A 194,055-nucleotide genomic window follows, 5' to 3' on the forward strand; every position below is an offset into this window, starting at 1 on the left:
AACACCGATAGCGATTTAAATAAGCTTGTTGAATTAGGCATTGTAAAAGAAAACGAGAAACAGAGAATAAAAAATGTGAACGAACCGATAAAAAAAATGGATGCGTACATTTTATATATCCGTTTAGCCGGATTAGAAAGTAAAGCGAAATCGTTTCGAGGAAAAAATACATATAAAGATATTAGCCAAATCCCAAAAGAATATGTTCCTTATGTAAACTACGCTAAAGCCAATCCAAAGCTCGGATGGGATAAAAAGAGTGAAACGTTCCAGCCGAGAGCTACATTAACGATTAAAGAGTTTACGAAATATATGCTTGATTTATTAGGTTATACCCCAGACCGGGACTATTTAGCCGAAGAACAGATGGAATTTGCTCAAAGTATTTATTTACTTTCAAAACAAGAAGTAGAGCGTGCAAATAGTAAGCTAACTATTAAAGATGCGCATGCGATTATTTTAAAAGCGATGAAAGTGTTTAATAAGCAAGGGCAATTATTTTCAGCGGTATTAGAAAATAAAAAAATTGTGAACGGTGATGTTGTGAAAAAGTATAACTTGCACATTTCTAGCGAAGAAACAAATGCAGAGACGAAGGAAATCGATATGGAAGTTGAGGAGGTGAAATAACGTGAAGCGGTCAACAATCTTCCTATTAAGTTTTCTTCTCATCTTTTCACCATTTTTTGAGAAATACGCATTAGGTGAGGGTGAAACGGCTTCGGAGCCGAAAATTGAAGTGCGCGGTATCGTAGATGAGGGAAAATACAACACGGCTGTTACACCGGAAATTATATGTCAAGGAACGTGCGAGGCGTATTTGAATGGTCGAACGTTTGAAAGCGGCACAACGTTAAGTGCTGAAGGAGAATACAAACTTGTAGTGAAAGCTACAATCCGGCCGTATACGATCACAAAATACTTTAATTTCAAAATTGATAAATCTGCCCCTTTTTTTGATACAAATATTGATAGTCAAAAAGAGAGTACGAAATACAAGCCTGAAATTTATGTATATCCGACTAATGAAGACGCAACGCTTTACTATTCTATTAATGAGGTGCAGAAAACGGTATCGCTTAAAAGATGGAATCGTTTTTATTTTAACAATGAGTTAGGCGATAGCGGAACATATAACATTTCCTTTTATTTGGAAGATAGTTTAGGGAATCGAACAGAAACGAAGCAAAAAACGATTACGATTGACAATACTCCTCCGGTTATTACAGTTATTGGAGTAGAACATGAAGGAACATATCGCTCAGCTACGCCAATCATTATGGTAAATGAAGGAACATACGAGGCTTCGATTTCGACTTCTTATGAGTACTCATATAAAGAGTTTATTTCAGGAACAAGTTTAACGCGAGAAGGAAGCTATAGATTATATGTTAAAGCAGAAGATGCGGCGGGAAACCAATCGAAAACAACGATCGATTTCAACATTGATACGACAGCACCAACCATTCAAACGTATGGGTATAGAGATGAATATATAGAAAACACATCCGCTTTCCCGGTCACATCGCCAATTAAGCTGAAATTTAACGAACCTTTAAATCTTAGTACATTAAACACAAATACTATCCAGCTCCGCAATATGGAAACGGGGCAGTACGAAAACGAAAGGCTCGACTTTAATAATGCTAAGCAAGAGAGAGAAAGCGACTATTGGCGTAAAACGACATTCGTAACAATACCGTTAAAAGAAAAATTAAGAAGCTTAAGCAAATATCGTTTAATTATTAACACAGGCGGAATTACTGATGTGCTTGGAAATCCGATGGAACCAAAAACGATTACACAAGATTTTCAAACGAGACAATTTTATGACGCTGTCTCGATCGTTTCAAGCAACGTTGATGGTGGAGAAATGGGCAGCTTAGGCAGCATAAAATTACAGTTAGATCAAGATATTATGCTTAAAAATATTACAGGCTCAAAGTTTCGATTAAAAAACGTTTCAACTGGCGAGTTAGTACAAGCAACTATTTATGTTAATGGGAAAGAAGTTTCGTTGCAACCAAACGCTGGTCTTGCCGAAAATACAACTTATGAATTAACGATTGAGCCAGATGGTATCGTAAGCAATGATGGCATCCCGATGAGATCGTCATATACCAAAACGTTCAAAGTTGCAAGTTTATTTAAAGCTGTTTCAGGGCCAGATGAAAAAATAACAGAACGACGCCCACAATTGTCGGTTACGTTTAATAACCCAATTGATGAAAAATATGTAGATAGTGCGTACTTTAAATTGCTAGAAAACGACCTTTCAAACAGCAATGAAGAGATTGAAACGAAAATAACCGTTTCACCAGATAAAAAGACAGTTTCCATTTTACCTTTAGTGAATTTTGCGAACGGCGATCGTTACAAAGTGACCGTAAGCAACCGAGTAAGGGATATTTATGGTCAACAGTTAGCAGTGAGTGAAGATTTATCGTACCCAATTGAAGTTGGAAATATCGTTACGTTGTTACAAAAACCTGCAGACATCACATGGACGCAAGTGAATTTCAAAACGATACGATTATCATGGAAAGATACAAGTATCGGGGAAACAGGATATTACTTGCGTATAGATGGAGATAAAGAAAATCAAGATTACTATCCGTCCGTTAAAGGATATGGTTCGATAGTAACGTTCGATTTAGTGTTTGATGAGCCGTTTGGAGTGCATACGGTAGAAATTATTCCTGCCGATGAAGAAGGCGATGAAGCGGAGGATTACAAAGCAAAAGTAACAAAGATTAAGTTAACAGCGAATAAACCAGCAAAGCCATCTAACGTTCGAGTGAAGTTGTTGCGTGACGGATCACTTGAATGGACGTGGAAAGACGTTCCGGCAGACTACCCAGGGGAAACGGCTTACGTCATTATTCGAAAAAAATATGCGGAGAAGGCATCGGGTGCAAACCGAACCCATTCTTCTAAAGGAAGGTTTGTTGAGCGCATCGATTTAAGTAAAGAAACAGTTGTAAACAATACAATTGTTCGCTACATTTCTCGCTCTATCAACATTGAAGGTGCGGGCGGTTCAGACTTTGAAAGCGATAAAGTGAAGTATGTCATTAAGTTGCCAGATAAACCACCGAAAGCAACAATTAAACGAAGCGAGTACGACAAAGCAAGCAGACAGTTGATCGTTCAATGGACAATGAGAGATAGCAAAAATGTTGCTCGAAAGTATGCTTACATTTTAAAACGAAATGGAAGTATTGTTCGAACGACAGACAAATTTACACTTAAGCCAGGGCAAACATCAGTTTCGGAGAAATTAAATCTCTATAATCTTTTTTATTCTTATTACGATGATTTCAACGAGAGGGACAAATGGCAAATTGTCGTTGTCACATACAATGCTGTAGGCATAGAAACAAACTCTTCAGCAAAAGATATTATTTTCATAAGTGAAGAATAGGAGGGTAAATAATGAACAAAAAAAGATGGTTAGCGTTAGGAGTATCATTGTCTTTACTAGCTACACCGACAGTTGCTTTCGAACAGCACGTGTTTGCTAATTCTGCTGAGGAAGAGTTAGTTGATGAAGATCAAGTGCTAGAACAAGACGAATCATCACAGCAACAAGTTGTATCAAAAATTGTTCCTTACTTTACGAACACAAGCTATAAAAAAAGTGAGTTTACTATTTTCTTGAAGTTACCGGAAGATGTAGATCAAAGCACGATTAATACGAATACGATCCATATTCGCAATTTAAATATTGGCGATGATCAAACGGCAGACAGTCCAATTAAATTAACGATCGATATGTCGAGTAAGACAGTAACGATTAAGTTGAAAGAAGACTTAGATCAAAATGTCGAATATACGCTAATTGTTGATGGGGTAAAAAGTAAATCAGGAGCTTCATACGAAGAAGTTCGTCAATCGTTTCAAACAAACGAGCAGGAAGAAGAAGAGGTGACGGAGTTAGCGAAAGTGTTGGAGTTGAAGGGAGAAGCTGTTTCACCAACGGAAATTAAATGGACGTGGAAGTACAACAAAGCAGACGAAAAGAAAATTGACGGTTTCCGCATATATGATGAAGATGGTGATCTACTAACAGATGATGATGATTTAAACGCAAAAGACCGCCAGTTCGTGCAAAAAGGACTGAAGCCCGGTAAAAAGTACAGCATTTCGATTGTAGCGTTTAAAGTTACGGATGATGAAGAAGAAGTCATTGAAAGTGAAAAATTAACAGCTTCTGCAACGACAAAACAACTAGTCATGCCAACGATAAGTGAAAAAGCTTTAATTGCGAAAGTTTCTGGATATAACATTCAATATTATTGGGAGTACAAAAACTATCAAGATTATAAACAAAACTTCACAGATTACGAAATTCAAATTGCAGATGATAAAAACTTCACGAAAAACGTAATTAAAGCTCCTTTAATTAAAGGAAACGTATTGCACAAAAATGCGTTAAAAAATCGTTCAACGAAAAATGCGATGAAATTGACAAAGTATTTCCGAATTGTAAATAAAGCTCACAATATAAAAAGCAATCCAACGAAAAAGACGATTTTTGTAAATCCTGCTGTTTCACCGAAAGCACCGTCCGTTACAATCGGTGAAGCAAGAGGTGGATATGTTGTTGTGCAAATTAAAGATTTATCGACAAATGAAGCAGCATTCCGTCTTTACTATTTGGATAAAAATGGTGGTAAATATTTCCTTACAACAGTAACAAGTAAGTCGACGAAGTCAACAGGCGATGTTTATCCTGTTCAAGTATATTGGTTAGATTTAAGAGAATTCCATGGGTTTAAAGCAACGGCTGTTGACAAGTACGGAATTGAAGGAAAAGAATCCGACTTAGCTGTTTTTTCAGAAACAGGCGATGACGGAGAAGAAGTAGATGAGTAAACATAATGAGGGAGCCGCAAGCTCGGCTCCCTCATCGATATAAATAAATAGCGATGAAAGGTGGTTACTGAATGAAAGGAAAAAGGAAAACATTACAGTGTTTTGCAACCGCATTACTTGCTAGCTCGTTATTTATTTTTCCAGGCGCATCGTTTGCGGCTAGTAGTATGACACCGAGCAATGTCAACATCAGTGTGGCACCTAGTGAAAGTAAAAGTTTTGATGTAAATGTAACAACAGATGAACAGCCAATTCCACAATTAGACGTTGCATTTGCAATTGACCGTACAGGTAGTATGGGAGATGAGATTGACGTTGCGAAAGCAAAATCAATTGAGATCATGAAACAAATAAAAGAACTTGTCCCAGATAGTTCGTTTAGCGTTGTGTCGTTTATGGACTATCCAGGTGTGTATACATATCCGGGATATAGTTATTCATATGGCGCAAAGACCGACATCGCTTTTGAGGTAAACCAAAAAAATACGACAGATATGAATGCTGTTGCAACTGCCATTAATCATTTAACACTTGGAATCGGTGATGATTTACCTGAAAACTATACGCGAGTTCTTTATGAATTAAGTGAAGGAACAAACGGCTGGAGACCATCGGCGAAAAAAGTCGTCATTATGATCGGTGACGCACCGACGCATGATTTGAACTTTGCTGGATACAATTACGGTGGTGATCCAGGTCGAGATGGGGTTGCTGGAACAAAAGACGATCTTGACTTTGAAACAGTTGTTAAACAATTAAATGAGAAAGACATTACAGTTTTAGCTGTGCAAGGACATGCAAACAGCGGAAAGAAAGAGGCTACTGCTACGTTTAAAGGTATGTCAGAAGGATATAAAACGTCTGTGGGCACGAAAGGCCAATACTTTTTATTAAAAAATGCGAATGAAATTCCAAAGGCAATTGCAAATATGATTAAAAATGAAACGAATAAAATTAAAAAGCTAACGCTTGAAATCCCTAAAGATTATCAGTCATGGATAACGCTTGATCAAAGTGAGTATACGGATGTAGGTCCAAACACAACGAAAACGTTCCGGGTAACTGTCACACCATCAAAAGGAACGGCTGATGGCACATATAACATTTCGTTGCGTGCTCTTGGGGATGGGGCGTATCTAGGAGCAACAGAGTTAACTGTAAACGTTAAGTCTCCGGAGCAAGTAAAAGAAGATAAAGTTGTTTTAGATCATTTAGAAGCTTCAGAATCAACGATTTTTCTTCAACCGAAGCAATCATTGAAATTAAAAGTGTATGCAGTGTATTCAGATGGTACGGTAAAGGAAATTACAGTTGATAAAAAAACTGTTTATCGTACGAAATCTGGAAGCATTGCGACAGCTTCAAAAGGAATTGTGAAAGCTGGAAACAAGGAAGGAAGCACGGAACTGCTTATTTCGTATGAAGGGAAACTATTAACGATCCCTGTTACTGTCGGTAAAAAGAAAATGGTATCGTTAGAGATTTCAGCGCCAAGCTTAAAATTAAACGTTGGACAAACGAAGCAAGTAGAATTGTATGCGGTGTATGAGGATGGAAGTGTAAAAAATGTTACAGACCTTGCTTATTGGTTAACTGATGATAGCACAGTTGTGGAAGTGGACCGCGGTGACGTGTCAGGTGTAGAAGAAGGAGTGGCGGTTGTAAAAGGTCGTTACAATGGGCAAGAAGCATACGTATCCGTAGAAGTTGTAGATGAGGCAGATAAAGGGGAACTTGTCGGATTAGAGTTGTCTGATAAAAACTTAAAAATGAAAGTTGGAGAAGAGCAAGAAGTCAGCGCATGGGCTGTTTATGACAGTGGGCATAAAGAAGATGTAACAGAAGAAGCAGTATGGCAGTCGAGAAAAAGTAGTATAGTAAGCGTTGTTGATGGGGTAGTTGAGGCGAAAAAAGAAGGAGAAACATCCATTGTTGTTACGTATAAAGGAAAATCGGTTACCCTTTCTGTAAAGGTTGCTGAGCTCAAAGTCGTTTCATTATCTGCTTCTATGAAACGAGTAACGCTCGCTGAAGGGGGGCAAAAACAAATTACTTTATTCGCTCTGTTAGATAACGGCGAGAAAGTAGATGTGACAAAAGAAGCAGAGTGGTCTGTAAAGCGAAACACAATTGCAGAAGTGGAAAATGGGACAGTTAAGGGTGTTTCGAAAGGAACAACAACTGTTGTGGCGAAATACGGAGGAAAATCAGTAAACATTTCTGTTAATGTTAAATAAAGGGGGATGAATATGATGAAGTTAAATAAAAAATCTTTTGCTACAAGTGTTGTATGTGCTTCTTTACTTTTAGGTCATGGAATGGTTTTTGCAGAAGGTGAAACTCCAGCAACATCAAGCGAAACTCCTGTCACATCACCGAGCAATCAAGAGCAAGTAAAGTTAGAAAGCATTGAAGTGAGCGAAAATGAACTATTGCTTAAACCGAATGAAAGCCAAAAAATTAAGATTTACGCGAATTATTCGAATGGTGAAGTGAAGGAAATTACAAATGATAAAAACATTGTAGTGAAAATTAGTTCAACGAGTGTAGTAAACGCAACAAAAAATGTAATTAAAGCTGGAAAGAAAACAGGAAAAGCGACTGTTACATTTATTTATAAAGGGAAAAGCGCAACGATTAACGTAGTTGTATCTAAAGTGACAGTACAGTCTCTTGAAGTATCCGCTACCGCTATTTCTTTAGGAAAAGGTGAAGCGAAAGATTTAACATTGACAGCTACAATGTCTGATGGTTCTTCAAAAGATGTAACGAATTTAGCAACTTGGATGACGAGCGATGCAACTGTGGCAGATGTAGATGCTGGTAGCATTGAAGGAATTGGAGAGGGAATTGCTGAAGTTACAGCACGTTATGGTGGGGAATCTGTAACAATTACAGTTGAAGTATCAGAAAATACAGCGGAGCTCGAGGGAATCGAGGCGTCTGATAAAAACCTTAAACTTGAAGCAGGCGAAGAAGATGAAATAAAAATTTGGGCTGTCTATAGCGATGGAAATAAAGAAGAAATAACAGACGATATCGTTTGGCAACCAAAACATCGAAGCATCGCTGATGTTGTCGATGGTGTGATTGTAGCAAATAAACCTGGAAAAACATCGATCGAGGCAACATATAAAGGAAAGTCGTTGAAAATCTCTGTTGAAGTTGTTCAACCAAAAGTTGTTAAATTAGACGCAAACGTAAAAAAATTAACGCTGACACAAGACGGAACGAAACAAGTGACACTTACCGCAACTTTAAACAACGGGAAAAAAGTAGATGTCACAAAAAATGCAGAGTGGTATGTAAAGCGTGACACGGTTGCGGAAGTAGAAGGGGGACTTATTAAAGCAGTTGGCACAGGAACAACAACAGTAGTAGCCAAGTATGGAGGAAAAGTTGTTCAAATCGTTGTAACAGTCAAATAGTTGGAACCTTGAAGCTCCTATCTTTTATAGTTTAGGAGCTTCCTTTTTCATGTGAAAGGGAGGGATTGAAGTGTGGAAAAAATGGCGTATAACAATATTGTTTTTTTTATGTTGTTTATTGTTTAGTAGTTATGCGTTTGCTGACAATCATGTAGGGCAAATGAGTAAGTTTATTGCGAAAGTGCCAGCGATGTACATTAAGGTAAATGATGAATTTGTTGATATAACAGTCGGAGAGTATAAAACATTAAAAGCAAGTGTTTATCCAGAAAACGCAACAAATAAAGAAATTGTTTGGATGAGCTCCAACCCAGCCGTTGTAAAAGTCGATAATAATGGGAATATCGTTGGAGTTTCGGAAGGGAACGCATACATTTATGTGTCAACTATAGATGGTACGGTGTCTAACAAAATATATGTAACAGTAAAAACAAAACGAACTGTTCCGACAGCAATCACGTTAAACACATCATACGTTGAGCTAATGGTTCGAGGAAAGTCGAAGAAACTTGAGGCTACTGTGGAACCGGCAAGTGCAGTAAATAAAACAGTATATTGGTCAAGCAGCGATACAAACGTTGTAACAGTAGATGAAAATGGGGTGATCAAGCCAGTTGGCGTTGGTACGGCCACGATCACCGCTAAAACTGCGGAAGGAGGACAAGTCGCAACGTGTGTAGTGAAAGTTTATAGTCTACATCCAGAAAATGAAGTAAGGTCTTTAGATGTTTCAGAAGACGCGTTTCAATTGATGACAAATGAGTCGCTAAAGTTTAAAGTATATGCTCAATTTGAAGACGGTAGTCAAAAAGAAGTGACGTTCGATAAGGAAATTGTTTATCAAATATCTTCTGCAGCAATTGCAGAAGTGAAAAACGGCATTATTAAGGCGAAAAACCGCCCGGGTAGAGGAGAAGTAAAAATATATTACAAAGGAAAGTATGTGAAAGTTCCCGTTACTGTATTAAAAAATACGGTTGAAGAATTGCACCCTTCTGCACGTCAAGTGACATTGCATGCTAAAAAACAAACGCAAGAGATTGAACTTTTAGCTATATATAAAGATGGAACAACAAAAGACGTAACAGATTTGGCTGTATGGACGACTGATAATAGTGAAGTAGCAGAAGTTGAACGAGGTCTCATTAAAGCTGTGAATGAGGGGATTGCAACCGTTACGGCTCGCTATGAAAACCAAACAGCAATTATCACTGTTGACGTAGTGAGCGAACCAAAGCGACTAGAAGGATTAACGGCATCGGATAAAAATATACAGTTGTTTGTGGGACAAGAGGATGAGTTAAAGGTTTGGGCGGTGTATTCGAATGGCGAAAAGGAAGAAGTGACAGATGAAGATGGTATCGTGTGGCAACCAAAAAACCGTAGCATTGTTGATGTGGTAGACGGTGTGATTGTAGCCAAAAAAGCAGGAAAAACGAGTATAGTCGCAACTTACAAAGGAAAAAGCATAACGATTTCCGTCGTTGTGAAACAGGCAGAAATCGTTCGTTTAGAAGTGACTGCAAAAAGAATAACTGTAAAAGAAGGGGAAGTAAAGAATGTAAAAGTATATGCCTATTATAGTAATGGGAAGAAGGTGGATGTAACAAAAGAAGTGATATGGTATACAAAAAGAGAAGATATTGCAATAGCAAATGAAGGAATAGTAAGAGGGATTAAAGAAGGCATGACAACTGTATATGTGAAATGGAATGGAAAGATCGCTTATATTGCTGTAAAAGTGAATTAAAAGAAGAGTTGGGGGCATTCCCCCAACTCAAACACTTTTTTTACTTCGATATCTCTGTGTTGTCCGCTCATTTGATGAGCGGGTGTTTTTATTTATGAAAAACAAAATAAGCTTTATCAACAATTTGACGAACATATAGCAACCAAACAATAATAAAAAACCATATAACCCAACAACCGCATCCGATAGCTCCATTTGTCCTCTACCTGTAATCTTTTGCTCAATTTCGATGGCGAATACAATGACGACAAGGACAGTGAACGTATAAAAGAAAGAAATGGGTGTTAAACTCCACTCTGATAGTACCTTAAAAATAGCATGTACAAAGAAGAAAAAGAACATGCCTAAAAATCCGATAATCCAAAAATGTAAATCTTTATCTGTCACATAAAATCCAGCTGATTCGCTTATTTCTAGCACAATATCGTGAATCGTATTTACTATTTCAACAATTAGCTTAATACTCTCTTTCACTTTCGTTCCCTCCTAAGCTACGTGTGAAACATGTTTAATTTTACAACAAATTGTTACAAAAGGTAAGAGTAGATACGTGATGTAATGTTTCTGTAATGATCAGTTTTTTAAAATGATGAGGAAATTTATTAAGAACTGAGGAGGTTATTGTTCATGCGAAAAAAAATTGCAGCGTTTTTAGTCTTTCTTTTCATGTTTCAAGTAGGTTTTTCTACCTATACAAAAGCTGCTACACAACCTTATTTTGCTTCTATTGGAGAGTTGCACGAAGGGATGGTAGCGGTTTGGGATGAGTTTCATTGGGGATTTATAGATAATAAAGGTAAAATAGTTATTAAATTTCAGTATGATGATGTTTGGTTTTTTAGTGAAGGACTGGCAGCTGTTAAGAAAAATGGTAAATGGGGATTTATTGATAAAAAAGGGAATGTCGTCATAAAAAATCAGTACGATCGAGCGTTTCCGTTTAGTGAAGGAATTGCAATTGTCATTAAAAAAGGAAAAATTACTTATATCGATAAAAAGGGAAGAGAAATTGTTACAACATCGTACACAGACTCTTATATAGATTTTCAAGAAGGATTGATAGGTGTCGAAAAAAACGGAAAATGGGGATTTATGGACAAGACAGGGAAAGAGGTTATTAAACTACAATTTGATAAAGTACTAAATTTCCATGAAGGGTTAGCTGCTGTTCAAAAAAACGGAAAATGGGGATTTATTAATAAAAAAGGTCAAATGGTCATTGCTCCCCAATATGACCAAGCTTATGAGTTTTCGGAAGGGCTCGCCCCAATAAATGTTAAAGGAAAATGGGGATTTATCGATCAAAAAGGGAAATTAGTCATTAAACCGCAATTTGATGGAGTTCACAACGGTGAAGACGATTTCTTGCCAGGTTTCCGTGAGGGGTTAGCTGCAGTATTAGTAAATGATAAGTGGGGATTTATTAACAAAAAAGGCCAGTTCCAAATTAAGCCTAAATATCCGGAAATGAATGCGTCTTTCCATGAAGGAATTGCGATTGTAAAAACAGAAGAATATTTGCCAGCTTACATTGATAAAAAAGGGAAAGTTCTTTTACAAGGCGATGAAACAGAGACATTTGGAATTTTTGAAAATGGTGTTGCTCTTATTCGAAGCCCAGGAAGTTACGTCTTCGTTAAAAATCCTTTAACAAAAGGAAAATAATATACACACAAAAGAGGCTAACAAATATGTTAGTCTCTTTTTTTCGACATATGTAGACAAAGTTCGACAAATATGATATATTTACTTTCGTCCATAGAATTTTTATGTCTCCCTTACGCTTATATGGCGTAGGGGCTTTTTTTTTTGAGCGTGATTTAAAATCTAAATGTCGAAAAATGATGGATTCTGTAACGATTTTATCAAATAATGACGAATTATGTCGAAAAGATGAAATTGAAACTAAATTATACATATAATAACATATTTGTATTAGTAGTACTTTTGGGGGAGAGGAGATGAAATGCCGTATACATCGAAAGGTACGTTTTATGTTTTTCAACCATGTCAACACCATGAAGCACCGACTGTTTTATTAATTAATGGTTTAGGATGTGATATGACGAGCTGGGATGATATGTTGCCGCTATTAACAAAACAGTTTCATGTTATTCACTATGATTTCTACGGTACAGGTGCTTCTTTGAAAGATAAAGTACAAACATCATTATGTTGGGATATGTTTATTGAAGAAATAGAACATATACTACATTGTTGTAATATATCTTCAAATGTACATCTAATTGGTCATGGGGCAGGGGGGCTCATTGCTTTACATTTTGCTAAACGTCATTTATATATACAATCTGTGATGCTGATTAATACACCGTTATATGTACCAAGCGACATGATTGAAAAAGAAATGAACTTGCGAATGTCAGTAAATGAATATAGCGAATTAGTCGATCGCATCACTCCACTCTTATGTTATCCCAATACATCTACTAAAATGCAACGGTTAAAGCAAATGATGATAAGTTGGCCATTTCGTACATATTTAGAACATTTCCGATTTTTTTGTAATGAAGTTGGAAGCGATTTTTTATCGTTTGTTAGTCTAAATGTTCCTGTATGCATTTTAGCTGGAGAAAAAGATTCACTTTATCCTATTGGAATACAATTTTCGTATACGCAATTATTTAAGAACGGACGGTTTTTTATTATTCCAAATGCGTCAAATTTAGTTATGATCGATCAGCCAGAGTTGACTGTCCAGTTTATTATTCATTTCATTTCTTCAATTAAAGAACAAAGTTCCTCCCCGTACTTTTTGTATAATATGAGAAGTAGCTTGCAGGAAGATTTGCAAAGCATTTTAAAGAAGGGAAATATAGAAGTATACTGTATTCCATCATTTAAAGTCATCGTGAATGGTAAAGAAATTGTTGGGCAATGGAATCGGAGAAAAGCTAAAAACATTTTTCTGTTTATCGCGTACTATCAGTCTGTTACGCGTGAACAAATATACGAAGAATTTTGGCCAAACATAGATATTGTTTCAGCACAAAATCAACTGCGGGTGTCATTAGCCCATATTAAGCATATTTTTAAAGAAAATGGGATTTCTGTCGATGAAGTGATGCTTATTGATCGAAAGACAATAAGTATTCGACCTTTATGTTATGTAGATATTTCAGATTTGGAAAAGAGTATTGAAACAATGAAAGTTGAGCAATGTTTAGAATTGAAAGAAAAAATGTATATAAGTGTATCTAGTCATTTAGATAAATATTTCTTTTCTGATTTCTACGATAATTGGGTTGTGATGAAGAAATATGATATTGAAGAAAATATATGTTCGATCGGTGAACAATTACTTGAGCGAATCATCTCACCAAAACGACGGTACGACATTTTGAAAATAATGTTAAAGACAGGTTTTGTGAAAGAAAATTTAATAAACGAATTCATTTATTTAAGCCGAGAATTCGGAAGAGATGGTGAGATGTTAGAGTATATTTGGTCGTGATCTTGGTACAAACACACTATAAATAAAGATCGGCTGATCAATTGAAATAACATTGATCAGCCTTTTCTGTACATAAAAACCATTGCTTTTTTTAAAAAGATGTGTGTATCATAAAACAGAATTATTTTTAGCAGTACGGAGGGGGTAGTATTTATGCTTAACGATCACATACTGAAACAATTGGAAGAAAACCCTCCTAAACTCATTGGAGGCTATAAAAATCAAGGATGGGCAGTACGTGTGTTAAACAAAATTGATAATGATGACGTAGAAGAAGAAGGAAATGGACTAGTGAATGCCAAAGCTATTTTGTTAGGGCAAGATGGTCTTTATTACCCAGCCTTCATCACGCTCGATTTGCGAAATGACGGTCATGTTGTCGGTATTTATTTGATTTCAGAGAGTGAACAACAATTCGATCTTATTCCTATTGAAATTGCAGTGAAGTTTTTAAATAAAAAAGAAAGTGAATTGTTACCATTTCGCTATCGCACGTTAGTAAAGATTGACGGAGATAAACAACAAGCAAACTGGCCAGAATTCACTTAAAACGAGAACGAGTTTCTCGTTTTTTTTATTACACGAAATATGTAATATTTTATTTCCTTTCTTCTAATATTTTATTACAATATATGTATATAATGAGAAAGGTAGGTGATAAAGTGAATAAACAAATGTTTATAAAAACAAGTTTTGCTATTATTTTATTCAGTTTGTTATGCGTTATCGTTCCCGTAGATGCGTATGCCTCATCTGTTTCAACAAATATGAATGTATTAAAACGTTATGAAACGGAAATGAAACGAATGTTGAGAAGTGATCACATTTCATATTATGGGGATTTTTACGAAAAAGTGAAAAAGAAATATGTTGAAACAATGAAAGAAGTGGGGCGTATGAAAAATGGAAAAGTTAAGAGGGAATATATGATCAAACTCAAAAAGGTAAACGATACGATGGAACATTTTTTGTATTATGTAAAGGCGATGGAACAAGGGCAAAAGCTTAAACAAACAGCGACACAGGTAGATCGTGCTCTTCGAGATGGAAATATAAATAGTTTTTATAATTTGTATCCTGTTTTTGAACAACAATTAAAAGATATGGTATATTTTTCATCGAAAACGAAGAAGTATCCTGTGTACAGCAAAATGTTTCATGCTTTTTTGCAACCGGCTATCCAGATAAAAAATCGATCGTATGCACCAATAAATACGTTGTATGCGTTTGATCAAGTGATTGATTGTTATGAAAAAGACCAAATAGATGAAGTAGAGAAGCTTATATCGCTATGCGACCAATTCATCAAAAAAGTTGTAGATAAGAAAACGAAGGAGAGGCTAGTAATTTTATTAGAAGAAGTTAAGAAGCCGATTATTATAGATATCCAATAAACATTCCCTTAAGAAAGAAGTGAAGGTATGAAAAATGTATTTCAACGCATGAGATTTACGTTTGTTTTTTTTATATTTGTATCTGTCTTTTTAAACTTTCAATTGCAAGCCTCAGCTAGTAGCATTGTTGAAGAAGTACGACAATATGTTCGCAATTATTATGTCGATCGTGTCGATGAAAATATTTTAAACGCTCCTACTCCGGAGGGAATTGTTAGTCAGTTAGATCCATATTCTTCATATATGACTAAGAGACAGTATGAAGAATTTTTAAATAGTATTGAAGGACAGTATGTTGGAATTGGTGTTGCTGTAGAAGCTCATACGTTAGGAGTCCAAGTTACTTCAGTCTTTAAAGATGGTCCGGCTCAGCGGGCTGGTCTACAACCCGGAGATGTTATCATAGAAGTGGACGGTCGTTCGCTGAGGGGGATAACATTGGAACAATCGCTTACGATAATTAAAGGTGAGGAAGGAACGACAGTAAAATTAAAAGTTTTTCGTCCATCTGTTCATCAATATATTTCTTTTCACATAACACGAGAGACAATAAAGTTTCCAACTGTTGAGTTTGAACGTTTAGCAGGGAATATTGGGTATATACGTCTTTATAGTTTTGATACAGAATGTGTCACAGAAGTTCAGCGAGCTATTCGTGCTTTGTCAGGGGTAAAAGGATGGATTTTTGATTTGCGGGATAATTCTGGAGGGTATGTTGTAGCAGCCCAGCATATATTAGGCTTTTTTCCAAATACAAAGGTTGCTTTCCATCTTCGCGATGGTCGTGGAAATTCGGAAACGTATAACGTTATACCACAAAGTATAAAAATGAATGGAGACATTCATATTCTTGTTAACTCTTTTAGTGCTAGCGCTTCTGAAATGGTAGCAGCTGCTTTAAAAGATGGGAGAGCAGTGAAAATTTACGGACAGAAAACATTTGGAAAAGGATCTATGCAACAAATGTTTCAATTATCAGATGGAAGTGTACTAAAATTAACGATTGCTCGATTTTTCTCACCTACTGGAAAGACTATTCACGAAGTTGGTGTGACACCTCATGTTGTTACAGCTGTGAACAAAGAGTTATATGCTGCACATCGGGCTTTCATGATGAAGCAACTAAGTCAATACGACAATTTAGGGAAAATGCATCATGTTCCATCTAATAAAGTATTTAAGGTAAAGTTTTCAAGAAAATTACTAAATACAAAATCTAACCAACTCAGCGTTAAATTGTACGAAATAGGTGGGAAGGAAGTACAAATTGTTCCGTCTATTAAGAGTAATGAGTTAACTATCCAGTCAGTTCAACCGTTAAAAAAAGGAGGAAACTACTTACTTGTGATTCCTCCGACTGTCCAGAGTAAAGACCAAGCGAAAATGAAAAAAGGGGCATTTATCGAAGTGAGTGTGGATCGGTAAAACCAGGTAGAAAACTACCTGGTTTTTAATATTAAAGAAATATTTGAAACAAAAATGTAATATTCACAATGTTTTTTAATGAGAATGAAAAACAAAAAGTGTCGAAATATTGTAGAATATTATTAGTTGAGTCGTAGATTGTAGGTTTGATGGGGGAACGCAAAATGAAACGAGGATTAAAAGTACTAATTGTTTTACCTTTCTTGTTGTTTCATCACATTCATACATTTGCAGCAACAAATGAAGAAGGAATCGTTTCTTTTAGTAAAAAGTTTTTAGGAACGCCATATAAATGGGGAGGCACGACGCCACGAGGATTTGACTGTTCCGGATTTGTTACATACGTATATCGATCGTTCGGTATTCATCTGCCTCGTACAGCGGAAGAGCAGTATGAAAAAGGAAAAAAAGTTGAACGTTCTAATTTAAATGAAGGGGATTTAGTATTTTTTGCAACCTATAAAGCGACTGCATCGCATACGGGTATTTATATTGGCGGAAATAAGTTCATTCATGCAAGTTCTAAAAAAGGGGTAACTATTTCTGACTTAGATGAGTCGTATTGGGAAAATAGATATTTAGGCGCTCGTCGTTACTTGTTTGATGAAGATAGTGTAGCACTCTTAAAACGTTTTTCTTATAATTACTTAACATGGTAAAAAAGATGCTGTTTTGAATCATTTCAACAGCATCTTTTTTATTTTTATCATTTTGGAGGGTATACTTTCCATTTCGATAAATCGATTGTTTCTTTCAACAACAAGGAAGGAGGGAAAACAAACGACCACGGTTTGCTTGTGTTCGCTTTCACCTCGAAGTTCTCAAGGTGAAAGACTCCTTTGCAAATTATATCACCACTTGCGTCTTCTACAACGAGAGGAATTTGTTCGAGACGAATGTTTTTATCACTTCCGTTGCGAATGAGCAAGGTAATAACAATGTTTTTATTTTCATCTATTTTCGCTTCGATTCCCATAAAATTAATTTCTCCAGCGGAAAGAGGTGGCAAATGTTCAACTAGATTTCGTAAATGTGTTTTTTGTTGTTCTGATAGCGCTGTTTCCCAACTTTTTTCTAGCTCTAGCGCGTGTTTCGGCTTTTGCTTTAATTCAAAAGCGATTTTCCACCCGTTTTGAGGGATTTGGCCAACCAATTTATCCTCGGCTTCGAAAAGAAATCGCCAAGGCCGTGCAGTGAACGGTGGAAGTTCCCCAAATGTGTCCATTTCAAATCTTCTTTTTGCTATAGGCTGGCCGTCCTCGTTGAGAAGTAATAAGTCAATTTGTTCAAATCGAACAGGTTTAGGGAGTGTATTTCTTAAAAATGCGACGACGACAAATCCCTCGTTATACTCAATTAATTTCATCCCTGATATAGAAATTTGGTTTGGCTTCAACGCAGGAAGCTGTTGGTGATAAAATTGATATACATATCTTTCCTGGGGTGAGAGATCCCAATCAGGATGAAACGATAAAGAAGTTTTTACTTCATCTACACTCACTTGGTTATTATGTTCTTCGTGTAAGTCGGAAATCTGCTTTTTGTTTTTTCGATTAAAAATCACCTATAAGTCCCCTCTCTTTTCGTGAACATGCTCAAAATCGAACATGCTTTTAATATAATTGACAAGATGAATAGTAATTGTCGAATCAATGTCATGCTTTAAACGAACGAATTCATGGAACGCTTCCATTTCGAATAGGCGATAAGGATCTTCCTGGCTATATGCGCGCAGATGGACTCCTTCTTTTGTGTTATTTAGTGTGTGCAAATGACGAATCCAAAGCGAGTCGATGCTTTGTAACATGAGTTGTCGTATTTGAATACACAGTTGTTCCTCATCTTTGAGGGTAAGTAGATTCTCTTTCAGTTTTTCGTATCGTGACATAACGATTTCTTTAATTTGTTCTTTCTCTTTCTGTAAGAAACTTTGAACGTTGTTATCAAAGTGGAAGAAGACGAAAGAAAGTTCTTCGCAAAGACCTTTGATGTTCCACTCTTCTTGGATTATATCTTCTAAACAGTATTTATCAATTGTTTGTAATAAGTGACTTTCAATATATTTTGTCGCCTCTAATAATATATCACTTGTCTCGCACATTAAAATTTGATCCCGCATGCTGTAAATGATTTTACTTTGTTGATCGATAACACTGTCTAATTTAAGCAGATGAGAGCGAGCAGAGTAGTGCGCATGTTCAACAGTTTCTTGAACTTTTCTTACAAATTTAGATGCGTCAGGATATATGATCAACCCTTCCTCATCGACTTTAATTTTTTTCTTCCATTTCTCAAGTTCCTCTTGATCATAAAACTTAAATAGCTCGTCTTCGAGTGAGATAATGAATTGGGAAGAACCAGGATCTCCCTGCCTTCCTGCGCGCCCGCGGAGTTGCATGTCGATACGGTTGCTTTCATGACGCTCAGTTCCGATAATATGTAATCCACCGAGTTCAGCTACGCCTTCTCCGAGTAAAATATCTGTACCGCGACCAGCCATGTTTGTTGCTAGCATTACTTGGCCTCTTTGCCCTGCTAGTGCAATGATGCGAGCTTCGTCTTCTTCTGTTTTAGCGTTTAATACTTGATGTTTAATTCCCTCTTTCCGAAGAAGCTTTGATAGCTTTTCTGACTGAGCGATCGATGTTGTGCCTATCAAAACAGGGCGACCCATTTCATTCATTTTCTTTATTTCAGCGATAATTTTTTTTGCCTTTTGTTCGTAGGTAAGATAGACGAGATCTTCCATATCTATTCGTTTTCTTGGTTTGTTTGTTGGGACTGTAATTACATGCAAATTGTATGTCTCCCAAAATTCTGTTTTCGCAGGCGTAGCACTACCAGTCATTCCGCACAGCTTTTCATACATCCGAAAGTAATTTTGGATTGTAATCATAGCTTGGACATCGTTTTCTTCTGTAATTTCAACGCCTTCTTTCGCCTCGATGGCTTGATGGAGACCATCACTAAATGTTCTTCCTTCCATCACTCGTCCCGTGAATTGATCAACCAAAAATACTTTTCCATCTTTTACGATATAATCCACGTCCCGTTGCATAATAACTGCAGCGCGCAAAGATTGCATAATATTGTGCAATAAAGGCTGATGTTCAGCGTCATATAAATTATCAATCCCAAAAGCTGCTTCAATTTTAGAAGCCCCTTCATCTGTTAAGAAAAGTTGTTTTGTTTCTGGGTATAGCTCATAGTCCTTCCCGTTTTCAAACTGTTTAACAATTTGGGATGTAACTTTAAATAATTCCGTTGCGATGCTAGATTTATTTGCGATAATTAAAGGTGTGCGCGCCTCATCAATTAAAATGCTATCAATCTCATCAATAATTGCATAATAAAGCTTCCGTTGTACTTTATCATGAATGTTGTAAACCATATTATCTCGCAAATAATCGAAACCGAATTCTGTTCCGGTTCCATATGTAATATCGGCTTTATACGCTTCTTTTTTTTCTGAAGGGGACATGTTTGAAATGTTTAATCCTGTTTTTAATCCGAGAAATTGAAAGAGTTTTCCCATTTGTTCGTAATCTCTTCGTGCTAAATATTCGTTTGCTGTAATAATGTGGACTCCTTTCCCCTCAAGTGCATAAAGATAGCTTGGAAGAGTGGCAACTAACGTTTTTCCTTCACCAGTTTGCATTTCTGCAATGTTTCCTTCGTAAAGGACGAACCCTCCCATGAGTTGAACATCATAGTGACGTAAGCCGAGAATGCGTTTGGATGCCTCTCGAACGACAGCAAACGCCTCGATTTTTATGTCGTTTAATGTTGCCCCTTCATGGAGACGTTGTTTAAACTCTCTTGTCTTTCCCTGGAGTTCTTCGTCTGTAAGCTGAGAAAATATATATTCCATTTCGTTTACTTGCTTAACTAGTTTTTGAAGTCGTTTTATATCTCTTATACTTTCATCGAACAACAGTTTTACTTTTGTCAACATAGCCCTCGCTCCTAATGAAGTCATTTACATACAAATTATAGCATACTGCAATACAAAAGTAATAAGAGTAAAAATATTGTGTTGTAATCCAATTTTAACCTTATATATTTTAGGGTGGAAGTTTAATATCATTTACCTCCTTTACAAATTTTGATAAAATTTATGCTGGATAAATAAAATTGTTGTCGAAAAGGGAGAGAAAAGATCGATGTATGTAAAAAGGAATAACATTTTGTTAGTGTTTCTCTTTGTCATATGTATATACTTCATTCCTCTTTCTATGCAAAAGGTATTGGCTGATGCGGGAACTATTTCTGTTAAACTAATTAACTACATTGGAAATAAAAATACTATTAAGTTTACGACCGTTGGAAGTTATAAATTAGATAATGGAAATACTCGCTTAGATGGAAAGGATCGTTTTTCCGTAGCAAACAATATTGCAACGAGTGGGTGGGGGAAGGCTGAAACGGTATTTATAGTTAATTATACAGCTTTTGCAGACGCATTAGCTGCCACTCCCCTTGCTTATAAGTATGATGCTCCTATTTTGTTGACCCATACAGATAAGCTAACAAATGAAACACGCACAATGATTCAGCGCTTACGTCCCAAAAAAATTGTGGTTATCGGAGGAGAAGGTAGCGTTTCGAGCATTGTTGAAAACGAATTAAAATCTCTTGCTTTAACTGTTGATAGAATTGGTGGAAAAGATAGATATGAAGTGGCCAAACACATAAGTAACCAATTAGGAGAGTCAAATACAGCAATTCTTGCTCATAGTGGTGCTTTTGCAGATGCTTTATCTATTGCTCCGTATGCAGCGAAGAATGGATATCCCATTTTATTGACACGCCGAGACATTTTACCACGTGAAACAAGAGAAACGATAGCTGATAAAAATACAATAATCATTGTTGGAGGGGAAGGAAGCGTTAGCGCAAAAGTGGCTTCCATGCTAATTGATAAAAATGTGATAAGAATTGGCGGGAAAGATCGTTATGAAGTAGCTGCAAATATTTTACGAATGTTGAATCCATCGAGTGGATCAGCATTTCTTGCGAGCGGAACGTCTCTTGCAGATGCTTTAACAGGGTCTGTTTTAGCAGCGAAACAAAATTCCCCTCTCCTTTTAACACGTCCAACACAGTTGCCAGACTCTATTCGTGCTGTGATATTAGAGCAAAATATTTATACGTTTACAGTTTTAGGAGGGGTGGCTTCTGTTAGTGAAACTATTGTTTCAAATCTACCAAATGAGTTGCAAATGAAGCCATATGTTGAATATATTGTGAAAGTTGAGAATGGAAGACTTTCGTTATATGAGCAAGGAGTGAAAATAAAAGATTTTGGAACGAGTTCTTTTGTGCTCGTTCCACGTAAATATAGTGGTGAAAATCAAATACATCTCAATGGTATAGCAAATTATATTGGCAAGATGGAATTTGTAATTGAAAATGGTATGTATGTAAGACCAATTAACCGTGATATTCCTTTTGAGGATTATTTAAAAGGGGTTGTCCCACGGGAAATGCCAGCAAGCTGGCCCCTCGAAGCTTTAAAAGCACAAGCTGTTGCAGCGAGAACGTATTCTGTTCGAGATGTTGGAAAAGTGGTTGTTGATACACAAGCTTATCAAGTATATGGGGGATACAACTGGTCAGAGAGATCATCGAAAGCTGTTGAAGAAACAAAAGGTCAAGTTCTTCGATATAACGGCAATTTGATTTCAGCTGTTTTTTCATCAAGCAACGGTGGATATACAGAGGCAAATAACGAAGCGTGGGGAGGAAAACCGGTTCCATACTTACCAGCTAAGCTTGATCCGTATGATCCGAAAAATCCTTGGGATCTTACTTTGAGAAAAAAACAAATAGATATTAGTAGTTTAGACTTAAAAAATCCAGCTGCTTGGTGGGAAAACGAAAAAGAAGTAGATTCAGAAATAGTGAATAATATAAAAAAATGGATGAATCAAAACGGATGGAGCAATAAAGAAATAAAAATAGTTTCCATTGATAACATTTCGCCTATGCCAGAAAAGACAGCTGGTCAAAGATATAAAAATATGAATATTACATTCACTTATTTTGTTCGTGATTTATCAAGTGGTTTTGTTTGTGAACAAGGGCCTTGTAACGGTGAAAACAATATAAAGTTATTTACTTTTAATAACAATTTACCGATGAGTGTGGCTCGTACTATGATTGGAGCGAATAAGTTGAAAAGTAGTATGCTACAATTGATCGAACAATCTTCGGATGCGATTGTCATAAAAGGTAATGGCTATGGTCATGGGGTTGGAATGAGTCAGTGGGGAGCGAAGATCATGGCTGAACGATATAAAAAGAGTTATAGCGATATATTACGTTTCTATTATCCTGGAACGACTTTAGGAAAATAAAGATGAATAAGCGAGGTTCATCTTTTTGATGAGCGCTCGCTTTCATTCCGAAAGAAAATTGGCTTTTAGCTTCTTATGGAGGAGATTGTGTTGAAAAAACTTTTTTTTCTATTTTGTATGTTTATATTCTTTGGATTAGCTTATGATGTGCACGCTCAAACAATAAGCGAAAGAATAGACGGGAAAGATCGTTTTGAAGTTGCTGTAAACATATCGAAAAAAGGATGGACGGGTGGTTCGGATGTAGTCATTTTAGCAAATTATAATGCTTTTGCTGACGCTTTATCTGCGTCGACGTTAGCTTATAAACATAATGCACCGATCTTGTTGACACACAGTGATCGCTTGACAGATAGTACGAGGGAAGAAATTAGACGTTTAATGCCAAGAGAAGTAATTGTGATCGGTGGATATGCAACAATATCAAGTGATGTAATCAATCAACTAAAACAAATAGGCGTATCTACAGTTCGGAGAATAGATGGAAAAGATCGATATGAAGTGGCATATAACATTGCTAATGAACTTCCGGCTAGTCAAACCGTCATTATTGCATATGGTTTAGCTTTTGCTGATGCCTTAACTATAGCACCATACGCAGCTCAAAATGCTTATCCAATTTTATTATCAAATAAAGATAGTATCTCGAGCGGGGTGTTAAGATATATTTCTGAAAATAATGTAAATCAAATTATTATTGTTGGTGGAGAAGGGAGTATTAGTAAAGCAATCGAGAATCAGTTAAAGGAAAGTCGTTCTGTCACAAGAATAAGTGGAACAGATCGGTATGAAGTATCAGTCAATATTGCTAAACAGTTAATGGGGGCAAATAGGAAGTTTTTTGTAGCTAGTGGCTTAACATTTGCTGATGCATTAACAGGATCGATACTGGCAGCGAAAGAAAATGCGCCTATTTTACTTACGCGTCCAAACGTTTTACCTTCATCTATCCAGTCTTTTATTAATCAAAATTCTGTTTCCCAATTTGTTATTTTAGGCGGGAATGCTTCAGTACAGCCAAGCATTTTTGATAAAATGTTTGGCCCTTTAGCAGGAATAAAAATTGTTGTTGATCCTGGTCACGGCAAGCGAGATACAGGGGCGATCGGAAACGGTTTACTCGAGAAAGAAGTCGTTTTAGACATTGGTAATCGTTTAAAAACAAAGCTCAATCGTGCAGGAGCAATTGTTATTATGACTAGGGAAGATGATTCTTATCCAACTTTATCAGAACGAGTAGAGACTGCTCACAAAAACGGTGCAGACGCTTTTGTAAGCATTCATCTAAACGCTAATGAGAAATCAAGTCCAAATGGAACGGAAACATACTGGAATAGCCGATATGCTAGTGAAGAAAGCAAAAGGCTAGCCGAAGAGATACAGAAAAGACTAGTTAAAAGCCTCGGAACGAAAGATAGAGGGATTAAGCAAGGAAATTTTTACGTTATTAAGTATACGAAGATACCGAGCGTTTTAGTGGAAGTAGCATTTATTTCTAATTCGGAAGATGCAAAAAAAATGGCTACAAGTACGTATCGAGAGAAAGCGGCACAAGCCATTTTTGAGGGGATTTTGCAATTTTATAAGAGTGAATAAAGCTTGGTTGAGCGTACTAGCTCGTTAAGCTTTATTTTTGTTTAAAAAAATAATATTATGAGGCAAGAATGTAAAAAATATAAGCAATAATTGATTTTATAAAAATTTGTGCTAAACTTGTTACCGTGAGAAGCGAAGGGGGGAGAAGATGGATTATCGTATGTGGGTGGCCTTTCTAGTGCCTTTTTTTACCGTATTGTTAATTACTCCTTTAGTGATCAAGTTCGCAATCAAGATAGGTGCTATAGATAAACCAAACGAGCGAAAAGTGCATCAAAGAGTGATGCCCCGTTTAGGTGGTTTGGCGATTTTTTTAGGTGTCATTGCTGGTTATTGCGTTACAGGTTTATATAACGAGAAAATAACAGCAATTGCCACAGGTGCTTGTATTATTGTTATGTTAGGTGTGTTAGATGACCTGTTTGAAATAACCCCTAAAGTGAAGTTGTTAGGACAAATCGTTGCTGCAATCATTGTGGTTAGTTCGGGGTTAACAATTGATTTTATTAGCATCCCTTATGTTAGCAAAATTGAATTAGGTCTTCTGTCTATTCCAGTGACAATTTTTTGGATTATCGGCGTAACGAACGCCATTAATCTGATTGACGGTTTGGATGGTTTAGCTGCAGGGGTTTCTTCCATTAGCATCGCAACCATTGCCATCATGGCTGCTTCTTATCATAAGGTGCTCATATTGACCTTGTCGCTCATTTTGTTAGGGGCAACTATCTCATTTTTGTTTTACAATTTTCACCCAGCCAAAATTTTTATGGGTGATACAGGTTCGTTATTTTTAGGTTATTCTATTGCTATTTTATCTCTGTTAGGATTGTATAAAAGTGTAACGTTATTTAGCTTCATTGTTCCTATTATTATTCTAGGGGTTCCTGTTTTTGATACAACTTTTGCGATTATCCGAAGAGTAGTGAATAAAAGACCGATTTCTGCCCCTGATAAGTCGCATTTGCATCATCGTCTGTTAGCTTTAGGTTTTTCACATCGAACGACTGTATTAATTATATATGGTTTAGGTATTTTATTTAGCGTTAGTGCAATTATGTTTTCTTCAGCGACGCTTTGGGGTTCTTTAGGAATTGTGTTCGGTTTGTTAGTTGTTACCCACCTGATTGCTGAGTTAATTGGACTAGTAGGGGATAAATATCGACCGTTTTTGAAGATGTATAAAAAAATGTTTGGACGTCAATAAGCTGTAAGGAAATCCTTACAGCTCTTTTTAGACTATATGTGTACAAAGCGAGGTTAGAACATTGTCTAGTCACTCTGTTTCGAAAAAAGTACTTGTTCTTTTAACAAGCCGATATCCTTATAAGCCAGGTGAGGAGTTTTTAAGTAACGAAATAGCTATTTTAAGCGATTTTTTCGATCACATCCACATTATACCTACTAATCATATTGTGGACTTGCAAACAGTACGTCCTATTCCTAACAATGTAACTGTTCATTTGTTCGATTCTTTATGCAAGCCTATTGGAAAGTTAAGGAAATTTTTAAGGGTCGGTCTTCTTTTTCTACACCACCACAATATAAAAGTTTTGAAAGAAGAATGGAAAAGGGCATCTCAATTTGGAATGAGAGGCGTTCTTAAAGCATGCTATTGGTTTAGTTTAGCTGAAGTTGTGCGAAAAGAGTTAAATGTATTTTTAAATGGTTTGAATGAGGATGATATTATATTGTACTCATATTGGCTCAGTCCTGCCGCTATGGCAATTACAATGATTGATAAAACAGATGTGATTAAAGTGGCACGAGCCCATGGAGGAGATTTGTACGAGTATCGCTACAACCCTCCTTATTTACCTTTTCAAACTAGTGTCATTAAAAGTTTAGATCGTTTATTTACCATTTCAAAAGATGGCTATACTTATTTGGTTAATAAAGACAAAAGTATTGAAAGTAAATTATCTGTAGCTCGACTTGGAACGAGAAATCATCATCAAAGAGCAAAAAAATCAAAGGATGGGGTTTTGCGGATTGTGACATGTTCCTATTTAAAACCTGTTAAACGTATTTCTTTATTAGTTCAAGCCTTAGGTTATTGTAAATCAAAAGTATTATGGACACATATCGGGGATGGGGAATTAAGAGATGAAATTTTAGAAAAGGCAAGTCAATTACCGCCCAATATCGAATTTCGATTTTTAGGAAACTTATCAAATGATCAAGTATTAGAAACTTATACTAATTATGCTTTTGATTTATTTGTTAATGTAAGCGAGAGCGAGGGGATTCCTGTCACGATTATGGAGGCTTTCAGCTTTGGTATTCCTGTCATGGCCACAAATGTGGGAGGAACAGCTGAACTTGTCAATGAGGAAAATGGTGTACTCATAAGTAAAGATGTTTCTCCCCAAGAATTAGGTAAATATATTGATGAGTATGCATTATTACCAGACGATGTGAAGGAAAAAATGAGCGAAGCGGCTTACCGTACTTGGAGTGTTCAATATAATGCGGAGCAAAATTACTCTTCTTTTGCGAAAGAATTACTTGAAATAAAGGAAATGAAGAAAAGATGAATGAGCAACGCCACTCCTTTTTAAAAAATAGTTTTATTACGTTGACTAGGCAATTTTTTAGCGTTGTAATAGGAGTATTATTAGTTGTTTTCTTGGCGAGATTTTTAGGTCCAGAGGCGAGAGGGCAATATGCACTAATTACTTTTCTTCCGTTATTGCTTATTACTTTCTTGAACTTTGGTTTTAATGTGGCTACGATTTTTTATGTTAGTAAAAAAGAGGTAAGCATACAAACTGCGATCGTAACAAACATTTTTGTTGCTTTATTTTTAGGGATCATCAGTATCGTTGTAGGATACATTTTTATTCATCTGTTTGATACCCAATATGGATATTTAAACAAATACTATTTATATTGCGGATTACTATCTCTTCCATTTATGTTTTTGTTCATGTTTTTACAAACCGTCTTTCAAGGGTTACAAAATTTTAAGACGTTTAATTCGGTGTTACTTGTTCAACAATTAGCGACACTTTTACTTGTCGTTTTATTTACAATTTTTTTTCGTTTGAAGCTTTTTGGTGCAATACTTGCTTTTAGTCTTGGTTATGTCGTGACGGTTGTATTTATATTTTTTGTTGTTTACCGAGTTTATCGTATTACATTGCGCTTTTCTGATTTTTCCTTTCCTTACGTAAAAAAAATGTTTAATTATGGGATAAAGGCGTATATAAGTAATGCATTGACTTTTTTAAATTATCGGCTAGACATCTTTCTTTTAGGTCATTTTGTAAATCCTTTAGCTGTTGGTATTTATGATGTTGCGGTGAGTGTTGGAGAGCGTATATCTATTTTTTCTCAGTCTATTTCTAGTGTATTGTTTCCAAAAATATCTTCTGTGCAGTCGGAGGAGCAACGGAATAAAATTACATCTACAGTAAGTCGGAATTTGCTGTTTTTTATTGCATCGCTTTCGCTTATTCTTTATTTTTTATGCGACCTCATTTTTAACGTATTTTTCGGGGAACAATATGTAGAAAGTGCGCGACTTTTAAAAATACTTCTGCCGGGGTTGGCACTTCTATCTGTAGAGAAAGTGTTATCAAATGATTTAGCTGGAAGAGGAAAGCCAGAAGTGAATATGTACGTCGCTTTTTTTAATGTATGCTTGAACGCTTGTTTAAATATATATATGATTCCACACTATGGGGCTATGGGTGCTGCTATTTCTTCGACAATTACTTATGCGACTAGTTTTATGGTAAAAGTAGTCTTATATAGGAAATATACGAAACAAAACTACGCTTCCTTTTTAGTTATAGGTAAGGAAGATATGAATATTTATCGAAACTTATTGAGGAAAGTCATTTCTAGATAGTTGCAAGCTCTTTATTTTTCGTTATCATTTGCTACAATGATTGAGGATAGTCAATTTTTTGGGAGGACATCTGATGAAAGTTTTAATTACTGGAGGAGCAGGGTTTATCGGAACGTTTACAAAAGAGTTGCTAGTAAAAGAGGGGCATGACGTTATTATCGTTGATAACTTAATAACAGGAAGCATGACGAATATTAGTCAAGATGATATATTTATTCACGAAGATATTCGTAATGAAGCATTACACGATAAACTTGATTGCTACGAGATCGATGCTATTATACATTTAGCCGCTCAAACTAGCGTGCCACAATCAATTGATGATCCGCTTTTTGATATGAGTGAAAATATTGAAGGTACAATAAAAATGTTGCAGCTTGCAAAAAAATTGGGAGTAAAGACGTTTATTTTTGCTTCATCTGCCGCTGTATACGGGGATAATGAGAGATGTCCTTTAACAGAAGACGAGCGTCTCGTACCAAGTTCTCCATATGGTATTTCGAAAATGTGTGGCGAGAACTATGTTAAGTTTTTTTGTGAGATGAACGACATAAACTATGTCATTCTTCGCTACGCTAATGTGTACGGTCCTAAGCAGACGAATGATGGGGAAGGTGGAGTGATTAAAGTTTTCTTCGATAAAATAGCCAAGGGTGAAACGCCTGTTATTTTTGGAGATGGAAATCAAACACGGGATTTTATTTATGTTGAAGACGTAGCTCGGGCACATTTATTTGCTTTGCAATCAAGTAAAAGTGGCATTTATAACGTGAGCACAAATGTTGAAACGACTATTAATGATTTAGTTTACTTTATTGCAAAGGAGTTTGGGGAGCGTATTTCCCCTACATATAAAAATGCTCGTCCGGGCGATATTTATCGCAGTTGCCTTGATAATAAAAAAATTATCTCTTCTTTTGGATGGGAACCAATATATACAGTTCAAGATGGGATATCGAAAACATATGAAATCATTACGAGTAACGCAAAGGAGAATAAATAATGGTTAATTTTGCTATTGTAGGTTGTGGTCACATTGCAAAAAAACACGCTGAAGCCATTAAACAAGTGGCGAATGCCAACTTATATGCTGTATGCGATACGGTACCAGAACGGATGGATGACTATGTAAAAGAATATGGGGCAGAGGCATATACCGATCTTGATCGGTTGTTAGCTGATGAAAATGTACATGTTATTAATATATGTACTCCGAGTGGCTACCATGCTTCGATTGCTAAAAAGGCAGCTGAAGCAGGTAAACACGTTATTGTCGAGAAACCAATTGCCTTGACACTTCGAGATACGAACGACATTATTGAGGCATGTAGCAGAAATGACGTGAAGTTATCTGTTGTGCATCCGAACCGTTTTCGTCCGGCTATGATATGGTTGAAAAGTATAATGGAAAAAGGGTTACTTGGGAAAATCAGTCATGCTAACGCTACTGTTCGTTGGAATCGTAATCAACAATATTACGATCAAGCTCCGTGGAGAGGAACGAAAGCCTTAGACGGTGGAGTTTTAATGAATCAAGCCATTCATAATCTTGATTTACTTGTGTGGTTAATGGGGGATGTAGAGGAAGTTTTTAGTATGAGCGCTACCCGCATTCGAAATATTGAAGCAGAAGATGTTTCAACCGGTGTTGTTCGGTTTACTACAGGGGCTTTAGGTGTAATTGAAGCTGCAACGACCATTTATCCGAAAAATTTGGAAGAATCCATTAGCATTTTTGGTGAAAAAGGTACAGTTATCATTGGAGGAACAACGGCGAATTTTATTGAGCATTGCCAAATTGAAGGGATGTCCCAAAATGAGATTGAGCAAATTGTCAATGAAATTAAAGAAAATCCATATGGTAAGCCAGGACATCAATGTATTATCGAAGACATGATTCAAGCCATTCATAATGATCGTGAACCAATTGTGACAGGAAATGATGGAAAGAGGGCGCTTGAACTTGTTCTTGCTCTATATAAATCAGCAGAAACAAATCAACCAGTAAAACTATCATCGCTTATGTAGTTTGATAAAAAATAAAAAGTGAGGGACGATAAAATGAGTCAATCTATGTTGAATGAAACAGCAAAACAACTGCTTGACAAAATTGAGACAAAAACAGCGACAATTGGGGTAGTAGGATTAGGTTATGTTGGCTTACCGCTAGCAGTTGAAAAAGCAAAAGCAGGTTACAAAGTCATCGGTTTCGACATTCAACAAAAACGCGTTGATATGGTTAACAGTGGGGTAAATTACATCGGTGATGTAGTGGACAAAGAGTTAGCAGAAATGGTTGAAAGTGGACGTTTCATGGCTACAACTGATTATTCATTGATTCGTCAAGTAGACGCTGTGGCAATTTGTGTTCCGACTCCATTAGACAGATACCAACAACCAGATACTTCTTATGTAGAAAGTTCAGGGAAAGAAATTTCTAAATACTTGCATAAGGGGATGCTTGTTGTATTAGAAAGTACAACGTATCCAGGAACGACAGAGGAAGTGTTAAAGCCAATTTTAGAAAGTACCGGTCTTACATGCGGTGAAGATTTCTTTTTAGCATACTCACCAGAACGAGTGGATCCAGGGAATAAATTTTATAACACAAAAAACACACCAAAAGTGGTTGGTGGTGTCACGCCAACGTGTACAGCCGTTGCAGGGGAATTGTATAAAAATGTATTAGAAGGAGATGTACATCTCGTTTCAAGTCCTGCGGTAGCTGAGATGGAGAAAATTTTAGAAAACACGTTTCGCCACATTAATATCGCTTTGGCTAATGAAATGGCCATTTTATGTAATCGAATGGGTATCGATGTATGGGAAGTCATAGATGCTGCTGCTACGAAGCCATACGGATTTATGGCATTTTATCCTGGTCCGGGTTTAGGAGGGCATTGTATCCCAATCGATCCATTTTATTTGACATGGAAAGCTCGAGAGTACAACTATCATACACGTTTAATTGAATTAGCAGGGGAAATCAACAATAGCATGCCAGAGTTTGTTATTAATCGTTGTATGCAAGTGTTAAACGAAGAGAAAAAAGCGTTAAATGGAGCAAAAGTTGTTGTTCTTGGGTTAGCGTATAAAAAGGATATTGACGATGTACGCGAATCCCCTGCTTTAGAAATTCTTGATTTGTTAGATAAAGCCGGTGCAAATTGGATCGCTGTTGATCCGTTTGTAAAGGAATTTAAGTTCAATGGTGAAGTAATCCAGCCAGTTGAATTAACAAAAGAGTTACTTCAATCAGCTGATCTTGTTCTTATTACAACTGATCATAGTACGTTTGACTATGAACTCATTGCACAACATTCACCTTTAATTTTTGATACGCGTAATGCGTTAAAGCAATATCGTCATATCGCTAAAAAATATCATCGTTTATAAAAATAAGACGAATCAGGTCGATTTATATCGACTTGATTCGTTGGCATATGTTTAACAAATTATGTTTGAAAGTAGTGAGAGTCTCGTATGAGAGTATGTCATTTAACGTCCGTTCATCCCGCAGAGGATATCCGTATATTTGTGAAAGAGTGCCAATCTTTAGTGAGCGCTGGACATGAAGTTATTCTTGTTGTAGCTAATGAGTCGCCTCGAGTTATTAACGGTGTAAAAATTGTTGGGGTTCATGCGCCTGCAAAAAACCGACTCATGCGCATGTTGAAGGCAACGTATGAGGTATATAAGCAGGCGTTAAAAGAAGACGCAGAAGTATATCATTTTCATGATCCAGAGCTTATTCCGATAGGGCTTCTCCTTAAAGGAAAAGGAAAAAAAGTAGTTTATGATGTGCATGAAGACGTACCTGAGCAAGTCTTATCAAAACAGTGGATTCCTTCTCTTTTACGAAAGCCTATTTCTTTTTTAGTCAAAGCGGTCGAAAAATTTGCTTCAAAGCGTTTTGATGCGATTGTAACGGCTACACCGACAATTAATGAACGATTCAAGACATACAATGAACGTTCGATAACGGTACACAACTACCCTATTCTAAATGAGTTAATTGATCCGAACTTAGATATTTCTAAAAAACAATTTGAAAAGCCGAGTATTGTATACATTGGTGGGATTACTGAACTTCGTGGTATTCGAGAAATGGTGCAAGCAATCGAAACAATAAATAAAGACCAACATGTACAGTTACATTTAGCGGGAAAATTTTCCCCGCCAGAGTTAGAGATTAAAATGAGAAAACTTCCTGCTTGGCAATATGTAAACTACTTAGGATGGTTAAATCGTCAGCAGATTAAACAATGTTTGTCAGATGCAACACTAGGGTTGGTGCTTTTGCATCCGGAGCCAAGATATGTTGTATCTTATCCGATTAAGTTGTTTGAGTATATGTCGGCAGGTATACCTGTTGTTGCATCAAATTTTCCTTTGTGGAAAGAGATTGTTGAAAGTTCAGGATGCGGTAAGTGCGTAGATCCGCTTAATGTTGATGAAATTTCTGAAACTATTCGATGGTTCTTGAATCACCCTGAAAAGGCAAAAGAAATGGGGATGAATGGGCGCAAGGCAATAGAAGAAAAATATAACTGGGAGAGTGAAAGTAGCGTACTAATTCGTTTGTACGATGAGTTAAGTACAAAACGGGACTAAGGGTGGTATGAGGTTGAAAATATGGATTTTAAACCATGTAGCTTTAAAGCCGAATGAAAAAGGAATTACAAGGCATTATGATTTAGCGAAAGAAATGGTGAAAGACGGACACGATGTTACGATTTTTGCAAGTAGTTTTTTGGCATATTTGTTTAAATGGAGAGATCCGAACAGAAAAAACTATCGTGAAGATGTAAACGGAGTTATTTATGAATGGATGTGGACCTTTCCTTACTATGGAAATGGACCGAGACGTTTGCTTAATATGATTAGTTATTTTTTTATGTCTCTTTATAGGGGAATGAAGTTAAAAGAAAGACCAGATGTTATTGTAGGTTCTTCTGTTCATTTATTTGCTTGTCTTTCGGCGTATTTTTTAAGCAAATGGAAAAAATGCACGTATATCGTTGAAATACGCGACCTTTGGCCGAGAACGTTAATAGACTTTGGAGCTATTAGTGAAAAACATCCTGTCGCTATTATGTTTGGATTAATTGAGCGCTTCGTTTATAAGAAATCGGAACGAATTATTGTTACGTTACCTGGTGCTTATAAATACATTACAAGTTTAGGGATACCAAAGGAAAAAATTCATTATATTCCGAATGGGATTGACTTAGAAAGGAAAAAAGAGCTGAATAATCATTCTTCACTAGAAGAAAAAATAAGAGAGATTCGAAAAAAACATAAAAAAATTGCCATGTATGTTGGGGCTCATGGCATAGCTAATTCGCTCCCAACGATCATCCAAAGCGCTCAATACGTTGATTCAAATGAAATTGCGTATGTGTTTATTGGTGAAGGTCCTGAAAAGAACAAGTTAATGGAGATGGCCAAACCATTCAATAATATTTATTTTTTTGATGGTATTCCAAAAAATGAAGTATTATCTACACTTGCCTTAGCTGATGTTTTATTAGTATCCATGTTGAAGACGAACTTATACAAGTACGGCATCAGTTTGAATAAGCTCAATGATTATTTATTAGCTGGAAAGCCTATTTTATTTGCCGGGCATGTTTTTAATAATATCGTTGCTGAAGCACATGCAGGATTAACAGTTGAGCCTGAGAATCCGAAAGCTTTTGCTGATGGAGTTATTCAACTTGCTTATTTAGACGAGAAACAGAAATTAGCCATTCAAAAATCTAGTTATGAGTATTTACTAAACAACCATGATATCAAAAAATTAGCAAAGCGGTTTGTAGCCGTCTGTCAAGGAAAAGAACATTCTGAAGGATAAGTGAGGGAAATAATGATGAAAGTTCCAATGCTAGACTTAACAGAACAATACCAGCAATTGAGACCGGAAATTTTAGCTGCCCTTGAGGAAGTGATGTCTTCAGCACATTTTATTTTAGGAAACAATGTAAAGAAATTGGAAAATGACATTGCTGCTTATAGCAATGTAAAGCATGGCATCGGAGTGGCGAATGGAAGTGATGCGTTACATATTTCTTTACTAGCTTGTGGCGTTGGTCCTGGCGATGAAGTTATTGTGCCTGCATTTACTTTTTTTGCAACAGCTGGCGCTGTGGCTCGTGCAGGTGCTACCCCTGTTTTTGTAGACATTGATCCGAGAACGTATAATATTGATCCATTAAAAATTGAGGAAGCAATTACAGAAAAAACGAAAGCGATTATTCCTGTTCATTTATATGGTCAAATGGCTGATATGGACAAAATCAAAGAAATTGCTGACAGACATCAGTTATATATTATTGAAGATGCTGCTCAAGCCATTGGAGCTAAGTATAAAGGAAAAACAGTAGGTGAGTTAGGAACAACGGCTTGTTATAGCTTTTTCCCTACCAAAAATCTCGGTGCCTATGGAGATGGGGGAATGATTGTAACGAACGATGACGAAATTGCAGAAAAAATGAGAGTTTTACGTGTACACGGAAGTAAGCCAAAGTATTATCATCATGTTCTAGGGTATAATAGTCGATTAGATGAACTACAAGCTGCGATTTTAAATGTTAAATTCCCACATTTAGATGATTGGAGTAAGCTACGTATTGAAAAGGCCAACGTGTATACAGAGATGTTGAAAGAACTCGAAGGGGTAGTGACAACACCTTATATTGAAGAGCATAATTATCATATTTTCCATCAATATACAATACGCGTGCAAAATCGTAATGAACTACAGAAGTTTTTAAGTGACCAAGGTGTTTCAACAATGGTATATTATCCAAAACCACTACATTTACAACCTGTATTTGAGCATTTAGGTTATAAAGAAGGGGATCTGCCGGAAACTGAAAAAGCAGCAGAAGAAGTAATTTCGTTACCGATGTTCCCTGAGTTGAAATTAGAACAGCAAGAGTATGTTGTAAGTAAAATTAAAGAGTTTTATGCAAAATAATGAAAGAGAGAAGTGGAACGAAATGAAACCAGTAAGCATTGGACAAAATGTAGTAATCGGGGAAAATGTGATATTTGGGGAGAATGTCATTATCGGAAACAATGTTATTATTTACGATGGTACGATAATAGGCAATAATGTGCTTATTCAAGATAATGTTGTTATTGGGAAAAAACCTACGCGTGCGAAAACTTCTATTTTACCCGAGGTAAAAGAACTTCCTCCGGCGAAAATAGGGGACGGATGTACAATCGGAACTTCTTCAATTATTTATGCTAACGCAGTAATTGGAAACGATGTGTTTGTAGCTGATTTAGCAACAATTCGGGAACGTGTTACAATCGGAGATGGTACGATCGTTGGTCGTGGTGTAGCAATTGAAAATGATTGTTCTATAGGAAAAAAATGTAAATTAGAAACAAATTGCTACATTACAGCTTATTCCCAATTGGGCGATCATGTTTTTATTGCTCCGTGTGTTGTAACGACTAATGATAATTATATGGCACGTTCAAAAGAGCGATATGGGAAATTTAAAGGGGTTACTGTCAAAGATGGAGGACGTATTGGCGCAAATGCCATTATTCTTCCTGGTAAAGTTATTGAAGAAGACGGGGCTGTTGCTGCCGGAAGTATTGTTACAAAGGATGTAGAAAAAGAACAGTTTGTTATGGGTATTCCTGCAAAACCATTTAAACAAGTACCTGAAGATCAGTTATTAAGAAATCAATAGATGGGATAATTATTGGTAAGCGAAGAAAACGAGGTTATTTAGTTTTCTTCGCTCTTCCATTATGTAAGGAGGGACGATATTGTATCATTTTTCGGTTCCTAAAATAGTACTTACTTTGCTTTTTTCCATATGTATTGCTTTCGTTACAGCCGTCATTATTCCAGATACTTATGTAAATATGGTTATTTTACTAGTTGTATTAATTATATTTGGTTCAATTTTCACTATAGTTTATACTAATATTTTCTGGAAACATCGTTCGTTTTTGGAAAAGCTTTTAAGTATTACGTTGTTAACTTCTTTTTTGGGTGCTGGTCTTTTCTCTTACAATATCGGTCCAATTACTTTGTTTCCTTTTCGTATTTTTTTGTTCCTTTTTTTATTTATAGTTGTAGTGAGTTTGCTGAAAGGTACGTTTACGTTAAAAGAAAAAGTTTATGTACAACCTATTATATGGTTTTTCTTCTTATGGTTTTTGTATGCATTGATTTCAATTTCTTGGTCGCCAGCTGTTGGGGAAGGGATTAAAGAAATATTTTATTTATTTACGGGTGTTAGCATTGTTATATTTGTTGTTGTCACTTATGATCATGTTCGAAACTATGTAGAGTTTTACTGGATATGGATTATCATGAGTGTTGTATTAATTATTATCGGGGCGATAAACCATTTTCTAGGTTATCATCTACCTATATCGCGTATTTATACTGCCCCAATTACACAAAAGTATATTCCAACAGCAGTTTTTGTAAATGAAAATGATTACGCCAGTTTTCTTGCTATTAGCTTTTTCTTTCTTATTTCGTCTATTCATCGGTCTAGATATGTGTCTGTTAAAATATTGAGCATAGCATTTGCATTTTTAGCAGCTTATCTTCTTTTTGTTACGTCTTCAAGGGCAAATTATTTAGCGGTGATGATAGGTCTTTTCTTTTGGTTTCTCCTCTTTTTGAATAAAAAAGAGAAAGTAAAGTTTTTATTTAGTGGAACAATTTTTTTAGGGTTCGTTTTGTTCTTTTTGTTTGAAAAGATTGAAAAGATATTTTCTTTATTTATGCTCCAAATTTCTACCCTCCTTACAGAGACGAGAATTGCGGAAGCTTCTGTTGATATACGCATGAATTTAATCAAAAATGCCATGCATTTCATTGCTAATACTTTTGGGTTTGGTGTAGGTGCTGGGAATGTGGAGTACTATATGAAAAATAAGGGTATTTACAACACGTTCTCTGATTACAATATGCATAATTGGTGGATGGAAATTTTCGTGCAGTATGGCTTTTTTATTTTTGCGTGCTATGTGATTATATTTTTATATCTAATTGTAGAAATTTACAAAATTTATTTGCGTACGCAAAAAAGTGAAGTTGGGAAAATTTGCGAAGCGTTGTTTTGCGGATTGCTTGCTTTTCCTTTAGCTAGTATAAGTCCAAATTCATTCATGGCATTGACTTATAACTGGGTATTTATTGCTTTTGCAGTGGGCTTTGTTAACGTATACAAAAAAAGTGTAGCAGGAGGTAAGTGATGTTGCATTTTCAAAGTTTGATGCGAACGATAAAAAAATTTGCGATTTTCCTTATTTTGTTGCCGTTCCTAACAGGGATAATTGCTTATATATTCGAGAGTAATACAACTTCCCATTATACGGCTAAAGTAAAAATTGAGCTAGGGAATTTCGAGAATACTCGTTTAACTGACCCAAAACTTGTTCCAGAACGACTATTGTCTCAAAAGTTCTTAGAGAACACTTATCGTAATTTTCATCCCCCAATGAATGTGAGTGAAATGAGACAAAGACTCAATGTCACATTTGGCAATACACCAGTTATTGAGTTGCAATTAACAGGTTCTAATAAAAAACACGTTGAACGAACGTTGAAGGCAGTAGTCGAACAGTTCCTAAATGAAAGTAATTCCCTTTATGAAAAGAAGTATAATTTATTAAAACAAAGAATTGAATATACTCGTTCCATTGAAACTGTTGAAGAACGGATAGAGAGAGAAAGGTTGTTATATGATTTGGAACTTACATTGCTTGATCTAAGACCGACTGTAGTGATTGACGAAATAAGTGTGTCAGAAAGTGGAATGAATCCGAGTAAAAAGGCTGTATTAGGATTTTTACTCGGTTTGATAGCGGATATGTGCTTTTTATTTTTCTGGGAAGTATTTCGTAAAGCTGAATAATTAAAAAGAGGATGTTCGACATCCTCTTTTTAATTATTGTAATTTAGCTATGTGGGGCGGCTTAGTGTCTAAATGTTCTTGAAGCGTTGATTGTATTTTTTGTAAAGACTCTTCTGATGGAACGAAATAATATACTCCATCGATGTATTCATCTTCCCCTTCAAATTTCAACGTTTCGATTTTTGATGAATTGAAATTGGAATATTTTGTCTTAAACGCAATAGCTTCACTAATAGACATATTTGTTTCTACGTTTTTCCCTATTTCTTCCATTATATCGTCAATTTTAAAGATAATGGAGGGCGAAGATAGCTTATCAATGACAGCTCGTACAATTTGTTGTTGTCGCTCGTTTCTTCCAAAATCTCCACGTGGGTCTTTTTTACGCATACGAGCATAGACGAGTGCTTCTTCTCCATCCAACTCCATCTTCCCTTTTTTGAAATAAAATTTTTTCCATTCGCTATTTATGTCATAAAAATCGAAAGGAACCTCCACTTCTACTCCACCGAGCTTATCAATGATGTTTACAAAACCTTCAAAATTTACAGTTACGTAGTAATCTATAGGGATATTTAACAAATGTTCAACTGTTTTTATTGTCGCTTCTTTTCCACCGAAAGCGTATGCATGATTAATTTTATCTTTCCGCTCTAGTTCAGGAATATATGTCTTCGTATCCCGCGGAATACTTAACATTTTCATCGATTGGTCTTTTGGATTAAAAGTAGCGACAATGAGTGAGTCTGATCTTCCCCTTTCTCCTTCTGTTGAATAATTTTCAATTCCCATGATTAAAATGGATATAGGATGATTTGGAATATGAACAGCTACTTGTTGGAAAATCGACTTTTCTTTCTCGTTTTTTAATTTTGAATATGAATGACTTGCTGCTTGGTACGTTTGGTAACCAATATATCCAATATAGAATAATACAAAGAAGGCAAAAACCGAGATAAAAAAAAGAAAAATTCTAGGTTTTCTCCTCCTTTTATATCGTTTCTTTACGGTTTGTCGCATAATCTTCTCTCCTTGACGTCATCTGGAGTATTTATTTCATTGCCTTCTAAATTATAAGGCGAGGTTTATAAAGATTCAATGAGAAAATCATTAATTGTTTAATCATTTTTAATATCAAATTCCACATATACATGCTCGCCCTCTGTGATGGTGCTTTTCCCGTTTGTCAGTTCTGTCATCCATGCGCGGAAATCGTCTTTTTGTTTTTCTTCGACGTATGTGTCGATCGTGACGTGTTCCGCATAATGAATGTCTTTCACTGCATAAATAGAGGCGCGTAGTTCATTTTCCACTTTCCCAAGCCATGTATAGTCAATCGTTGTATGCATGATGCGCATCAGTTTACGTTCGACAATGCCTGCGGCTTTTAGTCCTTCTGTCACCGCTTTTCCGTAAGCGCGCACAAGACCACCAGCGCCGAGTTTAATGCCACCAAAATATCGTGTCACAACGACGACGGTGTTTTTTAACTTTTTCTTTTTCAATACTTCAAGCATCGGAACGCCTGCCGTGCCGCTCGGCTCGCCATCATCGTTTGCTTTTTGAATGTGATCGTGTTCGCCGATCATATATGCCGAACAATTATGCGTTGCATCCCAATGTTTTTTCTTAATTTGTTGAATAAAGCGAATCGCTTCTTCTTCTGTTGTCGCGCGCTCGACATAACAAATGAAGCGCGATTTTTCAATGACGATTTCTGCCTCTCCATATCCTTTTACCGTATAGTATACCTCTAACAACGTGTAATCACCTCGAATGATTATTGGAATGTTGTGCGTTTGTTGTCGAAAAATGCTGATAGAAATAGGTGAAACATGCTATAATAAAGATTATAAAACGATATGCCCAATGTTCAAAGCAAGAAGAATATTCAAATAAAAGTCAGAAAAGTCATTTTGCTTGACTTTTGGTCATTTTTCCTTTAGGTGGTGTGTATGTCCAATAAAAAAATAAATGCAAAAGAGCTCGACCGAATTGTAAAAAAAATGATTGAAACGGTCGACCAAAGTAAAGCGGAAATTTTTCATATTAGCGAACAGTCACGCAAGGAACACGAACGACTGCTTGAAGAGCTCCGACAAACAAAAGAAGAAGTGAAACGCGTCATTGATCAAACAGATCACTTAGAAATGAAAGCGCGGTTGGCTCGGCAACGATTATCCGATGTAAGTAAAAACTTCTCCCGCTATACGGAAGATGAAATTCGCCAAGCGTATGAGAAAGCGCATTCTTTACAAATGGAATTAGCGATGGCGCAAGAGAAAGAAAAACAGCTTCGCCAACGTCGCGATGAGTTAGAAAGACGGCTTGCTTCTGTGAAAGAAACGATTGAGCGAGCCGATCATTTAATTGGTCAAGTGACGGTTGTGCTAAACTATTTGAACGGAGATTTCCGCGAGCTGAGCGAGTTTATTACTGGCGCAAATGAAAAACAGGAATTTGGACTTCGTATTATTGAGGCACAAGAGGAAGAGCGGAAGCGATTGTCGCGGGAAATTCATGATGGACCTGCGCAAATGCTCGCGAACGTCATTATGCGTTCCGATTTAATTGAACGCATTTACCGTGAACGCGGTGCGGAGGAAGCGATTCGTGAAATGCGTGATTTAAAAAAAATGGTGCGTTCCGCTTTATACGAAGTGCGCCGCATTATTTACGATTTACGTCCAATGGCGCTTGACGACCTCGGTTTAATTCCGACGTTAAAAAAATATTTACAAACGATCGAGGAATATCATAAAAAAACGATTACGTTTACATACATAGGAGAAGTACGCCGCTTATCCGATCGTTTTGAAGTCGCTATTTTCCGCCTCGTGCAAGAAGCGGTGCAAAATGCGTTAAAGCATGCGGAGGCAAAGGAGATTCAAGTGAAAATGGAGCTAAAAAAAGATAGTTTGCTGATCGTCGTGAAAGATGATGGCAAAGGATTTAATCCGAATGAAAAAAAAGATAAAGCATTCGGATTAATTGGCATGCGTGAGCGCATCGAATGGTTAGAAGGAAAACTACATCTTTACTCACAACTTGGACGCGGAACGATTGTGACGATGACTATTCCGCTCCGTAAGACGGAAGAGAAAGGGGAACGACAGCTATGAAAACGCGCATCGTTTTAATTGATGACCATAAACTATTTCGAGAAGGAATTAAACGCATTTTAGATTTTGAACAAGATTTTGAAGTCGTCGCGGAAGGAAGCGATGGAGACGAAGCGTTGGCGCTTGTCGAGCAATATAAGCCAGATGTCGTCATTATGGACATTAATATGCCACATGTCAATGGGGTAGAGGCAACGCGTCAACTCGTTGAGGCGTATCCGGATACAAAAGTGATCATTTTATCGATTCATGATGATGAAAGTTACGTCATGCATGCGTTGCAAACGGGGGCGATGGGATATTTGTTAAAAGAAATGGATGCAGATGCCTTAATTGAAGCGGTTCGTGTTGTGGCAGAAGGCGGTTCGTACTTGCATCCGAAAGTGACGCATAATCTTGTGAAAGAATATCGTCGCCTCGTTGCAGGGGAATCGATGGGACAAGAGAAGCAAAAACAAGACGTACGCCGACCGTACCATTTATTGACGCGCCGCGAATGCGAAGTGTTGCAGTTGTTAGCGGATGGAAAAAGCAATAAAGGCATTGCCGATGCGCTATTTATTAGCGAAAAAACGGTGAAAAACCATGTAAGCAATATTTTGCAAAAATTAAATGTGAACGACCGAACGCAAGCCGTTGTCGTTGCGATTAAAAATGGCTGGGTAGAAGTGAAATAAGGTTGTCGAATCGATTCGACAACCTTTTTCAATGCAAGGATAGTTATAATATAGTACAATGCAAGTAGGAAAAATTTTGGACAAGGAAGGTATAGGCGATGAAAACGGCGATTTTAACAGATAGTACTGCATATATCCCGAAGCATATTCGTGAACAGTTGAATATACATATCATTCCTTTAAGTGTTGTCTTTGGAACGGAGACGTATCGAGAAGAAATCGATATAAGCGCAGAAGATTTTTTTGACAAAGTTAAAACGAACGAACAACTGCCGACAACATCACAGCCGCCGATTGGACTATTTGTTGAAACGTTCGAACAGCTTGCGAAACAATACGACGCGGTCATTTCCATTCATTTATCAAGCGGCATTAGCGGAACGTATCAAGGAGCCGTTTCCGCAGGTCAAATGGTCGAAGGTATTCGCGTGTATGCATATGATTCGGAAATTAGCTGCATGATGCAAGGATTTTATGCGATGGAAGCGGCAGAAATGGCGCAAGCAGGTATGCATCCAGAGGCGATTATTGCGCGGCTAGATGAAATGAAACGATCGGTGCGCGCTTATTTTATGGTCGATGATTTATCGCATTTGCAGCGCGGCGGTCGATTAAGTGGCGCACAAGCGTTTATCGGCAGCCTTCTGCAAGTAAAACCGATTTTACATTTCGTTGATAAAGTGATCGTGCCGTTTGAAAAAATTCGTACACGTAAAAAAGCGTTAAGCCGAATAGAAGAGCTATTTGCGGAAGATGCGATGCTCGGCGTTCCGATGCGTGCGGTCATCATTCATGCGAATCGTGAAGAAGAAGCGCGTGCATGGAAAGAAAAGCTCGAACAACAATACCCGCACGTTGAATTTTTCCTTAGTTATTTCGGTCCGGTCATCGGCACACATTTAGGTGAAGGGGCAATGGGATTCGGTTGGTATAAAAAATAAACAGGAATTTTTTTGATTAGCGCGAATAGAAGAAGTGGGCGACTCGTCCACTTCTTTTTTAGTGGGGTGATTCGTTTGTATATGGCAGGCAAACAGTTGCTAAAGTCTGAACTTTCTTTTCCCTATGATGAGAAGTATGTTCAAGTTGTAGAAAGCATCGTGAAAACGAAAAAAGGGTATCGTTGTGTGCGATGCGACAACGAGGATCAACAACTTTTTGCGTCTTTTCCGTGCGCTCGTTGTGGACGTATATGTACGTATTGCCGAAAATGTGTCACGATGGGACGATGTAGCGAATGCAATCCGCTCGTCATATGGACTGGTCCAATTCCCTCCACCTCCTTTTCTTCACCGCTAAAATGGAGCGGTAAACTATCCCCAGCCCAACAACTTGCTTCCGATGAAGTGTGTCATGCGATTGATCGAAACGACTCATTGCTCGTTTGGGCCGTATGTGGTGCAGGAAAAACGGAAGTGTTATTTGCGGGAATCAATTTGGCGTTGTCGCACGGAAAGCGCGTTTGCATCGCCGCTCCGCGCACAGATGTCGTGTTAGAGCTAGCTCCGCGCTTGGCGAGCGTATTTCCATCGGTCGATATGGCGGCATTATATGGCGGTAGCCAAGACCGTGGCAAACTTGCTTCATTGACGGTGGCAACGACGCATCAATTGCTTCGGTATTATCGGGCGTTCGATGTCATGATTGTTGATGAAGTCGATGCGTTTCCGTATAGCGTTGATCCGATGCTTTCGTACGCCGTTGAACGTGCCCGAAAACCGACGTCTTCACTCATTTATTTAACTGCAACCCCAAACGAGCAATGGCAACATGAAGTAAAAAGCGGAAAACGAAAGGCGGCCATGATCCCAGCCCGTTATCATCGTCACCCGCTCCCTGTCCCTACATTCGAATGGTGCGGCAATTGGCAAAAAAAGTGGCGCCACCACCGTTTACCGCTATGTGTCATTCAATGGCTCCATGCACGTTTATCACAAAAGAAGCAAGCCTTTTTATTCGTCCCTCACATCGACTTTTTACAACAAGTCGTCCCGTACTTACAACAATTTCATCCTCTCATTGAAGGGGTGCATGCTGAAGATCCGAAACGAAAAGAAAAAGTGCTCGCTTTTCGTCGCGGACACATTCCTATTCTCGTCACAACGACGATTTTAGAGCGTGGGGTGACTGTGCCAAACATTGACGTCGCTGTGTTCGGTGCAGAACAACCGATTTTTACAGAAAGTGCGCTCGTACAAATTGCTGGACGAGTCGGGCGAAGTGCGCAATATCCGACAGGTGACATTCGCTTTTTTCATTTTGGAAAAACGAAAGCAATGCTTAAAGCAAAGCGCCATATTGTACGTATGAACGATGAAGCACGAAAGCGAGGGTTGCTTGACGAATGAAATGTGTCATTTGTCATGATGATTGGATGCCGAAAATGTCTTTTTCGATCTTTTTGACGCTTCGGCAAGAGGATGTTTGTTGCCCGCGTTGCCGTGCACGCTTTATTCGTTTAGAAGGGAATCGTTGTGAGCGATGTAGCCGTTTAACTGATCAGGCGGTATGTGAAGATTGCATCGCGTGGGAAAAACGAAAAAGTGTTTTGAAACAAAATGTCTCGGTGTATATGTACAATGATTGGATGAAAGAAGTGATGAACCGTTTTAAATTTCGCGGCGATTATGCGCTTGTCGAAGCGTTTCGTCACGATGTTCGCGCCGTTTTTTCTAAACATTTTTCTTCCGATGTATGCCTCGTGCCCATTCCTCTTAGCCCTTCTCGACTAGCTGAACGCGGATTTAATCAAGCGGAGGCGATCGCTTCCCTTTTGCCATTGCCGATGATTTTTGCTTTGCAACGTATCGATGATGAAAAACAATCAAAAAAAACGAGACGTGAACGTTTCACTGGACGGAAGTTTTGTCTCACCGGAGAAAATGTGGCAGAAAAGCGCATTGTGATTGTGGATGATATTTACACGACAGGCGCAACGGTGCACGAAGCAGCAAAACTTCTGTATGATGCAGGGGCGCGTGATATTTGTTCGTTTACGCTCATCCGTTCATAGTTGGGAACAAAATCCCATTGAAAAGTGCGCAACGATGGTCGATATAAAAAGTAGGAATATTGGAGAACGGAGATGGGTCGTTATGGAAATTCGCGGATACGGACATTATCGCTCGGCATCCTCATCGTCAACGACTGTGACGTTAAAAGCCGGAGATGTGTATGAAGCGGTCGTGAAAGAGCAAGTAAGTGAAAAAGAAGCGATCGTGCAATTGCGAGGGGTTGACATTCGGTTTCGTTTTGAAGGAGACGTGCCGCCTTCTGGAAGAGTGAAAGTGCAAGTGACAGGTGGGAATGGAGATGTGGTCGAAGGGAAGGTTGTGACACCTCCTTCCACATCATCATTTGAAACGTTTGAAACGCCTGAACTTCGCCAAGCGGCAACGATCGTCGCTCAAAAGCAACTGCCGCTCACTCGCGAAACGGTAGAGGCATTGCGCACATTTTTAGCAGAAGGGAAAGGAACGGTTGAACAAAAATTAGAAACGATTCAAATTGCCGCAAGTAAAAAGCTTGATATGACAGTAAAGCAGTTACAAGCGGTTCATGAAGCACTCCACGGCAAGCCGTTAAGTGAGTCGCTACATGATATCGTGCGCGCCATTGACGCACATTTTTCATTTACTCCAATCGCTAAACAACCGTCGCAAACGATTAGCGAATTACGTACACAGCTACAACAAGAAAAAAATATCGATCGCGTCATCGAATGGACGAAACAGTTTGCCGAAGAAAACGGGCATGAGGAGATTGCGAAAGCTGTTCGTGAAGCGACTGTACTGAAAGAGAGAGGTCATGAATCGTTTGCCCGCAGCCGCATTATGCAAGCTATCGCTATGGCAGAAGTGAACGAAAAGAAAACGAATGACGTACAAACAGAACGGGCAACGACGCAAGAGAAACAGTTGCAAATCATTCGTCAACAAATTGAACGTGAGCCGATTGTCGCCAAAGCGATCGCTATCGCAAAAGGAAGTGACGTCGTTCGTCAAACGCTCGGTCCAGCGTTACAAGAGGCAGAACAGTTGTATCGCTCAGGCCAACCACTTAGTGCCAAACAACGATTGCTTGAAGCGTTTGCTTCTGTAGAGAAGAAGGAAGACGTTCCGGTACAACCGTCCTCACCTGTACAAAAGCAAGTCGTCGATGAAGCGAAACGCATCGTGCGCACTGCTCGCAATGTTGAAGATGCGGTTCGTCAGCTGAAAGAGACGATTTTACCACGCACCGAATCGAAGGAACTATATGAAGCCGTTGAACGTGTACAACAATTAGGAGAAAAAGCAAAAAACGACCTTATTCAAGCGTTACGTACAGTAGGGGATCAACCGAGTAAGTCAACATCGCCGTTAGAAACAAAAGAAATACAGCTGAAACAAGTGGTCGAGGTGCGGAAACAAACAGAAAGCGCTCCGAATGTGAGAGCAGTGGAGCCGCAAGTGAGAGAAGTCGCTCGTTCGTTGCCAACAGATCAGGCAGAGAAAGTCGCTCGTGCGCTCGAGCAGGCGAAACAGCTCGAGACGGCTGGACGAAGTGCGGAAGCTCGTCAGCAGTTGGTGCAGGCGTTACGTACGGTGGAAGAAGAAGCGACAGCGGAAGTGGTGCGGACAGCAAAAGAAGTGGTCCGAGCGAATGCGCCAACCACGGCGTTGGAAGCCAAAGAAGCACAACTGAAACAAGTGGTTGACGTACGGAAACAAGCAGAAAGTGCCCCAAATGTGAGAGCAATCGAGCCGCAAGTACGCGAAGTTGTTCGTACGTTACCAGCGGATCAAGGAGAGAAAGTCGTTCGTGCGCTTGAACATGCGAAACAGCTCGAGACAGCTGGACGAAGTGTAGAAGCCCGTCAGCAGTTCGTGCAAGCATTACGTACGGTGGAAGAAGAAGTGGTTGCGGACGTTGTGCGGACAGCGAAAGAAGTGATCCGAGCGAATGCGCCGGCAACGGCAGTAGAAGCGAAAGAATCGCAGTTAAAGCAAGTTACTGAAGTGCGTAAGCAAGCAGAAAGTGCATCGACTGTGAAAGCAGTGGAGCCACAAGTGAGAGAACTCACTCGTACGTTACCGGCAGAACAAGCAGAGAAAGTCGCTCGTGCGCTTGAACATGCGAAACAGTTGGAGACGGTTGGACGAAGTGTGGAAGCTCGTCAGCAGTTCGTGCAAGCATTACGTACGGTGGAGGAAGAAGCGACAGCGGAAGTGGTGCGGACAGCGAAAGAAGCGGTACGAACGAATGCGCCAACCACGGCGTTGGAAGCCAAAGAAGCACAACTGAAACAAGTGGTCGAGGTGCGGAAACAAACAGAAAGCGCTCCGAATGTGAGAGCAGTGGAGCCGCAAGTGAGAGAAGTCGCTCGTTCGTTGCCAACAGATCAGGCAGAGAAAGTCGCTCGTGCGCTCGAGCAGGCGAAACAGCTCGAGACAGCTGGACGAAGTGTAGAAGCCCGTCAGCAGTTCGTGCAAGCATTACGTACGGTGGAAGAAGAAGCGATTGCGGATGTCGTGCGGACAGCGAAAGAAGTGATCCGAGCGAATGCGCCAACCACGGCGTTGGAAGCCAAAGAAGCACAGTTAAAGCAGGTCTCTGAAGTACGGAAACAAACAGAAAGCGCTCCGAATGTGAGAGCAGTGGAGCCGCAAGTGAGAGAAGTCGCTCGTTCGTTGCCAACAGATCAGGCAGAGAAAGTCATTCAAGCATTAAATCAAGCAAAATTATTTGAAGCGGTTGGTCGTGGTGCAGAGGCACAGCAAAAGCTCGTGCAAACGTTACGTGCCATCGAACAACAGCTCGCGCCTGAATATGTCCATCGTGCAAATATGATTGCCGATCGCCTTGAACAACAAATGATGACGCTGACAGAAGCGGTTCGTGAGCTTCAAGGTGATGCGACACTTGCTAAACAACCAAATATGTCACAAACGCTTCAGCAAGTTACACAAATGCTCGACAAACAACGCCAACAGCTATTCACAGCCCTTGCAACGGCGGAAAATGGAAAACGTGCAACGAATGATGTACGTGCTGCTATCGCTCAAGCGATGAAAACGATACAAAAGGAGCCAAATGTGAAAGAAGCGCTAAACGTGGCGCGTGCGCAACTCGCTCAACATATGGAACCGTCACTTCATGAAGCGTTTGCTCGTGCTGATGAGCTTGCAGAAAACGGGCGAGAAATGGCCGCAAGACAAACGGTCGTTCAAGCGCTTCAACAAGTTGAACAGACGTTGTTGCCAAACAATATCTCAACAGCTGATGATGCGGCGTACGAATCGTTAGCTGCGCTCGGCTTGCAATCAAAAGATATTATCGTGCAAATGGTCACGAAACGGATGGCAGAAGCGACGAAACAGTTCCAACAAACGAAGCGCGATATGATGCGCAATTTAGATGCGATCGATCATCTCATTACTCAATACAAGCAAGCGGCGCGACCGCAAGCAAAACAATTGCTAGAAACGACGATTAAACAGCTCGACCAAACGATTTTAAAAAGCGATGCGATGTTGTTTGCCGATATGACGATGGAGAAAAAATTACTGCAAGCAAGTTCGCAATTGGCAGAGGCGAAAAAGCTGTTAGAGAAAGGGCAAATGGCGGAAGCGCAAAAAATCGTAAAACAAGTAAAAAGTACGCTTGAACAAATGCAATTTAAGCCGTCAGATGTGAAAGTGAAACATTTTGTTGACGCTCAGTCTCTTAAACAGCAAGCGCCAGAGCAAGCATTACTCGCGCAATGGAACGATGTTGTCCAACCGGAGCCGTCCGCGCGTCATATGCTACAAACGATTCGTCGCCTCGGCTTGATGCATGAAACCGATATGGCGAATGCACTCGTGTTTAACGGTGAAAGCGAACAAGCGGAAGAAACGATGAAAGGACTTCTTATGAAATTGGCGCAGACAGGTGGAGAAGCAGCGAAACAAGCAGAACAAGCGTTGACGAATATGACTGGGCAACAGCTGCTGAATAAAAACGATCAAGGAAGCGCGATGCAAACGCTCTTTTTTACGATCCCGTTGTTGCTACAAAAGGAAGTAAAAGATGTGAAAGTATATGTCAATGCGCGAAACGACGGAAAACGAGTCGATTGGGAAAACTGCAGTTTATACTTTTTACTTGAAACGAAAAAGCTCGGCGATGTCGGTGTGCTGTTAAGTGCGAACGAGCGAACAATTTCTGTGACGTTTCGTAACGATCGCGAAGATTTTGCAGAGCGCATGCGTCCGCTCGTGGAAACGGCGACAAAAAGGTTGGAAGACATCGGCTACCGCGTCGGTCACGTGCAATTTACGACGTTTGAGAAAAAAGAAGAAAAAATGAATGAGCCGAAACGGGCAACATGGACGGAGAAAGGATATGATTTCACAATATGATGTACTTTAACCAAAAACGAAAACGGGAAATAAACGGTCCGTCGGCGGCGGTCATTCGCTATGAAGAAGGAGATAAAGCGCCGACCGTCGTCGCTCACGGGCGCGGTTATGTGGCAGAAAAAATTATCGAACTCGCGAAACAAAACGGAGTGCCCGTCGAACAAGATGCCGCGCTCGTACAACATTTGCTTGATCTTGACCTTGGCGATACAATTCCTCCACAACTATACGCGGTCATTGCAGAAATTTTAATTTTAATTGAAAAAATGGAACGAAACTATTAAACATTGAAAAATCGTGACGATAAATAAAGTAGGTGAACGATAAAAGGAGAGTGAGCGCGTGGAATTTTTAACAGAAGAAGCGGTGTATAAAAAAACGCCGCAACAATTAACAGCGCTACTTTATGAAGGGTTAATTGAAAGTGTAGAAGAAGCGATCGCAAGCACAAAAAAAGGCGACTACATTCACGCCAATAAACGATTGCAAAAAGCAAACGATATTTTACAACGACTAGGTGTTGGGTTAAATTATGACGCAGGCATTATCGCTCATCAATTAGATGCGCTATACAACTATATGGCCGAGCGTCTTATTGATGCCAATATGAAAAAAGACGTAGCCATGATGCAAGAAGTGTTAACGATCGCCAAAGACATTGCGACAGCATGGAACGAGGCACTAAAAAAACAACCGACAACAAACGTTGCGGCAAAAAAAGCGGCGACATATGAACAATTTATTATGACAGAGTAAAGGAGAGGCAAAAATGAGAATTAACCATAACATTCAAGCCTTAAACGCTTATCGTAACTTAGCGGTCAACCAATCGAATACAGCGAAAAACTTAGAAAAACTTTCCTCTGGTTTACGCATTAACCGCGCAGCAGACGATGCAGCAGGGTTAGCCATTTCCGAAAAAATGCGCTCGCAAATTCGCGGATTAGAAGTCGCAGAACGCAACGCATTAGATGCCATTTCGCTTATTCAAACAGCGGAGGGGGCGTTAAGTTCTGTTCATAGCATGCTTCAACGAATGCGTGAGTTAGCGGTGCAAGCATCTAACGATACAAATACAGCTGAAGACCGTGCGGCATTAGATCAAGAAATCCAGCAGTTGAAAACAGAAATTACACGTGTAGCTACGTCAACTGATTTTAACAAAACGGCATTGCTTGATGGAACTTTTGGGACAAAAGTGGATCAAGATCCATTGAAAACGACTGCTTTATCGGTAACTGGGGTGGCAAATATCACAACTGGTGGCGGCTTAAAAGCAGGAACGTATAGTATTTCTTGGAATAGCACAGACAACATTTATGAGCTAACAAATGGTAGCGGTGCAGTGATTGGAAAAGCAACCGATTTGGCTGCGGCTGGTGCGGGTTCCGTTACTTTTAAAGGTTGGGATGACACGAACAGCAAATACACAGGGGTTTCATTGATTACGGTTACTACAAATGGCGCCTACACGCTCGGTAGTTTAACTGGCGATGTGGAAATCACAGGAACAGAAAGCAACTTCCAAATTGGTGCAAATGAAGGTCAAGTGGTTGGATTAAGCATAAGCGACATGACCACGACAGGATTAGGAATTGATTCAGTAACAGTAACCGATCATGCATCAGCTCAATCTGCGATTGTAGCTATTGACGAAGCTATCCGCAGAGTATCCGAAGAACGCGGCAAGCTCGGCGCTTACCAAAACCGTCTCGAGCACACAATCAACAACTTAAAAACAGCGCATGAAAATTTAACATCTGCAGAGTCACGCATTCGCGATACAGATATGGCGATGGAGATGACGAACTTTACGAAAAACAACATTTTAAACCAAGCAGCACAGGCGATGCTGGCGCAATCAAATCAGCTCCCACAAGGAATTTTACAATTGTTAAAAAGCTAATGGGTGAAAAGGGTAGGTCGATGCGACCTCGCCCTTTTTTTGTACGTGTGGCATAATAAAAAGAAAAAAGGTGTGAACGATGATGGAAGTGCAAAAAGTGTCGCGGGCGTCGTTGAATCGTGTCGAGAAAAAAGACGATGCGCCGATGGAATCGGTGTCGTTTACCGAAGTGATGCATAAGAAAAAAAGCGACGTGTTATTTGAACGTTTTCAAACGATGGCGCAAGAAATTGAAGCGCAAGGGAAAAAGTTAGCTGAGTCGCGAACGGTAGAAGATTTAAAAAAATATAAAAAGCTTGTGAAGCAATTTTTAGACGATGCGGTGAAAAATAGTTTGCAGCTCGAGGAACAGCGCGGATTTAGTCGCGGGGGACGGACGAAAATTTATAAGCTTGTGAAAGAAGTCGATCAAAAGTTAGTCGAGCTGACAAATGCGGTGTTGGAAAAAGAAAAAAAGGGGCTTGATTTGCTTGGGCTTGTCGGTGAAATTCAAGGATTGATTATTAATATTTACACGTGAGGGGGAGCAATATGTTAGATAACTGTCCAAAATGCGGAAGTTTGTTTGTGCGGACGCAATTTCGAGATGTGTGCGAGGCGTGTTATAAAGAAGAAGAAAAATTGTTTGAAAAAGTGTATGCATTTATTCGAAAACGGGAAAATCGAACGGCAACGATGCCACAAGTGGTGGATGCCACAGGGGTAGACGAAGCGTTAATTGTTAAATGGATTAAAAAAGGACGCCTGCAGCTCGTTCATTTTCCGAACCTCGGTTATCCGTGCGAAAAGTGTGGAGCAACGATACGCGAAGGGCGACTATGTTCAAAGTGCATTGGTGGTATCCAGAAAGAAATGACGAAAATTCAGCGAGAAGAGGAACGACAAAAACAAGCGAAACGTCAAACGACATATTTTACAGAGAGAGACGACTAAACATTTTTTTCTTTTAGCCGATAATAATCATAAGGAAAGAAGAACGGGAAAAGCGAGGTGGGATGATGAAAATTAATCGTATTCAGCCGATGAGCGTCAATCCGTATGAACGGACGTCGCGCGTTGAAAAGCCAACAAAAGCGACGAAAAAAACAGATCAAGTCGAAATTTCAAGCGCGGCGAAAGAATTGCAAGAAGCGGCCAAATTTTCTTCGGAACGGTTAGAAAAAGTGGAGCGGTTAAAATCAGAAGTGCAAGCAGGCACGTATGCGATCGATGCGCGTGCCATTGCAGAAAGCGTGTTGCGCTATTATAAACGATGACGGGGCGAATGAACATGATCGATCTTATGGAAAAGCTGCTGACATTTCACCGTGGACTGTTGCAGCTGGCACAACAAAAAACAGAAGCGATTAAAAAAAGCGACATTCATGCGTTACAACAAATGATGGCGAAAGAACAAAAATATGTCATGGCCATTCGTCAGCTCGAGAGCGAACGAATGAGCCTTCTTTCACATTTACCTGAAGAAGATCGGACGGTTCGTCGTTATGCGGAACAGTTGGAAGAAACGGAACGTACAAAGCTACTTCGACTAGCAGGTGACTTAAGCGAAACAATCGCACGGTTGAAAGAGCAAAACGAGCTCAATATGCAACTATTGCAACAGTCGCTTCAGTTCATTCATTTTACCCTTGATCTTATGATACCGAACGAACAAGATGTGACGTACGACCCGAAGCGAACGGACGAACTGCCGCCGCGGTCGTCGTTTGAAGCAAAAACGTAAGGGGGTTTTTTTGTGCTTTCAACATTTCATGGATTAGAAACGGTACGGCGCGGGATGACCGCCCAACAACAAGCGCTATACGTCACCGGGCATAATATCGCAAACGCCAACACACCGGGTTACTCGCGCCAACGGGTGAACTTTGAACAAACGCCGCCATATCCGTTTGCGTCGAAAAACCGTCCTGTCATGCCAGGGCAAATGGGAACAGGTGTGGAAGGCGGCACAGTGCAACGAATGCGCGAAGAATTTTTAGACGTCCAATATCGTGGCGAACATATGAAATACGGCTATTGGAATACGCGTGCAGAAGCGTTGTATAAAATGGAAGAAATTATGAACGAGCCATCAGACGAAGGGCTTGCGAAGACGCTTGACCGTTTTTGGCAGTCGCTTCAAGATTTAGCCGTCAATCCGTCAAACTCAGGCGCGCGCTCCGTCGTCCGTCAGCGCGGCATGGCAGTCGCTGAAACGTTCCATTATTTATCAAGCTCGTTAAAGTCCATTCGTGATGATATAAAAAATGAGCTTGATGTAACAGTGAAAGCTGTAAATTCATTGGCGCGTCAGTTAAATGACTTAAACAAACAAATTAGCGAAGTCGAAGTGCACGGCTATTTGCCGAACGATTTATATGATGAACGAAATCGGCTGTTAGATGAGTTGTCGCAATATGTGAACGTTAAAGTAACTCCTGTGCCAAGTGGCGGCAGTGCATTAAAAATTGCGGAAGGACGTTTTACGGTAGAGTTAGCCGATCGCAACGGTACATCTTTTGGAAAACTAGTGGATGGAAATACAGGTGTATTTAATGAAATAAAGGTCGAATATGAAACAACAGGAGAGAAATATGTAAATGAAATGAAATTAGGAAATGACTCCTTGAATTTTTTGAACTTCAAAGAGAATGGAAAAGTAGGGGCGTTACTCCATTCTTACGGATATGTCGGTGGTACAGGGCTGTACCCTGAAATGTTAAATAATTTAAATGCCATGGCAAAGGCGTTTGTTGATGAGTTTAATAGAGTTCATCAACAGGGAAAAGGATTGAATGGTTCTACAAATGTTCCCTTTTTCAAGTATACAGATCCAAATGATGTGATGGGTACACTAGGTATAGCAGATCAAATAGATCCGAAAAATGGATCTCTTGATAACATTGCAGCGGCTTCTTCAACAGGTGTCGGAACAGGGGATGGAAGTAATGCTCTAGCTCTAGCTGAAGTGAAAAATAATACACTTTCTATTGCAGGGAACACAACAACGATCCAAAACTTTTATGAAAGTTTAATTGGACAAATGGCAGTCAACGCGCAAGAGGCGAAACGGTTATCGGAAAATAGCGAAGTGCTTCGCCAATCGGTTGATGAACGACGCATGGCAGTTAGCTCCGTATCGCTCGATGAAGAAATGATGAATATGATGAAGTTTCAGCATGCATATAACGCCTCCGCGCGCATGATTACAATGATCGATCAAATGTTGGATAAAATCATTAACAATATGGGGATTGTCGGAAGGTAGGTGAACGGTAAATGCGTGTAACACAAATGATGCTTGCGAATAATACGCTTCGTAACGTAAGCAAAAGCTACGATAAACTCGGTACGTATCAACAACAATTGGCGACAGGGAAAAAAATTCATCGCCCATCAGAAGATCCGGTCGTGGCGATGAAAGGGATGCATTATCGTACGAGCTTAACGGAAATTGAGCAGTTTCAACGCAACCTTTCCGAAGCGTACACGTGGATGGAAAATTCGGAATCAGCGTTAGGTCATACAACAAGTGTATTGCAACGCGCTCGTGAGCTTGTCGTACAAGCGAAAAACGGCACGCTCGGTTCAGAAGACCGTCAAGCGATTGCGCGAGAAATTGAGCAGTTGAAAAAAGACTTAGTACAAGTCGCCAACACGAAAGTAGCAGGGAAATATATTTTTAACGGCACAAAAATTGAACAAGCGCCTGTGACAGACGGAACACCGCCAACTGTCAGCAATAACAACGATGATTTTATGATCGAAGTAGCAAAAGGTGTTAAATTAAAAATTAATGTCACGCCAAACAATGTGTTTAACCAAGGATTGTTTAATACGTTGCAGCAAATTGAAAACGAATTAGCCAGTCCAACAGGAAATTTAGACAACTTGCTTTCCAAATTAGACACACATATAAACGACGTCCTTGCCGAACGGGCAGAGTTAGGGGCGCGCGTCAACCGTTTAGAACTTGTTGAACAACGTTTATCTGAACAACAACTGATCGCTAAACGAATGATTTCGGATAACGAAGATGCGGATATTGAAAAAATTATTACAGAATTAAAGTCGCAAGAAAGCGTTCATCGCGCTGCGCTTTCTGTCGGTGCGCGCATCATTCAACCGACGCTCGTTGATTTTTTACGTTAAGGGGATGAGTTGAAATGAAAATCCCACAGCTAACGATGCAAGCGACATTTCCGCAACTATCGATCACGATTGAGCGCGGATATATGCATATGCGTCAACAACAAGCCGAGCTGTCGATTGAACAACCGAAACCGCAGCTGGAAATGAAAACGACGCCTCCGCGCTTAACGATCGATCAAACGGAAGCGCGTGCCGATGTCGACTTAAAACATATTTTTCGCCGCATTGAAGAAGCAGCGCAAGACGGTTATGCGAGCTGGTTATCATATTTAGAAACGACAGCGATGCAAGGCGATGAATTAATGCGCATTGAACAAGGTGGCGACGTGCTTGCGATGCAAGCGCAAGCGAACAGCGAGCGACCACCGTTTGACTATAACGTCGGGCTAATTCCACGCCCATTTAGCGTAAAAATCGGCTTTGAACAAGGGCGCATCGAGATGAATTGGCGAACGTCAGGAGCGCGCATTCATATCGAACCGCGCCCTGTACAAATCGACTATAAACCGAACGTCGTGCATATCGATTTAGCGCGTCATAACAACTTGCGCATCGATGTGAGCGTATAAATGAGGGATGAATATGAACATCGAAACGAAATATCACGGAACGGTTGAACTGTCTGACATGGCAATCGTTTCATTTGAAAACGGGCTACCCGGTTTTGAACATGAAAAGCAGTTTGCATTGTTGCCGATTCACGATTCACCATTTACGATTTTACAATCGGTACAAAATAAAGACGTAGCGTTTGTCATGATCGAGCCGTTTTCTTATTTTCCAACGTACGAAGTCGAACTCGGTGATGCGACGTGCGAACAATTAAACATTCAAGCAGAAAACGATGTCGCGCTATACGTCATTTTAACGGTTGCCGAGCCGTTTACAAACACGACGGCAAACTTACAAGCACCTGTCGTCATTAACGTTCACGAACGAATCGGCAAGCAAGTCATTTTAACAAATACACCGTATAAAACGAAACATCGCTTGTTTCCAGAAACGGTTGAAGCGAAATAAGGGGGCGAGAACATGCTTGTGTTAACGCGCAAATTAAAAGAAGCGATCCAAATTGGCGATGACATTGAAGTCGTCGTTCTCGCCATCGACGGCGATCAAGTCAAACTTGGCATTCGCGCACCGAAACATATTGACGTGCACCGAAAAGAAATATATCTCGCCATCCAACAAGAAAACAACGCAGCATCACTCGCCTCCATGACTTCGCTTCAACAGCTATCTCATCAATTAAAGAAAGGAGGGGAAGAAAATGAGCGTTAGCATCGGCGGTGTTCAAGTCCCTGGCGTCATCGCTCGCATCGTTCAAGACAACAAAGCGATCGCCGAACAAGCATTAAACGAAATCATTAACAAACATAAAGACGATCCAGCTCGCATCGTTAAAGAAATACAACAACCATCGCCGTTTTCACAATTTCTTGACATTAAAGTATAAAATTTTTTTCGCAACCTATTAAACTTTGAAAAAAACAACCGATAATAAACATGAGAGCAAGAAAGAAGGGCGGCCGACTTCATTCTTGCTAGCTAAACCACATGGACGTGGGAAAACAAATTCAAGGAGGAATACAAAATGAGAATTAACCACAACATCGCAGCGTTAAATACGCATCGTCAATTAACAATGGGAACAAGCGCAGCAGCGAAATCAATGGAAAAATTATCTTCTGGTCTTCGTATTAACCGTGCAGGCGATGATGCAGCCGGTCTTGCGATCTCTGAAAAAATGCGTGGACAAATTCGCGGATTAGAAATGGCTTCTAAAAATGCACAAGATGGTATTTCTTTAATCCAAACGGCTGAAGGAGCATTGAATGAAACACATGCAATCCTTCAACGTATGCGTGAACTTGCTGTTCAAGGTGCAAATGACACAAATACAACAGCAGATCGTGATGAAATTCAAAAAGAAATCGATCAGTTAGTAAGCGAACTCGATCGTATCGGTAATACGACAGAATTCAATACACAGAAGTTATTGAGTGGTGGAATTACAAACACAATTTTCCAAATTGGCGCTAACATTTCCCAAACAATCACAATTGCAATTAACGATATGCGCGCAAATGCCTTAGGTGTTGACTCTTTAACGGTCGATACTAATGCGAATGCAAACAATGCAATTTCTGCAATTGATCAAGCGATTAGCCGGGTATCTTCGGAACGTTCTAAATTAGGGGCTATTCAAAATCGTCTCGAGCACACAATTAATAACTTAGGCACTGCTGCTGAAAACTTAACAGCTGCGGAATCACGTATTCGTGATGTTGATATGGCGAAAGAGATGATGGAGTTCACGAAGAATAACATTCTTACACAAGCAGCTCAGGCAATGCTCGCTCAAGCAAATCAACAACCACAAGGTGTTCTACAGTTACTTCGCTAATATGAACAATTGATTTGAAAAGAGTAGATGGCCGACTTAAGTAGGTTATCTGCTCTTTTCATTAGGAGGAAGAACATAATGATTTTTGTTAACGGCCAAATGATTGCATCTGAAGGGACACATCACATGTTATTTACTAAACTAGAAGAATATATAAAAATAAATAATTTAGTTATTGTAGACGAAAATGATGTCCCTCTAGGAAGAGATGAAGTTTTTGCATTGATAAAAAAGAGTGAAAAGTGTTATTTGAAAGCTGTACAAACTAATCAGTTGCTTTCAGATTTTTATATGGAGCTAAACAGTTATATTGATAAAGTAGAAAGTTATGTAGACAGAGTCCGGGAGAATGAAAGAAATTTACATTCTATACCCACAGCTTTTATTAATATTATGGAAGCGCTTATTGAATTTTCCAGAATCCACTCTTATGTACAAACAAATATTATTGATTTGGAATTTTTAGAGGAAATATCTTTGAAATCCCTCCAACAAGTTCAACATGGGAATCTAGATTATATATTAGATCTGATTGATTACGAAATTGTTCCTCTGTTGAAAGATTTAAGAGATTCAATTGGAGAAAGGATTTAATTATGATGTATCGTATTGTCTCTCAGTGCTCTGATGATGGAACAGAAATATTTGTTTATATTAAAAATGGAAAAAATATTCCGTTAAATTCTATGTATTCCCCTGCTAAAGAGGCGGAACGTTTTTTAAAGAAAATAACCGATACAGAGCAACATCTTGTAATTATTATTGGGTTCGGTAATGGAATGCTACTTCAGAAGTTGCTCCATAGCGATATGTATGAGAAAGCAGCACACTTTATATTCATTGAACCTTTTAGTGAAGTCGAGATTTCAGAGAAAAACCGTGAGCTAATACAAAACCATGAAAAAATCAGTTTTTATTATGTCGATGAGTTCACATCGATTGTTTTTGCCAATTATTTATCGAGGTTTATTTCCTTGCCTGTTAGTATTCATATACATCCGAATTATACAAAGGTAGACTCTACCATTCTGAAAGATTGTTTGAAGCGAATTAATGAGGGGATTAATACGAGGAAAATTTTAAACAACACGGAAATGAAATTTGCGATTGATTGGATTGTAGAGCCTCTATTAAATTTACAATATGTTAATCGTTCGGTTAATATAAAGGACCTAAAGGACGTGTTCCAAGGTGAGAAAGCGGTTCTTATTGCTTCCGGGCCTTCTTTGAAAAGGAATATGGAAATAATAAAGAAACTTGAAACATCAGTTTATACATTTGCTGTGGGTTCAGCATTAAGAGCACTGTTAACCCATGAAATTTCACCCGATTTTGTGTTAAGTATTGATTCCAGCGATAGGAACTATCGAACCCATTTTCAGGATTTGCAATATAATGGGACATTAATTTTTGAAACCATGTCCAATTCAAACATACAAAAGGAACATGGTGGAAACCTGGTTGCATGTCGGTCTCTTGGTGACAATGTATCATCTTTATTCTTCCCAGACTTATATGCGTTTCCGTTTTCGGCACCGTCGGTGGCTATTTTTGCACTTCAGGTTATTGCTTACTTAGGTTTTTCAGAAGTGTATTTAGTTGGACAAGATTTGGCTTTAATCGATGGAAAGTATTATGCTGAAGGGATTAAAGAACACGAAGGGATGCAATCTCTACATGTAGAAACGTGGGTAGAAAATAATCGAGGAGAAAGAGTTGGTACGACACAATCTCTTAAAATCTTCTTAGAGTCATTTGAAAAATTGATTGAAACACTTCCAAACATAAAAGTATATAATTTATCGGAATTAGGTGCGAGAATTAAGGGTGCAGAATTTTTGCCCCCAAATTTGATCGGGGATCTCCCTTTGCGGCGTAATATTCAAGTGGATTACGAAAAAAATTTAAATAAGAATTTTGATAATTGGAAAATAATAGAATTAATCAATCAATTTCGAATACTGATGGAGGAAACGAAAAAAGCGAGTCGATTTGTAAAAAGATTGAACAAAATAGGTGGTATCACATCAAAAGAGATGTCAAAGGTTTTAAAAATGTTTAAAAAGATCAGTCAGAATCAACTTCTTGAAAACATACTTTTATCGAATTTAACATTTGCGTTTAATAGGATTGTGAATAAATTTCAGTATTTTGAAAACAAGAATGTCTATACAGGTGACGATTTATTATTTTTAACAAAAGAACTAGATAATTTTTATACATTAGTTATAAAATATGTTGATGACATCATTAATGATCAAAGAATTATAAGTTTACTAAACAAAGAATAGGCTAGCGAGGATCCTTAGCCTATTCTTTGTTTATATATATTTTTATTAATAATACATATATTTAGCGGTTGAGCTTAATCCGTCACGGTTCACTACGATATCAACTGTCTTAGTTGTATCGGAGGATGGCATGCGTATTCGAATTCGATCGGTTGAAAGATAGGTGTATGCAACTACTTGTCCATCAACAGTAACGGTCATTTTACCGTTAAAGTTTTTTCCAAAAATATAAACATAGTTCCCACCTGCTTTTGAGCCACTATTAGGAGATAGTGATGCAATTGTTGGCTGGAGGCCCTCATACGTATAAGCATCATTTAAAGAGGCCTCGTGGCTATCTGGATTTACCACCTTCACATCTACTAGGTCAGCAGATGAGGAGGGAGGAACCCTTACTTCAATTTCATTGCTAGAAATAAATTTTGTAACAGTTGCTTGTCTATCCCCAAAATACACTTGAATTCCTTTCTTGAAATTTTGACCATGAATATTTACGAGATTTCCACCAGTCACGCTACCTTTTGTGTTTGATAAAGAGTTGATGACTGGCAAAGGATCAGGAACAGGAACAATATAAGTAAAGCCATTTGATAATGTTCCCGATTGACCGTCTGGATTCACAATTGTTACATCGACAGATCCAGGGCTTATAATGCTTGTTGGGGTTATGACTCTAATTTTACTTGTTGTTATAAATGTCATCGATGCTTCTGTTCCACTAAAATATACTTTAGCCCTTGAAGAAATATTTTTTCCAAAAATATAAACTAATTTTTGTTCACCAATCATTGCTTCAGCTGGCGTTAATGAAGTAATTTGAGGTGCCGGTGCTGAAGGGGGTGATAAATATTCAAAAGCATTTTGAAGCTCATCAGATGATCCATCAGGGTTTACTACTTTCACATTAACAAATCCTGGATTGGCATAGATTGGAGTTGAGACACGCACTTTGCTTGAATTTGCATAATAATTAATTAGTGCTTCTCGATCTCCAAAGTATACTTTCATATTTTTATCGAAGTTAGCTCCAATGATGTATACTTGGTCCCCGCCATTTAAGTTTCCAGATGTTACAGTAATACTATCCAATTGCACTGCAGGTGTTGGGGGTGGGGCTAGGTAATTATAAGCATTTCGAAACTCGGCCGTTGTACCGTCAGGATTTTCAATACTTATTGTCACTTTACCAGGAACATCTGATGAAGGTACAATAGCGTAAACTTTGCTGCTAGTTGCAAATTCTGAAGTAGCTAATTTATTATTAATATATACTTTAGCCCCCTTCATAAAGTATGATCCGATAACAGCAATCTTATTTCCACCTGTGATCGGTCCCTCATTAGGGGTTACAGAACTTATTGTTGGAGTAGCATAATAAGTAAAAGTATCTGTCGCGTATTTTCCATCTTCATTCTGTACTTTCACAGTAACAGATCCTTGTGAACCGATAGGAGTAAGTACAGAAATTTCGTTGGGACTAATCGATTGAACAGTTGCCAAATAGGAGCCAAAATAGACTTTTGTTCTTTGTGAAAAGTTTTGACCTTTGATAGTAACTGTTTCCCCACCGGATGTTAGCCCTTTACTAGGTTGAACCGAGGTAATGCTAGGTGATTTATATGTAACAGTTACAGTAGGATTGGAAGTATTAAAAGAATATGGTTTAGCCTCGTGATCATAATATTCCGTTTGGGTTGTACCTAATAGGTATGAACCTGTGGCAGTAGAGCTTTTTAACCTAATTTTATATTTAAAAGTCAATTGGTCAGCTTTTAATTCAGTTATTTTCCAAATCAATGTGTTTCCATTTACGATAGGTTTTGGAATGTTATCTCTGTATGAACCAGTTACAATTTCAAATTGAGAGGCAACTGTATCTGTAATAGTAACGTTATAAGCACTTGCTAGACCCATTTCTTGAACAATTTTTTTATAAATATCAGGTAAACCTACAGATCCTAGTACGAAATGATGGTGTGTTGCTGATGTTGCCATTTCTTTAAGTAATGCGTTAGGTGCACTTTGGTTTGGATCTTCGTTTGGTGCCAGTAAAGCTATTGAGTAAAAAACTATGCCAGCGTTTTTGGCGATTGCAGCACTTTGTTTAGCATCTTCAAAATCATTTGCTGCCCCATCTGTCAAAATCAAAATTGTAGGTTGAGCATCAGGGCGATGATTCGCAAGCAACGCTGTTGCTTTCCTGACTGCATCTCCGGTATTAGTTGATCCTCCTAATGTAATTTGATTTACATATGCTTTTGCTGTATTTGCATCAGTTGTCAGGGGAAAGGTCGATGATGTATCGCTAAAATCAACGATTCCAACACGATGTTTAGTTAAGTCTAGTAAGTCAATAAATTCTTTTGCTGCATTTTTTGCAGCTTCGAGTCTATTATCGTATGACATACTTCCAGATTTATCAATGATTAATATAATATCATTTGGCTTTATCGTGGTCGTTGGTCGGGGCGTTCCTGTCACTGTTAATGTCACTTCTGCCTCATCTTCTGAAGTCATTTTCGTTGTGTTAATGCTCTTGATAACACTCATGAGCCGATCGACAGAAGAACCACTCGTATTAGCTGAGACTAACATGCTCAGAAAATTTAAGGATATGAGGATAACTGCTAATAAAACTACAAAAAATTTTTTGTGAAAATTATACATTTTTAATTGTCCCCCTTTATATTCCGCATGAAAAGATTTGTCAAGTGATGAATGGGTTTTTTAATTACTGGATGAAGTGTTCATAAAGATTCACCCCCTTCAATTCGATAACAATTATATTTCTTTACTTGCTTACGTGTGTTACTGCTATAGACAAGGCATGGCTGTTTAGGGGGTTACTAATAAAAAACTTTGTAAATACTCATCCTTTCATCATATTCAGTTTCTTCGGTTAGGTAGTAACAGATGTTGTGAAGAAAGAAATAATAGAATTTTTAACCATTTGATATGAATTAGTATACTATTTGCAGCCATTTTTTTAAAGATTATTTCTTAAGAAAATATATGTAACCGCTAAATAAAACTGAACAGAATCCGATTGATTAAATTGAACAGTTTTTTGACATTTAGAAATGCTCCCTTTACATGGATTGGTATCATGATATTCTCATTTCATGGGGCAGATTCTTATTATTGTCTGCTTTCTGTGGAAAATTATTCAATGTAACGTGACAATGATTTCGCTCCATTTTTCAATAAAGTGCCCCTTTATTTGGTGAAAAAAGGGTTCATCAACACAACATGTACTTGACAAGTGATAAACAAGAATGTGCAAAAATCATTGATTTGCTGATTCTTCCTTACAAGCTTCAGTAGAACGTGTTATAAAAAATCAAGTACAACTTTTGGTGAAGAGCCGAAAACAGTTTAATTTCGCTCATTAATTACCTGTATGTAACTTTATGTTTTTTGGTTGTGAAAATTTATCATTTTCGGTCTATAGTTAAGCTATCATTTCGTTTTTTTCTCTTTTGAATGAATATATCGATAGAATGCAGTTATTTATCTTTTTCATAAACAAAACACCTGATGTTCGGGAAGAACTTTTCGATTTTTTCATGATATGGTAGTCTATCTATGAAGTATGAATCGATTTTGATCTAAAAATGGAGTGTATCACTTTTTCTTGAAATGCATGCTAGACGTCTTATAGAGATATACTGACTTATGAAAATGTACGACATTGATAAACAAATTGAAGTAATCATCATTTATAGCTAAAAAGGAGTTGACCATATGATTCGGAGGAAACCAAAAATTTTAATCACGGGGGCGGATGGTTTCATAGGATCCCATTTAACCGAGGAACTCGTTCGAAAAGGATACGATGTCAAAGCATTTGTTTACTATAATTCATTTAATTCATGGGGATGGCTCGATTATTCACCATTAAAAAATGAATTTGAAGTGTTTGCAGGGGATGTTAGAGACCCGCATGGTGTCAAAGAGGCAATGCGCGGATGCGATATTGTCTTGCATTTAGCGTCTCTAATTGCTATTCCGTATTCGTATCACTCGCCGGATACGTATGTTGATACGAATGTGAAAGGCACGTTGAATATTTTGCAAGCAGCGCGCGAATTGAATGTTCAGAAAGTGGTTCATACTTCGACAAGCGAAGTATATGGAACAGCGCAATACGTGCCGATTGATGAAAATCACCCGCTTCAAGGGCAGTCCCCATACTCCGCTTCTAAAATTGGTGCGGATCAAATGGCGATTGCTTTTTATCGTTCTTTTCATACACCTGTTGCGATTATTCGTCCATTTAACACATATGGTCCAAGACAGTCGGCGCGGGCTGTAATCCCGACGATTATTACACAGATCGCCTCTGGAGCACGTAAAATTAAGCTTGGTTCCCTTCACCCGACAAGGGATTTTAATTATGTGAAGGATACAGTAGAAGGTTTTATTTCTGTCATGAACAGTGAACAGGCAATCGGTGAAGTTATCAACATCGGTAGTAATTTTGAAGTTTCGATTGGAGAAACGGCACGACTTATTGCAGAAACGATGGGTGTCGACATCGAAATTGAAACGGACAATGTTCGTGTGCGCCCGGAAAAAAGCGAAGTAGAAAGACTATGGGCAGACAATTCAAAGGCAAAAGCTTTGCTTGGTTGGGAGCCTAAATATGGAGGAAAAGAAGGGTTTAAGAAGGGATTAAGAGAAACGATTGAATGGTTTACAGACAAAAGAAATTTATTACAATATAAGGCAGATGTGTATAACATATGAATGGCGCGATTTTAGAACTGGTGAAAAGGATTAAAAGCATGTGTCCGCAAAAAGATTTTATCCCATTGCATGAACCGGAGTTTAAAGGGAATGAACAAAAGTATGTTGCCGATTGTATTGAGACAGGCTGGGTGTCATCTGTCGGGAAATATGTCGATCAATTTGAACGGATGCTAGCGGAATTTACGGGGGTGAAAAGAGCGGTTGCGGTTGTGAACGGAACTGCTGCGCTTCATATTGCCTTAAAAATTGTTGGCATTCAACCAAATGACGAGGTGCTCATACCTGCTCTCACTTTTGTAGCAACAGGAAACGCTGTTGTTTATTGTGGAGCCGTTCCCCATTTCACTGATGTGTCAATCGAGACGTTAGGAATTGATCCATTTAAACTGGATGATTATTTGAAAGATGTGGCAATCATAAGAGGAAATCACTGTGTTAATAAACAAACAGGTCGAATTATTCGTGCCGTTGTGCCAATGCATACGTTTGGACATCCTGTGGATATAGATGCACTGTTTGATGTATGCGAAAGATGGAACTTAATAATGGTTGAAGATGCGGCTGAGTCGTTAGGCTCTTATTATAAAGGAATTCATACAGGGAACTTTGGAAAAGCTTCTGCTTTGAGTTTTAACGGAAATAAAATCATTACGACAGGCGGTGGAGGTGCAATTTTAACGAATGATGAGAAATTAGCGAACTATGCTAAACACCTCACTACGACTGCTAAACGTCCTCATCCTTGGAAATATGAACATGATACAATCGGTTACAATTACCGTCTGCCCAATATTAACGCTGCATTAGGATGCGCGCAGCTTGAATATATAGATGAGCTTATTGAAAAAAAACGTCGACTTGTTCACCAATATGAGAAGCTGATAGCTGATTGTCAAGGAGTTCGGTTATTTAAAGAGCCAAGATTTGCAAAAAGCAATTATTGGTTGCAAACATTGATTTTTGACGAGACGGTATATGATATTCACCAAGTTTTAGAGACATTTAATAACCATAACGTCATGTCAAGACCTGTATGGGAGCCATTACATCTTTTGGAGCCGTTTCAACGATTCCCGAAAGCCGATTTATCAGTAACAGAGAAAGTCAAGAATCAAATTGTCAATATTCCTAGCAGTCCATACTTAGGGGAAGATGCAAATGAGTAAACGAAAAATATGTGTAGTAACAGGTACAAGGGCAGAATACGGTCTACTATATTGGTTGATGAAAGGGATTCAATCAGATTCCGATCTGGAGTTACAAATTATTGTAACAGGTATGCATTTATCCCCAGAGTTTGGATTAACGTACAAACATATTGAAGAAGATGGTTTTGTAATTAATGAAAAAGTGGAAATGTTGTTATCGAGTGATACGGCTATAGGTATTACAAAGGCGCTCGGATTAGGGACGATCGGTTTTGCTGATTCATTAAATCGGCTAAAACCTGATATTTTAGTGTTGTTGGGCGATCGTTTTGAAATATTAGCAGCTGCTCAAGCAGCTATGATTGGGAGAATACCGATTGCTCATATCCATGGTGGAGAAGTCACATATGGCGCGTATGATGATTCGATTCGGCATTCGATTACGAAAATGAGTTACATTCATTTTGTAACAACGGAAGTACATCGAAAGCGAGTTATTCGGTTGGGAGAACATCCGAGCCGGGTTTATAACGTAGGCGCTCCTGGTATTGAAAATATTTTGAAATTGCCGTTGCTTTCCAAAAAACAGCTAGAGCAGTCATTAGGTATCAATTTAGAAAGGCCTGTATTTTTAATTACTCATCACCCAACAACTTTAGGTAGCAGTCCAATTGAAGGTACAGAAGAGCTTTTAGAAGCCTTGAATCACTTTAGTGAGGCAACGATGATTTTTACAAAAGCAAATGCGGATGACCATGGAAGGACGATTAATTATTTAATTAGTAAATATGTAAGCAAAGATCCAAACAGACGGAAGCTTTTCGATTCATTAGGACAAGTCAAATATTTAAGCTTGCTGAAATATGCTGATGTCATTATTGGTAACTCTTCAAGCGGACTGATAGAGGCTCCTTATTTGAAAACGCCTACGGTTAACATCGGGGATAGGCAGAGAGGAAGAGTAAGACCTCATTCCGTGTTTGATTGTCGTCCGGAACCTAATGAAATAGTTAATGCCATTAAGAAAGCATTACACTATCAATTTAAAGAAGAACATCGTTATAGAATTTTCGGAAATGGTGACACCTCTATAAAAATCCTTGAAGTACTAAAAAACATAGAAATTAGCTCAGTAGCAAAAGAATTTTATGATGGAGAGATTGTATGAAAGGTACAATGATTATTGCGGAAGCAGGGGTTAATCATAATGGCTCGTTAGATTTAGCGTTTCAACTAGTTGACGCTGCAGTAGAAGCTGGTGCGGATGCGATTAAGTTTCAAACATTTAAAACTGAGCATCTAGTGACAAAATCCGCGCAACAGGCAGAATATCAAAAAAAGAATATGGGTAAGTCTTTATCGCAATATGAAATGTTAAAAAAGCTAGAGTTAAGCTATGAGGAGTTCAAAAAACTGAAGAAATATTGCGATGAAAAAAATATCATGTTTTTGTCGACACCTTTTGATTTAGAAAGTGTAGACTTTTTAATTAAAGAACTAAAATTGAGTCTTATTAAAATACCGTCTGGTGAAATTACTAATGCACCATATCTACACAAAATTGCTTTCCACGGTGTCGATGTTATCTTATCAACAGGAATGGCAACGAAGGAAGAAATTCATCATGCACTAGCATTTTTAGCTTACGGCTTTGCGAGAAAAACAGATGTTTCGTTTGTTACGGTCAAGAATTTTTATCAGACATATGAAGCGAAAATGCTTCTGGAGGGAAAAGTTCGACTGTTGCATTGTACTACTGAATACCCAACGCCATATGAAGATGTTCATTTAAATGCAATGGATGATATGAGAGAGGAGTTTCATCTGCCTGTTGGGTTATCAGATCACACAGAAGGAATCGTTGTTCCGATTGCTGCAGTTGCCAAAGGAGCAACCATTATCGAAAAACATTTCACATTGGATAAGACATTGCCGGGCCCTGATCATAAAGCTTCTTTAAATCCAAACGAATTAAAAGAAATGGTTCAATCTATCCGCATCGTTGAAAAAGCTCTAGGTGAAAAACAAAAACGACCAACACAGACAGAGTTGAAAAATAAAGAAATAGCAAGAAAAAGTTTGGTTGCAGCGCAGGCGATCCGAAGAGGAGAAAAGTTTACGTTCAATAATTTGACAGTCAAACGACCCGGAACAGGAATAAAACCCTACTATTATTGGGATTATATTGGCAAGATAGCAGAGAGAAACTATGGGAAAGATGAGGTTATCGAATAATGTGTTCGAAACCGGTTATTATTGTAGGGAACGGTGGGCATGCCCGTGTATTAATTGAAATTTTGCTCATGCAGAAAAAACAAATTTTAGGTTATACTGCTCCCACAGAGGAACAGAATCCTTATCATATTGCTTATCTAGGAACAGACGAGACGATACTGCAATATGAACCGGAGACAATTGAATTAGTAAATGCTATCGGATCTATATTTACAACGAAAATGCGTGCAAATATATTCACTTTCTTTAAATTAAAAGGATACCGTTTTTGTACCATTGTTCACCCTTCAGCTATTGTTTCAAACACGGCTGTGTTAGGCGAAGGTGTGCAAATCATGGCAGGGGCTATCATTCAACCATTTGTTCGAATCGGAGATAATACGATTATCAATACTTCGGCTAGCATTGATCATGATTGTTATATCGGTGATCATTGCCATATTGCACCGGGATGCGTATTGTCGGGGAGCGTAACCGTCGGCAAAGGAACGCATATTGGCACAGGGACAAACATTATCCAAAATATTGAAATTGGAAAAAATGTAATAATCGGCGCAGGTTCTTTAGTTTTAAGAAACATCTATGACGATAAAAAAGTTTACGGAAGTCCAGCTAAGGAAGTGAGCGAATGAAAAATTGGAAAGAGTTATTAGTTTCCCCTTCCACCTCCATTGTTGAAACGATGAAAAATATAGATGAAACTGCTGCGCAAATTGCGTTAGTAGTAAACGAAGATTATCAGCTTTTAGGGACAGTAACGGACGGAGATATTCGAAGAGGCATTTTAAAAGGAATTTCTCTGGAAGATCAAGTGTTGAAAGTCATGAACCAAAATCCTGTTACGATTCAAAAAGGAGTATCAAGACAAACGATCAAAAAGTTGTTCCAGGAAAAAAAGCTACGCCAGCTCCCTATCGTAAATGAAAATAATCAAGTAGTTGATGTCATTTTTTCAAATGACATTTTTGCCCCAATCATTTTTGATAATTGGGTTGTTTTAATGGCTGGGGGGCTGGGCACTCGTCTTCGTCCTTTAACAGAAAACATTCCCAAACCGATGTTGAAAGTGGGCACAAAACCCATTCTGCAAACGATATTGGAGAGTTTTATTGAATACGGTTTTCATAAGTTTTACTTGTCGGTTAACTACAAACGAGAAATAATTAAGGATTATTTTGGTAATGGTTTTGAATGGGGTGTCCAAATAGAATATCTTGACGAAAATAAGAGACTAGGCACTGCAGGAGCACTATCTCTTTTTTCTGAAAAACCGGAAAATCCAATTATTGTTATGAATGGAGATATTTTAACGAAAGTAAATTTTCAACAATTGTTACAATTTCACGAAGAAACTCATTCAATAGCCACTATGTGTGTACGAGAATATCATCATCAAATTCCTTATGGCGTTGTGAGAATTGATGACTCAATGCTTTGTTCCATTGAAGAAAAACCGATTGAGCGATATTTTGTCAATGCAGGAATTTATGTTCTGAATCCAGAAACGTTGGATGTAATTCCAAAAAACGAATATTTCGATATGCCTTCATTGTTTAAAACACTCATTAATCAACAAAAGAAGACAAGTGTGTTTCCTATTCGTGAATATTGGCTGGATATAGGAAAGATGCCTGATTTTGAGAGAGCGAACTTAGAGTTTTCGGAGGTCTTTGGATGATTAACGATAAAAAAGTTTTAGCCATTATCCCTGCTCGAGGCGGATCGAAGGGAATTCCAAGAAAAAATATTATCCCTCTCAAAGGAAAGCCGTTAATTGCTTGGACGATAGATGAGGCAAAAAAATCTCGCTTTTTAGATCGAATAATTGTGTCGACAGACGACGAAGAAATTGCAGATATAGCAAAACAATGGGGGGGAGAGGTGCCGTTTTTCAGACCCAAAGAGTTAGCACAAGACGATACACCGGGGATTGATCCTATATTACATGCATTAAGTTACTTTACAGACTATGAATATGTAGTGGTATTACAACCGACCTCTCCTTTAAGAACGGCAGAAGATATTGATGAAGCTATTTCCTTATGTGAAAAAAATAAAAGCAACTTTTGTGTATCAGTAACGGAGAGCAAGGTGGTACCAGAATGGATGTTTTTTGTAAACGAAGAAGGGCTACTAACTCCTCTAAATGATAATAAACAAATTCCTTATCAGAGACAGAAGGCGAGAAAAACGTATGTACTTAATGGGGCGGTGTATGTTGCGAGAATAGAAGCGTTAGTAGATACTCGCTCATTTTTAACAACAGAAACCATTCCTTATATTATGCCATCCGATCGATCGGTTGACATTGATGATGTGAGTGATATTGCACATTGCGAATATCTAATAGAAAAATGGGAGAGGAAAATACATTAAATGTTGAAAACCTATAGCGGATGGAAGGTTATAGTCACCATAAATAGATGCGATGTTTTACAATATGGAACGATACGCGTATGTATTTTCGTTCATCGAGCGATCTTTCATTCGCTGTTTAGAAATTGGTGAGACGGATAAATACGATTGTGTCCGTGGAACGGGTAGTTTTTTAGCGGCTTATAACCTTGGTGTTTTTTACGAAGTGACAGGACAAATGGGGAAAGCGATCCGTTTTTACGAACAATCAGCACACGAAGGATATGAAAAGGCGAGTGAGCGATTAAAGGTATTGAAACAATAGTAATCATGTTGATCGATTTTTAGTGTATTAGCCTCTCTAACGAACGAGAGGTTTTTTCTTTTCCCCCTTCAAAATTCCCTTCTTCCATCCGATATAAGCAGTAGGAACGTATATGCAAAGGAGCGAACGGTGATGATTGAACGAATTTCTTCTTCTCTTTCTTCCACATATATGTATGAAAAAACGGTGAGCGAAAAAACGACAGAACGCCCAACGGAACAACCGAAACAAGAGCAAACCACTTTACAACAACTAAACGCAAAACAAGAAGAAGATCGCATTTCAAAAGAAAAACTTGAAGAAATCGTCAAGGGAATGAACGAATTTTTACAGCCGAGCCATACGTCGTTAAAGTTTAACGTGCATGAAGATTTGAAAGAGTATTATGTCCAGCTTATTGATGAACGAACGAAAGAAGTAGTTCGCGAAATTCCACCGAAAAAGCTGTTAGATATGTATGCGGCGATGATGAAATTTGTCGGTTTAATTGTTGATCGAAAAATTTAGGAGGTGACAAATATGAGTATGATGCGTATAGGTGGATTGGCAAGCGGCATGGATATCGATAAAATCGTTGGCGATTTAATGAAAGTGGAACGTGCGCCAATTGATAAATTAAAACAAAAAAAGCAATTGCTTGAGTGGCAACGCGACGCATATCGCGATATGAATCGTTTACTAGACGCATTAGATAAGCAAATTTTTGACGGCGTGATGCGCCAAAGCACGTTTTTGCAGAAAAAAGTGACGAGTTCGAATGAAAACGTTGTGACAGCAACTGCGGCTCCGTCTGCTGCGAACCAAACGGTAGAAATTAGCAATATTACACAACTTGCGACAGCAGCGAGATGGACGTCTCAAAATACGATTAATATAAGTGCGAATGACCAGTTGAGCACATTATTTTTAGGTACAGAGGTAATGCCAACTTCTTTACAGTTTAAAGTAAAAAATCCGGGTAGCAGTGTTGAAGAAACGGTTACTATCTCACTTGACCCAAGTAAGGACACATTGAGTACGTTGATTTCAAAATTGAATCAAGATACTAAATTAGGCGTTCGTGCGTTTTACGATGATTTTACACAGAAAATGGTCATTACTAAAAATCAAACGGGCAGTGGATCTTCTATTGAAGTTACAAGTGGTGCAGAACTTTTCACTAAATTAGGATTTAACCTAGATATACAGGTTGATTCAAGCGATCCATTAAATGTAGTCACAAAAACGTTTTTACAACAAGACCCAGGAACAGGTCAAAACGCCAAATTTACAATTAACGGTCTTCAAACAGAACGCACATCGAACACATTTACAATTAACGGCATGACATATACGCTGAAAAATACGCATGCAGGCACGGTGACGATTACATCAACGACAAACACCGATGCGATTTTTAACTCGATTAAATCATTCGTTGATAAATATAATGAAACGATCGATGAAATCAATAAAAAGCTAAAAGAAACGCGTTATCGCGATTATCAGCCGCTTACAGATGAACAGCGTGAGAAGTTGACGGAAAAGCAGGCGGAGAAGTGGGAGGAAAAAGCGAAAAGCGGCATTTTGCGCAGCGATTCGATTTTATCAAACGCCCTCTCTAGCATGCGCCAAGCACTTTATCGAAAAGTAGATGGAGTGGTGGACGGATTTTCTCAACTTGCACAAATTGGCATTACCACGACGCCAAACTATTTAGAAGGCGGAAAGTTAATTATCGACGAAGCGAAACTAAGACAAAAAATCGAAGAAAATCCAGATGCGATTTATCGTTTATTTAGCCAAGATGGAAGCAATAATGCAAAGGGTATTGTCCGCCAACTTCGCGATGAAATTAAAAAGACGATCAAAAGTATTGAAGATAAAGCAGGAAATACGTTAAAAGCTACGAATCAGTATATCATTGGAAAAAGTATTATAGACATTGATACGCGCATTAGTGCGGCAGAAGATCGGCTAAAACGAGTAGAAGATCGCTACTGGAAGCAGTTTTCCGCGATGGAAAAAGCAGTGCAACGTGCAAACTCGCAAAGCATGTATCTCATGAATGCCTTTGGCGGTGGAGCACAATAATTAGGAGGTTGAACGATGAACCCATATCAATCATACCAAACAAATGCGGTGCAAACAGCGTCACCGGGGGAATTGACGCTTATGCTTTATAACGGTTGCTTAAAGTTTATTGCGCAAGCGAAAAAAGCGATCGAGGAGCAAGATATTGAAGCGCGCAATACAAATTTATTAAAAGCGCAAAAAATTATTCAAGAGTTGATGGTGACGCTCAATATGGAATATGAAGTAGCAAAATCGATGATGACGATGTATGACTATATGTATCGTCGTTTAGTTGAAGCAAATATTAAAAGCGACATCGCGATTTTAGAAGAAGTCGAGGGATACGTCAAAGAATTTCGCGACACGTGGAAGCAAGTGATTCAACTAAATCGTCAACGTCAATACGCGCAAGGCGGTCACGTGTAATGAGCGTTGTTTCAGAGCTTTTGGGCATAACAAAGGCAATGGTTGAATTGCTTCGCGAGCCGATTGAAAAAGAGAAACGTGATGCGGTGATTGAACAAATCGAGGAAATGCTTGAGAAGCGTGAACAGCTTCTCAAGCAACTTCCAGCAACGTTAACGGAAGAAGAAAAGAAAATGGGGAAACAGTTGCTTACGTTAGATCGTGAGACAAACGATCTTCTTCGGCAATTTAAACAACAAATCCAGCAAGACTTAAAGCAAATTAAACAAACAAGAGAAGCGGTCGATCGTTATGACGACTTGTACGATTCGTTAGCGAGCGACGGCATGTTTTACGATAAAAGAAGGTAGGTATCATGATGACTCAGTTAACTCCAGAACAATTGACGGTCGTTCGTCAATGTGTAGCACTATTAGACACAATTGAAGAAGGTTTCATTACGTCATTGAAAGTTTTGCGGATTATGAGCGTACGCAAGGGGATGTTGTGCTTGCGGATATTTTTACAGCGTTCGGTCAAATTGAACAGACAAATGAGCGATCGCTTGCACATTTTTTCGCTGATGATGTTGCACTATTGAATGAGCTACAACGATTTTCCGCTGTCGTAGAAGAGGCGTGGAAATTAGACGGAAAACTACACGATCCAAACGCAAAACAGCAAATTGTCGAAAAATATGTAGCGCCAGCGTTTGAAGCGTGGAAAGTAAGCATGATGCAACATCTTCGTCCATATGTTGAACAATAAGAAGAGGAGGGCAGACAGCTCTCCTCTTTGTCATTTTAACATATGCGTAAAAATGAGTGTTGTTTAAAACGCTTCTACAATGGTGACGTTTACTTCTTTTCGTAAGTCGATTTCAAATGGTGATTTTAGCGTTTCACCGTTCGGGTTTTGTAAAATACGAACGACAGGGCGAAGCGGATATTCTGGGAAAATGTTTGAGACGACGCCTCGGTATCCTGTGTTGAGTACAATGTTTGTGCCAAGCGGGTAAATGGCGACGTATTTTAAAAACGTTTTAATGAGTTCGTAATCAAACAGTGTGTTTCCAGCTGCGCATAAATATTCGGCCGCTTCGTGTGGCGAATGTTGTTGGCGATGATCGCGCGGTGAAGTGAGCGCATCGAACACGTCTGCGATCGCAATAATGCGCGCGAATTCGTGAATGTATTTACCGGCTGCTTTGTGCGGGTAACCGCTCCCGTCAAAACGTTCATGATGTTGTAAGGCACAGTAAGCGGAAGATGGTGAAATATTATTTTGCTTTTTCAATAGTTCAAATCCAAATTCCGTATGATGTGATATAATTCGGCGTTCCTCAGGGCTAAGAGGCCCTTTTTTCGCCCAAAGTGCACTCGGAATTTGCGTCATGCCGATATCAAATAAAAGCGCCCCAACACCTAAATCGAGCAATTGTTGCGAGGAATACCCTTTCGCTAATCCGATGACACCTGCGATCGTTGCGACGTTGACCGAGTGATGAAAAAAATATCCCTTTGAAATAACAAGGTCGGATAAGTTAATGAGCAAGTTTTCCCTGCTCAATAAGTAGTCTAAAATTTCTTTAAATATTTTTTGATATTCTTGCCCGAGATCTAGCGAAGATACGCGTTGAACAGCTTTTTGTTCTTCGATGAGTTCCGTCATCGTTTCGTACACTTTTTTTACGGCTTGTTGTCGTACAACCGGGCTAATCGTTGGCTTCTCCTCAATGTCAAATGTAAAAATGTCGTGAATATAAATATGACGAATGCCGTTTTCGCGCAATCCGCGAATGTATGAGTCGGTCAGTTTGACTCCTTTAGCAAGCAAAACGGCACCGTTCGGTCCGTAAATATCGACGGCGAGCACATCGCCACTTTTTGCTTCAAATATATGCACTTTGCGCATGCGATCACACCTCAGCAGAAAAATACGAACGCTTTTTCATCATCTATAAATTATAGCATAATTATCCATCGTTTTGTTCATCATTTTTTCACAAAAAATGTGACGATTGAGGAGGAGTTTTGTAGGGAATTGTAGAAATAAGTAATCAACCTTTTATAAAAGGAGGAACAGCGTATGAAATACAACATTCGCGGAGAAAACATCGAGGTTACACAAGCGATTCGAGAATATGTTGAGAAAAAAATTGGGAAGTTAGAACGTTATTTTGAAACGACTGAAGGAGTTACTGTTCACGTTAATTTAAAAGTATATAACGATAAACAATCGAAAATTGAAGTAACGATCCCAATGCCACAAATTGTATTGCGTGCGGAAGAGCGCCACGACGATATGTATGCGGCAATCGATTTGGTCGTCGATAAACTCGAACGCCAAATTCGTAAACATAAAACGAAAGTGAATCGAAAAATGCGTGAAAAAGAAGCAAACGGTGTGACGCTTACAACAACTGCTCCTGTCGCAACAGAAGAGCATGAGGAAGAAGAATTTGAAGTTGTACGTACGAAGCGTTTTAGCTTAAAACCGATGGATAGTGAAGAAGCGATTTTACAAATGAATATGCTTGGCCATAACTTTTACGTCTTTATTAATGCGGAAACAAACCGCACAAACGTCGTTTACAAACGAAAAGACGGCAAATACGGCTTAATTGAAGCGAACTAATCCTCCCGCCCTCTGTCGACATAAGACAGAGGGCGGTATAATGTGAAAGGAGGCAGAAGCAATTTTACGTGAAATTTTAGGGAAGTTGACGAGTATTGAGAGTCATTTTTTGCAATTTCAACAAGAAGTGCGCGAAAGATTTGCGCAAATTGATGGTCGCTTTGCCCAGATCGACGAACGATTCGCTCAGATCGAAAGCCGATTAGATGCGCTTGAACAAGAAATGAAAGAAACAAATGGGCGCATCAGTCGCCTGGAGGAAGAGATGTGCGATGTCAAGAAACGTCTCGAGCATGTGGAAATACAGCTAATTGACGTAAAAGAAACGGTGCAACGTTTAGAAATTCAACTAGCCGACGATGTGCAAAACATTTATGATTTTAACCGAGAACACTCGTGACTTTAGTCATGAAATGAATCGGCTAGGTTAGTTTATCCAAACGTCTGACATATGTTATTCTATTTACGACAGTATATCCAAAATCAGAAAGCGAGGTGAAAGCCATGCTCGTCCATAAAGCATATAAATTTCGGATTTATCCAACCAAACAACAGGAAATCCTCATTGCCAAAACATTCGGTTGTGCTCGTTTTGTATTCAATCACTTCCTTGCTGAGTGGGAACGTGCGTACCGAACAACAGGAAAAGGGTTGACCTACAAGCTTTGTTCTTCTCAATTAACAAACCTAAGGAAACAATTTGTATGGCTAAAAGAAGTGGACAGCATTGCGCTCCAAACCTCGCTGAAACATTTATCTGATGCGTACACCCGATTTTTTCAAAAACAAAACAATAAACCACGTTTTAAGTCAAAAAAGAACAAGGTGCAATCGTACACAACAAAGTACACGAACGGAAATATTGCCGTTGTCGGCCATCGAATCAAACTTCCGAAACTAGATCTTGTTCGTTTTGCGAAAAGTCGGGAAGTCGAAGGACGCATCTTGTCTGCGACGATTCGACGAAACGCAAGCGGAAAATATTTTGTGTCGATTGTTGTAGAAATAGACGTGCAACCACTCCCTAAAACGAATCGTGCCATCGGGATTGACTTAGGTGTAAAACATTTTGCGATTCTTTCAGACGGTACGACATATGCGAATCCAAAGTTTCTTCGTAAACTTGAAGAAAAATTAGCCAAAGCCCAACGTATTCTTTCTAGGCGACAAATCGGGAGTTCAAATTGGCATAAACAGCGAATCAAGGTCGCACGCCTACACGAGAAAATCACAAATTCCCGAAACGACTACTTGCACAAACTCTCCACCGAGATCGTCAAAAACCACGACATCATCGGAATCGAGGATTTGCAAGTGTCAAACATGATGAAAAACCACAACTTAGCCAAAGCCATTGCCGACGTATCGTGGTCAACATTTACAGTCGAAGCCTCTATCGAGCAACTACAATCGCAAGTGTAATCCAGCGAAGAAGCTGGTTTCTTCTTTTTTTTCCCACCCCCTTTTCCGTATGAGTTGTCACCTTTTCTTGTAAGTGATATGATGGTAATTAGCGACTATATAAGCAAGGGGCGTTTTTGTATGCTTGGAATGTTAAAAAAAGTGTTTGATCCGAATAAACGACAAATTGCGCGATTAGAAAAAATCGCGAATGAAATTGATGCGCTCGGTCCGCAAATGGCGCAGCTTTCCGATGACGAATTGCGTCAAAAAACAGAGCAATTTAAAGCGCGTCTTGAAAAAGGAGAAACGCTTGATGATCTGCTTGTCGAAGCGTTTGCGGTCGTTCGCGAAGCAGCAAAGCGCGTGCTTGGCATGTATCCGTATAAAGTGCAATTAATGGGAGGCATCGCGCTTCATGAAGGCAACATCGCTGAAATGAAGACAGGGGAAGGAAAAACGTTAACCGCAACGATGCCTGTCTATTTAAATGCATTAACAGGAAAAGGCGTCCACGTCGTGACAGTAAACGAATACTTAGCAAGCCGTGACGCACACGAAATGGGCAGATTGTATCAGTTTTTAGGTTTATCTGTCGGACTGAATTTAAGCAATATGTCGCGCGAAGAAAAACAAGCGGCTTACAACGCCGATATTACGTACGGAACGAATAACGAATTCGGTTTCGATTATTTGCGCGATAACATGGTGTTATATAAAGAACATATGGTACAACGTCCGCTTCATTATGCGATTATTGACGAAGTTGACTCGATTTTAATTGATGAAGCGCGTACACCGCTCATTATTTCAGGTACAGCGCAAAAGTCTACAAAATTGTACATTCAAGCGAATGCGTTCGTCCGTACATTAAAACGGGATGTCGATTATACGTACGATGAAAAAACGAAAAGCGTGCAGCTCACGGAAGAAGGAATGAACAAAGCAGAGCGCGCGTTTGGAATCGATAACTTATTCGATTTAAAACATGTGACGTTAAACCATCATATTAACCAAGCATTGCGTGCGCACGTTGTCATGCAGCGCGACGTCGATTATGTCGTTGAAGACGGAAAAATCGTCATCGTTGACCCGTTTACCGGTCGCCTCATGCGCGGACGCCGATATAGCGATGGGCTTCATCAAGCGATCGAAGCAAAAGAAGGGCTTGAGATTCAAAATGAATCGATGACGCTTGCGACGATTACGTTCCAAAACTATTTCCGTATGTATGAGAAGCTTGCGGGGATGACGGGAACAGCGAAAACAGAAGAAGAAGAGTTTCGCAACATTTACAATATGCAAGTTGTCGTCATCCCGACAAATAAACCAGTCATTCGTGATGATCGTCCAGATTTAATTTATCGCACGATGGAAGGAAAGTTTCGTGCAGTTGTCGAGGATATTGCGGAACGTCATGCGAAAGGACAACCTGTCCTCGTCGGTACGGTGTCGATCGAAACGTCTGAATTGTTGTCAAGCATGTTAACGAAGCGCGGCATTCGCCATAACGTATTAAATGCGAAAAACCATGCGAAAGAGGCAGAAATTATCGCCCAAGCAGGTCAAAAAGGTGCGGTAACGATTGCGACGAACATGGCAGGACGCGGAACGGACATTAAACTTGGCGAAGGGGTGCGCGAGCTTGGCGGTTTAGCGGTCATCGGGACAGAGCGTCACGAAAGTCGCCGCATTGATAATCAGCTGCGCGGTCGTTCTGGTCGTCAAGGAGATCCGGGGGTATCGCAATTTTACTTGTCACTTGAAGATGAACTGATGCGTCGCTTCGGTTCAGAAAATATGATGGCGATGATGGATCGTTTAGGTATGGACGATTCACAGCCAATTCAAAGTAAAATCGTTTCAAAGGCGGTTGAGTCGGCACAAAAACGTGTCGAAGGAAATAACTTCGATGCACGTAAACAACTATTGCAGTACGACGACGTATTGCGTGAACAACGCGAAATTATTTATCGTCAACGTTTCCAAGTGCTTGATTCAGAAAACTTGCGCGATATCGTTGAAAAAATGATTCAATCGGTCATCGAGCGCGTCGTGCGCATGCACACGCCAGAAGATGAAATGCCAGAAGAATGGAATGTGCAAGCAATTGTTGATTATGTGCAAGCGAACCTTCTTTATGAAGGGGATGTGACGATCAACGACTTGCGCGGCAAAGATCCAGAAGAAATGATTGAATTCATTTGGAGTAAAGTGCGCGCGCGTTACGATGAAAAAGAAAGCCGCATTCCAGCTGAGCAAATGCGCGAGTTTGAGCGCGTCATCGTCTTGCGTGCTGTCGATATGAAATGGATGGAGCACATTGATGCGATGGAACAGCTGCGCCAAGGTATTCATTTGCGTGCGTACGGTCAAATTGATCCGTTGCGTGAATATCAAATGGAAGGATATGCGATGTTTGAAGCGATGATCGCTTCCATTGAAGAAGAAGTCGCACGTTACATTATGAAAGCAGAAATTGAAAACAACCTTGAGCGACAAGAAGTGGCAAAAGGTGAGGCGGTCCATCCGAAAGAAGGCGAAGAAGTGAAGCGCAAGCCGGTGAAAAAAGCAGTGGAAGTTGGTCGGAATGATCCGTGCCCGTGCGGAAGCGGAAAAAAATATAAACATTGTTGTGGACGATAAGTGAGGGACTTTTCCCTCGCTTTCGTTATGTTGCGTTCGTGATGACGTTTGAATACAATAATGGTTGAGGTGAATGACATGATTGATTTAGTAGAAATTAAGCAAGAGCTTGAGAAAATGGCTAAGCGATTAGCGGACATTAGGGGGTCTCTTTGACCTCGAAACGAAAGAAGCGCGCATCGAACAGCTAGAAGCACAAATGGCTGCCCCTGATTTTTGGGACGATCAAAAAGCTGCCCAAGCGGTCATTAGTGAAGCAAATGCGCTAAAAGATTTAGTTGGTGAGTTTCGTTCGCTTGAAGAGCGATTTGAAAATTTAGAAGTGACGTACGAGCTTGTCAAAGAAGAACCAGATGAAGAATTGCAAAAAGAGCTCGTGTCTGAGGCGAAAAAATTATCGAAAGACTTTAGTGAATTTGAACTGCAATTGTTGTTAAATGAACCGTATGATAAAAATAACGCCATTTTAGAACTTCATCCTGGCGCAGGTGGAACAGAGTCGCAAGATTGGGCGTCGATGTTGTTGCGCATGTATACGCGCTGGGCGGAGAAAAAAGGATACAAAGTGGAAACGATCGATTATTTACCGGGTGAGGAAGCAGGAATTAAAAGTGTCACGTTGTTAATTAAAGGGCATAATGCATACGGATATTTAAAAGCGGAAAAAGGCGTCCATCGCCTCGTGCGCATTTCACCGTTTGATGCTTCTGGTCGCCGTCATACGTCGTTCGTTTCGTGCGAAGTTGTACCTGAATTTGATGACAACATTGAAATTGATGTGCGGCCAGATGAAATAAAAGTCGATACGTATCGTTCGAGCGGTGCCGGCGGTCAGCACGTCAATACGACAGACTCAGCTGTACGCATTACACATATTCCAACAGGCATTGTCGTCACATGCCAATCAGAGCGTTCGCAAATTAAAAACCGCGAAAAAGCGATGAATATGTTAAAGGCGAAATTGTATCAAAAGAAATTAGAGGAGCAACAGGCGGAGCTCGCAGAAATTCGCGGCGAACAAAAAGAAATTGGCTGGGGAAGCCAAATTCGTTCTTATGTGTTTCATCCGTACTCGCTTGTAAAAGATCATCGGACAAATACCGAAGTCGGAAATGTGCAAGCGGTTATGGACGGAGAAATTGACGTCTTTATCGACGCATATTTACGTTCGAAATTAAAACAAGGGTAAGGTGTCCGGCATGGGCACCTTTTGTTGTGTATGTTGAAAGAACGTATATTAACTTCACTATATTAAATCATTATTGCGTTAATTCGATGTCATTTACTTCCTATATCGGGCATGCTATACTCACGAGGGAAGGTGAGAAGCATGCGAAAAAGAAGCAACATAACAAATCCATTTGTTGAAAAAGTGCTCGAATACGTATACATTCTTGTCGGCTCGGCCGTTGTGGCCGTTGCGTTTAATTTATTTTTACTTCCGAATCGTGTCGCATCTGGTGGGGTAAGCGGCATCAGTACGATTTTACATGCGACGCTCGGTTGGCAGCCAGCATACGTACAATGGGCGCTTAACATTCCGCTATTTATCGCAGGTGTGCTATTGCTCGGAAAGCAATTTGGTGTAAAAACGTTAGTCGGTACCGCCTTTTTACCGTTTGTCGTTTATTTAACACATGACGTGGCGCCGGCAACGCACGATCCATTGCTTGGGGCATTATTTGGCGGCATTGGCGTCGGTGTAGGACTAGGCATCGTTTTCCGTGGACGAGCATCGACAGGGGGAACCGACCTAGCTGCTCAAATTATTCATAAATATACAGGGTTATCGTTAGGGACGTGCGTCATTTTAATTGATGGTTTAATCGTTTTAACCGCAGCGTTTGTGTTCGATTTAGAACGGGCGCTATATGCATTAATTGCGTTATTTGTAACGAGTAAAACGATTGACTTTGTCCAAGTTGGTTTCGGCAATTCAAAAATGGCAATGATTATTACAACAAAAGAAGAACAAGTGCGGGAAGCGATTTTGCATAAAATTGACCGCGGTGTGACAAAACTACATGCATACGGTGGATATACAGAAAAAGAGCGCACGATGCTTATGTGCGTTGTGGCACAAAGCGAGTTCACAAAATTGAAACAATTAGTGAAAACCATTGATCCGTCTGCATTTGTCGTCGTTATGGATGCAGCGGAAGTGCTTGGCGAAGGATTTAAACGTGCCTAACGTAAAAACGATGCGATATAATAGAAGTGTATGAAAATGTTGACAAGGGGGATTTCGTATGAAGAAAAAGCTACTTAGCTTATTTGCTGGTACAGCGATCGTGTTAGCTGCCTGTGGTGGAGGGGATAGCGCGAGCGAAAAACCAGCCAACGGTGGCGGGGATACAGCTTCAGCTGCAGAAGCCGTTTACAAAAAAACATGTGCAAGCTGCCACGGACAAAACTTAGAAGGTGGCGTTGGTCCTGCACTTGACAAAGTAGGCGGAAAATATTCACAAGATGAAATTAAAAATATTATTGCAAACGGTCGCGGCGGTATGCCAGGTGGTCTACTCCAAGGCGACGATGTCGATAAAGTAGCGGAATGGTTAGCAGCGAAAAAATAAAGAGGATGCCAATGGGAGCATCCTCTTTTCGTTTGTAACACTCTTGAAATATAACTGTAAATAAAATTCGCCCCCTTTTTGTCGGAAATGATGATATAATGGACGAGGTAAGAATTTTGCAGGAATATGTAGAAAAACATCGAATACTTAGGTGGTTGCTTATGATTGAAATGCAAGATGTATATAAAACGTATCCGAACGGAGTCATTGCATTAAACGGGATTTCCGTTCGCATTAAGCAAGGAGAATTTGTATATGTCGTCGGTCCGAGCGGCGCTGGGAAATCGACGTTTATTAAAATGATGTATCGCGAAGAAAAGCCGACAAGCGGAAAAATTATGATTAACGGTGTCAACTTGGCGAATATAAAAGACAGCAAAGTGCCGTTGCTTCGCCGAAACATCGGAATCGTCTTTCAAGACTTTAAGCTTCTTCCAAAGTTAACGGTATATGAAAATGTCGCGTTTGCTTTGGAGGTTATTGAAGAATCGCCAAAAAACATTCGCAAGCGCGTCATGGAAGTGCTTGACTTAGTGCGGCTAAAACATAAAGCGCGCTTTTATCCAGATGAATTATCGGGCGGAGAACAGCAGCGCGTGTCAATTGCCCGTTCGATCGTCAACAATCCGTCGATTGTCATTGCCGACGAACCGACAGGAAATTTAGACCCGGATACATCGTGGGAAATCATGGACATTTTCGAGCGCATTAACGATCGGGGAACGACGATTGTGATGGCAACGCATAACCGTGAAATTGTCAATACGATTCGTAAGCGCGTTATTGCGATTGAACGCGGGAAAATTGCGCGCGATGAAGTGAAGGGGGAATATGGCTATGAAACTTAACACCCTTCGCCGTCATTTTCGTGAAAGTTTAAAAAGTCTCGGACGAAACGGTTGGATGACGTTTGCGTCCATTAGTGCTGTCACGGTAACGCTTTTGCTTGTTGGCGTATTTCTCGTCATTATGCTCAACATTCAACATATAACGAAACAAATTGAACGCGACGTCGAAATTCGCGTGCACGTCGATTTAAGTGCGACAGAAGCAGATAAAGATGCGCTCAGAGCGAAGTTAGAAGCTCTTTCTGGCGTCGAAAAAGTAACGTATTCATCGAAAGACGAAGAATTGCAAAAGTTGATTGAAAGTTTCGGAGAAGACGGAAAGTCATTCCGCTTATTTGAACAAGATAACCCGTTAAGCGATGTATTTATCGTAAAAGCGAAAAATCCGCTTGATACAGAAAAAATCGCAAAGCAAATTGAACCGTTGCCATCTGTCGGCAAAGTGAAATACGGAAAAGGGCAAATTGAAAAACTATTTGCCGCAACAAAAACGATTCGCAATGTCGGATTAGCGCTTATTATTGGGTTGTTATTTACAGCGATGTTTCTCATCTCAAACACAATTAAAATTACGATTTTTGCCCGCCGTCGCGAAATCGAGATTATGAGATTAGTAGGCGCGACAAACGGGTTTATTCGCTGGCCATTTTTCCTTGAAGGGCTATGGCTCGGCATTTTCGGTTCGATCATTCCGATCGCCATCGTTCTTTCCGCTTACTCGTACGTATTTGACTTGTTGTATCCAAAGTTGAAAGATACATTTTTTCAACTTCTCCCGTTTTATCCGTTTGCATGGCAGTTGGCAGCTGTGCTCGTCTTATTAGGAGCATGCATTGGTATGTGGGGAAGCATGATGTCAGTGAGACGATTTTTAAAAGTATAGAAAGAGAGAGGGGTTTACGGTGCGAAATAGATGGGGAACGATCGTTGCAGTCGTGATGCTGTTTATAAGTGTTGCTGCGCCTGCATATGCGGTAACAAATCGCGACATTCAACAAAAAAAGCAAGAAATTAAAAGCGTGCAACAAAAACAATCATCGCTCGAAAGCAAGTTAGAGCAGTCGCAACAAGAAATTGAACGGTTAAAAGCAGAACAAGAAAAAGTAAATGCGGAAATCAAAAAGCTCGATTTGGCGGTAGAAGAAACGAGCGCCAACATTCGTGCGAAACAACAAAGCATTGAGGAAACGAAGCAACAAATCGTTGCGCTGAAAAAAGAAATTGAAGAAGTTGCTGCCCGCATTGAACAGCGCAATGAGTTGCTGAAAGAGCGCGCGCGTTCATTGCAAGAAAGCGGCGGTGTCGTGAGCTATTTAGACGTCTTACTTGGGGCGAAAAGTTTTAGCGACTTTATTGACCGTATGAGCGCAGTTGCGACCATTTTTGAAGCAGATCGTCAAATCATTAAAGAGCAGGAAGCAGATAAGGCGTTAAAAGAAGCGAAAGAACAACAATTAAACGATCAGTTAATCAGCTTGCAAAAACAGCTAACGGAGCTTCAACAATTAAAACAGACGTTGAATGAACAAATCGCGGCAAAAGAAAAATTAATGGCGCAGTTAAAAGAAGAACAAAAGCATGAAGAAGAAAAACAACTCGCTTTAGAAGAAGAAAAAGAGTTGCTTGAAAAACAAGAAGCGGCAATGAAAAGCCAATTGCAAGAAATGATTCGCCGTCAAAAAGAGCAAGAAGAAGCACGGAAACGCGCATTAGCGAGTCGCGGTTCGTCTGAAGACGATGGGGGCAGTTTGCCGCCTGTGTCAGATGGGGCGTTCATGCGCCCAGCAAACGGGCCAATTACATCGACATTTGGACCGCGTTGGGGTGAATTCCATTACGGCATTGACATCGGTAAACGCGGTGCTAGCGTTCCTGTCGTTGCGGCAGCTGATGGCTATGTGTATCGCTCATACTATTCATCAAGCTACGGAAACGTTATTTTTATCATGCATTACATTGATGGACAAGTATATACGACAGTGTATGCTCATTTAGAATCACGTCTTGTTGGCGAAGGACAAAACGTCAGCAAAGGACAAATGATCGGCTATATGGGCAACACTGGTCGTTCGTTCGGTGCGCACTTGCATTTTGAGTTGCATCGCGGCCCTTGGAACGCATCGAAATCAAATGCAGTAGACCCGCTAAAATATATTCCATTCTAAAGCACAGCTCGTTTGCTGTGCTTTTACGTATTGGTTGAGAAAATGGCGCGATCGGTGTAAAATAAATACATCTTTATCATAGTTATGAACGGTACAAGCTATTCATATAATGAAAATAAACAGGCATCGCACACGGTGTGATGCCTTTCATGTATCGAAGGGTGAGGAGGCAAACAATGAACAAAAAAACAATCGCAGCACTCATGGCTTTATCGATGTTGTTCGGTTCAGGGGTGACGTATGTCGGCATGCAGTCGCTTTCTTCCGATACGTCAACGATGACGATCAATATCCCAACGACAACGGAGAAGCCGGCGAATGAAGAGCTTCAAAAAATTGAACAAGCATACAGCATGATTAAACAAAAATACGTTCATGATGTCGATGACAAACAGCTCATCGACGGGGCGATTCAAGGAATGATCGCGACGTTAAAAGATCCGTATTCCGTTTATATGGATAAAGAAACAGCGGAACGATTTAACGAGTCGCTCGATTCTTCTTTTGAAGGAATCGGAGCGGAAGTAAGCATGGTTGACGGCAAAGTGACGATCGTTGCTCCGTTTAAAGGATCGCCTGCAGAAAAAGCCGGGCTTCGTCCGAACGATCAAATTATTAAAGTGAATGGCGAAAGTTTAGAAGGGCTTGATTTATATGAAGCGGTATTGAAAATTCGCGGGAAAAAAGGGACGATCGCTCGCTTAGAAGTCGTTCGACCGGGAGTAAGCGGCGTATTGACGATCGAAGTCGTGCGCGATGAAATTCCAATTGAAACAGTATATGCATCAATGAAAGAAGTAAATGGCAAACAAATCGGCTATATCGAAATTACATCGTTTGCGGAAAAAACAGCGGAAGATTTTAAAACGAAGTTAGCGGAATTTGAGAAAAAAGGCATCTCAGGGCTGATCATTGATGTACGCGGCAATCCGGGCGGCTACTTACAAAGTGTGGAAGATATTTTAAAAGAGCTTGTGACAAAAGATAAGCCGTATGTACAAATTGAAGAGCGCGACGGCGATAAACAACGTTTCTTCTCAAATATGACGAAGAAAAAACAATATCCTATCGTCGTTTTGATTGATAACGGAAGCGCATCGGCATCGGAAATTTTAGCGGCGGCGTTAAAAGAAGCGGGCGGGTATATGCTCGTTGGTGAAAAAACGTTTGGAAAAGGAACAGTTCAACAAGCGTTGCCAATGAATGACGGAAGCCATATTAAATTAACGTTATACAAGTGGCTGACGCCAAATGGAAACTGGATTCATGAAAAAGGAATTGAACCAGATGTTAAAGTGAAACAGCCTGACTTTTTCTATGCGCATCCGCTTCAAATCGACAAGCCTTTAGCATATGACATGAATAACGAACAAGTGAAAAGCGCGCAACAAATGTTAAAAGGTCTCGGTTTTGATCCAGGGCGTGAAGACGGCTACTTTAGCAAACAAACAGAACAAGCCGTTCAAGCGTTCCAAAAAGCAAACGGCTTACAAGCGACAGGGAAAATTGATAAGCAAACGGCTGATGTATTGCAAACAAAAGTGATGGAAGCAGTTCGCGACGAACGATACGACGAACAATTGAAAAAAGCATTGCAACTAATCGGAAAGTAAACAAACTCCCCCTCGCCTTCATAGGCAGGGGGAGTTTTTATAAGATAAGAAAGTATAAAATTTCAAATTGATGTCTAGCTCCAAGCGCCATCGGCTCGAGTCGCTCCGCCCCACACTGCGGCGGCGACAGCCTCCTCGGTGGGGCTTGTGCGCTCTTCGCCGATAGGCAGGCGCTTTGCGCTTTTCTTATAAAAAGAAGCTGATGATGCCGCGTCGTTTTTGTTTTGTTGGTTGTTCGATGATCGGTTCGGTTTGTTTTTGCCGTTCAAGTTCACCAATGCGTTGTTCGAGCTGTTGGATATATTGGAGCATTTCTTCCATTTCGCGTCGATGTTGCAGCAATTGAAAAGAGACGACGTCATCTGCTTTTTGTTCTATTTTTCGTTCAAGTTCATCGAGACGTTGTTCCACTTCTTCCCATTCCACATGTTCTTTTTCTTCTTCATCCACGCCGAGAAATTTATATTTTTCTAATTGTTCGATCGCTTCGTTCGTAAATACATAATGTCCTGCTTCATTTTTCGTGCACGGAATGTTATATTTTTTCACCCAGCGTTGCACCGTTTTTGTCGATACCCCAAGACGCTTCGCTACTGCGCTCGTTTTTAACTCCATCGTTTCACGCTCCTTCCGATCATATATGAACAAACAGTTAGACACTTTTCATAAAATTCCTTGTTCGTTGACAAAACTAGTGTTCATTCGGCAAAGAAAGTGAATTTTCGTCAACCATAAACGTTTGAAATTTGTTACAATACAAAATAGACGATCGGAAAAAATGGAGATGATGGAAATGGAATGGGGATTGGCATGGCTGAAAGCGTTCGGAACGTTTTGGCTACAACCGTTATTATATTATGCGGTCATATTTGCATTGTTTATTGGCTGGCGTCGCGTGCAACGAGAACGGCGAGATTTTCATACGCGCGTGTACCGAACATCGCGTGAGTGGCGTGCCCTTATTCGCTCGCGCAGCTGGTTTGCGCTCATTTTTTCGCTTGTGACTGTTGGGGCTGGGGTTGTTCTCCCGAATGATACGCTCGTCTTTTGGGCAATGGTGACGATCGTATGCAGTTTGTTTATGCAGCTTCGGTTGTTATCGGCTGCATATGTCGGAAGCATCGTCATATTTACCGTTAGTTTTTTTGCGCAAACAGAGTGGGCGCAGCCGTTTTTTGCGCGTTTTTTCCCACATGTGACAGAAACGAATGTGACAGCTGTCGCGTTTCTGATCGGGTTGCTTTTGTTTATTGAAATGTGGCTCGTTCATCGGGAAGGAGCAGAGTTAAGTTCTCCTCGTCTTGTGACGAGTAAGCGAGGGCTTGTCATCGGTGAACAGTTCGTTCAGCGGCTTTGGCTTGTGCCGTTGATCATCCCTGTGCCGGGGGATGGCGTGCAATCGTTTGCGGCGTGGTGGCCAATTATTTCTGGTGGCAATACGTATTCGTTCGTGCTCGTTCCGTTTTTGCTTGGTTTTTCACAACGGGTGCAAACGGGACTACCTGTCCATTTAGCGAAATGGACGGCAAAACGCATCGGTTGGTTAGCGTGTGTCGTCAGTTTATTGGCGATCGGTAGCTACTGGATGAAGCCGATCGCGATCGTTGCTGCGGTAGTAGCTATTTTATGGAGGGAATGGATCGCTTTATCCGCCAAGTTATATGAACAAAAATTCCCGCCATATTTTACGAAGCGAATGAGCGGACTTGTCATTTTAGGGGTGTTGCCGAACACGCCAGCACATAAAATGGCGCTTTCAGTTGGAGAAGTGATCGTAAAGGTGAACGGCACGCCAGTCGCAACGGAAGATGAATTTTACGCGGCGTTGCAACAAAATCGAGCGTTTTGTAAGCTAGAAGTACTAAACGAAAGCGGGGAAGTTCGTTTTGCGCAAACGGCTTTATTTGAAGGCGAACATCACGAACTCGGACTGTTATTCGTAAGAGATGAGGGATAGCTATGTGGTTTGTATTAGCATTAATTGTACCAGCGTTGTTAGTCATTTTGTTTACGCGGGTTACGTATAACCATTATGTCGGTACGTTGCTTACTGTCGCATTGTTAGTGGCGTCATATGTGAAAGGATATACGGATCAGTTGTATGAAATTGTTGCGGATTTGGCGTCGCTCATTGTCGGATTTTTATATGCAAAACAAATGGTCGAGAAACAAAAACGGTCGTAAACCTGTCCAAATGGGCAGGTTTTTTCATAGAATATTTGTTCGTATTTTTCGCTTTTCGTTTCATTTGTATGGTACAATACGAAGTAGAAATGAAGTGGAGGGACCGTTGTGAGCACATTTCAATTAGTATCCGCTTATGAGCCGCGTGGCGATCAGCCGAAAGCGATTGCGAAGCTTGTCGAAGGCATTCAGCAAGGGAAAAAGCATCAAACGTTGCTTGGCGCAACAGGAACAGGAAAAACGTTTACGATTTCAAACGTCATTCAACAAGTAAATAAACCGACGTTAGTCATCGCTCATAATAAAACGTTAGCGGGTCAGTTATATAGCGAGTTTAAACAATTTTTCCCGAACAACGCTGTTGAATATTTTGTTAGCTACTACGATTATTATCAGCCGGAAGCGTACGTGCCGCAAACGGATACGTACATTGAAAAAGATGCGAGCATTAACGATGAAATTGATAAATTGCGCCATTCCGCGACGTCTGCGTTATTTGAACGGCGCGACGTCATTATTATCGCCAGCGTTTCATGCATTTACGGCTTAGGTTCGCCGGAAGAATATCGTGAACTTGTCGTTTCGCTTCGCGTCGGTATGGAGATGGAGCGCGATCATTTGCTTCGTCGGCTTGTCGACATTCAATACGAACGAAACGATATTGATTTTCGTCGTGGGACGTTTCGGGTGCGCGGAGATGTCGTCGAAATTTTCCCAGCTTCTCGCGATGAGCATTGTATTCGCATTGAATTTTTTGGTGATGAAATTGAGCGTATTCGCGAAGTAGATGCGTTGACGGGACATGTGATGGCGGAACGAGAACATGTGGCGATTTTTCCAGCCTCTCACTTCGTCACGCGCGAAGAAAAAATGAAACTGGCGATTGAAAATATTGAAAAAGAACTAGAAGAGCGGCTTCGCGAACTGCGCGAGCAAGGAAAATTGCTTGAAGCGCAACGGTTAGAACAGCGGACGTGCTACGATATTGAAATGATGAAAGAAATGGGCTTTTGTTCGGGGATTGAAAACTATTCGCGCCATTTAACGTTGCGACCGCCTGGTTCGACGCCTTATACATTATTAGATTATTTTCCTGACGACTTTTTAATTGTCATTGATGAATCGCATGTGACATTGCCGCAAATTCGTGGCATGTATAACGGCGATAAAGCGAGAAAAGAAGTGCTTGTCGAACATGGCTTCCGCTTGCCGTCAGCGTTAGATAACCGTCCGCTCACGTTTGAAGAATTTGAGCAAAAAGTAAATCAAGTCATTTACGTTTCTGCCACACCGGGTCCGTATGAGCTAGAACATTGTCCAGAAGTTGTCGAGCAAATTATTCGTCCGACCGGATTGCTAGACCCGACCATTGACGTGCGACCAATTGCAGGACAAATTGACGATTTAGTCGATGAAATTCAAAAGCGAATCGCTTGCAATGAGCGAACGCTTGTGACGACGTTGACGAAAAAAATGGCAGAAGACTTAACCGATTATTTAAAAGATATCGGCATTCAAGTCGCTTATTTGCATTCGGAAATTAAAACGCTTGAGCGCATTGAAATTATTCGCGATTTACGATTAGGTAAATATGATGTGCTCGTCGGCATTAACTTATTGCGAGAAGGGCTTGATATTCCAGAAGTGTCGCTTGTCGCGATTTTAGATGCGGATAAAGAAGGATTTTTACGTTCTGAGCGTTCGCTTATTCAAACGATTGGACGGGCAGCGCGCAACGCAAACGGTCATGTCATCATGTATGCCGATACGATCACAAAATCGATGGAAATCGCGATAAACGAAACGAAGCGGCGTCGCGCCATTCAAGAAGCGTACAATCGCGAGCATGGCATCGTGCCAAAAACGATTCAAAAAGACATTCCAGATGTCATTCGTGCGACGTTTGCTGCAGAAGAAAAAGAAACGTATGAAACAAAAGACGTTCGCCATTTATCGAAAGAAGAACGTATTGCGCTCATCGCCAAACTGGAACAAGAAATGAAAGAGGCAGCGAAAGCTCTTCATTTTGAACGGGCTGCTGAGCTGCGCGATCTCATTTTAGAATTGAAAGCTGAGGTGTAACGAATGGATCATATTGTCGTCAAAGGAGCGCGTGCGCACAATTTAAAAAATATTGATGTCGTCATTCCGCGCAACAAACTTGTTGTGTTGACGGGGTTATCTGGCTCTGGAAAATCATCGCTTGCGTTTGACACCATTTATGCGGAAGGACAACGGCGCTATGTCGAGTCGTTATCGGCGTACGCCCGCCAATTTTTAGGGCAAATGGACAAACCGGACGTCGATTCGATTGAAGGGCTGTCGCCTGCCATTTCCATTGACCAAAAAACGACGAGCCGCAATCCGCGTTCAACGGTCGGAACGGTGACGGAAATTTACGATTATTTACGTTTACTGTTTGCGCGCATCGGCCGCCCTGTTTGTCCAACGCATGGCATTGAAATTACGTCGCAAACGATTGAACAAATGGTTGACCGCCTTATGCAATATCCAGAGCGGACGAAGATGCAAATATTAGCGCCTATCGTTTCCGGACGAAAAGGGACGCATGTGAAAACGTTAGAAGAAATAAAAAAACAAGGGTATGTGCGCGTTCGCGTCGACGGAGAATTGCGTGACGTATCGGAAGACATCGTGCTTGAGAAAAATAAAAAACATTGTATTGAAGTCGTCGTAGATCGCATTGTGATGAAAGAAGGTATTCAGTCACGCCTTGCCGATTCGCTTGAAACGGCGTTAAAGCTTGCAGAAGGCAAAGTGCTCGTCGATGTGATCGGACAAGAAGAATTGTTGTTTAGTGAACATCACGCTTGTCCGCATTGCGGCTTTTCGATTGGCGAACTAGAGCCGCGCCTATTTTCATTTAACAGCCCGTACGGCGCATGTCCTTCATGTGACGGATTAGGGGCAAAGCTTGAAGTCGATCTCGATTTAGTCATTCCTAATAAAGAGCTGACGCTTCGTGAACATGCGCTCGCTCCATGGGAACCGCAAAGCTCGCAATATTATCCGCAATTGTTAGAAACGGTATGTCGACATTACGGCATCGATATGGACGTGCCTGTAAAACAGTTGCCGAAAGAACAGCTCGACCTTTTATTGTACGGATCAAATGGCGAAAAAATATATTTTCGTTATGAAAACGACTTCGGTCACGTGCGTGAAACGTATGTGGAATTTGAAGGGGTCGTGCGCAACGTTGAACGCCGTTATCGGGAAACGACGTCCGATTACGTACGGGAGCAAATGGAAAAATATATGACCGAACAGCCGTGTCCGACGTGTCATGGCAACCGTTTGAAAAAGGAAAGTTTAGCTGTGTTCGTTGGCGGCAAACATATTGGCGAAGTGACAGCGATGTCGGTGAACGAAGCACTGGCGTTTTTTGAAACGCTTCACCTAACGGAAAAAGAACAAAAAATCGCCCATTTGATTTTACGTGAAATTGTTGAACGGCTCGGTTTTTTAAAAAACGTCGGACTCGATTATTTAACGTTAAATCGCGCTGCAGGAACGCTTTCGGGAGGAGAAGCGCAACGCATTCGACTAGCGACGCAAATTGGCTCGCGCTTAACGGGTGTACTATACGTGTTAGACGAACCTTCTATTGGTCTTCATCAGCGCGATAACGATCGATTAATTGCGACATTGCAAAGCATGCGCGATTTAGGAAACACGCTCATCGTCGTGGAGCACGATGAAGATACGATGCTTGCGGCAGATTATTTAATTGACATCGGGCCGGGAGCCGGAGCACACGGCGGACAAGTCGTTGCCGCTGGAACACCGGAAGAAGTAATGAACGATTCGCATTCATTAACGGGCCAATATTTATCAGGGAAAAAATTTATTCCGCTTCCGATTGAACGAAGAAAGCCAGACGGTCGTTGGCTTGAAGTAATCGGGGCGCGAGAAAACAACTTGAAAAACGTCGATGTTCGCATTCCGCTCGGACTGTTTGTTGCGGTGACAGGCGTATCCGGTTCAGGAAAAAGCACGCTCATTAATGAAATTTTGCATAAAGCGTTAGCGCAAAAATTACATCATGCGAAAGTGAAGCCGGGAGAACATACAGACATTCGCGGCATCGACTATTTAGATAAAGTGATCGACATTGATCAGTCGCCAATCGGGCGGACGCCGCGCTCGAATCCTGCGACATATACAGGCGTCTTTGACGATATTCGCGATTTATTTGCGACGACGAACGAAGCGAAAATGCGCGGATATCAAAAAGGGCGGTTTAGCTTCAATGTAAAAGGCGGTCGTTGCGAAGCGTGCCGCGGGGATGGAATTATTAAAATTGAAATGCACTTTTTGCCTGATGTGTACGTGCCGTGTGAAGTATGTCACGGGAAACGGTACAACCGCGAAACGTTGGAAGTGAAATATAAAGATAAAAACATTGCGGAAGTGCTTGATATGACAGTCGAAGAGGCGTTGACGTTTTTCGAAAATATCCCGAAAATTAAACGAAAGCTACAAACGCTTTATGATGTCGGGCTTGGCTACATGCAACTCGGGCAGCCGGCCACGACGCTTTCTGGAGGCGAGGCGCAGCGGGTGAAGTTAGCATCGGAGCTACATCGCCGTTCAACAGGAAGAACGTTATACATTTTAGACGAACCGACAACGGGTTTGCATGTTGATGATATTGCCCGTTTATTAAACGTTTTACAGCGGCTTGTTGAACAAGGGGATACGGTGCTCGTCATCGAACATAACTTGGACGTCATTAAAACGGCAGATTATATTATCGACCTTGGACCAGAAGGTGGAGATGGCGGCGGACAAATCGTTGCGGCAGGTACGCCAGAACAAGTTGCACAAATAGAGCAATCATATACAGGACGGTACTTACTACCGATTTTACAACGCGACCGCGAACGCATGCGTCAACGTATACCGAGCGTATAATGCGCTCGGTTTTTTTACGAAACTTTCTTTTCCATCAATCGTATATATAAGTAAAGGGAAAGGGGAAGATATGGATGGAAGGAAATAAATTGCTTGCGGCGTTATGTTATTTCAGTGTGTTTTTTGCTCCGTTTTTATTTCCGATTATCGTTTATTTTGTCACGAAACATGAACGAGTAAAAGAGCATGCGAAAAAATCATTATTGTCTCATCTCATCCCTATTGCGATTGTCATGATAGCTTTTGGATTGTTTTTTATATTCACAATCGTTGGGGTGGACGGATGGATCGGCCTTCCGTTTATCGGGATCGTTGTTGGCGGCATTGTACATGTGATTGTCATTGTTTGGAATGTTATAAAAGGTATACAAGTGATACAGGAATCGGGAGGGATATATGAATGAAAAAGCTTGTGCGGCTTCGTCATGATCGTATGGTTGCGGGCGTGTTGAGCGGATTAGCAGCTTATATGGACATGGATGCAACCGTCGTTCGTTTATTGTTTGTCGCGTTATTATTGATTACCGGCGTCATGCCATTTGCGATTTTATATGCGCTTGCAGTGTTAATTATTCCAAGTGAGGAGAACGTTGTATGAGATGGGTGGCACATATCGCAATTAACGCTGTTTTATTGCTGGCGCTAGCCGGATATTTTGACTCCATTTATTTATCAGGCGTTGGGGCAGCGCTCGTTGCCAGTGTCCTTTTGTCTTTTCTCAATACGTTCGTTCGACCGCTACTTGTTTTACTAACGCTTCCTGTCACTGTATTGACGTTTGGATTGTTTTTGTTCGTCATTAACGCAATCACATTAGCGATGACAGCATGGCTTATGGGAAGTTCGTTTCAAATTGGCGGCTTTCGTACCGCATTATTTGCATCGCTTGCTATTTCTTTATTTCACTTAATCATTGAGTCGGTGAGAAAAGAAAAGTAAAACGTTCCGCTTCGTGCGTGAGCGTTTTTATTTTTACGTGAAAGTGTTACAATGAGAAAAGGAAGAAGGAGGGATTCATATGCCGAAAGTGCGGACAAAAGATTTAATTGATGAGTTTCAATTTGAACTTGTGAGCGGGGCGGAAGGGATTCATCGCCCGATTACAACGAGTGATTTATCTCGTCCGGGCATTGAAATGGCCGGCTATTTTGCATATTACCCAGCGGAACGTGTACAATTGCTCGGTATGACAGAACTATCGTTTTTTGAACGATTAACACCTGTAGAAAAGCGATTGCGCATGGAAAAGTTATGTACCGATATTACTCCTGCAATTATCGTTTCACGCGGATTAGAAGTGCCAAAAGAACTGATTGAAGCATCAGAGAAAAAAGAAGTGCCGGTGATGCGTTCAACGATGAAGACGACGCGGCTTGCTAGCCGTCTGACAAACTATTTAGAAAGTAAGTTAGCACCGACGACAGCTGTGCACGGTGTGCTCGTCGATGTGTACGGTGTCGGCGTGCTCATTACAGGGAAAAGCGGTGTCGGAAAGAGTGAAACGGCGCTTGAGCTCGTGAAGCGCGGACATCGCCTCGTGGCAGATGATTGCGTCGAAATTCGCCAAGAAGATGAAAACTTATTGATTGGAAGCGCACCAGAGCTGATTGAACATTTACTTGAAATTCGCGGACTTGGCATCATTAACGTCATGACGCTATTTGGAGCAGGAGCGGTGCGCCCGCATAAACGTATTTCGCTCATCATTGATTTAGAATTATGGGATCCAAACAAACAATACGATCGTCTCGGTCTTGAAGAAGAAAAGGTAAAAATTATTGATACGGAAGTGACGAAATTGACGATCCCTGTTCGCCCGGGACGAAATTTAGCGGTCATTATTGAAGTGGCGGCGATGAATTTCCGTCTAAAACGGATGGGCGTGAATGCGGCGGAAGAATTTTCTGCTCGTCTGGCGGATGCGATTGGCGATGCGGAACATGATTATGAATGAGAGGATGAGTAGGAATGTTCATGCATATTGAACCGCTCGATCGCGTTTTTTTCCAGCTCGGTCCAATTACAATTTACTGGTACGGCGTCATTATTGCGACGGGTGTATTGCTTGGACTTTGGCTAGCTACGCGAGAAAGCGAGCGGTTAGGTATACGAAAAGAAACGTTTGTTGATCTTGTATTAATTGCTGTGCCGATTGCGATTTTATGCGCACGTGCGTATTACGTTATTTTTCAATGGGACTACTATTCCAAACATATAAGTGAAATTCCGCAAATTTGGCACGGTGGCTTGGCCATTCATGGCGGTTTAATTGGTGCAATTGTGACAGGTGTCATTTTTGCGAAAAAGCGAAAATTGTCGTTTTGGAAATTAGCTGATATTGCAGCCCCGAGCATTATTTTAGGGCAGGCGATCGGACGTTGGGGCAACTTTATGAATCAAGAGGCGCACGGTGGGCCGGTGTCGCGTGCGTTTTTAGAAAGTTTACATTTGCCAGATTGGATCATTAATCAAATGTACATACAAGGGCAATATTATCATCCGACATTTTTATATGAATCATTATGGAACATGCTCGGTTTCCTCCTTTTGCTTGCGTTGCGGAGAAGAAATTTAAGGCGGGGGGAGTTATTTTTCACGTACATCATTTGGTATTCAATCGGGCGCTTTTTCATTGAAGGATTGCGGACGGATAGTTTAATGTTGACAGAAACGATTCGTATGGCGCAGTTTATTTCACTGTTGCTTATTGCATTTGCGGTTGGAATGATCGTTTTGCGCCGCATGCGCGGCTTAGCAAACGAGCGGTACAACGATTAAGGGGGAGAGCGGCATGTTTCAAAGGGGTTTGTTTGTTGGATTGAAAACGACATGGACGCTCGGAAAAGTCATTTTTCCGATTACCGTCATTGTGACATTGCTACAATATTCCCCCGTTTTACCTTGGGTGACAAACATGTTGACGCCGATAATGCGTTGGATCGGTTTACCGGGGGATGCTGCACTCGTTTTAGTGCTCGGCAATTTTTTAAATTTATACGCTGGCATTGGTGCGATGTTAACGATGGATTTGACAGTGAAAGAAGTGTTTATTTTGGCTGTCATGTTGTCGTTTTCGCACAATATGCTCGTTGAGTCTGCCGTTGCCGCGCAAGTAGGTGTTCGTGTTTGGTGGACGGTTGTGGTTCGCGTCGGGTTAGCGTTTAGTGCTGCTTGGCTCATTCACGTCATATGGGACGGCGGACAACAAATGGCGAAATATGGACTTGTACCGCAGGCTTCAACAACGCCGAATACGTGGGGAGAAATCGTTTGGATAGGAGTGGAAAGAGCGTTATACGGCATTGGACAGCTTGCGTTGATCATTATTCCATTGATGATTGCCATTCAAGTGTTAAAAGAATTAAAGTGGCTTGATACGTTTTCGAAATGGTTATCTCCGTTTGCGCGCTTACTCGGCATTCGTGAAAATGCATCGCTGACGATGGCGGCAGGTTTATTGTTCGGGCTCGCTTATGGCGCGGGCGTGATGATTCAAGCGGTAAAAGAAGATGGAGTGTCTAAAAAAGATTTAACGTTAACGTTTTTATTTTTAGTGGCGTGCCATGCGGTTGTAGAAGATACGTTATTGTTTGTGCCGCTTGGCATTCCCGTCTGGCCACTTCTTGTCATTCGGCTCGTCACAGCTATTTTATTAACGGCTGCACTTAGTTTTATTTGGAATCAAATCGAACATCGAAAAAGAAAGGAAGCAACGTATGAATATTAATACGATTTTGTTTGACTTAGATGGAACGCTTATTAATACGAATGACTTAATTATTGAGTCATTTTTGCATACGCTCAACCACTACTATCCAAATCAATATACGCGCGAAGATGTGCTCGCTTTTATTGGTCCGCCGTTGCGTGATACGTTTGAAGCAATCGATCCAGAGCGCGTCGATGAAATGATTGAAACGTATCGGGCGTTTAACCATGCCCATCATGATGCTTTAGTGAAAGAATATGAAACGGTATATGATACGGTACAAACGTTACACGAACAAGGGTTTAAACTCGGCATTGTGACGACGAAAATTCGTCATACGGTCAATATGGGATTGAAGTTAACAAAGTTAGATTCGTTTTTCGAATGCATTATTACGCTTGATGACGTTGAACATGCGAAACCGCATCCGGAACCGATTGAAAAAGCGCTCGCTTGTTTACAAGCGAAGCCGGAAGAAACGTTAATGGTTGGGGATAATCACCATGACATTTTAGCAGGAAAACATGCGGGGACAAAAACGGCAGGGGTGGCTTGGACGATTAAAGGACGCGAGCATTTGGCTAAATACGAGCCGGATTTTATGCTTGAGAAAATGAGCGATTTGCTAAGTATTTTAGGGGTGACTGGCGTTGAGAAAAACTGAACGCCATGCTGTACAGGGGGCAAACTCCTTATGGCAGCTATATCGAACCGTTTCATTTTGGAAAGTATTGAAAAATGTCATCGTCATTTTGATCGGGCGGTATACTCCTTTTTTTCCGCTGAAAAACTGGTTGTATCGCACGTTTTTACGCATGGAAATCGGCGAACATACAGCGCTCGCGTTCATGGTGATGCCAGATATTTTGTTCCCAGAAAAAATTCGCATTGGCAATAACACAATTATTGGCTATAATACGACAATTTTAGCGCATGAATATTTAGTGAACGAGTATCGGCTTGGGGACGTCATCATCGGCAACGATGTCATGATTGGAGCCAATACAACCATTTTGCCGGGTGTCACGATCGGGGATCGTGCCGTTGTTTCCGCAGGCACGCTCGTACATCGCGATGTGCCGGCTGGCGCATTTGTTGGCGGCAATCCGATGCAAATCATTCGTCTTAGCGAACGCTAAGGCGTTTTTTTATTAAATAGAAAGGATTCAAATCGAAAAACATCGAATGAGTTTGTAGTTGACGAAACGAAAAACGGAGAGTAAACTACAAATAACAGGCTTTACTTTGCTAATATATTAGCGAACTAAAGTAAAAGAAGGACGGGAAGAAAATGAGAGTATTTATGTTTGAGAAGCCGCTCGGCATGCGGGATACGTTGCCGGATGTATATAAAACAAAACGTCTGTTGCGCGAAGCGATGATGGCAGAAATCGAAACGTGGGGGTATTCGTTTATTGAAACGCCGACGTTAGAATATGACGAAACGGTTGGAAAGGCATCGGCTATTTTAGATCAGCAACTATTTAAGCTGCTTGATCGTGAAGGACATACGCTCGTATTGCGTCCAGATATGACTGCCCCCATCGCTCGTTTAGCGGCATCGAAGTTATATGAGGAAGGTTGCCCGCTCCGTTTAGCGTATGCAGCAAATGTATTTCGCGCTCAACAGCGGGAAGGAGGACGACCGGCAGAGTTTGAGCAAGTAGGTGTGGAATACATCGGAGACGGCACGATGTATGCCGATGCGGAAGTCATTAGTTTAATGATTTTTGCGTTAAAGCGGGCAGGGCTACGTGACTTTACGGTAACGATTGGTCATATTGGTTACGTTGATGCGTTGTTTTTTGATATTTTGCGTCAAGAACAACGAGTAGAAACGTTACGTCGCTTTTTATATGAAAAAAATTATGTCGGTTATCGAGAGCATGTCAAGTCATTGCCGCTTTCTTCGATTGATCGCGATCGCCTTTTACGCCTTTTAACATTACGAGGTGGAAAGGAAGTCGTTGCAGAAGGAAAAGCATATGCGACGACAGAAGCGGAGCGACGCGCTCTTGATGAATTAGAACAATTATGGACGTATGTTGACCAATATGGCGTTACCGATATGGTGAAATTAGATATGAGCTTAGTGAGTCATATGAGCTACTATACTGGTGTTCTTTTTGAAGTGTACGCCAAAAACGTTGGATTTTTACTTGGAAATGGTGGACGATACGATGAATTGCTAGCGAAATTTCATCGTCCATCACCTGCGACTGGCTTTAGCGTGCGACTCGATCGTCTGATGGAAGCGATTGGGGAGCAACAGCGTGGAGAAAAAACGACGTGCATTATTTTTAGTCAAGAACGTTTCACTGAGGCATATGCGAAAGCAACGGAGATGAGGCGAAAAGGAGAAAACGTTGTATTGCAGCACATCGCAGGTATTCAAAATATGGATCAATTTACTGCATCGTTTGATGATGTCGTGTACGTATTAGGGAAGCGCGGAAAGGATGAACAATGATGCTGACGGTTGCGATGCCAAAAGGACGTATTTTTACTGAGGCGCTCGTATTGTTAAAACGAGCGGGATATGACATTCCTGATGATTTAGAACATTCACGAAAATTGATGATTGACGTGCCGAACGAGCAGCTGCGCTTTATTTTAGCAAAGCCAATGGACGTAGTGACATATGTGGAACACGGGGTTGCCGATGTCGGCATTGCTGGGAAAGATGTGCTTCTTGAGGAAGAGCGTGATGTGTATGAAATGTTAGATTTGCGCATTAGCCCTTGTTATTTGGCGGTGGCAGGGCTACCGAACACGCGCGTTCATCCGATCGCCCCGAGAGTCGCAACAAAGTATCCAAATATCGCATCGACATATTTTCGTGAACAAGGGGAACAAGTGGAAATTATTAAACTAAATGGTTCTGTTGAATTAGCACCGCTCATCGGTTTAGCGGAACGAATTGTCGACATTGTTTCGACAGGGCGAACATTAAAAGAAAATGGGCTCATTGAGCTTGAACGAATTGTTCATGTAACGTCGCGTTTTATTGTCAATCCAGTAAGTTATCGTATGCAAGATCGGGCGATTGAACATATGGTTGATCGTTTAACATATGCGATTGAGAAAGCGGGGGAGAGCAATGAGAATTGAACGTGTACAAGGGACGGTTTCGCTTCGGCGGACGATTGAAAGCGGAACGGAAGAACAAAGACAAGCGGTGAAGCGAATTATTGATGAGGTGCGAAATAACGGAGATGCCGCGCTAAAAAAATATACGGAAATGTTTGACGGCATTTCACTTGATACGCTAGCGGTTACGCAAGAAGAAATTGAAGAAGCATATTGGCTCATTGATGAAGAAATTGTTCATATTATTCGCGAAGCGGCACAAAACATTCGCGAATATCACGAGCGGCAACGCGCGACGTCATGGTTTATGACGCGCGAAGATGGAACGATTCTCGGACAAAAAGTAACTCCGCTTGATGCGGTCGGTTTATATGTGCCGGGCGGAACAGCGGCTTATCCGTCATCGGTACTGATGAATGTCATTCCTGCGCAAGTGGCTGGAGTAAAGCGTATCGTCATCGTTTCCCCGCCAAATGAGCGTGGAACGTTGCCGGCAGCTGTACTTGTTGCGGCGTGTGAGCTCGGCGTTCAAGAAATATATAAAGTTGGTGGCGCTCAAGCGATTGCCGCATTAGCGTACGGCACGGAGACGATTGAGCCGGTCGATAAAATTTTTGGACCTGGAAACATTTATGTCGCACTCGCGAAAAGGGAAGTGTTCGGCCAAGTGGATATTGATATGATTGCGGGACCGAGTGAAATTGTTGTGCTAGCGGATGAGACGGCAAAGCCGAATGAAATTGCGGCGGATTTATTATCGCAGGCGGAACATGATGAACGGGCGGTTAGCATATTTGTTACACCGTCTTTACAGCTTGCGCTAAAAGTAGAAGAAGAAGTCGAAAAGCAATTAGCTACCCTCCCGCGAAAAAACATCGCACAAAAAGCGATTCGCGATTATGGTGTCATTTATGTGACCGATACAATGAAGCAAGCGATCGATGTCGTAAACGAATTAGCGCCAGAACATTTAGAAATTATGACGGCCGAGCCGTTTGAGCAATTAAGTGACATTCGACATGCAGGTGCGATATTTTTAGGCCCATACAGCTCTGAACCGGTTGGGGATTATTTTGCGGGAACGAATCATGTATTACCGACAAACGGGACCGCCCGTTTTTCGTCTGGGCTAACAGTCGATGCATTTATGAAAAAATCAAGCATCGTTTTTTATAGCGAGCAAGCATGGCAACAACATGTAGAAAAAATTGCAGCGTTTGCACGGTTAGAGGGGCTTGAAGCACATGCGCGAGCAGTAGAGGAACGGTTGAAAAGGAGAGAAAAATGATGCGAACAGCGACAGTCAAACGAGTGACAAATGAAACACAAATTGAGCTTACGTTTGCGATTGATGGGGAAGGAAAAACAGAGTTAGAAACAGGGGTACCGTTTTTAACACATATGCTTGATTTATTTACAAAGCATGGACATTTTAATTTGTCTGTTCATGCGAAAGGGGATACGCACATTGACGATCATCATACGACAGAAGATATCGGCATTTGTTTAGGGCAAGCGATTCGAGAAGCGCTCGGTGATAAAAAAGGGATCAAACGATACGGAAATGCGTTCGTTCCGATGGACGATGCGCTTGCCCAAGTCGTGATTGATGTAAGCAATCGTCCACATCTCGAGTTTCGCGGTCAGTTTCCAAGTGAAAAAGTAGGGACGTTTGATGTCGAGCTTGTGCACGAATTTTTATGGAAGTTAGCATTAGAAGCACGAATGAATGTACACGTCATCATTCATTACGGTCGCAATACGCACCATATGATTGAAGCAGTATTTAAAGCGCTCGCTCGTGCACTCGATGAGGCAACGATGATCGATCCGCGCGTAAAATCGGTACCGTCGACGAAAGGGATGTTGTAAATGATCGGCATCATTGATTATGGAATGGGAAATTTATATAGCGTCAGTAAAGCGTTAGAAAGGCTAAACGTACCGTATATTGTTGAAAGTGATCAAGATCAATTGCGCCAAGCAGATGGCTTCATTTTACCGGGTGTTGGATCATTTAAAGATGCGATGCACATTTTAGCAGAAACGAAGCTTGATTCGTTTATTCACGAACAAGTAGCGAAAGGAAAGCCGATTCTCGGCATTTGTTTAGGCATGCAACTGTTGTTTGAAGAAAGCGAAGAAAATGGTTTGACGTCTGGGTTAAAGTTGCTTCCAGGCCGCGTCGTTCGTTTTAGCGGTATGACAAAAGAGGGAAAACGGTATAAAGTGCCACATATGGGATGGAATGAGCTCGTTTTTCATCAACGATCCCCGCTTTTTGATGGTGTTGAGCGAGGGCACGTATATTTCGTTCATTCGTATTATGTGCAAACGAATGAACCAACGGTTGTGTTAGCTAGCGCCCAATATGATGTGGAAGTTCCTGCAGTTGTTGGACGTGGCACAATATTTGGTACACAATTTCATCCAGAGAAAAGCGGAACGCTCGGTATGCGTCTATTGCAAAACTATGCGAGGATTGTAGAAAGGGAGAGGGGCTAATGTTTACTATTTATCCAGCGATCGATATGCGCGGTGGGAAGTGCGTTCGCCTTATACAAGGAGATTACAGTCAAGAAACGGTATACGGTCATTCCCCGGTTGAAATGGCTCGTTCGTTCGTTTCGCAAGGTGCGACATGGATTCATATGGTCGATTTAGATGGGGCGAAAGAAGGTAGACGAGTCAACGATGCGTTCGTCGTTGAAGTAGCAAAGACGCTTGGGGTGAACGTTCAGGTTGGTGGTGGCATTCGCACGGAAGAAGATGTCGCATATTATTTAGAGCGAGGTGTGGCGCGCGTCATTTTAGGGAGCGCAGCCATTTCAAATCCTCCATTTGTAAAAGCGATGCTTCGCACATACGGTGAGCGCATTGTCATCGGCATTGATGCGAAAAATGGGTTTGTTGCGACAGAAGGATGGACGCATACATCAACAATCGAAGCTGTTGAGCTTGGCAAACAGCTTGCGGAAGCTGGGGCGGAAACGTTTATTTTTACTGATATTGCGACAGATGGAATGTTATCAGGACCAAATATCGACGCCGTCGTTCGGCTAGCGAAAGAAACAAACAAACGTGTCATTGCCTCCGGAGGCATTCGCTCGCTTGATGATTTATGCTCCTTAAAACAATTTGAAAACGATGGAGTATGCGGAGCGATTGTGGGCAAAGCGTTATATACAAATCAGTTTACAGTCGCTGAGGCGTTAAAGGCGGTGGGGAAATGATTACAAAGCGCATTATCCCTTGTTTAGATGTGAAAGATGGTCGCGTCGTGAAAGGTGTGCAATTTGTTTCCTTGCGCGATGCGGGAGATCCGGTTGAGCTTGCGCGCGTATACGATGAACAAGGGGCGGACGAGCTTGTTTTTTTAGATATTTCTGCGTCACACGAAGGTCGAAAAACGATGGTAGACGTCGTGCGCCGTGTTGCTGCTCAGCTTGCGATTCCGTTTACTGTCGGAGGCGGAATTCGCACATTAGAAGATATGAAAACGATTTTGCGTGCGGGTGCGGACAAAGTGTCTGTCAATACATCGGCATTGTTGCGCCCCGAGCTTATTACAGAAGGAGCGCAATTTTTTGGTTCGCAATGTATTGTTGTGGCAATTGACGCAAAGTATGATTCAACGATGCAGTCGTGGCGCGTCTATACGCATGGCGGTCGACGCCCAACAGATTGGGAAGTCGTTGACTGGGCGAAAGAGGCTGTGAAGCGCGGGGCAGGAGAAATTTTATTAACAAGCATGGATCGCGATGGCGGAAAAGATGGATTTGATTTAGAGTTAACGAAACGAGTAAGTGAAGCGGTGCCCGTCCCTGTCATTGCATCGGGAGGAGCAGGGTGCGCTCAACATTTTGTTGATGTGTTTCAAATGGCTCAAGCGGATGCGGCATTAGCAGCCTCGATTTTTCATTATAAAGAAACGTCTGTCCAACAAGTGAAACAGTACGTGCGCGAAAAGGGGGTAAACGTTCGATGAATATTCGATTTAATGAGCAAGGGCTTGTGCCGGCCATCGTACAAGATGCGCACAGTAAAGAAGTGCTGACATTAGCATATATGAACGAGCAATCGCTACAAAAAACGTTAGAAACGAAAGAAACATGGTTTTACAGTCGCTCGCGGCAAGAGCTATGGCATAAAGGGGAAACGTCCGGAAACGTACAAAAAGTGGTTGACATTCGCTACGACTGCGATGCAGACGCACTTCTTATTCTTGTTGAACCAAAAGGACCGGCATGCCATACGGGAGAATATTCTTGTTTTCATCATCGGTTGCAAGATGAAAAGCCTGTTGCTAAACCAGATCGTTTTGCAGTGCTAAATGTGTTAGAATCGGTCATTGCGGAGCGTGAAGCGAGGCGTCCTGAAGGATCGTACACAACATATTTATTTGAAAAAGGAATCGATAAAATCGCAAAAAAAGTTGGGGAAGAAGCAGCAGAAGTCATTATTGCGGCAAAAAACCGTTCAAAAGAAGAACTGCGATGGGAAGTAGCCGATTTATTGTATCATTTGCTCGTTTTGTTGCGTGAACAGCGCGTGTCGCTCGATGATGTGCTTTCTGTATTAGCGGAGCGTCATCGGTAACGCTTTTTCGCCCATCCATGTTGTTCTGGAGCGAAAATGTGGTATACTTTCTTTCGGTGAAAGAAATCAACATGGAGGGTTCGATGGAAAAACATTTGCAAAAACGTGTCGGAAAAGTCATTCCGTTTATTCAAGACGGTACGTACTTTTTTAATAAAGGATTAGCATGTTATCGTCGCCGTGATTTGCATAAAGCGAAAGCATATTTGCAACGGGCGGTACAACTCGAGCCAGAACAAAGCACATTTGCATGTCAATTGGCGATTGTATTGTCAGAATTGGGGGAATATGCGCAATCGAACGAATGGTTATTGCGCGTCATTGAACGTGATGATGATTTAACGGAATGCTTTTATTTTTTAGCAAACAACTATGCCCACTTAGGGTTATTTGGCGAGGCGGCGAAGTATGCTGAACAATATATGGAGCGCGAGCCAGACGGGGAATTTGCGGAATATACGCTCGATTTATTAGATATTTTAACGATTGAACAAGATGATGATGAGTGGCTCAATTATGACGAGATGTTAATAAAACAAGAACGGGCTCGTTCGCTCCTTGAAAAAGGCGAATTTCAGGAAGCGATTGCTTTGTTTGAAGAAATGATTGAACAACATCCAGAAAATTGGGCCGCTTACAACAATTTAGCGCTCGCTTATTTTTATCAAGGCAATGTCGGGAAGGCACGGCAAACGATCGAATACATTTTAAAGCAAAATCCAGGAAATTTACATGCGCTTTGCAATGATGCGGTGTTTTCGTATTATTTACAGGAACAGGAGCGATTGTTTTTACTCACTCATTCGTTGCAAAACGTATATCCGATTTCACTTGAGCACCGTTATAAGCTTGGAGTGACGTTTGCGATTGTTGGACGCTATGACTTAGCTTTTCAATGGTTCCGTCAATTACAACGGCGCGGCTTTGAAGGAGATGCACCGTTTTATTATTGGTATGCATATGCTGCATATCATATGGGATATCGCACGTTAGCGGAGTCGATGTGGCAAAAATTAATTGCGCTTCATCCAGATAAAAAAGGAAGCGAGCCTTGGCGCTATCGTGAACAGACGATTGAGCATATTCAATCGCTATTTGAAAAGCAAGATATAGCTTCTTCATTTTATGCGCTATATTTAATCAGCAAATCGTTTGTAGCAGACGATTGTCCGTTTCCGAAGCAATCGTGGTCTCATTCGTTTTTACAGCAGTGGAGCGATTATGTATATGGAAATGAATTTCAAAAACCTATGGTAGATGCGCACCGCATTGTCACGTTACTTGTTCAACATAACGGTTTTGAATACGAGCCTTTATATATTGCTTGGTTTTCTTTTTTTGTTCAGGCGATGAGGGAAATCGATTCATTTTCCAATCACGAGGCATGGGCAGCGGCATTTGAATATATGTTTCGTAAACATCGTGGTGAGCGTGTGACGCAGCGCATGCTTGGAGAGCGTTACGGGGTGTCAGTAGCAACGGTTGGAAAGTATGCGAAAATCATTAAACAACAGTGGCACGAATGAGCAAGTTAATAGACCCTTTTGCTTTGTTGTATTACGATAGAGATAGGAAACAATAAAATGAACAGTCATGTATGCAGAAAGGGTGGAAGAAACGTGTCACAAGAAAAAATTTATGATGTCATTATTATTGGCGCAGGTCCTGCGGGAATGACGGCGGCGGTATACACTTCGCGGGCGAACTTATCGACGCTTATGCTTGAGCGTGGAGTTCCTGGCGGTCAAATGGCAAATACAGAAGAAGTAGAAAACTATCCGGGATATGACCATATTCTTGGACCCGAATTGGCGACAAAAATGTTTGAACATGCGAAAAAATTTGGTGCTGAATATGCATACGGCGATGTGAAAGAAGTGATTGATGGCGAACAATATAAAACGGTTGTAACAAGCAACCAACAATATAAAGCGCGTGCGATTATTATTGCAACAGGGGCAGAGTATAAAAAGCTTGGCGTTCCTGGTGAAAAAGAATTAGGGGGGCGCGGCGTTTCATATTGTGCGGTATGTGACGGAGCGTTCTTTAAAGGGAAAGAGCTTGTCGTCGTTGGCGGTGGAGACTCAGCAGTGGAAGAAGGCGTATATTTAACACGTTTTGCGAGCAAAGTGACGATCGTTCATCGCCGCGACCAGTTGCGTGCACAAAAAATTTTACAGCAACGGGCGTTTGCAAATGAAAAAATTGATTTCATTTGGAACCATACAGTAAAGCAAATTAACGAAAAAGATGGTCGTGTCGGCAGCGTGACGCTCGTTCATACGCAAACAGGGGAAGAGCGTGAGTTTCCATGCGACGGTGTGTTTATTTACATCGGTATGGTGCCATTAACAAAGCCGTTTGTTTCACTCGGCATTACGAACGAGAATGGCTACATTGAAACGAACGAACTGATGGAAACAAAAGTGGCTGGCATTTTTGCGGCGGGAGATGTTCGTGAGAAGTCGCTTCGTCAAATTGTTACGGCAACAGGAGACGGAAGTATTGCGGCACAAAGTGCACAACATTACGTGGAAGAACTAAAGGAAAAGCTTAACATTAAGTAATAAAAACGTAATGTTGCTTTAATTGAACTGTAACACGCTTGAAACAATAAAAGAGTATGATAAAAGTAAGTAATTGACCCCCTTTTTATATACACTTGTTGGCACGGGCTTTCGTCCCGTGCTTTCTTTTTTATGTGATGAAAACGTTTCAAAATTTATACTTTGTGACCGTTTGTAAGAAATAGTATAATGAAAAAAACATATTCATTATTGAGTATTGAGGTGAACGGACGTTGCAACGAGTAACGAACTGCGTATTAGTAAAAGACGGACACGTTCTTTTGTTGAAAAAGCCTCGGCGTGGCTGGTGGGTGGCGCCGGGTGGAAAAATGGAGCAAGGGGAATCGGTACGAGAAGCTTGTGTGCGTGAATATCGCGAGGAAACAGGCATTTATATTAAAAACCCTCAATTAAAAGGGGTATTTACATTTGTCATGAAACGAGGAGAAGAAGTCGTTTCAGAGTGGATGATGTTCACGTTTTTTGCGGAACATTTTGAAGGTGAAAACGTATTACAATGTGAAGAAGGAGAACTTGCTTGGCATCCCATTGAGCACATTCCAACGCTTCCGATGGCGCCGGGCGATTACCATATTATTGATTATGTCATTAAAGGAACAGGAATGATGTATGGTACGTTTACGTATACAGAGGAATTTGAGTTGTTGTCTTACCGACTTGATCCGAGTTAAAGAAAGGGGAGAGGAAGATGAGCACAGGCTCAGCACATGTTCAAATGGTTATTATTACAGGGATGTCGGGGGCAGGAAAAACGGTAGCTATCCAAAGTTTTGAAGACTTAGGTTATTTTTGTGTCGATAATTTACCGCCGACATTGTTGCCGAAGTTTCTTGAATTAATTCGAGAATCAGGAAATAAAATGAATAAAATTGCACTCGTCATGGATTTGCGGAGCCGTGACTTTTTTGACCGTCTTTTTGCGGCGTTGGATGATTTAGCGGAAACATCATGGGTAACCCCACAAATTTTATTTTTAGATGCAAGCGATGCGACGCTCGTCAGCCGCTATAAAGAAACGCGCCGTTCTCATCCGCTTGCGCCAAGCGGGTTGCCGCTTGAAGGGATTAAGTTGGAGCGCGAGTTGCTTGAAGAATTAAAAGGGCGCGCACAAATGATTATTGATACGTCCAGCTTAAAACCGCGAGAGCTGCGTGAAAAAATTGTTCAAACATTTGCAACACCAGCAACGACAACTTTTTCTGTCAATGTCGTTTCATTTGGTTTCAAATACGGTCTACCGATTGATGCCGATCTCGTTTTTGATGTCCGCTTCTTACCAAATCCGCACTACATTGAACATATGCGTCCGAAAACAGGATTAGATGAAGAAGTGTCATCTTACGTATTAAAGTGGACGGAAACGCAAAAATTTATTGAAAAAGTCACAGATTTGTTGGCGTTTATGCTTCCGCACTATAAACGAGAAGGAAAAAGCCAAGTGGTGATTGCCATCGGATGTACAGGTGGACAGCATCGTTCTGTTACGTTAGCGGAGTATATCGCGCGCCATTTTGCAGACGAATATACAACGCACGTGTCACATCGAGATATTGCAAAAAGAAAGGATACGCACCGATGAAAAAAATTGTTGTCATTGGTGGGGGAACAGGTCTCCCTGTGTTGCTTCGCGGTTTAAAGCAATATAATGTCGATTTAACAGCGATCGTGACCGTTGCAGATGACGGCGGAAGCTCGGGAAGATTGCGCGACGAACTCGATATGCCCCCGCCTGGAGATATTCGAAATGTGCTTGCTGCGCTTTCTGATGTGGAGCCACTCATCGTCGAACTGTTTCAACATCGTTTTGAAAACGGAAATGGGTTATCAGGTCATTCGCTCGGTAATTTAATTTTAGCGGCGATGACGTCTATTACGGGCGATTTTGTGCATGCAGTTCGTGAAATGGGGAAAGTGTTAAATGTGCGCGGAAAAGTGTTGCCAGCAGCGAATGAAAGCGTTGTGTTGCATGCGGAAATGGAAGATGGGACGATTGTATCAGGGGAGTCGAAAATTCCGTATTCCGGAAAAAAAATAAAACGTGTATTTTTAACTCCCGCAAATATTGAACCGCTCGAAGAAACGATTATGGAATTGCGGTCGGCTGACTTAATTGTCATCGGTCCCGGGAGTTTGTATACAAGCATTTTACCGAACTTACTCGTTCCTAAAATTGGCGAAGAGGTATGTCAATCAAAAGCGAAAAAAGTATATATATGCAACGTCATGACCCAAGCAGGAGAAACGTTAAACTATACGGCGAGCGATCATGTGAAAGCGCTGTATGATCATATGGCGTGTGCATTTTTAGATGCAATCATTGTAAACGATGCGCCGATTTTGCCAGAAACAAAAGAACGGTATGCAAAAGAATGGGCTGCACCAGTCGTTTGTGATACGGAAAAGTTAGAGGCGCTCGGTTTACAAGTCATTTGTGATGCGATCATCGATGAGCGAGATGGAACGGTGCGTCACGATACAAAAAAAGTAGCGGCGTTGCTCGTTTCGCTCCTTGCACCTCCTTCGCACGGCACATATTCATAGGAGGTGAGATTGTTGTCGTTTGCATCGGAAACAAAAAAAGAATTGACGAATATCGAAGTAAAAACGTGTTGTTTAAAAGCGGAATTGTCCGCCTTAATTCGAATGAACGGTTCGATTTCGTTTTCCAATCGCCGTTTATTGTTAAATATTCAAACGGAAAATGCCGCAATTGCAAGGCGGATTTATACGTTATTAAAAAAAGGGTACGACGTAGCGGTCGAACTACTTGTTCGTAAAAAGATGCGCCTGAAGAAAAACAACGTGTATATTGTACGCGTGGTAGAAGGGACGCATGAGTTATTGTCAGATTTAAAAATTATGGAAGAAGGATTTTCTTTTGTCCGTTCCATTTCACCAGAGCTTGTGCAAAAAAAATGTTGCAAGCGCTCGTATTTGCGTGGTGCCTTTTTAGCAGGGGGATCTGTCAACAATCCGGAAACATCGTCTTATCATTTAGAAATTTTTTCATTGTATCGTGAGCATAACGAATCGCTTTGTGAACTGATGAACACGGCTTTTCATTTACATGCCCGCACATTAGAAAGAAAAAAAGGATTTATTACGTATTTAAAAGAAGCAGAGAAAATTGCCGAGTTTTTAAGCGTTATCGGAGCACATCAAGCGTTATTACGATTTGAGGATGTGCGCATCGTCCGCGACATGCGCAATTCTGTCAATCGTCTTGTCAATTGCGAAACGGCGAACTTAAACAAAACGATTGGCGCAGCGTTACGCCAAGTTGAAAACATTCGTTATATTGACGAAACGATTGGACTTGATCAACTGCCAGAAAAACTTCGTGAAATTGCAAAATTGCGCATGGAATATCAAGATGTAACATTAAAAGAACTTGGGGAAATGGTTACGGGAGGAAAAATTAGTAAATCTGGTATTAACCATCGTCTGCGCAAATTAGATGAAATTGCGGAACGGCTTCGCGCCGGTCAGCCAATTGATTTTCATAAATCTTTATAAAATTATAGGAGGAATACATGATGGTAGAAAAACAAGTGGAAGTACGCCTAAAAACAGGATTACAAGCGCGCCCAGCCGCGTTGTTTGTTCAAGAAGCGAACCGCTTTTCAGCTGACGTTTATATCGAAAAAGACGGAAAAAAAGTAAATGCGAAAAGTATTATGGGTGTTATGAGTTTAGCGATTCATACAGGGGCGGTCATTACGATTTATGCGGATGGATCCGATGAACAAGAAGCGTTAAACAAGCTTGTGCACTATGTTGAACAAGAAGCATAATAAAAAAAGGCGGGCATGCCGCCTTTTTTATTTTTCGTCAACGCGTGTTAATACGCGGTCAATTAAACCGTACTCTTTTGCTTTTTCTGCTGTCATAAAGTTGTCGCGGTCTGTGTCGCGCTCAATGACTTCGATCGGTTGTCCTGTATTTTCAGACAAAATGCGGTTTAATTTATCACGTAAGAATAAAATGCGTTTTGCCGCAATTTCGATTTCTGTCGCTTGACCTTGTGCGCCACCAAGCGGCTGGTGAATCATAATTTCACTATTTGGCAATGCGAAACGTTTTCCTTTGGCACCTGCTGCAAGTAAAAACGCACCCATGGAAGCCGCCATACCGATACAAATGGTCGATACGTCTGGCTTAATAAATTGCATCGTATCGTAAATCGCCATGCCCGCTGTAATCGATCCACCAGGGCTGTTAATGTAAAGAGAAATGTCTTTCTCAGGATCTTCAGCTGCTAAAAATAAAAGCTGAGAAACGATCGAGTTGGCAACATGATCGTCAATTGGGCTTCCTAAAATAATGATGCGGTCTTTTAATAAACGGGAGTAAATGTCATAGGCGCGCTCCCCGCGGCTCGTTTGTTCAATAACTGTAGGAATTAAGTTCATACTCTTCCTCCTCCGATCATTCGTTTTTTTATGTACTTTTATCATACAAAAAAGGTCAATAAAGGTCAAATGAAATCCCTTTTACTTATATGTATTCGTGTTTTTTGTTCATCATCCCTTCTTTCATCGTTTCCGCTTTCCGAAATTTTAAACGTCATGGCTATTGCATTTTTTTTTCTTCTTCACTATAATGGTAAGTGCATTTATCGTTATGCCCTCGTAGTGTAGTGGATAGCACGAGAGATTCCGGTTCTCTTAGCGTGGGTTCGAATCCTGCCGAGGGCGTTATGAAACCCTGCTTGCGTGGCAAGCAGGGTTTTTTGACATAAAAACAAAGTCCGGTGAGCCACACCGGACGAATGGATAAATTTTGCGAGGCTTGCTCGCTTGTTCTATAAGAATGATAACATGCCTTCGATGCATATGTATAGTGAAAAAAACATCCAATATGTTTTTATCGTCTCTTTCTGATCGAGATGATAAAATGAGGATGAAGGGAGATGGCATGGATGGAGATGCAATTAACGCAAAGGCAAGAGCTAAAATTTGCGTTGACAAAAGAGCTTGTCCAAGCGATTGAATTGTTGCAATATTCGACGGTAGAATTGCAATCGCTTTTACACGAACAAGCGCTTGAAAATCCATTTATTGAGCTGCGAGAGCGAAAACGGACGACTCATAGGCGGCGTGAACAAACAGATCGGATGAATTATATTGAAAATGTAAGCGCTTTTAATTGCTCACTTGCTTCCCACTTGCATGCCCAACTTGTTGGGATGCGGCTATCTCGTGAACATAAAAAAGCGCTCGATTATTTCATTGCTTCGCTTGATGAGTGGGGTTATTTGCATACGACGATTGCGGAGGCGGCTTGCCATCTTCAATTGGAAGAAACGGTTGTGTCTAATGCTCTGCATATGTTACGTTCACTCGATCCAGCGGGAGTAGGAGCGGAAAATTTGTCACATTGTTTATATTTACAACTCATCCGTCTTCCAGAAAGGGATGAGTTGGCGGAAACAATTGTCACGGACTATTTTGAACCGTTTGTCAATAAAAAGTGGAAAGAAATAAAAGCGAAACTAGGTGTGGAATTAAGAGATTTACAACGAGTGTGGGAACTCATTCGCACGCTTCATCCACGTCCGGGAAGTTTATATAATGATGAGCAAATGACGTACATTGTACCGGATGTCATCGTGTCATATGATAACGGAACATGGACGGTGACGATGAATGAGGAAATCGTTCCAACCGTTGTATGGAATGAAGCTTATGAACGGAAAATACAGACGGACGATCCGTATGTTCGAAAATATATCGAAGAAAAAAGGCAGCAGTTTCATTGGATTCAGCGGTGTTTAACTCAACGAGCCACGACGATGGAGAAAATTACGCTCGAGTTAATCGATAAACAACGCGATTATTTTGAAAAAGGTTCGCTCCATATGAAACCGCTCACGATGCGTGATGTTGCTGCTTCATTACACATGCATGAATCGACAGTTAGTCGCGCAGTAAAAAATAAATATATGCAAACGCCTCATGGGTTAATTGAAATGCGCCGCTTTTTTACAAGTGGTGTCGATGAACATGCATCACAAGAAAAAGTAAAAAGTTTAATTGCTGAACTGATTAGACAAGAAAATAGTCAAAAACCTCTTTCTGATCAAAATATTGCTGATTTACTTGAACAACGTTACAATATTTGTGTTGCGCGGCGCACGGTTGCAAAATATCGCGAACAGCTTCACATTCCGCCAGCTTCGAAACGAAAGCAATATGCATAGAGGGGACAAAACATGAAAGTGATCGTATATTCGAAAGAAAATTGCTGTCTTTGTGATGAGGCGAAAGCGATTCTTCGTGAGTTACAAGTGGAATGGGAAGAAGTTGATATTTACAAAGATGAGCAATTGCTTGAACAGTATCATCTTATCATTCCAGTCATTGAAGTCGATGGAGAAATGGTGGCATATGGCCGTATTCACAAAGATGTCATAAGAAAGCGGTTGCAACAAAAACGAAGCAGTTGAATAACGTTTCACTTCCTGCTACAATAAAGATGTGGCAGGGGTGAATTTTTTTACACAAAGTGGGACACAATACGTCATAGTGGGACTTAAAATGTCCAAATAGAGAAAAAAGTGAGTAAAAAGGAAGAAAAGAGCATGCGACAATGGATTGATGTTCAACGAAAATTGTTGCCTGATCTTCTCGCGATTATGCAAAAACGGTATGAAATTTTGCAGCACATTCGGTTAATGCAACCGATCGGACGGCGAACGTTGTCGCTCAACTTAGGCATTAGCGAGCGCGTCTTGCGGTCGGAAGTGCAGTTTTTAAAAGAGCAACATTTACTCGATATTACAGCTGCAGGCATGAGCATTACAGCTGAAGGAAATGATGTGCTCATGCAACTAGAAGATATGATGCGAGAAGTATTAGGACTGAAAGAATTAGAAAGAAAAATAAAAAAGAAGCTTCCTGTCGAAGACGTCATTGTCGTTGCTGGTGATAGCGACCAGTCTCCTTGGGTAAAAAGAGAGATGGGAAGAGCTTGTGTCTCACGAATAAAACATTCGCTAAAAGGGAATGACATTGTTGCGGTGACGGGTGGAACAACCCTTGCTGCTGTTGCTGAAATGATGACACCTGACGCTAAATACCGCGATGTGCTGTTCGTTCCTGCGCGCGGTGGACTTGGGGAAGATGTAACAAACCAAGCAAACACAATTTGTGCGCGCATGGCTGAAAAAGCAATGGGACATTATCGTTTGTTACATGTCCCTGACCAGCTAAGTGCTGAAACGTACCAATCGATTATTGAAGAACCTGCGATTCGAGAAGTGCTTGAATTAATTAAATCATCAACGATCGTCATTCACGGAATTGGCGATGCAAAAACGATGGCAGAACGAAGAAAAACGCCACTAGAGGAAATGAAAAAAATTGAACAAAACGAAGCGGTGGCGGAAGCGTTTGGGTATTACTTTAATCAGCACGGAGACGTCGTGCATAAAGTAAATACAGTTGGCATTCAGCTCGAAGATGTACGCCACGTCCCTTGCGTCATTGCGGTTGCAGGAGGAGCTTCGAAAGCAAAAGCAATTCAAGCGTATATAAAGCAGGCAAATCAGTGCATCTTAATTACAGATGAAGGTGCAGCAAAACAGTTAGTACGGGATGATTCATCCCTCTAAAATATATCCCTACAATTCCAAAGGAGGAACAAACGATGGCAGTAAAAATTGGTATTAACGGTTTTGGTCGTATCGGCCGTAACGTATTTCGCGCAGCATTAAAAAATCCTGAAATTGAAGTAGTAGCAGTAAACGACTTAACAGATGCAAAAACGTTAGCACATCTTTTAAAATATGACTCTGTTCACGGCACATTAGATGCAGAAGTGTCTGTAAACGGCAATAACATCGTTGTAAACGGAAAAGAAATTATCGTAAAAGCAGAACGCGACCCAGCAAACTTAGGATGGGGCGATCTTGGTGTTGACATCGTTGTTGAATCAACAGGACGCTTCACAAAACGCGAAGACGCAGCGAAACATTTAGAAGCAGGCGCGAAAAAAGTAATCATTTCTGCCCCTGCGACAAATGAAGACATTACAATCGTGATGGGCGTAAACCAAGACAAATATGACCCAGCAAACCATCATGTGATTTCAAACGCATCTTGTACAACAAACTGCTTAGCGCCATTTGCAAAAGTATTGCATGAAAAATTCGGTATTATCCGCGGTATGATGACAACTGTTCACGCATATACAAACGACCAACAAATTCTTGACTTACCACATAAAGATTTACGTCGTGCGCGTGCAGCAGCGGAATCTATCATTCCAACATCAACAGGTGCAGCAAAAGCGGTAGCACTTGTATTGCCTGAATTAAAAGGAAAATTGAACGGTATGGCGATGCGCGTACCAACGCCAAACGTATCTGTTGTTGACCTTGTTGCTGAACTTGAAAAAGAAGTAACGGTAGAAGAAGTGAACGCAGCATTGAAAGCAGCGGCAGAAGGCGAGTTGAAAGGTATTCTTGCTTACAGCGAAGAGCCACTTGTTTCTCGTGACTACAACGGCTCAACAGCTTCTTCAACAATCGATGCGCTTTCAACAATGGTGATGGAAGGTCGCATGGTGAAAGTTCTTTCTTGGTACGACAACGAAACTGGATACTCTCATCGCGTTGTTGATCTTGCTGCATACATTGCGTCAAAAGGCTTATAATTTTTTGGATTGTTTGCCCAAAACGGTTTATAATAAATAGTTGGAAATACCGAGAAGGGGAGCGGGGATCATCCCCACTCCCCTTCTATGTATCACACGAATAAGGAGGCCTTTCCATGAACAAAAAAACAGTTCGTGACATTGATGTGAAAGGGAAACGTGTCTTTTGCCGCGTCGATTTTAACGTGCCAATGCAAAACGGTGTTGTAACTGACGATACGCGCATTCGCGCCGCGCTTCCAACGATTCAATATTTAATGGAACAAGGAGCAAAAGTCATTTTGGCGAGCCATCTTGGCCGTCCGAAAGGAAAAGTTGTTGAAGAAATGCGCCTCACTGCTGTGGCGGAACGTTTAAGCGAACTGCTCGGCAAGCGCGTCGTAAAAACAGATGAAGCGTATGGCGATGCGGTGAAAGCTGCGATTGCACAAATGAATGAAGGCGATGTATTGTTGCTTGAAAACGTTCGTTTCTATCCTGGTGAAGAGAAAAACGATCCAGAGTTGGCGAAAGCATTTGCAGAACTTGCTGACGTATATGTCAACGATGCGTTTGGGGCAGCTCACCGCGCACATGCTTCAACAGAAGGTATTGCGCATCATCTACCTGCTGTTGCTGGCTTCTTAATGGAGAAAGAGATTGAAGTATTAGGAAAGGCATTGTCAAATCCAGATCGTCCGTTCACAGCAATTATCGGTGGTGCAAAAGTAAAAGATAAAATTGGTGTGATCGAAAACTTATTAGACAAAGTTGACAATTTAATTATTGGTGGCGGATTAGCGTACACGTTTGTAAAAGCGCTCGGCCACGAAATCGGAAAATCATTATTAGAAGAAGATAAAATCGAGTTAGCGAAATCTTTCATGGAGAAAGCGAAAGAAAAAGGCGTGAACTTCTACATGCCTGTTGATGCAGTCGTTGCGGACGATTTTTCAAACGATGCAAACAAAAAAGTAGTGAACATCGACGAAATTCCAAGCGACTGGGAAGGGCTTGATATCGGTCCGAAAACGCGTGAATTGTACCGCGATGTCATTTTAAAATCAAAACTTGTCATTTGGAACGGCCCAATGGGCGTATTCGAAATGGATGCGTTTGCGGAAGGGACAAAAGCAGTTGCTCAAGCGCTTGCTGATGCAGAAGGTACATATACGGTCATCGGCGGCGGCGATTCAGCAGCGGCAGTTGAGAAATTTGGACTTGCAGACAAAATGGATCACATTTCAACAGGTGGCGGTGCGTCGCTTGAGTTTATGGAAGGAAAACAACTTCCAGGTGTCGTCGCGTTAAACGATAAGTAAGAAAGGGGTTAAAAGCGATGCGGAAGCCGATTATTGCAGGAAACTGGAAAATGCATAAAACGCTACAAGAAGCGCTTCAATTTGTTGAAGAAGTGAAACATGCTGTTCCTTCAAACGAGCAAGTTGATACGGTTGTTTGTGCTCCAGCGCTCTTTTTAGCGCATTTAGTGGAAGCTACAAAAGGAACAAATGTAAAAATTGGTGCGCAAAATATGCATTTCGAAGATCAAGGCGCATTTACAGGGGAGATTAGCCCTGTTGCATTGAAAGATATCGGTGTACAGTATGTCATCATCGGTCACTCAGAGCGCCGTGAAATGTTTGCGGAAACAGATGAAACAGTAAACAAAAAAGTGCTTGCGGCATTTAAACATGGACTTGTGCCGATCGTTTGTTGCGGAGAGACGTTAGAAGAGCGTGAAAACAACCGGACAAACGAAGTGGTCGGCGCACAAGTTGAAAAAGCGCTTGCTGGTTTAACAGAAGAGCAAGTGAAACAAGTCGTTATCGCTTATGAACCAATTTGGGCGATTGGAACGGGGAAATCGTCTACAGCGGAAGATGCAAACAACGTATGCGGCTATATTCGTCAAGTGATTGCCCATACATTTTCACAACAAGCTGCTGATGCGGTGCGCATTCAATACGGTGGTAGCGTGAAACCGGAAAATATCGGTGCATTTTTATCGGAAGAGCACATTGACGGCGCACTCGTTGGCGGTGCAAGCTTACAACCACAATCGTTTTTACAACTCGTGGAGGCAGGAAAATGAGCAAAAAACCAGTAGCATTAATTATTTTAGACGGATTTGCTCTTCGTGAAGAAACGTTTGGCAACGCGGTCGCACAAGCAAAAAAACCAAACTTTGATCGATATTGGAATGAATATCCACATGCGACGCTAACGGCGTGCGGTGAAGCCGTCGGTTTGCCTGAAGGACAAATGGGGAACTCTGAAGTAGGTCATTTAAACATCGGTGCTGGTCGCATTGTTTATCAAAGTTTAACGCGCGTCAATGTCGCGATCCGCGAAGGAGAATTTGATCGCAACGAAACGTTTTTAGCAGCGATGGACCATGTGAAAAAACATGGAACAAAACTGCACATTTTCGGACTTCTTTCAGACGGCGGCGTGCATAGCCATATTAATCATTTGTTTGCCCTCTTGAAGCTTGCGGCAAAAGAAGGCGTCAAACATGTGTATATTCATGGCTTTTTAGATGGACGTGACGTCGGTCCACAAACGGCAAAAACGTATATTCAACAGTTAAATGAACAAATCGCACAAATTGGCGTTGGCGAAATTGCTACGTTATCTGGCCGTTATTACTCTATGGACCGCGATAAACGTTGGGAGCGTGTAGAAAAAGCGTATCGCGCGATGGTATATGGCGAAGGTCCATCATACCGTGATCCGCTTGCGTGCATCGATGATTCTTACGCAAATGGCATTTATGACGAATTCGTCTTGCCGTCTGTTATCGTTCGCGAAGACGGGTCACCAGTGGCGACGATTCAAGATAACGACGCGGTCATTTTCTACAACTTCCGTCCTGACCGTGCAATTCAAATTTCAAATACGTTCACGAACGATGATTTTCGTTCATTTGATCGCGGACCGAAACATCCGAAAAACTTGTTTTTCGTATGCTTAACACACTTTAGTGAAACAGTAAAAGGGTACGTGGCATTTAAGCCAACGAACCTCGATAATACGCTCGGTGAAGTGTTATCACAAAACGGATTAAAGCAATTGCGCATTGCAGAGACGGAGAAATATCCACATGTTACTTTCTTTATGAGCGGCGGTCGGGAAGAGAAGTTCCCTGGTGAGGAGCGCATTTTAATTGACTCGCCAAAAGTGGCAACATACGACTTAAAGCCAGAGATGAGCGCATACGAAGTGACAGAAGCGCTATTAAAAGAAATTGAAGCAGACAAATTTGATGCGATCATTTTAAACTACGCAAATCCTGATATGGTTGGCCACTCTGGAATGTTAGAACCGACTATTCGAGCAGTCGAAGCCGTCGACGAATGTTTAGGAAAAGTCGTCGATGCGATTATCGAAAAAGGTGGCATTGCAATCATTACGGCAGACCATGGCAATGCAGATGAAGTATTAAATCCAGATGGCAGCCCGAATACAGCGCACACGACAAATCCGGTGCCGGTTATCGTCACGAAAAAAGGCATTACGCTTCGCCAAGACGGTATTTTAGGCGACTTAGCGCCAACGATGCTCGATTTACTCGGTTTACAACAACCAAAAGAAATGACAGGAAAAACGTTAATTCAAAAATAAATTAAAGGAGAGACGAACGATGCCAACAATTATTGACATTTATGCTCGTGAAGTATTAGACTCTCGCGGAAATCCGACAGTAGAAGTAGAAGTATATACAGAATCTGGTGCATTTGGACGCGCGCTCGTTCCAAGCGGAGCATCAACAGGAGAATACGAAGCTGTTGAATTGCGCGATGGCGACAAAGGTCGTTACCTCGGTAAAGGGGTATTACAAGCGGTGAAAAACGTAAACGAAGTAATCGCGCCAGCGTTAATCGGTAGCTACGATGTAACAGAGCAAGTAGCGATTGACCGCGCATTAATCGCTTTAGATGGTACAGAAAACAAAGGAAAATTAGGTGCGAACGCCATTCTTGGCGTATCGATGGCTGTCGCGCGCGCAGCTGCTGATTACTTAGGTATTCCTTTATATCAATATTTAGGCGGATTTAACGCAAAAACATTGCCAGTGCCAATGATGAACATTTTAAATGGCGGTGCGCATGCAGATAACAACGTTGACATTCAAGAATTTATGATTATGCCAGTTGGCGCACCAAACTTCCGTGAAGCGCTTCGTATGGGTGCAGAAATTTTCCATAGCTTAAAATCTGTATTAAAAGCAAAAGGCTACAATACAGCGGTTGGTGATGAAGGTGGCTTCGCACCAAACTTAAAATCAAACGAAGAAGCGCTTGAAACAATTATTGAAGCGATCGAAAAAGCAGGATACAAACCAGGCACAGAAGTCATGCTTGCGATGGACGTTGCTTCTTCTGAACTTTACAACAAAGAAACAGGCAAATACCATTTAGAAGGCGAAGGCGTTGTAAAAACGTCTGAAGAAATGGTTGCTTGGTATGAAGAGCTTGTCAATAAATATCCGATCATCTCGATCGAAGACGGCTTAGATGAAAACGATTGGGCTGGTCATAAATTATTAACAGAGCGCCTTGGCAAAAAAGTTCAGCTTGTTGGTGACGACTTATTCGTAACAAATACGAAAAAATTAGCACAAGGTATTGAACAAGGCGTAGGCAACTCGATCTTAATTAAAGTGAACCAAATCGGTACGTTAACAGAAACATTTGAAGCAATTGAAATGGCAAAACGCGCAGGCTATACAGCAGTGATTTCTCACCGTTCTGGTGAAACAGAAGATAGCACAATCGCTGACATCGCGGTCGCAACGAACGCGGGTCAAATTAAAACAGGTGCTCCTTCACGCACAGACCGCGTGGCGAAATACAACCAATTGCTTCGCATTGAAGACCAATTAGGTGAAACAGCGGTGTACGAAGGAATGAAAACATTCTACAACTTGAAGAAGTAATAAGCGAAAGGATGCCTCATGTGGGCATCCTTTTGTCCGTTGTACAAATGAATGTTGTTATGTTAAAATAAAACTATTGTGATTGATGTGCGTCGTTGGAGGTGTAAAGTATGCATACGTTTCTTGTTACGTTGCTTGTTATTGTTTCGATCGGAATGATTGCAGTTGTTTTATTGCAATCCGGTCGAAGCGCAGGGCTTTCGGGTGCGATTACAGGCGGTGCTGAACAATTGTTCGGTAAACAGAAAGCACGCGGGATTGATGCGGTGTTGCACCGTGTGACTGTTGTTCTTGCCGTGTTGTTTTTCGTATTAACAGTAGCTGTCACTTATTTTGAACTGTAACAGCGGTCCAGCGATGCGGATCGCTTTTTTCATGGAGAAGGGAGGAATTGTTGTGAAGCTAGTTGCACCACAACCGTTTACGTTTGAAGCAGGTGAACGGGCAGTATTGTTATTGCACGGATTTACAGGAAACTCTGCCGACGTGCGCATGCTCGGTCGTTTTTTACAAGCGAAAGGATATACGTGTCATGCCCCGATTTACAAAGGACATGGTGTGCCGCCAGAAGAGCTTGTTCATACCGGTCCAGAAGATTGGTGGCAAGATGTGATGAACGCTTATGAATATTTAAAACAAACCCATGAAAAAATTGCTGTTGTTGGGTTATCGCTTGGCGGTGTGTTTTCGTTAAAACTTGGCTATACTGTTCCTGTCGTGGGCATCGTGCCGATGTGCGCCCCGATGTATATTAAAAGCGAGCAGACGATGTATGAAGGAGTTTTAGCGTACGCCCGCGAATATAAAAAGCGAGAAGGAAAAAGCGAGGAGCAAATCGAGCGAGAAATGATCGAGTTTGCGAAAACGCCGATGAAAACGCTGAAAGCACTACAACAACTGATCGCTGATGTGCGCGATCATCTCGATTATATTTATGCCCCTGTTTTTGTCGTGCAAGCGCGTCATGATGACATGATTAACCCAGATAGTGCAAATATTATTTATAACGGCGTCGAATCTCCCGTCAAACAAATCAAATGGTATGAGGAGTCGGGACACGTCATTACGCTTGATAAAGAAAAAGAACAACTGCACGAAGACATTTATGCATTTTTAGAATCATTAGATTGGTAATCCTCGAAAGGAGGAAGTACATGAAGGAAAAATTATTAGCGTTTATGCGCGATGAAGCGTATAAACCGCTTACGGTTCAAGAATTAGAAGAAGCGTTTCATATTACAGACGTCGCTGAGTTTAAAGAACTTGTCAAAACACTTGTGGCGTTAGAAGAAGAAGGGCTGATCGTTCGGACAAGAAGCAATCGCTACGGGCTACCTGAGAAAATGAACTTAATTCGCGGCAAAGTGACAGGTCATGCGAAAGGATTTGCGTTTGTCGTTCCAGAAGATTCAACGCTTGACGACATTTTTATTCCGCCATCAGAGTTGAAAAATGCGATGCACGGTGATACCGTTCTTGTGCGTGTCAACGGACAAGCAACGGGGGCGCGTCAAGAAGGAACGATTGTCCGCATTATTGAGCGTGGCATTACAGAAATTGTCGGCACATATACGGAAAGCAAAAACTTCGGCTTTGTCATTCCAGACGATAAAAAGATCGTAAACGATATTTTTATTCCGAAACATGCGGCAAACGGCGCAGTGGAAGGACATAAAGTTGTTGTCCGCCTCACGACGTATCCAGAAGGACGGATAAGCGCGGAAGGGGAAGTTATTAAAATTTTAGGACATAAAAACGATCCGGGGGTCGATATTTTATCGATCATTCATAAACATGGATTGCCGCTTCAATTCCCTGAGGACGTCCTTGAACATGCGAACAGCATTCCAGATACGATTTCTGAAGAAGATCTACAAGGACGGCGCGATTTGCGCAATGAAATGATTGTCACGATCGACGGGGAAGACGCAAAAGATTTAGACGATGCGGTGACCGTGACGAAATTAGAAAACGGAAACTACAAACTCGGCGTTCATATTGCCGATGTCAGCCATTACGTCACGGAAGGATCACCGATTGACCGTGAAGCATATGAGCGCGGAACAAGCGTTTATTTAGTTGACCGCGTCATTCCGATGATTCCGCATCGACTGTCAAACGGTATTTGTTCATTAAATCCGAAAGTCGATCGATTAACGTTATCGTGCGAGATGGAAATTAACGATCGTGGCGAAGTTGTTCACCATGAAATTTTCCAAAGCGTCATTCGCACGACAGAGAGAATGACGTATTCGGATGTGAACCGCATTCTCGTTGATAAAGACGAGGCGCTTCGAGAAAAGTACGCTTCACTTGTGTCGATGTTTGAGTTAATGGCAGAGTTAGCCGATATTTTACGAAATAAACGAATGAAACGCGGTGCCATTGATTTTGACTTTAAAGAAGCGAAAGTGCTCGTCGATGAAAACGGCAAGCCGTATGACGTCGTGTTGCGTGAGCGTTCTGTTGCGGAGCGATTAATTGAGGAATTTATGCTCGCGGCAAATGAAACGATTGCCGAACATTTTCATTGGATGAACGTTCCATTTATTTACCGCGTACATGAAGATCCGAAACCAGAAAAATTACAGCGCTTTTTAGAGTTTATTACGAATTTCGGCTATATTGTCAAAGGAACAGGAAACCAAATTCATCCTCGTGCCTTACAAGAAGTGTTAGAAGCGGTGCGTGGCGAGCCGGAAGAAATGGTCGTTTCGACCGTTATGCTTCGCTCGATGAAGCAAGCGCGCTATGACGCCGAAAGTCTCGGTCACTACGGATTATCTACCGAATTTTATACGCATTTCACGTCACCAATTCGTCGCTATCCAGACTTAATCGTTCATCGCCTTATTCGCACATACTTAATTAACGGGCAAATCGACGAACAAACGCAACAAAAATGGGCGGAGAAGCTTCCAGAAATTGCGGAACATACGTCGAATATGGAGCGCCGTGCCGTCGAAGCAGAGCGTGAGACAGATGACTTGAAGAAAACCGAGTTTATGGAAGATAAAATCGGCATGGAGTTTGACGGCATTATTAGTTCCGTGACGAATTTTGGTTTGTTTGTCGAACTGCCGAATACAGTCGAAGGGCTTGTGCATGTCAGCTATTTAACAGATGATTATTATCATTACGATGAGCAACATTATGCGATGATTGGTGAGCGAACGGGGAAAGTATATCGCATTGGCGATCAAATTACGGTGCGGGTCATTAATGTGAATAAAGAGGAGCGCATTGTCGACTTTGAAATTGTCGGCATGAAAGGTCGGAAAAACAAACAACCAAAAGCAGCTCCTGTCGTCATTGAAGGAAAACGGAAAAAGAAAAAAGAAGAAGAGCCATGGCCAACGAAAAAAACGAAGAAAAAGAAAAAGTTTTATGAAGATATACCAAACATGAAAAAGAAGAAAAAGAAAAAACGATAAGAAAAGCCTCGTCAGTAGAGGCTTTTCCTTTCTTATCATTTTTGTTAAAATATTCGTTGTCTGAAGGGAGGGAAACAAATGCCAAAAGGGGAAGGAAAGCTCATTGCTCAAAATAAAAAAGCGCATCACGATTATTTTATCGAAGAAACGTACGAAGCAGGACTTGTGTTGCAAGGAACGGAAATTAAGTCGATTCGCGCTGGAAAAGTGAATTTGAAAGATTCATTCGCAAAAGTGGAAAAAGGTGAAGTGTTTTTGCATAATATGCATATTAGTCCGTACGAACAAGGCAATCGCTACAATCACGATCCGTTGCGGACGCGCAAATTATTGCTTCACCGCCGTGAAATTAATAAGCTTATCGGTTATACGAAAGAGCAAGGCTATACGCTTGTTCCGTTAAAACTATACATGAAAGATGGCTTTGCGAAATTGTTATTAGGCGTCGGAAAAGGAAAGAAAAAATACGACAAACGGGAAGATATGAAAAAGAAAGAAGCGCAACGTGAAGTGGAACGTGCATTTCGTGAACGTCAGAAATAATCCAAGAAGTTACAATTGCAAATGAGCGAGAATGTGCTATAATAAATGATGTCAGCCAGTTATAAAAGCTTAAGCTTCCTTCGTACGTTTCTCTTATACGGGGACGTTACGGATTCGACAGGGGTAGATCGAGCTTAAGCTGCGAGCCGAGGGGATCGTCCTCGTAAAAACGTCACTTAAAGATAACTGGCAAAGAAAACTACGCTTTAGCTGCTTAATTAACGCGGCTAACTCCTACCGCCATCGCCCATGTGGCGGCCTAGGGGTTCATACCAAGTGGGCTACGCCTAAGTCCGCCGTCTGAGGACGAGGGAAGAGACGAATCAGACTAGCTGCTCGGATGCCTGTCGGTAGGCGGAAGAAGCGGCGAAATAAAAATATACCGACTACGCTCGTAGACGCTTAAGTGGCGATATCTCTGGACGTGGGTTCGACTCCCACCGTCTCCATACTTAGTAAAGAGGAAAACGACTGCGTTGGCGGTCGTTTTTTATTTTGGGTATGTTTCTACCGTTCATAACTTTTTTATATACGAAAAAAACTAATTGACAAAGATTATCAATATCGATTATTATGTTATTTGTAAATGATAATGATAATCATTAGAAAGGAGAAAGGGAAATGAGGAAATTATTTTCTTATGTCCTGTCTTTATGTTTGCTTGTCGGGTTGTTTGCTTTCAACGGTGGGACGGCTGAAGCATCGACCGAGTTAACCATTAAAGATTTAGCCGGGCGAACAGTGACGTTTGATCGTACACCCGAGCGTGTTGTTGTATTAAGTCCGGGGGATTTACATACGCTTCAAGCGCTTGGTGTAAAAGTCGTAGGGCGACCGACTTCTGCTACACCTGTGGATGCAAGTTTACAATCTGTTCCGCAAGTGGGAAACATTCATCAACCAAACTTCGAAAAAATCGTTAGTTTACAGCCGGATGTAGTGATTGCAGGGGCATCTTTTTTAGGGCATATTCAAAAAGCACAATCATTGGGATTGAAAGTCGTTATCACTTCTGGTAGCTCCGTGGATGATATTAAGTCGTCTATTACGCTACTAGGAAAATTGTTTAACAAAACACAAAAAGCGAAAGTGTTAGTTGGAAAGATTGATAGTAAAGTAAAAAAATATAGTAAAACGAAAACAAAAGTGCGTGCGGTTATTTTATTCGGTTCAGGGGCTAGTTCCCTTGTCGCTTTACCGACATCATTTTCCGGTGATGTATTAGCGAAAGCTGGTGGGGAAAATATTGCAGCAAGCTTTTCGCAACTGAAAGACTATCCTGGATACGCTAATTTAAGTACGGAACGCATTATCGCGAGCAATCCAGATGTGATTTTCATCATTACACATGCGAACCATGCTGAAACAAAAAAAGCAATGATTAAGTTAATGTCAACAAGTTCATGGCGCAACTTGAAAGCAGTGAAAAATAAAAACGTCATCTTTTTACCAAGTGAACTGTTTGCCGCAAGCCCTGGAGTGAAAATTACAGACGCATTAGATCATATGAATAAAGAGTTATTAAAAGTGAGAGCAAAAATGAAAAAGTAATAGATGAGGGATAACATGACTGTTAGTGACACACAGGAAAGAAAACATCCTTATACAAAAAGAAGAATATGGACGTTCGTTTTTCTTCTCATCTCTATTGTATTTGTATGCTTATATTCGATCGTTACAGGAAGTGTAAAGTTGCAATTGCATGAAGTTTGGGAAGGGCTTACAGGGGAAAAGGATTCGATGTTTTATACGATCGTATGGGACTTACGATTGCCTAGAACGATCGTTGGCTTAATTGTAGGCATGTGTTTAGCTGTTTCGGGAACGATTATGCAAGGGGTAATGAAAAATCCACTTGCTGACCCTGGTATTATCGGTGTATCGTCAGGAGCGGCGTTAATGGCAGTCATTATTACGATTGTACTGCCGCAATATATCATTTTGTTGCCGTTGGCAGCGTTTATCGGAGGATTTGTCACAGCGATGCTTATTTACGCTTTAGCGTGGCAAGGTGGTTCATCTATTGCAAGAATTATTTTAGTCGGTGTTGCTATTAACGCCATTATCGGTGCGACGATGAGCGCGATTATGTTGTTGTATAGCGATCGCGTGCAAGCGGTTCTTCCTTGGATGGCAGGCGTCATTTCAGGGGCGACGATGGAGCAGGCAAAATTGTTAGTGCTTTATAGCATCCCAGGATTGATTTTGTCGCTTCTTGCTATTCGGCACATTCGCATTCTCCATTTAGGAGATGAGATGGCGAAACTGTTAGGGCATCATGTGGAACGTTCTCGATTCTTTTTAATTGTCATTAGTACATTTTTAACAGGTATTGCGGTCAGTGTTTCTGGATTAATCGGTTTCATTGGTCTTGTCGTTCCACACATGATTCGACTTATTGTTGGAAGCGATGATCGTTTTGTGTTGCCGTTATCAGCACTAGGGGGCGGGGTGTTTCTTGTGTTTGCTGATACGATTGCGCGCAGTTGGTTTGATCCGATTGAATTGCCAGTCGGGTTGTTGCTTTCATTTTTAGGTGGACCGTTTTTCTTATATATTCTCCATAAAAGGGGGAATGTGCGTGCTTTCGGCTAAACATATTACGTATCAACACTCGGAGCATTTTTCAATTGAAGATGTTCATATTGACATTCAAAAAGGAGAAATTGTCAGCTTGATTGGCCCGAACGGTTCAGGAAAATCGACGCTCCTTCGTCTCCTTTCACATGTGTTAAAGCCAATCGGCGGAACTGTTTTACTAGATAGAAGTGAAATTCATACGTTAAGTCGTAAGGCTATCGCTAAAAAAATGGCGATGTTGCCTCAAACGAACAATCATCAATTAGATATGACGGTTCGAGAACTTGTCGAGTTTGGTCGAAACCCTCATAAAGGTTGGTTTCAATCGTTAAATGACGAAGATGAAAAAGTGATTCGTTGGGCATTAGAAATGACAAATTTGCAATCGTATGAATACCGATTTTTACACTCTTTGTCTGGTGGAGAGCGTCAACGTGCATGGATTGCGATGGCGTTGGCACAAAGGCCTGAAGTGTTGTTGCTTGATGAACCGACAACATATTTAGATATTTCCCATCAATTAGAAGTGATGGAACTCATTCAAATGTTGAATGACCAATTAGGCATGACAGTCGTTATGGTTTTACATGACATTAATCAAGCGGCACAATACAGCGATCGAATGATTGTGATGAAAGACGGGAAGATTCAATATGATGATCGCACACAATGTGTGATTTGCAAACAAATGTTTCAAGATATATTCGGTATTGATGTCGACATCCGTTATGAAGGGGATAAGCCATTTTTTATTCCTATCCGAAAAACGTGTCACATTCCATGCTTAACGTAGAAAAGGTGAGAAAACGTTGGAAGAGAAAAAAAGAGAGCGTTATGTGCAATTTGTGAAACAATGTAAAACAATGATGATCAGTACAATAAATGACCATGGTGAGCCGTTTATTAGTTATGCCCCCTTTGTGATAGACGAAAGTCATTTTTACATTTTTATTAGCCGAACGGCTGAACATTTTCAATATATGGAACGTAATGAGCGAGTTTCGGTATTGTTGATTGCTGATGAAGCAACATCAACCAATTTGTTTGCACGAGAGCGCGTTCGATTCACGTGTAAGCCAACGCACATTGGTAACAACGGAAATGATCATATTTTTGCTAAGTTTGAGGACATTCACGGCAAACCGATGATTCGTTTATTGCGAAGTATTGATTTTTCGCTTTTTCAACTTACTCCAATGGAGGGACGTTACGTTGTTGGTTTTGGGCAAGCGTTTGATGTCGATTTAAATGGTGAACGATTTACGCATGTAATTGTTGATAAAAATGAGGAAGGGAGACTTGAGGGGCAATGAGTACGAAAAAAATTATAAATATGACGGTCATCGGTTTTATCATGTTCAGTTTGCTTCTTTCTTTTCAACCGATTGTTTCAGAAGCGAAAACGAATGTGGCTACCATCGTCAATGAAGCGAAAGCGCAAATGAAAAAAGCCCATACAACGTATACAGCGTATGTTCAAAAAACAGGGAGCATCCCGCCACATGCGACCGTTTTAGCTGAGTATAAAAAGGCCCATCAGTTATATGTACAAGCGAAACAAGCTGTTCAAAAGTCTGCTGGGAAAGAGAAAAAGAAATATGTTAGTGAGTTAGATGGTGCGTATAAAACGTATATGGCTAAACGAGTCATTCCGTATTTGAATGCGTCTGTTGTATTTGAAGGATCTAAAAAGATGAGAACGGCTTTGGAGCAAGCAATTGTTGATGAAGATATGGATGCGTTGCGAGTAGCGCATAAACAGTTGCAAGTATACGTGCAAAATCGTCAGCTTCGTGTATATAACAACGTGTCCGAAGCGAATGTTCGAAAACTGCTTTTAGAAGAATTTTCAAAAAGTAAGGCGCTCTATGATAAATATGCAAATGATGTGAAGGTGTACGAGCAACTATTAAAAGCGAATGAATACCTCGAAGATGGGAAGCTCGCTGAAGCGAAAAAAGTGCTTGATGCAGTCAATGCATTATTATCAAAGCTATCGGATACGTTCCGGGCAGATTTGACAAATGAATATAACAACTTATCCGAAGTGTATAACGATTTAATTACGCCTCCTGTAGCCGAGCTAGATTATGTAGAAGCAACGAACGGTGCGCTTACGTTATATTTTGATATTCCTGTTTCTTCATTAAACGCAGCAAATATGAAAATAACGGTCGCGATTAATAAAGGGGAAGAGCAAGTTGTCCAACCGGCAACGATTACGTTAAGTGAAGACCGAACAGTAGCTACCATTGTAGTTCCGACGATCTCGGAAAAAGATGAAGAGCAGTCTGTTGTATATGCAGTTGAGTATGCAGGGAAAAAAGTAACTGCTGATCCTTTCGTAATTTCAAAAAAATAAAAGGGAGAGATGACACATGTACGTTGTTACAAATGCGATTCGTGTAAAAAAAGGATATGCTTCACAACTTGTTGAGCGATTTAAAGAAAGAAAAGGTATCGAACAATCACCTGGGTTTATTCGTTTAGAATTGCATGTGACGCAAGGGCTTGAAGATTATGATGAAGTACGTGTATGCACTACGTGGGAGAACAAACAATCGTTCGAGGCTTGGACGCAAAGTGAGGCATTTCGTAAAGCGCATGAGCAAAAAGCAAAAGATCGTCCTGACTATGTGCTTGGAAACGAAATGTTTTCATATGAAGTTGCCCTTTCTTTTCAAGTATAGAAAAAAGCTAGGGAGCTAGTGCTCCTTAGCTTTTTACGCTTAATAGTACCATCCGCCGCCATATGGGTAAAACGGATATGGACGTGGTGGGTAGTAATATGGGCGTGGTGGATAAAACGGATAAGGCGTTAATGCGCTACCAAGTAATCCACCTAAAAAGCCTCCGAAAAACGGTGCACCAAAAAAGCCGAAAAACGGTCTGCGACCATACATTGAGCATTCCCTCCCTATACATTCTTCATTACATTGATAATGTATGCAGGGCATTTGTCCAATGGTTGGGCGCATGACAAAAACCGACTGCCTAAGCAGCCGGTCTTTTGTTATTGCATCATATTGTTGTATGGGAATTGGCTCGCGTATCCTTGAAATTGTTGATATGATTGTTGCAATTTTTGTTGGTCTGCTTGTTCAAGCGCATACCAACCTTTTTTAAACATTAAGTTGTACAATTCACGTTGGCAATTTTGTGTTTCGGTAAACATATGCAAAATTTCATCATACAAATGTTGATGGCTTGCTTCGTTTAAAAATGTACAATAACTATCCGTCATATATTTTTCGGTTGATAACATATCATTAATAAAATCGCGATCGTTCATTTGTGGTGTTTTCGGAATTTGTGTTTCAGTATTTTGCACTTTCATGTCGTTATGTCCTCCTTATTGCATGTGTGCGGATGGCTGTAATTGATGTAACAATTGTTGATAATGGCGTTGATGCATTTGTCCGACGCGCTCAATCGCTTGTTTAATTTCTTGATCTTGGCATTGAGAAGCAAAAAAATGAGCTTTTTTCATCGCAAGCAAATTCCATGATAAGGCATCCGTTAAATAAAGGGCGTCTTTCGTTGAAATCATTTCAGGTGGTTGAGCCATCATCGCATGTTGTTGAGTGTTCATTTGTTGTTGCATGATCATCCCTCCATGTAAAATCATGTTCGACTGTATATTGCCCACGTGCCGTATAGTTATACGTATGTAGACAAAAAATACGACTATTCGACAAAAACATATTCAAGTGATTGAAAACGTGTTACAATACGGGTGGATGCGCTTGCAAAGGGGGTAAACAACAATGGAACAATTAATGCGCGACTTTTTCTTATTTTTATCAAAAAATAAAACGTTAACAAAATTGGCAAAGCGGTACGGTCTTCGTTTCGGTGCGTCGCGTTTTGTAGCGGGGGAAACGATTGAACGTGCAGTAGACGTGATTAAAGAACTCAATCGTAAAGGGCTAGCGGTCACGATCGACTACTTAGGGGAATTTGTTGATAATGAACAAGAAGCAAATGAAATGGCGAACCATTCGATTGAGGCGATTCGTGCGATTGGTGAAAATAAATTAAATTCACAACTATCACTAAAAATGACATCGATGGGATTGGATATTTCCGATGAGCTTGTGATGAAAAATATGCGTCGCATTTTAGATGAAGCAAAAGCCCATGGTGTATTTGTGACAATTGATATGGAAGACTATTCTCGTTGCCAAAAAACGATCGATATTTTTAAGCAGCTGAAAAAAGAGTATGACAATGTCGGAACGGTATTGCAAGCATATTTGTATCGCACGGAAAAAGATATTGAAGATTTAAATGCGTATCATCCAAATTTGCGCCTTGTGAAAGGGGCGTATAAAGAGTCACCAGAAGTGGCTTTTCCAGATAAAAAAGATGTAGATGAAAACTTTAAAAAGATTATTAAAATGCATTTATTAAATGGCAACTACACAGCTGTTGCGACACACGATGATGCGATTATCGAATATACGAAACAGCTCGTGAAAGAACATAACATTCCAAACGATCAATTTGAATTTCAAATGTTATACGGCATTCGCCCGGAGCGACAAGAACAATTAGTGCGCGAAGGATATACGATGCGCGTCTACGTTCCATACGGAACCGATTGGTACGGCTACTTTATGCGTCGTTTAGCGGAACGCCCAGCAAATGTGGCATTTGTGTTAAAAGGGATATTAAAGAAATAAAGGTGGGCGCATCCCACCTTTATTCATTCCCCATATTTTCTTTTCCATATTGTTGATTTTGGCTCGTCTTTTTTCCGCCACCATCACGTTCCACTGTTGGTCCTGCATTTCCTTTTACGCTTGCAGCACTTACACCTGCTTTCGATGGGTGTTTTTTCATTTTCATCGCCATTCACCTCCTTTCGTATCATTTCCTAAATCGTTGACAAAATTCGTTACATTTATTTGTTGCGAAAATTTGAAATATAATTTATATTTAAGATAAAGGAAAAATGAATGACCATTCATTCAATCGGGATAAGGGGGAAGGAGAATGCGAATTAAAAAAGCAGCTGTTCTCGGTTCCGGTGTCATGGGATCGGGGATTGCGGCACATTTAGCAAACGTCGGCATTCCGACATTGTTGTTAGACATCGTACCGAAAGAGTTGACAGCCGAAGAAAAAGCAAAAGGGTGGACGCTTGAACATAAACAAGTACGCAATCGCATTGTCAATCAAGCGGTCGAACGTTTACTGAAGCAAAAGCCAGCACCGCTCATGTCGAAAGAAAATTTAGCGTTCATTGAAGTCGGCAACTTTGAAGACGATTTTCACCGTTTATCAGAATGTGACTGGATTATTGAAGTCGTTGTTGAGCGGCTTGATGTGAAAAAAAGTGTGTTTGAAAAAGTGGATGAAGTAAGAAAACAAGGAAGTATTGTCAGCTCGAACACATCTGGCATTTCCATTGAAGCAATGGCGGAAGGACGCTCGGACGATTTTAAAAAGCATTTTTTAGGCACGCACTTTTTCAATCCGCCACGCTATTTAAAACTACTAGAAGTCATTCCGACAAAGCATACCGATCCATCGGTTGTTGCGTTTATGAAACAATTTGGTGAAAACGTGCTCGGAAAAGGAGTCGTTCTTGCGAAAGATACGCCAAACTTTATTGCCAATCGGATCGGAACGTACGGCTTGCTTGTCACTGTGCGCGAAATGATGAAAGGTGGCTATAGCGTAGGTGAAGTCGATTCTGTGACAGGTCCGTTAATTGGCCGCCCAAAAAGTGCAACGTTTCGCACGCTTGATGTTGTTGGGTTAGATACGTTTATTCATGTGGCCAACAATGTGTTTGAAAAAGTAGAAGGTGAAGAAAAAGAAGTATTTACTGTTCCATCTTTTATGAAAACAATGGTGGAAAAAGGGTGGCTTGGCAGCAAATCTGGTCAAGGATTTTTCTACAAGAAAGGAAAAGACATTTTTGAATTAAATTACGAAACGCTTGAGTATGAACCGACGAAAAAATTAAAGGCACCGTCTGTTGAAATGAGCAAGCAGGCAAAAGGGACAGCGAATAAATTGAAAGCGCTTGTATATGCGAACGATCGCGCAGGACAATTGCTTTGGAACATTTTAAGCCCAACGTTATTATATTCGGCTCAACTGCTTGGAGAAATTGCAGATGACATCGTAGCGATTGACCGTGCGATGAAATGGGGCTTTGGCTGGGAGCTCGGTCCTTTTGAAACGTGGGATGCAATCGGCGTGAAGCAGTCTGTTGAAAAAATGAAAGCGGAAGGTCGCCAAGTCCCATCGTGGGTAGAACAAATGTTGGCAAGCGGACATGAAACGTTTTATAAACACGAACATGGCCGAGTATCATATTACGACCGTGGGCAATATAAACCGGTTGAAGAAAACGAAAAAGTCATCCATATTCAGCGCTTAAAAGAACAAAAAGGGGTCATTAAGAAAAATAGTGGTGCAAGCTTGATCGACCTCGGTGACGATGTGGCGTTACTTGAGTTTCATTCACCAAACAATGCGATCGGTTTTGATATTGTTCAAATGATTAACTATGCGTTAGAAGAAGTTGACCGCAACTATAAAGGACTTGTTATCGGAAATCAAGGAAAAAACTTCTGCGTCGGTGCAAACCTTGCGATGATTTTAATGGAAGCGCAAGATGACAACTATTTCGAAATTGAAATGGTCGTTCGTCAATTCCAACAAGCGATGATGAATATTAAATATAGCGCAAAACCGGTTGTCGTGGCGCCATTTGCGATGACGCTTGGCGGTGGAACGGAAATTTGCTTGCCAGCTTCACGCATTCAAGCATCTGCTGAAACGTATATGGGACTTGTCGAAGTCGGTGTCGGTCTCATTCCGGGTGGCGGTGGAAATAAAGAGCTGTATATTAAACATTTGAGCGGCATGCCGAACGGTGTGGAGTTTGATCTACAAAAAGTTGCAAATAAAGTGTTTGAAACCATTGCGATGGCGAAAGTATCAACATCTGCCGCGGAAGCGCGTGAATTGAATTTCTTAAATGCACAAGATGGCATTTCGATCAATGGCGATCATCTCATTCATGACGCAAAACAAGCGGTGTTAGCGTTATATGAGAGCGGATACAAACCACCGGTGCGCAAAAAAATTCCAGTTGTCGGGGAAACAGGCTATGCGACGTTGTTGCTCGGTGCGCAAGGAATGTATCATTCCGGCTACATCTCAGAGCACGATTTAAAAATTGCGAAAAAACTTGCTTACGTTATTGCTGGTGGCAGCGTACCGTACGGAACAGAAGTGGACGAACAATATTTGCTTGATTTAGAGCGCGAAGCATTTTTAAGCCTTGTCGGCGAGCCGAAAACACAAGCGCGCATGCAACATATGCTTGTGAAAGGGAAACCGTTAAGAAACTAAGGGGGGATTGACGTGAAAGAAGCGGTCATCGTTGCCGGAGCGCGTACGCCTGTCGGCAAAGCGAAAAAAGGGACGTTAGCTAACGTCCGACCAGATGATTTAGGGGCGATCGTTGTCAAAGAAACGTTGAAACGGGCAGGAAACTATGAAGGAAACATTGATGATCTCATTATCGGATGCGCTATGCCAGAAGCGGAACAAGGGCTAAATATAGCGCGCAACATTGGGGCGCTTGCTGGCTTGCCATATACGGTGCCAGCGATCACGATTAACCGTTACTGTTCATCTGGATTACAAGCGATTGCATATGCTGCTGAAAGAATTATGCTCGGGCACGCGGATACAATTATTGCTGGCGGGGTAGAGTCGATGAGCATGGTTCCAATGATGGGCCATGTCGTACGTCCGAACGTGAAGCTCGCAGAAAACGCGCCAGAGTATTACATGTCGATGGGGCATACAGCCGAGCAAGTAGCGATGAAGTACGGTGTGACTCGAGAAGACCAAGATGCGTTTGCCGTTCGTAGCCATCAAAAAGCGGCAAAGGCAATTGCGGAAGGAAAATTTGTCGATGAAATTGTGCCAGTCGATGTGACTGTTCGTCATATTGAAAATAATAAATTAGTAGAGAAAAAGATAACATTTAGTCAAGATGAAGGGGTTCGCCCAGATACAAATATGGAAACACTTGCGAAATTGCGTCCTGCCTTTTCGGTAAACGGAACAGTAACGGCGGGAAACGCTTCGCAAACGAGTGACGGAGCAGCTGCGGTGATGGTCATGGATCACGAAAAAGCGAAAGCGCTCGGTTTACAACCACTCGGTAAATTTCGCTCGTTTGCAGTCGCAGGTGTTCCACCAGAAGTGATGGGCATCGGTCCGATTGCGGCGATTCCAAAAGCGCTTAAGCTTGCGGGACTTGAGCTTTCTGACATTGGCTTAATCGAATTAAATGAAGCGTTCGCATCACAAGCGATTCAAGTCATTCGAGAACTCGGATTAGATGAAGAAAAGGTAAATGTGAACGGAGGAGCGATTGCTCTCGGTCATCCGCTCGGTTGCACCGGAGCGAAGTTAACGTTGACACTTTTACATGAAATGCGTCGTCGCAACGAGCAATTTGGTATTGTCACGATGTGTATTGGTGGCGGCATGGGTGCTGCTGGCGTATTTGAATTATTATAAGAGGGGGAATAAACAAATGGAAAAAGCATTACAAATTGCGCAAGGTGGTAGCTTTTTAATTGAAGATATATCGCCAAATCAAGTGTTCACACCAGAAGATTTTACAGATGAACAAAAAATGATTGCGAAAACGACAGAAGAATTTGTCGTTAATGAAGTGTTGCCACAACTTGAGCATTTAGAAAATCATGAGTTTGATCGCTCAGTTGCTCTTTTAAAACAAGCAGGCGAACTCGGATTACTTGGCGCAGATGTGCCAGAAGAATACGGCGGTTTGAGCTTAGATAAAATTAGCTCGGCATTAATTGCTGAAAAAATGGCGCGCGCTGGTGGTTTCTCGATTTCGCACGGTGCGCACGTCGGAATCGGTTCGCTTCCAATCGTCTTGTTCGGAACAGAAGAGCAAAAACAAAAATATTTACCAGCGCTTGCGACAGGCGAAAAAATTGCTGCTTATGCGTTAACTGAGCCAGGTTCGGGTTCGGATGCGCTCGGTGCAAAAACGACAGCAAAACTCAATGCGGAAGGTACGCATTACATTTTAAATGGAGAAAAGCAGTGGATTACAAACGCTGGATTTGCTGATGTGTTCGTTGTGTACGCAAAAGTAGACGGTGAACACTTTACAGCATTTATCGTTGAGCGCGAATTCCCAGGCGTATCGACAGGCGCAGAAGAGAAGAAAATGGGCATTAAAAGCTCATCGACGCGCACATTAATTTTACAAGATGCCCTCGTTCCGAAAGAAAATGTACTTGGCGAAATTGGAAAAGGTCACGTCATTGCGTTTAACATTTTAAATATCGGCCGTTATAAACTTGGTGTTGGTGCTGTCGGTGGAGCAAAACGTGCGCTTGAAGTGACGATTCAATATGCAAATCAACGTCAACAGTTTAAAACGCCAATTTCGAAGTTTTCGTTAACACAAGAAAAATTAGCAACAATGGCATCGAAATTGTATGCAGCTGAAAGTTCCGTTTATCGCACAGTCGGTTTATTTGAAGCGCGCATGGGACAATTAACAGATGAACAAGCAAAAGACGGAAAAGAAACAGCAAAAGCGATCGCCGAATATGCGATTGAATGTTCGTTAAATAAAGTGTTTGCGACAGAAATGCTCGATTACATCGTAGATGAAGGCGTACAAATTCACGGTGGTTATGGTTTCATGCAAGAATACGAAATTGAGCGCATGTATCGCGATTCGCGCATTAATCGTATTTTCGAAGGAACGAACGAAATTAACCGCCTCCTTGTGCCAGGTATGTATTTGCGTAAGGCGATGAAAGGCGAATTGCCACTTTTACAAAAAGCACAACAACTGCAAGAAGAGTTAATGATGCTTATGCCTGAAGAAGTAGGCGATGGCGTGCTTGAACAAGAAAAATATCTTGTTCGCAACGCGAAAAAAATTGCTTTAATGATCGCAGGATTAGCGGCTCAAAAATTCGGTCCGAAACTTGAAAAAGAACAAGAAGTGCTTGTAAATATTGCAGATATTGTTAGCAACGTGTATGCGATGGAGTCAGCACTATTGCGTACGGAAAAAGCAATTGCGCAATCTGGGGTTGAGAAAAATAAACAAAAAGTATTGTATACACAAATTTTCTGCCAAGAGGCGTTTAACGAAATTGAAGCGCATGCGAAAGAAACGATCGTTGCTGTGGAACATGGGGACATGTTGCGCATGATGCTATCGGCGTTGCGGAAATTAACGCGCCATACGCCAATCAACGTCATTGCGAAAAAACGTGAAGCGGCAGCAGCGTTAATTGAAGCAGAGCGATATGTTGTGTAATAATGGAAGTACCAGACACATCGTCTGGTACTTTCGCTTTGTTATTGTACATAAGGATGATGAGGTGAGAAAATGACGACATTTTATTGGTATCCAAAATGCGGCACATGTCGCAAGGCGAAAAAATGGCTAGATGACAACAACATTTCCGTACAAGCTGTGCATATTGTAGAACAGCCCCCGTCAAAAGAGCAGTTGCGGACGTTATATGAAAAAAGTGGGCTTGATTTGAAAAAATTTTTTAATACGAGTGGCATGAAGTATCGTGAACTTGGATTAAAAGATAAATTAAAGACGATGACAGAAGAAGAAATGTTACAATTGTTGTCATCGGACGGCATGTTAATTAAGCGTCCAATCATCACAAATGGAGAGCAAGTCATTGTCGGATTTGACGAACAAAAATATCATGAAATGTTTAAATTGTCGTGAAATCGTGTCGAAAATCGTGTATGATGAAAAGGAAAACAATGTGTTGGAGGGACAACGATGAGCATTCCAAAAGAGCTACGTTATTCACAAGAACATGAATGGGTGCGTGTCGAGGGGGATACGGTTCGCATTGGTATTACAGATTTTGCCCAATCGGAACTCGGCGATATCGTATTTGTTGAGTTGCCAGAAGTCGGCGCACAACTTACAGCAAACGAGCCATTTGGTAGTGTTGAATCAGTAAAAACAGTATCTGAACTATATGCACCGATCAGTGGCAAAGTGATAGCTGTGAATGAAGAGTTAAACGATAATCCAGAGTACGTGAATGAATCACCGTATGATAAAGCGTGGATGATCGTCATCGAGCCGAGCGATATGAGCGAAGTAGACAACCTACTAACTGCTGAACAATACGAACAAATGATTAATCAAGACTAAAAAACAAATCGCAGGGCACCCTACAACACAGGGGTGTCTTTTTTGTTGAAACAAAAAACAATCGATATTACAAAAGATGTTGTTGGGAAATTTAATGAAAACGGCAACTTTGGGCTGTTTTATGACAACGAATGTGTTGGAGAGTTTGTTCAGGAAACGAACGAATTCAAGCTGAAAAGCGGATATGTAGAACAACAAGGACGAATTTTGAAAACGGTGACAGTCACTGAACATCCAGATGCGAAATATGTGGATTGCGACACAGAAGGTGGTTGGTGTTAAGGACAGCGGCATCGCTGTCCTTTTCGATTTCATAAAAGGAGAAAAAGTGCAACATAACGAATATAATATACATAAATGAATGTGCAAGGTGATGACGATGGCGATCATTGAAGTAGAAAAAGTGATTATTGTCGAGGGGCGGTCAGATAAAAGAAAGATCGAGAGCATTATTAGTGAGCCAGTAGAAATTATATGCACAAACGGAACGCTCGGTACCGCCAAACTTGATGAATTAATCGAAGCTTTGTACGATAAAGATGTGTACATTTTAGTTGACTCCGATGAGGCGGGAGAAAAATTGAGGCGCCAACTTCGCCGTGAGTTTCCGGAAGCTGAGCATTTATATATTGATAAAATGTATCGTGAAGTTGCAGCTGCTCCGAAACATCATATTGCGGTCGTATTATTAAGCGCAAATATCGATGTACACGCACAATATTTGTAGAAAGTTGTGTGATGATTGTGAAGGTTGTTTATATGTACACGCCATTATGTGGCACGTGCCAAGTGGCAAGCCGTATGGTTGATGTGCTTGAACAGTTATTGCCAACTGTCACGTTTGAGCGTCAAGACTTAAATTATGTGCCTGACAAAGCGATCGAATGGCATATTGAAAGCGTTCCATGCTTACTTATTTTTAAACGCGGCAAACTCGTGAAAAAAATATACGCCTTTCATTCCGTTCCACATGTATATGAAACGTTGCGAAAGCTGGCTGAATAAGCCAGCTTTCGACATATTTCTTGGGAAATTGACGAGGAAGGAAGACATTTGTCGAGCAGTTATAGAAGGAACTCACCGTCTTCGTATGGAAACAATGAATACGACAATACATGGGACGGGGGCGGTTGTATGAATATGTTAACACCAATTTTACCAAATGACGGTTTATATATTCAATTGCAATGGGAAAGCGGGCAAATTTTATTAAGCATATCAAAAGAAGGAATTCAACGCGTTGAAAAAGCGAACGGGGATCGGGTCATATCGATTCGTGGTTCCGCACAGGCCATTATGTCACTACTACAAGGATCGTTAAAACTTCAGCAACAACTTCGCTTAAACGAATTGTCCGTCACAGCATCGTTTCGCCACATTTTATTATTAGAGTCAGTTTTCTTTCTTGCTAAACCGTACGATCTTGTTCATTGACGAGCAGTTTTTATCGTGTTAAAATTCAAAATATTCAACAATTATTCGTTCAGGGGGAGAAATGATGAAATTTGAAACGATTGCTGTGCACGGGGGACTGCAAACCGATCCGGTAACAAAAGCGCGTGCGGTACCGATTTATCAGTCAAATGCGTATTTGTTTGATAGCACAGAGCATGCGGCAAACTTATTTGCATTAAAAGAAGCAGGATACATTTACACGCGCATTCATAATCCGACGGTGACCGTATTTGAAGAGCGAGTAGCAAAGCTTGAAGGTGGTGTAGGGGCTTTAGCAGTGGCGAGCGGCATGGCAGCGATTACGATGGCCATTTTAAACGTCGCTCAAGCAGGAGATAATATTGTGTCTGCTTCTACGCTGTATGGAGGGACGTACAATTTGTTTGCAAATACGTTACCAAAATACGGCATTACAACTCATTTTGTCGATCCAACTGACCCAGAAAATTTCCGCGCTGCAATTACACCGAAAACGAAAGCTATTTTTGCGGAAACGATCGGCAATCCGAGTTTGCATGTGTTAGATATTGAGGCGGTTGCAAACATTGCCCACGAAGCAGGTGTCCCGCTCATTATCGATAATACGTTTGCGACGCCGTATCTTTGCCGTCCGATTGAACATGGAGCAGACATTGTCGTTCATTCTGCGACGAAATGGTTGCTTGGCAACGGGACGACGCTAGGAGGCATCATTGTCGACGGTGGAAAGTTTGACTGGAACTCACCAAAGTTTCCAGCGTTTACGACACCAGATCCGAGCTATCATAACCTCATCTATGCAGACATCGGAGCGGCAGCGTATATTGTGAAAGCACGTGTGCAGTTGTTACGTGATTTAGGACCAGCCATTAGCCCGTTCAACGCCTTTCAATTTAATTTAGGGCTTGAAACGTTGCACGTGCGCATGAAAGAACATATTGAAAACACAAGAAAAATTGTTGCATATTTAGATAATCACCCAGCTGTCCGTTGGGTGTTGTATCCTGAACATGACAACCATCCAGCGAAAGAGCTAGCGAAAAAATATATGCCAAAAGGGGCAGGAGCAGTCGTCGTTTTTGGCATTCAAGGGGGAAGGGAAGCAGGAGCTGCACTTATTAACAATGTGAAGCTTTGGTCGCATGTGGCAAACGTTGGCGATGCAAAAAGTTTAATTATTCATCCGGCAAGCACAACGCATCAACAACTAAGCACAGAAGATTTACAAGCATCTGGTGTAACAGAAGATATGATTCGTTTATCGGTCGGCATCGAAAATGTGGATGATTTAATCGAAGACTTAGAACAAGCGATCGAAGCGGCGACAGGCGTTCGGTCGATGTATTCGAAAGTGTAAAAAAGAGGAGGTAGTCGGAGAAATTCGTCTACTTCCTCTTTTTATTTTTTCTATCAACATATGAAAAATTTTAATTACATTTCGAGAAATTTGACATACAATGTAAATTGTCTATGTTTAACGTCCGGAGGGATACAATGTTTAAGTTAAAAAGTTTACAAACGAAAATGATTGTTAGTTTTTCTTTCATTTTTTTAGTCTGTGGTCTTTTGCTAGGTTTTCTCGTTTACCGTTCAGCTGATCAATTTGTCGTTCAATCTGTCGGAACTCAAGCAAGACATATCGTGGAGAACGCTGCCAAACTTATAGATATGGATCAATATAAAACCATTCGCCCTGAAACGGGAAAGAATGACTACTACCATGAATTACGTGCGATTTTTAGCAGTATGAGAGAGATGAACAATTTGAAGTACTTATATACGATGAATCGGCGTACAGTGGAGGATGGGTACGAGTATTATTATGTCGTCGATGGTTCAGAAGGAGAAGATTTTGCTGATCTCGGAGAAGTGGAAGTAGAAATAAACGATTTTCCTATGTTAATTAAAGCGTTTGAAACGAAAACGCCCCAAGTGGGGGAGTTAAGCTATTCGGAAACGTACGGTGCGCTTGTATCTGCTTACGTTCCTCTTATCGACGAATCAGGGGAAATCGTAGGGGTGTTAGGAGCGGATTTTGATGCAACGAGTATTTATGAACTGATGAAAGAGAACGAAAAAAAGATGTTGTTTTTGACTATTAGTATGCTATTGGTTGTTATACTAATGGTTTTCCTTTTAACGTTATACCTCGTTAAACCATTGAAGCAGCTAACAAAAAGCGTTTATCAATTACGTGAAGGAAAGTTTGATGTAACGTTTGAAGTAAATCGATCGGATGAAATTGGGGAACTAGCCAACGCTTTTGCGTATACGGTACATGAGTTGCGTACGATTATCGATGGGGTGACGCGCACATCTGTCGACTTGAATGAGTCTGCTGGACAAATGTTGAAACGTACAGAAGAAGCTGCTCACCGTATTGAATGCGTGTCGGAGGATATCGATCGTATTTCTAGTGAAACGAATCAACAGCAAGCATATATTGAACGCATTAGCTTAACGATTGATGAAATGTCTCGCGCACTCCAGTCCATTGCTTCGTCTTTAGACGAAACGGTACATGCATCGCAGCACATTAGTCATTTATCGCAAAAGGGAAAAGAGAAAATGGAAGGTTCTACTTATCAAATGAAGAAAATTTCTGAAAAACAGCAAATATCGGTGCAACTTGTCCAAGAGCTTGAAAATAAATCGAAAGAGATTCATCAAATTGTAGAGCTTATTTCTCAAATTGCTGCACAAACCAATTTATTAGCTTTAAACGCAGCGATTGAAGCAGCGAGAGCAGGAGAGCATGGGAAAGGGTTTGCCGTTGTATCGGAGGAAGTGCGAAAGCTAGCTGAACAATCAAGTGAAGCGGCAAGCACGATCGCTGGATTAATTGAAGATATTTTAGTAAAGATGGAACGAGCGGTGAAAGCGATGAATGAAAGCACGCAAGAAATTTATTCTGGAACGAGTGTTTTAGCTGAAACAGGAGCCTCGTTTTACGAAATTATTCAAGAAGTCGCGCGCGTCTCGGATCAAATTGAGTCGATTTCAGCTGCCACAGAGCAATTAAGTTCAAGCAGCGAACAAGTCGTAGATGCCTCTCGTGCTGTTCAAGCGATCGCAAAACGAACGGCTAGTTCGATGACCACTTTTGCTGGCGAAATGCATCAACAGGCCGTTTTCACTCAACAATTGAGCGATACTTCGAAGGAGCTACATCATTTATCACATAAACTTCAAGAAATGATTCGACACTTGAATCGACGTGCAATGTAAGGACGTTAAGGGAAACATCTTCCAATTTTTTATATAATAATTTTTATTGACATCGTCCTTCTTTCGATGATATACTCACATTCGTAGTTCAACATCATTCTTGAATACATTAAAACGTTAACTGAATAAAGCGTTTAAAAGCGCTCTTATCAAGAGAGGTGGAGGGATGTGCCCGATGAAACCCGGCAACCGTCAGCGCTGCTGAAATGGTGCCAATTCACACAAAGCGTTTGCTTTGAGAGATAAGAGACAGAATGGACGATAACGCCTTTCTGTTCTCTTGAACAGAAAGGCTTTTTTCATGGAAGGAAGGTGACAGCGACGTGATTACTTTATCAAATGTAACGAAAGTATACAAAGCAGCAAGCGGAAATGTGACTGCGGTCGATCATGTAAACTTGCATATTGCAGAAGGAGAAATTTTCGGCATCATCGGTTATAGCGGAGCGGGAAAAAGTTCGCTTATTCGATTGTTAAATGGACTAGAAAAGCCGACAAGCGGTGAAGTCATTGTCGATGGAAAAGATATGGGGAAAATTAGTGGGAAACAATTACGACAAGCTCGTCAGCAAATCGGGATGATTTTCCAACATTTCAACTTACTTTGGTCGCGAACGGTGCGTGAAAATATTGCTTTCCCGTTAGAAATTGCCGGTGTGCCGAAAGAGGAACGGATGAAGCGTGTCGATGAGCTCATTCAACTCGTCGGCTTGCAAGGAAGAGAAAATGCATATCCGTCGCAATTGAGCGGAGGGCAAAAACAGCGCGTCGGCATTGCGCGTGCGTTAGCGAACAACCCGAAAGTGTTGCTATGTGATGAAGCGACGTCGGCCCTTGACCCACAAACAACCGATTCGATTTTAGATTTGCTCGTCGATATTAATAAACGTCTCGGTTTAACGATCGTGTTAATTACACACGAAATGCATGTCATTCGTAAAATTTGCGATCGCGTAGCGGTCATGGAAAACGGAAAAATTGTTGAAATGGGCGAAGTGCTTCATGTATTCCGTAAGCCAGAGCAACCGATTACGAAACGATTCGTCCAACAAGTGACGGAGCCGGAGGAAACGAAAGAAGCGATGTTGCATCTTCTTGAACGATATCCGAACGGCAAAGTTGTTCAACTTACATTCGTCGGCGAAGCGGCTGAGCAACCGCTCATCACGCAACTTATTCGCCAATTCGATTTGAATGTGAATATTTTGCAAGGGAAAATTTCGCAAACGCATCACGGTTCATATGGGGTGCTATTCATTCATTTAGACGGTGCGAATGAAGAAGTTGAGCGAGCGCTCGCTTTTATTCGCCAGCAAGAAGTGGAAGTGGAGGTGTTGGCGAATGTGGAATGAACTATTCCCGAACGTCGTTTGGGATAAAATATGGGCAGCGACAATGGAAACATTGTATATGACCGCTGTTTCTGTTGTAGCGACGTTTGTACTTGGCATTTTACTTGGTTTATTGCTGTTTTTAACGTCTAAGGGAAACATATGGGAAAATCGTTTCGTTAACGGTGCTATTGCGTCGTTCGTCAACATTTTCCGCTCGATTCCGTTTATTATTTTAATTATTTTGCTTATTCCGTTTACAAAACTTGTCGTTGGCACGATTCTTGGAGCAAACGCTGCGTTGCCAGCACTCATTATCGGTGCCGCACCGTTTTATGCGCGCATGGTAGAAATTGCGCTTCGTGAAATCGATAAAGGTGTCATTGAAGCCGCAAAAGCGATGGGTGCGACGACATCGACAATTATTTGGAAAGTGCTCCTTCCAGAAGCGCTTCCTGCACTTGTATCTGGAATTACAGTGACGGCGATTGCGCTCGTTGGATATACAGCGATGGCAGGAGTTGTTGGCGCTGGAGGGCTCGGAAATTTAGCGTATTTAGAAGGGTTTCAACGCAACAATAACGATGTTACATTTGTTGCAACAGTGCTCATTTTAGTGATTGTCTTTATTATTCAGTTTATTGGTGACTTTGTCACTTCTAAAATAGATAAACGATAAAAAGGAGGAAGAAACAAATGAAGAAATGGATCTCTTTACTTGTTGCTGCAATTGTTGTTTTAGCGCTTGCTGCTTGCGGAAAAAGCGAAAGTGCGGAAGAAAAAACGAATAAACTTGTCGTTGGTGCATCAAACGTACCACATGCGGAAATTTTAGAGCGAGCAAAACCGATTTTAAAAGAAAAAGGGATTGAATTGGAAATCGTGACGTTCCAAGATTATGTATTGCCGAATAAAGCGTTAGCTGATAAAGAGTTAGATGCAAACTATTTCCAACACATTCCTTACTTAGAAGCACAAATGAAAGAACATGGTTATGATTTTGTTAACGCTGGCGGTATTCATATTGAACCAATCGGCGTATACTCTAAAAAATATAAAAGCCTTGAAGAACTACCAAACGGGGCAAAAATTATTATGAGCAACTCTGTTGCAGACCACGGTCGCATTTTATCGATGCTTGAAGAAAAAGGTTTAATTAAATTAAAAGATGGTGTTGATAAAACGAAAGCGACAGTTGATGATATCGTTGAAAATCCGAAAAACTTAGTGTTTGAAGCAGATGTCGAAGCTGGTTTACTTCCTCAAGTATATAAAAATGACGAGGGAGATGCGGTATTAATTAACGCTAACTATGCGTTAGATGCTGGCTTAGATCCAGCGAAAGATCCAATTGCGGTAGAGTCACCAGAAAACAATCCATATGTTAACATTATTGCGGTTCGTAAAGGTGACGAAACACGTAAAGAAATTCAAACGCTCGTTGAAGTGTTGCAATCAAAAGACATTCAAGACTTCATTTTAGAAAAGTATAACGGTGCAGTCATTCCAGCGACAAAATAAGGATGTCCATTCGGGCATCCTTTTATATTTTTCGGAAAACGACACATGATAAAAAGGAAGGAGGAGTGATTATGTCGATGGAACAATTTTTACACGAATATAAACAAGGGCTAGGAACGTTTACACAACAAATGCCGAAGGTTGGGCAAACGTTTAATGCGTTTACAGAGGCGTGTTTTGCGCAAGGGGCGTTGTCGAAAAAAGAAAAGCAATTGATCGCATTAGGCATTAGTGTTGCTAAACAAGATGAATATTGTACGATTTATCATACGAAAGGATGCATCGACGAAGGAGCGACAGAAGAACAAATATTTGAAGCATGTGCGGTTGCTGCTGCGTTAGCTGGGGGGGCGACAATGAGCCAAGCAGTCACGCTCGTTCGCCAATGTATCGATGAATTCACTCGCATGCACTAAAAGGATAGGGCTCTCCTATCCTTTTTTACATATGTGATAAAGTAAACAAACTTTCTAAACAAAAAAGTATCAAAATGCTTGCAATAAGGTTGCTAATACTTTTCATCTGTTATAAAATTGTAATGAGAATAAAATGAGAATTACGTTTTTATGAACATAAGCGAAACTGGAGGTATTTTTTTATGGCAACATTAACGATTAAAGATCTTCACGTTGCAATTGATGGAAAAGAAATTTTAAAAGGGGTCAACCTTGAAATTAAAGGTGGCGAGTTTCATGCCATCATGGGACCAAACGGAACGGGAAAGTCGACATTATCTGCCGCAATCATGGGCCATCCAAAATATGAAGTAACAAAAGGAAGCATTACATTAGATGGGCAAGACGTATTAGAAATGGAAGTAGACGAACGGGCTCGCGCAGGTCTTTTTTTAGCGATGCAATATCCGAGCGAAATTAGCGGTGTGACAAACGCTGACTTCCTTCGTTCAGCCATTAACGCACGTCGTGGAGAAGGAAATGAAATTTCATTAATGAAATTTATTCGTCAATTAGATGAAAAAATGGCGTTTTTAGAAATGAATCCAGATATGGCGCATCGTTATTTAAACGAAGGATTCTCAGGTGGAGAGAAAAAGCGGAATGAAATTTTGCAATTAATGATGTTGCAGCCGAAAATTGCAATTTTAGACGAAATTGACTCAGGTCTTGACATCGATGCATTAAAAGTTGTTGCAAAAGGTGTAAATGAAATGCGCAACAGCGAATTTGGCTGTTTAATTATTACCCACTATCAGCGCCTATTAAACTACATCACACCAGATTATGTGCATGTTATGATGCAAGGACGCATCGTGAAATCAGGCGGTCCAGAATTGGCGCAACGTCTTGAAGCTGAAGGATATGACTGGATTAAAAAAGAGTTAGGCATTGAAGATGAAGTCGTTGAGCAAGAAGCGTAAGCGTTAGGAGGATTTATGATGATTGAGACGAAACTACCATTCGACCAACAGTATGTGCGCTCTTTTTCCGAAGGGCGTGGAGAACCGGACTGGCTTTTAAACGTTCGCTTACAAGCTCTTGCGCAAGCGGAACAACTTCCTTTACCGAAGCCAGATAAAACGAAAATCGATCGTTGGAACTTTACACAATTTTCTACTCATCTCGTTGAAAGCGCTCCGCTTTCTTCTTTAGAAGAGCTGCCAGAGCAAGTGAAAGTGCTTATTGATATCGATGAACAACAAAAAAACGTATATGTGCAACGCGACCATACATGTGCGTACGTATCGCTTGCGGATGAGTTGAAAGAAAAAGGCGTCATTTTTACTGATTTAGCGACAGCTGTTCGCGAGCATAGTGATCTTGTGCAAAAATATTTTATGGACGGTGTGAAAGTAAATGAGCATCGTTTGACAGCGCTTCATGCTGCCCTTGTAAACGGCGGGGTGTTTGTATACGTGCCGAAGCATGTACAAATTGACGTGCCGTTGCAAGCGGTATACGTGCATGAAAAAGCGGAAGCGTTGTTTAATCACGTCATTATTGTTGCGGATGTGGGCAGTAAAGTAACGTATGTGGAAAACTACATTTCAACATGTGAACGTTCGGAAGCGATCGTCAACATCATTACAGAAGTGTTTGCGCGAGATGATGCGCAAGTGTTTTTCGGTGCGGTAGACAATTTGGCAAAGGGAACGACTGTCTATGTCAACCGTCGCGGTGTGACAGGGCGTCATGCGCGCATCGAATGGGCGCTCGGTTTAATGAACGACGGAAACACGATCTCAGAAAATATTACTCGCTTAATCGGTGATGGATCAGTCGGCGATACGAAGACAGTCGTTGTGAGTCGCGGTGAGCAAGTGCAAAACTTTACGACGAGCGTCATTCATTACGGAAAACATACAGAAGGCTACATTTTAAAACACGGCGTTGTTAAAGATGAAGCGACATCGATTTTTAACGGCATTGGTAAAATTGAGCACGGGGCATCGAAATCGAATGCGGAACAAGAATCGCGTGTACTTATGTTAAGTCCAAAAGGACGCGGAGATGCGAATCCGATTTTATTAATTGACGAAGATGACGTGACAGCAGGCCATGCGGCATCTGTCGGTCGCGTTGACCCAACGCAATTATACTATTTAATGAGTCGCGGTATTCCAAAAACGGAAGCAGAGCGATTAATTATTCACGGCTTTTTAGCGCCGGTTGTTAATGAAATCCCAATTGAGCGTGTGAAAAAACAATTAATTGAAGTGATCGAAAGGAAAGTTAAGTGATGAACGTAAAAGAACTTCGTCAACTATTCCCGATTTTAGATCAACAAGTCAATGGCAAACCGCTCGTTTATTTAGATAGCGCGGCAACATCGCAAAAGCCGTTGCCGGTTATTGAAGCGATTGACAATTATTATCGCCAATACAATTCGAACGTTCATCGCGGTGTGCATACGCTTGGCACAAAGGCGACGGATGCCTATGAAGGGGCGCGCGAAAAAGTGCGCCGCTTCATCGGTGCTGCCTCAACGGAAGAAATTATTTTTACACGCGGGACGACAACAGCGATTAACTTAGTGGCGGCAAGCTACGGTCGAGCAAACGTGGGTGAAGGCGATGAAATCGTTATTACGTACATGGAACACCATAGCAACATTATCCCTTGGCAACAAGTTGCGAAACAAACAGGGGCAACGTTAAAATACATCCCGCTACAACCAGATGGTACAATTCGATTAGAAGATGTCGAACAAGCGGTGACACCGAATACGAAAATTGTAGCTGTCATGCACGTATCCAACGTGCTCGGTACAATCAACCCAGTAAAAGAAATTGCCCAAATTGCTCATAAGCACGGTGCGGTTGTTGTTGTTGATGGAGCGCAAAGCACACCGCATATGAAAGTAAACGTGCAAGACATCGATTGCGATTTTTATGCCTTTTCAGGCCATAAAATGTGCGGCCCGACAGGTATCGGTGTATTATACGGCAAAAAACGTTTACTTGAGCAAATGGAACCTGTTGAGTTTGGTGGGGAAATGATTGATTTTGTCGGCCTTTATGAGTCGACGTGGAAAGAGCTTCCGTGGAAGTTTGAAGGCGGCACACCAATTATCGCTGGAGCGATCGGGTTAGGCGCAGCTATTGACTTTTTAGAGGAAATCGGCTTAGACAATATTGCAGCCCATGAACATAAGCTGGCGCAATATGCGCTTGAACAGCTTGCGACGATTGAAGGATTAACGATTTACGGTCCGAAAGAACGGGCAGGCCTTGTGACATTCAATATTGAAGATGTGCATCCGCATGATGTAGCGACGGTTTTAGATGCGGAAGGCATTGCTGTTCGTGCTGGTCATCATTGTGCGCAGCCGCTTATGAAATGGCTAAACGTGACAGCAACTGCACGGGCAAGCTTTTATTTATACAATACAGAAGAAGAAATTGACGCACTCGTTTCAGCATTAAAGAAAACAAAGGAGTATTTCAGCTATGTCTTTTAATAGCCATTTAGATACGTTGTATCGGCAAGTGATTATGGACCATTATAAAAACCCGCGAAATCGCGGGGTATTAGAAGGGGAACACGTCGATATAAACATGAACAACCCGACGTGTGGCGACCGTATTCATTTAACGTTAAAAGTAGAAGACGGAAAAATTGTCGATGCGAAATTTGAAGGAGAAGGTTGTTCTATTTCGATGTCATCTGCATCGATGATGACAGAGGCGATTAAAGGGAAAACGATTGAAGAAGCGTTGAAGTTATCAACGATTTTTTCCGACATGATGCAAGGGAAAGATTATGACGATTCAATCGATTTAGGAGATATTGAAGCGCTTCAAGGTGTATCCAAATTTCCTGCACGCATTAAATGTGCAACGTTAGCTTGGAAAGCGATGGAGAAAGGGTTGCACGGGCAACAAGGATAGTCATAAAAAAGGAGGCGAACGGAATGGCAAAAAAAATGCCAGAAATCGGTGAATATAAGTACGGTTTCGCCGATAAAGACGTATCTGTTTTCCGCGCTGAGCGCGGATTAACACGCGAAATTGTAGAAGAAATTTCGCGAATGAAAAATGAACCACAATGGATGCTTGAATTTCGTTTAAAAGCGTTAGATATTTTTTACAGCATGCCGATGCCACAATGGGGTGGCGATTTATCGAGTTTAGATTTTGATGAAATTACGTATTACGTTAAACCATCAGAAAAATCTGGACGTTCATGGGATGAAGTGCCTGAAGAAATTAAAGCAACGTTTGATAAACTCGGTATTCCAGAGGCGGAACAAAAATATTTAGCTGGGGTATCTGCACAATACGAATCGGAAGTTGTATACCATAACATGAAAGAAGATCTAGAAAAATTAGGTGTCATTTTTAAAGATACAGACTCGGCGCTAAAAGAAAATGAAGATTTGTTCCGCGAGCATTGGGCAAAAGTCGTTCCGCCGACAGATAATAAATTTGCGGCGCTAAACTCAGCCGTTTGGTCGGGTGGCTCATTCATTTACGTTCCAAAAGGTGTAAAAGTTGATACGCCGTTGCAAGCGTATTTCCGTATTAACTCTGAAAATATGGGACAATTTGAACGGACGTTAATTATTGTCGATGAAGGAGCGCATGTTCATTACGTCGAAGGCTGTACGGCGCCTGTATATACGACAAACTCGCTTCATAGTGCAGTCGTTGAAATTATCGTGAAAAAAGGCGCGTATTGCCGTTATACGACGATTCAAAACTGGGCGAACAACGTCTTTAACCTTGTGACAAAGCGCGCGGTTTGTGAAGAAAACGCAACGATGGAATGGATCGATGGAAACATTGGATCGAAATTAACGATGAAATATCCAGCGGTCGTTTTAAAAGGAGAAGGTGCACGTGGATTGACCCTTTCGATCGCGATTGCTGGCAAAGGGCAACATCAAGATGCTGGTGCGAAAATGATCCATTTAGCACCAAACACGTCATCGACGATCGTATCTAAATCGATTTCAAAACAAGGTGGAAAAGTCACATATCGCGGTATCGTTCATTTCGGACGAAAAGCGGACGGTTCTCGTTCAAATATTGAGTGTGATACGCTCATTATGGATAATCAATCGACATCCGATACGATTCCGTATAACGAAATTTTAAACGACAACGTTTCGCTTGAACATGAAGCAAAAGTATCGAAAGTATCGGAAGAACAACTATTTTATTTAATGAGCCGCGGCATTTCCGAACAAGAAGCGACAGAAATGATCGTGATGGGCTTTATCGAGCCGTTTACAAGAGAATTGCCGATGGAATACGCGGTTGAAATGAACCGTCTCATTAAATTCGAAATGGAAGGTAGCATTGGATAATAAATAGCTGATGATCTGCGCCATGCAGATCATCGGCTTTTTTTGTATGTTGTGGTAAGATGAATGTAGGTGATGAATATGATTTATGTCGGATTAACGGGATGGGGCGACCATGACAGTTTATATCCGTCTCGGCTTGCGTCGAAAGATAAGTTACAAGCATATGCGGCTCACTTTCCAACCGTTGAAGTTGATGCGTATTTTTATGCCATTCAACCGCGTCAAAACGTTGAAAAATGGTTGGCGGAAACGCCTGCGTCATTCCAATTTATCGTGAAGGCGTATCAAGGAATGACGGGGCATCAACGGGGCGACATTCCATATGCAAACAAAGACGAGATGTTTACCGCATTTCTCCAATCGATTGAGCCGTTTCAACAAGGAAATAAGCTCGCGATGGTGCTGTTTCAATTTCCGCCGTGGTTCGATTGTAAAAAAGAGCATGTTCACTATTTGCGTTGGTGTCGGGAGCGAATGAAAGATCTTCCTGTGGCGCTTGAATTTCGTCATCAATCGTGGTTTTCCCCTTCGTTTTACGAAAAGACGTTGCGTTTTATGGAGGAAGAGCGATGGATTCATAGCATTTGCGATGAACCGCAAGCGAGGGAAGGATCGGTACCGACCGTTCTTCATCCAACAGATCGAAAGAAAACGCTCATTCGTCTACACGGACGCAATGTCGCTGGCTGGAATAAAAGAGATGACGAAAATTGGCGTGCCGTCCGTTATTTATACCGCTACAACGAGCAAGAGCTACAAGAGTGGGCACAACATATTCGTATGTTACAAACAAAATGTGAACACATTTACGTACTATTTAACAACAATTCAGGCGGAGATGCGGCTCATAATGCAAAACAGTTGTTGCAGTTGTTAGGCATTGAGTATACAAATTTGGCACCGCGACAATTAGACTTGTTTTCATAATGGGGGATGAAAATGGAGTATATATTTCTTTTAATCATCGGTTTTTTAGCCGGAACGATTGGTAGCCTTGTCGGTTTAGGGGGAGGGGTGATTATCGTTCCCGCGCTTCTTTTTTTAAGTGCTGCGCACGTATTGCCGACCATTTCACCGCAAGCAGCTGTCGGAACATCGCTTGTTGTCATTATTTTTAATGGATTATCATCAACTTTAACGTATATGAAGCATAAGATGGTTGACTATAAAAGCGGTTTGTTTTTTTTCATTGGTAGTGGACCAGGGGCGATGCTTGGCGCATGGGTGAATCAACATGTACATATGCACCATTTTTCGCTTTATTTCGGATTGTTTCTTATTGCCGTTTCGTTTTTGCTTATGTTTCAATCCCGTTTATCCCCATCTGAAAAACGAACGTTTCCTGTTGTGCGTACATATGTCACAAATGAAGGGGAGGAAGTGACGTACGGATATCATCCGTTTAGCGCTACGCTCATTGCGTTTGTTGTCGGGTTTGTTGGTGGATTTTTTGGGATCGGTGGTGGGTCGCTTATGGTGCCTGCGATGATGCTCTTATTCTTATTTCCTCCTCACGTTGCCGTTGCGACATCGATGTTTATCGTCTTTTTATCGTCTATTGTTAGTTCAATGACGCACGTCTTTATGGGGAATGTCGCTTGGACGTTTGCGTTTTCGCTTATTCCGGGCGTATGGATTGGGGCGAAATGTGGGGCGTGGCTTAATCGAAGACTAAAAGGAAAAACGGTCGTGACGTTATTGCGAATGGTACTTATTTTACTTGGTGTTCGTTTAATCATGCAAGGACTTGGATTGTAAAAAAGAAAGGTGTGTTGCAAGCGTTGAGGGAGACGATACATATTTATCATACAAACGATGTGCATAGCCATTTTGAGCGATGGCCAAAAGTTGTTCACTATTTACAAACGGTGAGAAAAAAGCATCAACAAAATCGCGAGCATATGGTTTTACTTGATATTGGTGATTTTATTGATCGTTTTCATCCCCTTACTGAAGCATCAGCAGGAAAGGCAAACGTCATTCTTTTAAACGATGCCGCATACGATGCGGTCACGATCGGGAATAACGAAGGAATTACGCTTAGTCATGAACAGCTCGATACGTTGTACACGAACGCTACGTTTTCGGTCATCGTGGCGAACGTTTTTTATGAAAACGGAGAGCGCCCACATTGGATGAAGCCGTATATCATTATGACGTTTGGACATGTTCGCGTTGCGTTTATTGGGGTGACCGTTCCGTTTCAGACGTTTTATGAACTGCTTGGATGGCGTGTTGCCGATCCGTTTGATACGGTTGCTCAGCTCATTGAAGAGCTTTCAGAAAAAGTGGATGCCATTGTTTTATTGTCTCATTTAGGGATAAATGATGATGAAAAAATGGCTCATATGTTTCCGCAATTGACTGCGATTTTAGGTGGACATACACATCACGTATTTGAACATGGAAAACGAGTGAACGAAACATTGCTTTGTGGGGCAGGGAAGTTTGCACATTACGTTGGATGCTTAACATTGACGATCGATAAAAACAATCGGAAAGTAGATGCGCGTGCATATGTACAACATACCGATACATTCGAACATGAATGCGTTGAAACAAAACGAAAATTAAATCATATGATTGAGCAAGCAACAAATGCATTGGCACAACCGATTGTGTATTTGCCCGAACCGTTACATATGGACTGGTTTTCCCCTTCCCCATTTGCGTTGCTTCTTGCGCAAGCGTTAAACGAATGGTGTGAAGGTGATATAGCAATGGTCAATGCGGGTGTTTTGCTTGCATCATTGCCAAAAGGTGTTGTGACAAAAGGGGATATTCATCGCATTTGTCCGCACCCAATTAATCCTTGCAAAGTATATTTGCGCGGAAGCGAATTAAAAGAAGTCATTTTGCAAGCGGAAACGGAACAAATGAAACAGTTGCGGGTGAGAGGATTTGGATTTCGTGGTGAAGTGATGGGACAGATGGTGTACGATGGCGTCACGATTGAGAAAGAGACCATGTCGGACGGTCAAGAACACGTGCGTCGCATTTTTATTCATCATCAGCCAATTGATGAGCAAAAAACGTATGCGGTCGCAACAATTGATATGTTTACGTTCGGACACTTGTATCCAGAAATCTATCGTGCGAAAAAGAAATATTACATGCCCGAAATGTTGCGGGATGTGCTTGCATGGAAGCTAAAAAACATGTATCAATAGGCACCCTTCGATCTTTTATTCATACATTGAATAAAAGAAAGGAGCGTGAATATATGATCGAATTAAAGCCGTTATGGATTGACGGGGAGCCGTTTACGGCCATTTCTGTTCAGTTGCCTAAAACGACGTTGTTAGTTGTTGCTAATGATAAAGGATATATTATGTGTGGGGCGTTAGATGTCGCTTTGTTAAACGAAAAATTGCGTGACCGTGGCATTGTAGCTGGAAGAGCAGTAGGAGTGCGGACAATTGATCAACTGTTAGAAGCACCGCTTGAGTCTGTTACGTTTGCTGCTGAACAATTAGGTATTTCACGTGGAATGAAAGGAAAAGACGCCTTGCTCCTGATGAAATAAAATAATAATCCCCTGCTTGATCGCATACATATAGCGTGAGAGGGGGGATTTTTGTTGTATCAACAACTACGTAAAAGAAGAAAACCGCTACCCATCCGCTATATTTTTTTAATTACCTTTGTTTTTTTTATCATTTCGACTGTTGCGAGCCTTTGGTTTATTAATAGAGGAATTGAACCAACACTGATGGCGATCGCCGAAAAAGAAACGCGCCGCTTAGCGAATTTAGTGATCAATAATGCGATTAATCAACAAATTGCTGAAGACGACTTTCGAGTTGAAAACTTTATCAAAATTGAAAAAGATGAGCATGGGAAAATTTCTGCGATAGATTTTAATGCTACCGTTGTGAATCGAGTATTAGCTAAAACGACAAATCGTGTTCAACGAAATTTAAAAGCGGCATCAGAAGGAAAACTATCCGCGCTTGAGTTCCCAGATGTTCAAATTGAAACGGAAAAAGAACAAGGAATCGTCTATTATATCCCGCTCGGACAAGCAACGAATAACGTATTGTTAGGAAATTTAGGGCCGCGCATCCCGGTTCGTTTTTACGTCATTGGGGATGTTCATTCGGACGTAAATAAAAATATACGTCCGTTTGGCATAAATAATGCTTTAATAGAAATAGCAATTCATATTGAAGTCAACGTGCAAATTATTATTCCATTTGCAACAAAAACGGCAACGATTCAAAACGACATTCCTGTAGCGATTCAAATTATTCAAGGGGAAGTTCCACAATTTTATAATCAAGGTGGGGAAGGAAATACGTCAATTGAAATTCCAGTTGAATAATAAAAATTCTGAAAATTTTATTTTTTAAAATATTATTTTGACAAAAAGCTTGTCCGTTGATATACTTAAAACTAAAATGAAACAAAAAAGTCTGAAAAATTAAAATAATCGAACGAGGAGGTGCTCATCTTTTTATTGCGTAACGATATGAAAAAATCAAAAACTCACTGAGGAGGGTATTTCATTATGGAGAGTCGTCAACAATGGGGCACACGCGCTGGCTTTATTTTAGCAGCTGCTGGCTCGGCAATTGGATTGGGAAACATTTGGAGGTTTCCAGCTGTCGCATATGAAAATGGTGGAGGGGCATTTTTTCTACCGTATTTATTTGCATTATTAACAGCAGGTATTCCAATTCTTATATTGGAATTTGCGCTTGGACATAAGTATCGCGGTTCAGCGCCATTAACGTTCGCCCGTCTAAGCAAAGGAACAGAATGGATTGGTTGGTGGCAAGTCCTTATTTCATTCGTTATTTCAACGTATTATTCCGTCGTTATTGCATGGGCGATGTCTTATACGTATTTTGCTTTCACATCAAAATGGGGAGAAAATACAGGGGACTTTTTATTCGGTGAGTATTTGAAATTAGCAGAAACACCGGGCACGTTCGGAAGTTTAGTTCCAGCTGTTTTCATTCCACTTCTTCTCGTTTGGATCATTAACTTAGCCGTTTTGTATAAAGGTGTTCGTAAAGGAATTGAAGCGGCAAATAAAATTTTCTTACCAACGCTTGTCGTTCTTTTCTTTATTATCGTCATTCGCGCTGTGACGTTAGACGGAGCGATCGAAGGATTAAATGCATTTTTCAAACCGAATTGGGATCAAATTATGAACGGAAAAGTATGGCTTGCGGCATATAGCCAAATTTTCTTTAGCTTATCGATTGCATTTGCTATTATGATTACTTACTCAAGTTATTTACCAAAAAAATCGGATATTACGAATAACGCATTTATTACAGGTTTTGCAAACTCAGGATTCGAGTTATTAGCTGGTATCGGCGTATTTAGCGTCCTTGGCTTTTTAGCACAACAACAAGGCGTAGAAGTAAGCGAAGTTGTTAAAGGTGGCGTTGGATTGGCGTTTGTCGTCTTCCCACAAATTATTAACCAATTCCCTGCATTCAATGAGCTTTTTGGGGTATTATTTTTCCTTTCGTTGACACTAGCAGGACTGACATCGCTTATTTCTATTTCAGAAACGTATGTTTCAGCGATTCAAGAAAAGTTTGGTATATCTCGAACGAAAGCAGTTCTCGGCGGTGGAGGAGTAGCTGCACTCATCGCATTAGTATTCGCTTCAAACGGCGGATTATATTTCTTAGATGTTGTTGACTATTTCATTAACAACTTTGGTGTTGCGCTCGTTGGATTAGTTGAAGTTGTTGTCATTGCATGGGTGTTAAAAGAACTAAATGCCCTTCAAACACATGCAAATAGCGTATCAGATATTATGGTAGGCGCATGGTGGAAAATTTCGCTCTCTGTTGTCACACCAATTGTTTTAGGATACATGATGTTTGATAGCATTAAAACAAATGTGAAAGAAAATTATGGTGGTTACGATACGTTATTCGTCGTTAAATACGGATGGACTGTTGCGGCGCTTGTCATCGTTCTCGGTTTTGTTCTTTCAGTAAAACGTTGGAAAGATGGAGTACTTTCCGTTCCGACAGACAAGGAGGTTTCGAGCTAATGGAAACAAGTGCGCTTATTATGATGCTTGTCGGTATGGGAATTATTTGGGGAGGTTTTGCTGCGAGCGTCGCTCATGCAGTAAAGAAAAGTCGGCAATCATAAAAAAGATGGGGCATATGCCTCATCTTTTTTTCGTGCGTTCTTGTCGTTCCCACTGTTTTAAGTAAGGATATGGGTCAAACGACCATTCCGTATAGCCGTTATCTTTATACATGCCGTAGTGAAGATGGGGTGGAAATTTACCTGATGTGCCAGGTGGTCCGTAACCAGAACTTCCGACTGAACCGATCAACATGCCGGGCTCTACAATCGTTCCTTCCTCTAAGCCGTTAGCAAATCCGTTTAAGTGCGCAAAATAATGGTACGTATTGTTTATATCACGAATGCCGATCCGCCACCCTCCGTATTTGTTCCATCCTTTTAATTCAACGATGCCGTAACATGTTGAGCGAACAGGAGTACCATAATGTGCAAAAATGTCCGTTCCTTCATGAATACGTCTTCCGCCCCATCCGCGTGCATCTCCCCACGTACTGCGATAACTATATTCAAATCGTCTTGGAATTGGAAAAGCGTATTGATCGAGTTGTAGCGTTCCAAAATGTTTATATAGTTTCACTTTGCCTAAAATGATATCGATGGTTTTGCTTCGCTCATAATAATCCCATAGCGCCATTTTAATATGCGTATGATCTGTGCCATATGACCGCAAAAAGCGGGCGAATGCAAATAATACATCCTCGTCGTTTGTTCGATCCGCAATACCATCACCATTTCCATCTATTCCTATGCCGCCAAATTGGCTAATTGTAAATGGGTTTTGATCTTCTTTATTTTGATTGAGTGGTCCAGCCCATCGTTCAGGGGGAATGTAAATGCCGATGACTCCAGTTGGTTTTGGTAAATCGCGACGCGCTTGGCGAATGCTCCGCTCATATTGATCAACGGCTGCGAAGTAGTACCAAGGAATGAGCGAGATGGCTTCTGCTTTTTTATAAAGTTCCATTCGTTGATCATACAAATCATTTGGTGCAGCAGCGAATGACTGGAACGGAATGAAAAGAAAAATGATTATGCACCATAATGTTTTCACGCATTCTTTCTCCTTTCTCCGATGTTCATATCATTAGTTTGAGGTAATCGACTGTTTTCATAAATAAAAAATGTTGGAAAAACAAACTGTTTTGTATTGTAAGGCAATAACTCGTATAATGGGTAATGTACATTAACGAGTGGAGCGTGAAAATGATGTCAACAAAAGAACAGCACCTTCGCAAACCAGAGTGGTTAAAAATAAAGTTAAATACGAATGAACATTATACAGGCTTGAAAAAAATGATGCGCGAAAAACAATTGCATACGGTGTGCGAAGAAGCGCGTTGTCCAAATATTCATGAATGTTGGGCCGTTCGTCGCACAGCGACGTTTATGATTTTAGGCGATGTATGTACGCGCGCTTGCCGTTTTTGCGCTGTGAAAACAGGATTGCCAACGGAGCTAGATTGGCAAGAACCAGAGCGTGTTGCTGAATCCGTTCGTTTAATGAATTTAAAGCATGCTGTTGTGACTGCTGTTGCGCGCGATGATTTAAAAGATGGCGGTGCAGCTGTATTTGCTGAAACGGTACGTGCTATCCGGCGGAAAAATCCGTTGACGACGATTGAAGTATTGCCGTCTGATATGGGTGGTGTATATGAAAACTTAAAAACGTTAATGGACGCTCGTCCTGACATTTTAAATCATAATATTGAAACAGTTCGTCGCCTCACTCCGCGCGTTCGTGCGCGCGCAACGTATGAACGTTCACTTGAATTTTTGCGCCGTGCGAAAGAAATGCAACCGGATATTCCTACAAAATCAAGCTTAATGGTCGGGCTTGGTGAAACAAAAGAAGAAATTTTAGAAGCAATGGACGATTTACGGGCAGTCGGAGTGAATATTTTGACGATCGGGCAATATTTACAACCGACAAAAAAACATTTGAAGGTGGAGAAATATTACCATCCTCATGAGTTCATGGAGTTAAAAGAAATTGCGTTAGCGAAAGGATTTAGTCATTGTGAGTCTGGTCCGCTCGTTCGCTCTTCTTATCATGCTGATGAGCAAGTACAATCGGCAAAAGCGAATGAGTAAACATATCATTAAGGATGTCCCTTTTATGTATGTGGGACATCCTTTTTTGTTATTGCATCATGTTCATTTCTTCGCGTTGCACACCGTTTTCATTTTCTCCGCTACTCACTTTTCTACCTTGTGGTGACTTGAGCATTTCTTTAATCGTTTGTTGTAAAACTTGATCGATATTTTGACTATTTGCATCTAAACGGCCGAATCGCTCAATATCTTGGAACATGCGCGGATTGTCTGAAACGTATACGTGATAATAACGTGGAACGACAGAAATAGCTGTTTTTTTCACTTGATCGGCTGTTTCAAACCGATTTGTACTGTCTGTTTTGTAAACGACAAACACGGTATCGTCTGTGACGAGCGTCCCAACGTCATAAACGTTCGGAAGTTGGGTGCACAGTTTGCTAATTAAATCCGCGACATTTTCGCGATTTAATACAGGTATTGTCGCATACTGTGTTGTATCACCCGGAATTGGGCTTTTTTGATGTCTTACGTAACCGAAATTTGTTAATCTCGAATCCATTCCGTTTCGGACACCATGTTCGTTATATAAATCGTTTCGTGAACGAACGTTGATCGTTGTTCCGCTTTTTTCATACAAAGATGTGGATTCGTTCATTCCTGCGCATCCAGATAATAAAGCGATTGTACTAATCCCTGTCAGTAACCATGTATTCCGCAAAACAACTCCCCCCTTCTTTTTTATTATTTGTTTTATTCAAAGCGTTATAATGGTGATTGCTTGGGAGAAAGACATGTTTTATGATAGAAATGGAAAGAAGAGGTGAGGGCATATGATTTGTATTCATAATACATGTTACGAGCTTGTAGAAAATGTGCGTAACGGCTTTAACGAAGAAGCGTTTCGTGCGCGCTACACGGATATTTTAAATAAATATGATTACATTGTTGGCGATTGGGGATATAATCAGCTTCGCCTTCGTGGCTTTTTTGATGACCATAACCAAAAAGCGACATATGATACGAAAATAAGTACATTATCCGAATATTTGTTTGAATATTGCAATTTTGGTTGCGCTTATTTTGTGTTACGTAAAGTGAAAAAATAGGTCAGGACGTCTGACCTATTTTTCATGAGTACGGTTGTTGGTCATTTTCGCTAGGATCATCGTGAACGGGATGCGCGCCTGGATCTTGACGCGGAATGTTTTGGTGAAGCGATTTATACTCGTAATTAAATGCGCTGTAATATCGCTGCCCTTTTCGCCACGGGGTACTTTTATTTTGAACGGGTTCATGTTCGCCACGTGGGGAACCGTATGGACCTTCGGGCAACGTTTCTGGTACGAGAAAATTTTTCATCGCTTCCACAGTTGAAAAATCATGATACGTTTCATCGGTCATGTGAATTCTTCCTTTCGTTTTTTACATAGCGTACCACTTAACCGACGATTTCATGTAAAAAGCTTCGCAACTCGTTTGCATCTTCTTCATTTAAGTTATATATGTGTTCAATATACCCAGGCTGTTGCAAGTCATCTGAACCGATAATCGCATATCGATTGCTTTGTAAATCGAGTACGAGCGCTTTGCCATAAAAACGGTCTGTTTGGACGATCGCTAAATCAAACCGTTCATTTTTGCCAGCGAAGCTAACAAATCGAGTTTTTGTATCTACTGTATCGTCATATAAAAAGAAACGTTCCATATTGTATCCCTCCATATCGTGTATCGTTGCTTCTTCATCTTAACAAATTTCTGTTAGCTGTGTAAAAGAAAGCGCTATGCTACAATAAAATAAAAAACAGAAAGGAAGATGAATGATGTATTTTGTTGATCGTCAAAAAATCGAAAAAACATTGAAATATATGGAGGAAGTTGTCTCCTATGTCCAACAACCGTTTCATACCCCAATCGAGAAGCTAGCGCTTGAACGGATAGGACATGTGATTATTGAATCAATCATTGACGTTGGAAATGCGATGATTGACGGCTTTATTATGCGCGATCCCGGAAGTTACGAGGACATTATTGACATTCTAGTCGATGAACGTGTTCTTTCGGATGAAGATGGAGAGGCATTAAAACAAATCATTCATTTTCGTAAAAAGCTTGTTCAACAATACATCGACGTACCACATGACGAATTATTGAACGCATTGCAAAACTATCGCCATGTTCTTCAATCTTTTCCAACTGCTATTCGCACGTATTTACATCATGAACTTGGGCCTGTGTCCGCTTTTTTAAATGAAAATGTTTAAAAATTGTGTGTATAGGGAAAATCGTATAAAATGGAAGAGGGTGAAACGTGATGCGAAAAAAAACCTCTTCCACGAAAGAGCAAATTTTAAAAATGCTAAAAGTGCAAAAGCGGCTAACAGTCGGTGAAATGGCGGAGCAACTACAAATTACCGAAATGGCTGTCCGCCGTCATTTAAGTGCGTTAGAGCGCGAAGAACTTGTTGAATCGACGCTTGTTCGTCAACCGATGGGAAGGCCGACAAATGTGTATCAATTAAGTGTAAAAGGACATCAACGTTTTCCGCGCCACTATCAGCAAACGATGCTCGATTTTTTAGCTGATTTAGAACGGATGGGCGGAAAGCAAATTGTAGCGCAGTTGTTTCAAAATCGGCAAGAACGGATGAAAAAGCTGTATGAACGACAATTTGGCGATAAATCGTTTGATGAGAAAATGAAAGAGCTTGTGGCGGTACAAAATGAGCATGGGTATATGTCGGAATTGGTACAACACGATGATGGTTCGTTTGAGTTAGTTGAACATAACTGTCCGATTGCAGAAGTAGCTCAAGCGTATCCGATTGCTTGTGAATGTGAGCGACAGTTGTTTGAAACGCTCATTCATGAAGCCGAAATTGTTCCGAAAACGTGTTTAGCTGACGGTGATGACGCGTGTCGCTACCATATTAAGCGAAAAAAATGAACAATCGTTGACATTCGTTGCGCTCTTTTTGACAAGTGCAGCTGTTTTGCGTTAAAGTTTGAACGTGCAAGTTGTCAAAAGGAGTGGCAAAAGTGAAAACATATAAAGGATATTTAATTGATTTAGACGGTACGATGTATCGCGGAACAGAACGAATTGAAGAAGCGTGCGCTTTTGTGCATCGCCTTCATGAAAAAGGTATTCCGTATTTATTTGTAACAAACAATTCTTCCCGCACGCCGGAACAAGTAGCAGAAAAGTTGCGGAAATTCGGTATCCCTGCAACGAAAGAGCAAGTATTTACAACAAGTCAAGCCACGGCAAACTACATTTATGAAAAGAAGCCGAACGCCTCTGTTTATGTGATTGGAGAAGACGGTATTCGTCGTGCGCTTGAAGAAAAAGGATTTACATTTGCAAATGAAGATGCGGAAGTCGTTGTCATGGGGATTGATCGTAGCATTAATTACGAAAAATTAGCGATTGCTTGTTTAGCTGTTCGCAATGGGGCGCTGTTTATTTCGACAAACGGAGATATTGCAATTCCAACGGAGCGCGGACTTTTACCAGGAAACGGGTCGCTTACATCTGTCGTTGCTGTGTCGACACAAACGAAGCCGATTTTTATCGGTAAGCCGGAAAAAATTATTATGGAGCAGGCGCTAGAAGTGCTTCGTGTTCCAAAAGAAGAAACGTTAATGATCGGGGATAACTATGATACCGATATTATGGCCGGAATGAATGCAGGGATCGATACACTTCTCGTTCATACAGGAGTGACGACGAAAGAAATGTTGCAAACGTATGATCGACAACCGACGTATGTCGTTGATTCGTTAAAAGAATGGATAGAACGCATATAAAAAGGTGCCTAGTTGGGCACCTTTTTCATAAGACAAGAAAGTATAAAATTTTGGATTAAAAGAGCTGTCTAGCTTCAAGCGCCATCGGCTCGGTTCGCTCCGCCCCACACTGCGGCGGCGACACATTGAGACACTTCAGTGATGTTACCCACGCACAACCAAGCGACCGCTTGGTTCGAGCTCTCCTCGGTGGGGCTTATGCGCTCTTCGCGGAGCCAAGGATGGCGACATTTCGCCGTTGCCCGCAGGACACGGGCTGTCTTTAGGCGAAATTGGGGCGCTTTTCGCTTTTCTTATATTCATTCGACATGGGCAGCGCGATGCGCTAGACGGCTTGAAGCAGCAGCAGCGATCGCTCCAACGATATCATCTAAAAACGTATGGCATTGACCGGATGATTTATCATTTAATTGATGTAAAATGCCCGGTTTTTGTTTATCGATGTATCCGTAGTTCGTAAAACCGATAGAACCGTATACGTTGACGATCGAAAGAGCTAAAATTTCATCTACCCCATATAATCCTTCGTCTTTTGCGATAAATGATTGGAGAGGCTCTTGTAGTAAACCCTTCTCTGCTAAAATATCGAGCTGAATGCCGGTAAATAGTGCGTTTTGTACTTCACGTTTAGCGATCACGCGATTCACGTTATGAATACATTCGTCCATTTGTAAGTCTGGATGATATTTGGATTGTAAATAATAAACGAGTTCAGCAATATGTTCGATTGTTACCCCGCGATCAGCGAGCCATTGTCGTGCGACTTGTTCCATTTTTCCTATTTTCTTTTCCTCCATCCAACTTCACCTATTTCGTTTTTTATTTTTTACAATGTATGTGACTTTTTTATGAAACGTGCGTTCATTTCCTCTCTCTTATGAAGTTTATACGTATTTTTGAAACATATACATAAGGGAAGGAGGGATGTGTATGGATTATTATTTTCGAGTTGATCATATGGAGCAAATAGGTGATCGTTTTTTTGTTCGAAGTGGAAATGACATATATGTTGCGGTACCGACGAATGAGAAAGAAAGCGACATTCAGCAGTTATATTACATGGCGATGTATATGCGAACACAAGGTGACGAAACGATTGCCACGTTGCTTCCAACGAGGACAGGGCGTTTTGTTGGCATGTTACAAGGAAAGCAAGTGAGTGTGTGGAAAGTGGAAAACCGAATGAAAACAGGAGATATCGCGCAACAACTCGCATTATTTCATCAGCGTGGGCGCACATATCCGTATGATGTTTCCGCCCGAAGCCGATTTGGCAAATGGGGAGAACTATGGGGACAACGAATCGATCAATTAGAACATTTTTGGCAATTACAAGCGAGGTCTTCCGAAAAAAATGAGTTGGATGAACAATTTGTTGAGACATTTCCTTACTATTTAGGTGTTGCCGAAAACGCGGTTCAATATGTGATGGACACGCAATTAGATGAAGCTCCGATGCACAGCGATATGCCGACGATTTGTCATGAACAATTTACGCCCGAAACATGGGAAATGGGGAAAATACCAACGGATTGGGTGTTTGACCACGCAAGTCGCGATGTTGCGGAGTGGATTCGAAAGCAGTGGTTAACGAAACAATCAGATGAAACGATTGTGCGTTTTTTACAAACGTATGAACATGTGCAATCGCTTAGCCGTTTTTCTTGGCGAATGATTTATGCCCGGTTATTATTTCCGCTTCATTATTTTCAGTCGATTGAAAACTACTATGGATCAGAAGGTGATATGCAACAACGCTATGCGCAACAATTACGACAAGTATTTGAAGAGACTGACGTATATGAACAAAAACTTCGTCATTTTCATGATATAACTACTGTTTCTATTCCTCGTCTTGATTGGTTATAAATATGATACAATAAAGCGGATGACAATGTGCTAAAGGGGTCGAGGATATGGGAAGACCATATGTTTTCATTACAAGAAAACTACCAGATGATGTCGTTGCGCCGTTATATGACAAATACGATGTAAACATGTGGCCGCATGAGCATCTTGTTGTTCCGCGCGATGTGCTACTTCAAGAAGCAAGCCGGGCAGAAGCATTAATTACGATGTTATCTGATCGCATTGATGAGGAGTTATTGAAACAAAGTCCGAAGCTTCGCGTCGTTGCGAATGTGGCCGTCGGTTACGACAATATTGACGTAGAGGCAGCGACAAAACGAGGGATCATTGTTTGCAATACGCCTGATGTATTGACAGAAACGACAGCGGATTTAACATTTGCTCTCCTGTTAGCAACGGCAAGAAGAGTGATTGAAGCAGCCGAGTTTATAAAAGAAGGAGAATGGAAAAGTTGGAGTCCGCTTTTACTTGCAGGGACGGATGTTCACCATAAAACGATTGGAATTGTCGGTATGGGGAAAATCGGGCAAGCCGTTGCGCATCGGGCAAAAGGATTTCATATGCGCGTATTATACTATAATCGTTCACGAAATATGGAAGCCGAACGAACACTTGGTGCGATGTATTGTTCGTTTGATGAGTTGCTTGAACAAGCGGACTTTGTCGTCTGTTTAGCTCCGTTAACGAATGAAACGTATCAATTGTTTAACCGCGAAGCATTTATGAAAATGAAGCGATCAGCTATGTTTATTAACGCGGGACGCGGGGCAGTTGTGGATGAAGAAGCGTTATATGATGCGTTAATCAACCGACATATTGCTGGTGCGGGGCTAGATGTATTTGCACAAGAGCCAATTCGTTCGGATCATCCGCTGTTACAATTGCCGAACGTTGTTGCTTTGCCGCATATCGGGAGTGCGACGAAAGAAACGCGGTACGCGATGATGCAACTATGTTGTCGCAACGTAATAGCCGTGCTAGAAGGAAAGAAGCCTTATACACCTGTGCAGAGCCGATAGGCTCTTTTTTTATTTTTTTAGAAAATTTTTAAACATAAAACGTTTTCATATGGTACGATAATGAAAATAAGGATTGTAAAAGAAATGGAGATCCTCTATAATGTCTACTATACAAAAACAAATGTTCATTACAGAAAAACAAGAGGTGGGGAAGATGGTAAAAAGCGTATCAGTTGGATTATTAGGATTAGGAACGGTTGGCAGTGGAGTTGTGAAAATTATTAAAAACCATCAAGATAAATTAATGCATCAAATTGGTTGCCCTGTTGAAATAAAAAAAGTTGCTGTGCGTGATCGCGATAAAAAAAGAGATGTCGTTTTGCCAGAGGCAGTATTAACGACAAACGTAGAAGAAGTCATTCATGACCCAGACATCGATGTTGTCATTGAAGTCATGGGAGGCATTGAAGAAACGCGACGATATATATTACAGGCATTAAAGAACGGAAAACATGTTGTGACGGCAAATAAAGACTTAATGGCGCTATATGGAACAGAGTTGCTTGCTGTTGCATCTGAGCACGGTTGCGATTTGTTTTATGAAGCAAGTGTCGCAGGGGGAATTCCGATTTTACGCAGCCTTGTAGACGGATTAGCTTCCGATCGAATTACAAAAATGATGGGCATCGTAAACGGGACAACAAACTATATTTTAACAAAAATGAGTAAATTTAATAGAAAATATGAAGAAGTATTAGCGGAAGCACAGGCGCTCGGTTATGCTGAGGCGGATCCGACATCAGATGTAGAAGGACTAGATGCAGCAAGAAAAATGGCGATTTTAGCTCGTCTTGGTTTTTCGATGAACATTGATTTGCAAGATGTATACGTCAAAGGGATTACCGGAATTACGGAAGAAGATTTAAATTACAGCAAACGACTCGGTTATACGATGAAATTAATTGGTATTGCCCATCGAGACGGAGAGAAAGTAGAAGTGAGTGTGCAACCGACATTGTTGCCAGAAACACATCCACTTGCGTCTGTCAATGATGAGTATAATGCCGTTTACGTTTACGGAGAAGCGGTTGGAGAGACGATGTTTTACGGTCCGGGAGCAGGGAGCCTACCGACAGCAACATCCGTTGTGTCGGACTTAGTTGCTGTAATGAAAAATATGCGCCTTGGGGTAAATGGGAGAAGCGCAGTTACCCCACAATACGATAAGCAGTTAAAAGACGATAGCGAAATATACTCGAAATATTTCTTACGCATTCACGTAAAAGATCAAGTTGGAGCGTTTACGAAAATTACATCACTTTTTTCAGAGCGCGGAGTAAGTTTCGAGAAAATTTTACAATTACCTTTAAAACAAAAAGATTTGGCAGAAATCGTTCTCGTTACGCATCAAGCATCTTTAAAAGATTACCGTGATGTGTTGCAACAGTTGCGCGATTTAGAAGTTGTCGAAGAAGTGAAAAGTTCGTATCGAGTAGAAGGGGAAGGTGCGTTGTAATGTGGAGGGGATTGTTGCATCATTATCGTGACTATTTACCGGTGACAGATAAAACACCGATGTTATCGTTAAATGAGGGGAATACACCGCTCATTCCGCTCATTCATTTGTCGGAAAGACTCGGTGTAGAATTATACGTTAAAACAGAGGGAGCAAACCCAACAGGATCTTTTAAAGATCGTGGGATGGTCATGGCTGTTGCTAAAGCAAAAGAAGAAGGCAGCGATACAATTATTTGCGCTTCGACAGGCAACACGTCTGCCGCTGCTGCTGCGTATGCTGCACGGGCAAATATGCGTTGCATTATCGTCATTCCTGACGGGAAAATTGCGCTCGGAAAGTTGGCGCAAGCGGTCATGTATGGGGCAGAAATTGTTGCGATTCAAGGAAATTTCGATCACGCATTAAAAATGGTGCGTCGTTTAAGCGAAATGGCTCCGGTGACGCTTGTCAATTCGGTCAATCCGTATCGTATTGAAGGGCAAAAAACAGCAGCGTTTGAAATTTGTGAGCAACTCGGGCAAGCCCCTGATATTCTCGCTATTCCAGTCGGAAACGCAGGAAATATTACAGCATATTGGAAAGGATTTAAACAATTTCATGAAAAGCATGGAACAACATTGCCGCAAATGCGCGGGTTTGAAGCGGAAGGAGCGGCAGCAATTGTTCGTAACGAAGTGATTGAAAATCCAGAAACGATTGCGACAGCAATTCGAATCGGTAACCCCGCGAGCTGGGAATATGCTGTTCAGGCCGCGAACGAATCGGGAGGAAAAATTGATGAAGTGACAGATGCCCAAATTTTAGATGCGTACCGTTTACTTGCAAGAGAAGAAGGAATTTTTGCAGAACCTGCTTCATGTGCGTCGATTGCTGGTGTAATGAAACAAGTCGAGAGCGGCGAAATTGCAAAAGGAAGCCGAATTGTTGCAGTGTTGACTGGAAATGGATTGAAAGATCCAAATGTAGCGATGGACGCAACGAATATTCAACCGATCGTCTTGCCAAATGATGAAGAAGCGGTGTTTGCGCACATTCAAGGAGCTGTCCTTCAATGAACGATGGAGAGATGTTAAAAATTGTTGTCCCAGGAAGTACAGCCAACCTTGGACCTGGCTTTGATTCGATCGGATTAGCTGTATCGTTGCATTTAACTTTAGAAGTTGTTCGTGCGGAAATGTGGGAATTCGTCCCGAAAACAAGTGAAGTGAAAAGTATTCCAACAGGCGAAAGCAATTTAATTTATCAAGTAGCAAATGAACTAGCTCGTCAGTATGGTGTGGCGTTGCCGCCGTGTCGCGTGTTTGTATCAAGTAATATCCCATTTACGAGAGGGCTAGGTAGTAGCGCAGCGGCGATTGTAGCAGCCATTGAGTTAGCAAATGAGCTTGGGCGTCTTGAATTGTCACAAGAGGAAAAAATGCGCGTAGCTAGCGTATATGAAGGTCATCCTGACAATGTCGGTGCTTCTTTATATGGGGGAGTAGTCATTGGAAGTCATTTGAAAGACCGTACACATATTGTACACATTCCTTCCATTCCAGTTGATTTAATTGCTGTCATTCCGACGTATGAATTGGAAACGAAAAAGTCTCGCACAGTTCTTCCAAGGGCATTTACGCGCGAGCAAGCCGTCGAGGCAAGCGCAATTAGTAACGTGCTTGTGGCGGCATTGCTTACAAACCATTGGTCGCTCGTTGGTGAGATGATGGATGCCGACTTATTTCATCAACCATATCGTGAATGTCTCGTACCTGAATTGCCCCATGTGCGTACAGTAGCGAAACGGAACGGGGCATTTGGGGTAGCGCTAAGTGGTGCTGGTCCGACTGTCCTTTGTTTTGCTGAACAAGGGAGAGGGAAAGAAGTATATGATGCGCTTGTGGCAACATTTCCACATTGTGCTGTTCGCATGTTGTCAGTAGAAACAAAGGGGAGTTGTGTATATAAAATGGCGTTAGAGAAATAAATGATTTTCTTCATATGAAAAGGGGTGCACATTTCGTACACCCCTTTTTTCTTTAAAACACTTGTTCAACTTCAACAACGCCAGGAACTTCTTCAAGTAATGCGCGCTCAATACCAGCTTTCAATGTGATCGTTGAGCTTGGGCAGCTTCCGCACGCACCGAGAAGGCGAAGTTTAACAACGCCGTCTTCTACATCGACTAATTCACAATCTCCGCCATCGCGAAGTAAAAATGGACGAAGTTTATCTAATACTTCTTGCACTTGTTGTTTAATATCTTGATCTGCCATTTTCATCGACTCCTTTCACTAATTTTATTATAATCATCATGATGAAAAAAATCTATCAACGTTACTTAACTTTTTTCCAGGGGAGAGAATAAATATGATTGAAATATGTGTGTATGGGGCGGATATGATTTGTGCTTCTTGTGTCGGTGCACCATCATCAAAGGATACGTATGAATGGCTTCAAGCTGCCGTTTCGCGCAAATATCCGAACGATTCATTTAAATTTGTGTATGTCGATATTTTTCATCCACCAGAAGATGAAGAAAAACGTCAATTGGCACAAAGGATAATTGACGAAGACTTATTTTATCCTGTCGTTGTCATTGATGGGGAGATTGTTGACGAAGGAAATCCGAAATTAAAAAACATTTATGAAGCAATTGAAAAAAGGGCGAAGTAACTCGCCCTCATTCATTTTACACAACGCAAATCAGTAATTTGGGCTTCATGTTCAATGGAACGTTTAGAAAGTACATCTAAAATGCGTTCTTGTCTTTTCTGATTTGCTTCAATATTTTTGACGATTTCATTCGTTTCAAGTACAGCTTGTTGGATCATTTTCAAGTCTTGTTTTGTGGCCATGGCTTTGAGGTCTTCTTTTGTGACCATATTTTCGAGATCTTGTTTTGTAGCCATTGTCTGTTTCATATTATTCATTTCTGCTTGAAGTTCGTTTAACTTTGTGAGAACTTGCTGGAGAACCGCTTCCAACACTTATCCCTCCTTTCTACTGGTTATGTGTATAAAGAAAACACCTTAATAAAATCTAAGGTGTTTTCGGCATGAGAAGATCATTATTTTGTTATGCTATGCTTATCATACCATAGTGTCAAACAAAAAACAGCATATGTTTATACGAAAAATGTAGGCAATTAATATCCGTTATGGTACTTGTACATCCATAAGACGCCTGATTTTAGTAGGCGCGGAACCCGTCCGGTTAGTGGGCGATCGGCAACGAGGCCAAAGCCATGTTTTTTGCCTAATGATCCTAAAATACCTTTTAACTTAATTGGCGGAAATTCGCTTGGTGGTTCTTCGTCTTTCCAGCGTTTTTGTAATACTTGAGCGATTTGTTCTGCTTGTCCTTCGGCAAGTTGGGCGCTCGGAGCGTGCGGTAAGCTTGCGCAATCCCCAACAACATATACATTTTCTATATTTGGAATATGGTGTCGAGGTGTTAATACGACACGCCCTTGACTGTCTTTTTCCACATCGAGTTCGCGGACGACACGATTCGGTTGAATGCCGGCAGTCCATACAATCGCATCGCAATGGATTGCTTCTTCGTGATTATACAACGTATGTTCCTCAACTTTTGTAATGTTTGATTGACGAATGAGTTCCACACCATGCGAATGAAACCATTGCTCTACATAATGGCTTAGCCGTTCTGGAAACATAGATAAAATGCGTGTGCCGCGGTCAAATAGTTTAACGTGTAAATCTGGACGACTTTCAACTAATTCACTTGCCAATTCTACACCGCTTAACCCAGCACCGACGACACCGACGATGCTATGTGGTGGGAGATTGCTTAGTTTTTGATACGTTTCTCTTGCTTTATCAATTGTTTGAATGCTATAAGTAAAAATGTCTGCACCGGGTACACCGTGATATTTATCTTCACAACCTAATCCGATGACTAAGTCATCATACGGAATACACGTTCCGTCTTGAAGATGAACAACTTCATGATGTAAATCAATTTTTTTGACCTCACCAAAGACGTAAGATAGGCGAGGGTGTTCTGGGAATGGAACACGAATGTGTTGGTCACTAATTGTCCCAGCAGCTAAAGCATAATATTCTGTTTTTAAACAATGGTATGGAACACGATCAATTAATGTAATATGGATATGTTCTGGTAAATTCGGAAGGATGCGGAGTAAGATGCGCATATTTCCGTATCCGCCGCCAAGTAGCACGAGGTTTCTCATGGAAGCTTTCCCCTTTTGATAAAATTCGACCACTAAAAGTATAGCGAAATTGTGACAAAATAACAACATTTTTTCGAGAAACATGAATAATTAAGATGTTTTTCTTATGTCAATATTACATCATTTTTAGTGAAAGTGTTATAATATTAAGATTGAGGTGAATACATTGTTGAAACCGATCGTTGAATTTTGTATAAGTAATTTAGCAAATGGTTCACAACGCGCGCTAGAGCAACTTGAAAAAGATCCAAATTTGGACATTATTGAATACGGATGTTTAGGATACTGTGGAAAATGTGCCAATATGTTATTTGCGATGGTAAATGGGGATATTGTTACAGCAGAGGATGCAGAGCAGCTCGTTGAGCGAGTGTATGAATATATTGAAGAAAATCCAATGTTTTAGGGGGCTATTGTGCCCCCTTTTTTTCTTCACGAATTTCTTGCCAACGGTCGTAAGCCATATTGACAATTCCTTTTTCAATCGTCTCTTTTTTTCTAGCGATCACGCGCGAAAAATAAATGATCGCTTGTTTTTCTTTTCCTAGCCTACGATACAATTCTCCGATTAAATACAATAAGCGCACTTCGGACATATGTGTGTGAACAAAATCATCAGCCTCATAAGAAGCGATATATTGCTCGAGCGCTAATCGCATAAATCGCCGTTCTTCTTCGCTTTGTTGGTTTGAACGATATAACCAGGCAAGACGCATATAAAGTCCAGCGAGCGTAATATGTTTTTCTTTTTTCAATGTGGCGGAATAAATGCCGAGCTTGTATGTATCAATGGCCTCAGCAAATGTACGAGCCCCACTGTAATTTTTCCCACGCCAATTGGCGCAAATGTTTTGTTGAATGGCCTCAAGCGTTTGTGGTGGAAAATACGTTGAAAATTCTTCTGTTGCTGCAAATCCGCAATGTGGACAAACGTGTACATAATACAAAAGCGGATTCGCTTCTTCGCTCGCATAATATGAGCAAAAGTCAGTGTCGTGCCGGATGGGACGAATGAAACGCGAACGGACTTTTTTCGTTGTATATGTTTGTCTACAAACAAGACATGTGACGGTACGATCATATAAAATATCCATTATGTTCCCTGCCTTGTATGATTGATAGTTATATTATACTATATGTCTCTCGGATTGCCTGTGACTTTTTATATATTTGTAAAAAAGTTGTCACGTTCATGGCAACGATGTATAGTGTTATTAAACATGTATGCGGAGGGACAGCTATGAGAAGTTTTTCGTTCACGAAAATGCATGGATTAGGGAATAGCTATATTTATGTCAATATGTTTAAAGAGCGTTTAGCAGAAGAGGAATTATCGTATATTGCAAAGCGAGTGGCAAATGTACATACAGGGATCGGATCAGATGGACTCATTTTAATTTGCCCATCTGATGTGGCACCGGTGAAAATGCGTATTTTTAATAGCGATGGATCGGAAGGGAAAAATTGTGGCAACGGGTTGCGATGCGTAGCGAAATATGTATATGAGCATGGCATCGTTCAAGAGGAACAGTTTATGATTGAAACGTTATCAGGTCTTGTTCAAGCTCGCGTTTTTGTGGAAGACGGAAAGGTCAATAGTGTGGAAATCAATATGGGAAAACCTCGTTTATCTCGTGGAGAAATACCGATGGTCGGAAAAGAAAACGATGTCGTCATTAACGAACGAATTGATTTTGCAGGGCATACGTATTATATGACAGGTGTATCGATGGGGAATCCTCATGCGGTGTTTTATGTTGATCGTATTGAGGAGGCGCCGGTAACGACGCTTGGACCGATCGTTGAAAAAGATGAGCGCTTTCCAGAGGGAATGAATGTCGAGTTTGTAGAAGTGGTGAATGAACGTGAGCTCCATTTTCGCGTATGGGAGCGAGGATCAGGGGTAACCGAAGCGTGTGGCACGGGAGCATGTGCGGCGGTTGTGGCGTCGGTGCTAAATGGAAAAACGAAGCGAAATGAAGAAACGGTTGTTCATTTAGCTGGTGGAGATTTGTATATTACGTGGAAAGAAAATGGCGATGTGTTGATGCGCGGTGCTGCAGAAACGATTTGCACAGGTGTATACTATTATTAAAAAGGAGTGAAGTTAAATGAAAAAAATTGTTACACTCACAGAAAAAGCAGCGGAGCAAGTGAAACAGATGATGAAAGAAAGCGGAGAAGAAAACGTTTATTTTCGTGTCGGTGTTTATGGTGGAGGATGTAGCGGATTATCTTATGCGATGGGATTTGATCATCAGAAGCGTGAAGAGGATCATGAGTTTGAACAAGACGGTTTGCGTATATTAGTCGATAAAGAAAGCGCACTTGTATTAAAAGGAACGACGATTGATTACGAACAAGGGGCGATGGGGGGCGGATTTACGATTCATAACCCGAATGCCATCGCTTCGTGCGGATGCGGTTCATCGTTTCGTACAGCGACACATGCTGGTACACCAGAAGAATGTTGAGGGGTGATTATATAGTGAAGGGACAAAGAAACATTATCTTTGGACTGATATTTGCGTTGCTCGTAGCGTTATTTTCCATTGCCAATGTCCAAAATGTAGAGGTAAATTACATCGTTGGTTATTTTGAAACACCGTTAGTTATTGTGATTTTAAGTTCTGTTATATTGGGAGCATTGATTGTTTTTTTCGTCGGTGGATTGAAACTTGTTAAGATGAGGAACTATACAAAGAAGCTAGAAAAGGAAATTGAACAATTGCAAGCTGCTTTGAGAAAAAAAGAGATGCCTGTAGAAATAGAACAAGTATGTTTGGAAGAAGAAAAAGGGGCTTCCCTATAACTATGGGAAGCCTATTCTTTCTCTTATTCAAACATCGATGTAGAATGAAGCGGTTGTACTTTTGCGCTTGGATCAATGTATGATTTTGCGTTGTTGACCGCTGTTGGCGCTTCACCGAATCCGCAAGCGATTAACTTGACTTTTCCTTCATATGTGCAAATGTCGCCGGCTGCATACACACCTGGAATGTTTGTTTCCATTTTGGAGTTTACTTTAATGCAGTTTTTCTCGATTTCTAATCCCCACTCTTTAATTGGGCCGAGCGAAGAAATGAAGCCGTAGTTAACGATAACGGCATCGACATCAATCGTCTCGCGAGCTTTCGTTTTTACTTCTTCTAAAACGACTTGTTTGATACCGTTTTCATCTCCAATTAATTCGACAGGAACGAACGGTGTTTTGACGTCGACAGACGAGTTCATTAAGTTTTCAACGCTATGTTCATGGGCGCGGAATTTATCGCGTCGATGCACAATCGTTACTTTTTTAGCAATTGGCTCAAGCATAAGCGCCCAGTCAACGGCAGAGTCGCCACCACCGCATACAAGTACATGTTGACCAGCAAATTTATTTAAATCATCAACAAAGTAATGTAAGTTTTTTCCTTCATACTGTACTGCGCTTTCGAGTTCTAATCGACGAGGTTGGAATGCACCGTTTCCTGCAGTAATAATGACCGCTTTGGAATAATGGATTTCCTTATTTGTTGTTAGTTTAAATGTACCATCTTCCAATTTTTCTAACTTTTCAACAGACTGTTCTAAACAAACAGTTGGGTTAAATTTGCTCATTTGCTCTTTTAAATTGTCGATCAGTTGTTGGGCGCGAATTTTTGGAAATCCCGCTACATCATATATGTATTTTTCAGGGTAAAGTGCAGAAAGTTGTCCGCCAAGTTGCGGTAAACTCTCGATAATTTTCACCGTTGCTTGACGCATTCCCCCGTAAAACGCTGTAAACAAACCAACAGGTCCGCCACCGATTACAGTAATATCGTACAGTTTTTGATCTTCTTTCACGTTCATTCCTCCTAAAACGTAAATTCTCACGTATTATCATACCATAAAAAATGGTTGAACGCTTTTGTTGTTTTGAAAATTTCGACATGAACTCGACAAAAATTATGGCCAAAAATTGAACAAATAACTCTTGAAAAAGAGAGAAAAAAAGAATAAGATGTTAACGTAGAAATGACAACTTTGTTACAAAACGTTGTATTTTTTTGGTCTATTTCGTGAATAAATTCACAAACTTTTTAAACGATAAAAATCGTTCAACAAGCACAAGCTAAAAAAAATAAGAAAAGGTGGAAGTGATTCGCTTGAAGAAGCCAAATGTTGTTGTATTAGGTGCAGGTTATGGTGGATTAATGACAGTGACGCGTTTACAAAAGATGATTGGCGTCAATGAAGCAAGCATTACGCTTGTCAACAAACATGATTACCATTATGAATCAACATGGTTGCATGAGGCAGCTGCAGGAACGTTGCATCACGAGCGCGTTCGCTATGCGATTGCAGATGTCATCGATCAAAGTAAAGTAAAATTTATTCAAGATACGGTTGAAAAAATCAACCTCGAACAAAAACAAGTGTTGCTTCAAAACCATGAGCCGCTAACGTATGATTATTTAGTTGTTGCTCTTGGATTTGAATCTGAAACGTTTGGCATTAAAGGCTTAAAAGAATATGCCTTCTCGATTGCGAACGTCAACGCGGCACGTCAAATTCGCGAGCATATTGAATACCAATTTGCGACATATAGCACAGAAGAAGAAAAACGTGATGAGCGTTTGACGATTGTCGTTGGTGGTGCAGGATTTACAGGTATCGAATTTTTAGGTGAGCTTGTAAACCGCGTTCCAGAACTTTGCCGTGAATATGACGTTGATCCAAATAAAGTGCGCATCATTTGCGTAGAGGCAGCACCGACAGTTCTTCCTGGTTTTGACCCAGAACTTGTTGAATATGCGGTAAATGTTCTTGAGAAAAAAGGTGTTGAATTTAAAATTGGTACAGCGATTAAAGAATGTACACCGGAAGGCATTATCGTTAGCAAAGACGATCAAGTAGAAGAAATTAAAGCGGGAACAGTTGTATGGGCGGCTGGAGTACGCGGAAGTCACGTCATTGACGAATCAGGGTTTGAAGCGATGCGCGGTCGTGTGAAAGTCGATCCGTTTTTACGTGCACCAGGACATGAAGATGTGTTTGTTGTTGGAGACTGTGCGTTAATTATTAACGAAGAAACAAACCGTCCATATCCGCCAACAGCGCAAATTGCAATGCAACAAGGGGAAGTTTGTGCGAAAAACTTAGCTGTATTAATTCGTGGTCAAGGGGAATTACAACCGTTTAAACCAGACCTCAAAGGAACAGTATGTTCGCTTGGACACGATGATGCGATCGGTGTCGTATTTGGCAAGAAAATTTGGGGGGCAAAAGCAAGTGTCATGAAAAAAGTAATTGACAACCGTGCCCTTTACTTAATCGGTGGTCCAACACTTGTTGCGAAAAAAGGAAAATTCAAGCTATTATAAAAACGAGCGAAGCGACTTTTCGCTCGTTTTTCTTTACAAATGATATATTTTTATGTATAATTATCTGAAAATTAAGAAAAAAGGAGAGAGGGCTATGAATAAAACAACGTGCCAATATTGTGCGGGAAACGGTTATGTTCATGTTGCGGTTGGAGGGTCGGAAACGTGTCACTATTGTGAAGGGACAGGAGTAGAAAAAGATGAAATGGCAATGAAGCAATAATTGACTCATGTTTTCGCTTTCAGTACACTTAAAATGGTGTATTGGAGGTGAAAACGTATGGAGATGAGCATTCCTGTTTTATTTATTTCTATTTTATTGTTTTTTGTTTTATTTTTTGGTATTGGCTTTTTATTAAATATGATTTTACGAACGACGTGGACGATGGCGATATTAAGCCCGTTCGTTTTATTATTGTGGATCGATCAAATTTCTATAATGGACTATGTGACAAAACCATCCGCTTCCTTTGCTCACGTGAAAGAGCGAATAGGGTCGTTAGCGAGCGCCGATTTAATTATTTTAAGCAGCGGCATTGTAGGCGCAATCGTTTCAGGCATTGTCATTCAAACATTGCGTAAAAAAGGATATCGTATGTTTTAAACCTTCACAATCGTGGAGGTTTTTTTATTTCTCTTGCGGTAGATGTATATTTTTTTTGAATGTTGGAAAGAAATACAACCGTGGGAGGAGTGAATAAATGGGTATAAAATGGTTAAGACGAACGACCATGGTTGTATTGTTTATGTGTGCGTTCATGACGACATTTCAATCGATATCAGGCGTTGAAGCGAAGATGCTATCTGATTGGTTTTCACCTTCACGTTTTTCTTTTTTCTCGTTCAAGTCGTTGTTTTCAACGAACACGTATGAGTATGTAGCAGATCGTTTTCGTAAAAATGAAAAGCAAGTGACACAACTATCATCCCAACAAACAACAAACGAATCGTTGACGTTAGAAGAAGCATTCGATTGGTCGCAATATCCGTCCGTTACTGTTGTAGCAACAGGATATACGGCTGGAGTGGAATCAACAGGAAAAACGCCTGATCATCCGAGTTATGGGATCACGTATTCAGGTGTGCGTGTGAAACGTGATTTGTATTCCACGATCGCAGCAGATTTGAACATTTTCCCGATTGGAACGATTTTATTTATTCCAGGATACGGATATGGTGTTGTCGCAGATACAGGTTCCGCGATTAAAGGCCATAAAATTGATTTATATTACGAAACAGTAGATGATGTGTATAAACATTGGGGAAAGAAAAAAGTGACCGTATATGTCGTCAAACGTGGAGATGGAACATTATCTGAGCAAGAGATGATTGCACTGAACGAAAATGAATCGATGCAAGTGTTTCGGCAACAATATATAAAGAAAGAGGAAAAGGAAGTTGGTCTATAACCGAACTTCCTTTTCTTGTTATGCAACGTATTTGTTATATATTTGATGTTGGTTTAATGCTTTATAAATGCGTGGCGCAATGACGCCGGCAACGATTGATAAGATGATGTCTTTGGGAAGCGGAACGAGCATCCAGCTCCATGCCATCGTATACGAAAAGCCTTCTGGCGCTTCAGCCCATAGTTTAAACGCGACATACATCCAATTTGTGCCGACAACGTAGTTAATGATCATGCCGATGATAGTTGCTGTGATAAAGCGTGCTACGGAACGATTTGCACTTTTTTCAATAAGTAAACCAGTGACGTATGCTGCAAGAATAAAAGAAAGAATAAAGCCAAATGTTGGGGCAACGATCGTTGAAAACCCACCGCCAAACCGAGCGAAAACAGGTGCGCCGAATAACCCGATGAGCATATATACAGTCATTGCTATTGCTCCTCGTTTTGCTCCAAGAATGGCGCCAGCTAATACGCAAAAAAATGTTTGTAACGTAATTGGAACTCCACCAATCACGAGAAAAGGAGCCCACGATGTAATGTTTGCTCCGATCGCCATTAACGCTGCAAACATGGCGATAAACGTTAAATCTTTCGCTCGCATTTGTTAACCTCCTTTTTTTATTCGTTAACAAAATGGTATATGATAAAGCAAAAAATGTCAATACATAAGTGCAACGTACTTGTGCAACATAACAATACGGAGGGGATGACAATGAGGGAAGAGGAACAATTGCTTCGCGCAAATCGATTAGGTGCAAAAGAAGATATTATTCATGTAAGTGAAACGGATGATGGACATGATTTGCGCGATGCAGCCTATATAGGTGAGAAGCAAATGGCGGCACCGAATTATCGCCAGTAAAGCAAGAAGGTGAGTTGGCAACAAGGCGACTCGCCTTTTTTTGGTAAAAGTGTAATATGAATCGTATTTGGATTAAAAGAGATTTTCATTTCCGATTCAATGCCGATGGATTGAAGTTGCTTTTGTACTTCTTCTTGTTTTGATTGTTGGGCTTTTTCCATTAACTGTTTCGCAAAAGTAGGATCGTTTGCGATTTTTGTCGAAATGGTCGTGGCATCTTTCAATATCTTTTGTATCGCTTTTGCTGATTGTGTAAATTGTGTAATATCAACGTTTGGATACATTGTTCTCCCTCCTTGGAAGCAGTATATGACGAAAAGAAAAAAACGCTCAAAGGCGAGCCTTGAGCGTTTTTATAAGTAACGAATGAAAATATACGCGTGTGAAATAAGCAAGGAAATGAGCGTCAGCGGTGCTCCGATTTTTAGAAAATCAAAGTAGCTAAACCCATGCCCTTCACGTGAAGCAATCCCCGCAACGATGACGTTTGCAGATGCTCCAATTAACGTTCCGTTTCCACCTAAACAAGCGCCAAGTGCTAACGACCACCATAAAACATCAATTTGTGCGGAGTCTGGAGATAATCCCATGCCGACAGCCATATCTTGAATAAGTGGAATCATCGTCGCAACGAACGGAATGTTGTCAATGGTTGCTGATGCGATTCCAGATACCCAAAGAATTAAGTAAGATGCGAAATGAATATCGCCTCCTGTGATTTCCAATGCTTCCTCGGCCAAACTTTTAATAAGACCAATATCGACGAGTCCACCAACAAGCGTAAACAATCCGGCAAAGAAGAAAATGGTTGTCCACTCAACTGAAGCGAACACTTCTTCTAAGTCGTGTTCTTTTACGCCGATGAGCATTAAAATGACAGCCCCTGTCATTGCGATGACTGCTGCATCGACGTGAATCACTGAATGGAGTGTAAACCCTAAAATTGTGAATCCAAGCACAGAAACGGACTTTTTCAATAGTACGGCATCTTTAATGTATTGTTTTTCATCGAGTTTCATGAGCCGTTCAATGAGCGCAGCATTTGCTTGAAGACGTTTGCGATAAAACACGTACAAAATAGCAATAACAACAGCCATGATGACGAGAACAACAGGACCTAGATTAAATAAAAAGTCGTTAAACGTTAAATGTTTATTGGCAGAGCCGATCATAATGTTCGGTGGATCCCCGATTAACGTCGCCGTTCCGCCAATGTTTGAGAAAAGCACTTCAGAAATTAAAAATGGAACAGGGTTTACTTCTAACATGCGTGTAATGGAAAACGTAACCGGAACGATTAATAAAACAGTTGTTACATTGTCTAAAAAGGCGGAAAGAAAAGCTGTCAGCAAGGATAAAATGACTAAAATGTTAATCGGGCTTCCTTTCGCCATTTTTGCAGCTTTGACCGCAACATATTGGAAAAAGCCTGATTTACTCGTAATGCTAACAAGAATCATCATTCCGATTAAAAGCGTAATCGTCCCCCACTCGATATGATGAGTGTACGCTTGATGTAAATCAACGATGCCGAAAATGATCATAAAAGCGGCACCTAATAAAGCGATGACAGCACGATTCACTTTTTCTGAAATGATGATGGCGTATGTAATCAAAAAGATTGCAATGGCTGCATAATATTGGAAATTGCTTACTTCATGAGTGATTGCCTCATGCACGATCTTTCATTCCTTTCTATATTTCAGTTTTTTAGTGTCTGAAAACAGCTTGGACATTTTAAATGTGTTGTGTCAGCGTTTACATTGCGAATATAAAAAGAAAATCCGCAGTTCGCGCATTCGATTTGTGATAGGCGGTCGATAAACAATTTTGTGGATGGCGATCCTTGTTTTGTTGTATCGATAACTTCCACATGTACATGTTCACGGGAATCGTCTTCTGCAAGCACTTGTCCTTCTGTTTCTTCTTTTACGCGCCAACCATGGTCTAAAATATGTTGCTCTAGTTGGCTATGAGAAGAGTTCGCTAACATATCCTCAGCTAATGCCATTAACTGTTCATTTGTCAAAGATTCGAATGGAATTTTTTGTTTTTGTTCGTTCCAATACCCCCTTAATTGCCCTTCTGTAAATACGAATGTGATGACTTTGTGGATCACGACGTTTTTCAAGCGAATACGCCTCCCTTTTTTGTTTACGAATCCAATTATATTCCTTTTTGCGAAGCGATACAATTGTCTTTATGATATAATGAGTGAGAAGATATATGGAGAGGTTGATTGCATGACTAACATTATATTTGGATTGTTTTTATACTTCCCAGAAGATAAAACAGAGTACATTCCTGCTGCCATTTCGTTTACCGCATTTTTTATTGCAGCGGTGTTGACGATGCGATTGATTATAAAAATTTCAAAACGTCAAGAAGAAAAAGCGAAGCAATTAGAAGAACAGTTGAAAAAACAACAAATAAACGATTAAATGAATACAAACGGGGCATAATAAGCTGTAAATATGTAGTTGGAGGGCTTATTGTGCGTCAAATAATGATATGTGTCGTCTTGTTACTTGTGAGCGGATGTATGGAAGAAAAAGTGAAAAACGTCGATGTCAATATGATTAATGAAGATGGTGATTCGGTCGGGACGATTAAAATGTCGCAGCAACCTGAAGGGGTGAAACTCGACATTGATTTAAAAGGACTGCCTCCAGGAGAACACGCGATCCATATTCATGATAAAGGAACATGTGAACCACCTACATTTCAGTCAGCTGGGGAACATTTCAATCCAGAAGGAAAAGAGCACGGTCTCCTTCATCCGGAAGGAGCGCATGCAGGTGATTTACCGAATTTAATTGTGAAAGAAGACGGAACGGTGAAAGTGCAATTGATGGCCCCAAATGTCAATTTATCAGAAGAGAAAAACGGCCTATTCACCAAAAACGGAACATCGATTGTCATCCACGAAGGAAAAGATGATGGGATGTCTCAGCCAGCGGGAAATGCAGGCAAGCGAATCGCATGCGGTGTGATAAAAAAACCGTAGTCGCAAGCGATGTCGTCTTGCTTATTTTTTTGAAAAAAGGCGTGCATTTTTTTCTAAATTATGTGAAAATTTATGTCAGGGGTGATTCGTGTGAAACTAACTGAAAAAGAAATTGAAATCGTTGAATTGTTAGAAAAAAACGCTCGTTTGCCGATTGATACGATGGCAAAAATGGTTTCTCTATCGGTTTCAGAAGTGGAGGATATAATAAGAAAATTAGAAGAAGCGAAAGTGATTGTACAGTATGCAACGATCGTTGACTGGCGGAAAGTAGATGGCCATGAAGGTGTGACGGCGATGATCGATGTGAAAGTGACACCGAAGCGGGGCGTTGGATTTGACGAGGTAGCTGAACGTATTTATCGCTTTCCGGAGGTTAAGTCTGTCTATTTGATGTCTGGTGCCTACGATTTATCTGTTGTCATTGAAGGACGTTCCATGTCTGAAATTGCCCATTTTGTTTCTGAAAAATTATCGACGCTCGATTCCGTCATTTCAACGACAACCCATTTTATTTTAAAGAAATATAAGCATGACGGCACCGTGTTTGAGCAAGGTGATCAAGATCGAAGAATCGTGGTGGCTCCGTGATGCAAAAGACGAAAACGTACGTATCTGACACCGTATCACGCTTAAAACCGTCCGGTATTCGTCGCTTTTTTGATTTAGCGGCAAGTATGGAGGGGGTCATTTCGCTTGGAGTTGGCGAGCCAGATTTTATTACCCCTTGGAGTGTGCGGGAGGCTTGCATTTTATCATTAGAACAAGGATATACATCATATACAGCGAACGCAGGTTTATGGGAGTTAAGAAAAGAAATTAGCGACTATGTAGCGCGGCGTTTTCACGTGTTATATGATCCAGCTGATGAAATAATTGTGACGGTTGGGGCAAGTCAGGCGCTCGATGTGTCTCTTAGAGCTATTTTAAATCCAGGTGATGAAGTCATTGTTGTTGAGCCGAGCTTTGTTTCATACGCACCGCTTGTTTCATTAGCTGGGGGTGTGCCAATTCCCATTCAAACGAGTGGGAAACATCAATTCAAATTGCAACCAGAACAAATTGAACAAGTTGTGACACCGAAGACGAAAGCATTAATTATTTGTTCGCCAAATAATCCGACAGGCACCGTGTTAAATGCCGAAGAACTGGCGCAAATTGCTCGCATTGTAGAAAAGCATGATTTGCTTGTCATTTCAGATGAAATTTATGCGGAGTTATGCTACGAAGAACAATACACAAGCTTTCCGGCAATTGATCGCATGCGAGAGCGAACAATTTTAATTAATGGATTTTCGAAAGGTTTTGCGATGACAGGTTGGCGCCTCGGATTTATTGCTGCGCCGAGAGAATTAGCTACCGCGATGTTGAAAATTCATCAATACACGATGATGTGTGCACCGACGATGGCGCAATATGCTGCCATTGAAGCATTACAAAATGGAGCGGCTGATGTCGAACAAATGAAAAAAAGCTATCGGCAACGACGCAACTTTTTTGTTCAATCATTAAACGAAATCGGTCTTTCTTGCCATATGCCGGGAGGGGCATTTTATGCATTTCCGTCCATTCGGTCAACAGGCATGACATCAGAGCAGTTTGCGGAGCGATTATTGTTAGAGGAAAAAGTAGCTGTCGTTCCCGGTCACGTGTTTGGAGTAAGTGGAGAAGGATATATTCGTTGTTCATATGCATCATCGCTCGAACAGTTGCAAGAGGCTATTCGGCGCATGAAGCGATTTCTTGAACGACTGTAAAAGAAAGCTGACGCATTGTCAGCTTTCTTTGTTGTATTTCAGCTCATATAACATTTGCATGACGCGCAAAAAGTCTTCTTCGCTAAATTCTTTCGCTTTTCGCAAAATGAGTTTTGCGCGTTTAATGCCAATGTCTTTAATTAAATATTCGATTTCTGGATCGATACTAGATGAATTCGATAAATCGGCACGCTCTAATAATTCAGATGCAGGGACATCGAGCGCAGTGCAAAGTTTTAGAATGGTTGGTGTGTCAGGGACTTGTTCCCCAGATTCGTATTTTTGAATGGTTGCTACCCCTACCCGAACTTTCATCGCCAACTCTTGTTGCGACATATTTCGCTGTTCGCGATACATGCGAATATTTTCGCCGATTGTACTCATTTATTCTCCCACCTCTCCAAAATTCGTTTACATATTTATCATACCATGTTCCAGTTTATACTCGTGCACAAAATTAACACTTTTTAAGTGAATTATGTTACAATTTTTCAAAAAAAGAGGAGTGTTTCATTTGGAGTGGAAGGAAGGTGCGATTGTTACGGGTATTGTGACGGGAATACAGCCATACGGGATATTTGTATCGCTTGACGAACGAACTCAAGGACTCATTCATATTTCAGAAATTACAGATGGGTACGTAAAAAATATTTATGATTATGTGGATGTAGGGGAGTCTGTTCGGGTAAAAATTATCGCGATCGATGAAAAAACGAAGCGAATTAGCTTATCGTTGCGTGATGTTGATCATGCCACAACAAATATTGAGACTCCCTTAGGATTTCAACCGTTAAAAATGCAACTAGAAAAATGGATTGCGGAAGCGAAAAAAACGTACAACTCACCGAGTGATCGGTGAGTTGTACGTTTATGTTCTCGACATTTTTGGTTCTGTACGTCCGAGTTCCTCCGCTGGTTTAAACAGTAATACGAGGTTAATGAGCCCCGCAATTCCGACGAGAGCGTAAACAATGCGTGCAAACGCCGATGCTTGACCGCCGAAAATGGCTGCTACAAGATCGAAGCGGAAAAAGCCAATGAGCCCCCAGTTCAGCGCTCCAATAACAGTAAGCAATAGTGCAATTCGTTGTAACGTACTCATGTTCATTCCTCCTTTAAAATATCGTATTCACTTATAGAATGAATCATTTTGAGAGAAGTATGCATAAAAAAATGCAATTTTCTTTACTTCTTTGTTTCTTTTGGAAATAATGAAAGGAAGGAGGGATGAACATGGAAAATTTTATTTTTCATAATCCAACGAAATTAATTTTCGGTAGAGGACAAATTGAACATTTGAAAAAGGAACTTCATTCGTATGAACACATTTTAATTGTATATGGTGGAGGAAGCATTAAGAAAAACGGCGTATATGATGATGTCGTATCTATTTTGCGTTCATTGAATAAGTCTTGGTCCGAGCTAGCGGGTGTCGAACCAAATCCTCGTTTATCTACTGTTCAAAAAGGAATTCACATTTGCCGTGAAGAGAAAGTCGATTTTATTTTAGCAGTAGGCGGAGGAAGTGTCATCGATTGTGCCAAAGCCATTGCAGCAGGTGCATTATATGATGGAGAGGCATGGGATTTTATTTCGCGAAAGGCGACGGTTGAGCGAGCGCTGCCAATTGGAACAGTATTAACGCTAGCTGCGACAGGATCGGAAATGAATGCAAATTCCGTTATTACAAATTGGGAAACGAAGGAGAAATACGGATGGAGTAGTCCAGCTGTTTTCCCTCAATTTTCGATTTTAGATCCTGTTTATACAACAACTGTTCCGAAAGATCATACAGTATATGGCATCGTTGACATCATGTCGCACGTATTAGAACAATATTTTCACCATGCGCCAAATACGCCATTACAAGATCGAATGTGCGAAGCCATTTTACGAACAGTCATTGAAACCGCACCAAAACTCATAGAAGATTTACAAAATGTTGATCATCGTGAAACGATTTTATATTGTGGAACAATGGCTTTAAATGGAATTTTACGCATGGGGCTACGCGGTGATTGGGCGACACATAATATTGAGCATGCTGTGTCAGCAGTGCATGACATTCCACACGCAGGTGGATTAGCTATTTTATTCCCAAATTGGATGAAGCACGTGCTTGATGAACATATCGATCGTTTTAAGCAGCTAGCTGTTCGGGTGTTTGACGTTTATCCAGAAGGCAAAGGAGATCGGGAAATTGCGCTAGAAGGAATTGAAAAACTTCGGGCGTTTTGGAACAGATTAGGTGCTCCTTGTCGATTAGCAGATTATCATATCGGTGAAGAATCATTGCCAATAATAGTAGAAAAAGCGATGGCGTTCGGCCCATTTGGTAATTTTAAAAAGTTACATCATCACGATGTCATGTCGATTTTACAAGCCTCATTGTAAAGTGCGAAAAATGTCATAATGAATCCGTTTACATTGTTTTCGTGAACTTGATTCTCGATGTTTATTTCGCTAAAGTGAAAGAGGATACAATCATTGAGGAGGAAACGTACATGACGCATATTCAGTTTGACTATTCAAAAGCGTTGTCTTTTTTTGGTGAACATGAATTAACGTATTTGCGTGATGCAGTGAAAGTGGCGCATCACGCCCTTCATGAGAAAACAGGACAAGGAAACGACTTTTTAGGATGGATTGATCTTCCTGTCGCATATGATCGCGAAGAGTTTGCTCGCATTCAACAAGCAACGAAAAAAATTCAAGAAGACTCTGATGTATTGTTAGTCGTCGGCATCGGTGGTTCTTATCTTGGTGCTCGTGCAGCGATTGAAATGCTGCAACATTCCTTTTACAACGCGCTCCCGAGCGAAAAACGAAAAACACCACAAATTATTTTCGTCGGCAACAACATTAGTTCTACATATATGCGCGATGTTATGGATTTACTTGAAGGAAAAGATTTTTCAATTAACGTCATTTCGAAATCAGGAACGACGACAGAACCAGCCATTGCATTCCGTATTTTCCGTAAACTTCTTGAAGAAAAGTACGGAAAAGAAGAAGCGCGCAAACGCATTTATGCAACAACAGACCGTGCGCGTGGGGCGTTAAAAACGTTAGCGACTGAAGAAGGATATGAAACGTTTGTCATTCCAGATGATGTAGGTGGCCGTTACTCTGTTTTAACAGCGGTCGGGTTATTGCCGATTGCCGTAAGCGGAGCGGATATTGAAGCGATGATGAAAGGTGCTGCCCAAGCTCGCGAAGATTTCAGCAAATCGGAACTAGAAGAAAACATTGCTTATCAATATGCTGCTGTACGTAATGTGCTATACAACAAAGGAAAAACAATTGAGATGCTTATTAACTACGAGCCAGCGCTACAATATTTTGCTGAATGGTGGAAGCAATTGTTTGGTGAAAGTGAAGGGAAAGACCAAAAAGGCATTTTCCCAGCTTCAGCAAACTTTTCCACAGACCTTCATTCGTTAGGTCAATATGTGCAAGAAGGTCGTCGCGACTTGTTTGAAACTGTATTAAAAGTAGAAACACCACGCCATGAGTTGACGATTGAGGTAGAAGATAACGACTTAGATGGATTAAACTATTTAGCAGGAAAAACAGTTGATTTTGTCAACACAAAAGCGTTTGAAGGAACGTTGTTAGCACATACAGACGGTGGTGTACCAAACTTAGTCGTCACACTGCCACGATTAGATGAATATACATTCGGTTATCTTGTTTACTTCTTTGAGAAAGCGTGTGCGATGAGCGGCTATTTGCTTGGAGTCAATCCGTTTGATCAGCCGGGTGTAGAAGCATACAAAGTGAACATGTTTGCCCTTCTCGGTAAACCTGGATACGAAGAGAAAAAGGCTGAGCTTGAAAAACGATTGAAATAATGAAAAAAAGAGCTTTCCCTGGGTGCAGGGAAAGCTCTTTTTTTGGGCATGATAACAAGCAGAGGAGGAGTGATCGATATGATTGAAATTCCATCTGCATTAGAGGGAAAAACGTTTTTATTAAATGTGTTAGAACAAGAATTAAAGCCACTCGGCTATGTGATCGGTGGAAATTGGGATTACGATCACGGTTCGTTCGACTATAAGATGGCGGATGATGTTGGGTACCAATTTTTACGCCTTCCATTCGTCGCGATAGATGGACAATTGGATTCGTATGGGGCAACGGTTGAATTGAAGCGCCCATACGTCTTATGCCACAAATATCAGCGTGGCTTAGATGACAATGTGCATATTGGGAATATAAACGCATCATTTAATCAATTTTCTGAGCCAGAAGATCCCGATGCAACGGTACCAGATCAATATGTAGCGATGGCAAAAACGCTTGTCAAAGATTTAGAAGAACGGTTATTGCGCTAATACGATAAGTTCATCAGTCGACTGAATGATCGTATGCGATGGTGGATTAATTACAACATGTTGATTGTTTGCGACACCGATAAGCAATATATCTTCTTTTTTTAATTCCGTGAGCATTGACGCAAAAGACATCCCGATCCATTCGTCGCGCACAGCTAGCCGTTTGATCGGATGTTTTTTGAATTGCTCGACGTCGTTTAATATGCTTGGAGATGAGAGGCAATTGGTCATCAAGAAGCTGATCCATTTATTTGTTTCGATCGTTTCATCTGCCCCAGCGCGCTTGGCATTATCAACTTGGGGAGTTGTTAATATTTCCACAACAGTATACACGGATGGATGAAGCGCTTTTACTGTTAAAAGGGTGACGATGGATGCTAAATCGGCCTCTGTTTCGTTTTTATGTTGGTTGGCAGTAATAATGACGGTGCGAGCTTCAAATACGTTTGCTTTTTTCCACACATCGTCATGCGTCGGATTTCCTTTAATGAAATGAACGTGTTTCGGAACATCCCAACGTTTTAGTGTCTCATCGATCACGAGACACGGAATGTTGGACGGCATGAGAGCAAGTAGCTCGCGAACGCGTTCATTCCACCCGACTAAGATGACATGTCCCCCTTTTGTGTAAGGGAGTTCACCAGTTGATAAAGCATTTTCTTTTGAAATTGCTTTTGTAGATAGCGTGACAAAATAAGCTGAAACAAAAGCTGTACCGAGCAAAATAAGAGTGATCGCGACAAGTTTACCACTTAATGTTTTCGGTACGAGGTCGCCATAACCAATCGTTGTTGTTGTAATTAACGCCCACCATATGCCGTCGAATGCTGTTAAAAATGTTTTTGGCTCAACGATATGAATGATCATCCCAAATAAACAGATGATTGTTGTAATGGTGAATATGATTCGTATCAGTGGAGAAAGTCGCCAATATGAAGCGAGAAATTCATACCATCTCATCTATTTTCCCTCCCGTTTTATCATTGTAGACGAGATGGTGCTATTTCTTACATATTTTTTCTTTAAAAACAAATGATATAAACGAAAGGAGGGACGTTGATGGATATGCACCGCGTGAAACAAATTGTTTCTTCACCAGATGATATTCGGGTATGTTATCACGGTCAATCTGTTTGGATTGATGGGTACGATGAAACAAATCGAACAGCTACCGTACATATGCGTGGTCGGGAACATGAACGCCACATCGTTCCAGTGGAAGAACTAACAGAAGAGTAAAAGAAAAACCCTTGCGATGCAAGGGTTTTTTGATGGAGCATACCGGGTTCGAACCGGTGACCTTCGCGCTGCCAGCACGACGCTCTCCCAGCTGAGCTAATGCCCCTTTTCGTTTATATTTTAAAAACATTTTGTTTTTTCGTCAATCGATATTTAAGAAATCATGGGGATTGCTTGCATAATTGTTTCGCTATTTTGTTCAATTGGAATCTCAGTATTTTCCATCCACTCTAAAAAAGAAGATGTTAATTGTGGATCGAATTGTGTTCCTGCTCCTCTTTTGATTTCTTCATAAGCTTCTTCCCATGTAAGTGATGCGCGATATGGCCGAATGCCTGTCATTGCTTCAAGTGAATCAGCTAACGCCACGAGACGAGCGAGAAAAGGGATGTTCTCTCCTTTTTGGTTATATGGATATCCATTGCCATCCCATCGTTCATGGTGGTATAAAACAATATGAAAAATTTCAGATGAAACATGGTAAAGTTGTAATATTTGTATACCGAATAGTGGATGTTTTTTCATTTGAGCAAATTCTTCTTCAGAGAGTTTCCCTCTTTTTGTTAAAATATGAACAGGAATGTGTAATTTCCCGATATCGTGAATGAGTGCTCCAAATTGAAGTTCTCGCTTTTCTTCATCAGTGAGTTTCAAAAACGAAGCAAAAGATAAAGCGATTTTCGTCACTCGATATGAATGAAGGAAAGTTAGCTCGTCCTTTTTTGAAAGCTGGCGCATAAGGAAGCAAAGTTCCATATTTTTTATAATAGAGGGCATGTCGTTCCCCACCTTTTTGTTTCGAAGGAAATTTTTCATCATATATACTAATATAAATGAGAATCATTTTCAAGCTAAATATTTTCGATATCGACGCCACGAACAGAAGGAATTTGATGAACAAACTCGTATACATCTGTTGTTGCGCGTTTTTGATCGACAGATACTTTTAATTCAACAAAGTGATTTCCGTTATCTAAGTCTTTTATGCGCACCGTTTTAATGCGGATATTTTTTTGTTTAATCGTATCGATGACTTCAGACATTTTCGTTGCATCTAGCACGGTGAGTTTCACAGAAAGCTCTTTTTCCCTTAGTTGTTTCGGACCGAAAACGGTTGTTATAAGCGGAATAAGCTCGACGCTAGCGATAAGGAAGATGACGCACAATATCGCTTCGATATAAAAGTTTGCCCCCACAGCGATTCCGACACCTGCGGCTCCCCAAATGAGCGCGGCAGTTGTTAAACCGGAAATGCTATCGTTTCCGCGGCGAAGAATAACACCTGCGCCGAGAAAGCCGATACCTGATACAATTTGAGCAGCGAGGCGAAGTGGATCCATATTTATATGGTCGCTTTTTGGAAATGTGTATGCTGATTCGATTGAAACGATTGTTAACAAACAACTGACAATCGAAATAACGAGGCAAGTTTTAAGACCAACTGGTTTTCGCTTTAATTCTCGTTCTAGACCGATAACGAGCCCGAGAACAGCAGAGATTCCGAGTTTCATAAGTACATGGGCGTCCATGAGACATTCCTCCTTTTCTTTGTAATTAAGTATATTCGAAAGGATGACGAACATGAAGGCGTATATCGCATTAATTATTGGAGCACTTTCTATTTCCACTTCAGCGATTTTTGTCAAATTTACAGATGCTCCGTCAGCTGTCATCGCATTTTATCGCCTGTTTTTCGCAGTTGTTTTCATGACTCCGTTGTTTATTGTAAAACATATACGGGAAACAAAACAGATGAATAAAAGAGATTGGGGTCTTGCAGTATTGTCTGGAACATTGCTTGCGTTTCATTTTATTCTTTGGTTTGAATCGCTTCGTTACACATCCGTTGCAAGCTCTGTCGTTTTAGTCACGTTGCAGCCGATATTCGCTTTTGTTGGTGGATTTTTCTTTTTTAAAGAAAAGATGACGATGAGTGAATGGATAAGTGCGCTACTTGCAATTTTAGGTAGCGTCATTATTAGCTGGGGGGATTTTCGCGTAAGTGGCGAAGCACTTTATGGGGATATGCTTGCATTAATTGCATGTGCTACGGTCACGGGCTATTGGTTAGTCGGTCAACATTTACGAAAGCAATTTTCTCTAATTACATATACGTATATTGTCTATGGCATTGCGTCACTCGTATTAAGTGTATATGTATCGTTGTTTCGTTATTCATTTTTGTCGTATAATGCGAATGACTGGTGGTGCTTCGTTTTGCTGGCGGTTATCCCGACATTATTCGGGCATTCTCTTTTTAATTGGGCGATGAAATGGGTAAATGCAGCAATGGTATCCATGGCTATTTTATTTGAACCGATTGGAGCCATTATATTAGCTTATATATGGTTGGACGAAAAAGTTTATTTATCGCAAGGAATAGGCTCGTTTTTTATCATCATTGGGATTGGAGCGTATATGCTCGGAAAACATATAAAAAACAATAAAAAAATAGTTGCATTTCACAAAAGAACATGATATATTCTAAATCGTCGCTGTTGCGATGCGATAATAAAAAATAAAAAAATCGCTCTTGACACTAAAGAGGCGATGTGCTAAATTAAAAAAGTCGCAAAAAAACGACAAGATGTTCCTTGAAAACTGAACGAAGCGAAAAGCGTACAAAAGCTAAGGATAACTTTTCTATGGAGAGTTTGATCCTGGCTCAGGACGAACGCTGGCGGCGTGCCTAATACATGCAAGTCGAGCGGACGATTC

Annotated in this window: 206 protein-coding genes, 2 tRNA genes, 1 rRNA gene, 1 other RNA gene, 1 pseudogene and 1 riboswitch (1 of these 212 running past the window's edge); of the genes and pseudogenes, 178 read left to right on the forward strand and 33 right to left on the reverse strand. The window is 40.8% G+C overall.

Annotated elements, in window-relative coordinates:
- The 6 genes from HNR63_RS01175 to HNR63_RS01200 form a co-directional block, all read left to right on the forward strand.
- Window positions 1-630: the 3' portion of a hypothetical protein gene (locus HNR63_RS01175; RefSeq protein WP_181519534.1), read on the forward strand. It extends 75 nt beyond the left edge of the window; the window shows 630 of its 705 coding nt (coding positions 76-705); the start codon falls outside the window, past its left edge; the stop codon is at window positions 628-630.
- A 1-nt stretch (window position 631) separates the two neighbouring features.
- Window positions 632-3,424, forward strand: coding sequence for an Ig-like domain-containing protein (locus HNR63_RS01180; RefSeq protein ID WP_181519535.1), 2,793 nt, complete (start codon window positions 632-634; stop codon window positions 3,422-3,424).
- Between the two features lie 11 nt (window positions 3,425-3,435).
- Complete coding sequence (locus HNR63_RS01185) at window positions 3,436-4,878, forward strand: fibronectin type III domain-containing protein (protein WP_181519536.1); 1,443 nt, start codon at window positions 3,436-3,438, stop codon at window positions 4,876-4,878.
- Window positions 4,879-4,949: 71 nt separating this feature from the next.
- Window positions 4,950-7,115 (forward strand): vWA domain-containing protein, encoded by a 2,166-nt coding sequence (locus tag HNR63_RS01190; protein WP_181519537.1) that lies wholly within the window; start codon window positions 4,950-4,952, stop codon window positions 7,113-7,115.
- Window positions 7,116-7,127: 12 nt separating this feature from the next.
- Window positions 7,128-8,306 carry an Ig-like domain-containing protein gene (locus HNR63_RS01195; RefSeq protein WP_181519538.1) on the forward strand — a complete coding sequence of 393 codons (1,179 nt, stop codon included), beginning with the start codon at window positions 7,128-7,130 and terminating at the stop codon, window positions 8,304-8,306.
- Window positions 8,307-8,376: 70 nt separating this feature from the next.
- Window positions 8,377-10,056: an Ig-like domain-containing protein gene (locus HNR63_RS01200; protein WP_181519539.1), complete on the forward strand. Its 1,680-nt coding sequence runs from the start codon at window positions 8,377-8,379 to the stop codon at window positions 10,054-10,056.
- A gap of 27 nt (window positions 10,057-10,083) precedes the next feature.
- On the opposite strand, the gene HNR63_RS01205 is transcribed toward HNR63_RS01200, so the two are convergent.
- On the reverse strand, window positions 10,084-10,530 hold the full coding sequence (locus tag HNR63_RS01205; RefSeq protein WP_181519540.1) for a hypothetical protein: 447 nt from the start codon (window positions 10,528-10,530) through the stop codon (window positions 10,084-10,086).
- Window positions 10,531-10,683: 153 nt separating this feature from the next.
- Between HNR63_RS01205 and HNR63_RS01210 the strand changes: the two genes are divergently transcribed.
- The 6 genes from HNR63_RS01210 to HNR63_RS01235 all read left to right on the forward strand — a co-directional run bounded on the left by HNR63_RS01210 (window position 10,684) and on the right by HNR63_RS01235 (window position 17,006).
- Window positions 10,684-11,721, forward strand: coding sequence for a WG repeat-containing protein (locus tag HNR63_RS01210; RefSeq protein ID WP_181519541.1), 1,038 nt, complete (start codon window positions 10,684-10,686; stop codon window positions 11,719-11,721).
- 301 nt (window positions 11,722-12,022) lie between these two features.
- On the forward strand, window positions 12,023-13,528 hold the full coding sequence (locus tag HNR63_RS01215; RefSeq protein WP_181519542.1) for an alpha/beta fold hydrolase: 1,506 nt from the start codon (window positions 12,023-12,025) through the stop codon (window positions 13,526-13,528).
- 153 nt (window positions 13,529-13,681) lie between these two features.
- On the forward strand, window positions 13,682-14,077 hold the full coding sequence (locus tag HNR63_RS01220) for a hypothetical protein (RefSeq protein WP_181519543.1): 396 nt from the start codon (window positions 13,682-13,684) through the stop codon (window positions 14,075-14,077).
- 113 nt (window positions 14,078-14,190) lie between these two features.
- Complete coding sequence (locus tag HNR63_RS01225; protein ID WP_181519544.1) at window positions 14,191-14,922, forward strand: hypothetical protein; 732 nt, start codon at window positions 14,191-14,193, stop codon at window positions 14,920-14,922.
- A 27-nt stretch (window positions 14,923-14,949) separates the two neighbouring features.
- On the forward strand, window positions 14,950-16,347 hold the full coding sequence (locus HNR63_RS01230; protein ID WP_181519545.1) for a S41 family peptidase: 1,398 nt from the start codon (window positions 14,950-14,952) through the stop codon (window positions 16,345-16,347).
- Between the two features lie 164 nt (window positions 16,348-16,511).
- Window positions 16,512-17,006, forward strand: coding sequence for a C40 family peptidase (locus HNR63_RS01235; RefSeq protein ID WP_181519546.1), 495 nt, complete (start codon window positions 16,512-16,514; stop codon window positions 17,004-17,006).
- 47 nt (window positions 17,007-17,053) lie between these two features.
- On the opposite strand, the gene HNR63_RS01240 is transcribed toward HNR63_RS01235, so the two are convergent.
- On the reverse strand, window positions 17,054-17,911 hold the full coding sequence (locus HNR63_RS01240) for an accessory Sec system S-layer assembly protein (protein WP_181519547.1): 858 nt from the start codon (window positions 17,909-17,911) through the stop codon (window positions 17,054-17,056).
- Window positions 17,912-20,302, reverse strand: a complete 2,391-nt coding sequence (gene secA2, locus HNR63_RS01245) for an accessory Sec system translocase SecA2 (protein ID WP_181519548.1) — start codon at window positions 20,300-20,302, stop codon at window positions 17,912-17,914.
- Between the two features lie 238 nt (window positions 20,303-20,540).
- On the opposite strand from secA2, the gene HNR63_RS01250 reads away from it, so the two are divergent.
- From HNR63_RS01250 to HNR63_RS01315, 14 genes are all read left to right on the forward strand, one after another.
- Window positions 20,541-22,706 (forward strand): SpoIID/LytB domain-containing protein, encoded by a 2,166-nt coding sequence (locus HNR63_RS01250; RefSeq protein ID WP_343047596.1) that lies wholly within the window; start codon window positions 20,541-20,543, stop codon window positions 22,704-22,706.
- 87 nt (window positions 22,707-22,793) lie between these two features.
- A complete protein-coding gene (locus HNR63_RS01255) occupies window positions 22,794-24,302 on the forward strand; it encodes a cell wall-binding repeat-containing protein (RefSeq protein WP_181519550.1) in 1,509 nt (502 codons plus the stop codon).
- Window positions 24,303-24,450: 148 nt separating this feature from the next.
- Entirely contained in the window at window positions 24,451-25,509 is a 1,059-nt protein-coding gene (locus tag HNR63_RS01260; RefSeq protein ID WP_181519551.1) for a glycosyltransferase family 4 protein, read from the forward strand.
- 61 nt (window positions 25,510-25,570) lie between these two features.
- Window positions 25,571-26,839, forward strand: coding sequence for a glycosyltransferase (locus HNR63_RS01265; RefSeq protein ID WP_181519552.1), 1,269 nt, complete (start codon window positions 25,571-25,573; stop codon window positions 26,837-26,839).
- Window positions 26,836-28,158, forward strand: coding sequence for a flippase (locus tag HNR63_RS01270; protein WP_181519553.1), 1,323 nt, complete (start codon window positions 26,836-26,838; stop codon window positions 28,156-28,158). The genes HNR63_RS01265 and HNR63_RS01270 overlap by 4 nt, the downstream gene beginning before the upstream one ends.
- 73 nt (window positions 28,159-28,231) lie before the next feature.
- On the forward strand, window positions 28,232-29,161 hold the full coding sequence (locus HNR63_RS01275; protein ID WP_181519554.1) for an NAD-dependent epimerase/dehydratase family protein: 930 nt from the start codon (window positions 28,232-28,234) through the stop codon (window positions 29,159-29,161).
- Window positions 29,161-30,186 carry a Gfo/Idh/MocA family protein gene (locus HNR63_RS01280; RefSeq protein ID WP_181519555.1) on the forward strand — a complete coding sequence of 342 codons (1,026 nt, stop codon included), beginning with the start codon at window positions 29,161-29,163 and terminating at the stop codon, window positions 30,184-30,186. The genes HNR63_RS01275 and HNR63_RS01280 overlap by 1 nt, the downstream gene beginning before the upstream one ends.
- A 33-nt stretch (window positions 30,187-30,219) precedes the next feature.
- Window positions 30,220-31,554 carry a nucleotide sugar dehydrogenase gene (locus HNR63_RS01285; RefSeq protein WP_181519556.1) on the forward strand — a complete coding sequence of 445 codons (1,335 nt, stop codon included), beginning with the start codon at window positions 30,220-30,222 and terminating at the stop codon, window positions 31,552-31,554.
- An 87-nt stretch (window positions 31,555-31,641) separates the two neighbouring features.
- Entirely contained in the window at window positions 31,642-32,772 is a 1,131-nt protein-coding gene (locus HNR63_RS01290; RefSeq protein WP_181519557.1) for a glycosyltransferase family 4 protein, read from the forward strand.
- A 7-nt stretch (window positions 32,773-32,779) separates the two neighbouring features.
- Window positions 32,780-34,015, forward strand: coding sequence for a glycosyltransferase family 4 protein (locus HNR63_RS01295; RefSeq protein WP_181519558.1), 1,236 nt, complete (start codon window positions 32,780-32,782; stop codon window positions 34,013-34,015).
- A gap of 15 nt (window positions 34,016-34,030) precedes the next feature.
- Window positions 34,031-35,140 carry a DegT/DnrJ/EryC1/StrS family aminotransferase gene (locus tag HNR63_RS01300; RefSeq protein WP_181519660.1) on the forward strand — a complete coding sequence of 370 codons (1,110 nt, stop codon included), beginning with the start codon at window positions 34,031-34,033 and terminating at the stop codon, window positions 35,138-35,140.
- A 22-nt stretch (window positions 35,141-35,162) separates the two neighbouring features.
- Entirely contained in the window at window positions 35,163-35,873 is a 711-nt protein-coding gene (locus tag HNR63_RS01305; RefSeq protein WP_181519559.1) for an N-acetyltransferase, read from the forward strand.
- Window positions 35,874-35,952: 79 nt separating this feature from the next.
- A complete protein-coding gene (locus HNR63_RS01310) occupies window positions 35,953-37,401 on the forward strand; it encodes an O-antigen ligase family protein (RefSeq protein ID WP_181519560.1) in 1,449 nt (482 codons plus the stop codon).
- A complete protein-coding gene (locus tag HNR63_RS01315) occupies window positions 37,401-38,063 on the forward strand; it encodes a YveK family protein (protein ID WP_181519561.1) in 663 nt (220 codons plus the stop codon). Before HNR63_RS01310 ends, HNR63_RS01315 begins: the two co-directional genes overlap by 1 nt.
- 33 nt (window positions 38,064-38,096) lie before the next feature.
- Here HNR63_RS01315 and HNR63_RS01320 read toward each other — a convergent pair whose 3' ends face one another.
- Complete coding sequence (locus HNR63_RS01320) at window positions 38,097-39,083, reverse strand: LCP family protein (protein ID WP_181519562.1); 987 nt, start codon at window positions 39,081-39,083, stop codon at window positions 38,097-38,099.
- A 98-nt stretch (window positions 39,084-39,181) separates the two neighbouring features.
- Window positions 39,182-39,823: a YigZ family protein gene (locus tag HNR63_RS01325; RefSeq protein WP_181519563.1), complete on the reverse strand. Its 642-nt coding sequence runs from the start codon at window positions 39,821-39,823 to the stop codon at window positions 39,182-39,184.
- Between the two features lie 195 nt (window positions 39,824-40,018).
- On the opposite strand from HNR63_RS01325, the gene HNR63_RS01330 reads away from it, so the two are divergent.
- The 22 genes from HNR63_RS01330 to HNR63_RS01435 all read left to right on the forward strand — a co-directional run bounded on the left by HNR63_RS01330 (window position 40,019) and on the right by HNR63_RS01435 (window position 59,982).
- The gene (locus HNR63_RS01330) at window positions 40,019-41,185 is read left to right on the forward strand and encodes a sensor histidine kinase (RefSeq protein WP_042535013.1); all 1,167 of its coding nucleotides are present in this window, start codon (window positions 40,019-40,021) and stop codon (window positions 41,183-41,185) included.
- Window positions 41,182-41,862 (forward strand): response regulator, encoded by a 681-nt coding sequence (locus tag HNR63_RS01335; RefSeq protein ID WP_085789259.1) that lies wholly within the window; start codon window positions 41,182-41,184, stop codon window positions 41,860-41,862. Before HNR63_RS01330 ends, HNR63_RS01335 begins: the two co-directional genes overlap by 4 nt.
- A 98-nt stretch (window positions 41,863-41,960) precedes the next feature.
- On the forward strand, window positions 41,961-42,803 hold the full coding sequence (locus tag HNR63_RS01340) for a DegV family protein (protein WP_181519564.1): 843 nt from the start codon (window positions 41,961-41,963) through the stop codon (window positions 42,801-42,803).
- A gap of 66 nt (window positions 42,804-42,869) precedes the next feature.
- Window positions 42,870-44,210: a DEAD/DEAH box helicase gene (locus HNR63_RS01345; RefSeq protein WP_181519565.1), complete on the forward strand. Its 1,341-nt coding sequence runs from the start codon at window positions 42,870-42,872 to the stop codon at window positions 44,208-44,210.
- Window positions 44,207-44,875, forward strand: coding sequence for a ComF family protein (locus tag HNR63_RS01350; RefSeq protein WP_181519566.1), 669 nt, complete (start codon window positions 44,207-44,209; stop codon window positions 44,873-44,875). Before HNR63_RS01345 ends, HNR63_RS01350 begins: the two co-directional genes overlap by 4 nt.
- 82 nt (window positions 44,876-44,957) lie before the next feature.
- Window positions 44,958-49,247: a metal-dependent peptidase gene (locus tag HNR63_RS01355; RefSeq protein WP_246316697.1), complete on the forward strand. Its 4,290-nt coding sequence runs from the start codon at window positions 44,958-44,960 to the stop codon at window positions 49,245-49,247.
- Window positions 49,244-49,531 (forward strand): EscU/YscU/HrcU family type III secretion system export apparatus switch protein, encoded by a 288-nt coding sequence (locus HNR63_RS01360; RefSeq protein WP_009362432.1) that lies wholly within the window; start codon window positions 49,244-49,246, stop codon window positions 49,529-49,531. The genes HNR63_RS01355 and HNR63_RS01360 overlap by 4 nt, the downstream gene beginning before the upstream one ends.
- 58 nt (window positions 49,532-49,589) lie before the next feature.
- Entirely contained in the window at window positions 49,590-50,003 is a 414-nt protein-coding gene (gene fliS, locus HNR63_RS01365; RefSeq protein WP_181519567.1) for a flagellar export chaperone FliS, read from the forward strand.
- 13 nt (window positions 50,004-50,016) lie between these two features.
- A complete protein-coding gene (locus HNR63_RS01370; protein WP_181519568.1) occupies window positions 50,017-51,153 on the forward strand; it encodes a flagellin N-terminal helical domain-containing protein in 1,137 nt (378 codons plus the stop codon).
- Between the two features lie 82 nt (window positions 51,154-51,235).
- Window positions 51,236-51,673, forward strand: a complete 438-nt coding sequence (locus HNR63_RS01375) for a YaaR family protein (protein WP_181519661.1) — start codon at window positions 51,236-51,238, stop codon at window positions 51,671-51,673.
- An 11-nt stretch (window positions 51,674-51,684) separates the two neighbouring features.
- Window positions 51,685-52,086, forward strand: a complete 402-nt coding sequence (locus HNR63_RS01380; RefSeq protein WP_181519569.1) for a TIGR03826 family flagellar region protein — start codon at window positions 51,685-51,687, stop codon at window positions 52,084-52,086.
- Between the two features lie 65 nt (window positions 52,087-52,151).
- Window positions 52,152-52,409, forward strand: coding sequence for a flagellar biosynthesis anti-sigma factor FlgM (flgM, locus tag HNR63_RS01385; RefSeq protein WP_085789576.1), 258 nt, complete (start codon window positions 52,152-52,154; stop codon window positions 52,407-52,409).
- Between the two features lie 14 nt (window positions 52,410-52,423).
- Window positions 52,424-52,876 (forward strand): flagellar protein FlgN, encoded by a 453-nt coding sequence (locus tag HNR63_RS01390; protein WP_181519570.1) that lies wholly within the window; start codon window positions 52,424-52,426, stop codon window positions 52,874-52,876.
- Window positions 52,877-52,888: 12 nt separating this feature from the next.
- Window positions 52,889-54,400 carry a flagellar hook-associated protein FlgK gene (gene flgK, locus HNR63_RS01395; RefSeq protein WP_181519571.1) on the forward strand — a complete coding sequence of 504 codons (1,512 nt, stop codon included), beginning with the start codon at window positions 52,889-52,891 and terminating at the stop codon, window positions 54,398-54,400.
- A gap of 11 nt (window positions 54,401-54,411) precedes the next feature.
- A complete protein-coding gene (flgL, locus tag HNR63_RS01400) occupies window positions 54,412-55,284 on the forward strand; it encodes a flagellar hook-associated protein FlgL (RefSeq protein WP_181519572.1) in 873 nt (290 codons plus the stop codon).
- Window positions 55,285-55,298: 14 nt separating this feature from the next.
- The gene (locus HNR63_RS01405) at window positions 55,299-55,853 is read left to right on the forward strand and encodes a DUF6470 family protein (RefSeq protein ID WP_085789580.1); all 555 of its coding nucleotides are present in this window, start codon (window positions 55,299-55,301) and stop codon (window positions 55,851-55,853) included.
- A 13-nt stretch (window positions 55,854-55,866) separates the two neighbouring features.
- Window positions 55,867-56,304 carry a flagellar assembly protein FliW gene (gene fliW / locus HNR63_RS01410; protein ID WP_181519573.1) on the forward strand — a complete coding sequence of 146 codons (438 nt, stop codon included), beginning with the start codon at window positions 55,867-55,869 and terminating at the stop codon, window positions 56,302-56,304.
- Window positions 56,305-56,316: 12 nt separating this feature from the next.
- The gene (gene csrA, locus HNR63_RS01415) at window positions 56,317-56,565 is read left to right on the forward strand and encodes a carbon storage regulator CsrA (protein ID WP_085789581.1); all 249 of its coding nucleotides are present in this window, start codon (window positions 56,317-56,319) and stop codon (window positions 56,563-56,565) included.
- Window positions 56,555-56,740, forward strand: a complete 186-nt coding sequence (locus HNR63_RS01420; RefSeq protein WP_009362420.1) for a hypothetical protein — start codon at window positions 56,555-56,557, stop codon at window positions 56,738-56,740. Before csrA ends, HNR63_RS01420 begins: the two co-directional genes overlap by 11 nt.
- Before the next feature lie 138 nt (window positions 56,741-56,878).
- Complete coding sequence (locus HNR63_RS01425; RefSeq protein WP_181519574.1) at window positions 56,879-57,691, forward strand: flagellin N-terminal helical domain-containing protein; 813 nt, start codon at window positions 56,879-56,881, stop codon at window positions 57,689-57,691.
- A 78-nt stretch (window positions 57,692-57,769) separates the two neighbouring features.
- Window positions 57,770-58,285 (forward strand): hypothetical protein, encoded by a 516-nt coding sequence (locus tag HNR63_RS01430; protein WP_181519575.1) that lies wholly within the window; start codon window positions 57,770-57,772, stop codon window positions 58,283-58,285.
- A gap of 2 nt (window positions 58,286-58,287) precedes the next feature.
- Window positions 58,288-59,982: a motility associated factor glycosyltransferase family protein gene (locus HNR63_RS01435; protein WP_181519576.1), complete on the forward strand. Its 1,695-nt coding sequence runs from the start codon at window positions 58,288-58,290 to the stop codon at window positions 59,980-59,982.
- A 45-nt stretch (window positions 59,983-60,027) separates the two neighbouring features.
- Here HNR63_RS01435 and HNR63_RS01440 read toward each other — a convergent pair whose 3' ends face one another.
- Entirely contained in the window at window positions 60,028-62,649 is a 2,622-nt protein-coding gene (locus HNR63_RS01440) for an IPT/TIG domain-containing protein (RefSeq protein ID WP_181519577.1), read from the reverse strand.
- Window positions 62,650-63,726: 1,077 nt separating this feature from the next.
- On the opposite strand from HNR63_RS01440, the gene HNR63_RS01445 reads away from it, so the two are divergent.
- The 13 genes from HNR63_RS01445 (at window position 63,727) to HNR63_RS01505 (ending at window position 74,025) form a co-directional block, all read left to right on the forward strand.
- Window positions 63,727-64,731, forward strand: a complete 1,005-nt coding sequence (locus HNR63_RS01445) for an NAD-dependent 4,6-dehydratase LegB (protein WP_181519578.1) — start codon at window positions 63,727-63,729, stop codon at window positions 64,729-64,731.
- Window positions 64,728-65,900 carry a LegC family aminotransferase gene (locus tag HNR63_RS01450; RefSeq protein ID WP_181519579.1) on the forward strand — a complete coding sequence of 391 codons (1,173 nt, stop codon included), beginning with the start codon at window positions 64,728-64,730 and terminating at the stop codon, window positions 65,898-65,900. Before HNR63_RS01445 ends, HNR63_RS01450 begins: the two co-directional genes overlap by 4 nt.
- Window positions 65,893-67,050, forward strand: coding sequence for a UDP-N-acetylglucosamine 2-epimerase (gene neuC, locus HNR63_RS01455; RefSeq protein ID WP_181519580.1), 1,158 nt, complete (start codon window positions 65,893-65,895; stop codon window positions 67,048-67,050). Before HNR63_RS01450 ends, neuC begins: the two co-directional genes overlap by 8 nt.
- Window positions 67,047-68,117 (forward strand): N-acetylneuraminate synthase, encoded by a 1,071-nt coding sequence (gene neuB / locus HNR63_RS01460; RefSeq protein WP_181519581.1) that lies wholly within the window; start codon window positions 67,047-67,049, stop codon window positions 68,115-68,117. Before neuC ends, neuB begins: the two co-directional genes overlap by 4 nt.
- The gene (locus tag HNR63_RS01465; protein ID WP_181519582.1) at window positions 68,117-68,749 is read left to right on the forward strand and encodes an acetyltransferase; all 633 of its coding nucleotides are present in this window, start codon (window positions 68,117-68,119) and stop codon (window positions 68,747-68,749) included. The genes neuB and HNR63_RS01465 overlap by 1 nt, the downstream gene beginning before the upstream one ends.
- Window positions 68,746-69,795 carry a nucleotidyltransferase family protein gene (locus HNR63_RS01470; RefSeq protein ID WP_181519583.1) on the forward strand — a complete coding sequence of 350 codons (1,050 nt, stop codon included), beginning with the start codon at window positions 68,746-68,748 and terminating at the stop codon, window positions 69,793-69,795. Before HNR63_RS01465 ends, HNR63_RS01470 begins: the two co-directional genes overlap by 4 nt.
- The gene (locus tag HNR63_RS01475) at window positions 69,792-70,493 is read left to right on the forward strand and encodes an acylneuraminate cytidylyltransferase family protein (RefSeq protein ID WP_181519584.1); all 702 of its coding nucleotides are present in this window, start codon (window positions 69,792-69,794) and stop codon (window positions 70,491-70,493) included. Before HNR63_RS01470 ends, HNR63_RS01475 begins: the two co-directional genes overlap by 4 nt.
- Before the next feature lie 64 nt (window positions 70,494-70,557).
- A complete protein-coding gene (locus tag HNR63_RS01480) occupies window positions 70,558-70,797 on the forward strand; it encodes a cell wall biosynthesis glycosyltransferase (protein ID WP_181519585.1) in 240 nt (79 codons plus the stop codon).
- 132 nt (window positions 70,798-70,929) lie between these two features.
- Window positions 70,930-71,304 (forward strand): flagellar protein FlaG, encoded by a 375-nt coding sequence (gene flaG / locus HNR63_RS01485; RefSeq protein WP_085789596.1) that lies wholly within the window; start codon window positions 70,930-70,932, stop codon window positions 71,302-71,304.
- 12 nt (window positions 71,305-71,316) lie between these two features.
- Window positions 71,317-72,870 carry a flagellar hook-associated protein 2 gene (locus HNR63_RS01490; RefSeq protein ID WP_181519586.1) on the forward strand — a complete coding sequence of 518 codons (1,554 nt, stop codon included), beginning with the start codon at window positions 71,317-71,319 and terminating at the stop codon, window positions 72,868-72,870.
- Between the two features lie 15 nt (window positions 72,871-72,885).
- Entirely contained in the window at window positions 72,886-73,278 is a 393-nt protein-coding gene (fliS, locus tag HNR63_RS01495) for a flagellar export chaperone FliS (RefSeq protein ID WP_181519587.1), read from the forward strand.
- On the forward strand, window positions 73,278-73,628 hold the full coding sequence (gene fliT, locus HNR63_RS01500) for a flagellar protein FliT (protein ID WP_181519588.1): 351 nt from the start codon (window positions 73,278-73,280) through the stop codon (window positions 73,626-73,628). The genes fliS (HNR63_RS01495) and fliT overlap by 1 nt, the downstream gene beginning before the upstream one ends.
- Before the next feature lie 136 nt (window positions 73,629-73,764).
- Window positions 73,765-74,025 (forward strand): DUF8042 domain-containing protein, encoded by a 261-nt coding sequence (locus HNR63_RS01505; protein WP_246316699.1) that lies wholly within the window; start codon window positions 73,765-73,767, stop codon window positions 74,023-74,025.
- Between the two features lie 63 nt (window positions 74,026-74,088).
- Here the strand turns inward: HNR63_RS01505 and HNR63_RS01510 are convergent, their stop codons facing one another.
- Window positions 74,089-75,171 carry an HD-GYP domain-containing protein gene (locus HNR63_RS01510; RefSeq protein ID WP_021093734.1) on the reverse strand — a complete coding sequence of 361 codons (1,083 nt, stop codon included), beginning with the start codon at window positions 75,169-75,171 and terminating at the stop codon, window positions 74,089-74,091.
- A gap of 174 nt (window positions 75,172-75,345) precedes the next feature.
- Between HNR63_RS01510 and hpf the strand changes: the two genes are divergently transcribed.
- From hpf to HNR63_RS01565, 11 genes and pseudogenes are all read left to right on the forward strand, one after another.
- Window positions 75,346-75,894, forward strand: coding sequence for a ribosome hibernation-promoting factor, HPF/YfiA family (gene hpf / locus HNR63_RS01515; protein ID WP_085789600.1), 549 nt, complete (start codon window positions 75,346-75,348; stop codon window positions 75,892-75,894).
- 109 nt (window positions 75,895-76,003) lie between these two features.
- Entirely contained in the window at window positions 76,004-76,294 is a 291-nt protein-coding gene (locus HNR63_RS01520) for a coiled-coil domain-containing protein (protein WP_246316700.1), read from the forward strand.
- A gap of 104 nt (window positions 76,295-76,398) precedes the next feature.
- Window positions 76,399-77,274: pseudogene (gene tnpB, locus HNR63_RS01525) on the forward strand (IS200/IS605 family element RNA-guided endonuclease TnpB); the annotation flags it as partial.
- Window positions 77,275-77,436: 162 nt separating this feature from the next.
- Window positions 77,437-79,941: a preprotein translocase subunit SecA gene (gene secA / locus HNR63_RS01530; protein ID WP_181519589.1), complete on the forward strand. Its 2,505-nt coding sequence runs from the start codon at window positions 77,437-77,439 to the stop codon at window positions 79,939-79,941.
- An 81-nt stretch (window positions 79,942-80,022) separates the two neighbouring features.
- A protein-coding gene (prfB, locus tag HNR63_RS01535) for a peptide chain release factor 2 (RefSeq protein WP_181519662.1) occupies window positions 80,023-81,130 on the forward strand; the annotation gives its coding sequence in 2 pieces (ribosomal slippage) (window positions 80,023-80,094 and window positions 80,096-81,130; 1,107 coding nt in all).
- A gap of 141 nt (window positions 81,131-81,271) precedes the next feature.
- The gene (locus HNR63_RS01540; protein WP_009362326.1) at window positions 81,272-82,132 is read left to right on the forward strand and encodes a YitT family protein; all 861 of its coding nucleotides are present in this window, start codon (window positions 81,272-81,274) and stop codon (window positions 82,130-82,132) included.
- Between the two features lie 58 nt (window positions 82,133-82,190).
- Entirely contained in the window at window positions 82,191-82,517 is a 327-nt protein-coding gene (gene cccB / locus HNR63_RS01545) for a cytochrome c551 (RefSeq protein WP_075039276.1), read from the forward strand.
- A 161-nt stretch (window positions 82,518-82,678) separates the two neighbouring features.
- Window positions 82,679-83,365 (forward strand): cell division ATP-binding protein FtsE, encoded by a 687-nt coding sequence (gene ftsE / locus HNR63_RS01550; RefSeq protein ID WP_021093726.1) that lies wholly within the window; start codon window positions 82,679-82,681, stop codon window positions 83,363-83,365.
- Window positions 83,355-84,248 carry a permease-like cell division protein FtsX gene (gene ftsX / locus HNR63_RS01555; protein WP_041639043.1) on the forward strand — a complete coding sequence of 298 codons (894 nt, stop codon included), beginning with the start codon at window positions 83,355-83,357 and terminating at the stop codon, window positions 84,246-84,248. The genes ftsE and ftsX overlap by 11 nt, the downstream gene beginning before the upstream one ends.
- Window positions 84,249-84,267: 19 nt before the next feature.
- Window positions 84,268-85,530 carry a PcsB-like coiled-coil domain-containing protein gene (locus HNR63_RS01560; protein WP_181519590.1) on the forward strand — a complete coding sequence of 421 codons (1,263 nt, stop codon included), beginning with the start codon at window positions 84,268-84,270 and terminating at the stop codon, window positions 85,528-85,530.
- 176 nt (window positions 85,531-85,706) lie between these two features.
- Window positions 85,707-87,143 carry a S41 family peptidase gene (locus HNR63_RS01565; protein ID WP_181519591.1) on the forward strand — a complete coding sequence of 479 codons (1,437 nt, stop codon included), beginning with the start codon at window positions 85,707-85,709 and terminating at the stop codon, window positions 87,141-87,143.
- A gap of 186 nt (window positions 87,144-87,329) precedes the next feature.
- On the opposite strand, the gene HNR63_RS01570 is transcribed toward HNR63_RS01565, so the two are convergent.
- Window positions 87,330-87,758 carry a MerR family transcriptional regulator gene (locus tag HNR63_RS01570; RefSeq protein ID WP_181519592.1) on the reverse strand — a complete coding sequence of 143 codons (429 nt, stop codon included), beginning with the start codon at window positions 87,756-87,758 and terminating at the stop codon, window positions 87,330-87,332.
- 178 nt (window positions 87,759-87,936) lie between these two features.
- On the opposite strand from HNR63_RS01570, the gene HNR63_RS01575 reads away from it, so the two are divergent.
- From HNR63_RS01575 to HNR63_RS01705, 27 genes are all read left to right on the forward strand, one after another.
- The gene (locus tag HNR63_RS01575; protein WP_425485155.1) at window positions 87,937-89,100 is read left to right on the forward strand and encodes a PDZ domain-containing protein; all 1,164 of its coding nucleotides are present in this window, start codon (window positions 87,937-87,939) and stop codon (window positions 89,098-89,100) included.
- A gap of 2 nt (window positions 89,101-89,102) precedes the next feature.
- Window positions 89,103-89,327 carry a CsbA family protein gene (locus HNR63_RS01580; RefSeq protein ID WP_085787793.1) on the forward strand — a complete coding sequence of 75 codons (225 nt, stop codon included), beginning with the start codon at window positions 89,103-89,105 and terminating at the stop codon, window positions 89,325-89,327.
- 108 nt (window positions 89,328-89,435) lie between these two features.
- On the forward strand, window positions 89,436-91,409 hold the full coding sequence (gene uvrB / locus HNR63_RS01585) for an excinuclease ABC subunit UvrB (RefSeq protein WP_181519593.1): 1,974 nt from the start codon (window positions 89,436-89,438) through the stop codon (window positions 91,407-91,409).
- Window positions 91,410-91,412: 3 nt separating this feature from the next.
- Entirely contained in the window at window positions 91,413-94,265 is a 2,853-nt protein-coding gene (gene uvrA / locus HNR63_RS01590) for an excinuclease ABC subunit UvrA (protein ID WP_181519594.1), read from the forward strand.
- Between the two features lie 74 nt (window positions 94,266-94,339).
- Complete coding sequence (locus HNR63_RS01595) at window positions 94,340-94,669, forward strand: magnetosome magnetite crystal formation protein family (protein ID WP_181519595.1); 330 nt, start codon at window positions 94,340-94,342, stop codon at window positions 94,667-94,669.
- Entirely contained in the window at window positions 94,666-94,863 is a 198-nt protein-coding gene (locus HNR63_RS01600) for a PspC domain-containing protein (protein ID WP_181519596.1), read from the forward strand. Before HNR63_RS01595 ends, HNR63_RS01600 begins: the two co-directional genes overlap by 4 nt.
- A complete protein-coding gene (locus HNR63_RS01605; RefSeq protein ID WP_042535042.1) occupies window positions 94,860-95,204 on the forward strand; it encodes a phage holin family protein in 345 nt (114 codons plus the stop codon). The genes HNR63_RS01600 and HNR63_RS01605 overlap by 4 nt, the downstream gene beginning before the upstream one ends.
- A 79-nt stretch (window positions 95,205-95,283) precedes the next feature.
- Window positions 95,284-96,219, forward strand: coding sequence for an HPr(Ser) kinase/phosphatase (gene hprK, locus HNR63_RS01610; protein WP_021093714.1), 936 nt, complete (start codon window positions 95,284-95,286; stop codon window positions 96,217-96,219).
- 14 nt (window positions 96,220-96,233) lie between these two features.
- Complete coding sequence (gene lgt / locus HNR63_RS01615; protein ID WP_035062833.1) at window positions 96,234-97,043, forward strand: prolipoprotein diacylglyceryl transferase; 810 nt, start codon at window positions 96,234-96,236, stop codon at window positions 97,041-97,043.
- A gap of 13 nt (window positions 97,044-97,056) precedes the next feature.
- Window positions 97,057-97,992 carry a nucleoside recognition domain-containing protein gene (locus tag HNR63_RS01620; RefSeq protein WP_181519597.1) on the forward strand — a complete coding sequence of 312 codons (936 nt, stop codon included), beginning with the start codon at window positions 97,057-97,059 and terminating at the stop codon, window positions 97,990-97,992.
- Window positions 97,982-98,638: a pyrophosphatase PpaX gene (ppaX, locus tag HNR63_RS01625; RefSeq protein WP_085787800.1), complete on the forward strand. Its 657-nt coding sequence runs from the start codon at window positions 97,982-97,984 to the stop codon at window positions 98,636-98,638. Before HNR63_RS01620 ends, ppaX begins: the two co-directional genes overlap by 11 nt.
- On the forward strand, window positions 98,625-99,113 hold the full coding sequence (locus tag HNR63_RS01630) for an acyltransferase (protein WP_021093710.1): 489 nt from the start codon (window positions 98,625-98,627) through the stop codon (window positions 99,111-99,113). Before ppaX ends, HNR63_RS01630 begins: the two co-directional genes overlap by 14 nt.
- A gap of 152 nt (window positions 99,114-99,265) precedes the next feature.
- Window positions 99,266-100,444 (forward strand): ATP phosphoribosyltransferase regulatory subunit, encoded by a 1,179-nt coding sequence (locus tag HNR63_RS01635; protein WP_181519598.1) that lies wholly within the window; start codon window positions 99,266-99,268, stop codon window positions 100,442-100,444.
- On the forward strand, window positions 100,444-101,085 hold the full coding sequence (gene hisG, locus HNR63_RS01640; protein WP_165551134.1) for an ATP phosphoribosyltransferase: 642 nt from the start codon (window positions 100,444-100,446) through the stop codon (window positions 101,083-101,085). The genes HNR63_RS01635 and hisG overlap by 1 nt, the downstream gene beginning before the upstream one ends.
- Complete coding sequence (hisD, locus tag HNR63_RS01645) at window positions 101,075-102,352, forward strand: histidinol dehydrogenase (RefSeq protein ID WP_181519599.1); 1,278 nt, start codon at window positions 101,075-101,077, stop codon at window positions 102,350-102,352. The genes hisG and hisD overlap by 11 nt, the downstream gene beginning before the upstream one ends.
- Entirely contained in the window at window positions 102,349-102,936 is a 588-nt protein-coding gene (gene hisB, locus HNR63_RS01650; protein WP_181519600.1) for an imidazoleglycerol-phosphate dehydratase HisB, read from the forward strand. The genes hisD and hisB overlap by 4 nt, the downstream gene beginning before the upstream one ends.
- A complete protein-coding gene (gene hisH, locus HNR63_RS01655) occupies window positions 102,937-103,569 on the forward strand; it encodes an imidazole glycerol phosphate synthase subunit HisH (RefSeq protein WP_181519601.1) in 633 nt (210 codons plus the stop codon).
- Complete coding sequence (gene hisA, locus HNR63_RS01660) at window positions 103,569-104,297, forward strand: 1-(5-phosphoribosyl)-5-[(5-phosphoribosylamino)methylideneamino]imidazole-4-carboxamide isomerase (RefSeq protein WP_181519602.1); 729 nt, start codon at window positions 103,569-103,571, stop codon at window positions 104,295-104,297. The genes hisH and hisA overlap by 1 nt, the downstream gene beginning before the upstream one ends.
- A complete protein-coding gene (gene hisF / locus HNR63_RS01665; protein WP_021093703.1) occupies window positions 104,294-105,052 on the forward strand; it encodes an imidazole glycerol phosphate synthase subunit HisF in 759 nt (252 codons plus the stop codon). The genes hisA and hisF overlap by 4 nt, the downstream gene beginning before the upstream one ends.
- Window positions 105,049-105,663 carry a bifunctional phosphoribosyl-AMP cyclohydrolase/phosphoribosyl-ATP diphosphatase HisIE gene (gene hisIE / locus HNR63_RS01670; RefSeq protein ID WP_181519603.1) on the forward strand — a complete coding sequence of 205 codons (615 nt, stop codon included), beginning with the start codon at window positions 105,049-105,051 and terminating at the stop codon, window positions 105,661-105,663. The genes hisF and hisIE overlap by 4 nt, the downstream gene beginning before the upstream one ends.
- A gap of 83 nt (window positions 105,664-105,746) precedes the next feature.
- Window positions 105,747-107,189 carry a tetratricopeptide repeat protein gene (locus HNR63_RS01675; RefSeq protein WP_181519604.1) on the forward strand — a complete coding sequence of 481 codons (1,443 nt, stop codon included), beginning with the start codon at window positions 105,747-105,749 and terminating at the stop codon, window positions 107,187-107,189.
- 93 nt (window positions 107,190-107,282) lie between these two features.
- Window positions 107,283-108,230: a thioredoxin-disulfide reductase gene (gene trxB, locus HNR63_RS01680; RefSeq protein WP_181519605.1), complete on the forward strand. Its 948-nt coding sequence runs from the start codon at window positions 107,283-107,285 to the stop codon at window positions 108,228-108,230.
- Between the two features lie 233 nt (window positions 108,231-108,463).
- Window positions 108,464-108,922, forward strand: a complete 459-nt coding sequence (locus HNR63_RS01685; protein ID WP_021093699.1) for an NUDIX hydrolase — start codon at window positions 108,464-108,466, stop codon at window positions 108,920-108,922.
- A gap of 17 nt (window positions 108,923-108,939) precedes the next feature.
- Complete coding sequence (gene rapZ, locus HNR63_RS01690) at window positions 108,940-109,830, forward strand: RNase adapter RapZ (RefSeq protein WP_021093698.1); 891 nt, start codon at window positions 108,940-108,942, stop codon at window positions 109,828-109,830.
- A complete protein-coding gene (locus tag HNR63_RS01695) occupies window positions 109,827-110,792 on the forward strand; it encodes a gluconeogenesis factor YvcK family protein (protein WP_021093697.1) in 966 nt (321 codons plus the stop codon). The genes rapZ and HNR63_RS01695 overlap by 4 nt, the downstream gene beginning before the upstream one ends.
- Before the next feature lie 12 nt (window positions 110,793-110,804).
- Window positions 110,805-111,767 carry a DNA-binding protein WhiA gene (whiA, locus tag HNR63_RS01700; RefSeq protein WP_021093696.1) on the forward strand — a complete coding sequence of 321 codons (963 nt, stop codon included), beginning with the start codon at window positions 110,805-110,807 and terminating at the stop codon, window positions 111,765-111,767.
- Window positions 111,768-111,787: 20 nt separating this feature from the next.
- Window positions 111,788-112,045, forward strand: a complete 258-nt coding sequence (locus HNR63_RS01705) for an HPr family phosphocarrier protein (protein WP_035062829.1) — start codon at window positions 111,788-111,790, stop codon at window positions 112,043-112,045.
- Between the two features lie 27 nt (window positions 112,046-112,072).
- Here the strand turns inward: HNR63_RS01705 and clpP are convergent, their stop codons facing one another.
- On the reverse strand, window positions 112,073-112,708 hold the full coding sequence (gene clpP, locus HNR63_RS01710) for an ATP-dependent Clp endopeptidase proteolytic subunit ClpP (protein WP_075039260.1): 636 nt from the start codon (window positions 112,706-112,708) through the stop codon (window positions 112,073-112,075).
- Window positions 112,709-112,876: 168 nt separating this feature from the next.
- Here clpP and HNR63_RS01715 point away from each other — a divergent pair.
- The 20 genes from HNR63_RS01715 to HNR63_RS01810 all read left to right on the forward strand — a co-directional run bounded on the left by HNR63_RS01715 (window position 112,877) and on the right by HNR63_RS01810 (window position 131,077).
- Window positions 112,877-112,948, forward strand: a tRNA-Arg gene (locus HNR63_RS01715).
- Between the two features lie 224 nt (window positions 112,949-113,172).
- Window positions 113,173-114,453, forward strand: a complete 1,281-nt coding sequence (gene rpoN / locus HNR63_RS01720) for an RNA polymerase factor sigma-54 (protein ID WP_181519664.1) — start codon at window positions 113,173-113,175, stop codon at window positions 114,451-114,453.
- Window positions 114,454-114,465: 12 nt separating this feature from the next.
- Window positions 114,466-114,699, forward strand: coding sequence for a glutaredoxin family protein (locus HNR63_RS01725; protein WP_043967833.1), 234 nt, complete (start codon window positions 114,466-114,468; stop codon window positions 114,697-114,699).
- A gap of 135 nt (window positions 114,700-114,834) precedes the next feature.
- A complete protein-coding gene (locus HNR63_RS01730) occupies window positions 114,835-115,866 on the forward strand; it encodes a sugar-binding transcriptional regulator (RefSeq protein ID WP_021093691.1) in 1,032 nt (343 codons plus the stop codon).
- A 35-nt stretch (window positions 115,867-115,901) separates the two neighbouring features.
- Window positions 115,902-116,909: a type I glyceraldehyde-3-phosphate dehydrogenase gene (gene gap / locus HNR63_RS01735; protein ID WP_009362289.1), complete on the forward strand. Its 1,008-nt coding sequence runs from the start codon at window positions 115,902-115,904 to the stop codon at window positions 116,907-116,909.
- Between the two features lie 116 nt (window positions 116,910-117,025).
- Window positions 117,026-118,210 (forward strand): phosphoglycerate kinase, encoded by a 1,185-nt coding sequence (locus HNR63_RS01740; protein WP_085787812.1) that lies wholly within the window; start codon window positions 117,026-117,028, stop codon window positions 118,208-118,210.
- A 17-nt stretch (window positions 118,211-118,227) separates the two neighbouring features.
- Window positions 118,228-118,983: a triose-phosphate isomerase gene (gene tpiA, locus HNR63_RS01745; RefSeq protein ID WP_021093689.1), complete on the forward strand. Its 756-nt coding sequence runs from the start codon at window positions 118,228-118,230 to the stop codon at window positions 118,981-118,983.
- Complete coding sequence (gene gpmI, locus HNR63_RS01750) at window positions 118,980-120,515, forward strand: 2,3-bisphosphoglycerate-independent phosphoglycerate mutase (protein ID WP_075039258.1); 1,536 nt, start codon at window positions 118,980-118,982, stop codon at window positions 120,513-120,515. The genes tpiA and gpmI overlap by 4 nt, the downstream gene beginning before the upstream one ends.
- 19 nt (window positions 120,516-120,534) lie before the next feature.
- Entirely contained in the window at window positions 120,535-121,830 is a 1,296-nt protein-coding gene (gene eno, locus HNR63_RS01755; RefSeq protein WP_181519606.1) for a phosphopyruvate hydratase, read from the forward strand.
- Window positions 121,831-121,940: 110 nt separating this feature from the next.
- Window positions 121,941-122,174 (forward strand): preprotein translocase subunit SecG, encoded by a 234-nt coding sequence (gene secG / locus HNR63_RS01760; protein WP_009362284.1) that lies wholly within the window; start codon window positions 121,941-121,943, stop codon window positions 122,172-122,174.
- A gap of 31 nt (window positions 122,175-122,205) precedes the next feature.
- Window positions 122,206-122,964: an alpha/beta hydrolase gene (locus HNR63_RS01765; RefSeq protein ID WP_220127362.1), complete on the forward strand. Its 759-nt coding sequence runs from the start codon at window positions 122,206-122,208 to the stop codon at window positions 122,962-122,964.
- 20 nt (window positions 122,965-122,984) lie between these two features.
- Window positions 122,985-125,264, forward strand: a complete 2,280-nt coding sequence (rnr, locus tag HNR63_RS01770) for a ribonuclease R (protein WP_181519608.1) — start codon at window positions 122,985-122,987, stop codon at window positions 125,262-125,264.
- 78 nt (window positions 125,265-125,342) lie between these two features.
- Window positions 125,343-125,807, forward strand: a complete 465-nt coding sequence (gene smpB, locus HNR63_RS01775) for an SsrA-binding protein SmpB (protein WP_019417447.1) — start codon at window positions 125,343-125,345, stop codon at window positions 125,805-125,807.
- A 99-nt stretch (window positions 125,808-125,906) separates the two neighbouring features.
- Window positions 125,907-126,259: a transfer-messenger RNA gene (ssrA, locus tag HNR63_RS01780) on the forward strand.
- A 169-nt stretch (window positions 126,260-126,428) separates the two neighbouring features.
- Window positions 126,429-127,358, forward strand: coding sequence for an ABC transporter substrate-binding protein (locus HNR63_RS01785; protein ID WP_181519609.1), 930 nt, complete (start codon window positions 126,429-126,431; stop codon window positions 127,356-127,358).
- 15 nt (window positions 127,359-127,373) lie between these two features.
- Window positions 127,374-128,402, forward strand: a complete 1,029-nt coding sequence (locus HNR63_RS01790) for a FecCD family ABC transporter permease (protein ID WP_021093678.1) — start codon at window positions 127,374-127,376, stop codon at window positions 128,400-128,402.
- A complete protein-coding gene (locus HNR63_RS01795; protein WP_181519610.1) occupies window positions 128,389-129,180 on the forward strand; it encodes an ATP-binding cassette domain-containing protein in 792 nt (263 codons plus the stop codon). The genes HNR63_RS01790 and HNR63_RS01795 overlap by 14 nt, the downstream gene beginning before the upstream one ends.
- A gap of 16 nt (window positions 129,181-129,196) precedes the next feature.
- On the forward strand, window positions 129,197-129,700 hold the full coding sequence (locus HNR63_RS01800) for a HugZ family pyridoxamine 5'-phosphate oxidase (protein ID WP_085787818.1): 504 nt from the start codon (window positions 129,197-129,199) through the stop codon (window positions 129,698-129,700).
- Window positions 129,697-130,749 carry a Surface layer protein gene (locus HNR63_RS01805; protein WP_181519611.1) on the forward strand — a complete coding sequence of 351 codons (1,053 nt, stop codon included), beginning with the start codon at window positions 129,697-129,699 and terminating at the stop codon, window positions 130,747-130,749. The genes HNR63_RS01800 and HNR63_RS01805 overlap by 4 nt, the downstream gene beginning before the upstream one ends.
- 16 nt (window positions 130,750-130,765) lie before the next feature.
- Window positions 130,766-131,077, forward strand: coding sequence for an antibiotic biosynthesis monooxygenase (locus HNR63_RS01810; protein WP_181519612.1), 312 nt, complete (start codon window positions 130,766-130,768; stop codon window positions 131,075-131,077).
- Between the two features lie 39 nt (window positions 131,078-131,116).
- Here the strand turns inward: HNR63_RS01810 and HNR63_RS01815 are convergent, their stop codons facing one another.
- The 3 genes from HNR63_RS01815 to HNR63_RS01825 all read right to left on the reverse strand — a co-directional run bounded on the left by HNR63_RS01815 (window position 131,117) and on the right by HNR63_RS01825 (window position 131,991).
- On the reverse strand, window positions 131,117-131,290 hold the full coding sequence (locus tag HNR63_RS01815) for a hypothetical protein (RefSeq protein WP_009362281.1): 174 nt from the start codon (window positions 131,288-131,290) through the stop codon (window positions 131,117-131,119).
- Window positions 131,291-131,400: 110 nt separating this feature from the next.
- On the reverse strand, window positions 131,401-131,724 hold the full coding sequence (locus tag HNR63_RS01820; protein WP_009362280.1) for a spore coat protein: 324 nt from the start codon (window positions 131,722-131,724) through the stop codon (window positions 131,401-131,403).
- Window positions 131,725-131,739: 15 nt separating this feature from the next.
- Window positions 131,740-131,991, reverse strand: coding sequence for a hypothetical protein (locus HNR63_RS01825; protein WP_009362279.1), 252 nt, complete (start codon window positions 131,989-131,991; stop codon window positions 131,740-131,742).
- A 163-nt stretch (window positions 131,992-132,154) separates the two neighbouring features.
- On the opposite strand from HNR63_RS01825, the gene HNR63_RS01830 reads away from it, so the two are divergent.
- A complete protein-coding gene (locus tag HNR63_RS01830) occupies window positions 132,155-133,072 on the forward strand; it encodes a proline dehydrogenase family protein (protein WP_009362278.1) in 918 nt (305 codons plus the stop codon).
- Between the two features lie 19 nt (window positions 133,073-133,091).
- Here the strand turns inward: HNR63_RS01830 and HNR63_RS01835 are convergent, their stop codons facing one another.
- Window positions 133,092-133,238 (reverse strand): YuzL family protein, encoded by a 147-nt coding sequence (locus HNR63_RS01835; RefSeq protein ID WP_009362277.1) that lies wholly within the window; start codon window positions 133,236-133,238, stop codon window positions 133,092-133,094.
- Window positions 133,239-133,385: 147 nt separating this feature from the next.
- Between HNR63_RS01835 and HNR63_RS01840 the strand changes: the two genes are divergently transcribed.
- The 27 genes from HNR63_RS01840 (at window position 133,386) to HNR63_RS01970 (ending at window position 159,029) form a co-directional block, all read left to right on the forward strand.
- Window positions 133,386-135,764 carry a 3-hydroxyacyl-CoA dehydrogenase/enoyl-CoA hydratase family protein gene (locus HNR63_RS01840; RefSeq protein WP_181519613.1) on the forward strand — a complete coding sequence of 793 codons (2,379 nt, stop codon included), beginning with the start codon at window positions 133,386-133,388 and terminating at the stop codon, window positions 135,762-135,764.
- Window positions 135,765-135,776: 12 nt separating this feature from the next.
- Entirely contained in the window at window positions 135,777-136,949 is a 1,173-nt protein-coding gene (locus HNR63_RS01845) for an acetyl-CoA C-acetyltransferase (protein WP_085787823.1), read from the forward strand.
- Between the two features lie 16 nt (window positions 136,950-136,965).
- Entirely contained in the window at window positions 136,966-138,747 is a 1,782-nt protein-coding gene (locus HNR63_RS01850; RefSeq protein ID WP_181519614.1) for an acyl-CoA dehydrogenase family protein, read from the forward strand.
- A gap of 72 nt (window positions 138,748-138,819) precedes the next feature.
- Window positions 138,820-139,179 (forward strand): arsenate reductase family protein, encoded by a 360-nt coding sequence (locus HNR63_RS01855; protein ID WP_021093669.1) that lies wholly within the window; start codon window positions 138,820-138,822, stop codon window positions 139,177-139,179.
- 57 nt (window positions 139,180-139,236) lie between these two features.
- Window positions 139,237-139,620: a glycine cleavage system protein GcvH gene (gene gcvH / locus HNR63_RS01860; RefSeq protein ID WP_021093668.1), complete on the forward strand. Its 384-nt coding sequence runs from the start codon at window positions 139,237-139,239 to the stop codon at window positions 139,618-139,620.
- A gap of 33 nt (window positions 139,621-139,653) precedes the next feature.
- Window positions 139,654-139,902: a DUF2553 family protein gene (locus tag HNR63_RS01865; protein WP_181519615.1), complete on the forward strand. Its 249-nt coding sequence runs from the start codon at window positions 139,654-139,656 to the stop codon at window positions 139,900-139,902.
- A 97-nt stretch (window positions 139,903-139,999) separates the two neighbouring features.
- Window positions 140,000-140,347, forward strand: a complete 348-nt coding sequence (locus tag HNR63_RS01870) for a ribonuclease M5 (protein ID WP_021093666.1) — start codon at window positions 140,000-140,002, stop codon at window positions 140,345-140,347.
- A gap of 8 nt (window positions 140,348-140,355) precedes the next feature.
- Window positions 140,356-140,625, forward strand: coding sequence for a thioredoxin family protein (locus HNR63_RS01875; RefSeq protein WP_035062821.1), 270 nt, complete (start codon window positions 140,356-140,358; stop codon window positions 140,623-140,625).
- Between the two features lie 129 nt (window positions 140,626-140,754).
- A complete protein-coding gene (locus tag HNR63_RS01880) occupies window positions 140,755-141,054 on the forward strand; it encodes a sterol-binding protein (protein WP_181519616.1) in 300 nt (99 codons plus the stop codon).
- Between the two features lie 64 nt (window positions 141,055-141,118).
- On the forward strand, window positions 141,119-142,411 hold the full coding sequence (locus tag HNR63_RS01885) for an O-acetylhomoserine aminocarboxypropyltransferase/cysteine synthase family protein (RefSeq protein WP_181519665.1): 1,293 nt from the start codon (window positions 141,119-141,121) through the stop codon (window positions 142,409-142,411).
- A gap of 137 nt (window positions 142,412-142,548) precedes the next feature.
- Window positions 142,549-144,282: a methyl-accepting chemotaxis protein gene (locus tag HNR63_RS01890; RefSeq protein WP_181519617.1), complete on the forward strand. Its 1,734-nt coding sequence runs from the start codon at window positions 142,549-142,551 to the stop codon at window positions 144,280-144,282.
- A gap of 143 nt (window positions 144,283-144,425) precedes the next feature.
- Window positions 144,426-144,531: riboswitch (SAM riboswitch) on the forward strand.
- Between the two features lie 74 nt (window positions 144,532-144,605).
- Window positions 144,606-145,634, forward strand: a complete 1,029-nt coding sequence (locus HNR63_RS01895) for a methionine ABC transporter ATP-binding protein (RefSeq protein WP_181519618.1) — start codon at window positions 144,606-144,608, stop codon at window positions 145,632-145,634.
- Window positions 145,624-146,292, forward strand: coding sequence for a methionine ABC transporter permease (locus tag HNR63_RS01900; protein ID WP_085787834.1), 669 nt, complete (start codon window positions 145,624-145,626; stop codon window positions 146,290-146,292). Before HNR63_RS01895 ends, HNR63_RS01900 begins: the two co-directional genes overlap by 11 nt.
- A 17-nt stretch (window positions 146,293-146,309) precedes the next feature.
- Entirely contained in the window at window positions 146,310-147,134 is an 825-nt protein-coding gene (locus HNR63_RS01905) for a MetQ/NlpA family ABC transporter substrate-binding protein (RefSeq protein ID WP_181519619.1), read from the forward strand.
- Window positions 147,135-147,205: 71 nt separating this feature from the next.
- Window positions 147,206-147,550, forward strand: coding sequence for a carboxymuconolactone decarboxylase family protein (locus tag HNR63_RS01910; RefSeq protein ID WP_181519620.1), 345 nt, complete (start codon window positions 147,206-147,208; stop codon window positions 147,548-147,550).
- Window positions 147,551-147,732: 182 nt separating this feature from the next.
- A complete protein-coding gene (gene sufC / locus HNR63_RS01915) occupies window positions 147,733-148,512 on the forward strand; it encodes a Fe-S cluster assembly ATPase SufC (protein ID WP_181519621.1) in 780 nt (259 codons plus the stop codon).
- A gap of 15 nt (window positions 148,513-148,527) precedes the next feature.
- Window positions 148,528-149,832 (forward strand): Fe-S cluster assembly protein SufD, encoded by a 1,305-nt coding sequence (gene sufD, locus HNR63_RS01920; RefSeq protein ID WP_019417424.1) that lies wholly within the window; start codon window positions 148,528-148,530, stop codon window positions 149,830-149,832.
- Complete coding sequence (locus HNR63_RS01925) at window positions 149,832-151,052, forward strand: cysteine desulfurase (protein WP_181519622.1); 1,221 nt, start codon at window positions 149,832-149,834, stop codon at window positions 151,050-151,052. The genes sufD and HNR63_RS01925 overlap by 1 nt, the downstream gene beginning before the upstream one ends.
- On the forward strand, window positions 151,042-151,482 hold the full coding sequence (gene sufU / locus HNR63_RS01930) for a Fe-S cluster assembly sulfur transfer protein SufU (protein ID WP_021093656.1): 441 nt from the start codon (window positions 151,042-151,044) through the stop codon (window positions 151,480-151,482). The genes HNR63_RS01925 and sufU overlap by 11 nt, the downstream gene beginning before the upstream one ends.
- 23 nt (window positions 151,483-151,505) lie before the next feature.
- Window positions 151,506-152,903, forward strand: coding sequence for a Fe-S cluster assembly protein SufB (gene sufB, locus HNR63_RS01935; RefSeq protein WP_085787839.1), 1,398 nt, complete (start codon window positions 151,506-151,508; stop codon window positions 152,901-152,903).
- 78 nt (window positions 152,904-152,981) lie between these two features.
- Window positions 152,982-153,830 (forward strand): DUF72 domain-containing protein, encoded by an 849-nt coding sequence (locus tag HNR63_RS01940; RefSeq protein ID WP_181519666.1) that lies wholly within the window; start codon window positions 152,982-152,984, stop codon window positions 153,828-153,830.
- Between the two features lie 12 nt (window positions 153,831-153,842).
- Window positions 153,843-154,661, forward strand: a complete 819-nt coding sequence (locus HNR63_RS01945; RefSeq protein ID WP_181519623.1) for a sulfite exporter TauE/SafE family protein — start codon at window positions 153,843-153,845, stop codon at window positions 154,659-154,661.
- Window positions 154,662-154,684: 23 nt separating this feature from the next.
- On the forward strand, window positions 154,685-156,073 hold the full coding sequence (locus tag HNR63_RS01950; RefSeq protein ID WP_181519624.1) for a bifunctional metallophosphatase/5'-nucleotidase: 1,389 nt from the start codon (window positions 154,685-154,687) through the stop codon (window positions 156,071-156,073).
- Window positions 156,074-156,126: 53 nt separating this feature from the next.
- The gene (locus HNR63_RS01955) at window positions 156,127-156,429 is read left to right on the forward strand and encodes a YunC family protein (protein ID WP_181519625.1); all 303 of its coding nucleotides are present in this window, start codon (window positions 156,127-156,129) and stop codon (window positions 156,427-156,429) included.
- 51 nt (window positions 156,430-156,480) lie between these two features.
- A complete protein-coding gene (yunB, locus tag HNR63_RS01960) occupies window positions 156,481-157,227 on the forward strand; it encodes a sporulation protein YunB (RefSeq protein WP_019417417.1) in 747 nt (248 codons plus the stop codon).
- 186 nt (window positions 157,228-157,413) lie between these two features.
- Window positions 157,414-158,925, forward strand: a complete 1,512-nt coding sequence (locus tag HNR63_RS01965; protein ID WP_181519626.1) for a sodium-dependent transporter — start codon at window positions 157,414-157,416, stop codon at window positions 158,923-158,925.
- On the forward strand, window positions 158,925-159,029 hold the full coding sequence (locus tag HNR63_RS01970; RefSeq protein ID WP_021093650.1) for a methionine/alanine import family NSS transporter small subunit: 105 nt from the start codon (window positions 158,925-158,927) through the stop codon (window positions 159,027-159,029). Before HNR63_RS01965 ends, HNR63_RS01970 begins: the two co-directional genes overlap by 1 nt.
- A gap of 19 nt (window positions 159,030-159,048) precedes the next feature.
- Here the strand turns inward: HNR63_RS01970 and HNR63_RS01975 are convergent, their stop codons facing one another.
- A complete protein-coding gene (locus HNR63_RS01975; RefSeq protein ID WP_085787844.1) occupies window positions 159,049-160,020 on the reverse strand; it encodes a M23 family metallopeptidase in 972 nt (323 codons plus the stop codon).
- A 125-nt stretch (window positions 160,021-160,145) separates the two neighbouring features.
- Here HNR63_RS01975 and lipA point away from each other — a divergent pair, with 125 nt between their 5' ends.
- Window positions 160,146-161,060: a lipoyl synthase gene (gene lipA, locus HNR63_RS01980; RefSeq protein WP_343047584.1), complete on the forward strand. Its 915-nt coding sequence runs from the start codon at window positions 160,146-160,148 to the stop codon at window positions 161,058-161,060.
- A 49-nt stretch (window positions 161,061-161,109) separates the two neighbouring features.
- Here lipA and HNR63_RS01985 read toward each other — a convergent pair whose 3' ends face one another.
- The gene (locus HNR63_RS01985) at window positions 161,110-161,742 is read right to left on the reverse strand and encodes a YhcN/YlaJ family sporulation lipoprotein (protein ID WP_085787845.1); all 633 of its coding nucleotides are present in this window, start codon (window positions 161,740-161,742) and stop codon (window positions 161,110-161,112) included.
- 112 nt (window positions 161,743-161,854) lie between these two features.
- Between HNR63_RS01985 and HNR63_RS01990 the strand changes: the two genes are divergently transcribed.
- Window positions 161,855-162,130 carry a YutD family protein gene (locus tag HNR63_RS01990; RefSeq protein WP_003398297.1) on the forward strand — a complete coding sequence of 92 codons (276 nt, stop codon included), beginning with the start codon at window positions 161,855-161,857 and terminating at the stop codon, window positions 162,128-162,130.
- A gap of 22 nt (window positions 162,131-162,152) precedes the next feature.
- Here the strand turns inward: HNR63_RS01990 and HNR63_RS01995 are convergent, their stop codons facing one another.
- Complete coding sequence (locus HNR63_RS01995) at window positions 162,153-162,425, reverse strand: hypothetical protein (RefSeq protein WP_021093645.1); 273 nt, start codon at window positions 162,423-162,425, stop codon at window positions 162,153-162,155.
- Between the two features lie 37 nt (window positions 162,426-162,462).
- Window positions 162,463-162,729 carry a DUF3055 domain-containing protein gene (locus tag HNR63_RS02000; protein WP_043964989.1) on the reverse strand — a complete coding sequence of 89 codons (267 nt, stop codon included), beginning with the start codon at window positions 162,727-162,729 and terminating at the stop codon, window positions 162,463-162,465.
- Window positions 162,730-162,844: 115 nt separating this feature from the next.
- Here HNR63_RS02000 and HNR63_RS02005 point away from each other — a divergent pair, with 115 nt between their 5' ends.
- From HNR63_RS02005 to HNR63_RS02015, 3 genes are all read left to right on the forward strand, one after another.
- Window positions 162,845-163,285 (forward strand): DUF86 domain-containing protein, encoded by a 441-nt coding sequence (locus HNR63_RS02005; protein ID WP_021093643.1) that lies wholly within the window; start codon window positions 162,845-162,847, stop codon window positions 163,283-163,285.
- Between the two features lie 50 nt (window positions 163,286-163,335).
- Window positions 163,336-163,968 carry a helix-turn-helix transcriptional regulator gene (locus tag HNR63_RS02010; protein WP_181519668.1) on the forward strand — a complete coding sequence of 211 codons (633 nt, stop codon included), beginning with the start codon at window positions 163,336-163,338 and terminating at the stop codon, window positions 163,966-163,968.
- Window positions 163,969-164,060: 92 nt separating this feature from the next.
- Window positions 164,061-164,831: a TIGR01457 family HAD-type hydrolase gene (locus HNR63_RS02015; protein WP_021093641.1), complete on the forward strand. Its 771-nt coding sequence runs from the start codon at window positions 164,061-164,063 to the stop codon at window positions 164,829-164,831.
- A gap of 299 nt (window positions 164,832-165,130) precedes the next feature.
- On the opposite strand, the gene HNR63_RS02020 is transcribed toward HNR63_RS02015, so the two are convergent.
- Entirely contained in the window at window positions 165,131-165,628 is a 498-nt protein-coding gene (locus HNR63_RS02020) for a phosphatidylglycerophosphatase A family protein (protein ID WP_021093640.1), read from the reverse strand.
- 133 nt (window positions 165,629-165,761) lie between these two features.
- On the opposite strand from HNR63_RS02020, the gene yutH reads away from it, so the two are divergent.
- From yutH to thrB, 5 genes are all read left to right on the forward strand, one after another.
- Window positions 165,762-166,700 (forward strand): spore coat putative kinase YutH, encoded by a 939-nt coding sequence (yutH, locus tag HNR63_RS02025; RefSeq protein WP_181519627.1) that lies wholly within the window; start codon window positions 165,762-165,764, stop codon window positions 166,698-166,700.
- Window positions 166,701-166,747: 47 nt separating this feature from the next.
- Window positions 166,748-167,719 (forward strand): 2-hydroxyacid dehydrogenase, encoded by a 972-nt coding sequence (locus tag HNR63_RS02030; RefSeq protein WP_181519628.1) that lies wholly within the window; start codon window positions 166,748-166,750, stop codon window positions 167,717-167,719.
- A gap of 154 nt (window positions 167,720-167,873) precedes the next feature.
- Window positions 167,874-169,175 (forward strand): homoserine dehydrogenase, encoded by a 1,302-nt coding sequence (locus tag HNR63_RS02035; RefSeq protein ID WP_181519669.1) that lies wholly within the window; start codon window positions 167,874-167,876, stop codon window positions 169,173-169,175.
- Window positions 169,175-170,233: a threonine synthase gene (thrC, locus tag HNR63_RS02040; protein ID WP_085787852.1), complete on the forward strand. Its 1,059-nt coding sequence runs from the start codon at window positions 169,175-169,177 to the stop codon at window positions 170,231-170,233. The genes HNR63_RS02035 and thrC overlap by 1 nt, the downstream gene beginning before the upstream one ends.
- Window positions 170,230-171,144, forward strand: coding sequence for a homoserine kinase (gene thrB, locus HNR63_RS02045; protein ID WP_181519629.1), 915 nt, complete (start codon window positions 170,230-170,232; stop codon window positions 171,142-171,144). Before thrC ends, thrB begins: the two co-directional genes overlap by 4 nt.
- Before the next feature lie 52 nt (window positions 171,145-171,196).
- Here the strand turns inward: thrB and HNR63_RS02050 are convergent, their stop codons facing one another.
- Complete coding sequence (locus tag HNR63_RS02050; RefSeq protein WP_003398276.1) at window positions 171,197-171,433, reverse strand: NifU family protein; 237 nt, start codon at window positions 171,431-171,433, stop codon at window positions 171,197-171,199.
- A gap of 94 nt (window positions 171,434-171,527) precedes the next feature.
- Here HNR63_RS02050 and HNR63_RS02055 point away from each other — a divergent pair, with 94 nt between their 5' ends.
- Entirely contained in the window at window positions 171,528-171,833 is a 306-nt protein-coding gene (locus HNR63_RS02055) for a YuzD family protein (RefSeq protein WP_181519630.1), read from the forward strand.
- An 11-nt stretch (window positions 171,834-171,844) separates the two neighbouring features.
- Here HNR63_RS02055 and HNR63_RS02060 read toward each other — a convergent pair whose 3' ends face one another.
- Both HNR63_RS02060 and HNR63_RS02065 read right to left on the reverse strand, forming a co-directional pair.
- Window positions 171,845-172,147 (reverse strand): hypothetical protein, encoded by a 303-nt coding sequence (locus HNR63_RS02060; RefSeq protein ID WP_181519631.1) that lies wholly within the window; start codon window positions 172,145-172,147, stop codon window positions 171,845-171,847.
- A 158-nt stretch (window positions 172,148-172,305) separates the two neighbouring features.
- The gene (locus tag HNR63_RS02065; RefSeq protein ID WP_181519632.1) at window positions 172,306-173,373 is read right to left on the reverse strand and encodes an NAD(P)/FAD-dependent oxidoreductase; all 1,068 of its coding nucleotides are present in this window, start codon (window positions 173,371-173,373) and stop codon (window positions 172,306-172,308) included.
- A 166-nt stretch (window positions 173,374-173,539) separates the two neighbouring features.
- On the opposite strand from HNR63_RS02065, the gene HNR63_RS02070 reads away from it, so the two are divergent.
- Window positions 173,540-173,779: a YuzB family protein gene (locus HNR63_RS02070; protein WP_181519633.1), complete on the forward strand. Its 240-nt coding sequence runs from the start codon at window positions 173,540-173,542 to the stop codon at window positions 173,777-173,779.
- 4 nt (window positions 173,780-173,783) lie between these two features.
- Here HNR63_RS02070 and HNR63_RS02075 read toward each other — a convergent pair whose 3' ends face one another.
- Window positions 173,784-174,467: a DUF2225 domain-containing protein gene (locus HNR63_RS02075; protein WP_181519634.1), complete on the reverse strand. Its 684-nt coding sequence runs from the start codon at window positions 174,465-174,467 to the stop codon at window positions 173,784-173,786.
- 146 nt (window positions 174,468-174,613) lie between these two features.
- On the opposite strand from HNR63_RS02075, the gene dapF reads away from it, so the two are divergent.
- Genes dapF through HNR63_RS02090 form a run of 3 tightly spaced genes read left to right on the forward strand, consistent with a single transcriptional unit; the run spans window position 174,614 to window position 176,185 of the window.
- The gene (gene dapF, locus HNR63_RS02080; RefSeq protein WP_085787874.1) at window positions 174,614-175,468 is read left to right on the forward strand and encodes a diaminopimelate epimerase; all 855 of its coding nucleotides are present in this window, start codon (window positions 174,614-174,616) and stop codon (window positions 175,466-175,468) included.
- Between the two features lie 16 nt (window positions 175,469-175,484).
- The gene (locus HNR63_RS02085) at window positions 175,485-175,847 is read left to right on the forward strand and encodes a HesB/IscA family protein (RefSeq protein WP_181519635.1); all 363 of its coding nucleotides are present in this window, start codon (window positions 175,485-175,487) and stop codon (window positions 175,845-175,847) included.
- A gap of 14 nt (window positions 175,848-175,861) precedes the next feature.
- A complete protein-coding gene (locus HNR63_RS02090; RefSeq protein WP_181519636.1) occupies window positions 175,862-176,185 on the forward strand; it encodes a LapA family protein in 324 nt (107 codons plus the stop codon).
- Between the two features lie 23 nt (window positions 176,186-176,208).
- Here the strand turns inward: HNR63_RS02090 and HNR63_RS02095 are convergent, their stop codons facing one another.
- Complete coding sequence (locus HNR63_RS02095; protein WP_085787858.1) at window positions 176,209-177,204, reverse strand: NAD(P)/FAD-dependent oxidoreductase; 996 nt, start codon at window positions 177,202-177,204, stop codon at window positions 176,209-176,211.
- Between the two features lie 293 nt (window positions 177,205-177,497).
- Between HNR63_RS02095 and HNR63_RS02100 the strand changes: the two genes are divergently transcribed.
- The 4 genes from HNR63_RS02100 (at window position 177,498) to HNR63_RS02115 (ending at window position 180,133) form a co-directional block, all read left to right on the forward strand.
- Entirely contained in the window at window positions 177,498-178,724 is a 1,227-nt protein-coding gene (locus HNR63_RS02100; RefSeq protein ID WP_035062810.1) for an NAD(P)/FAD-dependent oxidoreductase, read from the forward strand.
- A gap of 94 nt (window positions 178,725-178,818) precedes the next feature.
- Window positions 178,819-178,947: a YuiA family protein gene (locus HNR63_RS02105; RefSeq protein WP_021093625.1), complete on the forward strand. Its 129-nt coding sequence runs from the start codon at window positions 178,819-178,821 to the stop codon at window positions 178,945-178,947.
- Window positions 178,948-179,010: 63 nt separating this feature from the next.
- The gene (locus HNR63_RS02110) at window positions 179,011-179,328 is read left to right on the forward strand and encodes a YuiB family protein (protein WP_281363148.1); all 318 of its coding nucleotides are present in this window, start codon (window positions 179,011-179,013) and stop codon (window positions 179,326-179,328) included.
- 97 nt (window positions 179,329-179,425) lie between these two features.
- A complete protein-coding gene (locus HNR63_RS02115) occupies window positions 179,426-180,133 on the forward strand; it encodes a 3D domain-containing protein (protein ID WP_181519638.1) in 708 nt (235 codons plus the stop codon).
- A gap of 18 nt (window positions 180,134-180,151) precedes the next feature.
- Here the strand turns inward: HNR63_RS02115 and HNR63_RS02120 are convergent, their stop codons facing one another.
- Window positions 180,152-180,736 (reverse strand): biotin transporter BioY, encoded by a 585-nt coding sequence (locus HNR63_RS02120; protein WP_021093623.1) that lies wholly within the window; start codon window positions 180,734-180,736, stop codon window positions 180,152-180,154.
- Between the two features lie 111 nt (window positions 180,737-180,847).
- Between HNR63_RS02120 and HNR63_RS02125 the strand changes: the two genes are divergently transcribed.
- Window positions 180,848-180,997, forward strand: a complete 150-nt coding sequence (locus tag HNR63_RS02125; RefSeq protein WP_167338105.1) for a hypothetical protein — start codon at window positions 180,848-180,850, stop codon at window positions 180,995-180,997.
- On the opposite strand, the gene HNR63_RS02130 is transcribed toward HNR63_RS02125, so the two are convergent.
- The 3 genes from HNR63_RS02130 to HNR63_RS02140 all read right to left on the reverse strand — a co-directional run bounded on the left by HNR63_RS02130 (window position 180,985) and on the right by HNR63_RS02140 (window position 183,128).
- Entirely contained in the window at window positions 180,985-181,281 is a 297-nt protein-coding gene (locus tag HNR63_RS02130; protein ID WP_181519639.1) for a YuzC family spore coat inner layer protein, read from the reverse strand. The genes HNR63_RS02125 and HNR63_RS02130 overlap by 13 nt on opposite strands.
- A 69-nt stretch (window positions 181,282-181,350) precedes the next feature.
- The gene (locus HNR63_RS02135; protein ID WP_181519640.1) at window positions 181,351-182,676 is read right to left on the reverse strand and encodes a sodium:proton antiporter; all 1,326 of its coding nucleotides are present in this window, start codon (window positions 182,674-182,676) and stop codon (window positions 181,351-181,353) included.
- Between the two features lie 23 nt (window positions 182,677-182,699).
- A complete protein-coding gene (locus HNR63_RS02140; RefSeq protein ID WP_181519641.1) occupies window positions 182,700-183,128 on the reverse strand; it encodes a hypothetical protein in 429 nt (142 codons plus the stop codon).
- A gap of 112 nt (window positions 183,129-183,240) precedes the next feature.
- Between HNR63_RS02140 and HNR63_RS02145 the strand changes: the two genes are divergently transcribed.
- The 4 genes from HNR63_RS02145 (at window position 183,241) to HNR63_RS02160 (ending at window position 185,761) form a co-directional block, all read left to right on the forward strand.
- On the forward strand, window positions 183,241-183,438 hold the full coding sequence (locus HNR63_RS02145) for a hypothetical protein (protein ID WP_085787862.1): 198 nt from the start codon (window positions 183,241-183,243) through the stop codon (window positions 183,436-183,438).
- 65 nt (window positions 183,439-183,503) lie between these two features.
- Window positions 183,504-184,004, forward strand: a complete 501-nt coding sequence (locus HNR63_RS02150; RefSeq protein ID WP_181519670.1) for a superoxide dismutase family protein — start codon at window positions 183,504-183,506, stop codon at window positions 184,002-184,004.
- Window positions 184,005-184,094: 90 nt separating this feature from the next.
- Window positions 184,095-184,595: an Lrp/AsnC family transcriptional regulator gene (locus HNR63_RS02155; RefSeq protein ID WP_042535192.1), complete on the forward strand. Its 501-nt coding sequence runs from the start codon at window positions 184,095-184,097 to the stop codon at window positions 184,593-184,595.
- A complete protein-coding gene (locus HNR63_RS02160; RefSeq protein WP_171334849.1) occupies window positions 184,595-185,761 on the forward strand; it encodes an aminotransferase in 1,167 nt (388 codons plus the stop codon). The genes HNR63_RS02155 and HNR63_RS02160 overlap by 1 nt, the downstream gene beginning before the upstream one ends.
- A gap of 18 nt (window positions 185,762-185,779) precedes the next feature.
- On the opposite strand, the gene HNR63_RS02165 is transcribed toward HNR63_RS02160, so the two are convergent.
- Entirely contained in the window at window positions 185,780-186,145 is a 366-nt protein-coding gene (locus tag HNR63_RS02165; RefSeq protein ID WP_021093614.1) for a helix-turn-helix domain-containing protein, read from the reverse strand.
- Window positions 186,146-186,275: 130 nt separating this feature from the next.
- Here HNR63_RS02165 and HNR63_RS02170 point away from each other — a divergent pair, with 130 nt between their 5' ends.
- Window positions 186,276-186,620 (forward strand): CvfD/Ygs/GSP13 family RNA-binding post-transcriptional regulator, encoded by a 345-nt coding sequence (locus tag HNR63_RS02170; RefSeq protein WP_246316702.1) that lies wholly within the window; start codon window positions 186,276-186,278, stop codon window positions 186,618-186,620.
- Window positions 186,621-186,629: 9 nt separating this feature from the next.
- On the opposite strand, the gene HNR63_RS02175 is transcribed toward HNR63_RS02170, so the two are convergent.
- Entirely contained in the window at window positions 186,630-186,863 is a 234-nt protein-coding gene (locus tag HNR63_RS02175) for a DUF378 domain-containing protein (protein WP_043965046.1), read from the reverse strand.
- 131 nt (window positions 186,864-186,994) lie between these two features.
- Here HNR63_RS02175 and HNR63_RS02180 point away from each other — a divergent pair, with 131 nt between their 5' ends.
- From HNR63_RS02180 to HNR63_RS02190, 3 genes are all read left to right on the forward strand, one after another.
- The gene (locus HNR63_RS02180; RefSeq protein WP_181519643.1) at window positions 186,995-188,155 is read left to right on the forward strand and encodes an iron-containing alcohol dehydrogenase; all 1,161 of its coding nucleotides are present in this window, start codon (window positions 186,995-186,997) and stop codon (window positions 188,153-188,155) included.
- A 110-nt stretch (window positions 188,156-188,265) separates the two neighbouring features.
- Window positions 188,266-189,615, forward strand: a complete 1,350-nt coding sequence (locus HNR63_RS02185; protein WP_181519644.1) for a glucose-6-phosphate isomerase — start codon at window positions 188,266-188,268, stop codon at window positions 189,613-189,615.
- A gap of 78 nt (window positions 189,616-189,693) precedes the next feature.
- A complete protein-coding gene (locus tag HNR63_RS02190; protein ID WP_009362210.1) occupies window positions 189,694-190,098 on the forward strand; it encodes a YugN-like family protein in 405 nt (134 codons plus the stop codon).
- On the opposite strand, the gene HNR63_RS02195 is transcribed toward HNR63_RS02190, so the two are convergent.
- Window positions 190,087-191,058 carry a potassium channel family protein gene (locus HNR63_RS02195; protein WP_181519645.1) on the reverse strand — a complete coding sequence of 324 codons (972 nt, stop codon included), beginning with the start codon at window positions 191,056-191,058 and terminating at the stop codon, window positions 190,087-190,089. The genes HNR63_RS02190 and HNR63_RS02195 overlap by 12 nt on opposite strands.
- A gap of 99 nt (window positions 191,059-191,157) precedes the next feature.
- On the opposite strand from HNR63_RS02195, the gene HNR63_RS02200 reads away from it, so the two are divergent.
- Entirely contained in the window at window positions 191,158-191,337 is a 180-nt protein-coding gene (locus HNR63_RS02200; RefSeq protein ID WP_021093610.1) for an H-type small acid-soluble spore protein, read from the forward strand.
- A 33-nt stretch (window positions 191,338-191,370) separates the two neighbouring features.
- Here HNR63_RS02200 and HNR63_RS02205 read toward each other — a convergent pair.
- From HNR63_RS02205 to HNR63_RS02215, 3 genes are all read right to left on the reverse strand, one after another.
- Window positions 191,371-191,443 (reverse strand) — tRNA-Ala (locus HNR63_RS02205).
- A gap of 47 nt (window positions 191,444-191,490) precedes the next feature.
- Complete coding sequence (locus HNR63_RS02210; protein ID WP_181519646.1) at window positions 191,491-192,114, reverse strand: HD-GYP domain-containing protein; 624 nt, start codon at window positions 192,112-192,114, stop codon at window positions 191,491-191,493.
- 74 nt (window positions 192,115-192,188) lie between these two features.
- Window positions 192,189-192,866, reverse strand: coding sequence for an MgtC/SapB family protein (locus tag HNR63_RS02215; protein ID WP_021093608.1), 678 nt, complete (start codon window positions 192,864-192,866; stop codon window positions 192,189-192,191).
- 52 nt (window positions 192,867-192,918) lie between these two features.
- On the opposite strand from HNR63_RS02215, the gene HNR63_RS02220 reads away from it, so the two are divergent.
- Entirely contained in the window at window positions 192,919-193,815 is an 897-nt protein-coding gene (locus HNR63_RS02220; RefSeq protein ID WP_181519647.1) for a DMT family transporter, read from the forward strand.
- Between the two features lie 164 nt (window positions 193,816-193,979).
- A 16S ribosomal RNA gene (locus HNR63_RS02225) occupies window positions 193,980-194,055 on the forward strand; the annotation flags it as partial.

The organism is Anoxybacillus ayderensis (assembly GCF_013761015.1).
GTDB classification, from domain to species: domain Bacteria; phylum Bacillota; class Bacilli; order Bacillales; family Anoxybacillaceae; genus Anoxybacillus; species Anoxybacillus ayderensis.

Excerpts from the sequence above, each read along its gene's own strand:
- HNR63_RS01185 (WP_181519536.1), top strand. The coding sequence starts at position 3,436 with ATGAACAAAAAAAGATGGTTAGCGTTAGGAGTATCATTGTCTTTACTA.
- HNR63_RS01190 (WP_181519537.1), top strand. The coding sequence starts at position 4,950 with ATGAAAGGAAAAAGGAAAACATTACAGTGTTTTGCAACCGCATTACTT.
- HNR63_RS01195 (WP_181519538.1), top strand. The coding sequence starts at position 7,128 with ATGATGAAGTTAAATAAAAAATCTTTTGCTACAAGTGTTGTATGTGCT.
- HNR63_RS01210 (WP_181519541.1), top strand. The coding sequence starts at position 10,684 with ATGCGAAAAAAAATTGCAGCGTTTTTAGTCTTTCTTTTCATGTTTCAA.
- HNR63_RS01215 (WP_181519542.1), top strand. The coding sequence starts at position 12,023 with ATGCCGTATACATCGAAAGGTACGTTTTATGTTTTTCAACCATGTCAA.
- HNR63_RS01220 (WP_181519543.1), top strand. The coding sequence starts at position 13,682 with ATGCTTAACGATCACATACTGAAACAATTGGAAGAAAACCCTCCTAAA.
- HNR63_RS01230 (WP_181519545.1), top strand. The coding sequence starts at position 14,950 with ATGAAAAATGTATTTCAACGCATGAGATTTACGTTTGTTTTTTTTATA.
- HNR63_RS01235 (WP_181519546.1), top strand. The coding sequence starts at position 16,512 with ATGAAACGAGGATTAAAAGTACTAATTGTTTTACCTTTCTTGTTGTTT.
- secA2 (WP_181519548.1), bottom strand. The coding sequence starts at position 20,302 with ATGTTGACAAAAGTAAAACTGTTGTTCGATGAAAGTATAAGAGATATA.
- HNR63_RS01260 (WP_181519551.1), top strand. The coding sequence starts at position 24,451 with ATGGATTATCGTATGTGGGTGGCCTTTCTAGTGCCTTTTTTTACCGTA.
- HNR63_RS01270 (WP_181519553.1), top strand. The coding sequence starts at position 26,836 with ATGAATGAGCAACGCCACTCCTTTTTAAAAAATAGTTTTATTACGTTG.
- HNR63_RS01275 (WP_181519554.1), top strand. The coding sequence starts at position 28,232 with ATGAAAGTTTTAATTACTGGAGGAGCAGGGTTTATCGGAACGTTTACA.
- HNR63_RS01280 (WP_181519555.1), top strand. The coding sequence starts at position 29,161 with ATGGTTAATTTTGCTATTGTAGGTTGTGGTCACATTGCAAAAAAACAC.
- HNR63_RS01285 (WP_181519556.1), top strand. The coding sequence starts at position 30,220 with ATGAGTCAATCTATGTTGAATGAAACAGCAAAACAACTGCTTGACAAA.
- HNR63_RS01290 (WP_181519557.1), top strand. The coding sequence starts at position 31,642 with ATGAGAGTATGTCATTTAACGTCCGTTCATCCCGCAGAGGATATCCGT.
- HNR63_RS01295 (WP_181519558.1), top strand. The coding sequence starts at position 32,780 with ATGAGGTTGAAAATATGGATTTTAAACCATGTAGCTTTAAAGCCGAAT.
- HNR63_RS01300 (WP_181519660.1), top strand. The coding sequence starts at position 34,031 with ATGAAAGTTCCAATGCTAGACTTAACAGAACAATACCAGCAATTGAGA.
- HNR63_RS01305 (WP_181519559.1), top strand. The coding sequence starts at position 35,163 with ATGAAACCAGTAAGCATTGGACAAAATGTAGTAATCGGGGAAAATGTG.
- HNR63_RS01315 (WP_181519561.1), top strand. The coding sequence starts at position 37,401 with ATGTTGCATTTTCAAAGTTTGATGCGAACGATAAAAAAATTTGCGATT.
- HNR63_RS01320 (WP_181519562.1), bottom strand. The coding sequence starts at position 39,083 with ATGCGACAAACCGTAAAGAAACGATATAAAAGGAGGAGAAAACCTAGA.
- HNR63_RS01330 (WP_042535013.1), top strand. The coding sequence starts at position 40,019 with ATGTCCAATAAAAAAATAAATGCAAAAGAGCTCGACCGAATTGTAAAA.
- HNR63_RS01335 (WP_085789259.1), top strand. The coding sequence starts at position 41,182 with ATGAAAACGCGCATCGTTTTAATTGATGACCATAAACTATTTCGAGAA.
- HNR63_RS01340 (WP_181519564.1), top strand. The coding sequence starts at position 41,961 with ATGAAAACGGCGATTTTAACAGATAGTACTGCATATATCCCGAAGCAT.
- HNR63_RS01350 (WP_181519566.1), top strand. The coding sequence starts at position 44,207 with ATGAAATGTGTCATTTGTCATGATGATTGGATGCCGAAAATGTCTTTT.
- HNR63_RS01355 (WP_246316697.1), top strand. The coding sequence starts at position 44,958 with ATGGAAATTCGCGGATACGGACATTATCGCTCGGCATCCTCATCGTCA.
- HNR63_RS01360 (WP_009362432.1), top strand. The coding sequence starts at position 49,244 with ATGATGTACTTTAACCAAAAACGAAAACGGGAAATAAACGGTCCGTCG.
- HNR63_RS01370 (WP_181519568.1), top strand. The coding sequence starts at position 50,017 with ATGAGAATTAACCATAACATTCAAGCCTTAAACGCTTATCGTAACTTA.
- HNR63_RS01375 (WP_181519661.1), top strand. The coding sequence starts at position 51,236 with ATGGAAGTGCAAAAAGTGTCGCGGGCGTCGTTGAATCGTGTCGAGAAA.
- HNR63_RS01380 (WP_181519569.1), top strand. The coding sequence starts at position 51,685 with ATGTTAGATAACTGTCCAAAATGCGGAAGTTTGTTTGTGCGGACGCAA.
- flgM (WP_085789576.1), top strand. The coding sequence starts at position 52,152 with ATGAAAATTAATCGTATTCAGCCGATGAGCGTCAATCCGTATGAACGG.
- HNR63_RS01390 (WP_181519570.1), top strand. The coding sequence starts at position 52,424 with ATGATCGATCTTATGGAAAAGCTGCTGACATTTCACCGTGGACTGTTG.
- flgL (WP_181519572.1), top strand. The coding sequence starts at position 54,412 with ATGCGTGTAACACAAATGATGCTTGCGAATAATACGCTTCGTAACGTA.
- HNR63_RS01405 (WP_085789580.1), top strand. The coding sequence starts at position 55,299 with ATGAAAATCCCACAGCTAACGATGCAAGCGACATTTCCGCAACTATCG.
- fliW (WP_181519573.1), top strand. The coding sequence starts at position 55,867 with ATGAACATCGAAACGAAATATCACGGAACGGTTGAACTGTCTGACATG.
- csrA (WP_085789581.1), top strand. The coding sequence starts at position 56,317 with ATGCTTGTGTTAACGCGCAAATTAAAAGAAGCGATCCAAATTGGCGAT.
- HNR63_RS01420 (WP_009362420.1), top strand. The coding sequence starts at position 56,555 with ATGAGCGTTAGCATCGGCGGTGTTCAAGTCCCTGGCGTCATCGCTCGC.
- HNR63_RS01425 (WP_181519574.1), top strand. The coding sequence starts at position 56,879 with ATGAGAATTAACCACAACATCGCAGCGTTAAATACGCATCGTCAATTA.
- HNR63_RS01430 (WP_181519575.1), top strand. The coding sequence starts at position 57,770 with ATGATTTTTGTTAACGGCCAAATGATTGCATCTGAAGGGACACATCAC.
- HNR63_RS01435 (WP_181519576.1), top strand. The coding sequence starts at position 58,288 with ATGATGTATCGTATTGTCTCTCAGTGCTCTGATGATGGAACAGAAATA.
- HNR63_RS01440 (WP_181519577.1), bottom strand. The coding sequence starts at position 62,649 with ATGTATAATTTTCACAAAAAATTTTTTGTAGTTTTATTAGCAGTTATC.
- HNR63_RS01445 (WP_181519578.1), top strand. The coding sequence starts at position 63,727 with ATGATTCGGAGGAAACCAAAAATTTTAATCACGGGGGCGGATGGTTTC.
- HNR63_RS01450 (WP_181519579.1), top strand. The coding sequence starts at position 64,728 with ATGAATGGCGCGATTTTAGAACTGGTGAAAAGGATTAAAAGCATGTGT.
- neuC (WP_181519580.1), top strand. The coding sequence starts at position 65,893 with ATGAGTAAACGAAAAATATGTGTAGTAACAGGTACAAGGGCAGAATAC.
- neuB (WP_181519581.1), top strand. The coding sequence starts at position 67,047 with ATGAAAGGTACAATGATTATTGCGGAAGCAGGGGTTAATCATAATGGC.
- HNR63_RS01465 (WP_181519582.1), top strand. The coding sequence starts at position 68,117 with ATGTGTTCGAAACCGGTTATTATTGTAGGGAACGGTGGGCATGCCCGT.
- HNR63_RS01470 (WP_181519583.1), top strand. The coding sequence starts at position 68,746 with ATGAAAAATTGGAAAGAGTTATTAGTTTCCCCTTCCACCTCCATTGTT.
- HNR63_RS01475 (WP_181519584.1), top strand. The coding sequence starts at position 69,792 with ATGATTAACGATAAAAAAGTTTTAGCCATTATCCCTGCTCGAGGCGGA.
- HNR63_RS01480 (WP_181519585.1), top strand. The coding sequence starts at position 70,558 with ATGGAACGATACGCGTATGTATTTTCGTTCATCGAGCGATCTTTCATT.
- flaG (WP_085789596.1), top strand. The coding sequence starts at position 70,930 with ATGATTGAACGAATTTCTTCTTCTCTTTCTTCCACATATATGTATGAA.
- HNR63_RS01490 (WP_181519586.1), top strand. The coding sequence starts at position 71,317 with ATGAGTATGATGCGTATAGGTGGATTGGCAAGCGGCATGGATATCGAT.
- fliS (WP_181519587.1), top strand. The coding sequence starts at position 72,886 with ATGAACCCATATCAATCATACCAAACAAATGCGGTGCAAACAGCGTCA.
- fliT (WP_181519588.1), top strand. The coding sequence starts at position 73,278 with ATGAGCGTTGTTTCAGAGCTTTTGGGCATAACAAAGGCAATGGTTGAA.
- HNR63_RS01510 (WP_021093734.1), bottom strand. The coding sequence starts at position 75,171 with ATGCGCAAAGTGCATATATTTGAAGCAAAAAGTGGCGATGTGCTCGCC.
- hpf (WP_085789600.1), top strand. The coding sequence starts at position 75,346 with ATGAAATACAACATTCGCGGAGAAAACATCGAGGTTACACAAGCGATT.
- secA (WP_181519589.1), top strand. The coding sequence starts at position 77,437 with ATGCTTGGAATGTTAAAAAAAGTGTTTGATCCGAATAAACGACAAATT.
- HNR63_RS01540 (WP_009362326.1), top strand. The coding sequence starts at position 81,272 with ATGCGAAAAAGAAGCAACATAACAAATCCATTTGTTGAAAAAGTGCTC.
- cccB (WP_075039276.1), top strand. The coding sequence starts at position 82,191 with ATGAAGAAAAAGCTACTTAGCTTATTTGCTGGTACAGCGATCGTGTTA.
- ftsE (WP_021093726.1), top strand. The coding sequence starts at position 82,679 with ATGATTGAAATGCAAGATGTATATAAAACGTATCCGAACGGAGTCATT.
- ftsX (WP_041639043.1), top strand. The coding sequence starts at position 83,355 with ATGAAACTTAACACCCTTCGCCGTCATTTTCGTGAAAGTTTAAAAAGT.
- HNR63_RS01565 (WP_181519591.1), top strand. The coding sequence starts at position 85,707 with ATGAACAAAAAAACAATCGCAGCACTCATGGCTTTATCGATGTTGTTC.
- HNR63_RS01570 (WP_181519592.1), bottom strand. The coding sequence starts at position 87,758 with ATGGAGTTAAAAACGAGCGCAGTAGCGAAGCGTCTTGGGGTATCGACA.
- HNR63_RS01575 (WP_425485155.1), top strand. The coding sequence starts at position 87,937 with ATGGAATGGGGATTGGCATGGCTGAAAGCGTTCGGAACGTTTTGGCTA.
- HNR63_RS01580 (WP_085787793.1), top strand. The coding sequence starts at position 89,103 with ATGTGGTTTGTATTAGCATTAATTGTACCAGCGTTGTTAGTCATTTTG.
- uvrA (WP_181519594.1), top strand. The coding sequence starts at position 91,413 with ATGGATCATATTGTCGTCAAAGGAGCGCGTGCGCACAATTTAAAAAAT.
- HNR63_RS01595 (WP_181519595.1), top strand. The coding sequence starts at position 94,340 with ATGGAAGGAAATAAATTGCTTGCGGCGTTATGTTATTTCAGTGTGTTT.
- HNR63_RS01600 (WP_181519596.1), top strand. The coding sequence starts at position 94,666 with ATGAAAAAGCTTGTGCGGCTTCGTCATGATCGTATGGTTGCGGGCGTG.
- HNR63_RS01605 (WP_042535042.1), top strand. The coding sequence starts at position 94,860 with ATGAGATGGGTGGCACATATCGCAATTAACGCTGTTTTATTGCTGGCG.
- hprK (WP_021093714.1), top strand. The coding sequence starts at position 95,284 with ATGCCGAAAGTGCGGACAAAAGATTTAATTGATGAGTTTCAATTTGAA.
- lgt (WP_035062833.1), top strand. The coding sequence starts at position 96,234 with ATGTTCATGCATATTGAACCGCTCGATCGCGTTTTTTTCCAGCTCGGT.
- HNR63_RS01620 (WP_181519597.1), top strand. The coding sequence starts at position 97,057 with ATGTTTCAAAGGGGTTTGTTTGTTGGATTGAAAACGACATGGACGCTC.
- ppaX (WP_085787800.1), top strand. The coding sequence starts at position 97,982 with ATGAATATTAATACGATTTTGTTTGACTTAGATGGAACGCTTATTAAT.
- HNR63_RS01635 (WP_181519598.1), top strand. The coding sequence starts at position 99,266 with ATGAGAGTATTTATGTTTGAGAAGCCGCTCGGCATGCGGGATACGTTG.
- hisG (WP_165551134.1), top strand. The coding sequence starts at position 100,444 with ATGCTGACGGTTGCGATGCCAAAAGGACGTATTTTTACTGAGGCGCTC.
- hisD (WP_181519599.1), top strand. The coding sequence starts at position 101,075 with ATGAGAATTGAACGTGTACAAGGGACGGTTTCGCTTCGGCGGACGATT.
- hisB (WP_181519600.1), top strand. The coding sequence starts at position 102,349 with ATGATGCGAACAGCGACAGTCAAACGAGTGACAAATGAAACACAAATT.
- hisH (WP_181519601.1), top strand. The coding sequence starts at position 102,937 with ATGATCGGCATCATTGATTATGGAATGGGAAATTTATATAGCGTCAGT.
- hisA (WP_181519602.1), top strand. The coding sequence starts at position 103,569 with ATGTTTACTATTTATCCAGCGATCGATATGCGCGGTGGGAAGTGCGTT.
- hisF (WP_021093703.1), top strand. The coding sequence starts at position 104,294 with ATGATTACAAAGCGCATTATCCCTTGTTTAGATGTGAAAGATGGTCGC.
- hisIE (WP_181519603.1), top strand. The coding sequence starts at position 105,049 with ATGAATATTCGATTTAATGAGCAAGGGCTTGTGCCGGCCATCGTACAA.
- HNR63_RS01675 (WP_181519604.1), top strand. The coding sequence starts at position 105,747 with ATGGAAAAACATTTGCAAAAACGTGTCGGAAAAGTCATTCCGTTTATT.
- rapZ (WP_021093698.1), top strand. The coding sequence starts at position 108,940 with ATGAGCACAGGCTCAGCACATGTTCAAATGGTTATTATTACAGGGATG.
- HNR63_RS01695 (WP_021093697.1), top strand. The coding sequence starts at position 109,827 with ATGAAAAAAATTGTTGTCATTGGTGGGGGAACAGGTCTCCCTGTGTTG.
- HNR63_RS01705 (WP_035062829.1), top strand. The coding sequence starts at position 111,788 with ATGGTAGAAAAACAAGTGGAAGTACGCCTAAAAACAGGATTACAAGCG.
- clpP (WP_075039260.1), bottom strand. The coding sequence starts at position 112,708 with ATGATAAAAGTACATAAAAAAACGAATGATCGGAGGAGGAAGAGTATG.
- rpoN (WP_181519664.1), top strand. The coding sequence starts at position 113,173 with ATGGAGATGCAATTAACGCAAAGGCAAGAGCTAAAATTTGCGTTGACA.
- HNR63_RS01725 (WP_043967833.1), top strand. The coding sequence starts at position 114,466 with ATGAAAGTGATCGTATATTCGAAAGAAAATTGCTGTCTTTGTGATGAG.
- HNR63_RS01730 (WP_021093691.1), top strand. The coding sequence starts at position 114,835 with ATGCGACAATGGATTGATGTTCAACGAAAATTGTTGCCTGATCTTCTC.
- gap (WP_009362289.1), top strand. The coding sequence starts at position 115,902 with ATGGCAGTAAAAATTGGTATTAACGGTTTTGGTCGTATCGGCCGTAAC.
- HNR63_RS01740 (WP_085787812.1), top strand. The coding sequence starts at position 117,026 with ATGAACAAAAAAACAGTTCGTGACATTGATGTGAAAGGGAAACGTGTC.
- tpiA (WP_021093689.1), top strand. The coding sequence starts at position 118,228 with ATGCGGAAGCCGATTATTGCAGGAAACTGGAAAATGCATAAAACGCTA.
- gpmI (WP_075039258.1), top strand. The coding sequence starts at position 118,980 with ATGAGCAAAAAACCAGTAGCATTAATTATTTTAGACGGATTTGCTCTT.
- eno (WP_181519606.1), top strand. The coding sequence starts at position 120,535 with ATGCCAACAATTATTGACATTTATGCTCGTGAAGTATTAGACTCTCGC.
- secG (WP_009362284.1), top strand. The coding sequence starts at position 121,941 with ATGCATACGTTTCTTGTTACGTTGCTTGTTATTGTTTCGATCGGAATG.
- HNR63_RS01765 (WP_220127362.1), top strand. The coding sequence starts at position 122,206 with ATGGAGAAGGGAGGAATTGTTGTGAAGCTAGTTGCACCACAACCGTTT.
- rnr (WP_181519608.1), top strand. The coding sequence starts at position 122,985 with ATGAAGGAAAAATTATTAGCGTTTATGCGCGATGAAGCGTATAAACCG.
- smpB (WP_019417447.1), top strand. The coding sequence starts at position 125,343 with ATGCCAAAAGGGGAAGGAAAGCTCATTGCTCAAAATAAAAAAGCGCAT.
- HNR63_RS01785 (WP_181519609.1), top strand. The coding sequence starts at position 126,429 with ATGAGGAAATTATTTTCTTATGTCCTGTCTTTATGTTTGCTTGTCGGG.
- HNR63_RS01790 (WP_021093678.1), top strand. The coding sequence starts at position 127,374 with ATGACTGTTAGTGACACACAGGAAAGAAAACATCCTTATACAAAAAGA.
- HNR63_RS01805 (WP_181519611.1), top strand. The coding sequence starts at position 129,697 with ATGAGTACGAAAAAAATTATAAATATGACGGTCATCGGTTTTATCATG.
- HNR63_RS01810 (WP_181519612.1), top strand. The coding sequence starts at position 130,766 with ATGTACGTTGTTACAAATGCGATTCGTGTAAAAAAAGGATATGCTTCA.
- HNR63_RS01815 (WP_009362281.1), bottom strand. The coding sequence starts at position 131,290 with ATGTATGGTCGCAGACCGTTTTTCGGCTTTTTTGGTGCACCGTTTTTC.
- HNR63_RS01820 (WP_009362280.1), bottom strand. The coding sequence starts at position 131,724 with ATGAAAGTGCAAAATACTGAAACACAAATTCCGAAAACACCACAAATG.
- HNR63_RS01825 (WP_009362279.1), bottom strand. The coding sequence starts at position 131,991 with ATGCAACAACAAATGAACACTCAACAACATGCGATGATGGCTCAACCA.
- HNR63_RS01830 (WP_009362278.1), top strand. The coding sequence starts at position 132,155 with ATGGAACAATTAATGCGCGACTTTTTCTTATTTTTATCAAAAAATAAA.
- HNR63_RS01835 (WP_009362277.1), bottom strand. The coding sequence starts at position 133,238 with ATGAAAATGAAAAAACACCCATCGAAAGCAGGTGTAAGTGCTGCAAGC.
- HNR63_RS01840 (WP_181519613.1), top strand. The coding sequence starts at position 133,386 with ATGCGAATTAAAAAAGCAGCTGTTCTCGGTTCCGGTGTCATGGGATCG.
- HNR63_RS01850 (WP_181519614.1), top strand. The coding sequence starts at position 136,966 with ATGGAAAAAGCATTACAAATTGCGCAAGGTGGTAGCTTTTTAATTGAA.
- HNR63_RS01855 (WP_021093669.1), top strand. The coding sequence starts at position 138,820 with ATGACGACATTTTATTGGTATCCAAAATGCGGCACATGTCGCAAGGCG.
- gcvH (WP_021093668.1), top strand. The coding sequence starts at position 139,237 with ATGAGCATTCCAAAAGAGCTACGTTATTCACAAGAACATGAATGGGTG.
- HNR63_RS01870 (WP_021093666.1), top strand. The coding sequence starts at position 140,000 with ATGGCGATCATTGAAGTAGAAAAAGTGATTATTGTCGAGGGGCGGTCA.
- HNR63_RS01880 (WP_181519616.1), top strand. The coding sequence starts at position 140,755 with ATGAATATGTTAACACCAATTTTACCAAATGACGGTTTATATATTCAA.
- HNR63_RS01885 (WP_181519665.1), top strand. The coding sequence starts at position 141,119 with ATGAAATTTGAAACGATTGCTGTGCACGGGGGACTGCAAACCGATCCG.
- HNR63_RS01890 (WP_181519617.1), top strand. The coding sequence starts at position 142,549 with ATGTTTAAGTTAAAAAGTTTACAAACGAAAATGATTGTTAGTTTTTCT.
- HNR63_RS01900 (WP_085787834.1), top strand. The coding sequence starts at position 145,624 with ATGTGGAATGAACTATTCCCGAACGTCGTTTGGGATAAAATATGGGCA.
- HNR63_RS01905 (WP_181519619.1), top strand. The coding sequence starts at position 146,310 with ATGAAGAAATGGATCTCTTTACTTGTTGCTGCAATTGTTGTTTTAGCG.
- HNR63_RS01910 (WP_181519620.1), top strand. The coding sequence starts at position 147,206 with ATGTCGATGGAACAATTTTTACACGAATATAAACAAGGGCTAGGAACG.
- sufC (WP_181519621.1), top strand. The coding sequence starts at position 147,733 with ATGGCAACATTAACGATTAAAGATCTTCACGTTGCAATTGATGGAAAA.
- sufD (WP_019417424.1), top strand. The coding sequence starts at position 148,528 with ATGATGATTGAGACGAAACTACCATTCGACCAACAGTATGTGCGCTCT.
- HNR63_RS01925 (WP_181519622.1), top strand. The coding sequence starts at position 149,832 with ATGAACGTAAAAGAACTTCGTCAACTATTCCCGATTTTAGATCAACAA.
- sufU (WP_021093656.1), top strand. The coding sequence starts at position 151,042 with ATGTCTTTTAATAGCCATTTAGATACGTTGTATCGGCAAGTGATTATG.
- sufB (WP_085787839.1), top strand. The coding sequence starts at position 151,506 with ATGGCAAAAAAAATGCCAGAAATCGGTGAATATAAGTACGGTTTCGCC.
- HNR63_RS01940 (WP_181519666.1), top strand. The coding sequence starts at position 152,982 with ATGATTTATGTCGGATTAACGGGATGGGGCGACCATGACAGTTTATAT.
- HNR63_RS01945 (WP_181519623.1), top strand. The coding sequence starts at position 153,843 with ATGGAGTATATATTTCTTTTAATCATCGGTTTTTTAGCCGGAACGATT.
- HNR63_RS01955 (WP_181519625.1), top strand. The coding sequence starts at position 156,127 with ATGATCGAATTAAAGCCGTTATGGATTGACGGGGAGCCGTTTACGGCC.
- HNR63_RS01965 (WP_181519626.1), top strand. The coding sequence starts at position 157,414 with ATGGAGAGTCGTCAACAATGGGGCACACGCGCTGGCTTTATTTTAGCA.
- HNR63_RS01970 (WP_021093650.1), top strand. The coding sequence starts at position 158,925 with ATGGAAACAAGTGCGCTTATTATGATGCTTGTCGGTATGGGAATTATT.
- lipA (WP_343047584.1), top strand. The coding sequence starts at position 160,146 with ATGTACATTAACGAGTGGAGCGTGAAAATGATGTCAACAAAAGAACAG.
- HNR63_RS01990 (WP_003398297.1), top strand. The coding sequence starts at position 161,855 with ATGATTTGTATTCATAATACATGTTACGAGCTTGTAGAAAATGTGCGT.
- HNR63_RS01995 (WP_021093645.1), bottom strand. The coding sequence starts at position 162,425 with ATGACCGATGAAACGTATCATGATTTTTCAACTGTGGAAGCGATGAAA.
- HNR63_RS02000 (WP_043964989.1), bottom strand. The coding sequence starts at position 162,729 with ATGGAACGTTTCTTTTTATATGACGATACAGTAGATACAAAAACTCGA.
- HNR63_RS02005 (WP_021093643.1), top strand. The coding sequence starts at position 162,845 with ATGTATTTTGTTGATCGTCAAAAAATCGAAAAAACATTGAAATATATG.
- HNR63_RS02010 (WP_181519668.1), top strand. The coding sequence starts at position 163,336 with ATGCGAAAAAAAACCTCTTCCACGAAAGAGCAAATTTTAAAAATGCTA.
- HNR63_RS02020 (WP_021093640.1), bottom strand. The coding sequence starts at position 165,628 with ATGGAGGAAAAGAAAATAGGAAAAATGGAACAAGTCGCACGACAATGG.
- yutH (WP_181519627.1), top strand. The coding sequence starts at position 165,762 with ATGGATTATTATTTTCGAGTTGATCATATGGAGCAAATAGGTGATCGT.
- HNR63_RS02030 (WP_181519628.1), top strand. The coding sequence starts at position 166,748 with ATGGGAAGACCATATGTTTTCATTACAAGAAAACTACCAGATGATGTC.
- HNR63_RS02035 (WP_181519669.1), top strand. The coding sequence starts at position 167,874 with ATGGTAAAAAGCGTATCAGTTGGATTATTAGGATTAGGAACGGTTGGC.
- thrC (WP_085787852.1), top strand. The coding sequence starts at position 169,175 with ATGTGGAGGGGATTGTTGCATCATTATCGTGACTATTTACCGGTGACA.
- thrB (WP_181519629.1), top strand. The coding sequence starts at position 170,230 with ATGAACGATGGAGAGATGTTAAAAATTGTTGTCCCAGGAAGTACAGCC.
- HNR63_RS02050 (WP_003398276.1), bottom strand. The coding sequence starts at position 171,433 with ATGGCAGATCAAGATATTAAACAACAAGTGCAAGAAGTATTAGATAAA.
- HNR63_RS02055 (WP_181519630.1), top strand. The coding sequence starts at position 171,528 with ATGATTGAAATATGTGTGTATGGGGCGGATATGATTTGTGCTTCTTGT.
- HNR63_RS02065 (WP_181519632.1), bottom strand. The coding sequence starts at position 173,373 with ATGAGAAACCTCGTGCTACTTGGCGGCGGATACGGAAATATGCGCATC.
- HNR63_RS02075 (WP_181519634.1), bottom strand. The coding sequence starts at position 174,467 with ATGGATATTTTATATGATCGTACCGTCACATGTCTTGTTTGTAGACAA.
- dapF (WP_085787874.1), top strand. The coding sequence starts at position 174,614 with ATGAGAAGTTTTTCGTTCACGAAAATGCATGGATTAGGGAATAGCTAT.
- HNR63_RS02085 (WP_181519635.1), top strand. The coding sequence starts at position 175,485 with ATGAAAAAAATTGTTACACTCACAGAAAAAGCAGCGGAGCAAGTGAAA.
- HNR63_RS02105 (WP_021093625.1), top strand. The coding sequence starts at position 178,819 with ATGAATAAAACAACGTGCCAATATTGTGCGGGAAACGGTTATGTTCAT.
- HNR63_RS02110 (WP_281363148.1), top strand. The coding sequence starts at position 179,011 with ATGAGCATTCCTGTTTTATTTATTTCTATTTTATTGTTTTTTGTTTTA.
- HNR63_RS02115 (WP_181519638.1), top strand. The coding sequence starts at position 179,426 with ATGGGTATAAAATGGTTAAGACGAACGACCATGGTTGTATTGTTTATG.
- HNR63_RS02120 (WP_021093623.1), bottom strand. The coding sequence starts at position 180,736 with ATGCGAGCGAAAGATTTAACGTTTATCGCCATGTTTGCAGCGTTAATG.
- HNR63_RS02125 (WP_167338105.1), top strand. The coding sequence starts at position 180,848 with ATGAGGGAAGAGGAACAATTGCTTCGCGCAAATCGATTAGGTGCAAAA.
- HNR63_RS02130 (WP_181519639.1), bottom strand. The coding sequence starts at position 181,281 with ATGTATCCAAACGTTGATATTACACAATTTACACAATCAGCAAAAGCG.
- HNR63_RS02145 (WP_085787862.1), top strand. The coding sequence starts at position 183,241 with ATGACTAACATTATATTTGGATTGTTTTTATACTTCCCAGAAGATAAA.
- HNR63_RS02150 (WP_181519670.1), top strand. The coding sequence starts at position 183,504 with ATGATATGTGTCGTCTTGTTACTTGTGAGCGGATGTATGGAAGAAAAA.
- HNR63_RS02160 (WP_171334849.1), top strand. The coding sequence starts at position 184,595 with ATGCAAAAGACGAAAACGTACGTATCTGACACCGTATCACGCTTAAAA.
- HNR63_RS02165 (WP_021093614.1), bottom strand. The coding sequence starts at position 186,145 with ATGAGTACAATCGGCGAAAATATTCGCATGTATCGCGAACAGCGAAAT.
- HNR63_RS02175 (WP_043965046.1), bottom strand. The coding sequence starts at position 186,863 with ATGAGTACGTTACAACGAATTGCACTATTGCTTACTGTTATTGGAGCG.
- HNR63_RS02180 (WP_181519643.1), top strand. The coding sequence starts at position 186,995 with ATGGAAAATTTTATTTTTCATAATCCAACGAAATTAATTTTCGGTAGA.
- HNR63_RS02185 (WP_181519644.1), top strand. The coding sequence starts at position 188,266 with ATGACGCATATTCAGTTTGACTATTCAAAAGCGTTGTCTTTTTTTGGT.
- HNR63_RS02190 (WP_009362210.1), top strand. The coding sequence starts at position 189,694 with ATGATTGAAATTCCATCTGCATTAGAGGGAAAAACGTTTTTATTAAAT.
- HNR63_RS02195 (WP_181519645.1), bottom strand. The coding sequence starts at position 191,058 with ATGAGATGGTATGAATTTCTCGCTTCATATTGGCGACTTTCTCCACTG.
- HNR63_RS02200 (WP_021093610.1), top strand. The coding sequence starts at position 191,158 with ATGGATATGCACCGCGTGAAACAAATTGTTTCTTCACCAGATGATATT.
- HNR63_RS02210 (WP_181519646.1), bottom strand. The coding sequence starts at position 192,114 with ATGCCCTCTATTATAAAAAATATGGAACTTTGCTTCCTTATGCGCCAG.
- HNR63_RS02215 (WP_021093608.1), bottom strand. The coding sequence starts at position 192,866 with ATGGACGCCCATGTACTTATGAAACTCGGAATCTCTGCTGTTCTCGGG.
- HNR63_RS02220 (WP_181519647.1), top strand. The coding sequence starts at position 192,919 with ATGAAGGCGTATATCGCATTAATTATTGGAGCACTTTCTATTTCCACT.